The following is a 229339-nucleotide window of genomic DNA, read 5'->3' as shown; positions in this document are numbered from 1 at the left end:
GCTGAATTGACAGAGAGGGATCAGAAAGCCGTGCGCTCCTACTTCCGGCTCTGTGAGACGCAGCTCAACATGCGGGCCGAGGGGTGGGTCACCGACGCCACATGGGACCTCTGGGAGCATGGGATCACCGACAGAATGAGCCACTGGCCCTTCACGAGGGTCTGGAACGAGATTCTTGCCGATCCACTCGCGGGACACCTGTACGCACGGCTTCGCGAATTCAAGGCGGGAGTCACCGACCCGTGCACACTGAGCGATTTCCGGCGTTGGTGGAGAGGCCTGACGGGCAAGAGCCGCCGCTAGAAAACGTCAGGCGACCGGAGCCAGTACGCGCTTGGCCTTCGACCTGGTGACCTTTTCGGCCTGGGCGACAGACAGATGCCGGAAGAGCTTCTGGCCTCGGTGATCGAGGCCCTCGACTTTCAGGTGGCCTCGGCGGACCCACGAGTAGACCGTCACGATGCTGACGCCCGTCAGATCGGCGGCCTCGCGGGCCGTCAGCCAAAGTTCGTCCTCCACTGAAGCCCTCCCGAGCATGCGAAAGGCCCCGGTCCGCCAGTGGCGTCGGGGCCTGCATGAGGACGTACGTGTCCTGCTGATCGCGATTATGCGGTCACGGTGATTCAAATTGCAAGCACTCCGCTGACGGGCGTCATGACGGGTCCCGTCATACCTCTCGGCGGCGCGCAGCACGGGCCAGTAGGAACCACTCGGGAAGCGGTTCGCGACGCAGCACGAAGCCCATCGCCTGGCGGATGTCGACGCACAAGGCGCTGTAGTGCCCGGGGTCGGAGAAGCGACCGGTCATGGTGGAGACGACGAACAGCTCGGCGTGGATCCGGCCCATGAACGTACGTACGTCCTTGTCCGCGATCCGGAGGGACTGTTCATCGATCCCACGGCATTTTTGGCGAAGCTCAGCACGCCAGCCCTCTTCTGCGGGGTCCCGTTGCTCGAAGAGGTCCTCCATTTCGTAGCTCAGCCGTATGACCTCGTTGGCTGCCGCCTCGGCCAGCGTCAGGAGGTGTACCCGCTCCGCATCGTGAGCCGCTTTCCTCTGCTGCCAGACGACAACGCCCGTGGAGAGCGTCGCACCTACCGCAGTACCCGCGAGACCTATGAGCCCCACCAACGTCTCTGTCTGCATGGCGTCATTCTTTCCAAGGCGTACGAGTGGCTGACTGACGGGCCTCATGACCGGGCTGGGGTCAGTCATCGGCTTGTGGGTTCTCCAGTTCGTACTCGGCGCGGTCGATTCGGAGCTGTTCCACTTCGGCCGTGGGATCGGGGAGGGGATCACGACGTATGAACGCCGCCATCACGTCGATCGCGTGGGTGACGGCGACTTTGCCGTGGTAGGCCGTCCTCTCGGGATGGTCGTGGTCCCAATGCATCTGATGGATGACGACCGTCAGGTTCTCTCCCATGCGCGTCCTGATCTCTTCAGATTGGGGGATGAGCCAGGCGGTCATCTCTGCCTGGTCGGCCAATTCCTGACCAGTTTGGAGCCAGGATCTGCGGCTCTCGGGATCGAGGTCAGGTCCCCATCGGAGGATGTGCCGCCGCAGGGCGTACAGCTCTGTGAGGGTCTTCTCGCCAGCTTCTCGGCCTCGCTGCTCGATCAGCTTGCTGCGCTCGTCCTCCGCCTGCTGGAGGCGCTCCTTCGCCTGCTGCCGCTGAGTGACCTTCGTCGCCCAGACAGACACACCTCCACCGATCAGGGCTCCACCGAGGCCTATGAGTCCCGAGACGACTTCACCATCCATGGCCGCATCATGCCGACGGGACCAACCCCCACGGGGCTGATCCCGTCAAGTCCTCGATCTTCAGTGGCCGCAGCCGGGCTTGGTCCACCAGCCGCACTTGCCGCAGTACTCCATGGACACCTCCTCAGCTCTCGATGGGCCCGATGACCTTCACGTGGGTCCGGGCCGGGTTGGTGGGGTCGGGAACCGAGAGGACCTGGCCCCCGCTCGGGAGGCGGGTCAGGGTCAGCTCGGTGTTGTTGTTGTCGTCCTGACCAGGGCCAACAACAGGTTCAGAGGGATCGGGGGAGAGGCCGGGAGAGGGGATGTCGGACCCCTTCACGCCCGTGCTGACGCCCCGGCCCTTCATCCGCACATCGCTGATGGGCACCCCGGCCCGGGTGAGGACCTCCCGCACGTGGGCGGTGTCGGTCCCCAACCTCTGAGCGATGACGGCGAGGTGGACGTGAGGGTCCGCCGACTCCCGCAAGGCCTCCAGGACCTTGGGGGAGTCGTCCTCCTCGGCGGCCGGCTCCGGGGATTCCTGGGGAGCCGGCTCCGCGGACTCCTCCTGAGCCTCCTCGGGCTTGCCCTTTCGGAAGGCGGCGATGACCCACCAGACGGTCAGGGGGAACATCAGCACCGGCGCGGTCCGGATGAAGCCCCAGAGGATCGCCAGACCGCCCAGGAGGAACACGAGACGGATCAGGAAGTCGACGGTCCCCTGGCCCTCCTTGAACCACGCCACGGTCCCCCGGGCCATCCCCAGGGCCAGGAGGCTGCTCCCCCGGTACACGCGGTCCACGAAGGCCCTCATCACATGACCCCCGTGACCTTGTCACCGAAGGCGTTGAAGATGCTGACCACGGCTGCGGCGGCCACGCCGGAGAAGCCCGCGCTCAGGCCGAGCATGACGCCGCACGTGACGCCGCTCGTCACCTTGCCGTGGAAGACCTTCCCGCCGGACTTCCAGATGGCCGCGAGGCCCACGATGTAGATCACCAGGGCTGCGCTCCCGCCCGGGGTCAGGGCGATGTGGCCGCTCCTCGTGACGCCCGGCGTCGCGGTGCCCGTGACGGCCGTCAAGCTCCAGTTGCCCAGCGTGTTACCGAGTCCGAGCAGCATCGTGGCGGCCGTACCCAGCAGACCCCCGGCGGCCGTGACGCAGAGCATGCCCAAGGCCACCGAGGACAGGAAGGGGATCAGGAGCTTCGGGTCCCGTCCGCCCCCTCCGCCCCCGGGCGGGCCCGCCTTGGAGCCGCCCTTCCACCAGCGCGTCAGGTGCCAGGACAGGATGCTCAGGCCGATCGTGACGGCGCCCAGGGAGACCGTTGCGCTCGTGACGGTGTTCATCGGCCACCGCCCGTCATGACGTCCACGACGGCCGTGAAGACGGGCAGGGCGAGGACCATGCCGAGCACGGCGGTCCATACGAAGAACCGATTCAGGAAGCCCCGGTACTGGATGAAGCGGATCACGGTGACGGTCAGCAGGGCTCCGCCCATCACCCAGGCCCCTGCGGCGCTCTGCTCGCACTGGACGTCGTTCAGGGTGACGGCCCAGATGTTGGCCGGGATCCAGGCGCACCCGATGGCGCCGAGGTTCTTGCCGAGCTGGAGCCAGCTCCAGTCCCAGCGGCTCTTCTCCGGCTCGTCGTGGGTGAAGCGGACGTGGACGTGGGTCTCGGGAGGTTCTGTCATGGCGCCCTCCGGGCAGGTGGGCGCGCGTGCTCAAGCCGAGGCGAACACAGCGCGCCGATGGGTGTGGTTCAGGCCGCGATGGCGTCCGGGAGATCCTTCAGGTGGGGCTCGGCCTGCTCGACCCGCTTGCGGGCCTCGCGGCAGGTGCCGTCAGAGTTCGGGAGGTTGGCGTCAGCGAGGGCCTGACGGATGTGCCGGGTCGCCGGACGCCGGTTGCCGAGGGCGTCGTATAGACCCCGGACCACCAGGTCGATCTGCTCCCGCTGCGTCAGCGGCTCCTGGGACTTCTCCGGCTCCTCCGCCACCTCGGGGGCCTCCTTCGGCTCCTCCGGGGTCTCCTCGGGCTCCGTGATGTTCGGGGCCTCGATCGCCGCTTCCGTGCTGATGACGGGGGCGCTGACGGGCATGACGGGGACCGTCACGGTCTCCTGACGGGAGACGAGGAACTCGTGGACCTGGCGCATGAGGACGCCAAAGGCGAGCAGGGCGGCGACAGGCGGGACGGCGGCCGTCACGTAGTCCAGAGGGTCGTCACTGACGCCCACCCCGGCGACGTTCAGGGCGATCGAGCCCAGCGAGCCGGCTGCCGTCAGGGCGATGGCCCAGGGGTCCACCCGGCGCATCAGGGACGCCCGGAGGATCAGCAGCTCGCCGACCGCGATGAAGGTGTCCACCGTGGCGGGCCAGGCCCAGGCGCGCTCCCCCTGGAGGCGGTGGGCGGACGCGAGGTCGTGGAGGGCCTCGAACGAGAGCCAGAAGCTCACGGCGGTCAGGGCGGTGGTCAGCACGGCGGCGCCGATGGCCAGGCCGAGTTGGGCGTCCGTACGAGTCGCAACAGCAGATGACCCTGACGGCCTCAAGGGCATCAGGGTAGGTTCGGGCTTGGGCATGGAGGTCGTATCTCCTTGCTCGGGGCCCCCGGGGTTCTGATTGGCGTCGGATGCCGGGGGCCCACTGGCACTCTTCGGTTATCTGTGCACAGATTAGCGGTCTCCGCTGACGGACGTCAGGGGTTGACGCCCTCAAGGTTGCGCGCCTGCTCCTTGACCAGAGCCTGGTAGTCCCGCTCGTCCAGGCGGACCGACGGGCAGAGCCTGCACTCGGCAGCCCAGTCCCCGGGGAAGTACCGGACGAGCGTCAGCCCCTCGCATGACGGGCACGTGACGCCCCCCAGCAACTCCCGGCGAGGTTCCGTCATCGTGATCCGCTGGGAGGTCCTGACGAGGTCGCGGATCTCCTCGGCGAAGTCGGCCACCCAGGACTGCTCGCAGATCCAGTCCAGGTGCTTCGTCAGCCGTCCCGTCATGGACGTCACGTCCCGCCTGACGGGTGTCAGGCCCCGCTCCTCGGTCACGGCCTCACACCAGCTCCAGAGGACCTCCAGGAAGGGCACGGAGCCGACCTGGTCCTCGGCCCCCGTGACGGCCTGACGGCTCGCCGGGCCCAACATGTTCAGGACGTCACCACGGCCTGGCAGAGGGGCGTGGAGCTTCTTGGACGACCGCCCGTCCTCGTCTCCTCCCTGGACCCGCTGACGGCTCATGCAGAGGTACACGTACTGCTCGGGGAGCTGGGCGAGGGCGCCGCGGATTCTGCTCCGGCACCGGTCACACGTCTTGGCCTCCTGCGGAGCGCCGCAGACGGAGCACTCGTAGATGTTCACGGGTGGACCTCCAGGACGGTCAGGCGGAGCAGGGCGGCGTACTCGCCCTGGGTGGCCCCCTCGGGGATCTCCGGGGCCGTGGAGAGGAGCTGGCGGCAGACAGCCGGCTCAGGTGCTACGCGGTGGAGAAGCCCGAGGAGCACCCTGAGGGCCATGGGCTCTTCGGGGTGCTCGCTCAGGGCGTCGGCGAGGACCGTCAGCACGGTGCTGCCGCCGGTTCGATGTCCTCACCGGTGATGGCCTCCACGACGGCGGAGACGAGGATCTCCGAGGCGTTCGGCGTCACGGCGTTCCCGAGCATCCGGACCCGCTCCCGCTTCGTGCCGAGGAGCTTGTAGCCCTCACGGAAGCTCATCGCGGTGCCGATCTCCTCGGGCTCCAGCATCCGGAAGAGGCAGTCCTCGACCTCGATCTGGGCCTTCAGCAGGCCGTACCGGTCCACCGTCGTCAGCGCTCCCAGAGGCTGGCTCAGGGGCCGGGCTCGACCGGTGCCGTAGTACGGGACGGCCAGGCCCTCGGTGACTAAACCGTGGTGGTTGCCGGAGGCCGTGACGGTGCAGAGCGGATCCGTGGTCGAGCGGTGCTTGGAGGCCCCGCCTCGCAGCTCGGCGATGAACGGCGTAAAGGCCACACCGGTCTCCCGGCGGGTCGTCATCGTCCTGGTGGGCTCGTCCAGCGGCTTGGCCTGCTTGCCCTGTCGGCCCTCCACCGGGACCACCAGATGCCGGGCGTACCGCTCCAGGCCGTCGCGGATCCGGTCCATGGTCTTCTTCGCCAGGGGCCGCTTCCGGTCCCCGATCCTCTGGGCCGGGATGGTCCAGTCGATGGCCTTGGAGGCCGGGAGGGCCAAGGGCTCGATCACCTGGCCGCAACCGGCTCGGGGGCACCGGTAGACGTACTGGGTGCGGTACCGTCCCCAGGGCTCCCGGTCCTTGCGCTTGAAGTCCTGGCGGGCCCGTACGGCGCCGTGGTCGGGGCACGTGGCGTGAGGCCTCAGCCACTTCTGCCAGTCGGGCTTGCGGCCCACGGAGCGGTGTACGTATCCGAGGTAGAAGCGGTCCCGGCTCTGCGGGCTCCACAGGGCCTTCCGGGCGTGCGCGTGGGCGCTGTTGAGGTGGATGATCTCGATGTCGTAGCCGAGGAGTTCGAACCCCTTCCGCCAGGGCTCGAAGAGGTTCCAGCGCTGGAAGTCGATGACGTTCTCCACGACGCCCCCGAGCACCGGCTTGCCCCGGAGGATCATCCGCTCCAGGTACCGAAGCACGTCCCAGGCCGTGGCCCGACTCCGCTCGGCAGCGTCGACCGGGAGGACCTCGCCGTTCTCGTCGGGGACCTGGTCGAGCTGGATGCGCTTCCGGCCCGAGGCCACGCTGTGGTGGGTGCACTCGGGGGAGGCCCAGAGGATCTCCGCGTACGGGAACCAGCGGAAGTCCGCCTGGGAGATGTCACAGCACTCGTGCTGGGCCCCGGGGAAGTTCAGGGCGTGGGAGTCGATGGCCAGGCGCCAATGGTTCAGCGCCATGACCAGCTCCGTGCCGGGGACGTAGTGGATGCCCTGCGAGCTTCCACCGCCCCCGGCCATGAAGTCGATGACTCGGATGGTCAACGGGCCCTCCGCAGGTCGCGGACGACCGCGACGATCAGACCGATCGTGATCCCGGCGGCGATGACGTGGAGGAGGTGCCCGAGGGTGTGGTTCGTCGGCATCGTCAGCCCTGCGCCTTCTTGAACTCGGTCACGACGTCGGAGAGGTGGTACAGCTCGGTGAGCTGGAAGCCGTACGACTCGTCCAGGACCTGGATCTCGATCGGGGTCATGGCCGGGGAGATGAGGCAGAAGTCCACGGGCTGACCGACCAGCGTGGCGGCCTGGTCCAGGGTCAGGAGCGGCTCGTGGCAAGGGCCGAAGCCGTGGTCCGCCTCGCAGGTCCAGCGCTCCCAGACGGCGCCGGAGCCGAGCTGGATGACGCGGCCGTTCTCCCCAGTGATCCTCATGACGCGGTGGTTCTCCCACGCGTCCTCGGCGATCTCCTGAATCCGATTCCCGATGAACTCGTTCAGGGCGATGGTCTCGCGGTCCATCAGTCGTTCCCCCCGTTGATGTCGTTCAGTTCGTTGAAGGCCGCGACGTCCGCCCAGAAGGCGTCGAGCGCGTTGTCCTTGGCCTCGCCGAACAGCTCCTTCAGGGAGCCGTCGGCCTGCTTCTCGAAGACCCGTACCTCGCGGGTCGTGACGGCCTCGATACGGCCGTTCTCGTGGACCTCGATGTCCTGCACGGTCGTCGGGCCGTAGGCGACGAGGACCTTCTCCAGCGGGTCGGCGGCGCTCATCGGACCACCTCCTTCGGGGCGATGGCGGTCCAGACGCCGTCCTCGTCGCAGACCAGGCCGCGCTCCGTGAGGGCCTTGATCGCGCGGTAGACCACGGCTTTGTCCACCCCGAGGGCACGGACGATGGTCGCCTTGCGCTGACCGGAGGGGCGGTTGTGCAAGTGAGCCCAGACGAGCCGCGCGGACTGGACCAACTTGGTGTCCCGAAGGACCTGGTCGAGCGCGGGGTCGACCGGACGCAGGGTGTGGTTCTCCATCAGGCACCCCGCCGGATCTCGAAGCGGCGGCCGTCGACAACCTCGGACGACGTCAGGGCCAGCCGGCTCGGCCCTCGGGTGATCGAGGGGTTGTGGCGCAGGCCCTCGAAGATGAGCTGCTCGACCAGCGCCTGGATGCGGTCCGGCCGGACGACGGCTCGGCCACGCGGGCGGCCGTTGACGGGGTACATGTCCTCGGGGAGCTGGAAGTACCGGTCTCCCTTACCCGCCTTCGGGTGCCCGTGGCGGTACCCGTCCTTCGTGTACTGGCCGTTCGCGTCCTTGCGGGTGTTGCGCTGGTCCAGCAGGTACCCGTGGTCGTACAGGTGCTGGAAGAAGCGCTTCTCGGGGACGTCGCTGAAGTAGATCTGCCGGAAGGTCGTGGGCGTCAGGCGCGTGGCCGGGGCGAGCGGGCGGACCTCGGGCTGAGTACGGACAGCCACGCCCTTGGTCCAGTAGGCGTGGAGGGCCTTCTTCGACTCGGTCTGGAAGGCCACGAGCATCGGCCGCAGCTCGGGGGCGACTCGGCTGGCCTGGAGCGTGGCCGCCCACATGATGAAGGTGTCCTCGGGGACGGTGACCATCTCGCGGGTCTTGCCGTCCTCCGCAACCATGGACGTAATGACCACGGTTGCCCAGGGCTGGCGCCGGAGTCGCTTCAACTGGCCGGAGTAGTCGAGACCGATGGACTCGACGGCGGGCTTGAAGACGATCTGGCTCTGTCCGTCCTCGCCCGGGATCGACAGGAGCGATCCCGTGGAGAGCTGCACGGTGGCCGGGGGCCTGAGGGGAGCGATGGCGGACATCCGCTATCCCTTCGACTCAACGCATGGAGGACATCCCCATGCGGGGGTCCTCCAGCGGAGTCGGTATCGCCCTGTGGCGATGCCTTTACATTACCACCTTGCGGGGGCGGAAAGCCCCTGCGAAGGGGATCCGTTCGGCGATTCGTTGACCTTTATTGACCCCTCTCGGACTTTTCTTGGAGAGGCGCCATCTACGGGTTTTCGGGGGATTTTCAGGCGTTGGCAGATGTCCAATCCACGTGCGTATCCTGACCCCAGACACGACGAAGCCCCGGCGGGAACCGGGGCAACGTCAGGGCTTATTTAAAAAGCCGGGTTGGTCCGGGAGGCTCCTACACCTCCGAGACCGGCCGTCCCCGCACCGCTTCAAACGACGGGAACAACCATGAACACTGGCGCTGATTCTACCGGCCAGGCCACCTCGGGTCACGTTGACCTTGATGTCGTGAACTCCGCCCACCTCGTTGAGATCGCCCAGCGCATGGCCTGTGAGTCGCAGGCCCTCACCGAGGCCGTCATCTCCTGGCAGCTCGTCACCCGCCCGTACCTGGACGGCTCCAGGGGCATCGCCCGCTGGTCTGGCCTCTCCGACAAGACGGTCCGGGAGACCGCTGGTCCCGAGGGCGGTCTCAGCTCGTTCAAGTTCCTCTGGACCAGGACCCGGGGACACGCCTCTGCCACCGTGGAGGAGCGCGAGGAGATGCAGCTCCGGTTCCACTCGAATACGCGCATCGACTACCGCAGTACTTCACCTAAGAACCTCCAGACCCCTGGCCCTCTGGGGGGTGCCCTGGCCGTGGAGGAGGGAGAGGAGAAGATCTTGGAGGGTAATGCGGTAGTCAGTGCGCGTATTAGCCAGAGGGCCCAGGAGGTCCTGGTCAACGGCATGAAGACCCTCGCGACCCTGACCGAGCTGACCACTCTCACGGAGCCCGGACAGATCCTGACGATGCTCGACCCCGGCTTGGACGTCTGGGCCGAGGTCGAGGACGGCAATGCGGTGAAGACCGCCGTAATCCCGCTGGGACGCCGGGCGTGGTCCCTGGCGGTCCTGTGCGGCCTAGAGGACGTCGTCCTGTCGGTCTCGGACATCGAGGAGCTGACGGGCCTCAGCAAGAGGGGCGTGCAGGCCCTGTTGGCCCGCATGGCCAAGGCGGACCCGGTCCTGGTCCGGAAGGTCCGCAAGGGCCGGTCGTTCGAGTACGGGGTCTACTGGGCCTCGCGCTTCCGGAAGTCCGGCGACTGGTGGGACAACTGCTTCGACCGGGATCTGATCCGCAAGGCCCGTGCGGCCAGGGACGCCGTGGTCCAGGCGACCTCGGCCCGCCGTGGGACCCCGGCCGGGTTCCTGGCCTACCGCCTCTCCACGGCCAACCCGAAGCGGGACGACTACCTGGAGGCCAACCCCCTCCCGGTGGACGCTGACGAGGTCTGGAAGGCCCTCGTGGAGGCCGGGGAAGAATTGGCCCTGTACGAGCACCTGCGGGCCAAGGAGTCCGAGGCCGGGCCCGTGCCGAGCACTCCGGAGAGCTGCATGGGCGTTGCGCCCGCGCAGGTTCAGAAGACCCAGCCGGCTCAGGTCGACCCCGAGGTCCTGGCGGCCATGCGTCGCCGGGTGATGGGACTGCCCGTATGAACCACGAAGGGCGCCAGAAGGCCCTGCGGCGCCACGGCCTGACGGAGACCCAGGACGGCTTCGAGCTGACCGCTCAGGGCTTCCAGAAGGCCTCCAGGCGGGCCCAGGGCCTCCGGGAGCAGGGTGACCCCGAGGCGGTTCGGATGCTCGCTTTGAGCCCCGAGGATCCGCTCCGCTGGGAGTACTGCCGGTGCATTCAGATCGAGGCCTTCACCGCAGAAGCGCGGGCCTCCGGTTTTTAAAAAGGAAGACCTCTCCAACCATTCCTGGAGCATTAGCGGAGGCGCTAAGGATTCCTGTACCATCTCGACTCGCGAGCCCTCGCCGGACTTCACCCCGGCGGGGGCTTCGCGCGTTCCTGGGGCTCAAGGATTTTAAAAAGGGGGATCGATCGTGGCTGACTGCCCGACGTGTGAAGACGGCAAGTGCGACTGTCCGCCGGTGTGTCCGTACATCCCGCCGGGTTCGATGGCGGAGCAGGCCATGGCCGATCTCGCCTGGGACGAGCCCGAGGTCTTCGACGGGGATTGGTGAGGGGGAGCTATGGAATGGAAGCAGTGGGCCTTCTACGAGGCCACCGGAGGGGACCGGGTGTCCCTTCTTTCGTGGAATGACGGCCACTGGGCCGTCTGCTGGGCGTATGCCGCTCCGCATTCCGGCATGCAGCTCGTGAGCTACGACGAGGGACGGGCCAAGGAGGTCTTCGACACCTCCCGTGAGCAGGCCGAGGCCCAGGAAGGGCTGAGCTTCGACAGCCGGGCCGCCTGGCAGAACGGGAGCCTGTGATGGACCAGCTCTACACGGTCACGGCGTTCAGCAACGCGTACGAGTTCAAGCCCAGTCGGGGAGTCGTTTACATCCAGACCGACATGACTCAGACCCAGGTCGAGACCCTCAAGGCCCGCGAGGTCGAGGAGAACCCCGACCGGTGGCTGAAGGTGGAGGCCCACGGATGAGCCGCGCTGTGTGCTCCCAGTGCGGTGAGCCGGCCGTGGAGGCCGAGCCCTCCTCGTGGACCCCGGCCTGGGGAGACGCTCCCCGGTGGTCCCACGAGGACGGAGAGCCGCTGTGCCCTGTAGTCGGCGACAACGGGTACGAGCCGTGCCAGCCGGAGTTCCTGCCGTGAAGGGCCTCGTGATCCTCGATCCGGAGGCGCCGGAGGGGTTCCGGAAGGTCTCGTACGGGCCCGTCGTGAACGGCCGTCCGCTGCGTTCTCCCGCCATGCGGCGGCTGATCGGCAACCTCGTGAAGGAGCAGTTCCGCTGGGCCGAGAGGGAGGCGCAGGAAGCCGCCTGGGTGGAGCGGCAGTTGGCTAAGGCCCCGCCGCTCACCGTGGCCCAGACCCAGATGCTCCGCCGGGTGAAGACCGACCTGACCCGTGCAGCACAGCAGGTGTCCGTCTCGCCCTAAAGCCCATGACGATGTCAGGGCCTGTCCGTATCGTCTTCCCATGAGCACGGACCCGGGCAAGCAGAAGCTGAAGCGTCATCATCACACGGTCCCCCGCCTGCTTCTGCGGCGCTTCGCGGACGGCAAACGGATCATGCGCGTCCCGCTCGACGGCAGTGGTCCCAAGCCCATCGGCATCGGTGACGCGACGGTCCGCAGCCACTTCTACTCGATGCAGGACGCGACTGGGCGGCGCGACGACACGATCGAGAACCTGCTGGCCGATCTCGAAGACCAGGCCGCCCGGGTGATCACGAAGATCATCGCCGAGCGTGTGTGGCCCCTGCCCATAGCCGACCGGGCGGTCTTGGGGGAGTGGGTCGCAGCCCAGTACGCACGGATCCCGGCGGTGCGGCAGGCGAACAACGAGATCGCCGACCAGCTCTTGAAGATGGAGATCGCCATTGGTGGCAAAGCCGAAGTCCGCCGCCGCATGGAGGCTCAAGGCGATGGTCCGGTCTCGGACGAGGAGGTAGATGCCGCCTGGGCCGAGCTGACCGACTTCTCCAGCTACTACGTTGAGCTGCCGGTCAATGACCACTTGCTCACCATGGGGCAAGCGATGGCCACCGCCTACAAGGCGGTGATGGCCCGCTCGTGGAAGGTCTGCCGGTTCGAGCGCAAGACCCTGTTGCTGCCCGATCACCCCGTCACCCTGGTCCGTGACGAAGACGAACCGGAGTGGAGCGGCGTTGGCCTCGCCAACGCCGCCGCGATCATGGTCCCCATCGACCGCCAGGCGGCCATCATCATGACGGCGTCCGGCGGTCCGGACGGAATGTTCCCAGCCAGCACGGCGGTGGCGAATGAGCTGAACCGTCGCTTCGCGTGGAACTCGCGCATCGAGCTGTTCCATCACCCTGATGACAACCCGCTGGCCGGGATCGAACTGCCTCCGGTCAGGTCGGTCGAAGCCGAGTTCAGTCAGACCGCCGAGGACTTCATACGTCCCGAGGGGTTCACGGAGACCGCCTAACGCCAAAGGACCTCGACCCGGTCCGGGTTCCACACGTTGAAGGGCCGGGTCGCGGGGTGGATCAGGATCTCCCGGATTAGGCCCCGGTACACCGTCTGCTTCCGGGCCGCCGAGTAGTCCGCCCACGCCTTCCTCAGCTCGGCGGCGCTGACCTCGGTGAGGTTGGCCTTGACGCCGTACTGTGCGATCTCTTGGCGGGCGCCGGCCATCCGGCCCTTCAGCGTGTCGATCGCGTCCCGGATCTCCCGGGCCGGACGGTCGCCGTCCAGGAGTTCGTCCTCCAGCTCCTTCTTCCGACGCTCCCAGCGGGCGAGCTTGGCCTCCAGCTCGGGGCGGGGGTCGTTGTCGTCCGCCTCGGCCGCGGCCTCGACCTCCTCCAGGCGCTTGAAGAGGAGCTTCTCCATCAGCGGCTCCAGGTCGGGGATCTGGATGGTCCGGCCGCCGCACCCGCCCCCGTCCTTCTTGCACGTATAGATGGGCATGTCCTTGTCCCCGCGCTGCCCCGTGCTCATCCGGTGGTGCTTCTTCCCCTCCTCCTTGCAGGAGCAGGGTTCGCCCACGACGTGCGGGACCTTGCACGTGCACTTCACGAGGCCGCTCAGGGGGTACTTCAAGGCCGGGGTGTCGCGCTCCCCGAACTCCGCCTTGAACTCCTCGGAGCGCTCGGCCAGCAGGGCCCGGAGCATGTCGCTCTGCTCGGGCTCGATGATCTTCGGCCAGACGGCCTGGCCCTTGATCTCGCCCTTGTGCTCCTTGCGCCCGCTGATCCGGCCGGACATCAACAGGAACCGCATGGCCTGGTAAGACCAGGCCCCGCCCGTGGAGGTCTGGACGCCCGCCTCGTTGGCCTCGGCCACGAGGGTCCCGAGCTTCTCGCCCTCCAGGACACGAGCCGCCCACTTCCTGACGTGGGCGGCCTCCTCCTCGTTGAGGATCTCGCCCAGGATCTTCCGGCGCGGCCCCTCGCCATCGAACAGCCGGGTGTAGCCGAAGGGCCGGTGGCCGGAGTTATGAATCTTCCCGGCGGCCACCAGCTCCTGAACCTTGCGGAGGATGCGCTCCTGCTTGTGCTCCACCTCGTACTTGGCGATGGCACCGAGCATCCGGGCCACGAGCCGGCCCGTGGGGGTGCTCAAGTCCAAGTCGCCCGCCTTGACGGTGGCGATCTCGGTCTTGTGCTCCTCCACGATGATGATCAGGTCCTCCAGCTCGGCGGGCTGGCGGTACAGGCGGTCCGGGTGCCAGGAGACCACAGCGTCGATGTGGCCGGACTGAACGTCCTCCAGCATCCGCAGGTAGTCCTTGCGCTTCTTCCGGCGGTCGGCGGCCGTCACGTCGTTGTCGACGTACACCTCCACGACCTTCCAGCCGAGGGAAGCGGCGAGGAGGCGGCAGTCGTCCTCCTGGCGCTTGACGCCAAGTCCCCCGCCCTCGCGGTCATCTGAGATACGGACGTAGATCCCGACGCGGCGAACTCGATCTCTGGCGGTGGCCTTCATGCCGTCAAGGTTAGGCGAGTAGATACGTACTAAGGAAGGTATGGCACCACGGCTCCGCCTACCAGGACCCGCAACTGATACAACTCGCCGCGCCCCGGGTGGCCCTCGTGTCCGCGGGCGCCGGCAACCCCTACGGCCACCCGGCACCGGCGACCGTGGCCGCGCTGCGCACCGGCGGAGCCGCCGTCCTGCGCACCGACCGGGACGGCGCGCTCGCGGTCACCGGGACCGGAGGGAGGAACGGGGAGATACAGGTGACGAGCGAGAACTGAGCGAGAGATGGAGGGCAGCCCGCGGGCATTGGAGCGCGCCGGAGCGGAGCGGACGGGCGCCGGAGGGCCGGAGAGGGGAGGAGAGGGGGCGGCCTGCGGTGGGGCGGGGACCGGAGCGGGCCGGTCGCGGGAGCGGGTGAGGACCGGAGCGGGCCGGTCGGGGGAGCGTGTGAGGACCGGAGCGGTCAGAGGAGGGAGGGAGCGAGAGGGATCTGCGGCGGGCCGGACCGGGTTGATGACATGGCCCTACGCGTGCCGCGAGCATCAGGCGAGACTGGGCCCATGACATCAGCACAGGTCGACGCCTATCTCCGCCGACTCGGCAGCACGCGCCCGCAGCGGCCCACCAGCGAGGCGCTGCGCGAGCTGCACCTGCGCCATCTGCTCACCGTCCCCTTCGAGAACCTGTCGATCCACCTCGGAGAGGAGATCACGCTGGAGGAGACGCGACTGCTGGACAAGGTGACCGAGGGCCGGCGAGGCGGCTTCTGCTACGAACTGAACGGCGCCTTCGGGACGTTGCTCGCCGCTCTCGGTTACGAGGTGGAACTGCTCGCGGGACGTGTCTACGACGACGAGGGGCGGCTCGGAATCCCCTACGACCATCTCGCGCTGCGGGTGCGGACGGCGGACGGGGACACCTGGCTCGCCGATGTCGGGTTCGGGGCGCACAGCCACTACCCGTTGTCCTGTGCGGAACGCGGGGAGCAGGACGACCCCGGGGGCACCTTCCAGGTGGTGGCGGCCGGGCCGGACCCGGCCGGGGTGCGCGGCGGTGGCGGGCCGGACGCCGGGGACCTGGACGTCGTGCGCGACGGCACGCCGCAGTACCGGCTGGAGACCCGGCCGCGGGCGCTCGGGGACTTCACGGCCGGCGCGTGGTGGCACAGCACCTCGCCGCTGTCGCACTTCACCCGGTCGCTGGTGTGCTCGCGCGTCACCGAGGACGGCGGGCGGATCACGCTCAGCGGGCGGAAGCTGAAGACGACCGCCCCGGACGGCACGCGCGAGACGCGGGAGCTGGAGAAGGACGAGGAGGTGCTGACGGTCTACCGGGAGCGCTTCGGGATCGAGTTGGACCGGGTCCCGGCTGTGCGGGACCCTGATCCGGGCGACTGATCACCCGGGCCCGGGGCTCGCGCGCGGTGCCGGAGAATGGGCACGTGAGCGATGTGAGACACGTGCTGGTGCTGCCCGACCGCGACGCCGCCGAGGAGGCGGCCGAGGCGCTCGGGGAGCGGTTCGGCATCGACGAGGAGCCCCAGCTCGTCCGGGACGCGCTGGCCGGCGAGGACGACGCCGAGGACGCCCAGTGGCTGTTGGTGCTGCGGGACGAGCGCGAGCGGCTGAGCCCCGCCGAGCTGGACGCGTTCGCGGGGGAGTGGGACGGCTGGCGCGAGGAGCCGTGACCCCGAGCCCGGCTCCACCATGCGCACCGGGGCCGGCTCAGGGTGCGCACTGGGGCCGGCTCGGGTTGCGGTCCGGGGCCGGTCGGGGTGCGGTCGGGGTGTCGTCCGGGGCCGGTCGGGGTGCGGTAGGGGTGTCGTCCGGGGCCGGTCGGGGTGCGGTAGGGGTGTCGTCCGGGGCCGGTCGGGGTGGCGGGGCCGGTTCGTTGTCAGTGCGGCGTGGGATGCTTTGAGCGATGGCCAGGAAGACTGCGAATGACGACCCTCTCGCCCCGGTGACCCTCGCCGTGGGCCAGGAGGACCTCCTGCTCGACCGTGCCGTGCAGGAGGTGGTGGCCGCCGCCAAGGCCGCCGACGCCGACACGGACGTACGTGACCTGACCCCGGACCAGCTTCAGCCCGGCACGCTCGCCGAGCTGACCAGCCCGTCGCTCTTCGCCGAGCGCAAGGTCGTGGTCGTACGCAACGCGCAGGACCTGTCCGCCGACACGGTCAAGGACGTGAAGGCGTACCTCGGCTCGCCCGCCGAGGAGATCACCCTGGTGCTGCTCCATGCCGGCGGCGCCAAGGGCAAGGGGCTGCTGGACGCCGCGCGCAAGGCGGGGGCGCGGGAGGTGGCCTGTCCGAAGATGACCAAGCCGGCGGACCGGCTGGCCTTCGTGCGGGGCGAGTTCCGCTCCTTCGGACGCTCGGCCACACCCGAGGCGTGCCAGGCGCTGTGCGACGCCATCGGGAGCGATCTGCGGGAGCTGGCCTCGGCGGCCTCGCAGCTGGTCGCCGACGTGGAGGGGACGATCGACGAGGCGGTCGTCGGGCGGTACTACACCGGGCGCGCCGAGGCATCGAGCTTCACGGTCGCCGACCGGGCCGTGGAGGGGCGCACGGCGGAGGCGCTGGAGGCGCTGAGATGGTCGCTGGCGACGGGCGTGGCGCCGGTGATGATCACCAGTGCGCTGGCCCAGGGCGTGCGGGCGATCGGGAAGCTGTCCTCCGCGCGCGGCGGGCGGCCGGCCGATCTGGCGCGGGAGCTGGGGATGCCGCCGTGGAAGATCGACCGGGTGCGGCAGCAGATGCGGGGCTGGACGCCGGACGGGGTCGCGGTGGCGCTAAGAGCGGTCGCCGAGGCGGACGCGGGGGTGAAGGGCGGCGGTGACGACCCCGAGTACGCGCTGGAGAAGGCCGTCGTGGTGATCGCCCGGGCCGCCCGGTCACGCGGGCGCGGCTAGACACTTCCCACGGTTCGGCCGGTCCCGGAGTTCAGTCGGTCCGGCGCCTTGGTTCCATGGCTGGGCCGGTCCTGGAGTTCAGTTGGTCCGGCGCCTTGGTTCCATGGCTGGGCCGGTCCTGGAGTTCAGTTGGTCCGGCGCCTTGGTTCCATGGCTGGGCCGGTCCTGGAGTTCAGTTGGTCCGGTGCCTTGGCTCCATGGCTGGGCCGGTCCTGGAGATCACTCGGTCCGGCGGCACCGGCCGCATGGGTCGGTGGCTCCTGGGAGTCGGCCGGTTCCCACGGCTCGGCCCCGTGGCTCAGCTGCGCCCAAGGGCGGCTGTCCTGGAGGTCGGGTGCTGGGGCCCTGTCCCGGGACCCGCCGGGGACGGCGCGCGCCCTGAATATCCGCCCGAGGGCGCTCGGTCCCCGCACGCCGAAGACCCCGGCATCCGCCCTGGGGAAGGGAGGAGTGCCGGGGTCTTCGAATCAAGCTGATGGACTCGCACCCGCGTGGCGAACGCAGGCCGCGTGCGAATCCGGGGGTGCCGGACGGGAGCGGATGAGAGAGGGCCCGCTCTGGGTCCTTCCGGCGGTCAGATCAGAAAGGTGTTCAGCCCTTGAGGGACGTGACCTTGGAAGCAAGCGCCGACTTCTTGTTGGCGGCCTGGTTCTTGTGGATGACGCCCTTGGAGACGGCCTTGTCGAGGGCACGCGCGGCAGCACGCTGAAGCTCGGTGGCCTTCTCGACGTCACCCGCGGCAGCGGCCTCGCGGGCCTTGCGGATCGCGGTCTTCAGGGAGGACTTGACGGCCTTGTTGCGCAGCCGAGCCTTCTCGTTGGTCTTGATCCGCTTGATCTGGGACTTGATGTTCGCCACGAAGGAGCCTTTTCAGGTTCAGGTACCGGGCCGGGAGAGTTCCCGTACCGGTGATCCAAATTTTCTCTGACGCGCCTCGCGCTGAGAGGGCATGAGGCACAGCCATCTACAGTACCAGTGGCCCTCCGGACGGCCCAAAACGGCTCCCGGTCCCTCCGCGTGGGACCATGGAGACTACGTAACGATCCGACCCGAGGCATAAGGCGCCTCAAGAGACAGGACCCTGCGTGCCCGCGACCCCTAACCATGTGCCCGAGCCGAGCCGTACCGCCCCGGCTCTGATCCGCAATTTCTGCATCATCGCGCACATCGACCACGGCAAGTCCACGCTCGCCGACCGGATGCTCCAGCTGACCGGTGTGGTCGAGCAGCGGCAGATGCGTGCTCAGTACCTCGACCGGATGGACATCGAGCGCGAGCGCGGCATCACGATCAAGTCCCAGGCGGTGCGTCTGCCCTGGGCCCCGACCGAGGGCCCCGACCAGGGCACGACCCACATCCTCAACATGATCGACACCCCGGGGCACGTCGACTTCACCTACGAGGTCTCGCGGTCGCTGGCCGCCTGCGAGGGGACCATCCTCCTGGTCGACGCCGCCCAGGGCATCGAGGCGCAGACCCTCGCCAACCTCTACCTGGCGATGGAGAACGACCTCACGATCATCCCGGTGCTGAACAAGATCGACCTGCCGGCCGCGCAGCCGGAGAAGTTCGCCGAGGAGCTGGCGAACCTGGTCGGCTGCGACCCGGAGGACGTGCTCAAGGTCTCCGCGAAGACCGGACTCGGCGTGGACGCGCTGCTGAACAAGGTCGTCAAGGAGATCCCGGCGCCGGTCGGGGTCGCCGACGCGCCCGCCCGCGCGATGATCTTCGACTCGGTCTACGACTCCTACCGCGGTGTCGTGACCTACGTCCGTGTCATCGACGGCCAGCTCAACAAGCGCGAGCGCATCAGGATGATGTCGACCGGCGCCACCCACGAGCTGCTGGAGATCGGCGTCAGCTCGCCCGAGATGCTCCCGGCGGACGGTCTGGGCGTCGGTGAGGTGGGCTACCTCATCACCGGTGTGAAGGACGTGCGCCAGTCCAAGGTCGGTGACACCGTCACCAGCCAGGTCAAGGGCGCCACCGAGGCGCTCGGCGGCTACAAGGACCCGAAGCCGATGGTCTTCTCGGGTCTGTATCCGCTGGACGGCTCCGACTACCCCGAGCTGCGCGAGGCCCTCGACAAGCTCCAGCTCAACGACGCCGCGCTGGTCTACGAGCCGGAGACCTCCGCGGCCCTCGGCTTCGGTTTCCGCGTCGGCTTCCTCGGCCTGCTGCACCTGGATGTGATCCGGGAGCGGCTGGAGCGCGAGTTCGGCCTCGACCTGATCGCCACCGCGCCCAACGTGGTCTACCGCGTGGTCATGGAGGACGGCAGCGAGCACACGGTCACCAACCCGAGCGAGTTCCCCGAAGGCAAGATCGACGAGGTCTACGAGCCGGTCGTGCGGGCCACGATCCTCGCGCCCACCGAGTTCATCGGTTCGATCATGGAGCTGTGCCAGACCCGGCGCGGCACCCTGCTCGGCATGGACTACCTCTCGGAGGACCGGGTCGAGATCCGCTACACGCTGCCGCTCGCGGAGATCGTCTTCGACTTCTTCGACCAGCTGAAGTCCAAGACCCGCGGCTACGCCTCGCTGGACTACGAGCCCACCGGCGAGCAGACCAGCTCCCTGGTCAAGGTCGACATCCTGCTGCACGGCGACAAGGTGGACGCGTTCTCCGCGATCACCCACAAGGACCAGGCCTACGCATACGGCGTGCGGCTCGTCGCCAAGCTCAAGGAACTGATCCCGCGGCAGGCCTTCGAGGTGCCGGTGCAGGCCGCCATCGGCTCGCGGGTCATCGCCCGCGAGACCATCCGTGCCATCCGCAAGGACGTCCTCGCCAAGTGCTACGGCGGTGACATCTCCCGTAAGCGGAAGCTGCTGGAGAAGCAGAAGGAAGGCAAGAAGCGGATGAAGATGGTGGGTTCCGTGGAGGTTCCGCAGGAAGCCTTCATCGCCGTCCTGTCCAGCGATGACAGCGCGGGGTCGGCCAAGGGCAAGAAGTAACCAGAGGTAACAACCGGTCACGTCCGTAAACCGGGCATGTGGGGGCTCGTCGTGCGAAAGCGCGGCGGGCCCCTACGCGCGCGTAGGGTCGCTCTGCGTGGAAAGTGACAGGCCGAAGCCCCTTACGCAGCGGGCGGTCGCGCCTTACCCTGATCCCTGCTCGATAGTTACTCGCGAGTTAAACAACAGACCGGCCCCCACACCGTGAGTTAACCCAGCCGCACCGAGTCAGCCGCACCGTCGCGGGCCCCCGGAGGATGTCGTGAGCGACACACAGACCATGATCGAGACCCGTCCGCCGTCCGTGGCGGCCCTCTTCCTGGAGCGCGTGGCGGCCACACCGGACGCCGAGGCCTACCGCTATCCGGTTCCGCCGGCCGCGGGCCAGGGCCCCGACGAATGGAAGTCGCTCAGCTGGGCGCAGGCGGCGGACCGGGTGTACGCCATCGCGGCCGGGCTCATCGAACTGGGCATCCAGTCGGAGCAGCGGGTGGCCCTCGCCTCCTCCACCCGCGTCGAGTGGCTCCTCGCCGACCTCGGCATCATGTGCGCCGGCGGTGCGACCACCACCGTGTATCCGCAGACCAACGCCGACGAGTCGTCCTTCATCCTGTCCGACTCCGAGAGCCGGGTGCTGATCGCGGAGGACGCGGCCCAGGTCGCCAAGGCCGTGGAGAGGCGCGCCGAGCTGCCCGCCCTCACCAAGGTCGTCGTCATCGACCCGACGGGCGTCGAGACGGACGACTGGGTGACCACCCTCGCCGAGCTGGAGCGGCGCGGTGCCGCCTACCTGGAGCAGCACCCGCAGCTGATCAAGGAGCGGGTCGGCGCGATCACCAGGGACCAGCTCGCCACCCTCATCTACACCTCCGGCACCACCGGCCGCCCCAAGGGCGTGCGCCTGCCGCACGACAACTGGTCGTACATGGCGAAGGCGATCGCCGCGACCGGGCTGATCAGCGGCGAGGACGTGCAGTACCTGTGGCTGCCGCTCGCGCACGTCTTCGGCAAGGTGCTCACGTCCGGCCAGATCGAGGTCGGGCACGTCACCGCGGTCGACGGCCGTGTCGACAAGATCATCGACAATCTCCCGGTGGTGCAGCCGACGTACATGGCGGCCGTGCCGCGCATCTTCGAGAAGGTATACAACGGCGTCGCCGCCAAGGCCCGTGAGGGCGGCGCGGCCAAGTACAAGATCTTCCAGTGGGCCGCCGAGGTCGCCCGCGAGTACGCCAAGGTCACCCAGGACAACTTCCGCCGCACCGGCACCGCCTCGGCGCCCTTCGGGCTCGCCGCCAAGCACAAGGTCGCCGACACCCTCGTCTACGCCAAGCTCCGCGAGGCCTTCGGCGGCCGGCTGCGGGCCTGTGTCTCCGGCGCCTCCGCGCTCGCGCCCGAGATCGGCTACTTCTTCGCCGGCGCCGGCATCCACATCCTGGAGGGCTACGGCCTCACCGAGACCTCCGCGGCCTCCTTCATCAACCCGGGCGAGGCCTACCGCACCGGCACGGTCGGCAAGCCGCTGCCCGGCACCGAGGTCCGCATCGCCGACGACGGCGAGATCCTGCTGCGCGGCCCCGGCGTCATGGAGGGCTACCACCAGCAGCCCGAGAAGACCACCGAGGTGCTGGAGTCCGACGGCTGGTTCCACACCGGCGACATCGGCGAGCTCTCGCCCGACGGCTACCTGCGCATCACCGACCGCAAGAAGGACCTGATCAAGACCTCCGGCGGCAAGTACGTCGCGCCGGCGGAGGTCGAGGGCCAGTTCAAGGCCGTGTGCCCGTACGTGTCCAACATCCTCGTGCACGGCGCCGACCGGAACTACTGCACCGCCCTCATCGCCCTGGACGAACTCGCGATCCAGGACTGGGCGAAGGAGAACGGCCTGGAGGGCCGGCCCTACGCGGAGATCGTCGCCGCCCCGCAGACCGTCGAGATGGTCGACGGATACGTGCGGCAGCTGAACGCCGGGCTCCAGCGCTGGCAGACCATCAAGAAGTTCCGGCTGCTGCCGCGGGACCTCGACGTGGAGCACGGCGAGATCACGCCGAGTCTGAAGCTGAAGCGGCCGGTGGTGGAGCGGGAGTACAAGAACCTCATCGAGGAGATGTACGCCGGCACCAAGGAGAGCTGAGGGGCGTTCCGCGCCCGGGGGACCGCAGGCCGTCGCCGACGGTGCGCGCGGTTCCCCGCGCCCCTTCATGCTCACCGGCGCTCAAAAGCCGCCGTCTTCTGTCCACTTCGATAACTGACCGCTTATGCGCGCCCCCGGTCTGTCACCCTGGCGGCATGGACACGGCCGCCATACCGACGCAGCGGGAGAGTGAGGCCCGGCCAGGGGAGAGGCGGGGCCGGGCCACGCTGCCCGGGAGCCCCGTCGCCCCGGGCTCGGCCCGCACGCTGGTGCGCGCCGCCCTGGCCGAGGCGCCCGGCGTCCCGGCCCGGCTGGTCGACGACGCCATGGCCGTCGTCAGCGAGCTGGTCACCAACGCCGTCGTGCACGCCGGCACCGACGTACAGATCGACTGGCGGCTGGAGGACTCCGGCGCGGTCCTGATCGAGGTCCGCGACCAGCACCCCTCACGGGCCCCGCGGGACGCCACGCGTGGCGAGGGGCCGTACGACACCCCCGAGTACGGGCGGGGCCTGCGCCTCGTCGGCACGCTCGCCGAGTCCTGGGGCGTCACCTACCGCACCGGCGCCAAGACCGTGTGGGCACGGCTGCCCCCGGGCGGCAGCGAGGCCCTGGACGGACCCGCCCCCGATCCCGCCCTGGAGGTCGCCGAGGACCTCGCCCCGCAGCCGCACCGCGCCGACGGCGACCGGGACTGGCTCGGCCGGGGCGCCCTGTCCTTCCTCGCCGAGGCCTCCGACCTGCTCGCCGGGCAGCTCGACGAGAACCTGGTCGCCGCGCTCACCGGCCAGCTGATCGTGCCCCGACTCGCCGACTGGTGCGCGGTCTGGCTGGAGGGCGAGGCGACCGTGCGCGGCGGCGACGGCGGCGGTCCCGCCCGGGTCTGGCACGCCAGCGAGGCCCGGATCGAGGAGCTGCGGTGCGCCCTGGAGAAGGAGCCCCCGTGCCCGCCGGACGGGCTGCGCTCCGGCCCCGAGCCCTACCCCTGGCCCGGTCACGCGCTCGGCCCGCACGGCGCCTGCGGGACGGCGCTGTCGTACCGGCTGATCGCGGGCGGCCGGCCGCTGGGCACACTGGTCATCGGCCGGTGCGGGCCGGCCGGCTTCCCGGACGAGGTCACCGGGCTGGTGGAGGACCTCGGCCGACGGGTCGCCCTGGCCATCGGCGCGGCCCGCCAGTACGCCCGCCAGGCCACCATCAGCGCCGTCCTCCAGCGCGGCCTGCTGCCCGGCGCGGTCGCCGAGATCCCCGGCGTGAGCAGCGCCCTCGTGTACGAGCCCTGCGACAAGGGCGGCCCCAGCGGTGACTTCTACGACCTGTTCCCGGCGGGCGACGGCCGCTGGTGCTTCGCCGTGGGCGATGTCCAGGGCAAGGGCCCGGAGGCGGCGGTGGTGATCGGCCTCGCCCGCCCCTGGCTGCGCCTCCTCGCCCGCGAGGGCTACCGGGTCGCCGACGTCCTGGACCGCCTCAACCAGCTCCTCCTGGACGACGCCACCGAGGCCGCCGACGCCGCCGCCCGTGCCCTGGTCGCCGTCGGCGGCCGGCCCCTGGTCTCCGGGGACGGCCCGCAGACGCGTTTCCTCTCCCTCCTCTACGGCGAGCTGACACCCCACGACGGCGGGGTCCGCTGCACCCTGGCCTCCGCCGGCCACCCGCTGCCGCTGGTCCTCGGCCCCGACGGCACCGTGCGCACCGCCGCCCGCCCGCAGACCCTCCTCGGCGTCGTGGAGGACGAGACGTACACCAGCGAGACCCTGGAGCTGCGGCCCGGCGACAGCCTGCTGTGCGTCACCGACGGGGTGACCGAGCGGCGCTCCGGCTCCCGCCAGTTCGACGACGGCGACGGCCTCGCCCGCGCCCTGTCCGGCTGCGCCGGGCTCAGCGCCGAGCTGATAGCGGAAAGGATCCGCCGCCTGGTCCACGACTTCGGCGGCGGTCTGCCCGAGGACGACCTGGCCCTGCTGGTGCTCCAGGCGGAGTGACGCCCCCGGTACGGGACAATGGGGGCATGCCTTCCGCACTCCCCGACGGCGAGCCCGTCCCCGCCGACGGCGCGCTGCCCGCGCACGCGCTCGCCGGGGCCGCCGGCCGCCCGCTCGGTTTCTACCTGCACGTCCCGTACTGCGCGACCCGCTGCGGCTACTGCGACTTCAACACCTACACCGCGACCGAGCTGCGCGGCACCGGCGGCGTGCTCGCCTCCCGGGACAACTACGCGGACACCCTGGCGGACGAGGTCCGGCTGGCGCGGAAGGTGCTGGGCGACGACCCGCGCGAGGTCCGCACGGTCTTCGTGGGCGGCGGCACGCCGACGCTGCTGGCCGCCGACGACCTCGTCCGGATGCTGGCCGTGATCCGTGACGAGTTCGGGCTCGCCCCGGACGCCGAGGTCACCACGGAGGCGAACCCGGAGTCCGTCGACCCCGCCTACCTCGCCACCCTCCGCGAGGGCGGCTTCAACCGGATCTCCTTCGGCATGCAGAGCGCCAGGCAGCACGTGCTGAAGGTCCTCGACCGCACCCACACCCCGGGCCGCCCCGAGGCGTGCGTGGCGGAGGCGAGGTCCGCGGGCTTCGACCACGTCAACCTCGACCTGATCTACGGCACGCCGGGGGAGAGCGACGACGACTGGCGGGCGTCCCTGGAGGCCGCCCTCGGCGCCGGCCCCGACCACGTCAGCGCCTACGCGCTCATCGTCGAGGAAGGCACCCAGCTCGCCCGCCGCATCCGCCGGGGCGAGGTCCCGATGACCGACGACGACGTGCACGCCGACCGCTATCTGATCGCCGAGGAGATGCTGTCCGAGGCGGGCTTCGACTGGTACGAGGTCTCCAACTGGGCCACCTCCGAGGCGGGCCGCTGCCTGCACAACGAGCTGTACTGGCGGGGCGCCGACTGGTGGGGCGCGGGCCCCGGGGCGCACTCGCACGTGGGCGGGGTGCGCTGGTGGAACGTCAAGCACCCGGGGGCGTACGCGGCGGCGCTGGCGGAGGGACGGTCCCCGGGGGCCGGGCGCGAGCTGCTGACGGACGAGGACCGGCGCGTGGAGCGCGTCCTGCTGGAGCTGCGGCTGCGGGAGGGCGTGCCGCTGTCCCTGCTGAAGGAGGACGGCCTCGCGGCGTCCCGGCGGGCCCTGGCGGAGGGACTCCTCCAGGAGGGGCCCTACGAGGAGGGGCGGGCCGTGCTGACGCTGCGGGGACGGCTGCTGGCGGACGCGGTGGTGCGGGACCTGGTGGACTGATCACTCCGGCGAGTGAATCCCCCCCCGGAACGCCGGTTCGGTCCCTAACCTGGTTCGTAGGCTGCCGCCAAAAGTACGCGGCGGATGCGGAGGCCACGGAGATGACCGCTGTGGATGATCGCCGAGTGCATGAGACGTTCGAGAACCTCGTGGTTCCCGAGGGCTTCAAGGCTGAGCTCATCCGGGGGGAAATCGTGATGATGGCCGGGCCCGACAAGGTCCACAACCGCATCGTGCAGTTCGTGCAGGACCAGATCCCCTCTGACCGATGGGAACGGCTCCAGACCCAGGACGTCGCCTTTCCCCGTGAGGAAAGCGAGACTCAACCCGATCTGGTGGTGATGGAGATCGGCGCCGACGACAGCCCGGGGCGGCTCGTGCCCGCCCCTGCGGTGACCATGCTGGTCGAGGTCGTCTCCAAGACCAGCGTGCACCGGGACTACGTGGAGAAGCGGTCGATCTATGCGGCCGGCGCCGTGCCGGTCTACCTGATCATCGACCCGTTCGAGGCCAGTTGCCTGGTGCTGACCGAACCGGTCGGCACAGGCAGGTCGGCGGACTACCAGAGCAAGCGGACTCGCAAATTCGGTGATCCGGTGCAGTTGCCGATCGTAGGCATCGACCTTGATACAAGCCGGTTCGGCACTCTGCCGCCCCTCACGGTCACGCGGTGACGAAGTCGATCAGCTCCTCCACCCTCCCCAGCAACTCCGGCTCCAGGTCCTTGTAAGACCCCACACGCTGCAGAATCGCCTGCCACACCGCGCCGGTGTTCTCCGACGGCCAGCCCAGCGCCCGGCACACGCCCGTCTTCCAGTCCTGCCCGCGCGGCACACGTGGCCACTCCGGAATCCCCAGCGCGGACGGCTTCACCGCCTCCCAGACGTCGATGTAGGGGTGACCGACCACCAGCGCGTGCTCGCTCGTCACCGACTCGGCGATGCGCCACTCCTTCGTGCCCGGGACGAGGTGGTCCACCAGCACGCCCAGGCGGGCGTCCGGACCCGGGGCGAAGGACTCCACGATCGCCGGCAGGTCGTCCACGCCCTCCAGGTACTCCACGACCACGCCCTCGACGCGCAGGTCGTCGCCCCACACCTTCTCGACCAGCTCGGCGTCGTGCCGGCCCTCCACGTAGATGCGCCCGGCGCGGGCCACACGCGCGCGTGCCTGCGGGACGGCCACCGAACCGGACGCCGTACGGGTGGGACGCACCGGAGCCGAGGACGACGGCCGTACGAGCGTCACGACCCGCCCCTCCAGCAGGAAGCCGCGCGGCTCCAGCGGGAACACCCGGTGCTTGCCGAAGCGGTCCTCCAGCGTCACCGTGCCCGCCTCGCAGCGGATCACCGCGCCGCAGAACCCGGTACCGGGCTCCTCGACCACCAGCCCCGGCTCAGCCGGCACCTCCGGCACCGGCTTCTGCTTCTTCCACGGCGGCGTCAGATCGGGGGAGTACGCGCGAGGGCGCGGGCCCCCGGGGCCCTCGTTCGGGCGGCGGTGGCGGGAGACGGGTGGGCGCATTCGGACGACGATAGGAGAACCCGTTCGGCGGCGCTCACGACACGCCGAAACGGGTGGCCAGGGCGTCCCGTTGCCGCCGCACGAAGGCCGCGTCCACCACCGCTCCGTGACCGGGCACGTACAGGGCGTCCTCGCCGCCGAGCGCCAGCAGCCGGTCGAGGGCGTCCGGCCAGCGCGACGGGACCGCGTCCGGGCCGGCCTGGGGCTCGCCGGACTCCTCGACCAGGTCCCCGCAGAAGACCACCTCGGGGGAGCCGGGGACGAGGACCACGAGATCGTGGGCGGTGTGGCCGGGGCCCACGTTGGCCAGCAGCGCCTGCCGGCCGTCGCCGAGGTCCAGCGTCCACTCGCCGGACACCAGGTGCCGGGGCGGCACCAGCGCGTCCACCGCCTCGTCCGCGTCCGCCACCGCCAGACCGTTGCGGACAGCGTCCGCGCGCAGCTCCCCGCGCTCATGGGCGAACACCGCGTCGGTGCCCACCGCCGCGTACACCTCCGCCCCGGCGAACGCCGCGGCCCCGAAGACATGGTCGAAGTGGGGATGGGTGAGCGCGAGATGGGTCACACGCCCGCCCGACAGCTCCTGGGCCTGGGAGCGCAGCCGGGCACCCTCGGCCAGGCTCGAACCGGCGTCCACCACCAGCGCCGTACTCCCGCTGAGGACCAGGCCCGCCGTGCAGTCCCAGCCGGGCAGCCGGCACCGCCCGACACCCGCGGTCAGCCGTTCCCACCCCAGGTCTTCCCAAGTCACCGTCATACCGCGACGCTAACGGTACGGCCCGGTATCGCGGCACGACCTTGCCCAGTGCGTACCCCGCAGCCGTACACTGGGCCGGGGAATGCTGGCACTCGCATGGGAAGAGTGCCAGGCGACCGATCCGCAGGGACGAGGGGACGACGTGCTGGAGGTGCGCGCGAATGCTGAGTGAACGCAGGCTCCAGGTTCTGCGCGCCATCGTCCAGGACTACGTGGGCACCGAGGAGCCGGTCGGTTCCAAGGCGCTCACCGAGCGGCACAGCCTCGGCGTCTCCCCGGCGACCGTCCGCAACGACATGGCGGCCCTGGAGGACGAGGGGTACATCGCCCAGCCGCACACCAGTGCCGGGCGCATCCCCACGGACAAGGGCTACCGGCTGTTCGTGGACAAGCTCGCGGGCGTGAAGCCGATGACCGCCCCCGAGCGGCGGGCCATCCAGAACTTCCTGGAGGGCGCCGTCGACCTCGACGACGTCGTGGCGCGCACGGTGCGGCTGCTCGCGCAGCTGACCCGGCAGGTCGCCGTCGTGCAGTACCCGTCGCTGACCCGGTCCACCGTCCGGCACGTGGAGCTGCTCTCGCTCGCCCCGGCGCGCGTGATGCTCGTGCTGATCACGGACACCGGCCGGGTCGAGCAGCGGATGGTCGACTGCCCGGCCCCCTTCGGCGAGGCCTCGCTGGCGGATCTGCGGGCGCGGCTGAACAGCCGGGTCGCGGGCCGCCGGTTCGCGGACGTGCCGAAACTGGTCGAGGACCTGGCGGATGCCTTCGAGCACGAGGACCGCGGTACGGTCTCCATGGTGCTCTCCACACTTCTGGAGACACTCGTCGAAGAGAACGAGGAGCGGCTGATGATCGGCGGTACCGCCAATCTCACCCGCTTCGGGCACGATTTCCCCCTCACGATCCGGCCCGTCCTGGAGGCCCTCGAGGAGCAGGTCGTGCTCCTCAAGCTCCTGGGCGAGGCGAAGGACCCGGGCGTGACCGTGCGCATCGGCCACGAGAACGCCCACGAGGGACTCAACTCCACCTCCGTCGTGTCGGTCGGCTACGGTTCGGGCGGCGAGGCGGTTGCCAAGCTCGGCGTGGTCGGACCGACCCGCATGGACTACCCGGGAACGATGGGAGCGGTACGCGCAGTGGCACGGTACGTCGGACAGATCCTGGCGGAGTCGTAAGTGGCCACGGACTACTACGCCGTTCTCGGCGTGCGCCGCGACGCGTCGCAGGATGAGATCAAGAAGGCGTTCCGCCGGCTCGCGCGCGAGCTGCACCCGGACGTCAACCCGGATCCGAAGACCCAGGAGCGGTTCAAGGAGATCAACGCCGCTTACGAGGTGCTGTCGGATCCGCAGAAGAAGCAGGTCTACGACCTCGGCGGCGACCCGCTCTCCCAGTCCGGCGGCGCCGGCGCGGGCGGCTTCGGGGCCGGCGGCTTCGGCAACTTCTCCGACATCATGGACGCGTTCTTCGGCACGGCCTCGCAGCGCGGGCCGCGCTCGCGCACCCGGCGCGGCCAGGACGCGATGATCCGGATCGAGGTCGAGCTGGACGAGGCGGCCTTCGGCACGACCAAGGACATCCAGGTCGACACCGCGGTCGTCTGCAACACCTGCAACGGTGAGGGCGCGGCCCCGGGCACGTCCGCCCAGACGTGTGACATGTGCCGCGGCCGCGGTGAGGTCTCCCAGGTCACCCGGTCCTTCCTGGGCCAGGTCATGACCTCCCGGCCCTGCCCCCAGTGCCAGGGCTTCGGCACGGTCGTGCCGACCCCGTGCCCGGAGTGCGCCGGCGACGGCAGGGTTCGCTCCCGCCGCACGCTCACCGTGAAGATCCCGGCCGGTGTCGACAACGGCACGCGCATCCAGCTGGCCGGCGAGGGCGAGGTCGGCCCGGGCGGCGGTCCGGCCGGTGACCTGTACGTCGAGATCCACGAGCTGCCGCACCCGACCTTCCAGCGGCGCGGCGACGACCTGCACTGCACGGTCACCATCCCGATGACCGCGGCGGCCCTCGGCACCAAGGTGCCGCTGGAGACCCTGGACGGCATGGAGGAGGTCGACATCCGGCCCGGCACCCAGTCCGGCCAGTCGATCCCGCTGCACGGCCGGGGCGTCACGCATCTGCGGGGCGGCGGCCGGGGCGATCTGATCGTCCATGTCGAGGTGACCACGCCGACCAAGCTCGATCCCGAGCAGGAGCGGCTGTTGCGGGAGCTGGCGAAGCTGCGGGGGGAGGAGCGGCCGCAGGGGCAGTTCCAGCCGGGGCAGCAGGGGCTGTTCTCCCGGTTGAAGGACGCGTTCAACGGGCGCTGACCGGTAGGGGCCGGTCGGTAAGCGCCGGTCGTGGGGGCGGGTTCCGGTCAAGGGGCTCCGCCCCTTGGACCCCGCCAGGGGGCTCCGCCCCCGACCCCGCCAGGGGGCTCCGCCCCCTGGACCCCCGCCCCGCCCACCCACCACCCGACTCGGCGGGCTGCGAAGTGGCCGACCCCCGGCTCGGACGGCTGGGAAGGCGCCGCTTGTTCTCGGCTCGGGCGGGTGGGGAGGTGCCGTTTGTTCTCGGCTCGGGCGGGCGGGGAGGCGCCGTTTGTTCTCGGCTCGGGCGGGCGGGGAGGCGCCGTTTGTTCTCGGCTCGGGCGGGTGGGAATGCTCCGTTTGTTCCCGGCTCGGGCGGCCCGGCAAGCACCGGTCGTCGTCTGTTCGGCCGGTCGGAAAGCGGCACGTGCCAGGGGGAAGACCCGATTCGGACTTGTACGGGGGACGTGACAACATGCCGTCATGTCCTCCGCGCTGACCGATCTCCTCCCCCTCCCGATCGTGCAGGCCCCCATGGCGGGCGGTGTCTCCGTCCCGCAGCTCGCCGCCGCCGTCTCCGAGGCCGGCGGCCTCGGGTTCCTCGCCGCCGGGTACAAGACCGCCGACGGGATGTACCAGGAGATCAAGCAGCTCAGGGGGCTCACGGGCCGGCCGTTCGGCGTGAACGTCTTCATGCCGCAGCCCGAGCACCACGGAGCGGTCACCGGCCCCACCGGAGCGGCCGCCGCGCCCCCTTCCGGCGCCGTCGAGGTGTACGCCCACCAGCTGGCCGGCGAGGCCGCCTGGTACGAGACCGAGCTGGGCGACCCGGACAGCGGCCGGGACGACGGATACGACGCCAAGCTCGCCGTCCTGCTGGACAACCCGGTACCGGTGGTCTCCTTCCACTTCGGGGTGCCGAGCCGCGAGGTGTTCGACAAGCTGCGCCGGGCCGGGACCTTCACCCTGGTCACCGCCACCACCGCGGAGGAGGCCCGTGCGGTCGAGCGGGCCGGTGCGGACGCGGTGATCGCACAGGGCGTGGAGGCCGGCGGTCACCAGGGCACCCACCGGGACCTCCCGGAGAACGACGGCTCCGGCATCGGACTGCTGTCGCTGGTCACACAGATCCGGCAGGCCGTGCGCCTCCCGGTCGTCGCCGCCGGCGGCATCATGCGCGGCAGTCAGATCGCCGCCGTCCTCGCGGCCGGCGCGAGCGCGGCCCAGCTGGGCACCGCCTTCCTCGCCACCCACGAGTCCGGCGCGAGCACCGAGCACAAGCGGGCCCTGACCGACCCCCTGTTCGCGCGCACCGAGCTGACCCGCGCCTTCAGCGGCCGCCCGGCCCGCGCACTGGTCAACCGCTTCCTGCGCGAGCACGGCCCGTACGCCCCCGCCGCCTACCCGGAGGTCCACCACCTCACCGCGCCGCTGCGCAAGGCCGCCGCCAAGGCCGGGGACGCGCAGGGCATGGCGCTGTGGGCGGGGCAGGGACACCGGATGGCCCGCGAGCTGCCGGCCGGACGGCTGGTGGAGCTGCTGGCCGAGGAACTCGACGCCGTCAGGACAGCGTTGTCGACCGGAGGAGATGCCCGATGACCGCGCCGGTGTTCGTCGTCGACTCGCTGGAGGGCGTGGGCCCCGGCTCGGTCGTCGACGTCGAGGGACCCGAGGGCCGGCACGCGGTCTCCGTGCGGCGGCTTCAGCCCGGCGAGAACGTGGTGCTCACCGACGGCAGGGGCCGCGGGGCCGCCGGTGTCGTCGTCAGCGTGTCGGGCAAGGACCACATGGTCGTCGAGCCCTTCGAGTTCCCGGTCGAGCCCGAGCCCAGCCCCCGGATCACCGTCGTCCAGGCCCTCCCCAAGGGCGATCGCGGCGAGCTGGCCGTGGAGACGATGACCGAGACCGGCGTCGACGCGATCGTGCCCTGGCAGGCCGCCCGTTGCATCACCCAGTGGAAGGGCGACCGGGGCATGAAGGCGCTCGCCAAGTGGCGCGCCACCGCGCGCGAGGCCGGCAAGCAGTCGCGCCGGCTGCGCTTCCCGGACGTCGCGGACGCGGCGAGCACCAAGCAGGTTGCCGCACTTCTGGCCACAGCGGACTTCGCCGCCGTACTGCACTCCGACTTCGAGCACGAGAGCGTGCCGCTGGCGACCGCCGAACTGCCCGCCGAGGGCGAGATCGTGCTGGTCGTCGGCCCCGAGGGCGGCGTCGCGCGGGACGAGCTGGCACTCTTCGAGGAGGCCGGCGCGAAGGCGTGTGTGCTCGGCCCCAGCGTGTTGCGTACATCCACCGCCGGCACCGCCGCCGCGGCCCTGCTGCTGGGCCGCACCGGCCGCTGGTCCTGACACATCCGGGGGGAACACCATGGAACTCGCCCAAGTCCGGCTGCTGGTCACCGACTTCGCCGCCTGCTACCGCTTCTACGCCGACGTCCTCGGCCTCAAGCCGCAGTCCGGCGCGACCGAGGGACCGTACGAGAAGTTCAGCCCGCACGTCGGCTCCGCCGGGATCGCGCTCCAGGACCGCGTGATGATGGCCGAGATCCTTGACGAACTGGGCGAGACCGCCACCGGCCACCGCTCCCTGGTCGTGCTGCGCGTCGACGACCTGGACGCCTACTGCGCGGAGATCACCTCCCGCGGCGCCACCCTGCTGCACGGGCCGGCCCCCATGACCGACCGCATGCGCGTGGCCCATCTCAAGGACCCGGAGGGCAACCTGGTCGAACTCCAGCAGTGGCTGCTGCTGCGCGGCTGACGTCCGCCGGCCCGGGCCGGACGAGCCGGTGACGACCGGGCGTCGTCCTCGCGCTCTCGGCGTCCGGCGAACGGGCCGGTGACGACCGGACGTCGGGCCTCCGGCGTCGGCCCCTCGAACGGGTGAGTGGCCGTATGCGGTCTTCCGTACCGTCCGGGCCGGTGGCACGCTGCCGGACATGGGGGCATGGAGAGGGATACGGCGCGGGCCGCGGGCGGTGGCCGTGGCGGGGCTCGTCGTGCTGGCCGGAGGCGCCGCGGTGGCATGCCAGCCGGGCGGCCTCGGGTCCGCGACCGTCGCGTACACCACCGACCAGACCGCGACCACCGCGCTGGAACGACGGCACGTGGACGTCAACTGGCTCACCTGCACCGGCGTCTACGGTGACGACGACGGCGGCGGCAAGGCGCCCTCGCCGGCCGAGACCACCGTCGTCTCCGTCGACTGCCGGGGAGAGACGGACGACGGGCGGAAGATCGTCGTCACCGGGCTGGTGACCAAGGCCGTCGACGGCGCATGTGTGCGCGGCGACCTGAAGGCCACGGTGGCCGGCAGACAGGTGTTCCACGTGGGCGGGCTCGGCGACTGCGCCGCCAAGCCGGGGCCGACGTACCACCTGCCCACCGGCGGACAGCCGAAGCCCACCGTGACCGTCACCGTCACCCGGACCGTCTGGCCCGTGCCGGGCAAGTGATCCGAAACCGGGAGCGGCAGCACCGGTCGCTGCGTAGAGTGACCGCGTGACTCAGGGTGCCTCGACGGGAACCACGGAAAGCTCCGCCTACCTCCGATTCCCCCATGTGCACGGCGACTTGGTGACCTTCGTCGCCGAGGACGACGTGTGGCTCGCGCCGCTCGGGGGCGGCCGGGCCTGGCGGGTCAGCGCCGACAACGTGCCGGTGACCCGGCCGCGGATATCGCCGGACGGCAGACACCTCGCCTGGACCTCCTTCCGGGACGGCGCCCCCGAGGTGCATGTCGCCCCCGTCGACGGCGGCCCCGCCGAACGCCTGACCTACTGGGGCAACCGCCGTACGGAGGTGCACGGCTGGACCCCGGACGGCCGGGTGCTCGCGCTCGGCGCGCACGGCCGGCCCAGCTTCCGGCACAGCTGGGCGCACGCCGTCCCGCTGGACGGCGGACCGGCCGAGACCCTGCCCTACGGCCCGGTCGGCGGCCTGGCCCTCGGGCCGGCCACCGTGCTGCTGTCGGCGCCGATGGGCCGCGAGGCCGCCTACTGGAAGCGCTACCGGGGCGGTACGGCGGGCAAGCTGTGGATCGACCGGACCGCCGGAGACGAGGAGGGCACCGGCGCGTTCGTACGGCTGCACGAGGAGATCGACGGCAACATCGAGTGCCCGGTGTGGGCCGGTGACCGGATCGCCTTCCTCTCCGACCACGAGGGCACCGGCGCGCTGTACTCCTCCCTCGCCGACGGCTCCGACCTGCGCCGGCACACGGCCCTCGGGGGCACCCCCCGCCCGGGCGAGGCCGGGAGCGGGGCGGGGGCCGGGAACGGAGGAGGCTTCTACGCCCGGCACGCGGCCGGCGACGGCACCCGGGTCGTCTACGCCTCGGCCGGTGAACTCTGGCTGCTGGACGACCTGGAGGGCGCCGAGCCGCGCCGGCTGGACATCCGGCTCGGCGGGCCCCGCGTCGACCTCAGGCCGCGTCCGGTCGACGCCTCCCGCTGGTTCGGCGAGGCCTCCCCCGACCACACCGCGCGCGGCAGCGCCGTCTGTGTGCGCGGCGGGATCCACTGGGTCACCCACCGCTCCGGCCCCGCCCGCGCCCTGGGCGCCACCCCCGGCGTCCGCGCCCGGATGCCGCGCGCCTTCCGCGCCGACGGCGAGGAGTGGGCGGTGTGGGTGACGGACGCCGAGGGCGACGACTCCCTGGAGTTCGCCCCCGCGAGCGGCACCGTGCCCGGCGCGCCCCCGCGCCGCCTGGCCGCCGGACAGCTCGGCCGCGTACTGGAGCTGGCCGTGGCCCCCGACGGCAGCCGGGCCGCCGTGGCCGCGCACGACGGCAGACTGCTCCTGGTCGAGCGGGAGACCGGCGAGGTCCGCGAGGTGGACCGCAGCGACGACGGCGAGGTCTCCGGCCTCGCGTTCTCCCCCGACTCCGCCTGGCTCGCCTGGGCCCACCCCGGCCCCCGCCCGCTCTCCCAACTGCGTGTCGCCCACACCACCGACCTCTCGGTCATCGAGGCGACCCCGCTCCGCTTCCAGGATTACGCGCCCGCCTTCACCCTCGACGGCAGACACCTCGCCTTCCTCTCCCACCGCGCCTTCGACCCGGTCTACGACGAGCACGTCTTCGACCTCGCCTTCGTGGCCGGCGCCCGCCCGCACCTGATCACCCTGGCCGCCGCCACCCCCTCGCCGTTCGGCCCGCAGCGCCACGGCCGCCCCTTCGAGACCCCCGACAAGGACGAGACCCCCGACAGCGAGGGCACCCCCACCACCCGCATCGACCCCGAGGGGCTCGCCGACCGGATCGTGCCCTTCCCGGTGGAGGCCGGCCGCTACTCCACGCTGCGCGCCGCCAAGGACGGCGTCCTCTGGCTGCGCCACCCCGTGCAGGGCGTCCTCGGCACGTCCCGCGCCCACCCCGAGGACCCCGACCCGCACACCCACCTGGAGCGGTACGACCTCGCCCAGCGCCGGCTGGAACACCTCGCCTCCGACGCCGGCCACTTCGAGGTCAGCGGCGACGGCAGACGCGTCCTGCTGTGGACCGACGGCCGGCTCCGGGTCGTGCCCACCGACCGCCGTACCGGCACCGACGACGACGGCGACACCAGCGTCACCGTCGACCTGGCCCGGGTCCGCCAGACCGTCGACCCGGCCGCCGAGTGGCGGCAGATGTACGACGAGACCGGCCGGCTCATGCGGGACCACTTCTGGCGGCCCGACCTCGGCGGTGTCGACTGGACCGGCGTCCTCGACCGCTACCGCCCCCTCCTGGGCCGCATCGCCACCCACAGCGACCTGGTCGACCTGCTCTGGGAGGTGCACGGCGAACTCGGCACCTCGCACGCCTACGTCACCCCGCCCGGCGGTTCCGGCGGTCCCGGGCACGGCCTGCTCGGCGCCGACATCTCCCGGCACCCGGACGGCAGTTGGCGCATCGACCGGATCCTCCCGTCGGAGACCTCCGACCCGGACGCCCGCTCCCCGCTCGCCGCGCCCGGCGTCGCGGTACGCCCCGGCGACGCGATCATCGCCGTGGCCGGCCACCCCGTCGACCCGGTGACGGGGCCCGGCCCGCTCCTCGTCGGCACGGCCGGCCACCCCGTCGAGCTGACCGTCTCCCCGGCCGCGGGCGGCGAGCCCCGCCACACGGTCGTCGTCCCCGTCGCCGACGAGGAACCCCTGCGCTACCACGCCTGGGTCGCCGGCCGCCGCGCCCACGTCCACGCGGCCTCCGCCGGCCGGCTCGGCTACCTCCACGTCCCGGACATGCACGCCCCCGGCTGGGCCCAGATCCACCGCGACCTGCGCGTGGAGGTGGCCCGGGAAGGCCTGGTGGTCGACGTCCGGGAGAACCGCGGCGGGCACACCTCCCAGCTCGTGGTCGAGAAGCTGGCCCGCCGCATCGTCGGCTGGGACTTCGCGCGCGGCATGCGCCCCACCAGCTACCCGCTCGACGCACCCCGCGGCCCGGTCGTCGCCGTGGCCAACGAGTTCTCCGGCTCCGACGGCGACATCGTCAACGCGGCGATCAGGGCCCTCGGCATCGGCCCGGTCGTCGGCACCCGCACCTGGGGCGGCGTCATCGGCATCGACAGCCGCTACCACCTGGTCGACGGCACCCTGGTCACCCAGCCCAAGTACGCGATCTGGCTGGAGGGCCAGGGCTGGGACGTGGAGAACCACGGGGTGGACCCCGACGTGGAGGTCGTGCAGCGCCCGCAGGACTGGGTGGAGGGCAGGGACGCGCAGCTGGACGAGGCCGTCCGGCTGGCGCTCGAGGCCCTGGAGGCGACACCCGCCAGGACACCTCCCGAGCTGCCGGCCTGAGGAGCCGCGGAGCCGTGCGGGTCCGCGGCTCCGCCGGGCGGCGCGATCAACCGCGGACGACCCGCACCCGACCGACTACCATGCCCACGGTATTGATCACAGGAGGCACACGCATGGCCGGAGAACCGCAGGACGACTGCCTGTTCTGCAAGATCGTCACGGGGGAGATCCCGGCGACGATCGTCCGCGAGACCGAGACGACCGTGGCCTTCCGGGACATAAACCCCCAGGCCCCGACCCACATCCTGGTGATTCCCAAGGCGCACTACGAGAACGCGGCCGAGCTGGCCGCGGGCGCCCCGCAGCTCGCCGCCGACGTCCTCGCCGAGACCAAGGCCGTGGCCGACGAGGAGAAGCTGGACAGCTACCGCCTCGTCTTCAACACCGGCAGCGGAGCCGGCCAGACCGTCTGGCACGCCCACGCCCACGTCCTCGGTGGCCGTGGCCTGCAGTGGCCGCCCGGGTAACTCGGCATGTCCGTCCGTGAACTGGTGGTCCTCGGCACCGCCAGCCAGGTTCCGACCCGGCACCGCAACCACAACGGCTATCTGCTGAGGTGGGACGGCGAGGGCATCCTGTTCGACCCCGGCGAGGGCACACAGCGGCAGATGCTGCGCGCCGGGGTCGCCGCCCACGACCTGAACCGGATCTGCGTCACGCACTTCCACGGTGACCACTCCCTCGGTCTCGCGGGAGTCATCCAGCGGATCAACCTGGACCAGGTGCCGCACGAGGTCACCGCGCACTACCCGCGTTCCGGTCAGCGCTTCTTCGACCGGCTGCGGTACGCGACCGCCTACCGGGAGACGGTCCCGCTCACCGAGGCCCCGGTGGCCGCCGACGGCCCTCTCGCGGTGACCGGGGCGTACACCCTGGAAGCCCGCAGGCTCTCCCATCCGGTGGAGTCCTACGGCTACCGCCTGGTCGAACCCGACGGCCGCCGCATGCTGCCCGAGCGGCTCGCCGCGCACGGCGTGCGGGGCCCGGACGTGGGCCGCCTCCAGCGCGAGGGGCGGCTCGGGGACGTGACGCTCGAGGACGTCAGCGAGGTGCGGCGCGGGCAGCGGTTCGCCTTCGTCATGGACACCCGGCTCTGCGACGGCGTGTACGCGCTCGCCGAGGGCTGCGACCTGCTCGTCATCGAGTCCACGTTCCTCGACGACGACGTGGAGCTGGCCGTCGAGCACGGGCATCTGACGGCCGGACAGGCCGCAGCCGTGGCCCGGGACGCCGGCGTGCGCCACCTCGTCCTCACCCACTTCAGCCAGCGCTACTCCGAGCCCGAGGAGTTCGAGCGGCAGGCGCGGGCGGCCGGGTTCGAGGGGGAGCTGTCGGTGGCGCACGACCTGCTGCGGGTGCCGGTTCCGAAACGGCGGTGACGCGCCCGTACGATGCGTTGATGCCCCTCCCGAAAGCAGAACTGCACCTCCACGTCGAAGGCACCCTGGAGCCGGAGCTGGCGTTCGAGCTGGCCGCCCGCAACGGCGTGACCCTCCCGTACGCGGACACCGAGGAACTCCGCGAGGCCTACCGGTTCAAGGACCTCCAGTCCTTCCTGAACCTGTACTACGAGCTGATGGCCGTCCTGCGCACCGAGCAGGACTTCGCCGACCTGGCCGGCGCCTACCTCGCCCGGGCCGCCGCACAGGGCGTGCGGCACGCGGAGATCTTCTTCGATCCGCAGGCCCACATCGCGCGGGGCGTCAGCCTGGGCACGGTCGTGGAGGGGCTGTGGCGGGCGCTCGGCAGCAGCGAGCGCGACCACGGCATCTCCACCCGGCTCATCATGTGCTTCCTGCGGGACGAGTCCGCCGACTCGGCACTCGAGACGCTCCAGGCCGCGACACCGTACCTGGACCGGATCACCGGCGTCGGCCTGGACTCCGCCGAGGTCGGGCATCCGCCGGCGAAGTTCCGGGAGGTCTACGCGGCCGCCGCCGCGCTCGGACTGCGCCGGGTCGCGCACGCCGGTGAGGAGGGGCCGCCGGCCTACATCACCGAGGCGCTGGACGTGCTCGGTGTGGAGCGCGTCGACCACGGGCTGCGCTGCCTGGAGGATCCGGCCCTGGTCGAGCGGCTGGTCCGGGAGCGCGTTCCGCTCACCCTGTGCCCGCTGTCCAACGTCCGGCTGCGTGCCGTGGAGACCCTGGCCGACCATCCGCTGCCGGCCATGCTCGACGCCGGCCTGCTGTGCACGGTCAACTCCGACGACCCGGCGTACTTCGGCGGGTACGCGGGGGACAACTTCCGTGCCGTACGGGAGACCCTGGGCCTGAGCGAGGACCGGCTGCGCGAGCTGGCCCGCAACTCCTTCGTCGCCTCCTTCCTGGAGGACGACGAGGAACGCAGGGCCCGCTACCTCGCCGAGGTCGACGCCTACGAGTTCGGCGACGCGGTGTCGTAGGCGCGCTGTGCGGGTACGACGGGCGTCTCCACCGGGACCTCCACGACCGGGAGTCCGGCGACCGGGACCGACGTGCCGCGGAGTTCCTCGAAGGTGATGTCCGGGCCGCGGAGTTCCGCGACGGGGGCCTCCGGAACGGGGATCTCCACGACCGGGAGTCCGGCGACGGTCCGGGGGCGCCGGCCGGCCCGCAGGGCCACCGCCGTCATCGGTACGGCGATCAGCAGCAGCCCGGTGCCGAGCACCCGCCCCATCACCGGGAAGCCCGTGCCCGCCGCCAGCACACTCCCCGTCAGCGGTCCCGCCGCCGTCCCCAGCGAGGACGCCGAGCCGACCAGGACCGCCCAGCGGCCGCGCGGGTCGAGGGAGGCGGCGAGGCCGATGACGTACGACAGGACGATCGGGTACAGCAGGTTCCAGGAGATCTCGCCCGCCGCGAAGGCGGTCAGGTCCCGCGCGGACGCGCTGAGCGCGATGCAGCCCGCGATCAGCGTCGTACCGGCGCCGATGGGCACGGCCTGGCCCAGCCGCTGCCCGAGCGCGCCCGCGCCCACGACCCCGACGAGTGCGGCGCCCAGCGCGACCGCGAACACCGCGCCGACGGCGACCTCGGAGAGACGGGCCTGATCGAGCCCGATCCGGCCGCTGACCCCCCAGAGGGAGTTCTGGGCCAGGGACCAGAACGGCATCGCGGCGGCCAGCAGCAGTCCGGCCCCGAGGTGCGGGAGCCGGCCGTGTGTGACGGCCGTGCGGGCCGGGGCGGTGCGACCGGGCAGCCGGCCGGTGAGCGGCCAGACGGCTAGGGCGGTCAGTGCGATGGCGGCCGGCGGGAAACCGTGCCCGGGGCCGAGGCGGGGGATCGTCAGGTACAGGGCGCCCGCGAGGGCGGAGACGCCGAGCAGGCCCAGCGTGGTGACCCGGTGCGGATCCCACGCCCGGGCTCCCGGCTCCGTCCGGGCCGGGGGCACTCCCAGGGCGGCGATGCCGCTCGCGGCCACCGCCGTGACGGTTCCGGACCCGAGACCACCGACGACCGCGCCCGCGACGACGGCCGGTACGGCGCCGGTGAGGGCCGCCCAGCCGTAGCCGAGGGCGGCGAGCGCGAGGCCGGCCCGGGCGAGGGTGCGCGGACCGATCCGGTCGACGCGGGAGGCCAGCAGGAAGCCCGCGGTCGCCGAACTCAGCAGCAGGGCGCTGCCGATGGCGCCGGCCTCGGTGGCGGTGAGCGGGAGCCCGCTGTCGAGTCTGCCGACGGTGGTCGGCAGCAGGTAGGGGGCGAGGTACCCGGCCGTGAAGAGGGCGACGAGGGGCCAGGGCAGGGTGCGGGGGGCGGACACGGGCGTTCCCAGGGCAGGCGGAAGGAGCGGCTCGAAAAGAGGGGGGAGTGGGCGACGACCGTCGACGGACAGGAACGCGCGAGCAAGTTGTATCAAGCACGCGGTTCCGGAAGAAGATCGGGGGATGTGATCCGGATCACGGTTGCGTTTGGGGTCGGTGGAGCCGGGTAGCAGCGTGCGCTCCCGGGCTCCGGGAGCCCTCCTTCCGGCGGCGCGGGGGAGGCGCTCCCGGGTGTCCCGTCATTGACGGCCGCGCGTTCACCTCCCTAGCCTGAGTTCTCATACATGGACGACATTCATAAGGGGAGATGGTCAGGTGGGCGGCGACCCGGTTCCGCAGAACGTGGCGCGGCGACTGCGGGAGGGGATGGCGCACGGCGTGCTGTCCTTCCCGCTCACCGCCTTCCACGACGACGGCACCCTCGATCCCGACGGCTGCCGCGCCCATGTGGCCGGCCGGCTGGCGGCCGGGCCCGGCGCCCTCTTCCCGGCCTGCGGCACGGGCGAGTTCTTCTCGCTGGACGAGGAGGAGTACCGGAGCGTCGTCACACTCGCCGTGGAGGAGGCGGCGGGCCGGGTGCCCGTGGTGGCCGGCACCGGATACGGCTGGGCGCAGGCCGCCCGGTTCGCGCGGATCGCCGAACAGGCCGGCGCCGACGCCCTGCTCGTGCTGCCGCACTATCTGACCGACGCCCCGCAGGACGGCCTCGCCGCCCAGCTGGAGCGGCTCGCGGCCCGCACCCGGCTGCCGCTGATCACCTACCAGCGCGGCCAGGTCGCCTACGGCGTCGAGACGTTGCGCCGCATCGCCCGCATCCCGAACGTCATCGGCCTCAAGGACGGCCACAGCGACCTGGACCGGCTCCAGCGCCTCACCCTCGCCGCCCCCGACGGCTTCCTCTTCTTCAACGGCGCCGCCACCGCCGAGATCCAGGCCCGCGCCTACGCCGCCGTCGGCGTCCCCGCCTACTCCTCCGCCGTCCACGCCTTCGCCCCGGAGATCGCCGGCGCCTTCTTCACCGCGCTGCGCGACGACGACGGCGAAACCGTCGACAAGCTGCTGCGCGCCTTCTACGTCCCGTTCGTCGAACTCCGCGACCGCGCACCCGGATACGCCGTGTCCCTGGTGAAGGCGGCGGCCCGGCTGCGCGGGCAGCGCGTCGGACCCGTGCGCGCCCCGCTCACCGACCCCGCACCCGCCGACCTCGCCGACCTGAAGGCCCTCCTCGCCGCCGGACTCAACCTCGTAGGAGCCTCTCTGTGACCCGTGACCTGACCATCGCCGAGGTGCGGCTGACCCCGATCCTGGTCGCCGACGCCCCACTGCTCAACACCCAGGGCGTGCACCAGCCGTACACCCCCCGGCTGATCGTGGAGATCGTCACCGCCGACGGGATCACCGGGCTCGGCGAGACCTACGGCGACGCCAAGTACCTGGAACCGGCCCGGTCGCTGGCGAAACTCCTCACCGGCCGCTCGGTCATGGATGTGAACGGGCTTTTCGGAATCGACCTCGCCGTGGACGCCTCCGGGGTCGAGGGCCGGACGGACGCCGGCGGGCTGCGCGGAGTGCAGTCCGCCGACAAACTGCGGCTGTCCGTGCTGTCCGCCTTCGAGGTCGCCTGCCTCGACGCCCAGGGCAAGGCGCTCGGCCTGCCCGTGCACGCGCTGCTCGGCGGCAGGCTGCGTGACGCGGTCGAGTACAGCGCCTACCTCTTCTACAAATGGGCCGGGCACCCGGCGGGCGTCCCCGCCGAGCCGGACGAGTGGGGCGCCGCGCTCGACCCGGCGGGGGTGGTGGAACAGGCCCGCGGGCTCCGGGAGCGGCACGGCTTCGGGTCGTTCAAGCTCAAGGGCGGGGTCTTCCCGCCCGACGAGGAGATCGCCGCGGTCCGTGCCCTCGCCGACGCCTTCCCCGGCCACCCGCTGCGGCTCGACCCCAACGGCGCCTGGTCCGTCGCGACCTCGCTCGAGGTGGCGAGGGAACTCGGCGACGTCCTGGAGTACCTGGAGGACCCGACCCTGGGCACGCCCGCCATGGCGGAGGTGGCCGCCGGACTGAGGACGGCGGCGCGGAGCGCCCCCGGCGGGGGCGGCGGCGGACGACGGGGGAGCCTGCCCCTCGCCACCAACATGTGCGTGACCACCTTCGGTGAGATCAAGGAGGCGTTCACGCGCGACGCCGTGCAGGTCGTGCTCTGCGACCACCACTACTGGGGCGGGCTGCGCAACACCCAGCGGCTCGCCGCGGTCTGCGCCGCGTTCGGGGTCGGGGTGTCCATGCACTCCAACACGCACCTGGGCATCAGCCTCGCCGCGATGACCCAGGTGGCCGCCACCGTCCCGGACCTCCACCACGCCTGCGACTCCCACTACCCCTGGCAGACCGAGGACGTCCTCACCGAGCGGACCGCCTTCGTGGACGGCCGGGTCGCGGTGTCCGACGCGCCCGGCCTCGGCGTCGAGCTGGACCGGGACGAACTCGCCCGGCTGCACCGGCGGTGGGCCGAGGACGACGGATCGCTGCGGGACCGCGACGACGCGGCGGCGATGCGGACCGCGCGGCCCGGCTGGCGGACACCGGTGATGCCCCGCTGGTGACCGGCGCAGGGGTCTGCGGTGCGTGACCTGGTGCACACTGGCCAGAACCGCACCACGCCAGGGAGCGCACCGTGACGCCGTCGCACACCCTCACCGGAGAGGAACCGGAACACCTCACTCAGGCAGCACGCCACCAGACCCGGATCGACCCGCTCGCCACGCTGCGCGCCGCCGAAGACCCGCCCTGGGACGTCTACCTCACCGGCACGGTCTTCCTCGACATCATCTTCACCGGCCTGGACTCGGCGCCGGTCCGCGGCACCGAGTCCTGGGCCCGGGGCATGGGCTCCAGTCCCGGCGGGGTCGCCAACATGGCCGCCGCCCTGGCCCGGCTCGGCCTGCGGACCGCCCTCGCCGCGGCCTTCGGCGACGACCACTACGGCGAGTACTGCTGGGACGCCCTGGAGCAGGGCGAGGGCATCGATCTCTCGGCCTCGCGGACCGTGCCCGGCTGGCACTCCCCGGTGACCGTCTCCATGGCGTACGAGGGCGAGCGGACCATGGTCTCCCACGGGCACGAGCCGCCGCCCCAGACCCTGTTCCTCCCGGACGCGGCCCCGGCCCGCCCGCCCCGCGCGCGGGCCGCCGTCGCCTCCCTCACCCCGGGGCGCAGCGCGCCGTGGATCGCCGAGGCCGCCCGTGCGGGCACCCGCATCTTCGCCGACGTCGGCTGGGACGAGACGGGCGCGTGGGATCTGTGCGGCCTGGCCGACCTGGAGCACTGCGAGGCGTTCCTGCCCAACGCGGAGGAGGCGAAGCGGTACACCGGCGCGGACTGCCCGCGGGTGGCCGCGCACGCCTTGAGCGAGTACGTGCCGGTGGCCGTGGTGACCCTCGGAGAGGAGGGGGCCTACGCGGTGGACCGGCGTACGGGGGAGGCGGCCGAGGTGCCCGCGATCGCCGTGGAGGCGCTGGATCCGACCGGGGCGGGGGACGTGTTCGTCGCCGGGTTCGTGACGGGTTCCCTGGCGGGGTGGCCGCTGGCGGACCGGCTGGCGTTCGCGGGCCTGACGGCCGCGTTGTCGGTGCAGGAGTTCGGGGGGTCGCTGTCGGCGCCGGGGTGGTCGGAGATCGGGGCGTGGTGGCGGCGCGTGCAGTCCTTGCCGGGGCAGGAGCCGAAGGCGTTGGAGCGGTACGCGTTTCTGGAGGGGCTGGTGCCGGAGCGGCTGGACCGGCCGTGGCCGTTGCGGCGGGCGGTGCCGACGATCGGGTTCGGGCGGTCCGGCTGACGCCCCCGGGGGCTCCGCCCCTGGCCCCCCATTCCGCCCACCCACCCACCCGACTCGGTCCGCCGAGAAGTGGCCGCAGCGCGTTCCCGACTCGGTCCGCCGAGAGGTGGTCGTTACGGGGTTCCGGCTCGGTCCGCCGTGAAGTGGTCGTACGGGGTCTCCGGGCCGGTCCGCCGAGAAGTGGCCGCAGCGCGTTCCCGACTCGGTCCGCCGAGAGGTGGCCGTGCGGGGTTCCGGCTCTGTCTGGCGGGAAGTGGCCGTACGGGGGCTTTCGGGGCGGGGCGGTGGGGTGGGATGTGGGCCCGGGAAAAGCCCTACGGGGTTGTCAGTCCACCGTCGTACCCTGGAATCGCGAGGCCGCCCTCAGCTATGCGGCCGTGACGAGGAGGAAGCGCAGGCCTTAAGCGCCGGCCCATGACAGAGACACCCACAGCTCACACACCCGCGCAGGAGCAGGCGAGAGCGCAGTTCACCGTCCCCGCCCAGCACCCCATGGTGACCGTGCTGGGTTCCGGCGACTCCCTCCTGCGCGTGATCGAGAAGGCCTTCCCGGCGGCCGACATCCATGTCCGGGGCAATGAGATCAGCGCGGTCGGCGACCCGGCCGACGTCGCCCTGATCTCGCGCGTGTTCGACGAGATGATGCTGGTGCTCCGCACCGGGCAACCGATGACGGAGGACGCAGTGGAACGCTCGATCGCCATGCTCAAGGCGAGCGACAACGGGACGAGCGACGGGCCCGAGACCCCGGCGCAGGTGCTGACGCAGAACATCCTGTCCTCGCGCGGGCGCACGATCCGCCCCAAGACCCTCAACCAGAAGCGGTACGTCGACGCGATCGACAAGCACACGATCGTCTTCGGCATCGGCCCCGCCGGCACCGGCAAGACCTACCTGGCCATGGCCAAGGCCGTGCAGGCCCTCCAGTCCAAGCAGGTCAACCGGATCATCCTGACCCGTCCCGCGGTGGAGGCGGGCGAGCGGCTCGGCTTCCTGCCCGGCACGCTCTACGAGAAGATCGACCCGTACCTGCGCCCGCTGTACGACGCGCTGCACGACATGCTCGACCCGGACTCGATCCCGCGCCTGATGGCAGCCGGGACCATCGAGGTCGCGCCGCTCGCCTACATGCGCGGCCGCACCCTCAACGACGCCTTCATCATCCTGGACGAGGCCCAGAACACCAGCCCCGAACAGATGAAGATGTTCCTCACCCGCCTCGGCTTCGACTCGAAGATCGTGATCACCGGTGACGTGACGCAGGTCGACCTGCCGAACGGCACGAAGAGCGGTCTGCGGCAGGTGCAGGAGATCCTGGAGGGCGTCGAGGACGTCCACTTCTCCCGGCTGTCGTCCCACGATGTCGTACGGCACAAGCTGGTGGGCCGTATCGTCGACGCGTACGAGGTGTACGACAGCAAGCACGGCACCGAGAACGGCACCCACAAGGGCGGCCGGGGCCGGTCCGGGCACAAGGGGAAGTAGAGACACGGCACCACCATGTCGATCGACGTCAACAACGAGTCCGGCACCGAGGTAGACGAGCAGGCGATCCTCGACATCGCCCGCTACGCGCTCGCTCGGATGCGCATCCACCCGCTCTCCGAGCTCTCGGTGATCGTCGTGGACGAAGACGCCATGGAGCAGCTGCACATCCAGTGGATGGACCTGCCGGGGCCGACCGATGTCATGTCGTTCCCGATGGACGAGCTCCGGCCGCCGTCGAAGGACGACGAGGAGCCGCCGCAGGGGCTGCTCGGCGACATCGTGCTCTGCCCGGAGGTCGCCACCAAGCAGGGGGCGGAGGCCCCGACGCAGCACTCCATGGACGAGGAGCTCCAGCTGCTCACCGTCCACGGCGTGCTGCACCTGCTCGGCTACGACCACGAGGAGCCCGACGAGAAGGCCGAGATGTTCGGTCTCCAGGCCGCCATCGTGGACGGTTGGCGGTCCGAGCGCGGCCTGACCGGGCCGTCCCCGGCGCCGACCGTCTCGTAAGCGGCCCATGTCTGTGCAGATCGTGGTCGGCGCGATCGCGCTGGTCGTCGTGGCCTGGCTCGCCGCCTGCGCGGAGGCGGGCCTCGCGCGCGTCTCCAGCTTCCGCGCCGAGGAGGCCGCCAAGTCCGGCCGGCGGGGCAGCGCCAAGCTCGCCCAGATCGCCGCCGACCCCACCCGCTACCTCAACGTGGCCCTGCTGGTCCGCGTGGCCTGCGAGATGGCCGCCGCGGCGCTGGTGACCTACGCCTGCCTCCAGGAGTTCACCGCGACCTGGCAGGCCCTGCTGGTCGCCATCGGCGTGATGGTGCTCGTGTCGTACGTCGCCGTCGGCGTCTCCCCGCGCACCATCGGCCGCCAGCACCCCCTCAACACGGCCACCGCGGCGGCGTACGTGCTGCTGCCGCTGGCCCGGGTCATGGGCCCCATCCCCTCGCTGCTGATCCTCATCGGCAACGCGCTGACGCCCGGCAAGGGCTTCAGGCGCGGCCCCTTCGCCTCGGAGGCGGAGCTGCGGGCGCTGGTCGACCTCGCCGAGAAGGAGTCGCTGATCGAGGACGAGGAGCGCCGCATGGTGCACTCGGTCTTCGAACTGGGCGACACCCTGGTGCGCGAGGTGATGGTGCCGCGCACCGACCTGGTCGTCATCGAGCGGTACAAGACCATCCGCCAGGCCCTCACCCTCGCCCTGCGCTCCGGGTTCTCCCGGATCCCGGTCACCGGCGAGAGCGAGGACGACATCGTCGGGATCGTGTACCTGAAGGACCTGGTCCGCAAGACGCACATCAACCGGGAGGCGGAGGGCGACCTGGTGTCCACGGCCATGCGCCCGGCCGTGTTCGTGCCCGACACCAAGAACGCCGGCGACCTGCTGCGCGAGATGCAGAAGGAACGCAACCACGTCGCCGTCGTGATCGACGAGTACGGCGGCACCGCCGGGATCGTCACCATCGAGGACATCCTGGAGGAGATCGTCGGCGAGATCACCGACGAGTACGACCGGGAACTGCCGCCCGTGGAGGACCTCGGCGACGACTGCTTCCGGGTCACGGCCCGCCTGGACATCACCGACCTCGGCGAGCTGTACGGCCTGGAGGAGTACGACGACGAGGACGTGGAGACCGTCGGCGGACTGCTCGCCAAGGCGCTCGGCCGGGTCCCCATCGCCGGTGCCTCCGCCATGGTCGACCTGCCCGACGGCCGCCGCCTGCGGCTGACGGCGGAGGCGGCCGCCGGCCGTCGCAACAAGATCGTCACCGTGCTGGTGGAGCCGGTGCCCGTGCCCGTCGCCGAGGAGGACGAACCCGGGTGACCCCGCCGGAGCTGCGCGCCTTCTGTCTGTCCTTCAACGCGGCCGTGGAGGACTTCCCGTTCAACCCGGAGACCTCGGTCTTCAAGGTGCTGGGCAAGATGTTCGCACTGACGAGCCTGGACGCACGGCCCCTGACGGTCAACCTCAAGTGCGACCCCGAGGACGCGATCCGGCTGCGCGGCGAGCACGAGGGGCTGATCGTCCCCGGCTGGCACATGAACAAACGGCACTGGAACACCGTCACGGTCGACGGCGAACTCCCGGACCGGATGGTCCGGGAGCTGATCGAGGACTCGTACGACCTGGTCGTCGCCGGTCTACCGCGTGCCGAGCGGCTGCGGCTCGACCGTCCGTGACCTGAGTCCGAGACCGACCAGGACGGCGGCGGCGAGGACCACGACGGCGTCCAGGGCGAAGACCGTGCGCGCCCCGGCCAGCAGGTCGTCCGAGGTGGTGGCCAGCACGCCCAGCAGCGGGATGCCGACCGTGATGCCGACCTGCTGGGTGGAGGTCACCAGGCCGGTGGCCAGGCCCTGCTCCTCGTCCGGGACGCCGGAGGTGACGGTGATCCCGTACGAGATGATCGCGCCCAGGTGGCACATGCTCGCCAGGGACACGGCGGCCGTGGCGAGCCAGACCGACCAGGTGTGGGCGTTCAGCAGGAACAGGGCCGCCACCAGCGCGCCCTGACCGGTCAGCGAGCCCACCAGGGTGCGGCGGGCGCCGAAGCGGCCGACGACCTTGGCCGCGAACGTGCCGGCGACGGCCGACAGGACGCCCTGGACGCCGAAGACCAGGCCCGTCTCGAACGCCGACAGGTGCAGGACCTCCTGGAGGTACAGGGTCAGCACGAAGACCACCGTCGACATCATCGAGAAGGTGACCAGGCCGCCCAGGTTGCCCCAGGCCACCGTGCGGCGGCGCAGCATGGGGAGCGAGACGAGGGGCGCCGCGGAGCGGGACTCGATCGCGGTGAACGCGGTCAGCAGCAGCAGGCCGGCGATCAGCGTGCTGATGACGTCCGTCCGGCCGAAGCCGTGGTCGGCGGCCGTGGACAGGGCGTAGATCAGCGACAGCAGACCGGTGGTGACGGTGACCGCTCCGGGCACGTCCAGCCGCGGGCGCTGCGGGGTACGGGACTCCGGCAGCAGACCGGGCGCGAGCGGCAGGACGACCAGCGCGAACAGCGTGAGCAGGGCCATCGTGGAGCGCCAGCCGAGCGTGTCCGTCAGCACACCGCCCGCGACCATGCCGACGGTGAAGCCCAGCGACAGCAGCGTGCCGGAGATGCCGAGGGCGCGGTCCCGGGCCGGCCCCTCCGGGAAGGTGGTGGTCAGCAGGGACATGCCGGTCGGTACGATCGCCGCCGCGCCGAGGCCCTGGAGCGCGCGGCCGGCGAGGAAGGACGCGGGGTCCCAGGCCAGCGTCGCCAGCAGGGAGGCCGCGCCGAACACGGCCAGACCGGTCAGGAACAGCCTGCGGCGGCCGTACAGGTCGCCGATGCGGCCGAACAGGAGCAGGAAGCCGCCGGAGGGCAGCGCGAACGCGGTGACCGCCCACTGGAGGGCGGACCGGCTCATGCCGAGGTCGTCGCCGAGGACCGGCAGGGCCACGTTGAGGACGGAGAAGTCCAGCGCGACCATGAACTGGGCCGCGCACAGGACGAACAGGACGAGCTTGTCGCGCGTCGACAGCCGGGGGGTGCCGAGCGGTACGTCCGTGGACGCGGACGGGTGGGTGGTGGTGTCGATCGCCATGTCCACGAGCATCGGGCGATGGGAATACGGCTGGGGAGTCGGAACTTATGGTGGTGGTGGCACCACCAGTGACGACGGGGGAGGGCACGTGCCTGCTGCGGGGGCGACGAGGAGTCAACGGCGCAACGAGCTGCGCGAGTTCCTGATGAGCCGGCGGGCCCGGGTCCGTCCCGAGGAGGCCGGCCTGCCGGGCGGCGGCGGCCGGCGCCGTACGCCGGGACTGCGCCGGGAAGAGGTCGCCGTGCTCGCCGGTGTGGGCGCCTCCTGGTACCAGTGGCTGGAGCAGGGGCGGGACATCTCCGTCTCCCCGCAGGTGCTCGACGCCGTCGCCCGGGTGCTCAGGCTCAGCGACGCCGAACGCCGGCACCTGTACCTGCTGGCGGACCTGAACCCGCCGGCACCCCAAGTGGCGCCGGACAAGCGCGACATGTGCGACGGGCTGCGGCGGCTGATCGACACCTGGATGCCGTATCCGGCCCACATCATGGACGTGTACTACAACTGCGTGATGTACAACGACGCGGCGGCGATCGTGCTCGGGATGCGGCCGGACAACACGCAGAACTGCCTGGTCGACTTCTTCGTGGATCCGCTGTACCGGTCGCGCAGCGGCAGCTGGGAGCGGAACGCCCGCACGGTCGTCGCGCAGTTCCGGGCCGCGTGCGCGGCCCGGCCGGACGACGAGGGGTTCCGGTCGGTGCTCGCCGAGGCGTCCGCCCGCAGCGCCGAGTTCCGGGCCCTGTGGGCCGAGCGGGACATCGAGGACCAGGGACAGATCCGCAAGGAGCTGAACCATCCGCTGGTCGGGTCGCTGGTCGTGGAGTCGACCGTGATGAAGGTGCCGGTCCGGCCCGATCTGATGATCGTGCTGCACACTCCGCTGGACGAGGAGAACACCGCGGCGAAGCTGGAGTGGCTGGCGTCTCCGGAGGGGCGCCGGGGTGCCATGTACCCCGTGGCGGGGTGATCCCGCCGTGGCTTCGTATGCTCGGGGCATGACCGAGACCAACGCGCTTGATCCCGAGGACCGCAAGATCGTCACCCTGGCCCGCTCCGCCCGGGCCCGCAACGGTGTGCCCGAGGGGGCGGCCGTACGGGACGAGACCGGGCGTACGTATGTCGCCGGGTCGGTGGAGCTGGCTTCGCTGAAGCTCAGCGCGTTGCGTACGGCTGTTGCCATGGCCGTGGCTTCGGGGGCGCGGTCGCTGGAGGCGGCGGCTGTGGTGAGCGAGGCGGAGGGGGTCGCTGCCGAGGACCTGGCTGCTGTGGCCGACCTGGGGGGTGCGGGGACGCCGGTACTGCTCGCCGGTGCGGACGGCGTCGTGCGGGAAACCGTTTCCGCAGGCTGAGGCGCCAGGGGGCTCCGCACGGTGCGCTTCTCAGGCGCGGGTTCCGCGCTCTCATGCGTGTGGACGCTGCTGCGGTCGGCCTCGCCGGAGAGGTGAAGCGTTTCGTCCGAGGTGCCGGCTGATCAGCGCAACAGGCCTGGCCCCCTGTTCGCCGATCCGCCCACCCGTCCGGCCGGCCGAGAGGGTGTCGACCGAACAAAAGGTCGGCTGGAATTCAACCTTGTTGGGGGCTGGCCGGTCCGCGTCAATGGACCTCGTAGCGTCCGACGGACCGTCAGATCCGCATCGCCGTGCAGTGCGCCCGCACCCGTCTGCTCGGGCCTCCCCGTCCGTCGGCGTCCCCACCTGGCACTCCCCCCACAAGGAAAGGGAAGCGGATCCCCATGAGAGGCAAACGCACGGCAACGGGTGCGGCCCTGGCCGCCGGGGCCCTCGCGGTCACCGGACTCGCCTTCGCGCCCACCGCGGCCGCCGTCACTCCCCAGACGGCCACCATCAACGCGAGCTGCGGCATCTTCGGCGGTGGCGCGGCCACGCTCACCGCCACCCAGAGCGGCAACGCGGCCACCATCACCCTCACCTCCTCCGCGATCAAGGCACCGGTCGCGGTGGCCCAGGACTCGATCACCTCCACGCTCACCCTGGTCAAGGCGAGCGGCGGCACCACCGTCTTCAGCGGGACGAAGAACCCGGCCATGCCCAGCGGCTCGGCGGTCAGCGTCGGCCCGCTGCCCGGCACCGTGGCTTCCGGTGACAGCCTGGAGGCGTACGGCGGCTCGCTGAAGATGGTGATCTTCGGTGTCACCGTGACCTGCAAGGCCACGGCCAAGCAGTCGCCCGGCCCGTTCGTCTTCGACTGACCGGCGGGCCGACCGCACACCGGCCGATCCGTTCGCCGACCGGTCGTCGGTGGAGCGGTCCGGTCCGGCGGATCGGCCCGCGCTGGCAGAGCGGGCCGGTGCGGCTGAGTGGTCTGTTCCGGATCGTGCCGTAACTCCCCGGGATGCCGCAGAAACTGATGATCCGTCAGGTTTTTGCGGCATCTCCATTGACTTCTCACCCCCGCTCCACATCAATGCCCCCTGTCGGCGCAGAAGAGCCGCTGCGCCAGCAACCCTCAGGAGGGGGCCCATGGGTGCGACACCCCGAAGAGCCCGACGGTGGCGCTGGGCGTCACTGCTCGGGTCGACCGCCCTCGCGGTCACCGCGGGCGGCGCGCTGGCCTGTCCGGCCGGCGCCGCCGGCACGAACGTGGACTTCGCCACGCACTGCATCCCGCCGGCCGTCGCCGGCATTCCGCCGATCGACGGCACCACCACCGCGAACGTGTCGGTGGACAACACCAGTCCCAAGGTCGGCGACACGGTCACCGTGACCTACACCGTCGTCACGGCCGCCGCCAGCAACCCCACCGACCTGGCCCTGCCGGCCGACATCATGACCCCGACCGGAAAGATCGCCCTCGGCGGTGCCCAGACCGGCGCCGTCACCGTCGCCGGACCGAAGAAGAACCCCCCGGTGCCGGGGCGGGCCGCCTTCCCGTCCTTCTCCATGACCGGCACGTTCACCGTCACCAAGCCCGGGCAGATCACCCTCTCGCCCGGCGACTACAACATCCACACCAGCTACATCCTGGAGCTGGACACCCCCTGCACGGTCATCACCCCGCCCGCCCCGGCCTCGGAGACCATCACCGCGACCGACGGCACCCCGGCCAACACCCGGGCCATCTCACTGGGTTCCGCCTCCGGTGACCCCGGAGCCGGTGTCACCGTCAGCGGGACGAACTTCACTCCGGGCGCGGCCGTCACCCTGGCCGGGCGGGCCGGCGACAGGCAGACCGCGGACACCGCGACCGTGACCGCGAACGCCCAGGGCTCCTTCAGCGGCTCCCTCGTCGTCAACGACAAGACGACGACCGGGATCGTGGCCTACGAGGGCGCCTCCTGGAACGCGGACAAGGGCGCCGGGCCCGCCGCCTACGTCGTCAACGACGACACGCCCGTGCCGGACGGCAGCCAGAAGCTGACCACCACCGTCAAGGCGGGCACCCTGTCCATGTCCCAGGCCGGGGACTCCGTCGCCCTGTCGGCGGTCGACTTCGGCCAGGGCGGAGCCTCCACCGGCAGCCTGAACACCGTCACCGTCAAGGACTTCCGCGGCGGGCCCGCCGGCTGGTCCCTGACCGGCAAGGTCACCGACTTCACCGGTCCCGGTGCCAAGATCGACGCCGGAAAGCTGAGCTGGTCACCGGCCTGCACGGCCAAGGCGGGCAGCCCCAGCACCTGCAAGCCCGGTTCGGCCGGCACCGTGGGCACCTCGGGGGCGACCCTGGCGTCCACCGCGAACGGCACACTCACCGGCGGTGAGTTCACCGTCGACGCCGGACTCTCCCTGGACATACCCGCGTTCACGCCCCCGGGCTCCTACGCCGGTGTCCTGACCCTCACCCTCACCTGACCGACCGCACACCGATACCGGTGGCCGGGCGCCCCGCCGTACGACCGGGCCGCACCCGCCCGACCGCCACCGCCGTCCTAGCCCATGGGGGGTCCGCACCCATGCGCAAGCCGTACGTCCTCCTCCTGAGCCTGCTCTGCCTCCTCGGTCTGCCGGCCGGCCCCGCCCACGCCGCCGACAACGGCAGCTGGTCCGTCTACCCGGTCGCCTCGAAGATCGCCGCGCGGCCCTACTTCACCTTCTCCGCCGAGCCCGGCCAGACCCTCACCGACAAGGTCGCCGTCCAGAACAAGACCGGCCGGCCCCTCACCTTCCGGCTGTACGCGGCCGACGCCTACAACACCGCCCGGGACGGCGGTTTCGCCGTGCGGACCGTCCGGGAACGCATGAGCGGGGTGGGCGCCTGGGCGAAGCCCGCCAAGTCCCGGATCACCGTGCCGGCCCACAGGACCGTCACCGTGCCCTTCAGCCTGCACGTCCCCGACGGGGCCCGGCCCGGCGACCACCCGGGGGCCGTCGTCGCCCTCGACGAACGGGTGGACCCCGGCAGCGGCAAGCTCGCCCTCGGGGTGCAGCGGGCCGTCGGCGCCCGCGTCTATCTGCGGGTCGGCGGACCCACCCTGCCCGCGCTCTCCGTCGGGCACGTGCGGATCAGCCATCACCAGCCGCTGGTCCCGGGCCTCGGCGACAGCACGGCGACCGTCTCCTACACCCTGCGCAACACCGGCAACGTCACCCTCAGCCCCAGGGTGGAACTGAAGGCGCGCGGACTGTTCGGCCGTACGCTGCTCGACCGGGACCTCACCCGCGTGCCCGCCGAGCTGCTGCCGGGACAGCGGGTACGGCTCACCGAGACCTGGCGCGGCGCACCCCAGTTCGACCGGGGGGACGTGACGCTCACCGCGAGCGCGCCGGGCACCCGCCAGTCGGCCGGCGCGTCCTTCCTCGCGCTGCCCTGGCTGCTGGTGGCGCTGGTGTTCGCCACCGGTGTGCTGACCGGGGCGCTGCTGGTCAGAGCGCGTCGGGTCCGCGCTCGCCGGTCCGCACCCGCACGACCGTCTCCACGGGAACGGCCCACACCTTCCCGTCCCCGATCTTCCCCGTCCGCGCGGCCCTGACGATCGCGTCGATCACGTCGTCCGCCACGGCGTCCTCCACCACGACCTCGATGCGCACCTTCGGCACCAGGTCCACCCGGTACTCGGCACCCCGGTAGACCTCGGTGTGGCCGTGCTGGCGGCCGTAGCCGCTCGCCTCGGTCACGGTCAGACCGTGCACCCCCAGCTCCTGCAAGGCGGTCTTGACCTCGTCCAGACGGTACGGCTTGACGATCGCGGTGATGAGCTTCATGCCTGGCTGTCGACCTTCTGCGTGCTGGCTGCGGTGAGGACGGAGTGGGAGACGGGGGCACCGTGGCCCAGGACGCCGTGATCGTATGCCGTCTCGGCGTGCACCGTAAGGTCCAGGCCGGTGTGCTCCTGCTCCTCGCTCGCCCGCAGGCCCAGCACCTTGTCGAGCAGCTTGCCCAGGCCGTACGTCACCGAGAAGGCGTACCCGGCCACGACCGCCACGGCGAGCAGCTGCCTGCCGAGCGGGGCGAGCCCGCCGCCGTAGAACAGGCCCTCCGGGCCGCCGGTCATCGCCTTCTGGGCGAACAGGCCGATCAGCACGGTGCCGATGATCCCGCCGACCAGGTGGACGCCGACGACGTCCAGCGAGTCGTCGTAGTCCAGCCGGAACTTCCAGCTCACGGCGTACGAGCAGACGACACCGGCGGCGAGGCCCACGACGAGGGCGCCGAGCAGGGAGACCGTGCCGCAGGACGGGGTGATCGCGACCAGGCCGGCCACCGCGCCGGAGACGGCGCCCAGGGTGGTCGGGTGGCCGTCGCGCTTCTGCTCGACGAAGAGCCAGCCGAGCAGACCGGTGCAGCCGGCGGCGAGGGTGTTGAGGAACGCGGCGGCGGCCAGGCCGTTCGCGCCGAGCGCGGAGCCCGCGTTGAAGCCGAACCAGCCGAACCAGAGCAGACCGGCGCCGAGGACCACCATGGGCAGGTTGTGCGGGCGCATGGCGTCCTTCTTGAAGCCGAGCCGCGGGCCGAGGACCAGGCAGAGGGCGAGACCGGAGGCGCCGGAGGTGATCTCGACCGGCAGACCGCCGGCGAAGTCGAGCGCGCCGAGCCCGTCGGCGATCCAGCCGCCCGGGCCCCACACCCAGTGCGTCACCGGAACGTATACCAGGAGCGTCCAGACGGGGACGAGGACCAGCCACGCCGAGAATTTCGTACGGTCGGCGACCGCGCCGCTGATCAGCGCGGCCGTGATGACCGCGAAGGTCAGCTGGAAGGTGGCGAAGAGGAGGGTGGGGACCGTGCCGTGGACGCTGTCCGGGCCGAGGCCGCGCATGCCGGCGTTTCCGAGCCCGCCGATCAGGCCGCCGCCGATGTCGTCCCCGAAGGCGAGGGAGTAACCGGCCGCCAGCCACACCACCGTGACCAGGGCGATCGACACGAAGCTCATCATGAGCATGTTGAGGACGCTTTTCGTGCGGACCATGCCGCCGTAGAACAGGGCCAGGCCCGGCGTCATGAGCAGGACCAGGGCGGTCGCGGCGAGCAGCCAGGCGGTGTCGCCGGTGTCGACGTGTGCTGCGGCGAGGGTCACGGGCGTCTCCAACGGTGTGGGGGCTGCGTCAGAGCGTCACCGGCGTGGGTTTCCGGTCGCGTACGGGTGTGTTTCCGTGACGTTTCGTTGCGTGGCGGTTTCCGGAAGCTCACGCGGAGGGGCGTGTGCCGGGGCTGTACGGGTCAGCGTGTTGGATCAGGGACAATGAACGCCATGAGCGTTCGCACCCCGTCATCCGAGCAGCCGGCCGAGACCGTCCACCGCGCCGGCTTCGCCTGCTTCGTGGGCCGCCCCAACGCGGGCAAGTCCACCCTCACGAACGCTCTGGTCGGGCAGAAGGTGGCGATCACCGCCAACCAGCCGCAGACGACCCGGCACACGGTGCGGGGCATCGTGCACCGGCCGGACGCCCAGCTGATCCTGGTGGACACGCCGGGGCTGCACAAGCCGCGCACGCTGCTCGGCGAGCGGCTCAACGACGTCGTGCGCACGACGTGGGCCGAGGTCGACGTGATCGGCTTCTGCCTGCCGGCGAACGAGAAGATCGGTCCTGGTGACCGCTTCATCGCCAAGGAGCTGGCCGGGATCAAGAAGTCCCCGAAGGTCGCCATCGTCACGAAGACCGACCTCGTCGACTCCAAGGCCCTGGCCGAGCAGCTCATCGCGATCGACCAGCTGGGCAAGGAGCTGGGCATCGAGTGGGCGCAGATCGTCCCGGTGTCGGCGACCGCGAACAGGCAGGTCGACCTGCTGGCGGACCTGCTGATCCCGATGCTGCCCGAGGGCCCGGCCCTCTACCCCGAGGGCGACCTCACGGACGAGCCCGAGCAGGTCATGATCGCGGAACTCATCCGCGAGGCGGCGCTGGAGGGTGTCCGCGACGAGCTGCCGCACTCCATCGCGGTGGTCGTGGAGGAGATGCTGCCGCGGGAGGACCGTCCGGCGGACAAGCCGCTGCTGGACATCCACGCCAACGTCTACATCGAGCGGCCCAGCCAAAAGGGGATCATCATCGGCCCCAAGGGCAAGCGTCTGAAGGACGTCGGCATCAAGTCCCGGCGGCAGATCGAGGCGTTGCTGGGTACGCCGGTCTTTCTGGACCTGCACGTCAAGGTGGCGAAGGACTGGCAGCGCGACCCCAAGCAGCTGCGCAAGCTGGGCTTCTAGCGTTCGCCCACCCACCCGGCTCGCCGGATCAAGAGCCCCCGCCACGTGGCTCCGCCCCGGACCCCGTCAGGGGTGAGGTCGTCGGTCAGGGGTGGGCTCGGCTCGGTGGGGTGAGACCCCCGCCACGGGGCTCCGCCCCGGACCCCTTCGGCGGTAGGGGCTTCGTCCCGGGTCCCGTCGGGGGAGGATTCTTCGCCGGCGGGGGTTGGCTCGGCTCGGTGGGGTGAGAGGCGTTGCCAGGGGGCGGCTCCGGGTTCGGTGGGTCGGGGCTCAGTGCTGGTGGTTCGTGGGTCGGGGCGTCATGTCCTGTAGGCCCACCACCCTCAGCAGCTGGAGTCTGTCGTGGGACTCCGTGCCCGGGCGGGCCGTGTGGAGGATGAGGTGGTGGTGGTTCGCGTGGCTCAGCAGGACCTCGCAGTCCAGTTCCAGCAGGCCTACCACCGGGTGCACGAAGCGTTTCCTCGTCTGGCGGCGCAGGGGCACCTCGTGCGCGTCCCAGAGCCGGGCGAACTCCTCGCTGGACGAGCGCAGTTCGGCCACCCGCGCGGCCGGTTCCGGGTCGTCGGGGCGTGCCGCCGCCACCGCGCGGAGGGTGACGACATGGTTGCGGGCGTGGGCCGGCAGGTCCTCCGGCGGGAACAGCGCACGGGCCGCGGGGTCGAGGAAGAACCGCCGGGTCAGGTTCCGCTCGCGCGGCGGACGGGCGAGCGCGTCGCCGACCAGGGCCTTGGCCAGCGCGTTCTGCGCCAGCACCGTGCCGCAGTCCGTGACCACCTGCGCCGGTGAGTCGTACAGCCGGTCCAGTACACATCGCGGCGTCCTTCCGCGGGGTGCCGGACGGCGAGGGCGCCGGAGCGCTGTGACGCTACGGCGGGCCCCGCGGCTCCGCCCCCTGCGCACGGTCCCGGCCCGCCCGGTCACCGCTGCGCGCGCAGCAGTTCCCGGAACCAGTGGTAGGAGGACTTGGGGGTGCGCTCCAGCGTCGCGTAGTCCACGTGCACCAGGCCGAACCGGCGGGCGTAGCCCTCCGCCCACTCGAAGTTGTCCATCAGGGACCACACGAAGTAGCCGCGTACGTCGACCCCGGCCTCGACCGCCGTGTGCAGGGCCCGGATGTGGGCGTCCAGGTAGGCGATGCGGTCCTGGTCGTCGATGCCGTCGTAGGAGCAGCCGTTCTCGGTGACGACGACGGGCGGGAGCCGGTCGCCGTAGCGGTCGCGGAACCCGGTGAGCAGTTCGGTCAGCCCCTCCGGGACCACCGGCCAGCCGAAGTCGGTCACCGGACGGCCCTCGATCTCCCGCAGCGAGAAGGGGAGTTCGGCGGGGAGCGCGAGCCCGCCGTACTCGCCGTCGCCGCCGCCGGGAGCCCCCACCAGGGACGGCGCGTAGTAGTTGACGCCGTAGAAGTCGACCGGCTCGGCGATGACCGCGAGGTCCTCCTGCACGTTCCCGGGCATCAGGTCGCCCATGCCGTCCGGGTAGGCGCCGAGGATGACCGGCTCGGCGAACAGCCGGTTGAGCAGGAGGTCGTAGAAGCCGGCCGCCTCCACGTCGGCCGGTTTCCCGGAGGCGGGCCAGGTGGGGCCGTGGGAGTTGGCGATGCCGATGTCCGTGGCGCCGGCCGCGCGCAGGGCCCGTACGGCGAGGCCGTGGGCGAGGAGCTGGTGGTGGGCGACCGGGAGGGCGTCGAAGAGCAGCCGGCTGCCGGGGGCGTGGGCGCCGATCGCGTGCCCCAGCAGTGTGTGTTCCGCCGGCTCGTTCAGCGTGATCCACTTGCCGACCCGGTCGCCGAGCCGTGCGGCGACGACCGACACGTAGTCGGCGAACCGGGCCGCCGTGTCCCGTTCCAGCCAGTCCAGCGAGGCGGGCAGGTCCCAGTGGAAGAGGGTGGGGACGGGGCGTACGCCCGCCGCGCACAGCTCGTCCACGAGGCGGTCGTAGAAGTCCAGGCCACCGGGGGAGTTGACCCGGGGCCAGGAGACCGAGAAGCGGTACGCGTCCACGCCGAGGCCGGCGAGGAGGGCCACGTCCTCGGGGTAGCGGTGGTAGTGGTCGCAGGCCACCGCCGCCGTCGAGCCGTCCTTCACCCGGCCGGGCCCGGCCGTGAACACGTCCCAGACGGACGGCTCCCGCACCTCGGCCGCCCCCTCGATCTGATGGGCCGAGGTCGACACGCCCCACAGGAAGCCGGCCGGGAACCGAGGGATCGCAGTGCCTGCGTCAGTCGCCATGGCCGGATCATCCGTACCCCCGGTAACAGAAGTCAACGCCCCGGCGCGAAACGGCCCTCACGCCCCCTCTTTCAGCACCCGGGACACCAACTCCCGCTGCGCCTGCGTCAGTCGGGGATCCGCCGCGTACACCGTGCGGCCGTCCACCGTGATCTCGTAGCTGAAGCCGTCCGGCACCCCCGCCGGAGGCGTGCCCGGGCCGGACGCGAGGACGCGTTCGGCCAGGGCCTGCCACTCGTGGGCGTCCGGCCGGCCCGAGGTGTCCACCTCGGCCCGGCGCTCGATGCCCGCGAAACCACCCGTGCGTCGTACTCGAATGCGCATGGGTCCGATGTGTAGTACGGAATTACAGAGTCCGCACCCCGACCTGTTCCCAGGCCTTCTGGACGGCCTGGAGTTCGTCCCCGGCGCCGTACCGCTCCCGCGCCGCCTTCACCGTCAGCGTGGCGAAGTCGGCGAAGAGGGCCTTCTCCTTCAGGTCGCCGCCGGTCAGGACGTCGTACCAGATCTGGCCCGCCTTCTCCCACGCGTAGCCGCCGAGGGCGGTGGCGGCCAGGTAGAAGGCGTGGTTGGGGATGCCGGAGTTGATGTGCACACCGCCGTTGTCGCGGCCGGTGCGGACGTAGTCCTCCATCGTCGCCGGCTGCGGGTCCTTGCCGAGGGCGTCGTCGTCGTACGCGGTGCCCGGGGCCTTCATCGAGCGCAGGGCGGTGCCGGTGACGCGCGGGGCGAGGAGCCCGGCACCGATCAGCCAGTCGGCCTCGGCGGCGGTCTGGCCCAGCGTGTACTGCTTGATCAGCGAGCCGAAGACATCGGAGAGCGACTCGTTGAGCGCGCCGGGCTGGCCGAAGTAGGTCAGGTTGGCGGTGTGCTGGGTGACGCCGTGGGTCAGCTCGTGGCCGATGACGTCGACCGGGATGGTGAAGTCGAGGAAGATCTCGTTGTCGCCGTCGCCGAACACCATCTGCTCGCCGTTCCAGAAGGCGTTGTCGTAGCCCTCGCCGAAGTGCACCGTGGCGTCCAGCGGCAGCCCGTCGTCGTCGATGGAGTGCCGGCCGTACGCCTTCAGGTACAGGTCGAAGGTGGCGCCGAGGCCCGCGTAGGCGCGGTTGACGGTGGCGTCGGAGCCGGGCTCGGAGCCCTCCTCGCGGACCTTGGCGCCGGGCAGGTCCTGGGCGTGCCCGGCGTCGTAGATGGTGCGGTGCGGCCGGTCGGCGGCGGCGCCGGTGGGCGGGGCGACGGAGGGCGCGCCGATCACCGTGGTCAGGCGGCGCTTGGTGCGCTGGTAGGCGTCGTGCTCCAGGGACCGGCGGGCCGGGCCGGAGAGCGCGGAGTCCTCGTGGCGGGCGAGCTTGTCGAGGACGTGCGGCGGCACGATCGTGCAGAAGACGGGCTCGAAGCCCCCGTTGGTCGTCATGTCCGGCACCATCGCACTGTGTGATGCAACTGTCACTACCTGCCACCATGATTGGTGAAATACCCGGACACCGAGCGCGACGCTCCGTGACGATGTGGTACGGCCATGTGGCACAGCGCACTTTTTGTCCCTTTTGCCCATGCGGTCCCGCATACTGGGACAGGCCCGCGCACCCGGAACGGCTCGGCTAGGCTGCGGAACATCATGCGTTCCTGGCTGCTTCTTCTTAGCTGCCGCGGCGAGGGCCTGTAGTCGAGGCCGACTCCCTCCCCGCGGAGCTTGGCGTTGCGTCGTCGGCCGTCCTTTCCGGACACCCTGAGGAGCCTTACGCATCATGGCGAACCGTCAGCAGCCCAGCCCCATGCCGATCCACAAGTATGGCCGCTACGACCAGGTCGACATCCCGGACCGCACCTGGCCCGGCAAGCGGATCACCACCGCGCCCCGCTGGCTCTCCACCGACCTGCGCGACGGCAACCAGGCCCTGATCGACCCCATGTCGCCCGAGCGCAAGCGCCGGATGTTCGACCAGCTGGTCAAGATGGGCTACAAGGAGATCGAGGTCGGCTTCCCCGCCTCCGGCCAGACCGACTTCGACTTCGTGCGCTCGATCATCGAGGAAGAGGGCGCGATCCCGGACGACGTCACGATCTCCGTGCTGACCCAGGCCCGCGAGGACCTGATCGAGCGGACCGTGGAGTCCCTGAAGGGCGCCAAGCGGGCCACCGTCCACCTCTACAACGCGACGGCCCCCGTGTTCCGCCGCGTGGTGTTCCGCGGCTCCAAGGACGACATCAAGCAGATCGCCGTCGACGGCACCCGCCTGGTGGTCGAGTACGCCGAGAAACTGCTGGGCCCCGAGACCGAGTTCGGCTACCAGTACTCCCCGGAGATCTTCACCGACACCGAGCTGGACTTCGCCCTGGAGGTCTGCGAGGCGGTCATGGACGTCTGGCAGCCCGGCCCGGGCCGCGAGATCATCCTCAACCTGCCCGCCACCGTGGAGCGTTCGACGCCGTCCACGCACGCGGACCGCTTCGAGTGGATGCACCGGAACCTGTCCCGCCGCGAGCACGTCTGCCTGTCCGTCCACCCGCACAACGACCGCGGCACGGCCGTGGCCGCCGCCGAGCTGGCGCTGATGGCCGGCGCCGACCGCGTCGAGGGCTGCCTGTTCGGGCAGGGCGAGCGCACCGGCAACGTCGACCTGGTCACCCTGGGCATGAACCTCTTCTCCCAGGGCGTCGACCCGCAGATCGACTTCTCCGACATCGACGAGATCCGTCGTACGTGGGAGTACTGCAACCAGATGGAGGTCCACCCGCGCCACCCGTACGTGGGCGACCTGGTCTACACGTCCTTCTCCGGCTCCCACCAGGACGCCATCAAGAAGGGCTTCGACGCCATGGAGGCCGACGCCAGGGCCAAGGGCGTCACCGTCGACGACATCGAGTGGGCGGTGCCGTACCTGCCGATCGACCCGAAGGACGTCGGCCGCTCCTACGAGGCCGTCATCCGCGTCAACTCGCAGTCCGGCAAGGGCGGCATCTCCTACGTCCTGAAGAACGACCACAAGCTGGACCTGCCGCGCCGGATGCAGATCGAGTTCTCGAAGATCATCCAGGCGAAGACCGACGCCGAGGGCGGCGAGATCACGCCGAAGGACATCTGGGCCGTCTTCCAGGACGAGTACCTGCCGAACCCCCGCAACCCGTGGGGTCGCATCCAGGTCAGGACCGGCCAGTCCACGACCGACACCGACGGCGTCGACACCCTGACCGTCGAGGCCACCGTCGACGGCGAGGACACCGTCCTGACCGGCTCCGGCAACGGTCCGATCTCGGCCTTCTTCGACGCCCTGCAGTCCGTCGGCGTCGACGTACGCCTGCTGGACTACCAGGAGCACACGATGAGCGAGGGCGCCTCCGCACAGGCCGCCTCCTACATCGAATGCGCGATCGGCGACAAGGTTCTGTGGGGTATCGGCATCGACGCGAACACGACGCGTGCGTCGCTGAAGGCGGTCGTCTCCGCCGTCAACCGCGCGGCCCGCTGACCCCGTCCCACCGGCTCTTTCCCCGCCCCGACCGCCGTACCCGGCGGCCGGGGCGGCGTCGATTGTCGGCCATCGCACCCCTCAGGTCACGGAAAGGTCTCCCACGGGGTACTGACTCCGCCTCGGTGATGTGGCTAACATCACGCCAGCGCGGCGATGTTGCCGCGCGGTTACGGAGGTGCGACGTGCTGCCAGTACGGGGACGAGACGGCCGTGCCACCAGGGCTGTGCGCATCCTGGGCGTCCGCACCGCCTGGACACCCGTCGGGGACGGCGAGTTCTTCTGCCCCGGCTGCGGCGGCGACCGCAACTACCAGCGGCTCACCGGCCGGCGCAGGCTCACCCTCCTCGGCGTGCCCGTCCTGCCGCGCGGAGTGACCGGACCGGTCGTCGAGTGCGCGGCCTGCCGGCACCACTTCGGCACCGAGGTCCTCGACCACCCCACCACCCGCCGCTTCTCCGCGATGCTCCGCGACGCCGTGCACACCGTCGCCCTCGCGGTGCTCGCCGCCGGCGGCACCGGGGCCCGTACGGCGCTGGAGACGGCCGCCGCCACGGTCCGCGCGTCCGGCTTCGCCGACTGCACCGAGGACCAGCTGGCCGCCCTGGTCGAGGCCCTGGCCGCCGACACCGGCCGGTACTTCGAGCAGCCCTGCGGGGCCGGGCTGACCATAGAGCTGCACGAGGCCCTGGACCCGCTCGCCCCGCACCTGGCCCCGGCCGGCCGGGAGGCCCTGCTCCTCCAGGCCGCCCGCATCGCCCTCGCCGACGGCCCCTACACCCCCGCCGAACGCGACGCCCTCGCCACCGTCGGCGCGGCCCTCACCATCTGCGCCGACGACGTCACCCGGCTGCTCGCGGCGGCCCGCACACCGTCCTGACACCCCCGCGGAAGCGACGCCGCACACAAGACACCCCCGCAGCGGCGTCCGCGATCCGGGACGCCCGGCGCCGGGACGCCCGCGGTTCCCCCCGGACGGAGTAAGGCCGACCCCGGGATTGTGGGGAGCATCAGGGCGTGAATCCGCGCAGCCGCTCCCTGGTCACCAGCCTGGCGCTCCTCACCTCGCTCACCTCGCTCCCGGCGCGGCAGCCCGCGCACGCCGCACCCGGCGCCGCGCCCGGCGGCTGCGGCTCCTCCCTGCCGTACGTCTCCGGACAGGGCGGCTACGCCGTCTACCGCATCCCGGCCGTGGTGCGGACCCGGCACGGCACCGTCCTGGCCTTCGCCGAGGGCCGGCGCGGCGGCGCCGGGGACACCGGGCACATCGACGTCGTCCTGCGCCGCTCCACCGACGACGGCTGCACCTGGGGCCCGCTGACCGTGGTGACCGCCGGGCGGGGACACACCCGCGGCAACCCGGCGCCCGTCGTCGACCCCCGCACCGGCGCCGTCGTCCTGGTGACCTGCGGCAACGACGGAGCCGTCACCGAGGCGCAGATCATGCGCGGCGAGGCCGCACCGGGGCGGGGCCGCCGGGTGTTCGTGCAGCGCAGCTGGGACGACGGCCGGCGCTTCACGGCCCCCCAGGACATCACGGCCGAGGTGACCCGGCCGGGCTGGCGCTGGTACGCCACCGGACCCGGCCACGCGGTCGCGCTCACCCGGGGTCCGCACTCCGGCCGCCTGCTGATCCCCGCCAACCACTCCGCCGCCCCGCCCGCGGGATCCTCCGACACCGGGCAGGAGGCCAGGTACTACGGCGGCCACGCCCTCTACAGCGACGACGGCGGCCGCAACTGGCACCTCGGTTTCGTGGACGCCGGGTACGACGGGGTGACCAACGCCAACGAGACCAGTGCCGCCCAGCTCCCCGACGGCCGCATCTACTTCGGCTCCCGCGACCAGAACGGCACCGCCCCCGGCAACCGCCTCGACACCTACTCCAGCGACGGCGGCCGCACTCTGGACCGCCCCTACGCCGTCCAGCCCGCCCTGAACGCCGTCCCCGTCGTCCAGGGCAGCGTCCTGCAGCCCCACGGCCCTGGCGCACCCCTGCTGTTCTCCGCGCCCTCCGTGCCGACCGCCCGCCGCGCCCTGGCCCTCTGGTCCAGCACGGACGCCGGCCGCACCTTCACCGCGCTCGGCACTCTCACCGCCCGTCCGGCCGCCTACTCCGACCTCGTCCAGCTCCCCCACGACACGATCGGTGTCCTCTGCGAGACCGGCGACCACGGACCGTACGAGACCCTGGAGTTCCGCAGAATCCGTCTGCGCCAGGGCCTCTCGTTCGGATCACGCTGGGCCCGCGGGCCCCGGCACCGCCCTCCCACTGCCTGAACGGCGTGGGACGTCCCCGTCCCCGAGCCGCTGCCCGCGGCGGGGGCCCGCGCACCATGGCACGCCGGGGAGCCCCGTGACCGTCGTACGCCGTCGACGTCGGTGAGCGGGCGGGGGAGTTGGAGTGACGGGGCCCTCGTCGGTGCCGCTCGGCCCCGGAAAAGAGGCCACCAGGACGGTTCGAGGCCGGGGCCACCCTCGGATGGGTCCCCCGGTGAGCGCGGTGGGAGATGTCGATCTAGCCTCCGAGATGAGCGCTTATTGGATCTTTTGACGATGCGCTCCCACACCCGACTCAAGGAGGAGACATGCGCAAACTTCGCAAGGCCGCTGTGGCGGCCGTCCTCATCGGTGGCGTGAGCCTCATGGGCGTCGGCCCCGCCACTGCCGCGGCAGGTGGCGGCGGCGGTGGGTGCAAGTCCCACGACATGAACATCGACATCCTCGGCGAGGTCGGCATCCTCAACGGCCTGGGCGGAAACCTGCTGAACGGCGAGGGCAGCCCGGGCGCGCAGTTCACCGACATCGGTAGCGAATGCGGTCACGGCTGGTAGCCGCGCCGCGTAACGCACGGAACCGGGTCTCGGCACCCGTGCCGTAGCGCCCGTCCAGCTGTTGTGGCAGCTTGCGTTCGTCTCGGAGTGGATGCGGAAGGCCCCGGACCCTCACCGGTCCGGGGCCTTCCGGCGCGTGGCCGTCGCCGACGGAGCGGCTCCGGCGCAGGTGACCGCCGGTGGGTGGCTTCAGCGCCGGTGGGTGCCGACGCCGAGCAGCCCGGCCGCGGCCAGGAACTTGCCGACCCGCTCGACCTCCTCGCCGGACAGCGGCACCTGCGGCTCGGCGGTCACCGGGCAGTCGATGACGCCGCGCAGGTGCAGCGCCGCCTTGAACGCGCCGAGCGCCGCCGAGCTGCCGCCCATCCGCGCCGGAGCACCGGCGCCGACGATCCCGAACAGGGCGCACAGCCGGTCCTGTTCCGCCCGCGCGCCCTCCCAGTCGCCCGCCCGGCACTGGCGGTACAGGCGCACGTAGCCGTGCGGGTCGACGTTGGCCAGACCCGGCACCGCCCCGTCGGCCCCCAGCGCCAGCGCGGAGTCGGCGAACAGCTCGGAGCCGGTCAGCACGCTGAACCCGGGGTGCGCACGGGCACCCGTGACGATCTCCCGGAAGGCCGCCAGATCCCCGCTGGAGTCCTTGATCCCGGCCAGCACGCCGTCCCCGGCGAGACCCAGCACCAGATCGGCGGGGAGCTTGGTGTGCACGGCGACGGGAATGTCGTAGGCGATCACGGGGACCGGGCTGGCGGCGGCGATCCGGCGGTAGTGGTGGACGATCTCCGAGGGATGCGTGCGGGCGTAGAAGGGGGCCGTGACGACGACGGCCCGCGCGCCGGCCGCGGTGACCGCCGAGACGTGCTCCAGGACCCGCGGGGTGGTCATGTCGATGGCACCCGCCAGCACCGGCAGCTGACCGCCCAGGTGCGCGGTGACGGCCTCCACCACCCGCCTGCGCTGCCCGTCCGTCAGGAAGGCCGCCTCCGAGGTCGAGCCGAGCAGGAACAGCCCGTGCACCCCGGCCTCCACCAGGAAGTCCACCAGGCGCAGCAGCGAGGGCACGTCCACCTCGCGCTCCGGCGTCAGCGGCGTGCAGACGGGCGGGACGACACCGGTGAGGGGGGCGGGGAAGGTCATTCAGGGCTCCTGGCGAGCTAGGTCTCGGGTCGACGTGTCCTCCTCCACAGGATGGTGACAACGGTAGCGGTGTCCGGGCTGCGACGCGGCCGAGAAGTCCGGCATCACCCGGGCGCACACCTCGTCGGCCTTCCAGCAGCGGGTGCGGAACGGGCAGCCGCTCGGCGGCCGGGTCGCCGAGGGCACCGGCCCGGTCAGCGGGATCGGGTCGACCGCGTCCAGCAGGCCGGGCGTGGCCGAGAACAGGGCGCGGGTGTAGGGGTGCCGGGCGGCGTCGGTGACCCGGCCGGCCGGGGTCTCCTCCACGATCCGGCCGAGGTACATGGTGATCACCCGGTCGCTCATCCGCCGTACGGTCTGGATGTCGTGCGAGACGAACACCAGGGCGAGGCCGAGGCGTTCCTTCAGATCGAGCAGCAGGTTGAGGATCTGCGCCCGGACCGAGACGTCCAGGGCGCTGGTCGGCTCGTCGGCGACGACCAGCGCCGGGTCCAGGGCGAGCGCGCGGGCGATGGCCACCCGCTGCCGCTGCCCGCCGGAGAGCTGCCCGGGCAGGGCGTCGGCGAGTGCCCGGGGCAGGCCGACCAGGGCCATCAACTCCTTCACCCGGTCCTCCCGTTCGGCCCGGGTGCCGCGCCGGTGCACGTCCAGCGGGTCGCGCAGGACACGGCGGACCGGCAGCCGCCGGTTCAGGGCGGTCGACGGGTCCTGGAAGATCATGCCGGTGCCCGCGCCCACCGCGGCCCGGCGCTCGGCCGGCGGCATCGCCCACAGATCCCTGCCCCCGAAGGACACCGTCCCCGAGACCGGCCGCTGGATGCCCACCAGGACCCGTGCCAGCGTCGACTTCCCGCACCCCGACTCGCCGACCACGCCGACCGTCTCCCCGGCGCCGACGCGGAGCCCGGCGCCGGTCAGGGCGTACACCCGGTCCCGGCGGAACAGGCCGCCGCTGCGCGCCTTGTGCACGACGTGCGCGTCCCGCACCTCCACGACAGCGGTCACTGAAGGGCCTCCTCGCTCTGCGCGGACGTGGGTTCCACCGCCGGGTGGTGGCAGGCGGCCGTGTGCGCCGGGGTGCCCGCGAGGACCGGGGCGGTCGTGTGGCACACCTCGGTGGCCAGCGGGCAGCGGTCGGCGAACCGGCAGCCCGCCGGGAAGTCGGCGGGGGACGGCACGACGCCCTTGATCTGCGTCATCCGCTCCGCGGACGACTCCAGCGACAGCACGCTGCCGAGCAGACCGCGCGTGTAGTGGTGGGCCGGTGCCGCCACCAGGTCCGCGGTCACCCCGGTCTCCACGATCTGCCCGCCGTACATCACCACCACCCGGTCGGTGATGTCGGCGACCAGCGCCAGGTCGTGCGAGACCAGGATCAGTGCGAAGCCCAGCTCCTCCCGCAGCCGGAGCAGCAGCTCCATGACCTGTGCCTGCACGGTGACGTCCAGCGCGGTGGTCGGCTCGTCGGCGACGATCAGCTTCGGGTCGCGGGACAGGGCCATCGCGATGAGCACGCGCTGGCGCTGCCCGCCGGACAGCTCGTGCGGGTAGCTGCGCAGGGTGCGCTCCGGATCCAGCCCGACCAGCGACATCAGCTCCCGCGGTCCGCGGCGGCCACCGCGCCGGACGAGCTGCTTCAGCTGGGCGCGGATGGTCATGGCCGGGTTCAGCGAGGAGAGGGCGTCCTGGTAGACCATGGCCATCTCGTGGCCGAGCAGCCGCCGCCGCACCCGCATCGGCTCGGCCAGCAGATCCCGCTGCCGGAACCGCACCTGACCGCCGGTCCGGGCGTCCTTCGGGGCCAGGCCCATGACCGCGAGCGCGGTCAGCGACTTGCCGCAGCCGGACTCGCCCACCAGGCCGAGCACTTCACCCGGGTACACCTCGAAGCCGACCCCGGCCACGATGTCCACACCCCGGTGCCGGTCCGGGAAGCCGATGGTGAGGTTCTCCACGGCGAGCACCGGCTGCCCGTCCCGGTCGGGCAGCGGCCGGGCCCGGGCACGCAGCCGCCGGGCGGCCTCGGTCAGGCCGGGCAGCGGGAGCACCTCACCGGTGCCGGGTTCGGGCGTCTCCAGCCGGTCCTCCGGAGCCCGCACCTCCCGCGGGGCGGGCGCCGCCCACGCGTCCGACACGCCCTCGGAGAGGACGTTCAGCGACAGCACGGTGAGCAGGATCAGCAGCCCGGGGAACACGGTCGCCCACCAGCCGCCCGTCAGCACCATGTTCTTGCCGTCGGCGATGACACTGCCCCAGGAGGGGTCCGGCGGCCGCACGCCCGCGCCGATGAAGGACAGCGACGCCTCGAAGACGATGGCCTCGGCGACCTGGACCGTGCAGAACACCAGCACCGGGGCGGCGCAGTTGACGGCCACGTGCCGCAGCACGATGTGCGGTGTACGGGCGCCGATCACCCGTTCCGCCGTGACGTAGTCCTCGCCGTACTGGTCCAGCACGTTGGCCCGCACGACCCGGGCCACCGGGGGCGTGAACAGGAAGGCGATGGCGCAGATCAGCACGCCGATCCCGCCGCCGAACACGGCGACCAGCACGGCCGCGAGCGCGATCCCCGGGAACGCCATCACCACGTCCAGGCAGCGCATCAGCGTCTCGTCGACCGCCTTGCGGGAGGTGGCGGCGAGCGCCCCCAGGACGGCGCCGACGACGAGCGCGAGCGTGGTCGCGCCCAGCCCGATCGCCAGCGACCACCGGGCGCCGTACATCAGCCGGCTCAGGATGTCCCGGCCCAGGCTGTCCTGCCCCATCCAGTGGGCGGCGGACGGTGCCCCGGTCCCGTCGGCCGGGTCCTGCTGGTCGAGCGGGTCGTCCGGCGCCAGGACCGGCGCCAGGACGGCGACCAGGACGACCAGGGCCAGGAAGCAGACGGCGGCCTTCGACGGCAGCGGCAGCCGGCGCCGGCCGCGCAGCCGGACGCCGGGCCCGGGCAGCCGCTCGGCGAGACGCGCGCGTGTGACCATCAGCCCGACCTCAGTCGTGGGTTGACCAGCAGATACAGGATGTCGATGACGAGGTTGACGACGACGAACCCGGTGGCCGTGGTCAAGGCGACCCCTTGGACGACGGCCGGATCGCCGTTCTTCACGGCGTCGATCATCAGCTTGCCCATGCCGGGCAGCGAGAAGATCGTCTCGATCACGACGGCGCCGCCGAGCAGATAGCCGACCCGCAGGCCGAGCACGGTCAGCGGATTGACCAGGGCGTTGCGCAGCACGTTCCGCCCGACGACGACCCGGGGCGGCAGGCCGCTCCCGATGGCCGTACGGACGTAGTCCTTGTCCAGCTCCTCCACCACGGAGGTCCTGACGATCCGGGTCAGCTGGGCGGCGACCGGCAGGGACAGGGCGAAGGCGGGCAGGGCCATGGTCTTCAGCCAGCCGGTGACGGAGTCGGCGGGGTTGATGTAGCCGCCGGTCGGGAACCAGCCCCGGTCCACCGCCAGGTACTGGATCATCAGCAGCGCCAGCCAGAACCCCGGCGCGGCGACCCCGACCAGTGAGACGACCCGGATGACCTGGTCCGGCAGCCGGTCCCGGTACACCGCCGCCGTCACCCCGCCGGCCAGTGCCAGCACGACCGCGACGGCGAGGCCGAGGAAGGTCAGCTGGAGGGTGAGCGGCAGGGCGGTGGTGACCTGGTCGACCACCGGGGCGCGGGTCAGGGCGCTGATGCCGAGGTCGCCGTGGAGCAGATCGCCGAGGAAGTGGACGTACCGCACGGGCAGCGGGTCCAGCAGCCCGTTGCGCTCCCGGAAGTCGTGCAACTGCTGCGGTGTCGGATTGGCACCCTGGAAGAACGCGGACGCCGGATCGACGTCCGAGAACCGCATCACCAGGAACACGAACAGCACGATGCCGAGGAGCAGCGGCACGAGCAGGGCGATCCGGCGGAGCAGGATCCGTGCGACGGTCGTCATGCCGTCAGACCCACTTGGCCTGGAGGAGGTTGACACCGGGGTACGGCTGGGCCCTTATCCCGCTGAGCGCGCGCGCGTCCCAGGCGGTCATCAGCTCGTTGTGGACGACCGGGTAGAGCACGGCCTGTTCCGCGACGACGTCGATGTAGTCCTGGACCATCGTCCTCTTCCGCGCGGGATCCGGCTCCCGGGTCGCCCGGTCCATGTCCTTGAAGAGCTGCCTGGCCACCGGGTCGCCGGCCCACCGCGTGTACTGCATCCACAGGTTCTCGGGCCCGTAGTTGTAGTGCATGATCAGGTCCGCGTCGAGCCCGAACTGGTTGGGGTTGGAGGCCGCCGCCACCACCTGGTAGTCCTGCTTCTGGTCCATCTTGGTGAACACGGCCGTGGTCTCCTGCGGCGACAGCGTGGTCCGCACGCCGATCGCGTCCCAGGAGGACTTGATGGTCGGCAGGCAGTCCACGATCCAGCTGACGTTGACCGCGAGGATGTCGATCTCCAGGTCGCTCACCCCGGCGGCCTTCAGCAGCGCCCTGGCCTTGGCGGGGTCGTGGCCGTAGACGGTTTTGGCCCGCCGGTGGCTCGGATTGCCCTCGTCGAGGAACGAGGACGCGGGCTTCCCGTGCCCCTTCAGCGCGACCTGCACCATCTTCTCCGTGTCGATGGCGTAGTGCAGGGCCTGCCGCACCCGGACGTCGTCGAAGGGCTTGTGCCGGGTGTTGAACATCAGGAAGAGGTTGTTCATCCCGGCGCCGCCGGCCACCTCCAGTCCGCCCCGCTCCAGCCGCGCGATGTTGGCGTAGGGGATGTTGTCGGCGATCTGTGCGCCGGCACCGGTCCCGGAGATCTTCGCGACGCGCGGGGCCGCGTCCACGATGGTCAGCCAGTTCATGCGTCTGAAGGCCGGCTTGCGGGGCCCGTTGTAACCGGCGAACGCCTCGAAGGTGGTGTTCGACTTCGGATGGTGCGCGGTCTGCCGGTACGGCCCCGAGCCCACCGCCAGCCCCTTGATCGCGTCGTCCCAGGCGCCGGGCGCGGAGAAGACGTGCTTCGGCATGATCTTGGCGAGGGTGAGCCGGGAGAGCCCGTCGGGGAAGGGGAACTTGAGCACCAGCTCGACGGTGTGCGCGTCCACCTTCCGCACGGAGTCCAGCCAGGGGGCGAAGAAACCCTTGGCGAGGGTCTGCGTCTTCGGGTCCAGGATCCGGTCGAAGACGAACACGACGTCGTCGGCGGTGACGGGCTTGCCGTCGTGGAAGACGGCGCCCGGGCGGAGGGCGAACCGCCAGGTGGTGGCGTTCGCGTCCTTCGGCACCTCGGTGCCGAGCGCCGGGTAGGGCGCCCGGGTGATCGGGTCGGTGTCCAGCAGCCCCTCGTAGACGTGGTTGTTGGCGGCCATCGCGAACGCCGACGCGGTCTGGGTCGGGTCCCAGCTGCCGTCGTTGCCGTAGCCGATGACGGCGGTCAGCGTCCGGTCCTTGCCGCTGCCCCCGTCGCCGGTGTCGTTGGTCGACTCCGGCCCGGTGGAGCAGCCCGCCAGCAGCGCGCCCGCGCCCAGCGCTCCGGCGCCCTTCAGGAACGACCGGCGGCGCGGTGCCGGTACGTCGGGATTCACGTCGTCGCGCACGGATCCTCCAGCAGGTGGGTGAGGGAGGGGTGGGAGGTGGAGGTGAGATACGACGTCCTACGTCCTACGTCCGGTCGGTAGCGCGACCATAGGAGGGGCTGTGGGGACGGTCAAGACGACGCACACGAATGGCCCAGCCGGCAGAGGCGGTGCGGCGACGGCGGTGCGCGTTCGCGTCGTCGGGAGGGGGCGCGGTCGCGTCTCGCATGGACGCCGGGTGGGTTTGGCGGCTGGCGGGTCGGCCGGTGGGGCCGGGGGCGGGAGGCTTTGATTGGTGGGTCTGCGTCGGCCTTCGGCGTGCCTCCGGCGTCCTGACCTGGGGGGATTCGGGGCTCTCGGGACAGGGCTGTGGTGCAGATCTGCCAATCAGCCATTGATGAGGGGGGTGTTGAGTGTAGACGCGGAGTGTGACTCTGGGTGTACGAAGCGTGAAAAGCGGATGAGGAGGGGAGCACCGTGGAGGCGCGACGTGGCGTCCGGGCGGCGCTGTGTGTCGAAGAGGCGGAGGGAATGTTGAAGGAATTGCGGTCGGAGCTGGAAATGGCCGGAGTCGTTCTTCCTTCACCGGGGATCGGTCCGGTGAGTGTTGTGGCGGAGGTGTCGTCCTCGCTCGGGGAGTTAGGGGAATCGGGGTGCTGTGGCGGTGTGCGTGCTCGTCGGTCCACGGCCGCGCCGACGGGGGTGACGCGGTGAATCCTCCCGTCGGCAGCCATGTGATGGACACCCGTACCGGCAAGGTCGGCATCGTCATGGGGCACGAGGGGCCGTACGTGCAGCTGAGACCGTACGGCGGCGGGCGGGAGTGGGACGCCGAGCCGGGTGCGCTGCGCAGCGCCACCCCGGCCGAACGACTGAGCGCGGCGACCGCGTACGCCAACGCCCGCAGTCGCGGGGAGGCGCTCTAGCCGTTCCCCGGCATGGGCGAGAATGGTGCCATGAGTCTGTTCCGCGACGACGGCATCGTGCTGCGCACCCAGAAGCTGGGTGAGGCGGACCGGATCATCACGTTGCTCACGCGCGGTCACGGGCGGGTACGGGCGGTGGCGCGCGGGGTGCGGCGCACCAAGTCGAAGTTCGGGGCCCGGCTGGAGCCCTTCTCCCACGTCGACGTGCAGTTCTTCGCGCGGGGGAGCGAGCTGGTCGGGCGCGGGCTGCCGCTGTGCACGCAGAGCGAGACGATCGCTCCCTACGGCGGCGGCATCGTCACCGACTACGCGCGGTACACCGCCGGGACGGCCATGCTGGAGACCGCCGAGCGGTTCACCGATCACGAGGGCGAGCCGGCCGTGCAGCAGTACCTGCTGCTGGTCGGCGCGCTGCGGACGCTCGCCAGGGGCGAGCACGCGCCGCATCTCGTCCTCGACGCCTTCCTGCTGCGCTCCCTGGCCGTCAACGGGTACGCGCCCAGTTTCGGCGACTGCGCGAGATGCGGGATGCCCGGCCCGAACCGGTTCTTCTCGGTCGCCTCCGGCGGCTCCGTCTGCGTCGACTGCCGGGTGCCCGGCAGCGTCGTACCGTCCCCCCAGACCCTGGTGCTGCTGGGGGCGCTGCTTACGGGAGACTGGGAGACGGCGGACGCGTGCGAGGCGCGCTACGTCCGCGAGGGCAGCGGGCTGGTGTCGGCCTACCTGCACTGGCATCTGGAGCGCGGGCTGCGCTCCCTCCGGTACGTAGAGAAGTAGTTCACGGTCGAGGAGACGAGAAGCAGATGGTCGTACGCGGGATCCTGGGGCGCCGGCGGCGCGAGTACAAGGCGCCGGAGCCGCACCCGTCCGGTGCCCGCGCGCCCAAGCTCCCGGGCGAGCTGGTGCCGAACCACGTCGCGATCGTCATGGACGGCAACGGGCGATGGGCGAAGGAGCGCGGTCTGCCGCGCACGGAGGGGCACAAGGTCGGTGCCGAGCGGGTGCTGGACGTGCTCCAGGGCTCGATCGAGATCGGTGTGCGCAGCATCTCCCTGTACGCCTTCTCCACCGAGAACTGGAAGCGGTCGCCCGACGAGGTCCGCTTCCTGATGAACTTCAACCGCGACTTCATCCGCAAGACGCGGGACCAGCTCGACGAGCTGGGGATCCGGGTGCGCTGGGTGGGGCGCATGCCCAAGTTGTGGAAGTCGGTCGCCAAGGAGCTGCAGATCGCCCAGGAGCAGACCAAGGGCAACGACCTGCTCACCCTGTACTTCTGCATGAACTACGGCGGGCGCGCCGAGATCGCCGACGCGGCGCAGCGGATGGCCGAGGACGTGAAGGCCGGCCGGCTCGAGCCGTCCAAGGTGTCCGAGAAGACCATCCAGAAGTACCTGTACTACCCGGACATGCCGGACGTCGACCTCTTCCTGCGCCCCAGCGGGGAGCAGCGCACCTCCAACTACCTGCTCTGGCAGAGCGCGTACGCCGAGATGGTCTTCCAGGACGTGCTGTGGCCCGACTTCGACCGCCGTGACCTGTGGCGGGCCTGCATGGAGTACGCCTCCCGGGACCGGCGCTTCGGCGGAGCCGTCCCGAACGAGGAACTGATCGCCATGGAAGCCGCCATGAAGGGCGAGTCCACCTCGTAGCCACCACGGGTTCACGCGGGCCGTCGAGGATGCGGGACTCATGAGACGTCTCACCCCTGTCCTCGCCCTCGGCGCCCTGCTGCTCACCGCGCTGCCCGCGCACGCCGCCGACGGCCTCGCGCACCGCGAGACCTACGGCACCAAGGCGCCGTACGCCCCCGCGCAGAATCCGCGCGGCTACCAGAAGGCCCCGGCCGGTTTCGTTCCCGTCTTCACCGAGAACGTCTCCCGGCACGGGTCCCGGGCGGCCACCGACGGCGAGGACGGGGACCTGGTCCTCGCGCTGTGGGACAAGGCCGCGGCGCAGGGGCGACTCACCCGCAGGGGCGAGGAGTTCGGGCCGACGGTGCGTGCTCTTCAGGCCGCCATGGAGAAGGTCGGCTACGGCAACCTCAGCGGGCGTGGCCGACAGGAGCTGGCGGAGGCCGCCGTGCGCATGGAGCGGCGGCTGCCGTCGCTGTTCGCGAAGATCGCCGACGACGGGGAGAAGATCGACGTCGTCAGCTCCGGGCAGGGCCGGGCCGTGGACAGCGGCACCGAGTTCGCCGGCGGCCTCGCCGCCGCCGAGCCCGCGCTGAAGCCGCTGATCGGGCCGGGTCGCACCGACAAGGACCTGCTGTACTTCCACAAGGCGGCGGGCGGGGCCGCCTACCGTGAGTACATCGAGAACGACCAGCGCCTCAAGGACACCCTGACGGGCATCACCGGCCAGGCCAGGACCCGGAAGGCCGCCCGGAGCGTCCTGCGGAGGCTCTTCGAGGAGTCCTTCGTCGAGCGGATCGACGACCAGGTGGGCGCCGCCCAGGCCGTCTACAACCTGTACGCCATCGCCCCGGCGATGAGCGAGGAGAGCCCGGACGGCAGGGGCTGGGGCATGGAGCGCTACATCTCCCGCACGGACGCGGCCTGGTTCGGCTACCTGTCCGACGCCGAGGACTTCTACGAGAAGGGGCCCGGCTTCTCCGGCAGCGACATCACGTACAAGATGGCCGGCGTCCTCCTGGACGACTTCTTCAAGCAGGTCGAGGCCAAGCGGGACGGTGCCGGCGGACTCGGGGCGGAGCTGCGGTTCACCCACGCCGAGGAGATCATTCCGCTGGCCGCGCTGATGGGGCTGCCGGGCAGCACGAAGGCGGCGACGCCGGGGGAGGCGTACACGTACGCCGACAACCCGTGGCGGGGCGCCTCCGTCGCTCCCCTGGGCGCCAACATCCAGTGGGACGTCTTCCGCAAGGGCGACCGCTACCTGGTCCGCATGCTCTACAACGAGAAGGAGACGGCCTTCAAGGCGGGGTGCCGTCCCGTCGCGAAGGGCAGCGCGTTCTACGACCTGGACGAACTGGAGCACTGCTTCGGCCGAGGTTGAGCCGGGGGTCGGGGGGCCGGTGGGCCGGGGGCCGGGAGGCCGAGGGGTCAAGGGGCCGGGAACCGGGAGCCGGGGGCCGGGAGGCCGAGGGGGCAAGGGGTTGGGGGGCCAAGGGGCCGGGGGCCGTGGTCGGCACCGGGGCTCGGGCCGGGGCCCGGGCCCGGTGGTGACCGGGTGGGGGCGCTTGCCCGCGTTGGCGGGGTGCCGCTGCGCCCACCCGTGCCGCCCCAGCGGCACGACTGCCCGCAGCGGCGGCGGCACGCCACAACAGACGCCGTGTCCCCCGCGACGACGGCCCGGCACAGCGGGCGGCGCTGCAACCTCCTGGGGGCGCGGGGAACTGCGCGATCGGCCACCCACGGACCCGCACCCGGCGCCGGCACGGCACAGCGGGCGGCGCTGCAACCTCCTGGGGGCGCGGGGAACTGCGCGATCGGCCACGCACGGACCCGCACCCGGCGCCGGCACGGCACAGCGGGCGGCGCTGCAACCTCCTGGGGGCGCGGGGAACTGCGCGATCGGCCACGCACGGACCCGCACCCGGCGCCGGCACGGCACAGCGGGCGGCGCTGCAACCTCCTGGGGGCGCGGGGAACTGCGCGATCAGCCACGCACGGACCCGCACCCGGCGACGGCGCGTACCCCCGCGGCGCGTACCCCCGCGGCGCGTACCCCCAGTCGGTCTTTGCCGTTCAGCCGGCCTTCGCAGCGCAGTCCGCGCACGTGCCGAAGATCTCCACCGTGTGTGCCACGTTGACGTAACCGTGCTCCGCGGCGATGGCCTCGGCCCACTTCTCCACCGCCGGGCCCTCCACCTCCACCGCCTTGCCGCAGGTGCGGCAGACCAGGTGGTGGTGGTGTTCGCCGGTCGAGCAGCGGCGGTAGACGGACTCGCCGTCGGACGTGCGCAGGACGTCGACCTCGCCGGCCTCGGCGAGGGACTGGAGGGTGCGGTAGACCGTGGTCAGGCCGACGGAGTCGCCCTTGTGCTTGAGCATGTCGTGCAGTTCCTGCGCGCTGCGGAACTCGTCGACCTCGTCCAGGGCCGCCGCCACGGCTGCACGCTGGCGGGTCGCGCGGCCCTTCACGGGCGGTCCAGCGGTCGTCACCGTTCCTCCTCACGTCTGGCGTCTGCCGGGCCATTGTGCCAGTCCGGGCAGTCCGCGGTCAGACGCCAGCTTCCTCCCCGGCCCCCCGCGCGGCCGGAATTGAGCACTCCGCCGGGTCTCCGGCGGGCTGGGCCGCGGCCGCCGCGCGGGCGCGCCGCCGGGCCAGCGGGGCGGCCAGCGCGGTCAGTGCCATGAACGCGGCGATGGTCAGCAGGACGATGGTCGCGCCGGGGGGCACGTCCTGGTAGAAGGACGTGATCGTGCCGCTGACGGTCACGGCCACGCCGATCGCCACGGCGATCACGAAGGTGACGGTGAAGCTGCGGGTGAGCTGCTGGGCCGCCGCCACGGGCACGACCATCAGCGCGGACACCAGCAGCAGGCCGACGACCCGCATGGCGACCGTCACGGTCACGGCCGCGGTGACAGCCGTCAGCAGGTTCAGCGCGCGCACCGGCAGCCCGGTGACCCGCGCGAACTCCTCGTCCTGGCTGACCGCGAACAGCTGGCGGCGCAGTCCCAGCGTGACCAGCAGGACGAAGGCGGCCAGGACGCAGATCGCGGTCACGTCGGACGGGGACACCGTCGACAGCGAGCCGAACAGGTACGAGACCAGGTTCGCGCTGGAGCCGCCCGCCACGTTGATCAGCATCACGCCGCCGGCCATGCCGCCGTAGAACAGCATGGCCAGGGCGATGTCGCCGCGGGTCCTGCCGTACCAGCGGATCAGCTCCATCAGGACCGTGCCGAGGACGGAGACGGCCGTCGCCATCCACACGGGGGACGTGGACAGCAGGAAGCCGAGGCCGACGCCCGTCATGGCCACGTGCCCGATGCCGTCGCCCATCAGGGCCTGGCGGCGCTGGACCAGGTAGATGCCGACCGCGGGCGCGGTGATGCCGACCAGGACGGCCGCGAGGAGCGCCCGCTGCATGAATTCGTAGTTCAGGAAGTCCATCAGCTCAGCAGTCCCGTGCGGATCGGTTCGGCGCCCGCGGGTGCGTGCGGGTGCACGTGGTCGTGGCCGGGCAGCGCGTGCTGGCCGACCGCCTGCGGGGGCGGCCCGTCGTGCAGGACGCAGCCGTCGCGCAGGACGACCGCCCGGTCGATGAGGGGCTCCAGCGGGCCCAGTTCGTGCAGGACGAGCAGGACCGTCGTACCCACCTCGACCTGCTGCCGCAGCGTCCGCGCCAGCACCTCCTGGCTGGCCAGGTCGACGCCCGCCATCGGCTCGTCCATGATCAGCAGTTCGGGCTCGGCGACCAGCGCGCGGGCGATCAGCACCCGCTGGTGCTGGCCGCCGGAGAGGGCGGCCACCGAGTCCTTGGCGCGGTCGGCCAGGCCGACCAGCTCCAGGGCGTGGCGTACCGCTTCCCGGTCGGCCTTGCGGAAGACGCCGAAGCGGGTGCGCGAGAGGCGGCCCGAGGAGACGATCTCGGCGACCGTCGCGGGGACACCGCCCGCGGCCGTCGTCCGCTGCGGTACGTAGCCCACGCGCGCCCAGTCCCGGAAGGACCGGCGCGGGGTGCCGAACAGCTCGACCGTGCCGCCGCTGGCCGGCACCTGGCCGATGATCGTGCGGATCGCCGTGGACTTGCCGGAGCCGTTCGCGCCGAGCAGCGCGACGACCTCGCCGCGGCCGACGGTGAGATCGATACCGCGCAGCACGGGTCGCGCGCCGAGTTCGGCGGTCACCCCGCGCAGGGCTACGACGGGTTCACTGGTCATCTTCTCTCCCGTGCCGGTCACTTGGCGCCCAGGGCCTGCTGGAGTGCCTTCAGGTTGGCCCGCTGGACGGCGAAGTAGTCCCTGCCGCGGGACTGGTCCGTGATGCCCTCGAGCGGGTCGAGGACGTCGGTCTTCAGGCCCGCGTCGCCCGCGACGGTCTTGGCGGTCTTGTCGCTCACGAGGGTTTCGTAGAAGACGGTGGTGACGCCGTCGGCCCTGGCCATGTTCTCCAGGTCCCGGATTCGGGCGGCGCTCGGCTCGGCCTCGGGGTCGAGGCCGGCGACGGCCTCCTCGGTCAGGCCGTAGCGCTCGGCGAGGTAGCCGAAGGCGGCGTGCGTGGTGATGAAGACCTTGCTCTTCGCGTCCGCGAGGCCGTTCTCGAACTCGGTGTTCAGCCCGGTCAGCTGCTTCACCAGGGCCGCGGTGTTCTTCGCGTAGTCGGCCGCGTGCTCGGGGTCGGCCTTCCCGAAGGCCTTGCCGACTCCCTCGGCGACCTGCGCGTAGCGCACCGGGTCGAGCCAGATGTGCGGGTCCTTGCCCGTCTCCTCGTCCTCGCCGGCATGGCTGTCGTCGTGCTCGGCCGCGTGGCCGCCGACCTCGGTGCCGTGCTCCTCCAGCGAGGTCAGGGAGGCCGCGTCGATCTTGACGTCGACCGGGGACTGGGCCACCGCGTCGTCGACGGAGGGCTGGAGGCCCTTCAGGTACAGGACGGCGTCGGACTCCTCCAGGGAGGCGATCTGCCGGGGGCTGATCTCCAGGTCGTGCGGTTCCTGGCCGGGGGAGGTGAGGGTGGTGACGTTCACGTGCTCCCCGCCTATCCGCTCGGCGAGGAAGGCCATCGGGTAGAACGACGCGACGACGTCGAACTTGGCCGTGTTGGCCGCGACCGCCGTGCCGCCGGAGCAGGCGGAGAGTGTGCCGATCCCGAGTGCGGTGACCGCGAGGACCGCGGCGGCCGGTATGAGGCGTCGTCGTACGTTCATGACAGTCATTTTCAACAAACATGGAAACCGTTGTCAACAACGCTCATCAGGTGGTCTGGGCAGGGGCCGATTTGGTCGTGGGGGAGCCTGCGCCGGTAACCTGAATCATTCGCTGGAAGCATCTCGCTTCAACGCCCGTCGTCGTAATGAAGAGAGCACCGTGGCCGCCGACAAGATCGACACCATCGTCAGCCTGAGCAAGCGCCGTGGCTTCGTTTTCCCGTGCAGTGAGATCTACGGCGGACAGCGTGCCGCCTGGGACTACGGACCCCTGGGTGTCGAGCTCAAGGAGAACATCAAGCGCCAGTGGTGGCGCTACATGGTGACGTCGCGCGAGGACGTCGTCGGTATCGACTCGTCCGTCATCCTGGCTTCGGAGGTCTGGGTCGCCTCCGGCCACGTCGCCACCTTCACGGACCCGCTGACCGAGTGCACCTCGTGTCACAAGCGCTTCCGTGCCGACCACCTTGAAGAGGCGTACGAGGAGAAGAAGGGCCACGCCCCGGCGAACGGCCTGGCGGACATCAACTGCCCGAACTGCGGCAACAAGGGCCAGTTCACCGAGCCCAAGCAGTTCTCCGGTCTGCTCTCCACCCACCTCGGCCCGACCCAGGACTCCGGCTCCGTCGCCTACCTGCGCCCGGAGACCGCCCAGGGCATCTTCACCAACTTCGCCCAGGTGCAGACCACCTCGCGCCGCAAGCCGCCGTTCGGCATCGCCCAGATGGGCAAGTCGTTCCGCAACGAGATCACGCCGGGCAACTTCATCTTCCGCACCCGCGAGTTCGAGCAGATGGAGATGGAGTTCTTCGTCAAGCCGGGCGAGGACGAGCAGTGGCAGGAATACTGGATGGAGCAGCGCTGGAACTGGTACCGGGGCCTGGGTCTCCGTGAGGAGAACATGCGCTGGTACGAGCACCCGAAGGAGAAGCTCTCCCACTACTCCAAGCGCACCGCCGACATCGAGTACCGCTTCCAGTTCGGCGGCAGCGAGTGGGGCGAGCTGGAGGGTGTCGCCAACCGCACCGACTACGACCTCGGCGCCCACGCCAAGGCATCCGGCCAGGACCTCTCCTACTTCGACCAGGAGGCCGGCGAGCGCTGGACGCCGTACGTCATCGAGCCGGCGGCGGGTGTCGGCCGCACGATGCTGGCCTTCCTGCTCGACGCGTACGTCGAGGACGAGGCGCCGAACGCCAAGGGCAAGATGGAGAAGCGGACCGTGCTGCGGCTCGACCACCGTCTGGCCCCGGTGAAGGTGGCGGTGCTGCCGCTGTCCCGGAACCCGGAGCTGTCCCCGAAGGCGAAGGGGCTCGCGCAGGCGCTGCGGCAGAACTGGAACATCGAGTTCGACGACGCCGGTGCCATCGGGCGCCGCTACCGTCGCCAGGACGAGATCGGTACGCCGTTCTGTGTGACCGTCGACTTCGACACGCTCGAGGACAATGCCGTGACCGTGCGTGAGCGTGACTCGATGAAGCAGGAGCGGGTGTCTCTCGACCAGATCGAGGGCTACCTGGCCCAGCGCCTCATCGGCTGCTGACGCCCGGCCGGCACCGGCGGCCCCCGGGGGCCCCGCCCCCGGGCCCCCTTGCACCTCCGCCCACCCACCACCCGACTCGGTCGGCTGGTGGGTGGGCGTTTTGGCGCCCGCGCCGCCGGGGTCGACCGGGCGGGCGGACTGCCCGACTCGGTCGGCTGGGGAGTGGGCGTTCTGGTGCGGGCTGCCGCTCGGGTCGGCCGGGGTGGGGGCCTGCCGCTCGGGTCCGTGGGGTGGTGGGTGGGCGTTCTGGTGCGGGCTGCCGCTCGGGTCGGCCAAGGTGGGGGCCTGCCGCTCGGGTCCGTCGGGCGGTGCGTGGGGTTCGGGGCTCCGCCTGCCGCCCGGGGTGGCCGGTGGTGGTGTTCAGGGGCGGCGTACGGTCAGTTCGCAGTGGTCGTCCGTGCAGGTGCGCTGGAGGCGGCCCCTGGAGACGGTCTGGAGCAGTCCGATCGCCCAGCACATCGGGCATCCGCGCAACGCGAGCAGGCCGGCCGGCAGGAGCGCCAGACTGATCGGACCGACCGCCGGAACACAGGCGACCGAGGCGGCCAGCGCCCCGAACCCCAGCGCCCCGCGCGCCAGATGCCGGGGCAGGGATGCGCTCGCGAAGTCGCGGCCCACAGCCTTCCCGCCGGCCGTCGCTCCGAGGCCCGCGCCCTTCCCGCCGGCCGTCGTTTCGGGGGCCTCGGTCCTAGTGTCGGCCGTCGCTCGGGGGTCCGCGGTCTTCCCGTCGGTCGTCGCTCCGAGGTCCGCGCCCTTCCCGTCGGTCGTCGTTTCGGGGGCCTCGGTCCTACTGGCGGCCATCTTCTCCTCCGTCGCTCTCCTTGGGGGCCGGGGCGGACGACGCGCTCAGTGCTTGCCGGACCGCCGTGCGAGCGCGGTGCAGGCGGGACTTCATCGCCGGCGTACTGAGACCCAGCGCATGGGCGACCGCCCGCCCGCTGTGGCCCTGCAGATCCCGCATGACCAGCACCATGCGCTGGTCCGGCGGCAGGGCCGCGACCGCCGCCGCCACCCTGGCGGCCTCCAGGCGGCGCAGCACCTCGTCCTCGGCCGAGTCGACGGCGCCGTCCACGGCGGCCTCCGGCAGTGCCGCCCGGGTCCGCGTCGTCGTCCGTGCGCGCCGCAGGCACTCGTTGCGGACGATCCGGAACATCCACGACGCCAGCGCCCCGGAGGCCCGCAGCATCCCGATCTTGCGGTACAGGATGATCAGGGCCTCCTGCGCCGCGTCCTCGGCGTCCTCCGGCGTCGCGCACAGGGCGTGGGCGAAACGCCGCACGTTCGGGTGGGAGCCCGACACCAGCGCGGCGATCGAATCCACGTCACCGCGCTGCGCGGCGACGATCAGCTGCTCGCCGGGCCAGGCCGGGCCGGTCACGCTCACCTCGCCCTCCGCTTGACCGCGAGCACGCAGGTGCACAGCAGCACCACGCCGACGGCGATACCGATACCAAGGATCACGACAACCTCCTGTGCCCGTACCGACGGCTGTCGGTACAGGCATAAGAGGCACGGGCCGCCCGAAAGGATTCGCCGTCCGGCGGATCAGCGTCCCTGGAGCGCCCTGACGTTGTCGCCGAAGGTCCAGTTCTTCGCGCCGTCCCAGTTGACGGACCAGGTCATCAGGCCCTTGAGCGAGGTGCCGTAGTGCCGCCACGCCTGGGAGACGAGGGACGGGGACATGTAGCCGCCGCCCGCGCCGGGCTGGGCGGGCAGACCGGGGACCTGCTTGTCGTACGGCACCCTGACCGTCGTGCCCTGGACCACCAGGCCCTTGTTCAGGCAGTCGGTCTGCGCGGTGAAGCCCTGCACGGTGCCGGCCGAGTAGGAGTCGCCGGAGCAGCCGTACATGCTGCCGTTGTAGTACTGCATGTTCAGCCACCACAGGCGGCCGTTGTCCGCGTACTTCTTGACGATCGGCAGGTAGGCGCCCCAGATCGAGCCGTAGGTGATGCTGCCGCCGGTCACGTAGGCCGTCTCGGGGGCCATCGTCAGCCCGAAGTTCGACGGCATCTGCGCGAGGATCCCGTCGATGATGCGGATCAGGTTGGCCTGGGACGTGGACGGCCGGCTGATGTCCCCGCTGCCGACCAGGCCCGTCTCGATGTCGATGTCGATGCCGTCGAAGTTGTACTTCTTCAGGATCGGGACGATCGTCGCCACGAACCGGTCGGCGACGGACGAGGACGACAGGTCGATGCCGGCCGCCGCGCCCCCGATGGAGAGCAGGATCGTCTGGCCGGACGCCTTGGCCGCGCACATCTCGGCGGGCGTGGCCACCTTCACGCCGGCGTCCATGCCGTCCTCCCACAGGGCCGTGCCGTCGGAGCGGATCACCGGGAAGGCGGCGTTGAGCACGTTGTAGCCGTGGGCGGGGATGCGTGCGTCGGTGATCGGGGTCCAGCCGAAGGGCGGGTGGACGCCGTTGGCGGAGCCGTCCCAGTTCTCCCAGTAGCCCTGGAGCACCTTGCCCGCGGGCCGTGATTTCACCGCGCAGGTGTCGGCGGCGGAGGCGGCGGGCGCGGCGGCGATCGCGAGCGGGGCGAGGACGGCGGTGGTCAGGGCGGCGGTGAGCAGGCGCAGGGTGCGGCGGAGCATCGGGCCTCCCGGTGGGGGATCGGCGAGGTGTCGTAGGCATGACAGATCTCGGTGCTCCCATGCACAGTGCTCTGGTCCAGACCTTTCGTCAATAGGTCTGGACCAGTTCTGAAGCGGGAGTGGCGAAGATGGAATGACAGATATTGAAATCTGTCAGCTGTCATGTCAGGCTGAGGGCATGACGATGCGAACCCGAACCCTCGGAACCACCGGCCCCCGTGTCTCCGCCCTCGGCCTCGGCTGCATGGGCATGTCCGCGCTGTACGGCGACGCCGACCGCGCGGAGTCCGTCGCGACGATCCACGCCGCCCTGGACGCGGGCGTGACGCTGCTGGACACCGGCGACTTCTACGCGATGGGCCACAACGAGATGCTCATCGGCGAGGCCCTGCGCACCGCGCCCGCCGCCCTCCGTGAAAAGGCCCTGACCAGCGTCAAGTTCGGCGCCCTGCGTGACCCGGACGGCAACTGGAGCGGCTTTGACGGCCGGCCCGCCGCCGTCAGGAACTTCGCCGCCTACTCGCTCCAGCGCCTCGGCGTCGACCACATCGACGTCTACCGGATCGCGCGGCTCGACCCGGACGTGCCGATCGAGGAGACCGTCGGCGCGATCTCCGAGCTGATCGAGAAGGGACACGTCCGGCACGTCGGCCTGAGCGAGGTCGGCGCCGAGACCATCCGGCGGGCCGCCGCCACCGCCCCGGTCGCCGACCTCCAGATCGAGTACTCGCTGATCTCGCGGGGCATCGAACGGGAGATCCTTCCGGTCACCCGCGAGCTGGGCATCGGCATCACCGCCTACGGCGTGCTCTCCCGCGGCCTGATCTCCGGCCACTTCGCCCGCGACCGGCAGCTGGCCCCCACCGACTTCCGCGCCCACTCGCCCCGCTTCCAGGGTGAGAACCTCCAGCACAACCTGAACCTGGTCGAGGCCCTGCGCAAGATCGCCGAGCGGAAGGGCGTCACCGTCGCCCGGATCGCCATCGCCTGGGTGCTCTCCCGCGGCGAGGACATCGTGCCGCTGGTCGGCGCCCGCACCCGCGAGCGGCTGGACGAGTCGCTGGGCGCCCTGGACGTCACCCTGGACGAGGCCGACCTGACGGCGATCGAGGAGGCGGTCCCGGCGGACGCGGCGGCCGGCGACCGCTATCCGGCGATGCAGATGGCACACCTGGACAGCGAGCGCTGATCCCGGTGCCGGGTACCGTCTAGTCATGCCACCGACCAGCGAGACCCTGACCGCCGAGCGCATCCTCGAAGCCACCGAGGAGGTGCTGCGCCGGCACGGCCCGGCCAAGGCCACCGTGGTCGACGTGGCCCGCGCGCTCGGCGTCAGCCACGGCAGCGTCTACCGGCACTTCCGCACCAAGGCGGCGCTGCGCGAGGCGGTCACCAAGCGCTGGCTGGACCGGACCTCGCTGAGGCTCGCCGGGATCGTCGACGCCGAGGACCGCGACCCGCGGCAGCGGCTGCGCGACTGGCTCGCCGCCCTCTTCGCCGCCAAGCGGCACAAGGCGGGCGACGACCCGGAGCTGTTCGCCACCTACACCGTGCTCACCGACGAACTCGGGGGCGTGGTCTTCGAGCACATAGCCGATCTGACCGGCCAGCTCACCCGGATCATCACGGCGGGGGCCGGGTCGGGCGACTTCTCGGTGCCCGACCCGGCCGCCGCGGCCCGGGCCGTCTTCCAGGCCACCGGCCGCTTCCACGACCCCTGCTACGCCAGGGAGTGGACCGCCCCGGGCATCGACGAGGAGTTCACGGCCGTGGTGGACCTGCTGGTGCGGGGGCTCAGTTCACCGTCACGGTGACGGTGGGCGAGTGGACCTTCCCCTCCTTGGTCGCGCTCGCGACCCGCAGGTGCTGGGTGCCCTTGTCGTTCAGCTTGGCCACGAGGGCGTAGGAGTTGCCCGTCTTGACCTTGGCGGTCGCCTTCAGGGCCGTCCACTTGCCGTTCTTCTCGTGCTGGAGCACCAGCGGGCTGCCGACCTTCAGGCCCTTGGTGCGCCCGGTGAACGTCACCATGGAACCGGCCTTCACCGAGGACTTGCCGGGGGTGGCGGTGATCGAGGTCTTGCCCGTGGGGCTCGGGCTCGCGGTGCCCTTGGGGCTCGGGCTCTCGGTGCCGGTGGGGCTGGCGCTCCCGTTGCCCGACGGGCTCGGGCTCGGGCTCGCGGCGAAGGCACCGGCCGTCCCGCCGGACAGCAGCGCCACGCAGAGGGTGCCGGAGCCGATCGCACGGCCGTATCGATGGCGGAGTACGGAGGTCATGTTTCGTCTCCCGTCGCTCGATGAACCTTTCCCAGGCTGGACCGGGTCCGGCCGGGCGGCCACTCGGGACGGGCCGGAACACCGCGCAACCGCCATCGAAACCGCAGGTCGGCGGGGGTGCCGGTGGTTCTGTGCGTCACCCGGGGCCGCGGCCCGGCTCCCGCGCGCCGAGCCGGTCGGGGCGCGGGGGCGGGATCAGCCGACCGTCCGGGGCAGCCGCAGGCTCAGCAGGCCGGTCAGCACGATCCCGACCAGCTGCACCAGCAGCGTGCCGACCAGCGCGTCCCGCATGCCCAGGTGCGGCACGAGGGTCAGGAACAGGGTGCCCAGCGTGGCCACGCCCAGGGCCAGCGCCGACTGCTGGGTCGTGATCATCACCCCGCTGCCGACGCCGGCGCGCGCGGGCGGTACCTCGGACATCACGATCCGCATCACGTTGGGCAGTTGCAGCGCCTGACCGGCACCGGCCACGGCCGCGCCCGGCAGCAGCGGGCCGAAGCCCAGGTGCGGCCAGTCCCGCCAGACGGCCAGCACGATCAGCAGCACGCCCACGCCCTGGAGGACGGATCCGGCGGTGACCACCCGGGTGCCGTAGCGGGTGATCAGCCGGGGACCGACGAGCGAGACGAACAGGAACACCACGGCCATCGGCGCGAGCGCGAGTCCGGCCGGCACCGGGCCGAGCCGGGCGCCCTGCTGGAGCGCCAGCGCTATCACGAACATGAACCCGCTGAACCCGATGGAGAACGGCACGATCAGCTCCAGGCCGTGCCGCATGGACGGCACCCGGAACAGGCTCGGCGGCACCAGCGGGGTCCGCCCCGCCCGGTCCGCCCGCCGCTCCACCGTCCAGAACGCGGCCACGGCGAACGGGAACGCGGCCAGCGACAGCCAGGTCCACAGCGGCCAGCCGGCCGCCCGGCCCTCGGTGAGCGGCGCGAGCAGCGTCAGCAGGGACAGCGCGAGCAGCGCCGTGCCCGGCCCGTCGACGGGCTCCGGGCGCTGCGACCGCGTCTCCGGCACGAACCGCACGGCGAGCACGAGCCCCAGCACCACCACCGGCACGTTGACGAGGAAGATCGCCCGCCATCCGGTCCCGGCGACATCGGCGGCGACCAGCACCCCGCCGAGGATCTGCCCGGCCACCATGGCCAGCCCGGCCGTGGCGCCGTACAGGCTCATGGCCTTCGCCCGGCGCGTGCCGCTCGTGGCGGCCTGGATGGTGGCGAGGACCTGCGGCAGCATCGCGGCGGCCGCGGCGCCCTGTGCGACCCGGGCCGCGACCAGGCTCCAGGCGCCGGGCGCGAGTCCGCAGGCCAGCGAGGTGAGTCCGAAGGCGGCCATCCCGCCGAGGAACATCCGCCGCCGGCCGAACAGGTCGCCGAGCCGCCCGCCGAGCACGAGCAGCACGGCGTACGCGAGCCCGTACCCGGCGACGACCAGCTCCAGCACGGCCTCGCCCGCGGCGAGGTCGGTGCCGATGGCCGGCAGGGCCACGTTGACGATGAAGAAGTCGACCAGCGGCAGCGCCGCGGCGAGCAGGACGGTGAACAGCCCGGGCCCGCCGAGCGCGGGCGGTGCGGCCGTCGTCCGGACGGCGGGGACGGTGACGGTTTCACTCATGCCCCCGAGCCTGCGGCAGTGCTCAGCCTGGTACCAGAGTGTTCTTCTCCTGGTAGAAGAACTACCCGGCAACAGGGTCCGGCACCTGGGTGGCGGGCAGCGGTCCTCCGCCGGGGGCCGCCGTGTCCCGGGCCGGCCGGGACGTCCGGCCGTGCCGGTAGGGCGGTCTTCCCGGCTCCGGCGTTCCCGTCCGGCTGCATCTCGCCCCGGAACGTCCGATTCCTTCCCCTCGCGGGCTCACAGCCTGGTGGTGGGGCATCCTTGTCCTGGTACCGGAAACACCTGGCAACAGCCTGGCCGGCGCGGCACCCTGGGCGTATGACGACCACGGCCCAGGAGACCTCGCCGCAGCCGGCCCAGGGCGCGGAGATCCGCCGGCACGAGCTGGCCGCGTTTCTGCGCAGCCGGCGCGAACGCATCACGCCGGAGCAGGTGGGGCTGCCGCGCGGTGCCCGCCGGCGTACGCCCGGACTGCGCCGGGAGGAGGTCGCCCAGCTCTCCGCGGTCGGCGTCACCTGGTACACCTGGCTCGAACAGGCCCGTGACATCCAGGTCTCCGTACAGGTCCTGGACGCCCTGGCCCGGGCCCTGCGGCTGGACGCCAGCGAGCGGGCCCACCTGTTCCAGCTGGCCGGCGCGACCGATCCGAGTCCGGCCGCGACCTGCCCGAGCGTCACGCCCGCCCTGCGCGAGATGCTGACCCGGCTGGAGCCGGTCCCGGCCTGCATCCAGAACAGCCGGTACGACATCCTCGCCTACAACCGCACCTACGGCCGCCTCCTGGGCGACCTGGACGCGCTCCCGCCCGAGGACCGCAACTGCATGCTCCTCGTCCACACCGACAAGGACTGGCAGGCGGCCATCGTCCACCTGGACGAGACCCGGCGCCTGATGGCCGCCCGGCTGCGCGCCGCCCTGGCCGGCCACCTCGGCGAGCCGGCCTGGAAACTGCTCCTCGGGCGGCTGGAGGAGATCCCGGAGTTCCGCGAGAACTGGCAGCGGTACGAGGTGGTGGGCACCCGCTCCAAGACCAAGGAGTTCCTCAACCGCCACGTCGGCCACCTCACCCTGGTCCACACCGACCTGTGGCTGGGCCCCCAGCTGGGCGCCCGGATGGTGACGTACACCCCGAAGAACGACGAGACGCGGGAGCGGCTGGAGCGGCTGCACCGGATCGCGTGCGGGGTGCCGGAGCGCTGATCCGCGGCCGACCGCGCCGGCGGGGCCTACGCCCGCTCCGAGACCCCTACGGCCTGGCGTGCCGTCGCGGGCTCCAGCGTCCGGGCCGTCCGCTCGGCGGTGCGGCGCGCCCAGGGGCCGCTGGTCAGCAGGCCCAGCACCAGGACGGCCAGGCCGCAGCCGGTGAGGATCCACCAGCCGGGGCGGGCCGCCGGGACGAACAGCTGCCGGTAGGGGGACGAGCCGATGCCCGAGGCCAGGACCGCGCCGACCACCGCGACGCCGAGCGTCTGGCCCAGCTGCCGGCTGGTGGAGGCGACGGCCGCGGCGACGCCGGCCTGGGCGCGGGGCATGCCGGACACGGCCGTGTTGGTGATCGGCGCGTTCACGAAGCCGAAGCCGATGCCGAAGAGGGCGTAGCCGGCGACGAGGGTGGCGTTCGTCGTCTCCGCCTCGAACGCGGCGAACAGGACACCGCTCGCGGTCATCGCCGTACCGGCGATCAGCAGGGGGAGGCGGGGGCCGCGGCTGCCGACCAGACGGCCGGACAGCGGGGCGCACAGGAACGTGGGCGCGGCCATCGGCAGCATCCACAGGCCCGCGTGCAGGGCGTCGAGGCCGCGCACGTTCTGCAGGTACAGGGTGGACAGGAACAGGAAGCCGCCCAGGGCCGCGAAGGCACTGACCGCGATCACGGTGGCTCCGCTGAACGGGGCCGAGCGGAAGAAGCGCAGGTCGATGAGGGGTTCCGCGCGCCGGGGCTCGTACCACAGCAGCGCCAGCAGGGTGGCCACGGCGACCGCGGCGAACGGCACCACCGGGCCCGCGCCCGACGCCGGCGCCTCGATGATCGCGTACGTCAGCGAGCCGAACAGGGCGATCACCAGCAGCTGGCCGACCGGGTCGGGGCGGCGCGCCTTGGGCGCGCGGGACTCGGGGACGAAGCGGAGGGTGAGCAGGAGGGCGGTGAGGCCGACCGGGAGGTTGACCCAGAAGATCGAGCGCCAGCTCACCGACTGCACCAGCAGCCCGCCGACCAGCGGGCCGGCCGCCATGGAGATGCCCACCACCGCGCCCCACACGCCGATCGCGCGGGCGCGCTCCCGGGCGTCGGTGAAGGTGTTGGTGATGATCGACATGGCGACCGGGTTGAGCATCGAGCCGCCCACCGCCTGGACCATGCGGAACACGATCAGCAGTTCCAGGCTGGGGGCGAGGGAGCACAGCAGGGAGCCGAGGCTGAAGATCACCAGGCCCGCCATGAAGACGCGTTTGCGTCCGATCCGGTCGGCGGTGGACCCCGCGAGCATCAGCAGCGAGGCCAGGACGAGCGTGTAGGCGTCGATCGTCCACTGGAGGCCGGAGGTGGTGGCGTGCAGGTCGCGCTGCATGGACGGCAGCGCCACGTTCAGCGCGGTGTTGTCGAGGCTCACGATCAGCAGGCTCATGCAGCAGATCCCGAGCACGAGCATGCGTCGGCGATGGCTCAACTCTGGCATGCGTCCCATCGTACGCCGATTTCAATAGTGCGGCTAACTAATGAGCGATACACGATCTTTGCGGGAGAGGGGCGCGAGGAGCGGCTGGAGCGGCTGGCGGAACCGTCGGACGAGCCGCCGGCCGGGTGAGGGACAATGGGTCCTTGCCTCCTGTCCCTGTGCCGTCCATCCGCCCCGGAGCCCTGACGATGACCCACCCGCTCTCCATCGGCCCGCACGCCGTGACGCCGCCCGTCGTGCTCGCACCCATGGCGGGCATCACCAACGCGCCCTTCCGCACCCTGTGCAGGGAGTTCAGCGGGGGCAAGGGCCTGTTCGTCAGCGAGATGATCACGACCCGGGCGCTGGTCGAGCGCAACGAGAAGACCATGCAGCTGATCAAGTTCGACGCGAGCGAGCGGCCGCGGTCGATCCAGCTGTACGGCGTCGACCCGGCGACCGTCGGCAAGGCCGTCCGCATGATCGCGGAAGAGGACCTGGCCGACCACATCGACCTCAACTTCGGCTGCCCGGTCCCGAAGGTGACGCGCAAGGGCGGCGGGTCCGCGCTGCCGTACAAGCGGAACCTGCTGCGGGCGATCCTGCGCGAGGCCGTCTCCGGTGCCGGGGACCTGCCGGTGACCATGAAGATGCGCAAGGGCATCGACGACGACCACATCACCTACCTCGACGCCGGCCGCATCGCCGTGGAGGAGGGTGTCACGGCGATCGCGCTGCACGGCCGTACCGCCGCCCAGCACTACGGCGGCACCGCCGACTGGGACGCCATCGCCCGGCTGAAGGAGCACGTGCCGGAGATCCCCGTGCTCGGCAACGGCGACATCTGGTCCGCCGAGGACGCGCTGCGGATGGTGCGCGAGACCGGCTGCGACGGGGTCGTCGTGGGGCGCGGGTGCCTGGGGCGGCCGTGGCTGTTCTCCGACCTGGTCGCGGCGTTCGAGGGGCGGCTCGACGGCGTGGCCCGGCCGACGCTGCGGGAGGTGGCCGGCATCATGGTCCGGCACGCCGCCCTGCTCGGGGAGTGGATCGGTGACGAGTCCAAGGGCGTCGTCGACTTCCGCAAGCACGTCGCCTGGTACCTGAAGGGCTTCGCGGTCGGCTCCGAGATGCGCAAGCGGCTCGCGATCACGTCGTCCCTGGAGGAGCTGCGGGCCGGGCTGGACGAGCTGGACCTGGACCAGGCGTGGCCGGCCGGGGCGGAGGGGCCGCGTGGGCGTACGTCCGGCAACAACCGGGTGGTGCTGCCGGACGGGTGGCTGAAGGATCCGTACGACTGCGCGGGTGTGAGTGAGGATGCGGAGCTGGACACGTCGGGGGGATGAGCCGGGTCTGCTGGCTCGGTTGGCCGGGTGGGTGCCGTCGCGGGGCTTCGCCCCGGGCCCCGGTCTCGCCCGCCCGCCCGGCTCGGTTGGCCGGGTGGGTGCCGTCGCGGGGCTTCGTCCCGGGCCCCGGGGTTGTCCGGGGCCCGTTCGGGTGGGTCAGTTGCGCTTCGGGTGGGGGGTTGAGCCGTAGGCCGTCAGGAAGTGGTCGCGGAAGGCGCTCATCTTCCACACCGGTGCGTCGTGCGCGGGGCGCAGGCCGTCCGTCCAGCCCCAGTCGGCGATCTTGTCCAGCACCTTGGGATCCTTGGCGACGACCGCCACCGGCACGTCCCGGCTCGCGTGGTCGCCGCTGACCCGGGCGATCGGCTGGTGGTCGCCCAGGAAGACCAGCACGGTGTCCTTGGTCCCGTAGCGCTCCAGCCACTCGGTCAGCGCGGTCACCGAGTACTGGATCGACTTGCCGTACTCCTCGCGTGACTTGGTGCTGTCGGCGATGACGTCGGCCGACTTGTTGCCCGCCGCCTCGATGCCCTTGAAGATCGAGCCGTCACCGAGCTGGTCCCAGCCGACCATCTTCGGGATGGGCGCCCACGGCTGGTGGCTGGAGGTCAGGATGAGCAGCGACATCCGCGACTTCCCCGCGGCCGGCCGCTTGCTGTGCACCCGCTCCTGGTACTGCTGGAGCGTGTACTGGTCGGGCATGGTGGACCAGCTGAACTTCGGTCCCTGGTAGCCGAGCTGGAAGGCGTTGTAGACCTTGTCGAGGCCGTACCACTTCTGCTCCGGCCACCCCTTCTGCACGCCCGGCATGACACCCACCGTGTCGAACGCGCCGGTCCTCTTGAACGCGTCCGTCAGGCTCATGTGATCGCTCGCCATGACGGTGCGGTAGCGCTGCTGGTTGCTGACCCACAGGCCCGACATGGTGGTGGAGTGGCCGAGCCAGCTGCTGCCGCCGTAGGTCGCCGACGTCAGCCAGCCGCTCTTGGCGTGGAAACCGGCCTTGGCCAGGGCCTCGGTGCGTGCGTCCAGGGTGCTGTCCACCCCCGGAGCCATGATCGGGTCCTCGATCGCGCTGCGGCCGTAGCTCTCGATGAACGTGAAGATCATGTCCTTGCCGCGCAGATCCGGCACCAGCTGGCTGCCCGGGGTGTTCCCGAAGGCGTCGACCCGGGCCACCTTCCGGAACTCCGCCTCGTCCCGCAGGGTGTTCGAGATCCGGTGGGCCCGGTCCTGGAGCGCGGTCGCGGTGCGGTCGGAGGCGAGGGGCGCGCCCGCCACCTGGAGGCCGAGGGAGGAGCAGGTGATCCAGACGACCCCGGCGACCAGGGTGCCCCGGGTCGCGGTGCCGGGGTGCCGGGCGAGGAGGTTGCCCAGCCGGACCACCGACAGCGCCAGCACCACGAAGACCAGCAGGACCAGGGCGATCAGCCCGGCCACGGCGGCCAGCGTGGTGGTGCGGCCGAGGGAGTCCTCCAGATACGACTCCGCGTCGCCGAACAGGCTCCAGTCGAGGATGACGTCGAACTTGCGGCCGAGGTATTCGTTGAAGCCCATGTCGAGTGCGTTCAGCACGGTCATGGCCCCGAGCAGGATCCCGGACACCGCCGCCACCGCCACCCGCGGCCGGTGCGGCAGCGCGATCAGCACGGCCGCCCCGACAACCGCCTCCGCGGGTATCCGCACGAACGCGGAGAACTCCAGCCGGGCCAGGGAGTCGGGCATCACGAGCGCGGCGACGACGAGCGCGGCGGCGAGCACGGTGAGCGTGACGGACAGGGCCTGGGCGGCGCGAGGATGCCGCTCCCGCCAGCGCCGACTCCACGCGGACCACAGCACCCAGGGGCGCCGGGAGGAACGGGATCCGGGCAGGGCGCCGGGAGTGTCCTCCGGTGCGGAGGCGGCTGCGGAGGCGACGGCGACCGACCCGGGTGCGGGTGCGGTGTCCTCCGCGGACCCGGGTGCGGCCGTGGTGGCGGCGGCCTCCCCAGGTGCGGGCACGGGTGTCACGGTGGCGGCCCCCTCGGACGGGGGTGCCTCCGCGGGCGCGGGTGCGGCCGTGGGTGCGAGGGAGGTGGCCTCCACGGGCCCGGGCGTGGAGGCGGCGGCCTCCTCGGACGCGGCGGCCTCTCCGGACGCGGGTGCGGCCGTGGGCGTGGGGGCAGCGGCTCCCGCAGACGCAGACGCAGGCGCGGGTGTGGCGGCCTCCTCAGGCCCGCCGGCCTCCTCAACTGGGGGAGTGGGTGCGGTGACTTCCTCCTGCGCGGCGGCGCCGTTCTTCCGCGCGGATGCGGATGCGGATGCGGATGCGGATGCGGTGGCCTCCTTCTGCGCGGCGGCGCCGTTCTTCCGCGCGGATGCGGGTGCCGTGGTGGCCTCCTCCGGTGTGGGGGTGAGGCCTGGGACCTCCTCGCTTTCCTCTATTGCCGGCTGGCGTGTGCTCGTGTCCTGAGACAACCCGGAGTCCTTCCCTACGCAGCCCGTCGACCGCCCTCCCGTACGGGGCACCGCGGACCACTGTTCACGCAGGCAGGGCAAACACCTGGTCAATAGGCCGACGGCGGCCGTGTCGACGCCGGCCACCGGCCGGGACGGAGGAGTCCGCCGGGACCGGGCAGTCGGCCGGAGACGGACGACGAGGGCGGCCCGCGCGCCCCGTCGGTCCTCGACCCGGCGAGGTCGGCTCAGGTCGGCCGTGCCCCGCGCACGTGGGCCCCAATGTGCGGGCACCCGGGCGACCGTCGGGACGACGCGTGCCCGCCCCGGCGGGTCGGGCCCCCGCCGGCCGCGCCTCCCGCAAGGTGGGCCCGTACTGTGCGGGCGCCCGGTCGGCCGTCGGCCCTCGGCCCGGCGAGGTCGGTGCGGGGGTCAGGCGCCTCCTACCGCTGTCAGCAGGGCGAGTGGTGCTGCCGCTGACCGGGCCTCCCGGCCGCAGCCGTGGGGGAACGGCACGGGCTCACCGTGCGTGTCCCGCCCGTACCCCGCCAGGGCCTCCGGCAGCCGATGACCCGTCACCGTCGCCGCGTCGACCAGCGCGTGTGCCACCGTCCGGGCCTCGTCGTGCAGCCCGTACCTGGCCAGGCCCAGCGTGATCAGCGCGTTGTCGTGCGGCCAGACGGAGCCCCGGTGATAGGACAGCGGGTGGTACGCCGACTGGCCGGAGGCTACCGTGCGGACGCCCCAGCCGGAGAAGAAGTCCGGCTCCAGCAGCCGTCGGCCCACCACCTCGCCGTACTCCTTGTCCAGCAGTCCGGACCACAGCAGATGCCCGGCGTCGGAGGCCAGCGCGTCGATCTGCCGGCCCTGTCCGTCCAGCGCCAGCGCCGGGAAGGACCGCTCCCGCATCCAGAAGTCCCGCTGGAAACGGTCCCGGAGGTCGGCCGCGGCCTGCTCCAGCAGCGCGGCGTACGTCTCGTCGGCCCACACCGTGCGCGCCACCTGGGCCGTGCGGCGCAGCGCGTCGTACGCGTAGCCCTGGGCGCCCGCCGCCATCACCGCGCCGGTGGGCCGGGTGCCGTCGGCGCAGCAGATCGCGCCGGGGGAGTCCTTCCAGTTCTGGTTGGCGAGGCCGCCCTCGTCGGCGCGGTAGACGAGATAACCGCGCGAGGTCAGGCCGCCGTGGTCGAGCATCCAGCCGACGGCGGCACGGGCGTGCGGCTCTAGGCGGCGGGCGAGTTCCGCGTCCCCGGTCTGTTCGACGTACGTGCCGAGCAGGATCAGGAACAGGGGAGTGGCGTCGACCGAGCCGTAGTAGCGGCGGAACGGCACCTGGCCGAAGTGGGCCAGCTCCCCGTGCCGTACCTCGTGGACGATCTTGCCGGGCTGGGCGACCGGGGAGGGACCGGTGCCGGTCGCCTGCGTGGCGGCCAGGGCGAGGAGCGTGGCGGCGGCCGGCCGGGGACGGTACGGCAGGGCGAAGAGGGAGGTGAGGAGCGCGTCGCGGCCGAGCAGGGTGAGGAACCAGGGGGCGCCGGCCGCCGGGACGCGCAGCTCCTCGCCGTCCGGTCCGGTGGCCGGGACCTGGAGCGCCGCCAGGTCGGCGAGGCCCTGGGCGCAGGCCTCGGCCAGCTCCGGCCAGCCGGCCGGGAAGGCCACGCCCTGCACGAACTCGTCCTCCCGCTCCCGGAGTTGCCGGTGCACGGCGGCGGGGTCGCGGGGCACGCGCAGGGCGCGCTTCTCGCCGTGCGGACGGGCGATCACCCGCAGCAGCAGCTCGGTCGTGCCGTGCGGTGCGAGATCGAGGGCCCACACCAGGCGGCGGGCCCCGGTGCCCGTCTCCTCCACGGCGTCGGGGGCCGGGTCGGCCATGATCGTCGTGTAGGACCGCCACTCGGCACGCCGGTAGGTGAACTCGATCCCGTCGTCGAGGATCTGGCGGGAGCGCACGGCGCCGGGCTTCACGTAGGTGCGGTGGTCGGAACGCAGCTCGAACTGGTCGGTGAAGTCGGCGTCGACGGTGAGCGCGAGCCGGACGGTGGTGGACACCGGGCGGTTGCTGGTCACCCGCACGGACTCCACGAACGAGCTGTCGCCGACGGCCTGTTCACGGAAGAGCGTGTGGCCCGGCGGCTCCTGCCGGCCGCCGCGCGGGGCCAGTACGCAGCGGGCCGCGTCCCCGCCCGTCACCGGGGAGAGCACGTCGGGCACCGCGCCGTCGACGGTGAGCTGCCAGCGGCTGAGGTGCCGGGCGTCCCGGACGAACAACCCGTCCGGGGAGCCGCCGCCGCGCACCCCGCTGATGTCGCCACGGTCGCCGACGGCGGCGAAGGTGGCGCCGTGCACAAGCAGATGATGCCGGTCCGTCATCCCCGGTCCCCTCCTCTGTCACTCCTGTCGAACGTGCCGGTGTCCGCGGCGGACACGTCGTTTTGTGGGCTCTTGTCCAGCTTTTGACGCTCGTGTGGTGCGGGCGGCCGGTGGCACAGGTCGAGTGCGAGTGCCGCCGTCCAGCCGAAGCCGGACGCGCCGCAGGGCTCACCGGTGTACGGGTCGACGTACTCGGCGAAGTCCGTGGCGTCGGCCAGCCGCAGCAGCGCCGTGCGCAGGGCGTCGGCCGCCGCCGTCTCGCCGTGCGCGCGCAGCCCGCGCTCCAGCAGCCAGTTGGTGTTGAACCAGGCCGGGCCGCGCCAGTACCGGTGCGGGTCGAAGGCCTCCCCGAGGAGGTCGTAGCTCGGGACCAGCCGGGTGCGGTCGCCGAGCGAGAAGTGCGGCCCGCGGAGGGTGCGCACGAGGGCGGCGGCGATGTCGCGGGGGAGCCTGGGCAGCAGCAGCGGGATCAGCCCGCAGACGCCGCGCTCGGGTACGAGGGCGTCGCCGCCGCGCAGGTCCCGGCACAGGAACATCCCGGCCTCCGCGTCCCACAACCGTGTCACCAGCGCCTCCGTCAGCCGCTCGGCGCGGGCCCGGCGGGCGGAGCCGGCCGCGCCCAGCTCCTCGGCGATCCGCGCGAGGGCGTGTTCGGAGGCGATGAGCAGGGCGTTGAACGCCGGGTCCTCCACGGCGAACTCCGCGCCCCCGGCGTCGTGTTCGCCGCCCGGGCCGTCCCGGTACCCGCCGTCCCGGTACCCGCCGTCCCGGTAGTCGGCGGCGAGCCGGACGTACCGCCCGTAGTCCAGGTCGGTCGGCCGGTCCTCGGCCGCGCCGTGGTCGAGGTCGGCGCGGCGGAAGGAGCGGGCCGGTGCCGGGGTGATCCGGGCCAGCGGGGCGTCCCAGCAGGGGCTGTTGTCCATGCCCTGCTCCCACGGGTGGACGACGCAGGCCAGGCCGGCGCCGCCCAGGTCCCGCCGGTGCAGCAGATACCGGTGCCAGGCGGCCAGCCGCGGATACATCCGGGCCAGGAAGCCGCGGGTCCGGGACAGCGCGGGGTCGGCGCGGTGCACCAGCCAGGCCGCCAGCGCGTGCACCGGTGGCTGCACGATGCCGGAGGTCTGTACGGTGCGCGGGGCGCCCGCGGGGCGCCCGGCGGTGGAGGAACGCCAGAAGTCGGGGCTCGGGAAGTACGCGTCGAGCGGTACGGAGGGGTTGAAGACGATGTGCGGGACGCGCCCGTCGGCCCACTGGGCCGCGAACAGCGTCTCCAGCTCCGTCTGGGCCCGCAGCGGCGAGACGTGCCGCAGTCCGATGGCGATGAACGCGGAGTCCCAGGACCACTGGTGCGGGTACAGGTTCCGGGAAGGGACCGTCGAGCCGCCCGTCCAGTTCGCCTCCAGCACCCGGGCCGCTCTGGCGTGCAGCGACGTCGTCGTGACCGGTGGATCGTATGCGACCCCGTACGTGGTGGGGCGGGCGGTGAGCTGGGCGGTGCGTTCCACTCGGGACTCCCCGAAGACGTCCGGCCGGCCGGGTTTGGCTGGGGCCACCGTAGGGTTACGTCTATTTAACACGCAAAACCCACTATGTAATGCAGGCTTGAGGAACACAAGGGGGTGCGCATGACGGGGCGTCCGGGCCGGACCGGCAGGAGCGGAAGCCAGGCGGGCGCCGGCGATCTGCTCGAACTCGTGCGCAGCGGACGGGCGGTGACGCGCGGTGCGCTCCAGCAGGCGACCGGACTGTCCCGGGCCACCGTCGGGCAGCGCCTGGACCGGCTGTTCCGGGCGGGCTGGCTGCGTGAGGGTGCCGGCGGCCCCGTCGGCTCGCCGCTCGGCGGACGCCCGTCCATCACCCTGGAGTTCGACGACTCGCACGCGGTGGTGCTCACCGCCGACCTGGACACCCGGCACGCCCGCGCCGCCGTCCTCTCCCTGACGGGCGAGATCCTCGCCGAGCACGCCGGCACGCTGGTGGTCGAGGACGGCCCCGAGGCCGTCCTGGGCGAGCTGGGCCACTGGTTCGCCGAGCTGCTGACCAAGGCGGGGCACCGGGCGGAGGAAGTGTGCGGGATCGGGCTCGCGGTGCCGGGCCCGGTGGACAGCGACACCGGCCGGGTCGTCCAGCCGCCGATCATGCCGGGCTGGGACCGCCACGACATACGGGGCACCATGTCCCGCGCCTTCACCGAGCACACCGGCGCCGCCGCGGTCCCGGTCCTCGTCGACAACGACGCCAACCTCATGGCCTACGGCGAACAGCGCACCGGACACCCCGACTGCACGGCCTTCGTGCTGGTCAAGGTCTCCACCGGCATCGGTGCCGGGGTGGTCGTGAACGGCTCGGTCTACCGGGGCGTCGACGGCGGCGCGGGCGACATCGGGCACATCCGGGTCGGCACCGACGCGCTGTGCCGGTGCGGCTCGACCGGCTGTCTCGCGGCGGTCGCGAGCGGCGGTGCCGTGGCCAGGCGGCTGGCCGCGGCCGGGGTGCCGGCCACCTCCGGCTCGGACGTGCGGGACCTGCTGGCCGCCGGGCACCCGGAGGCGGCCGCGCTCGCCCGGGAGGCCGGGCGCCGGGTCGGGGACGTGCTGGCGACGGTGGTGACCCTGCTCAACCCGGGCGTGCTGATGATCGCCGGCGATCTGGCCGGGACGCCCTTCCTGACCGGCGTGCGCGAACTGCTCTACCAGCGGGCGCTGCCCCGGTCCACGGCCCGCCTGGACGTCGTCACCTCCCGGCTCGGGGAACGGGCCGGCCTGATCGGCGCAGGGGCGCTGGTGGTGGAGCACCTCTACGCGCCCGGGCGGGTGGAGGAGCGGCTCGCCGCGATGGGCGTGTGACACGGGCTCTTCCGCTCGGACCGACGTCCGCATGGTGAAATCGGGCCCGCTGTGGGAGCGTGATTCTCGCCACCCTTGATAAGGGGTGCGCTCAGATGAGCGGATCATGGGCGACTGCACTTCTCCAAGGGGTGGCACTGGGTGCCACCCCTTGATCGTTCATCGATCGAAATCAATCGTGTCGAGGGTCGCTCACATGAGCGGAAATCCGCACCTGTGGACCCTCATGCGTTCAAGAAGTGAAAACATCGGAGCGACTTGGCTTGCCAAGCTTTGACTTTCGATCCGCTGGCGGACGGGTGGTTACGGGCGCATGACGCGCAAGTGCACGTACCCAGGAACCTTCGATCTGGGTATGTTCCTGGCCGTCAGGGCAGCCACCGTGGCCTCAAGGAGTCGAGACCCGTGTCGGAAAACAAAGAACCCCACGTAGCGAAGTTCGTTTACGACTTCACCGAGGGCAACAAGGACCTCAAGGACCTCCTCGGCGGCAAGGGTGCCAACCTCGCCGAGATGACCAACCTCGGTCTCCCGGTCCCTCCCGGCTTCACCATCACCACGGAGGCCTGCAAGGTCTACCTGGACAGCGGTGAGGAGCCCGCGGCACTGCGTGACGAGGTGAGTGCGCACCTCGACGCCCTCGAGGCGAAGATGGGCAAGAAGCTCGGCCAGGCCGACAACCCGCTGCTGGTCTCCGTCCGCTCCGGCGCGAAGTTCTCGATGCCCGGCATGATGGACACCGTCCTGAACATCGGCCTGTCCGACAAGTCGGTGCAGGGCCTGGCCAAGCAGGCCGGCGACGACCGGTTCGCCTGGGACTCCTACCGCCGCCTCATCCAGATGTTCGGCAAGACCGTCCTCGGCGTCGACGGCGAGCTGTTCGAGGAGGCCCTCGACGCGGCCAAGGCCGCCAAGAAGGTCACCGTCGACACGGACCTGGAAGCGGCCGACCTGAAGAAGCTGGTCACCAAGTTCAAGAAGATCGTCAAGGCCGAGGCCGGCCGGGACTTCCCGCAGGACCCGCGCGAGCAGATGGACCTCGCCATCAAGGCGGTCTTCGACTCCTGGAACGGCGACCGCGCCAAGCTGTACCGCCGCCAGGAGCGCATCCCGCACGACCTGGGCACCGCCGTCAACGTCTGCTCGATGGTCTTCGGCAACCTGGGCCCCGACTCCGGCACCGGCGTCGCGTTCACCCGTGACCCCGCCTCCGGCCACCAGGGCGTCTACGGCGACTACCTGCAGAACGCGCAGGGCGAGGACGTGGTCGCGGGCATCCGCAACACGGTCCCGCTCGCGGAGCTGGAGCAGATCGACAAGAAGTCGTACGACCAGCTCATGCAGATCATGGAGACCCTGGAGAACCACTACAAGGATCTCTGCGACATCGAGTTCACCATCGAGCGCGGCCAGCTCTGGATGCTCCAGACCCGCGTCGGCAAGCGCACCGCCGGTGCCGCCTTCCGCATCGCCACCCAGCTCGTGGACCAGGGCCTGATCGACGAGACCGAGGCGCTCCAGCGCGTCACCGGCGCCCAGCTGGCCCAGCTGATGTTCCCGCGCTTCGACGACGAGGCCAAGACCGAGCAGGTCGGCCGGGGCATCGCGGCCTCGCCGGGCGCGGCGGTCGGTAAGGCGGTCTTCGACTCGTACACCGCCGTCAAGTGGTCCCGCTCGGGCGAGAAGGTCATCCTGGTCCGCCGCGAGACCAACCCCGACGACCTGGACGGCATGATCGCCGCCGAGGGCATCCTGACCTCCCGCGGCGGCAAGACCTCCCACGCGGCCGTCGTCGCGCGCGGCATGGGCAAGACCTGTGTCTGCGGCGCCGAGGAGCTGGAGGTCGACACCAAGCGCCGCCGGATGACGGTGCCCGGCGGCCACGTCGTCGAGGAAGGCGACCTGATCTCCATCGACGGTTCGACGGGCAAGGTCTACCTGGGCGAGGTCCCGGTCGTGCCGTCCCCCGTGGTCGAGTACTTCGAGGGCCGCATGCACCCCGGTGCCGACGACGCGGACGAGCTGGTCGAGGCGGTCCACCGCATGATGGCCTTCGCCGACCGCAAGCGCCGGCTGCGGGTGCGCGCCAACGCGGACAACGCCGAGGACGCGCTGCGCGCCCGCCGTTTCGGCGCCCAGGGCATCGGCCTGTGCCGCACCGAGCACATGTTCCTCGGTGAGCGCCGCGAGATGGTCGAGAAGCTGATCCTCGCCGACACCGAGGAGGAGCGCGAGGCCGCCCTGCGGGAGCTGCTGCCCTTGCAGAAGAAGGACTTCGTCGAGCTCTTCGAGGCGATGGACGGCCTGCCGGTGACGATCCGCCTCCTGGACCCGCCGCTGCACGAGTTCCTCCCGGACATCACGGAACTCTCGGTCCGGGTGGCCCTGGCGGAGTCCCGTCAGGAGCCGCACGAGAACGACCTGCGCCTGCTCCAGGCCGTGCACCGCCTGCACGAGCAGAACCCGATGCTGGGCCTGCGCGGCGTGCGTCTGGGTCTGGTCATCCCCGGCCTGTTCACCATGCAGGTCCGCGCGATCGCGGAGGCCGCGGCCGAGCGCAAGACGGCCAAGGGCGACCCGCGCGCCGAGATCATGATCCCGCTCGTCGGCACGGTCCAGGAGCTGGAGATCGTCCGCGAGGAGGCGGACCAGGTCATCGCCGAGGTCGAGGCGGCGACCGGTACGGTGCTCAAGCTGGCGATCGGCACGATGATCGAGCTGCCGCGCGCCGCGCTGACGGCGGGCCAGATCGCGGAGGCCGCGGAGTTCTTCTCCTTCGGCACGAACGACCTCACCCAGACGGTGTGGGGCTTCAGCCGCGACGACGTCGAGGCCTCCTTCTTCACCGCCTACCTGGAGAAGGGCATCTTCGGAGTGTCGCCCTTCGAGACGATCGACAAGGACGGCGTCGGCTCCCTGGTGAAGCTGGCGGCGGAGGCGGGCCGGCGCACCCGTCCCGACCTCAAGCTCGGCGTCTGCGGCGAGCACGGCGGTGACCCGGAGTCGGTCCACTTCTTCCACGAGGTCGGTCTCGACTACGTCTCCTGCTCCCCGTTCCGCATCCCGGTCGCCCGCCTGGAGGCCGGCCGCGCGGCCACGCAGTCGGCGGGCAGCGACCACCGCTAGCCCTGCGGGCCGGTTGAACCCCGGAGCCGCCGTCGGTCCCCGACCCTCACCGATCGGCGGCGGCCCCGGCGCACGAAGAAGAAGGGGCGGCATCCCTGTGCGGGGGATGCCGCCCCTTCGGGCATCATGTGGAATCGGGCTTCCACGTCCGCTCAGCGGTCGTGCAGCAACCCGTTCAGCAGCGCCCGCAGGCCCCGTTCGTAGGTGTCCTGCGCCGTCAGGGGGGCCCAGCGGGGGGCCGCCTCGGCCAGGCGGGGGAGGTCCGCCGGGTCGAGGTCGGCGAAGATCTGGTCGCGGTAGGTGGGGCGGGCGTCGGCGCTGCGGCGGCGGGCCGAGGCCGCCCGGACCACGATCTCGCCGGCCGTGTAGTACCAGATCGTGCGGTACCCGTGCACGGCCTCGTCGAGGCTCAGGCCGCTCTCCGTCAGGCCGGCGACGATCTGTTCCACGAACCAGAGGGCGGACGTCGACATGAGGTCGTCCGCCGTCAGCACCTCCACGATCCAGGGACACGCGGCGAGCACCTCGTGGATGGCCGTGGCGGCGGTGAGCACGCGGTCGCGAGGGTCGGTGGGAGGCGGGTCGGGGCGCCGCAAAGTCCGGGCCGCGTAGTCGTCCAGCAGGAGGAGGAGCAGTTCCTCCTTGTCCCGGACGTGGTGGTAGAGGGCCATCGGCGTGCTGCCGATCTCCGTGGCGAGCCGGCGCATCGTCAGCCGGTCCACACCGTCCTGCGACACGATCCCGCGCGCCGTTCGGATGATCTCCTCGAGCGAGATCCGGGCGGGCCGGCCGGTGGTCTTGCGGGGGGCGGGCGGTGGCGGCATGAGGTCATCATCCCGCAGGCGGCGGGGAGTCCGGGCAGCGGGTGTCGACATCGGGGAGGTCGCGCGCTAGTTTTCTTACATGTATAAAAACTTACGCGGCCGTCCGGGGGCGGTGCTGGCGGCGGCCGCCGTCGCCCAGTTCGTCGTCGCCCTCGACATGGCCGTCGTCAATGTCGCCCTCCCGGAGATCCGCTCCGCGCTCGGCTTCGCCCCGCTCGACCTGTCCTGGGTCGTCCACGTGTACGCGCTCACCTTCGGCGGGTTCCTGCTGCTCGGCGGCCGGGCCTGTGACCTGTTCGGCCGGCGCCGGCTGTTCGCGGCGGGGCTGGCCGTCTTCGGGCTCTGCTCGCTCGCCGGCGGTCTGGCCCAGGAGCCCTGGCAACTGGTCGCCGCCCGTGCGGGCCAGGGGGTGGGCGCCGCCGCGACCGCGCCGGCCGCGCTGGCACTGCTGACCACCACCTTCACCGAGGGCCCCCGGCGCATCCGCGCGCTGGGCGTGTGGAGCGCCGTGAACGCCGCGGGCGGTGCGCTCGGCGTGCTGGCCGGCGGCGTGCTGACCGAGTACGCCGGCTGGCGCTGGGTGATGCTGGTCAACCTGCCCGTCGTCGCGGCGGCGCTCGCCCTGGTGTACGCCGCCGTGCCCGCCGAACCCCGGCCGGTCCGGCGCGAGCGGCCGGACCTGCTCGGTGCCGTCCTGTCCACCGGCGGCGTCGGGCTGCTGGTGTACGGCGTCGTACGGACCGACGCCAGGGGCTGGGCGTCCGCCGCCACCTGGGAGACGCTCGCCGTCGCGGGAGTGCTGCTCGGCGCCTTCGTCGCCGTCGAGTCCAGGTCCTCCGCCCCACTGCTCCGGCTCGGCCTGCTGCGCAGCCGCCCGGTCGCCGGGGCGAACCTGCTGGTGTTCCTCGCCGCCGCCGGGCAGTTCACCGCCTTCTACTTCGTCTCCCTCTACCTCCAGCAGGTCCTCGGCCTCGGCGCGGCGGTGACCGGTGCCGCGTTCCTGCCGTTCTCCGCCGGCCTGGTGGCGGGCACCGCGGTCGCGACCCGTGTCACCGCCGCCCGTTCGCCCCGCGCCTCGCTGGTCACCGGCTCCCTGTGCGCGGCCGCGGGCCTGGCCTGGTTCGCGTGCCTCAGCCCGCACGGCGGCTTCCTCACCGATGTGCTCGGTCCGTCCCTGCTCACCAGTGTCGGCGCCGGGCTGGTGCTGGCGCCCGCGGCGGCCGTCGCCACCACCGGCGTCCGGCCTGGCGAGGCGGGCATGGCCTCCGGCGTGCTGAACAGCGCCCGTCAGCTCGGCGGTTGCGTCGGGCTGGCCGTCCTGGCCACGGTCGCCGCGCACCGCACCGGTACGGCGGCCGACCCCACCGGCCCGTCCGCGCTCACCAGCGGCTACGCGCTGGGCCTCGCCGTCACCGCGGCCCTGTTCGTACTCGCGGCGGTGGTCGCGCTCACCGTCCTGCCCGGCCGCCGCACGGCCGGCCCCACCGCACCCGCCGCGGCAACCCCTGCCGAGGCACCCCGACTGGAAGGAACCCCGTCATGACCCCCACCCCCGTCGACCTGTTCGGCTCGGCGCTGCAATTCCGGCCCGACGGCGACGTCCGGGCAGGTGCCCGGCGGATGACGGACGGCGACCCCGGTGTCTGGCAGCTCGCCACCTTCCACGTGGAGACGGACGCCGACGTGCACGCCGACCATTGGGAGACACACCCCGACGGCGAGGAGGCCGTGTGCTGCCTGAGCGGCGGGGCACGCCTGTACTTCCGGCCCACCGCGGAGGGCGGCACGGAGGAGATGGTGCGGCTGCGGCCGGGCACCGCCGTGATCGTGCCGAGCGGCCGTGCCCACCGGCTCGAACTTGACGGCCCCAGCGACCTGATGTCGATCACCCGCCGCCGCGGCACGTACCAGGAGCAGCGTGCCGAGGCCCACTGACCGGGTGCCGGGCGTCCGCCCCGGCCCGCTCGCAGGCCGCCCCGTCCCCGCCCCGGACGAGGATCAGGACGAGGACGAGGGGGAGGGGGAGGGGGAGGACGGGAGGAGCGTCGTAGCCCGGGGCGCCGGCGCACAGGGGTGGCACAGGGCCGCCTCGCCGGCGGCCCGGGCAGCGGAGCAGCCGAGTTCGCAGCCGATGCCACCGCTGCTGCTGTTGCTGCCGCCGCCGTCCGTGGTGGTGTCTTCGCCCGCCGCCGGTCGCGCGGTGGCGGTACCGCCGCCCCCGGACGGTGGTACGTGTCCCGGACGGGATCACGCGCCGATGACCGTAGTGTCGAGGCGTCGCGTGTCCAGGAAGGATGGCGGATCCCTGATGAACGGATCGAGCTGGGGTGTGGCCGACCTCCCCGACCTCGGTGATCGTGTCGCCGTCGTCACCGGTGCCAACAGCGGCCTCGGCTACGTCACCGCGCGGGAGCTGGCCCGCGGCGGCGCCCGGGTGGTGCTCGCGTGCCGGAGCGAGGCGCGCGGGCGGGCGGCCGTCGCCCGGCTGCTGGCGGAGGCGCCCGGGGCGGCCGCCGAGTTCGGGCGGCTCGACCTCGGGGACCTGGCGTCCGTGCGGGCGTTCGCGGACGAGTTGCCGTACGACCGGATCGACCTGCTCGTCAACAACGCCGGCGTGATGGCCGTACCGTACGGGACGACCGCCGACGGGTTCGAGACCCAGTTCGGCGTCAACCACCTCGGGCACTTCGCGCTCACCGGGCTGCTGCTGCCCCGGCTGCTGGCCGCTCCGGGGGCCCGGGTGGTCACCGTCTCCAGCATGCTGCACGCCCTCGCCAACGTCGACCTGCGCGATCCCAACAGCCGCCGCAACTACCGCCGCTGGATCGCCTACGCGCGGTCCAAGAGCGCCAATCTGCTGTTCACGCACGAGCTGGCGCACCGGCTGGGCGGCCGCCTCCTGGCGGTGGCCGCCCACCCCGGGTACGCGGCCACCAACCTCCAGACCGCCGGTCCGCGGGCCGAAGGCCGGCGCGGCACCGAGCGGCTGAGGGAGCTGGCCAACCACGTGTTCGCCCAGTCGGCGGAGGCCGGGGCGCTGCCCACGCTGTACGCGGCGACCGCGCCCGGGGTGCGGCCCGACGCCTTCTTCGGTCCCTCGTTCGCGATGTGGCGGGGCGCGCCGGCGCCGTCGTGGCGGGCGCCCTGGACCGTGGACGACCGGGCGGCGGCGGCACTCCGGTCCGCCTCGGAGCGGCTGACCGGGGTCGGCCTGGACCTTCCCGCCGGCTGACACCCCGGCCGCACCCAACGCCCGTCCGGTGTTCGCGGCCGTCGGGACCGTCGTGTTCCTGGGGGCCTGGAACTCCTTCCCGTGGCCGCTGGTGATCGGGCGGGACCAGAGCGCCTGGACGGTGCAGGTGGCGCTGTCCTCGTTCAGTACCGCCCAGGTCGTGCGGCTGCACGGGCTGTTCGTCGCGGCGGCCCGGTCGGTCCTGCCGCTGCTGCTGGTGTTCCCGGTCCTCCAGCGGTGGATCGTGGCGGGGGTGGAGCGGTCCGGGATCGACTGACGGGGCCGGGCTCAGGCCGTGGCGCCGCCGTCGACGACCAGGTCCGCGCCGACCACCGAGGCCGCGTCGTCCGAGGCCAGGTACAGCACCGCGGCGGCCACCTCCTCGACGGTGGAGACCCGGCCGACCGGGCTCTCGGCGCGCATGCGCGCGGCCCGGCCGGCCTCCGTCTCGCCCTGCTTGAAGGACATGTCCGTGGCGGTGGGGCCGGGGCTGACGGCGTTGATGCGCACCCCGTCGGCGATGTGGTCCAGCGCGGCGCCGCGGGTGAGGACCGACACGGCCGCCTTGCCGGCGGCGTAGGCGGCGGTGCGGGGCAGCCGGCTGTGCACGCCGATCCGGGAGGCGATGTTCACGATGGCGCCGCCGTTCGGCTGGGTGCGCATCCGGTCGATCTCGGCCCGCAGGGCGAGGAAGACACCGGTGACGTTGACGTCGAGCATCCGCCGCCAGTCCTCCTCGGCCAGCTCGCCCACGGTCTGCCCCCGGCCCTCGAGGACGCCGGCGTTGTTCACCGCGACGTCCAGGGAGCCGAAGCGGTCCACGGCGGCGGCCACCAGGGCCCGCACGTCGTCGGCGCGGGAGACGTCGGCGGTGACGGCGAGCGCCTTGCCGCCCTCGCGCTCGATCAGGGCGACGGTCTCGTCGAGCGGCTCGCGGCGCCGGCCGGCGACGACGACGTGGGCACCCTCCCGGGCGAACGCGAGGGCGACCCCGCGGCCGATGCCGGAGCCGGCGCCGGTGACGAGTGCGGTGCGGCCGGAGAAGCGGTGCGGCATGGCGATGTTCCCTTTTCTTGACCGATCGGTTCAGTTTGAAGGCAGGCGAAAACCGCCTCCGCGGAGGCGTGCTCTCAGTCCAGCAGGACCAGCGCCTGCTCGGCCGCGTCCCGTACCCGGGCGGGTTCCGCGGACGCCTTGCCGACCACCCGCAGCCCCTGGAGCAGGACCAGCAGCATGCGGGCGAGGGTCAGGGGGTCGCGGTCCGCGGACAGTTCGCCCTGGGCCCGGGCGCGGACCAGGGCGGAGTGCAGCAGGGTCTCCAGGGTGTCCCAGCTGTGCTCCACCCGGCGGGCGGCGTCCCGGTCGTGCGGGGCCAGCTCGACCGCCGCGTTGGTGACCATGCAGCCCTGGCCGCGGGTGGTCTCGGCGGCGGCCTCGGCCGCGAACCGCCGGACCAGGTCCCGCACGGCCGGCAGGACCGGGCCGGGCCGGGACAGCTCGCGCGTCAGCCGCGGGTCCTGCGCCTGCCCGTACCGGTCCAGTGCCCTCAGGTACAGCTCGTGCTTGCTGCCGAAGGTGGCGTACAGGCTGGCCTTGCCGATCCCCAGGTGGGTCACCAGGTCGGCCATCGACGTCGCCTCGTAGCCGCGCTGCCAGAACAGCTCCAGGGCTGACTGGAGCGCGGCGTCCGGGTCGAATTCCTTGGTCCTGGCCATGCCCTGAAGGCTAGGCTTACTGGACCGAACGGTCAAGATATTTAGCGGGTCCGTACCTCGTACACGGCCACCCGCACCGACTCGTCGTCCAGGCAGTGCCCGTCGGCCAGGTCGAAACGCTGCTTCAGCAGCGGGGACGCCACGAACGGGCGGCCCTCGTGGGTGCCGGTCAGACCGCGGGAGAGGACGGCCGCGCCGGTGAACGGGTCGCGGTTGTCGACGGCGTACAGACGGTCGGAGCGGTCACGGAAGACGGCCACCTGGCGGCCGTCCGGCAGCAGGGCCGCGACCCCGCGGCCCGGGACCAGCATGCTCAGGTCGCAGACCGTGAACCAGTCGTCGGCCAGCTGGAGCTGGACCTTCAGGTCGGTCGTCTCAACTGCCAGGGTCATCGCTGGGCGCTTCCTTCCAGGACGTCGTCGGCGGGCCGCATGCCGATGGACAGCAGCGGCAGGTCGGGCTTGATCTGGTCGCGCTCGGGCACGAAGGAGACCACCGGGTCCGGGGTGTCCGGGGCGTTCACGAAGGACACGAACCGGGCCAGCTTCTCGGGGTCGGTCACGGTCTCCGCCCACTCGTCGCGGTAGTGGGCGACATGCGACCGCATGAGCTTCTCCAGCTCGTCGCAGATGCCGAGCGAGTCGTGGACCACCACGTCCCGTACGTGCTCCAGACCCCCGGGGATGCGCTCCAGCCACGTGCTGGTGCGCTCCAGGCGGTCGGCCGTGCGGATGTAGAACATCAGGAACCGGTCGATCAGACGGACCAGTTCGGCGTCGGACAGGTCCTGCGCCAGCAGGTCGGCGTGGCGCGGGGTGGCGCCGCCGTTGCCGCCGACGTACAGGTTCCAGCCGTTGGCGGTGGCGATCACCCCGAAGTCCTTCGACTGGGCCTCCGCGCACTCGCGCTGGCAGCCGGAGACCGCCGACTTCAGCTTGTGCGGGGACCTCAGGCCCCGGTAGCGCAGCTCCAGGTCGATCGCCATCCGCACCGAGTCCTGCACGCCGTAACGGCACCAGGTCGAGCCCACACAGGACTTCACCGTGCGCAGCGACTTGCCGTACGCGTGCCCCGACTCGAAGCCGGCGTCCACCAGCCGGGCCCAGATCAGCGGAAGCTGCTCCACCCGGGCGCCGAACATGTCGATCCGCTGACCGCCGGTGATCTTCGTGTAGAGGCCGAAGTCCCGGGCGATCTCACCGATGACGATCAGCTTCTCGGGCGCGATCTCCCCGCCGGGGATGCGCGGCACGACCGAGTACGAGCCGTTCTTCTGGAGGTTGGCGAGGAAGTGGTCGTTGGTGTCCTGGAGGGCCGCCTGCTCGCCGTCCAGGACATAGCCGCTCGCGCCGATGGCCGGGGCGAGGGAGGCGATGATCGAGGCGACGGCCGGCTTGCACACCTCGCAGCCGTCACCGCCCCGGGCGCCCTCACGGCCGTGCCGGTCGAGCAGCTCCCGGTACGACGTGAGGCGCAGCGCGCGGACGATCTCGTACAGCTCCTCGCGGGTCTGTGCGAAGCAGCCGCACAGTCCCTTGTCGACCTCGACGCCGGACGCCTCCAGCTCGGCGGTGACCAGCTGGCCCAGCACCTTCACACAACTGCCGCAGCCGGTGCCGGCCTTGGTGCACTTCTTCACCTCGGGCACGGTCGTGCACCGGTGCTCGGTGACCGCGCCGCGGATGCTGCCCTTGCTGACGTTGTGGCAGGAGCAGATGATCGCGTCGTCCGGCAGGGCGGACGGGCCGAGCTGGGCCCCCGAGCCGGCTCCGGCGGGCAGGACGAGCGACTCGGGGGAGACGGGGGGCACCGAGCCGGTGAGCGCGCGCAGCGTGCCGTAGGCGTCGGCGTCGCCGACCAGGATGCCGCCGAGCAGCGTGCCGTCCCGGCCGATGACAAGCTTCTTGTACAGGCCCGCACGCGAGTCGGAGTAGACGACGTCCAGGCAGTCCTCGGTGGTGCCGTGCGCGTCGCCGAAGGAGGCGACATCGACGCCGAGCAGCTTGAGCTTGGTGGACAGGTCGGCGCCGGTGAAGGACGCCTCGTCGGCCGCGATGGTCGCCGCCGCGGTCTCCGCCTGCTCGTAGCCCGGCGCCACCAGGCCGTACACCCGGCCGTCGGCGGCCAGGGCGCACTCGCCGATCGCGAACACGCGCGGGTCGGTGACGGTACGGCACTGCTCGTCGACCGCGATGCCGCCGCGCTCGCCGACCCCCAGGCCGCAGTCGCGGGCCAGCTGGTCGCGGGGGCGGACTCCGGCGCTGAACACGACCAGTTCGGTGGCGAGTTCGGAGCCGTCGGACAGCTTCATGCCGGTGACCGCACCGGAGTCGTCCGTCACGATCTCCTGGGTGCCGACGCCGGTGTGGACCGTCAGGCCCATCTCCTCGATGGTCCGCAGCAGGGCCGCGCCTCCGCCGTCGTCCACCTGTACCGGCATCAGGCGCGGCGCGAACTCCACGATGTGGGCGTTCAGTCCGAGGCCCTTGAGCGCGCCCGCCGCCTCCAGGCCGAGCAGGCCGCCGCCGACGACGGCACCGGTGGACGCGTTCCTCGCGTACTCCTCGATCGCCAGCAGGTCCTCGATGGTCCGGTAGACGAAACAGCCGGCGGCGTCCTTGTTCGGCACCGGCGGTACGAACGGGTAGGAGCCGGTGGCCAGTACGAGGACGTCGTAGTCGACGGCCAGACCGGAGCGGGCGGTCACCCGCCTCGCCTCACGGTCGATCGTCTCCGCCGGGTCTCCGACGTGCAGCTCGATGCCGTGGTCCTTGATGAACTCCAGGTCGGTCAGGGAGAGGTCCTCTGGCGTCCGGCCCGAGAAGTACGAGGTGAGCTGGACGCGGTCGTAGGCCGGACGCGGCTCCTCGCACAGCACGACCACGCGGTGCGTGGCGGTCAGGCCGCGCTCGGCGAGCGCTTCGAGGAAGCGCTGGCCGACCATGCCGTGGCCGACGAGCACGATCGTGGGGGTGGCCCCCAGGGTGGCGGACATTCAGGAGCCTCCATCGTTGGTGAGCAGGTGGAGCAGGGGGCCGTCGTCGGGGAGCGGCTCTGCTCCCTCCCAGGCGCGGGCGAGCGCGCCGACGGTGCCCAGTTCGCCGACGAGGACCCCGCCGACCAGGCGGTCGTCGCGGACGACGACCTTGCGGTAGGTGCCCCGGGTGGCGTCGGCGAGCCGCACGACGTCGTCACCGGGGCGGGGCTCGGTCTCCCCGAACGCGGCGAGGTCGAAGGGGGAGTCGGGGCCGGTGAGGGTCAGCCGGGTCAGGGAGCGGGTGCCGCCATATCGGGCGCGGGTGTCACCGGCGAGCAACGCGGCGAGCGCGTCGGCCTGTTCGAGCGCCGGGGCGGCGAGTCCGTAGACGGTGCCGTCGTGCTGGGCGCAGTCGCCGACGGCGTGGATGTGCGGGTCGGAGGTGCGCAGCGCGTCGTCGACGAGGACGCCCTTGCGGACGGCGAGGCCCGCCTGCTCGGCGAGACCCGTGCGGGGCCGGACCCCGCAGGCCAGGACCACGAGGTCGGCGTCCAGCGCGTAGCCGTCGGCCAGCTCCACCGAGCGGACCGTGCCGCCGACGCAGCGCACGTCCCGCACCCGGCACTCGGTGTGCACCTCGACGCCCAGATCGGTGAGGTGCCGCAGCACCAGGCGGGAGGCGTCGGGGTCGAGCTGGCGCTCCATGAGCCGCTCGGCCTGCTGGGCGAGCATCACCTGGGCGCCGCGCACGGCCAGCGCGCGGGCCGCGGAGACCCCGAGCAGCCCGCCGCCGATGACGACCGCGCGCACCCCCGGCCGGACCGCCCGCGCCAGGCGCAGGCAGTCGTCCATGGTGCGGAACGCGTGGACGCCCTCGGGAAGCCGGTGGTCCGGGCCGAACAGCCCGCGCAGCGGGGGCAGCACCGGGTTGGAGCCGGTGGCCAGGACCAGTGTGCCGTAGCCGATCGACGTGCCGTCGGCGCAGGCGAGGGTCCGGGCGGCCCGGTCGATCGCGGTGACCCGGGTGCGCAGCAGGCCGGCGGGCCGCGGGAGGGCGATCACCTCCGGGGCGTACCGGCCGGCCAGCACCTCGGCCAGCAGCACGCGGTTGTACGGCGCGTGCTCCTCCTCGCCGACGAGCAGCGCGGGCGGCGCACCCAGCTCGCCGAGCCGCCGGGCGAGCCGTACGCCCGCGAGGCCGGCGCCGATCACCACCACACGCGTATTCGAGGTCATGACCCGAGCGTGCGGCCCCGACGTTACCCGGCGGCATCACCTCTGTTTCCCGTGCGGAACGCTGCCCTCAGCGGGCGGCGGCACAGGGTGTGAGGGCCGGGCGGCTCAGCTCACCGCCTGCGCGACGAGGGCGGCGATGCGGGACTCCACCTCGGGCGTCACCTCGGTCAGGGCGAAGCCGGTCGCCCACATCGCGCCCTCGTCCAGCCGCGCCGGGTCGTTGAAACCGAGCGTCGCGTAGCGCGCCTTGAACTTCGCCGCGCTCTGGAAGAAGCAGACGATCTTTCCGTCCAGCGCGTAGGCGGGCATCCCGTACCAGAGCTTCGGCGCGAGGGCCGGGGCGGTGGCGGTGACGACGGCGTGGACGCGCTCGGCCATGATCCGGTCCGAGTCCCCCATCTCGGCGATCTTCGCGAGCACGTCCCGCTCCGCCTCGGCCGCCTTGTCCGCGCGCGAGGTGCGGCGCGCCGCCGTCTTCAGCTCCCGCGCGTGCTCCTTCATCGCGGCCCGCTCCTCGGCCGTGAACCCCTCGTACGCGTTGCCGACGGTGTCACTCATGGCGGATCCCCCCGTAGATCTCGATGTACGGCGACTTGCAGGGGACCCTACCGGCACCCACTGACAACGGGCTCCGGAACGGACGAAGGGAGCGGTCACCGGGTCCGCAGCAGCTCCACCAGGCCGCTGGTGTCCTCCTCGCCGTGGCCGTCGGCCAGCCGGCGGCGCATCAACTCCAGGAACGGCGCGAGCAGTTCCGTGCTCACCCCCTGTTCCGCGGCCGTGCGCAGCAGGGTGCCGCTGCCCGCGACCTGCATCGCCAGGCTGGAGACCACCGCGGAGGTGTGGTCGCCGGACTCCAGCCGTTCGGCCGTGCCGTGCGCCGCGCCGGCCATCGCGTTCAGCCAGGGCACGAGCAGTGCGGCGAGGTCCTTCGGTGCCACGTCCGTCCCGCGCAGCAGCGCGAAGGCGTGCGTGATCCCCGCGAACATGCCGTACATCCCGCTCAGCAGGGCCACGTCGTACAGGGCGGCCAGGCCCGGGTCGGCGCCGACGTACTCGGTGCCGGCCGGGACGGCGAGCGTGTCCCGGTGCTCCTCGAAAACCTCCGCCCGGCCGCTGTAGAGCACGAAGGCGCCGGGCGCGCCGATCATCGGCGGTACGGCCATGATCCCGCCGTCCAGGAGACGGGCGCCGCGCTCGTCGGCCCAGGCGGAGCGGGCGCGGGCGTCGGCGGGGGTGCCGGTGGTGAGGTTCACCAGGTCACGGCCGGCCAGGTCGGCGCCCTCCAGGGCGGCGCCGACGGAGGCGTCGTCGAGCAGGCAGGCCACGACGAGCCGGTTCGCGGCCACCGCCTCCGCCGCGCTCGCGGCCGCCACGGCTCCCTCGGCGGTCAGCGCGGCCGTACGGTCCGGCGTGCGGTTCCAGACGGTCAGCGGATGCCCGGCGGCGAGCCAGGCCCGCCCGAGCGCGGTGCCCATGGCGCCGGTGCCGAGCAGGGTCAGGGGGGTACGGGGGAGAGGGGAAGGGGAGTTGTCGTTCATGGCGACTAGGCTCGCCCGGGGAACCGCCGCGCAGAAGTACGCACTTCGAAGTGGGTGGTTTCCGGCGGGGAAGCGTGCAGGTCGGGAGGCGCGCGGGTAGAGACGCGCGGGTCGTGAAGCACGGGCCGTGAAGCGTGCGGATCGTGAAGCGCGGGTCGTGAAGCGTGCGGATCGTGAAGCACGGGTCGTGAAGCGTGCGGGTCGAGAAGGGGGAGCAGCATGCCGGTGGGGCGGCGGCCGGGGGCGTACATGTGCGGGACCGACGCGGCGATGGACATCATCGACGGCAAGTGGAAGGTGTCGATCCTGTGGGCGCTGGGCGAGGGCACCCGCCGTTTCGGCGTGCTGCGGCGGCAGCTGCCGGGAGTGACGGAGAAGGTGCTCGCCGCGCAGCTGCGCGAGCTGGAGGCCGACGGCATCGTGCACCGTGAGGAGTACGACGAGGTACCGCCCCGCGTCGAGTACTCGCTGACCGGGATCGGCATCCAGCTGAACGAGGCGCTGGCGCCGCTCGGGGTGTGGGGCGAGAAGCACGTCCTCGGCGGGGAACGGGCCCCGCGCTGAGGGCCGGCGACGGCCCCGCGCCGCGGCTCAGCGGCTCCCCGTGAGACGGGCGAACACCACCACGTTGCCCTGGTAGCCGGTGGCCTTCGAGTAGCCCCCGCCGCAGGTGATGACGCGGAGTTCGGGGCGCAGGGCCGTGCCGTACACCTTCTCGTCGGGGAAGTCGCGGGCCGAGTACACCTCCACCGCGTACACCGTGAACAGGGCCACGGTGCCGTCCTCGCGGTCCACCTCGATGCGGGCGCCGCGCCTGAGCGCGCCGAGGTCGTAGAAGACGGCGGGGCCGTCGGCGTTGTCGACATGGCCGGCGACGATCGCGGTGCCCGTCTCACCGGGCGTGGTGCCGGCCTCGTACCAGCCGGCCAGGTTCTTCTCCTTGGCGGGCGGTGCGTCCAGGCTGCCGGAGCGGGTGAGGGCGAGGCCCGTCAGGGGAGCGTTCACCCGGATCGCGGGGATACGGACACGGACCGGCACGGAGGGGGCCAGCCCGGGGGCCGCGCGGCGCTCACCGACCGGATCGGGGCGCCCCTCGGCTGCCGTCGGCTGCGGCGGGGCGTGTGTGCCGGTGCCGCCCACCAGCCACACACCCGAGCCGAGGGCCATGACGGTGACGGCGGCTATCGCGGTGTCGCCGAGCCGGGCGCTCCGGCCGCGCCCGGCAACCCTGGCGCTCCTGCGCATACCAACCCCTCTCCCGGGGACGGACCCCCTTCGGGCTCCCTCCCCCTCCGGGCCGCGAGGGGCGTCGGACCCGGAGGGGGCGGGATGTGCGGTACCGGCGGACGGACAGCGGAGGGTGTCCGTCAGATCCCGTCGCCTCTCGCCCGGCGATGCAGGAGCCAGGTACCGCCCGCGGCGGCGACGGCCAGCGCCGCCACACCCGCCGCGGTCTGCACGGGGTCGGGGCCGAGTCCGCCGCCGACCCCCGTCTTCACGCTTCCTCGCGGCTGCACCTGCCCGTGCGCCGCGCTCAACGCCACCACCAGGTCGCCCGAGACCTGCCGGTCCCCCTCGGCGCACCTGGCGACGATCTCGTACGTCCCCGGCTGCGCGCTCGGCGGCACCCGGAACTGGCCGATCGCCTCGCCCTCGTGCGTGCTGGGCGCCAGGGCGAAGGTGCCGGCGCCGACCGCGCCCGCGTCCCCGGTCGCGGCGCCGGACTCCCCGCACGCCGCCGTGTTCACCGTGACCTGGCTGCCGGGCGTCACGGTGGCCGGGTACACGTCCAGGCGGCCGGACTGGGCGTCCCGGAGGTGAGGCGCCGGGCGGACCGCGTCCACGGCGGCGTGGGCGGGTGCCGCGGCGGTCACGGCGAGCGCGGTACCGGCCAGGAGACGGGCAGTGCGTCGCATGGTGCTCCCCAGAGCTTGTCCGAGTCGTCCAGGGGTGCGCCCCTGCCCTACCGAGGTAAGTGGCTCCGGGCCGGGTCCGCTTCCTGAGGGAGCGTCAGGAATGCGGTGAACGGGTGTCGGCCGCACCACCCGCGCGGGCTAGCCGGCCCGCGGTTCCGGCAGGTCACGGGCGGGTCAGGGGCCGCGCGTAGAGAGCGGTGCGAAAAGCACACGAATGGAGCGGTGGGACCGGTGAACGGGTGACGGTGTGTCAGTGCTCCGGGGGCTGGTGCCCGAGCCGTGCCGCCAGGCCGTCGAGGACGACGTCGAGGCCGTAGCCGAACTTCGCGTCCCGGTCCCGGGCCGGGTCCCGGGGGGTGGTGCCGGCTCCCGTGTAGGAGGCGGCGAGATGGTCGTGGCCGGCGGCGGCCTGCCGGGCGGCGGGCATCAGGAGGGTGACGAACTCCGTCTCGCTCCGGCCGGACCTGGCGACCGTGGTGAGCCAGGCCGCCTCGGTGGTGCTCATGCCGAGCACGTACGCCAGCAGGGTGCTGATCGCCTGGTCGGGCTCGCGGAAGCCGGCCCCCGTGAACAGTGCGGCGAGCCGTTCGGAGAACGACATCAGGTTGGGGCCCAGATAGACGAGCCCCGCCTGGCCCATCACCGAGGACACCCAGGGGTGGCGCAGGACGGCCGTCCGGAAGGACTGCGCCGCCTCGCTCGCGGCGGCCCGCCAGTCGGGGGCCGGGCCGTCCGGCACCCGCACCTCGGCGGCGACCTCGTCGACGGCCAGCTCCATCAGCTCGTCCTTGGTGGCGACGTGCCGGTAGAGGGAGGTCGCGCCGGCGTTCAGGCGGGCGCCGAGCTTGCGCATGCTCAGGGCCTCGACGCCCTCCGCGTCCAGCATCGCCACCGCCTCGCGCACGATCGCCTCCCGGCTCAGCGCGGGCTGGCCGGGCTCGCGCCGCTGCCGGGCCCAGACGGAGGGGATCGGGTTCGGGGTGCTCCTGTCGGCCATGGGCGGGCTCCTTTGGTGCGTACGTTGTGCGCACCAGCGTACAGAGTTCAAAGGTTGCGCACACTGTTCCGCCGTGCGTACAGTGTTCGCATCGAACGGAACGGTGTACGCATAACGAGAACGCTGTGCGCGCCGCACGTGCTGAGGGGGAAATACCCATGGAAAGCCGCAGTCCCCGCCGCTGGTGGATCCTCGTGGTGCTGTGCCTGAGTTCGCTGGTCCTGGTGATCGACAACATGGCCCTCACCGTTGCGGTGCCCGCGATGACGGAGGACCTCGGGGCGAGCGCCCACGACATGCAGTGGATCCTCGACTCCTACATCCTCGTCTTCGCCGGCCTGCTGCTGACCTCCGGCAGCCTCGGCGACCGGTTCGGCCGCAGGAAGGTGATGCTGATCGGCCTGCTGCTCTTCGGGGCCGCCTCGCTGGCCGGGACGTTCGCCGTGAACCCGGCCGAGGTCGTCGCCGTGCGCGTCGCGATGGGCGTCGGCGGGGCACTGATCATGCCGTCCACCCTCTCCATCCTCATCACCGTCTTCGACGAGGACGAGCGCGGCAGGGCGATGGCGGCATGGAGTTCGGTGTCGATGCTCGGCCTGGTCGGCAGCCCGGTGCTGGGCGGTGTGCTGATCGACCACTTCTCCTGGCACGCGATCTTCTTCCTCAACGTCCCCGTCGTCGTGCTGGCCGTCGTCGCGGGCCTCACCCTGATGCCGGAGTCCCGGGCGCCGTGGCAGAAGGCCGACCCGCTCGGCGCGGTGCTGTCCGCTGCCGGAATGACGGCGCTCGTGTGGTGGATCATCGACATCCCGCAGCACGGCGCGTTCTCCGGCCGCCAGTTGCCGGCGCTCGCCGCGGCCGTGGTCACCCTCGTGGCCTTCGTCCTGTGGGAGAACACGACCCGGTCCCCGATGGTCCCGCTCGTCCTCTTCGGGCACCGCAACTTCAGCGGCGGTTCGCTCTCCCTGGCGCTCGTCCAGATCGGCAACGGCGGCCTGCTGCTGGTCCTCACCCAGTACCTGCAGTTCGTCCTCGGCTACTCGGCCGTCAAGGCCGGCCTCGCCTTCCTGCCGCTCGCGGTCACCGCGCTGATCGGCAACGCAGTGGGCATCAAGCTGGCCGCGCGGATCGGCAACCGGTTCGTGATCCTCGCCGGGATGCTGGTGATGGTCGCCTGCTTCGCGCTGCTCACCACGGTCGGTGCCGATTCCGGCCTCACCGTCCCGGCGGCCGCCCTCGGCCTGCTCGGCCTGGGCGCCGGCCTGGCCATGCCGGCGGCGGTCGCGGCGCTCATGGGCACCATCCCGGCGGACAGGGCGGGCGTCGGCTCGGCCCTGAACGACACCATCCAGCAGGCCGGCACCGCGCTCGGCATCGCGATTCTCGGCTCGCTGCTCACCAGCGGCTACACGGACCGAATGCCCTCCGGTGCCCCCGCGGCGGCCCGCGAGTCCATCGCCGGCGCCTTCGCCACGGCCCGCCCGGACCTGCTGCGCGCCGCCCGCGAGGCCTTCGCCTCCGCGATGACGACCACCTTCGCGCTCAGCGCCCTCGGCGTCCTCGCCGCGGCGGTCCTGGCGACGGCGGTGATGCGGGAGGCGAAGCCGGCGGGGCCGGCCCCCGCCGAGCCGGAGCGGCAGCCCGAACCGGCCGCCTGAACCGGCCGCGCGAACCGGCAACCGGCCGCGCGAACCGGCAACCGGCTGCGCGAACCGGCTGCCTGAACCGGAGTACGCGAGAAGGCCGGTGCCCACTCGGGGCACCGGCCTCGTGCCGTCGCCGTCGGCTCAGCTGACGTTGACCGCGCTCCAGGCGGCGGCCACCGCGTTGTACTCCGCGCTGCCCGCGCCGTAGAGGTCCTTCGCCGCGTTCAGGGTCGCCGTCCGCGCCCCCTTGTAGTTCGTCGAGGACGTCATGTACACCGTCAGCGCCCGGTACCAGATCTTGCCGACCTTGTCCCGGCCGATGCCGGTGACCGTGGAGCCGTTGTAGGTGGGGGAGTCGTAGCTGACGCCGTTGATGGTCTTCGCGCCGCTGCCCTCGGCGAGGAGGTAGGCGAAGTGGTTGGCGACGCCGGAGGAGTAGTGGACGTCGAGGTTCCCGACCGACGAGCTCCAGTAGTCCGCCGAACTGCCGTCCTTGGACGGCTTGTCCATGAAGCGCAGGGCGGCCTTGCCGAAGCCGGGCTTCACGATCTTCTCGCCGATGAGGTAGTCACCGGTGTCGGAGGAGTTGTTCGCGTACCACTCCACCATCGTGCCGAGGATGTCCGAGGTGGCCTCGTTCAGCCCCCCGGACTCGCCCGAGTAGGTCAGTGCGGCCGTCTTGGACGTCACCCCGTGGGACATCTCGTGCCCGGCGACGTCCAGGGCGACCAGCGGCCCGAACGTGGTCCCGTCACCGTCGCCGTACGTCATGCAGAAGCAACTGTCGTCCCAGAAGGCGTTGTTGTACTTGTTGCCGTAGTGGACGCGGTTGTACGAGCCCTTGCCGTCGCCGGCGATGCCGTTGCGGCCGTGGACGTTTTTGTAGTAGTCCCAGGTCTCGTTGGTGCCGTACTGGGCGTCGACGGCGGCCGAGGCGCGGTCGGCGGTGGTGCCGGTGCCCCAGTGGTTGTCGGCGTCCGTGAACAGGGTCGCGGGGGCCCGGCTGAAGCAGATGCCGAAGAAGCACAGGTCGGTCTTGCCCTCGGCGTCACCGGTGTAGGTGTTGCCGCGCGTCGGGTCCTTGAGCTGGTACGACGACCCGGACTGGGTGGTCTCCAGCGGCACGGTCCCGCCGTACAGCGAAGAGCCGTCGCCGGTGGCCGTCTCGATGCTGTCCCAGGCGTCGATCTGCGCGCCGGTGCGCGCGTCGGTCAGCACGGTCCGGGCGACGGGGTTGCCGAGCGAGTCCCGGCCGACGGCGTTGGTGCGCCAGGCCAGCTTCGGGCTGCCGTGCAGCGCGTCGACCACCAGCTCCGGCTTGGCCTTGATCTGCTTCAGCGCCTCGCCGAGGTTGGCCGCGCGCAGCGCGTTCACCGCCAGGCCGGCGGCCCTGGGGCCGGAGACCCGCGGGGTGACGGAGGGCACGGAGACCGCCTGCCGGGTGGCGCGGTCGGCGCCGCGGTAGCTCCCGTCCGCGGCCAGGTGGACGACGAAGTCGCCGCCGAGCACGGGGAGTCCGTGGTACGTGCGGTCGTAGCGGACGTGCTGGGTGCCGTTGCCGTCCACGATCACGTCGCGGACGCCGGCGTCCTGGGCGGAGGTGAGGCCCAGGGTCGCCGCGTGGGCCAGGAGTGCCGATGCCGCGTTCTCGACCGCGGTGGCCCGGGTCGGTCTGGCGTCGGCGTGGGCGGCGGGGGAGAGGCCGACGGCCAGCAGGGTCGCGGCGGCTGCGGCGACACCGGCGGTGGCTGTGCGACGGGTTCCTCGGACGTGGTGCCGTATCCGGCTCATCTGTCTCCTAGGGAAGGCGCCAGGTTAGGCGTGGGGGTGGCGCTGATGTCCCGAGATTTAAGTGGCCATGACATGTCATGTCCATAGCCTCTTCATGGAGATGTGTGGGGAGCCGGCGTGGGTAGAGAATCGTTTCCGTGATCGCCGAGGAACCACGCGAGGATGTCCGCCCCCTGCCCTTCCTCGTCTACGGCACGCTCCGCCCCGGCGAGGTGAACCACGACCTGTTCCTGCGCGGCCGCACCCTCGCCGAGGAACCGGGACACCTCACCGGCGCCGTCCTGTACGACGGACCCGGCTATCCCTACGCCGTCGAGGAGTCCGGCGAAACCGTGCGCGGGGAGCTGGTCACCGCCCGGCCGGAGGCCTACGGGGAACTGCTCGCCGCCCTGGACCGGCTGGAGGAGTACGTACCGGGCGACCCCCGCAACCTCTACGAGCGCGCCGCCCGGGACGTCGTACGCGCCGCCGGCGGCACCGTCCGGGCCTGGGTCTACCTGGCCGCCCCGGGGATCGCCGCCCGGCTGCGCGGCACCGGGACCCGCATCACGGGCGGCGACTGGATCTCCCGCCGCTGACCCGGCCCGGCAGCACCGTCCCCTCGGGCACCTCGACGCCCAATACCTAGGCCTTCGGGTCCAGGACCTCCACCCGTACCGCGCAGGACTTGAACTCCGGCATCCGGGACGTCGGGTCCAGCGCCGGGTTGGTGAGCGTGTTGGCCCGGCCCTCGCCCGGCCAGTGGAAGGGCATGAAGACGGTGTCCGGGCGGATGGCGCCGGTGATCCGGGCCGGCGCGACGGCCCGGCCGCGCCGGGAGATCACCGCCAACCGGTCGCCGTCGGCCGCACCCAGCCGGGCCGCGAGCCGCGGATGCAGCTCCACGAACGGCCCGGGCGCCGCCGCGTTCAGCTCCGCGACGCGCCGGGTCTGCGCCCCCGACTGGTACTGGGACACCACCCGGCCGGTGGTCAGCAGCAGCGGATACTCGGCGTCCGGTTCCTCGGCGGTGGCCCGGTGCACGACGGGGACGAAGCGGGCCCGGCCGTCGGGGGTGGCGAAGCGGTCGCCGAAGAGGCGGGGGGTGCCGGGGTGCGGGCGGGCGGCGGACGCGGCCCCCGCGGCCGGCTCGTCCGGGCAGGGCCAGAAGACGCCGTTCTCCTCGGCCAGGCGGCGGTAGGTGATGCCCGAGTAGTCCGCCGGGCCGCCCGCGCTGGCCCGGCGGAGTTCCTCGAAGGTCTCCTCCGGGTCGGTCGGGAAGCCCTTCTCCACGCCGAGCCGGTCGGCCAGCTCGTGCAGGACGTACAGATCGCTGTGGACGCCGGGCGGCGGCGTGACGGCCTGGCGGCGCAGCAGCACGCGGCCCTCCAGACTGGTCGTCGTGCCCGTCTCCTCCGCCCACTGGGTCACCGGCAGCACGACGTCCGCCAGCTCCGCCGTCTCGGACAGGACGACGTCGGCCACGGCCAGGAAATCCAGCGACCGCAGCCGCTCCTCCACGTGGGCCGCGCGGGGCGCGGACACCACCGGGTTGGAGCCCATCAGGAGCAGCGCCCGCACGTCCGTGCCGAGGGAGTCGAGGAGTTCGTAGGCGCTGCGCCCCGGACCGGGCAGGCTGTCCGGGGGCACGCCCCACACCCCGGCCACGTGCCGCCGCGCCGCGGGATCGTCCAGCTTGCGGTAACCGGGCAGCTGGTCGGCCTTCTGGCCGTGCTCGCGGCCGCCCTGCCCGTTGCCCTGCCCGGTCAGACAGCCGTAGCCGGAGCGGGGACGGCCCGGCCGGCCGGTCGCCAGGCAGAGGTTGATCCAGGCGCCCACCGTGTCCGTGCCCTTCGACTGCTGCTCCGGCCCCCGAGCGGTCAGCACCATCGCCGCGTCCGGCGCACAGAACATCCGCACCGCCTCCCGGAGCTGCGGCACCGGCACCCCGGTGATCCGCTCCACGTACTCCGGCCAGTGCGCCATCGCCGCCGCCCGGGCCTCGTCCCAGCCCGTGGTCCGCTCCCGGATGTACTCCTCGTCCGTCCGCCCCTCCGCCACCACCAGGTGCAGCAGGCCGAGGGCCAGGGCGAGGTCGGTGCCCGGCCGGGGCGCCAGGTGCAGGTCGGCCTGCTCGGCCGTCCGGGTCCGGCGCGGATCCACGACGATCAGCGTGCCGCCGTTCTCCCGCAGTTCCGAGAAGAACCGCAGCGACGGCGGCATGGTCTCGGCCAGGTTGGACCCGACGAGGATCACACAGCCGGTCTTCGGGATGTCCTCGAGCGGGAACGGCAGCCCGCGGTCCAGACCGAACGCCTTCGTGCCCGCCGCCGCGGCCGACGACATGCAGAACCGGCCGTTGTAGTCGATCTGCGACGTGCCCAGCACCACCCGCGCGAACTTGCCCAGCGCGTACGCCTTCTCGTTGGTCAGCCCGCCCCCGCCGAACACGCCGAGCGCGTCCGGGCCGTACCGCTCCCGCGCCGCCCCGAGCCCCTCGGCGATCCGGTCCAGAGCCCGGGGCCAGCCCGCCTCCACCAGCCGGCCGCCCTCCCGCACCAGCGGCGTGGTCAGCCGCACCGCGGGCGACAGCACCCGGGCCGCCGTACGGCCCTTGCCGCACAGCGCACCCCGGTTGACGGGGAAGTCCGGTCGCTCGGTGACCTCGACGCCCCCCTGCGGCAGGGACGTGACGTTCATCCCGCACTGCAAGGCGCAGTACGGGCAGTGGGTGGGCGTCGAGGCGTTCTCCATACCGCCCAGCGTGCGTCCGCCGTGTTACGGCCCCTGGTCGTGTCCGGTTACGCCCCCGGCACGGCGACCTCCCCGCCGGCCCGGGGGTGTCGTGAGGTCGCGGTGCGTTGCTACTGCCGGTTCAGCGAGCGGGTGACGCCCGCCGCGATCGTGGTGGCCAGTACCCAGCCGGTGGCCGTCAGCAGGTACGCCAGCCACTGGTACCGGCCGCGCGGCGCGAAGGCACTCCCCTGGCCGAAGTCGATGATCGGCAGCAGCAGGTCGAGGGTGTAGGCGAGCGGATTGAACGCCGGCGCCTCGGCGGGCTTGAGCGCCGGCGGATGGTGCAGGGCGAAGGCGAGCGTTCCGGTGCACAGCAGCAACAGCAGCCAGCCCGCTGCCCGCATCGGGCGGAATCCGTAGCCGACGGCCGCGTCCTGGAGCAAGCCCCACAGCCGGGCGTAGGGCGGCAGGGTGCGGCGGTGGCGGCGGAGCCTGGCCAGCTGGACGGTGCGCGCGGAGGCGTCGTCGCCGACCGTGCGGTACGCGGTGGTCAACTGCTCGTACGGCTGCGGAAGGTAGCCGTCCGGGTCGCGTTCCAGCAGCGCGAGACGCTGTCCGGCCGGGAGGTGCGGGGTCAGCACGCGGTAGCCGAGCCCGTCCAGCCGGACCCGGTGCGGCCACACCTCGGGCGGTACGTGCAACAGGTCGAACTGGGCCCGGCGCAGATTGACGTCCCCGTCGATGGGCGCGGCCTCCCGCAGCCACAGCTCGCCGATCACACTGCTGCTGGCGCGCAGGGCCTGGCCGCCCGGGTCGGACAGACGGGCATGGGCGAGGTTGAGCTGCCGGGGGATCCGGGCACCGGCCAGGTTCACCCGGCCGCGGGTCCGCAGCCGCATGGCGTGCAGGTCGGTGCCGACCGTCAGCACCTCGGCGTGCAGCACGGTCTGCCCGGGAGCGGTCAGCTCCGCGTCGTCGAGGTTCACCTGGTTGCGGACGACCGTCCCGTTCAGGTGGACCTTTCCGTGCGCGACCAGGCCCGGGGCCCACACGTCCGTGCCGATCTCGGCGTGGTTGAGCTGGAGGACGGCCTCCTCGGGGTCCTCGCCGGGCACACCGAGCCGCGCGCCGTTGGCGAAGAACGCCCCGGACAGCTTCGCGCCCTGGAGCCGGACCGGCCCCGTGATCCGGCAGCAGGTGATCCGCACGACCCCCTCGGCGCGCAGGGTCCCGGCCGTCAGCCCGGGCAGCACCGAGTCGCTCAGGACCAGGGCGCCGACCTGTGCCCCGTACAGGTCGGGCGCCTCCTCGAAGTGGCAGGAGCGCAGCCGGACGGGGTGGCCGACCGTGCCGTACTTGAGGTCCAGCCGCCCGGTGATCCGCGCGCCCGTCACCTTCAGGCCGGCTATCCGCCCCGCCCGCACCGGCCCGTCCAGCAGCAGCTCCCGCAGCACCTCCGCGCGCAGCGTGCGCTCGGCGCCCCACGAGGCGCCCAGTGCGGGATCGTCGTCGTCGCCCTGCCGGAAGTCGACCCCCTCGCCGAGCGGGAACGCCTCCAGGACACGGCGCTCGGCGGGCGTCAGACCGGTGGTCTCCATGCCTCAGTCCCGTGCTCCCGCGAGCGCCTCCGCGACGCCCGGCTCCTTCGGCCCGAGGAATTGCGGATCGGGCCGCAGCAGCGCGTCCAGCGCCGCCTTGCCGGCCGCGAACACCTCGCGCGTGCCGCCGTAGTACCAGGTCACGTCGTGCTTGTCGTCGACCCCGACGCCGTACGAGTCCACGCCCGCGGCCTCGCACAGCGCCACCGCCCGCCGGATGTGGAAGTCCTGGCTGATCAGCACCGCCCGGTCCACCCCGAAGATCTTCTTGGCCCGGACGCAGGAGTCCCAGGTGTCGAACCCGGCGTAGTCGCTCACGATCCGCGCGTCCGGCACCCCGTGCTTCGTCAGGTAGGCGCGCATGGCGTCGGGCTCGTCGTAGTCCTCGCGGCTGTTGTCCCCGGTGACCAGCACGACCTCGATCCGTCCCGTCCGGTACAGCCCGGCCGCCGCGTCCAGCCGGCGCGCGAGGTACGGCGACGGCCGATCCTCGTTCCACAGCCCCGCCCCGAACACCACCGCCACCTCGGTGCGCGGCACGTCCGCGGTGGTCCGCAGCCGGTCCGCCGTGGACACGTACAGCCAGGTCATCGGCAGCAGCGCCAGCACGCACCCGGCCATCACGGCCTGCACCAGCCGCCGCTGCCCCGTCCGGGTGCGCGGCAGCCGCGGTCGACGGATCCTCATGCGGCCCCCCAGTGATCGGTCCCGACCAAGGAGGACGCGAGCGACGGCGATCCGGTTCGCCTCACATCGTGCATCCGTGCGACGTGAACCGGCGGAAAACGCTCGTGACGGCACGGCAACGGCCGCGCAACCTGACGACGGCAGGATCCTTCCATGACGGCGTCGCACCCTCCCCGCTCCGAGTCCGGCATCCGCCTCGACAGCACGGCGCACCTCGTGAACGGCATCGGCAGCCGGCTCGCCGGGCGGCTCCGGCTCGTCTCCCCGCCCGTCCGCCGCCCGGCCCCGCCCCCGCTCGTCCTGGTCGCCCACGGCAGCCGCGACCCGCGCGCGGCGGCCACCGTACGGGCCCTTCAGGACCGCGTGCGCGCACTGCGCCCCGGGCTCCCCGTGCACCTGGGCCACATCGAGCTGAACGAGCCCCTGCTCCCCGGCACCCTCGCCGCGCTCGGCGACACCGAGGCCGTCCTCGTCCCGCTGCTCCTGTCCCGCGGCTACCACACCAGGCAGGACATCCCCGGCATGGCGGCCACGGCCCGGGCCCACACGCGCCTGGCCGCCCCGCTCGGCCCGCACCCGCTGCTGGCGGACACCCTGTACGACCGCCTCGCCGAGGCCGGCTGGCCCGCGGACATGGACGAGCCGACGCGCCGCGCGAGCGCGGTCGTCCTGGCCGCCGCCGGCTCCCGGGACCCCGACTCGGCCACCGACACCCGCCGCACCGCCCGCCTCCTCGCCGACCGCCTCGGCGTCCCGGTGGTCCCGGCCTACGCCTCGGCGGCGGCCCCGGCCGTCCCGACGGCCGTACGCGCACTGGCGGCCCGCGGCCGGCCCCGGGTGGCGATCGCGTCGTACTTCACGGCCCCGGGACGGTTCGCGACGCAGTGCGCCGAGCAGGCCCCGTGGATCGTCTCGGCCCCCATGGGCGCCCACCCGGCGATGGCCCGCCTGATCCTGCACCGCTACGACCAGACCCGGGCGACGCGGGCGGAGCCGGCCTCGGCCTGAGACGGAGCGGCGGCTTCGTGCGGGACGTTCCGGTGCAGCGGCCCGCCCGATGTCACCGCCGACCCGTACTGTCGAATCATGGAAGGCACCGCAGGAACCGCAGACACCGCAGGAATCGACACCGCACCCTCCTCGGTCTACGACCCGGCGTCGGTCGAGCGCTGGGCCCCCGAGCCGGACAAACGCCCGGGCCGCACCGCCTTCCAGCGCGACCGCGCCCGCATCCTCCACTCCGCGGCGCTGCGCCGCCTCGCCGGCAAGACCCAGGTCGTCACCCCCGGCACCCGAAGCCACGCCTGGGACGCCAGCCCCCGCACCAGGCTCACCCACTCCCTGGAGTGCGCCCAGGTCGGCCGTGAGCTGGGCGCGGCCCTCGGCTGCGATCCCGACCTGGTGGAGGCGGCCTGTCTGTCCCACGACCTCGGCCACCCGCCCTTCGGCCACAACGGCGAAACCGCGCTGAACGAGTTCGCCGACGACTGCGGCGGCTTCGAGGGCAACGCCCAGTCCCTCAGGCTCCTCACCCGCATCGAGCCCAAGCGCTTCACCGAGGAGGGCTCCGTCGGCCTCAACCTCACCCGGGCCACCCTCGACGCCGCCACCAAGTACCCGTGGCCGCGCGGGGCGCACCCGACCGACCCGGCGTCCCGGAAGTTCGGTGTGTACGAGGACGACCGCCCGGTGTTCGACTGGGTCCGGGCCCACGCCCCGGGCACCCGCACCTGCTTCGAGGCGCAGGTCATGGACTGGTCGGACGACGTGGCGTACTCGGTGCACGACGTCGAGGACGGCCTGCACGCCGGTCACATCGACCCCGACAGCCTGCACGCGGAGTCCGAACGGCAGGCGGTGTTCGCGGTCGCCATCGGGCGCTACGTCCCCGCGGACACCGACCCGGCCGAGCTGGCCGAGGCCCTGGAACGCCTCCAGGCCGAGGAGTGGTGGCCGCACGGCTACGACGGCACGGCCGTCGCCCAGGCCCGCCTCAAGGACGCCACCAGCCAGCTCATCGGCCGGTTCTGCCTCGCCGCGGAGTCCGCCACGCGCGCCGCGTGGGGGTACCACCCGGGCCGTCCGGGCACGGGGGCGGGCACCGGCCGGCTCACCCGCTACGGCGCCGAGCTGGTCGTACCCCGCCGGACCCGCATGGAGTGCGCGGTGCTCAAGGCGGTCGCGGACCGGTACGTGATGCAGCGCGCCGAGCAGGAGCGGCTCCGGGCCGACCAGCGGGTGATCGTCGCCGAGCTGGCCGAGGCGCTGACCGCCCGCGCCCCCGACGGCCTGGACCCCCAGTTCCGGGCCCTGTTCGACGCGGCGGGCGACGACCGGGCGCGCAAGCGGGTGATCGTCGACCAGATCGCCTCCCTCACCGACGCCTCCGCCCTCTCGCTGCACGCGAGACTGACGGGGCATATGTAGAGGGAACGTGACCCGGCGTGGCCTGATCGGGTCACCCCCTCTTCCCGCAGCACGCCACGTGCGGGACGCTCGCATGTGGCGGCACACGCTGTGTTCTCTGGGGAGACACCCCCCAGACCCCCGTAGGAGGCATCAAGTGGTCGACGCGGATCAGACATTCGTCATCGTCGGAGGCGGCCTCGCCGGCGCGAAGGCGGCCGAAACGCTCCGGGCGGAGGGCTACAGCGGACGGGTGATACTGATCTGCGACGAACGCGACCACCCGTACGAGCGACCGCCACTGTCCAAGGGCTATCTGCTCGGCAAGGAGGAACGCGACAGCGTCTTCGTGCACGAGCCCGCCTGGTACGCGCAGAACGACATCGAGCTGCATCTCGGCCAGACCGTGGACCGCATCGACCGCACGGCGAAGACGGTCCGCTTCGGTGAGGACGGCACCCTCGTCCGGTACGACAAGCTGCTGCTGGTCACCGGTGCCGAACCGCGCCGCCTCGACATCCCCGGCACCGGCCTGGCGGGCGTCCACCACCTGCGCCGCCTGGCGCACGCCGAGCGGCTGAAAGGCGTCCTCCAGCACCTCGGCCGGGACAACGGGCACATCGTGATCGCCGGCGCCGGCTGGATCGGCCTGGAGGTCGCGGCAGCCGCCCGCGAGTACGGCGCCGAGGTCACGGTGATCGAACCGGCCCCGACCCCGCTGCACGGCGTCCTCGGCCCCGAGCTGGGCAACGTCTTCGCCCAGCTGCACCGCGAGCACGGCGTCCGCTTCCGCTTCGGCGTGCGGCTCACCGAGATCGTCGGCCAGGACGGCATGGTCCTCGCGGCCCGCACCGACGACGGCGAGGAGCACCCGGCGCACGACGTCCTCGCGGCCATCGGCGCGGCGCCGCGGATCGCGCTCGCCGAGGCGGCGGGGCTGGAGATCGCCGACCGGGCGCACGGCGGCGGCATCGTCGTCGACGAGCGGCTGCGCACGTCCGACCCCGAGATCTACGCGGCCGGTGACGTCGCCTCCTTCCCGCACGCCCGGTTCGGCACCCGGCTGCGGGTCGAGCACTGGGCCAACGCGCTGAACGGCGGACCGGCGGCGGCGCGCGCGATGCTGGGCAGGGAGGTGGTCTACGACCGCGTGCCCTACTTCTTCACCGACCAGTACGACCTGGGCATGGAGTACAGCGGCTGGGCGCCGCCCGGGACGTACGACGAGGTGGTGATCCGCGGCGACGCCGGCAAGCGGGAGTTCATCGCGTTCTGGGTGGCGCAGGGACGCGTGCTGGCCGGGATGAACGTGAACGTGTGGGATGTCACAGAGCAGATCCAGAAACTGATCCGGGCCGCGGTGCCGGTGGATCTCGAAGCGCTCGCGGACCCGCACGTGCCGTTGGAGAGCCTCGGCGCCTAGGCGTCCGCCGCCGTCCGGCGGGCCGCGCCCGCGGGCCGTGCGCGGTCGCCGGCGAGGTTCCCGCGCCACCGAGGGGGCGCCGCGCCCCCGTAGAATTCATCCGTGGCAGGACGGATCAACGACGAGGACGTGAAGGCGGTACGGGACGCGGTCCCGATCGACGCCGTGGTCTCCGAGTACCTCCAGCTGCGCAACGCGGGCGGCGGCAACCTCAAGGGCCTGTGCCCGTTCCACGACGAGAAGTCGCCGTCCTTCCAGGTCAGCCCGAGCAAGGGACTCTTCCACTGCTTCGGCTGCCAGGAGGGCGGCGACACCATCACCTTCGTCATGAAGGTGGACCACCTCTCCTTCTCGGAGGCGGTCGAGCGGCTGGCCGCCCAGGCCGGCATCACCCTGCGGTACGAGGAGGGCGGGTACAACCCGGCCCACCAGCGCGGCGAGCGCATCCGCCTGGTCGAGGCACACAAGATCGCCGCGCAGTGGTACGCCGAGCAGCTCGCCACCAGCCCCGAGGCCGAGACCGGCCGGGTCTTCCTCGCCGAGCGCGGCTTCGACCAGGCCGCCGCCGTCCACTTCGGCGTGGGCTACAGCCCCCAGGGCTGGGACCACCTCACCCGCTACCTGCGCGGCAAGGGCTTCACCGACAAGGAACTGACCCTCTCCGGTCTTTCGCAGGAGGGCCGCCGCGGTCCGATCGACCGCTTCCGGGGCCGGCTCATGTGGCCCATCCGGGACATCGGCGGCGAGGTCGTCGGCTTCGGCGCCCGCAAGCTGTACGAGGCGGACACCGGCCCGAAGTACCTGAACACGCCCGAGACGGCGATCTACCGCAAGAGCCAGGTGCTGTACGGCATCGACCTCGCGAAGAAGGAGATCGCGAAGTCCAGCCGGGCGGTCGTGGTCGAGGGCTACACCGACGTCATGGCCTGCCATCTCGCCGGTGTGACGACGGCCATCGCGACCTGCGGTACGGCCTTCGGCGGCGACCACATCAAGATCCTGCGCCGGCTGCTGATGGACAACGGCTCGGCCCGGGTGATCTTCACCTTCGACGGTGACGCGGCCGGGCAGAAGGCCGCGCTGCGCGCCTTCGAGGACGACCAGAAGTTCGCCGCGGAGACGTACATCGCGATCGCGCCCGACGGCATGGACCCGTGCGAGCTGCGTCTCGCCAAGGGCGACGAGGCGGTCGCCGACCTGGCCGAACCCCGCACCCCGCTCTTCGAGTTCGCGCTCCGCCAGATCATGGTCCGCTACGACCTGGACACCCCGGCGGGCCGCGCGGCGGCCCTGGACGAGGCCGCGCCGATCGTCGCCCGGATCAAGAACAGCGGCGCCCAGCACGAGGTCGCCGTCCAGCTGGCCGGCATGCTCGGCATCCTCGACACCCAGTTCGTGGTCCGCCGCGTCGCCCAGCTGGCCCGCTGGGCCCGGGACCGGGGCGGCAAGGACGCCCCGCAGCAGGGCCGGCCCCGCCCGGACGGCCGGCAGTGGACCGAGGCACCCCGCCAGGCCGCCGGCGGCCCGGCGCTGACCCTGCGCAACCCCGTCCACGCCGCCGAGCGCGAACTGCTCAAACTCGCCCTCCAGCGCCCCGAACTGGTCTCCCCGGCCTTCGACGCCTACGGCGTGGACGAGTTCACCGCCCCGCCGTACGCCGCGGTGCGCCAGGCCGTCGCGGAGTCGGGCGGCGCCGAGTACGGCGTGCCGGACCCGCAGGAGTATCTGGTCCGGGTGCGCGAGGCCGCGCCCGACGACACGGTCCGCGCGATGGTCACCGAGCTGGCCGTCGAGCCGATCCTGCGGCGCACGGTGGACGAGACGTACGCCGGCACGGTCCTGGTGCAGATCCGCCGCCGGGCCGTGGAGCGCCGCATCCGCGACATCCAGTCCCAGCTGACCCGCCTGGCCGCCGGCGGCGACCCCGCCCAGCTGGCCGCCGTGCAGAACGAGTTGTGGGTCCTCCAGCAGTACGACCAGGCGTTGCGGGAGCGGGGCGCGGAGGCGCTGTGACGCCCGGGGCGGGCCGGCCCTCTCCCGGGGCCGCCCGGGGCCGCCCGGGTCCGCACGTGCCGGCCGCATAGTCCGGCGAGCCAGATGACCTCCCCGTCACGGACCGGACGCAAAAAGTCACCGCACGCCCCTCGTGGCGGGCTTGTGTCGTACTCCACACTGGGGGCGGTGCCCGAGTCCTCGGAGCGCAGGCCGTCGACTCTCCGCTGCCGCATACCGCTGCCGCACACCTTCAGCAGCGATCATCCTGGAGGTCGCCCCCCGTGCAGACCCGGACCCTCACCCAGACCGACAGCAGTACCAGCGCCACCAGCACCGGCGCGGACGAGCCGGAACCGGAGACGGACGTCCTCGTGGCCGTGCCCCCGCAGGGCCGAGCCGCCCTGCACCCCGAGGCGGCGGCCGCGGAGCCGGCGGAACCCCCCGCCGAGGCGCTCGCGGAAGAGCCCGAGGAGACCGCGGAGGCCGTCGAGCCCGTCGAGGCGCCGGCCGCCGCCCGGGCCGAGTCCGGGGGCCCCTCGGCCGATCTGTTCCGCCAGTACCTGCGCGAGATCGGCCGTATCCCGCTGCTCACCGCGGCCGAGGAGGTGGAACTCGCCCGCCGGGTGGAGGCCGGCCTGTTCGCCGAGGAGAAGCTGGGCAGCACCCCCGACCTGGACAGCCGGCTCGGACGCGACCTGGACCGGCTCGTCGTCATGGGCCGGATGGCCAAGCGCCGGCTCATCGAGGCCAACCTGCGGCTCGTCGTCTCCGTCGCCAAGCGGTACGTCGGCCGCGGCCTGACCATGCTCGACCTGGTGCAGGAGGGCAACCTCGGGCTCATCCGGGCCGTGGAGAAGTTCGACTACGCCCGGGGCTACAAGTTCTCGACGTACGCGACCTGGTGGATCCGCCAGGCCATGTCCCGGGCCCTGGCGGACCAGGCCCGCACCATCCGCGTCCCGGTGCACGTGGTGGAGCTGATCAACCGCGTCGTCCGCGTCCAGCGGCGGATGCTCCAGGAGCGCGGCTACGAGCCGACCCCGGACGAGGTCGCCGCCCACCTGGACCTCCCGCCCGAGCGGGTGGGCGAGGTGCTGCGTCTCGCCCAGGAGCCGGTGTCGCTGCACGCCCCGGTCGGCGAGGAGGACGACGTCGCCCTCGGCGACCTCATCGAGGACGGCGACGCGGCGAGCCCGGTCGAATCGGCGGCGTTCCTGCTGCTGCGCGAGCACCTGGAGGCGGTGCTGTCCACGCTGGGGGAGCGGGAGCGCAAGGTCGTACAGCTCCGCTACGGGCTGGCCGACGGGCGCCCGCGCACCCTGGAGGAGATAGGGCGCATCTTCGGCGTGACGCGGGAACGGATACGGCAGATCGAGTCCAAGACGCTGAACAAGCTGCGGGACCACGCCTTCGCGGACCAGCTCAGGGGCTACCTGGACTGAGGGGGAACCGCCGTCCGGCGGCCCCCCCGTGCGCCTAGTCGACCTCGGCCACAGCCTGCGCGAACTGGGCCTTGTACAGCCGGGCGTACGCCCCGTCGGCCGCCAACAGCTCCGTGTGGGCGCCCTGTTCGACGATGGACCCGTTCTCCATCACGAGGATCGTGTCGGCGTCCCGGATCGTCGACAGCCGGTGCGCGATCACGAACGACGTACGGCCGGCGGCCAGCTTGGCCATCGCCTTCTGGATCAGCACCTCCGTGCGTGTGTCCACGGAACTCGTCGCCTCGTCCAGCACCAGGATCACCGGGTCGGACAGGAACGCCCGCGCGATGGTGATCAGCTGCTTCTCACCGGCGCTGACACCCGTGCCCTCGTCGTCGATCACGGTGTCGTACCCGTCGGGCAGAGTGCGGACGAAACGGTCCGCGTGCGCGGCGCGCGCGGCCTCCTCGATCTCGCCGCGGGTGACCTCGCGCGCGGCGCCGTACGCGATGTTCTCCGCGATGGTGCCGCCGAACAGCCAGGTGTCCTGGAGCACCATGCCGATGCCGGACCGGAGTTCGTCCCTGGTCATCCTGCGGATGTCCACCCCGTCGAGGGTGATCCGGCCGTCGGACACGTCGTAGAACCGCATCAGCAGGTTGACCAGCGTGGTCTTGCCGGCGCCGGTCGGGCCGACGATCGCCACCGTGTGCCCCGGCTCGACCGTGAGCGACAGGTCCTCGATCAGCGGCTTCTCCGGCTCGTACCGGAACGACACGTTCTCGAGGCGCACCCGCCCGCTCAGCTCCTCCGGCCGCTCGCCCGGCACCGGATCGGCCTCCTGCTCCTCGGCGTCGAGGAGTTCGAAGACCCGCTCGGCCGACGCGACACCCGACTGCACCAGGTTCGCCATCGACGCGACCTGCGTCAGCGGCATGGAGAACTGCCGCGAGTACTGGATGAACGCCTGGACGTCACCGATGGACAGGGAGCCCGAAGCGACGCGCAGGCCGCCGACGACCGCGACCAGCACGTAGTTCAGGTTCGACACGAACATCATCAGCGGCTGCATGACACCGCTGTTGAACTGCGCCCTGAACCCGGCCTCGTACAGCGCCTCGTTCTGCTCGGCGAACTGCCGGGCCGACTCCTCCTGCCGGCCGAACACCTTCACCAGGGTGTGCCCGGTGTACATCTCCTCGATGTGGGCGTTCAGCTTGCCGGTGGAGCGCCACTGCTGCACGAAGTGCGGCTGCGACCGCTTGCCGACCCGGGTGGCGACCACGAACGACAGCGGCACGGTGACGAGCGCGACCAGTGCCAGCAGCCAGGAGACCCAGAACATCATCACCAGGACGCCGACGATGGTCAGCACCGAGTTGATCAGCTGGCCCATCGACTGCTGGAGGGTCTGCCCGATGTTGTCGATGTCGTTCGTCGCCCGGGACAGCACCTCACCGCGCTGGCGCTTGTCGAAGTACGACAGCGGCAGCCGCGACAGCTTCGTCTGCACGTCCTCCCGCAGCCGGTACATCGTGCGGTTCACGGCACGGTTGACCAGCCGGGTCGCGATGGCCATCAGCAGACCCGCGACCAGGAACGTGCCGAGCGCGAGCAGCAGCACGTCGCCGACGGCACCGAAGTCGATCCCCTTGCCGGGGGTGAAGTCGGTGCCGCCCAGCATGTCCGCGACCCGGCCCTGGCCGCGCTCGCGCATGGAGTCGAGCACCTGCTCCTTGGTGGCCCCCTCGGGCATCTGCCGGCCGATGATGCCGGCGAACACCAGGTCGGTGGCCCTGCCGAGGATCTTCGGGCCGACCACGCTCAGGCCCACGCTGACGACCACGCACAGCAGCAGACCGTAGATCGTGAACCGCTCGGGCCTGAACTGGGCGACGAGCCGCCGGCCCGACCCCTTGAAGTCCATCGAGCGCTGGTCGGGCCCCCCGGCCATCATGCGTCCCATGGGCCCGGCCATCAGGCTGCCTCCGCTTCCGTCAGCTGGGAGAGCACGATCTCCCGGTAGGTCTCGTTGGACGCCATCAGTTCGGCGTGCCGGCCGGAGCCGACCACCCGGCCCTCGTCGAGCACGATGATCCGGTCGGCGTCCCGGATCGTCGCCACCCGCTGGGCGACGATGACGACGGTCGCCTCGGCGGTCTCCTCGGCCAGCGCGGCGCGCAGGGCGGCGTCGGTGGCGTAGTCGAGCGCCGAGAAGGAGTCGTCGAAGAGGTAGATCTCCGGGCGCTGCACGAGCGTGCGGGCGATGGCGAGCCGCTGGCGCTGACCGCCGGAGACGTTCGTGCCGCCCTGTGAGATCGGCGCGTCCAGGCCGCCCTCCAGCTTCCGAACGAAGTCCTCGGCCTGCGCCACCTTCAGCGCCTGCCACAGCTCCTCGTCGGTGGCGTCCGGGTTGCCGTAGCGCAGGTTGGTGGCGACGGTGCCCGCGAACAGGTACGGCTTCTGGGGCACGAGCCCGACGGTCTTCGCGAGCAGCCGCGGGTCGACGTCCTGGACGCCCACGCCGTTCACCAGGACCTCGCCCTCGGTGTTGTCGAAGAGCCGGGGGACGAGTCCGAGCAGGGTCGACTTGCCGCTGCCGGTGGAGCCGATCACGGCGGTCGTCTCGCCCGGCCGGGCCACCAGGTCGACGGACTTCAGCACCGGTTCCTCGGCACCCGGGTAGCGGAAGCCCGCGCCCCGGATCTCCAGGTGCCCGTGCGCGCGCAGCTCGGTGACCGGAGCCGCCGGCGGCACGACGCTGGACTCGGTCTCCAGGACCTCCTGGATGCGCTCGGCGCAGACCTCCGCGCGCGGCACCATCATGAACATGAAGGTGGCCATCATCACGGACATGACGATCTGCATCAGATAGGCGAGGAACGCGGTCAGGTCGCCGATGGCCATCCCGCCGCTGTCGATCCGGTGGGCGCCGAACCACACCACCGCGATGGACGACAGGTTCACGACCGTCATGACGATCGGGAACATCAGGGCGAGCATCCGGCCGGTGGCCATCTGCATGTCGGTCAGCTCGGCGTTGGCCTTCCCGAACCGGCCCTGCTCGTACCCGTCCCGGACGAAGGCGCGGATGACCCGGTTGCCGGTGATCTGCTCGCGCAGCACCCGGTTCACCGTGTCCAGCCGGACCTGCATCGACCGGAACAGCGGGCGCAGCCGGCGCACGATGAGCGTCACGGAGACGCCGAGGACCGGCACGACCGCGACCAGCACCCCGGACAGCGGTACGTCCAGGCCGAGGGCCAGCACGATGCCGCCCACGCACATGATGGGCGCCGACACCATCAGGGTGAACGTCATCAGGGCCAGCATCTGGACCTGCTGCACGTCGTTCGTCGTACGGGTGATCAGCGAGGGCGCCCCGAAGTGACCCACCTCACGCGCGGAGAAGGACTGCACCCGGTCGAAGACCTCGCCCCGCACGTCCCGGCCGAGCGCGGAGGCGGTCCGGGCGCCGTAGTAGACGGCACCGATGTTGCACACGACCTGTGCCAGCGAGATGCCGATCATCAGGGCGCCGAAGGACAGTATGTAACCCGTGTCACCCGTCACGACACCGTTGTCGATGATGTCCGCGTTCAGCGTGGGCAGGTAGAGGGTGGCGCAGGTCTGGAGGAACTGCAGCACCACCAGGACGGCGATGGGTTTCTTGTAGGGCCTGAGATAGGTCCGCAGAAGTCGTATGAGCACGCTACGTCTCTCGGAGTCGGCGAAAGGGGCTGGTTCGGTTGCCCTTGGCCCCTATCGTCGAACACTCCACCCGCGTTACCTCAACCGAATTACGCGACGGAGACCGCTCCTGCGCCCCTACGCCTTCCGGGTGTTGTGTCCACCCTCGCCCCTCTACGAGTTGAAAGCTCCGGGGTGGGTCTGCTCGCGTACCGCCGTGAACTGCTGCCGTACCGCCTGTCCCACGGCCAGTTCCTCGCCCGGCTCCAGCACCTGCGCCGCCGCGCCCTGCCAGGCCGGAGGGGTGCGCGGATCGAGGGTGCCCTGCGAGACGCCGAGCGCCCAGGCCGCCTGCCGGGCCGCGCCGATCGCCGCGTAGTCCGCGGGCTGCGGCACGACGACCTGCGCGCCGAACAGCGACGGCGCCGAGGCCTGCACGGCGGGCAGCTCGGCGGCGGCGCCGAGCAGGAAGATCCGCCGCACCTCCACGCCCCGCCCGCGCAGCACGTCCAGCGCGTCCGCGAGCCCGCACAGCATGCCCTCGAAGGCGGCCCGCGCCAGATGCTCGGGCTTCATCGACTCGCGGCGCAGCCCGGCGAGGGTGCCCGCGGTGTGCGGCAGGTTCGGCGTCCGCTCGCCCTCCAGGTACGGCAGCAGCACCAGGCCGTGCGAGCCCGGCGTGGACTTCATCGCCAGGTCGGACAGGCTCTCCAGATCGGGCAGGCCGAGGAGTTCGGCGGTGCCGCGCAGGGTGCGCACGGCGTTCAGGGTGGTGACGACCGGCAGGTGCATGCCGGTGGCGTCGGCGAGGGAGGTGATCATCCCGGTCTGGTCGGCGAGCGCCTCGGGGTGCACGGCCATCACGGAACCGGAGGCGCCGAGCGAGACGACCGCGTCGCCCAGCCCGATCCCGAGCCCGAAGGCGGCGGCCATGGTCTCCCCGGTGCCGGCGGAGATCAGCAGCCCCTCCGGGGTCGTGCCGGCCGCGTCGGCCGGGCCGATCACCTCCGGCATCATCGCCTGGTGGCCGAGTGCCAGCTCGACCAGATCGGGCCGGTAGGCGCCGGTGGCCGCCGACCAGTACCCGGTGCCGGAGGCGCCGCCGCGGTCCGTGGTCCGCCGCACCGGCCGCCCGAGCAGCTGCCAGACGAGCCAGTCGTGGGCCTGGAGAAGGACGGCCGTGCGCAGCGCGTTCTCCGGCTCGTTCTTCGCGAGCCAGCGCAGTTTGGTGACCGGCTGGGCCGCCTGCGGCACGCAGCCGACCGCCTGGGCCCAGGCCTCCCGGCCGCCGAGGGCGTCCACGAGATCGGCCGCCGCGACCTGCGCCCGCTTGTCGCCGCCGACCATGGCCGGGCGGACGGTGTTGCCCTGGGCGTCCAGCGGGACCAGCGCGTTCTGCTGCGCGGACACGCCGATGGCCTGCACGCCCTCCAGCAGGCCACCTCCCGCGGCCTCGCCCAGGGACAGCAGCCAGGCCTGCGGGTCGACGTCGCTAGGGCGCCCGCCGTCCGGCGCCTCGACCGGGTGCGGTGCGTATCCCTGGCGGAGTACCGCGCCGGTGTCTGTGTCACAGACCACGATGCGCGTGAAATCGGGCGAGCTGTCCAAGCCGGCGACTATCCCCATGTGGAGAATTTTGCAGCATCCCCGCGGTTGGTTCGGCCGCCGAGTGCGCACGGGGTCCGAGGGGGCGGCCGGCGTCCGGCGGACGCGGGCCGTGCGGGGCCGCTCGCGTGGTTCCCCGCGCGCCCCCGGCGGGTCACCCCGTCAGGGTTCCCGCGCTCCCGGGCGGGTCACCCCATCGGGATTCCCGTGCTCCCGGGCGGGTCACCCCGTCGGGCTTCCCGTGCTCCCGGGCGGTCCTCCCGCCCGGTGCCGGCACCTGCCCCCTACGTGTTGCTCGTGCCCCAGTCGTCCTCCGCCGTCCCGTCGACGCTGCGCTCCCGCAGGGACCGCACGCGCTGGGCGACGGATTCCGGGACCCGGTCCCCGACCTTGTCGCTGACCGTGTGGAAGGCCTTGCCGGCGTAGACGCGCCCCTGCTGGGCGGCCGTCTCGGCGGTGTTCCGCACCGCGGGGTTCTGTGCGATCTGCCGGGCCGACTTCTTCAGCTGTTCGTAGCGCTCGCGTCCGGCCCGCGTGCCGAGCACGTAACCGAGGGCCAGTCCGGCGAGGAACGTGAGCCGGTAGCGCATGGCTGCCACCCTTCCCGTGTGTAGGTCTCTGGTGCGGCGCTGGCACCGGGGAGTACCGATTGGCGGAGCACCCCCCTGCTTGCGCTAATGTATGTGTCGCAGCGAGCGGCCGCCCCCTGGCGAATACCCGGGTAGGTACGTTCGATGCAACGAGGCGATCCTCCGTAGCTCAATTGGCAGAGCAGCCGGCTGTTAACCGGCAGGTTACTGGTTCGAGTCCAGTCGGGGGAGCTTCGGTCCTCCGTAGCTCAATTGGCAGAGCAGCCGGCTGTTAACCGGCAGGTTACTGGTTCGAGTCCAGTCGGGGGAGCGCTGAACGAGGACCCCTCAGGGGTCCTTTTTCATGTCCACGGGAACCGCCGCGCCCGCGCCGCAGTCCTCAAGGTCATGAGCAGTGTGGAAGCCGACCATCCGAAGCAGGAGATCGTATGAGCGGCTATGCTGCGGCAGACGGCGCGCACACATGTACGCGACACGCCGCTATGGGGCGGTAGCTCAGCCGGTTAGAGCAGCGGACTCATAATCCGTCGGCCGTGGGTTCGAGTCCCACCCGCCCCACCTCACATCGCAGGTGCAGAATCGATGCCACCTGCGTGAACGGAAGAACGGTGGCCGCCACGCCGAGGCGGCGGCCATCGTTCACCCGCGCAGACCAGGATCACCCGCGGTGCCGCTGCCGATCTCGCGACGATCTCGAGCCGGGGCCGTGCCGATCTTGTGCCGGTCTTCCGCGCGAACCGTCCCGCCGGTGTCCGGACCGTCCCGCCGGCGCCTGGACCGCCCCGCCGGTGTCCGGACCGTCCCGCCGGCGCCTGGACCGCCCCGCCGGTGTCCGGACCGTCCCGCCGGTGCCCGGACCGCCCTGCCGGTGCCCCGAGCGTCCGTCAGTGTGTCGTGCCGGCCGAGACCGGGATGTCCGTCTCGTGCGCCAGCGCGGTCGACAGGACGACGCGCAGGCCCTCCGTGGTGGCGTCCACCGGGAGCGAGGGGACCTGCCCGTTCACGGCGAGGGGCATCTCGGGGGTGTGCGGGATGTGCACGAAGCCGCCGCGCCGCTGCCTGCCCTCGGTGGCCAGCAGGTGCATCAGGCCGTAGAACACGTGGTTGCACACGAACGTCCCGGCGGTCTGGGAGACCCAGGCGTTCACGTCGGTCTTCTTCTGCACCTCCGAGACGATGCGCTTGATCGGCAGGGTGGAGAAGTAGGCGGCGGGGCCGTCGGAGGCGATGGGCTCGTCGATGGGCTGCCGGCCGGCGTTGTCGGGAATGGGGCTGTCGTTGACGTTGATGGCGACGCGCTCGACCGAGATGCCGGTGCGGGGGGACAGGCCGATCGAGACGACCAGCTCGGGGTCCGCCTCCAGCACCGCGTCACGCAGTACGGACAGCGACTTGCCGAAGACGCACGGCAGTTGGACGGCCGTCACCCGCACGCCGTCCGGCGGGTTCTTCTGGAGCAGCTGGGCCGCGGCCCAGGAGGGGTTGTAGGTGTCCTTGTCGAACGGCTCGAAACCTGTCACCAGTACGCGGGCCATGTGAACTTCCTCGGTTCGTGGGGGGATTGTGCTTCCTGGACGGTCAGTCGATAAAGGCGCCGGCTACGGCGAGGGATGTGCGCACGGTTCGGTCCTCTCCGGTGGCGTGATTCGCGCCCCAGTACGGTTCATCCCCATTTGTTTGATTTATTTCGCTTCCTTTGCCGAGTGTTCGCCCGAGCGGACGCCTCGTCAGGCGTGCGTCACCGCAGGGTCGGTGGGCAGCGCGCGACGTCTGTGCAGGAACGCGAGGGCGCCCGCGGACAGCGTGCCGAGCACCGCGCAGCACACCCAGGGCAGCCAGGTCCGGCCGTTGTCCGCGGCCCGGTCCATCACCCAGCCGACCCCGCCGGTGCAGGCCGTGCCGAACGTGCCCGACAGGACGTGGAACAGGCCGAAATAGGTGCCCGCCATGCGCTCGGTGGCGTACCGAGCGACCAGTTCCATGGCCGGCGGCTGGGCGACCATCACGCCCAGCTGGAGCAGGAGCACACCGACGACGAGCGGGGCGAGCCGTACGGCCGTGCCGAGTGCGCCGGCGGCAGCGCCGAGTCCGTCCGTCAGCGCCGGCGGCAGGAAGCCGAGCCCTATGAGCAGCACGCCGGGCGCGATCCACGCCTCCGCGCCGCCGCGCAGCCGGGTCAGCGTGGTGACGCGCAGCTGGAGCAGCAGGTTCGCCACCGCCCCCACCAACGGCAGCAGGGCGGCGGCGCTCTGCCACCCGGAGGCCCGGTGGGCACTCTCGGTGAACAGCAGGTACACCTGGCTCTCCAGCGCCGACATGCCCGACATGGTCAGCGCGAAGGCCAGGAAGGCGTGATTGCCGAGAGCCTCGCGCCAGTCGCGCAGCACGGTTTCGGACGCGGGCCGGACGTGCTGCTCCGGCAGCGCGAAGAACTGGGCCACCGTCAGGACGGCGAACACGGCCGCGGCGGTGAGCGCGGTGACGCGGAAGTCGATGAGGCACAGCATGCTGCCCAGCAGCAGGCCGAGCAGCCCCCCGGTGGTGGCGAAGACGTTGAACAGGGCGAACGCCTCGGCCTTGCGGTCGGCGGCGGCCTCGGCGACATAGGCGCGCACCGCCGGGTAGAACAGCGCGCCCGCCAGCCCGCTGAGCACCGACGCCGCCAGCGCTGCGGGCACCCCGTCACCGAAGGCGAAGAGCGCGAAGCCCGCCGTGCGCACCGCGCAGCCGAACGGGATGACCCGGTGCGCGCCCAGCCGGTCCGCGGCCGTGCCGCCCACGACGAACAGGCCGTGCTGACTGAGCTGGCGTGCGCCGAGGATCGCCCCGGTGGCCGCCGCGGACAGGTGGAGGTCGTGGCTGAGGTGGGTGGAGAGGTAGGGGATCAGAAGGTAGAAGCCGACGTCGATGCCGAGTTGGTTGACGAGCAGCAGACGCATGGTCGGCGGAAAGCTTCGAACGGTTCGGAAGGTGTGCATGGCGCTTCCTTCGGCGCTGCCGCTCCGTCAGGGAAGCGGCCGGCCACGGCTGTTCATGCGTTTCCTTGACGACCGTAGGCACATGGACAGAGCTTCGGACCGAATGCAGCAACGAGCACCCGTAAAGGGGACTTGCGTCTGATCTGCTAACTATCAGGTGGTTTGACGTCAATGCGCGGGCTCGTGCACGTGCGACGCGGTGGTGAATCTGGTGGCGCCCGCGCGTCGCTCAGCGCGGGCGCGGGAAGCGAGGGAGCGTGGAACGCACCTCTTCGCAGCAAGGCCCCGAACCACAGCAGCCGTTATCCGGGGCCATACCGGCCGCCCCCGACGCCGTGCGCCGGGAGGAACGCAAACTCCGCAGGCACCTGGGCTTCTGGGCCCTGACGGCGGTGGGCTTCAGCGACATCGTCGGCTCCGGCTGGCTGTTCAGTGCGATGTACGCGGCGCAGACCGCCGGCCCCCTGTCCGTGCTGTCCTGGCTGGCCGCCGGGGCGCTGGCCATGCTCGTCGCGCTCGTCCTGGTGGACCTCGCGGCGCGGATGCCGGAGGCCGGCGGCACGGTGCGCTGGCCGCTGTACGCCAACAGTCCGCTCGTCGCCGGTGTGATCAGCTGGGCGGTGCTGCTGTCCGTGGGGGCGAACGCCGCCGAGGTCACCGCGACCGTGCAGTACCTGACCCGCTGGTTTCCCGCACTGCACGCGCACGGCCGGCTGAGCTGGCCGGGTGTGGTCGTCGCGGTCGCCCTCACCCTCGGCTTCGCGACCCTCAACTGGTTCGGCGTACGCCTCTTCACCCGGGTGAACGTCGTCCTCACCCTCGTCAAGACGTCCGTCCCTGTCCTGACCGTCGTCCTGCTGCTCGCCTCCGGCTTCCACCCGCACCGGCTCACCGACCACGGCGGCTTCGCCCCGTACGGCTGGTCCGCGGGCCTGGCCGCCCTCTCGGCGGGCGGCGTCATCTACGCCGTCAACGGCTTCCAGGCGCCCGTCGACCTGGCGGGCGAGGCCCGGGACCCCGGGCGGCACCTGCGCAGGGCGGTGCCGACCGCCATCGGTCTCGCCGTCCTGCTGTACACCGGTCTCCAGCTCGCCTTCCTCTTCGCCGTCCCGGACGGCGCCCTCACGCACGGCTGGCAGGGCGTCGACCTCACCTCCCCCTTCGGCGAGCTGGCCCTGCTGATCAACCTGCACTGGCTGGCCATGCTGCTGTACGCCGACGCCGTCGTCTCGCCCGGCGGTGCGACCTTCGTCGGGGTCGGGATCAATGCCCGGCGGTCCTACGCGCTCGCCAAGAACGGCATGCTGCCCCGCTGGTTCCTGAGCGTGCACGCGGGCTCCGGCATCCCGCACCGCGCGCTCGTGCTGAACGTCACGGTGATGACGGTCTACCTGCTGCCCTTCGGCACCTGGCAGGACGTCGTCGGCACCCTGGGCAACCTCTTCCTGCTCGTGTACGCCACCTCCGCCGTCGCCGCCGCCACCCTGCGCCCCGCCGGGCGCCCCGCCGGGCCGGTCCGCTGGATCGCACCGCTCAGCTTCCTCGTGGCCACCCTGTTCGTGTACTGGTCCACCTGGCACCGCCTGCGCCTGACCCTGCCCCTCGCGCTCGCCGGGGTGCCGCTGTCCTGGCTCGTCCGGGCCGGGCGGGGCAGGTTCCCGCTGCGCCGGGAGCTGTGCGACGGCGCCTGGCTGCTGGTGTGGCTCACCGGCCTGCTGTGCTGCTCCGCGCTCGGCTCCTTCGGCGGCTCCGGACTGCTGTCCCAGCCATACGACACCCTCGCCGTGGTCGGGTTCAGCTCCGCGGTGTTCGCCTGGGCGGTCCGCTCCGGCCGCCGGCACGTGGCCGAGGCGCGCCCTACCGGCCCCGGTCGACCGCTCCTACGCTGATTCGGCACCGGTGGTGGCGCCGACCGAAAACCCCTGACAGGAGGCCGGAATGACGGAGCGTCAGAAATCGGAGGCGGGCGTCCGGGCGCTCGCCCGCGGGATCGTCGTCACCGCCGCCGGCACCGGCGAGGCGGGCTACGGCGGGGACGGCGGTCCCGCGGCCGGGGCGGTCCTGGACCAGCCGCGGGCACTCGCCGTGGACGCGTCCGGTGCGTGGTACGTCGCCGAGTGGAAGGGCCACCGCGTCCGGCGCGTCGACCGCGACGGGATCATCACCACGGTCGGCGGCACCGGCGAGCCGGGCTACGGCGGCGACGGGGGCCCGGCGCACCAGGCGCGGCTGAACGAGCCCGGCGGGCTGGCCGTCGCCCCCGACGGCGCCCTGTACGTCGCGGACTACTGGAACCACCGCATCCGGCGCATCGACCCGGACGGCGTCATCACCACCGTCGCCGGCACCGGCGAGGCGGGCTACGGCGGCGACGGCGGCCCGGCCGCCGCCGCACTGTTCACCGAACCCCGGGGCCTCGCGCTCGACGGGGCGGGCACCCTCTACGTCGCCGAGTGGGGCGGGCACCGGGTCCGGGCCATCGATCCCGACGGGATGATCCGGACCGTGGCGGGCACCGGCGAGCCCGGCTCCGGCCCGGACGCCGTACCCGGACCCGCGAGCGCCCTGCACCATCCGATCGACCTCGCCGTCGACGCCGAAGGCCGGCTGTACATAGCCGACTGCTGGTCGCACCGGGTACGGGTGGTGGGCCGCGACGGTGTGATCGGCACCGTGGCGGGCACCGGCGAGCCGGGAGCCGGCGACGGACGGCTGCACCAGCCGCGCGGTGTCGACCTCGACGGCACCGGAGCCCTGTACATAGCCGACTCGCTCAACGAGCGTGTCTGCGTGCGGACTTCTGACGGTGTGCTGCACACGGTGGCCGGGGGCCCGCCCGGCCACGAGGTGGAGGGCGGGCCCGCGCTGGGGGCTCGGCTGCGGCTGCCACGGGCACTCGCCCTGACCCCGGGCGGGAGCCTCGTCGTGGCGGAGACCGACAGCCATCGTGTGCGGCTGGTCAGGCCGGGTCAGTAGGCGTAGCCGGACTCGCTGTTGCTCGCCGTGACATGGGTGAACTTGTTCTGTTCCGCCTCCTGCGCAAAGACCGTGACGAACTCGTCGTTGTCGTTCAGGTCGTGGTCCGTGGTGTCACCGCCGCCGAGCTGACCGTTCCGGTTGAGACCCCAGCCGATGATGTCGTTGCTGGTGCCGTTGCCGGCGGCGCGTACGGCGAGGCCGTAGTCGTAGCCCGCCGAGATCGACTCGACCGAGGGCAGCTGTGTGGCCTCGTGGGCGCTCGTCCGGTCGGTCTTCGTCCCGTCCGCGAGCTGTCCGTTCCCGTTGCTGCCCCAGCCGTAGACCTTGTCGTCGGAATAGAGGGCGTAGGCGTGGTCCCAGCCGGCGACGATGTCCCGCAGTCCCGGACCCGTTCCCTGGGCCGTGCCCGTGCCCGTGCCTGTCCCGGTGCCCGTTCCGCCGGTCTGGCCGCCCGGTTGCGCCGGGCTCGTCTGACCGGCGGGCAGGCCCTGGACCTGCACGGGCTTGCTGCTGGACGCGAGGTCGTCCTTGGTCTTGTTGACACCGAGCTGGCCGCGCGAGTTGTCGCCCCAGGCCCAGACCGTGCCGTCGGACTTCACGGCCAGGCTGAAGTCGCACCCGGCGGCGATCCTGACCACGTCGGTCAGCTCCGGGACGTCGACCGGGGTGTTGTGGTTGCCCTTGTCCTTGTCGCCGAGACCGAGCTGACCCTTGTCGTTCAGGCCCCAGACCTTGACGGTGTTGTTCTCGGTCAGGAGCATGCTGTGGTTGCAGCCGGCCGCGACCTGCCTGCCGCCGTGCATGCTCTGGACCAGCTTGGGAACCGAGCGGTTGTCGTTCGTGCCGTCGCCGACCTGGCCCTTGTCGTTGAGGCCCCAGGCGTAAACCCCGTCCGCCTTACCGGTGTTCACCCGCAGGGCGAGCGCGTGCTGTCCGCCCGCGGCGACGTCCACGACGTTGTTGAGGCCCGGCACCTTGCCCGGCGCGGGGTTGTCGGTACCGGGTCCGGTGCCGAGCTGGCCCTTGCCGTTCTGGCCCCACGTCCACACACTCATGTCCTTGCGCAGGGCTACCGCGAACCCCTTGCCGGTTTCGATGCCGCCACCGGACGCGATCTTGTACACGTCCTGCTTGGGCAGGGTGGGAACCGCGGTCGGCGCGTACCGTGCGGTCGTCGTCGAATTGCCCAGCTGACCAGAGGTGTTGGCGCCCCACGCGTACACCAGCGGGTCGTGTCCCTCGGCGGGGAGAGCCGGTGCCGCCGCCGTACCGAGGGCGGTCGCGGTGGCTATGACGGTCAGGGCGGTGCGCAGGCGCAGGCCACGGGTCTTCGCGTTCATGGGATTTCCGTTCTCTCGGGCACCACGACGTAAGCGGGGCGCCGCAGTTGGAGGGGGGAGGGGACCGCCCACTCGAAGCGGGGCGTCCAGCAACATGTCTGCCGCGCCCGAATCGCTTTTCGGCCTCCGACAGCCCGAGTTCACGCCATTGGGCGGTGGCTGCCGGACCTTGGCTACGCCAAAGTCCCCTCGGCTTGCGGCCAGCTGGAGTCACTTCGCTGCAATCGGCGCAAAACGGGGCAAGTTCGAATGGCGGCCCTCGCCGACGTGCCGTTGTCTGAGACCGGCGGCTCCCTCCGCGGTGTGGCACTGCAGCTGCCGCCAACCCCCCTGACCGAAGGAGAACCATGCGTGTTCCCGTTGTGCGCCGTGCCCTGCTCGCGGCCGGAATCATTACCGTGGCGGGTGTCTCCGCCCTGGGTCTGAGCAGCCTCACCCCGGTCGCCGCCATGCCCACGGCCGCGGTGGCAAGGGCGGACGACCCGCCCGCTTCGTTCAGCCCCGCGCCCAAGCCCGACACCCAGACGGCGCCGCCGGCGGCGGACCCCGGACAGCCCAAGCCGCCGTCGATCGGCCCGGGCTCACCCGTCCCGTCCCCGCCCGGCACCGACCCCTGCGCCAGTGCGGGCATCAACGGCATCCCGGCGAGCGAGCAGTGCGGGGCCATCGCGAAGAACCAGGCGGCCAACGACAAGTGCCAGGTGGAGAAGTTCCACGAGTGCAGCAAGCCCATCTCGGGCGAGGCGCAGGACAAGTGGCAGAAGGACCAGGACGCCTACCAGAAGAAGCACGAGGACTTCGACGCCGTCACGCGCTCCGCTCCCCCCGAGCAGGGAGTGGACCAGCAGTGCCACGTCACCTCGGGCATGCGTGACCGGCTGACCGACGACCAGGTCATCGTGCCGCAGTCCTCCTGGTGGGCGTGCTGAGCACCGACGGCCCGCCCCACCTCGACCCCACCGCCTCGCCCAAGGAGACATCCATGCCCCGACGCCCCCTGACGTACTGCCTGTCCGCGCTGCTCGGCAGCTCGCTCGTACTGGGCGCTCTGCCCGGCGGCGCGCTCGCCGAGGACGCGGTCGACGCGCCGATCGAGAACCCGGACCTGGCCCGGCCCCACGTACCGTCCGGCGCCCAGAGCACGGCGCCGGACGGCTGGGACGGCCAGAACACCCAGCTGTTCTCCGCCGCCCTCGCCGCCCACCCCGCCAGGCTCCAGGCGGCCTCGCTCAGCGGCGGCGCGCTCGGCAACGGCGGCGGCCTCGGCCAGCTCGGCAACGGCCCGGGCACGTCCGGCAACGGCGCCGCCGGCACGCTCAGCACTCGTCTGTGGCGCGTCCAGAAGGGCTCCAAGGTCACCGTGACCTGGGACGACAGCCCCAGTCCGCTCACGAACTGCGGCACGGACGACCCCACCAAGGGCCAGCAGTACCGGGTGTCGGTCACCGGCGAACAGGGCGAAGACACGCAGGACTTCACCACGGACACCACCACGTCGGGCACGGCCAAGTGGCACGAGGGGCGCTCGTACTCCTTCACGGCCGCCGAGAACAACCCGAAGATCAGCTGGGCCTACCGGAAGGCGTCCGGCTGCGGCCCGCTGGTCACCCACTTCCGGGCGACGCAGGACCCGGCCCCGGTGCCGTACGACCTCAAGAAGGCGCGGCTGCCCATGCCCCAGGCGTACCAGGGACGCACACCGATCGAAGCGCGACTGGTGGCACAGGACTGCCTGGCGGGCCCCAGGACCTGCCACTTCGAGAAGGACGACCGGTACTCCTACCGGTACTACGACCGGCCGCGCATGGTCGGCCAGGCGTACGTCAACTGCACTCGCAACCCCATCACCGACCAGCGCCCGGTGAACTGGGAGGAGCTGCCGTACGACAACATCACCCAGTACTTCGCGCAGAAGGACGGTGAGACCCAGAAGCCGCAACAGCCCGGTCCGCAGGGCCTCCAGCAGCAGGCCGCCCCGCAGCAGCCGCACCAGACCGACGTGCGGCAGGGCTTCCAGAACATCGCCACGCAGATCGCGGCCGGCTTCACCCGGGCCGACGGCAACCCGCTGGAGATGGCGACGAACAACCCTCTGCTCTACGGCCGCAAAGAGCAGCGGAACCTCTCCGTCACCGTGCAGCCCGGCGAGGTGAGCTGGATCGAGGTCCAGGCGTCCCGCGAGCGGCTCGCCGGCGCCCTGATCCACGACTCCAAGAACGAGCGGATGGACGTCTTCGCCGACGTGCCCTCCGGCTCCCTCGGCGACCGCTTCTACCAGCGCACCGGTCCGATGAGCAAGGTAGAGCTGGCCCGGTGCGCCGACGCCCGCGACAACGCCCGCACCCCGGACAACACGATCGGCGCGCCCACGCTGCGGGCCGCCGCGCACCTGGTGCCGGCCGGTGCGGCACCCAGGGGCATCAGGACCCGCAGCGTTCCCCTGACCGCCGCCGCGGCGCCCGCACGGGACTGACCACACCGTCCCGGCCACCAGCAACGTAAGGAGACACCCATGGCCCACACCCCCCGTCCCTCCCGCCACCGGAGAGCGGCGACCCGCCGCGCGCTCGCGCTGCTCCCCGTCCTGTCCGCCCTCACCCTCACCGCGGCCCTTCCCTCAGCGGCGGCACCGCTCGGCGGGCCGGCCGGGGACGGCATCGGGGAGATGCCCGAAGCCCGGGCCTTCGACGGGAAGAAACCGCTGAAGTCGGTGGAGGAGGTGACCTCCCTGTGCGGCCGGCGGGAACGCTACAACTGCTCGTTCAAGCTGGCCCCCGAGCGCAAGAAGGAGTTCACCAGCGCCGTCTACTCGGTGTCCAACGGCGCCATCAACTGCACCAACTCGGACATGACCATCAAGCGCACGGTGAAGCTGGACACCACCAGCAGCGACAACATCGGCGGCGAGATCTCCGGCAGCGGCACCATCGAGGGCACGGCCTGGACCGACAACGAGGTCAGCGGCTCGGCCACCGGCGAGGTCGACGCGCAGCAGACGCTCCAGAACGCCACCAAGGGCAGCGCCACCAACGAGAACACCAGCAAGAGCAGTGAGACCAACCACTCGGCGCCCAAGGACAAGGGACCCAACCAGGACTCCACCTCGGAGAGCACGTCCTCCACGAGCGCCACCGTGGAGAACACGGTGACCGGAACGGCCCAGACGACCGAGAAGGGCACCACCACCGGCGCGTTCAAGAGCCTCGTCCACCTGGCGCTGCGCGGCGCGTTCACCGCGGCCTTCAAGGGGACCTGGAACCACACCTGGAGCATGACCAACTCCGAGAGCACCGAGGTCACGTTCACCCTGAAGGCCAACGACGAGATCCAGTTCGGTGCGCTCAACTCCATGTCCCGCGTGGTCGGCGACCTGCATGTGGACGGCACCGGCAAGCTGGTCAAGGACATCGCCGTGGACGGGCCGTCGACCACGAACTCCAGCACCGTGGTGGCGCAGACCTACAGCAACCCCGACAAGTGCCAGACGCTGCGCCCGTCCGGCGCCACCGCGAAGCAGCCGGACGACAACGGCAAGCGCAGAAGCATCCGACCGCGGACCGGTACCGGCGGCCACCGGCTCACCGGGACCTACGTGCTCCAGAAGGGAGGCACCTGGCGGAAGATCGGCTGACCCGGGCAGGGACCGCGTGGGCGGCCGGAGGCGGGACCTCTCCGGCCGCCCGTGCCCTCGGCGCCCCTCTTCGGCCAGGCGCTTCCAGCCATCCCGGACGGGACACGGCTGGCCGGATCGCCGTCTGGCGGCCCGCCGGAAGCGGCCAGCACAATGCACCGACCGGGAGGGACGAGCGTGGACGCAGCGGAAGCAGCGGGGCCCGGCGACGGGTCCCTGGCCCGGCTCTACGACGCCGTACTGCTGGACCTGGACGGGGTCGTCAGGGTGGGCTCCCGCGCGGTGCCGTACGCCGTGCCGGTGCTGGGCCGGATCCGGGACGCGGGATGCCGTACCGCCTACGTCACCAACAACGCCGGCCGGGCGACCGCGGACGTGGCGGGGGACCTCCGCCGGCTGGGCCTGGCCGTGGCGGACGGCGACGTGGTGACCTCCGCACAGGCCGCCGCACGCCTCGCGGCCGAGCGCTGCGGGCCGGGGGCGCGCGTCCTCGTGGTCGGCTCGGAGGCGCTGCGCCTGGCGGTCGCGGCACACGGGCTGCGGCCGGTGGCCTCGGAACGGGACAAACCCGCCGCCGTGGTGCAGGGCTTCGCGCCCGCGGTGTCCTGGCGGGAACTGGCCGAGGCCGGGTACGCGGTGGCGCGCGGTGTGCCCTGGATCGTCACCAACACCGACCCGACCGCGCCCACGCAACGGGGTGTGGCGCCGGGCAACGGCGCCCTGGTCGCGGTGGTGCGGACCGCCACCGGGACCGAGCCGGTCGTCGCGGGCAAGCCGGCGGCCGCCGTGTTCCGGGAGGCCGCCGAGCGGGCCGGGGCACGCCGGCCGCTGATGGTCGGGGACAGCCTGGACACCGACGTCCAGGGCGCGCGCCGGGCCGGGTTCGACAGCCTGCTGGTGCTCACCGGCCGCACCGGCCCGGCCGACCTGCTCACCGCGCCACCGCATCGCAGGCCCACCCACGTCGGGCGGGACCTGCGGGCCCTGTGCGCGCCGCCGCTCGCCGCCGGCCGGCAGGCGGACGGCTCGTGGCGGTGCCGGGGCTGGCACGCCCGCGTCGAGGACGGAGAGCTGCTGCTGGCGGGGCACGGCGATCTCGGCGCCGGGCTGTGGGCGGCCTGCACCGCCGCCTGGTCCGTCCCCACGCCCCCGGACCCGGCCCGGGCCCTCGCGGCCCTCGCCCGGGCCGCCGAACTCTAGCCGGACGCGACCGGGGCGCCGGGCTCCAACGGCCGCCGAAGTCCAGCCGGGTGCGGCCGGGCCGCCGGGTTCTAGCCCGGCGCGATCGGGCCCGGCTCGGCGAGGATGCGGACGACTTCGGAGGTGGTGTACCCGCGCTCGAAGTGCCGCGGGTCGGACAGCATCAGCGACACCAGGCGGTGCAGGGTCTCGGCGTACCCCTCCGTGGTGCCGGTCCAGCGCGTCGCGTCCAGCATCCACGGCGGGGTGTCCGGTGACAGGTCCGCCGTGCCTTCCCGCATCAGGGACTTGGAGAGCTTGGCGCCGGACGCGGACAGGATGACCGGGGTGAGGACACGGGCCGGCGGATGTCCGCCGGGGAAGCAGAGGAACGCCTCGTCCAGCAGCCGGCAACCCGTCGCCCAGTCCGCGCCCTTGACGATGACGGGCATCGCCTCGTCCCGGTCCGCCAGGCGTTCCTTGACGAGGTTGCGGTGCAGGGTGGTCAGGCCGAGCCACGCCCGGCCGTCGGGCCGTACGTCGGTCTCGTACCGCCCGTGGTCGATGCAGACGGCCGCGAACCGGGCCCATCGGTCGCCGGTGCCGAGGAGTTCGGTGTGCTCGCCGGACTTCTGAAGCCAGCCGCACCGCGGGCATGGGAGGCTGACGGGCACGTGCCCGGTGGACGGGGCCAGGGCCCAGCGCAGCCGGTCCCACCGGTCGAGGGAGGCCAGGAACTCCTCGCGGAAGGCGGGGGACTGCTGCTGCCGGGTGTACGTCTCGACGGTGTACGGCACCCCGGTCAGGGCGGTGAGCGCGTCGAACAGGCCGCCGTAGAACCGCTTCACCAGTTCCTCGATCCGGGCCGGACCCAGCGCGTGGTGGTACGACCGCGTGTACAGCGTCCCGGTGCGCGGGCAGACTCGGGTCTCGTAGGGGGCGTTGTCCAGGGCGCCGAAGCGGAGTTCGGCCCCGACCCCCAGCCGGTCCCGTGCGGACCTGGCCAGGAGGAAGGCCGCCGTCTGGAGCACCCCGGTGCCGAGGTGGGGCTCCCCGTTGATCTGCACCCCCGCGTACAGGGCCACCCGCCGGGCGCCGCGAGCGCGCAGCCTGGGGCGGACGAAGTCGACGCTGTGCTCGACGGCCCCCACGGTGACGCTGACGGGCGACACCGGAGACACGGGCGGCATCGGAGACACGGGCGGCAGGGGTGGCACGGGTGGCATGGGCACGGGCGGGGCCGACGGGGCAGGCGGGGCGGGCGAGACCGGCGGGGCGGGGGAAGTGGGTTGCGGGGGCGGCAGGGTGGGCGGGGTGGGCGGAGGAGGCGCGGACTTCGGGGGCGGCGGGGTGGGTGATGGTGTGGCGGGTTGCCGGGCCGGCGAGGCTGGCGGAGGAGGCGCGGACTTCGGGGCCGGCGGGGTGGGTGATGGTGTGGCGGGTTGCCGGGCCGGCGAGGTGGGCGGAGGTGTGGTGGGTTCCGGGGGCTGCGGGGTGGACGAAGGCATGGGTGGCTCCCTGGGCGGGCGGGTTACCAGTGGTGGCGGGCGGCCGCGGGCGGCAGGTCCAGGACGCGTACGGGCCACGGCGGCGGGGTCCCGCCCGGCGCGTCGAGGGTCTCCAGCCGGCTGGTGGCGGACCGGGCCGCGGCGTGCAGCAGGTCCATGAGTTCCTCGGCGCTGTCGGGCCCCGCGGTGCCGGTGTCGGGAGCGCGGCGGCACGCCAGACCGACGACGAAGTACGCGAGCGGGTCCGGGCCGGAGCGCCACAGCACCGCCTCGCCCCGCTCCTCCAGATCGAGGACCCGCTCGGGATGGCGCAGGGTGAACTCGCCGAGCGGCAGCGGGCACAGCGTGACGGCGGCGACGCGGTAGCCCGCCTCGGCGAGCAGGGCCACCGCCCGGCGCGGGGTCGAGTAGCTGCCGATGGTGAGGCCGAGGTCCGCGCGCAGGGTGCGGGCGTGTCCGATGATGGCCCCGGCCCACTTCAGGCCGTCCGGGCCGCCGCTGATCGAGGGGTGGGTCCCGGCCGGCTCCGGCGGCAGGGGCACGTAGGCGGGGTTGCTGGTGACGATGAGCGGGCGGGGCGGCTCCCCGGGGACGGTGGCCAGCAACTCCTGGGCGCCGAGGCGGGAGTAGTCGCCGAGCGCGAAGGTGACCCGCCCGTCGGGCGAGGCGTAGTGGCGCTCGGCCCAGCGCAGCGTCCCGCGGCCGGAGTCGACGCCGTGGGCGCGCGCCGCGCCGGCCCGGACCATGGCGGCGGCCGCCGCCCCGCTGCCCGAGCCGAGGTCCAGTACGGTGCCCCCGCCGCCCGGCGGCAGCAGGTCGGCGGCGACCCACACGCCCATCTCGGTGTCGGCCGGCTCGAAGAAGACCTCGGGTTCCCCGGGCGGCTCCAGGTCGGCCGGGGTCAAGTGCGTGTACTCGCCGACCCGTGAGACAGACGGCATGGCGCGCTCCTTGTGTGCGGGTGGAAGGGGGCGAGGGTGCGGACGGGGGGTGCGGGCGGAGGTGTGGGGCGAGGGTGTGGGCGGAGGTGCGGGATGGGGGTGCGGGCGGAGGTGCGGGATGGGGTGCGGGCGAGGGTGCCGGCGGAGGTGGGGCGGGGGTGTGGGCGGAGGTGTGGGAAGGGGTGCGGGCGAGGGTGTGGGCGGACGTGGGGGCGGAGGTGTGGGCGAGGGCGTGGGAGGAGGTGGGGGCGGGTGTTACGGACGAGGGTTTACGGGTGGCGGGTGGCGGGTGGCGGGCCAGCGGGCCCGCCGGTGGCGTCGGGGCGGCCAGCGGTGCCTGTCGGCGGTGCCTGCTGGTGGCGTCGGGGGCGGTCGGCGGTGCCTGTCGGCGGTGCCTGTCGGCGGTGCCGGCGTCGGGGGCGGCCGGCGGTGCCTGTCGGCGGTGGCTGCCGGTGGTGTCGGGGGTGGCAGGCGGGGTCTGCCGATGACCGGCCGGTGGCGTCGGGTGTGGTCAGCCGGTGCCGGCGGGGTGGTCAGCCGGGTGGTGGCTGGATGCCGTACTCCAGGACGGCCATGGCGCTGGGCAGCTTCATCACGGCCTGTGTCCAGGCCAGGGACCGGGGCCCGTCCAGCACCTCGCCGGCGACCTCGTCGCCCCGGTGGGCCGGCAGGTCGTGCAGGAAGAGGGCGCGCGGCCACCGCGCCAGCAGCGCGCCGTCCACGTGGAACGGGCGGAAGACCTCCCGCCAGGAGGCGTCCGGCTTGCTGGTGCCGGTGGTCTGCCAGCGGGTGGTGTACACGACGTCCACCTCGGCGGGTGCGTCCGCGAGGTCGTGGATCTCGTCGATCCGGGCCCCGGCGGCCTCGGCGCTCTTGCGGGCGGTGGCCAGCGCGTCGCCGGGCAGACCGTAGCCGGGCGGGGTGGCGAAGGTGACCCGGGCGCCGGGCACGGTCGCCAGGCCGTGGGCGAGGGCCGTGGCCGTGTTGTTGCCCTCGCCTGTGTACAGCAGCCGGACACCGCTCAGGTCGCCACAGGCGAGGGTGAGTACGGCCAGGTCGCACACGCCCTGGGTGGGGTGTTCCTCGGCGGCCATCGCGTTGATCACGGGCAGCCGGCCCGCACGGGACAGCTCCCGCAGCTCCCCCAGCGGTCCCGCGGTGCGCGCGACCAGCAGGTCGAGCATGGCGCCGAGGACCCGGCCGGTGTCCGGCACCGCCTCGCCCGTGTTCAGCTGGAGATCGCCGGGGCCGTAGGCGACGGGCGTGCCGCCGAGGCGTACGGCGCCGCTCTGGAAGGCGGTCCGGGTACGGGTGGAGGTGCGGGTGAACAGCACACCGACGACCCGGTCCCGCAGCGGCCGGTCGTGCGCCCCCCGGTCCCGGAACAGCTCGACCGACCTGGCGACGAGCCGCCGCAGCCGCTCGGGGGGCAACTCGGCCAGCGTGAACAGGCCCTGCTCGGGGACCGGGCCGGGGACGCCGAGGAGGGCGGAGAGTTCACCGGCGGTGTCACACATGGGAAGGCCACCTCTTCGGCTCATAGGGAGGTCAGGGTCCGGTGACGGTGTGGCGGCCGGATGGTTCCGCGGGGTACGGCGGTCCGGCCGGTGGCAGGGGGAGGCAGGGGCAGGGGCAGGGGCAGGGGCCGGTGACGGTGTGGCGGCCGGACGGTTCCGCGGGGTACGGCGGTCCGGCCGGTGGCAGGGGGAGGCACGGTCGCGGGCAGGGTCCGGTGACGGTGTGGCGGCCGGACGGTTCCGCGGGGTACGGCGGTCCGGCCGGTGGTACCGGGAAGCGCGGTCGCCCCGTCATGCGCCGGCTCCTTCGTCCCCGGTCAGCAGGCCGGCCGCGTGGAACGCGTCCCGGGCGCCGTCGACCGCGAGCACCCCCGTCTCCTCGAACAGCCGCAGCGCGTGCCGTGCGGCCTCGCGCATGCCCCGCTCCGTCGCGGCGCGCGGGTAGGAGTCCCGTACGACCTCCTCCACCCGCGCCGCGCCGAGCCCCGCGGCGGCCAGCGCGGCCCGCACCGGGCGCAGATCGGGCAGCAGGCTGGAGCGGATCAGTCCCGGCAGACACCGGGCGACGCGCTCCCGTTCCCGGGGCGACTGCCGGGCCCACAGGTCCTGGAAGAAACAGGAGAAGAAGGCGTGGTGCCAGCCCTCGTCCCGGGCGTGGTCCCGCACGATCTGCCGGACCACGGTCAGTACCCGGCCGTCCTTCGGCACGTCGTTGAGGATGGCGGTGACAAGCGTCTCGAACACCACGACCTGGAGCAATTGCGCCAGCGCGGGTTGTCCGGGCAGCGCCTCCAGACCGACGGCGTCGAGCCGGTCCCGGAACGGGGCGAAGTCGTACGGCACCGGTTCGACACCGCAGGCGTCGGAGATCTGCCGGATGACGTCGAAGCTGTACAGCGCGTGGTAGCCCTCGTCGCAGTAGATCCGGAAGGCGTCGAGCCGGGTCTCGGCGCCGGTGTCGACGCCGCTGCGGCCCGTGGCGATGCGCTGGGTGGCCCGGTTGACCACCTCGGTCTCGAAGTGGGTGGTGAAGCCGAGGTACTGGAACAGGTGCCGGGCGGCCAGCGCCTCCTGCGCGTCGGCGGGCAGGGCGCGCACCAGCGGATGGCCGGCGTACGGGATGAGGGCCGGCGGGAAGTACAGCTGCCCGGTGCGCAGTTCGTCCCGCAGCAGCCGACGGGGATCGCGGCGGACCCCCGCCTTCGCGTACCAGTCCCGCTCACCGCCGTCCGCGGTCACCACCGCGCCCCCTCGGCGTGCCGCCCCGCCCCTCCGGCGTTCGGCCCGGACCCGTCGGCGTGCGCCCCCGCCGCTTCGGCCCGCGGCCCGGACCCGTCGGCGTGCCGCCCGGATTCTTCGGCGTGTGCCCCTGCCGCTTCGGCCCGCGGCCCGGATTCGTCGATGTACCGGTCGGCGCCGTCGGGGCACAGACAGGCGGGGCCGGTGCGCCGGGCGCCGGCCCAAAGCAGCCGCAGCGCCGCCGCGACCAAGGCCCCCGCGCCGACGCCGATTCCGGTGCTGTCGCGCGGAAAAAGACACACCGTGACCGCCTCCTCCGCGTCGATGTGCACCACCGGTGTCGGCGCCGGGCCGTCCCCCGCTCCCGTCACCCACGCCATCAGCGCGGACCGGTTCCGGTCGCCTCCTGCCAGACGTACCGCGCGACCTGGGCATGGGTCGCGTACCAGACGTCACCGCGGGCGCCGATGTGGTCCAGCAGCTCCGCCAGGACCACGATCCGCGAGCGGTGCCCGATGACGTGCGGGTGCATCGTCAGCTGGAAGAGACCGCCCTCCGCGCGCGCCGCGTCGAACTCGTCCCGCCACAGCGGGATCAGCTCCCGGGGCGGGGTGTAGGGGCGCACGGCGGAGTAGCGGTCCATGTTCAGGTAGGCGGCGTCGTCGCGGATCCACTCCGGGGGGATCTCCACCACGCCGGTCGGCTCCCCGTGGGCGAGCAGCTCGTAGGGCTCGTCGTCGGCCATCAGGGAGGAGTCGTACTCGAGCCCCAGTTCCCGGGTGATGTCCAGGGTGTGTTCGCTGAAGTCCCAGGAGGGGGTGCGGATCCCCACGGGGCGCCGGCCCGTGACGCGCTCCAGGGTGTCCGCGCTCCGGAACGCGAGGTCCCGCTCGTCCTTGTACTCCAGCTCCATGTTGCGTTCGTGGATCCAGCCGTGCAGGGCGACCTCGTGGCCCGCCTCGGCGTAGTTCCGCGCCTCCTTCGGGCGCAGCAGCGCGGACACCGCCGGCATGAAGAACGTGGCGGGCACGGCGTGCCGTTCCAGCAGCCGCAGTATGCGGGGCACGCCGACGCGGGCTCCGTACTCACCCTGCGACAGCTTGCCCGGCATGACCTGGCCGTCCCGGAGCGGAATGGTCTCGTGGTCTGGGTCGAAGGAGAGGGCCACCGCGCAGCGCGTCCCGCCCGGCCACGACGCGGGTTTGAGGCCACGCCCGGCCCGGACCCGGCCGACGTGCCGCCGCCATTCCGTCTCGTCCCATTCCCAGGGGCGCCGGGGAGCCGCCCCGGACGCAGACATCGCCATGGAGCGGTCCTCACCCTCACTCGGGCCTGCGGGCTGTCCTCATCCGAGCATGTCAGCGCGTCGGCCCCTGGTCAGCGGGCGGAATCCGCCATCCTGTCAGCACGCCGCCCTGTCCGGATCCGGTGCGCCGGGCCGTCGGGGTCTGTCCGGCCGGCACCGCCGTCCCTACGGTGGGGGAGTACCGCCTCCTCGTGTGCCGCCGCTGTGGGCCGCGCCGCCATGGGCCGGGCCCGGGAAGGAGAACGGCCGCATGACACCTCCGCCTCGGGCCGCCCACGGCACGCCGGACGCCGCCCCGTCCGGGCCGGCGGCCGTCGCCCCCGCCCTGCTCAGGGAGGCGCGCCGGCTGGCCCCCGAAGCGGTCGCCCTGCGCCGGGACCTGCACCGCGGCCCGGAACTCGGCCTCGACCTGCCGGGCACCCAGCGCCTGGTGCTGGACGCGCTCGACGGCCTAGGCCTGGAGATCCGCACCGGCCGCGCCCTGTCCTCGGTGACCGCGACCCTCACCGGGGCGGCCGACGGCCCGACGATCCTGCTGCGCTCCGACATGGACGCGCTGCCGGTCACCGAGGACACCGGGCTGCCGTTCGCCTCGCGCACCCCCGGGCTGATGCACGCCTGCGGGCACGACGCCCACATGGCGATGCTGGTGGGCGCCGCGCGGCTGCTCGCCGGGCGGCGCGACACGCTCGCCGGACGCGTGGTGTTCATGTTCCAGCCGGGCGAGGAGGGCGAGCACGGAGCCCGCCACATGATCGAGGAGGGCGTGCTCGAGGCGTCCGGCCGCACCGCCGACGCCGCCTTCGCCCTCCACGTGCAGCCCAACCTGCCCGCCGGCACGGTGTGGTTGCGCCCGGGGCCGCAGATGGCGGCCTCCGACCGGTTCCTGATCCTCGTCCGGGGGCGCGGCGGGCACGCCTCGGCGCCGCACACCACCCGCGACCCGGTGCCGGCCGCCTGCGAGATCGTGCTCGCACTCCAGACGGCGGTCACCCGCGGCCTGGCCGCCGACGACAGTGCCGTGCTCAGCGTGACCCTGCTGAACGCGGGCACCGCCCACGGCGTCATCCCGGACACCGTGGAACTGGGCGGCACCCTGCGGACCCTGACCGAGCCGACCCGGAAGCAGCTGCACGCCGCGATCGGCCGGGTCGCCCGGGGAGTGGCGGCCGCGCACGCGGTGACCGCGGAGGTGACCGTTCTGCCCGGCTACCCGGTCACCGTCAACGACGCCGGCTTCACCGACCTCGTCCTGCGCACCGCCGCCGGTACGCTCGGTGCCGACGCGGTGGACGTCCTGCCCGCCTGTCCGATGACCGCCGAGGACTTCTCCTACGTCCTGCGGGCCGTGCCCGGCGTCCTGGCCTTCCTCGGCGTGTGCCCGCCGGACCGCGAACCGCACGAGGCCCCCTCGCTGCACTCGTCCCGCATGACCATCGACGAGGACGTGCTCGCCACGGGCATCGCCTGCGAGGCCGCCGTGGCCCTGGCCTTCCTCACCGGCCGCGAACCGGAGCCGGCCCGGTGACCGCCCCCGGCATACGGGCCGCCCGCCCCGACGAACTGGAGCAGGTCGAGGCCCTGTGGCTGGAGGCGAGCCGCTGGCTGGCCGGCCGGGGCCTGGACCAGTGGCAGTACCCGCCGCGCCGGTGGCGCATGGCGGAGGCCGTCGAGGCGGGCGACTGCCACCTCGCCTTCCAGGCCGGCCGGCCCGTCGCCACGATCACCGTCCACGAGCGGGCCGACCCCGAGTGGTGGGCCGGCGACGACCCCGCGTCCGCCCTCTACGTCCACGACCTCGCGGTGAGCCGGGCGGTCGCCGGCCAGGCCCTCGGCGCCCGCCTGCTGGACTGGGCGGGCGACCTGGCGGCCCGGCGGGGCAAGCGCTGGCTGCGCCTGGAGGCGTGGAAGACGAACCACTTGCTGCACCGCTACTACCTGGACCAGGGCTTCGACCTCCTGCGGATCGTGGACCTGCCGCACCGCAACTCCGGGGCCCTCTTCCAGCGCCCGGCCGCCGCACCGGCCGGCCCCGGCCGTTCCCCCGAGTCCGAGGAGGGCCGACGATGACCGGCACGGTGGGCCCCGCCGGCACCGGGGACCCGTACCCGACCCGCACCCCCGAGTCCGAGGAGGGCCGACGATGACCGGCACGGTGGGCCCCGCCGGCACCGGCGACCCGTACCCGACCCGCACCCCCGGGCCCACGGCCCCGTTCCCGCGCCGGCATCCGGTCGTCTGGCGTCCCGGGGCGGACGGCCCCCTGACCGCCGCCGAACTCGCCGCCTACGACCGGGACGGATGCCTGCACTTCGACGCGCTGCTGACCGCGGAACAGACGACGGCCTGTCTGGCGGAGACCGGACGGCTCGCGGCCGACGGGTCCCTGCGCGCCTCGGGACGGGTGGTTCCGGAACCCGACGGCGACGGCATCCGTTCGGTGTTCGAGGTGCACGCCCTCAGCGACACGTTCCGCGCGGTCGTCCACTCCGCCCGGCTCGCCGGCATCGCCCGCCAGATCCTGGGCTCGGACGTGTACGTCCACCAGACCCGGGTGAACCTGAAGTCCGCGTTCGACGGTTCCGGCTTCGGCTGGCACTCGGACTTCGAGACCTGGCACTCGGAGGACGGCATGCCGGCGCCGCGTGCCCTGAGCCTGTCCGTCGCGCTGACCGACAACGCCCCGCACAACGGCCCCCTGATGATCGTCCCGGGGGCGCACCGCACCTTCGTCCCGTCCACCGGTGAGACACCGCCCGACTACCACCGCACGTCCCTGCGGGGGAAGAACCTGCCCGCGGGGCCGGCGGACCGCGCCGTGGTCGCCGCGCTGGCCCGGGACCTGGGCATCCGTCAGTTCACCGGCCCGGCGGGCTCGGCGGTGGCCTTCGACTCCAACAGCCTGCACGCCTCCGCGCCGAACGTCTCGCCGTTCCCGCGGACCAACCTCTTCGTCGTCTACAACAGCGTGGAGAACACCCTCGGCACGCCGTACGCCGCTCCGCGCCCCCGGCCCGCCTACCTGGCGAGCCGCACCTTCACCCCGGTGCCGCACGCGGACGGCGACTGACGCCCGCCGCGCCCCCGGCGTTCGCCGCGCCCCCCGGCGTTCGCCCCGGCCTCGGCGGTCAGGCCGGCCGCGCGCGTGCGGTCGGCGACGCCGTCCCCGCCGTCCGCCCTGCCCGCCGTCCCCGCCGTCCGCCCTGTCCGCCGCCCCCGCCGCCCGCCCTGCCCGCCGCCCCCCGCCCTGCCCGCCGGCCACGCGCGCGGCGCGCCGGGCACGGCCGGCCGGGCCGCAACCCGGACGCCGGGCATGGACGGGTCAGATCCGGCCGCCATACTTGTCCGCATGGAACGCATCGGGGGGTACCTCGTCGAACGGAAGCTCGGCGAGGGCGGCATGGGGACGGTCTATCTCGCGCGGACGCGCGGCGGGCGGGCCGTCGCGCTGAAGGTGGCCAAGGCCGAGCTGGCGGCCGACCCGGTCTTCCGGGAGCGGTTCCGCAGCGAGGTCGAGGCGGCCCGCGCCGTGGGCGGCTTCCACACCGCGCCGGTCGTGGACGCCGCGCTCGACGGCGACCCGCTGTGGCTGGCCACCGCCTACATCCCCGGACCGACCCTCGCGGAACGGCTCGCCGCCGAGGGCGCCATGGACGAGCCGCGGCTGCGGGCACTGGGCGCCGCGCTCGCCGAGGCGCTGGAGTCCATCCACTCCTGCGGCCTGGTGCACCGCGATCTCAAGCCCGGCAACATCATCATGGCCGCCGACGGGCCGCGCGTCCTGGACTTCGGCATCTCCCGGGCCGTGGAGTCCAACCGCCTCACCGCGACCGGCACCGCCTTCGGCACGCCCGGCTTCCTCGCGCCCGAACAGGCCCTCGGCCACGACGTGACCGGCGCCGCCGACGTGTTCGCCCTCGGCGCCGTCCTGGTCGCGGCGGCGGGCGGCAGTCCCTGGGGCGAGGGCACGCCGATGGGGCTGATGTACCGCTCCGTGCACGAGCCGCCGGACGTGTCCGCCGTCCCCGCCGCACTGGTGGACGTGGTCTCGGCGTGCCTGGCCAAGGAGCCCGCGGACCGGCCCTCGCCCAGCGCGCTGCTGGACCTGCTGACGGACGCGGACGCGGACACGGACCCGGGCCCGTCGGACACACCGCCGTACCCGCCGACGCTCACCGCGTCCCCCGCGCCGGCCACCCCCGCGCCCGCGCCTTCGGCCGCCGCGCCCTCGACCCCCGTGCCCGCGCCGGCGGTCGTCGCGCCCTCGACCCCCGTGCCGGCGCCGGCGGTCGTCGCGCCCTCGACCCCCGTGCCGGCGCCGGCGGTCGTCGCGCCCTCGACCCCCGTGCCGGCGCCGGCGGTCGTGGCGCCCCCGCCGCCCGCCACGCCGCCGCAGCCGCCTCTGGGGAGCGCGGCGCCCTCGTACCAGCAGCCCGTACAGACCGCCACGCCCCCGCACCTGCCGGCGCAGCCCGCCACCCCGCCGCACCTGCCCGCGCAGCCCGCCACGCCCCCGCACCTGCCCGCGCAGCCCGCCACCCCGCCGCACCTGCCCGCGCAGCCCGCCACGCCCCCGCACCTGCCCGCGCAGCCCGCCGCCCCGCAGGCGCCCTACGGCTTCGGGCCGCCGATCGCGTACGGCAACCCGTACGCCGGTCCGGACCCGGAGGTCGTGCTCGCCGACGCCGGCGCCGGCGTGGTCGTCAACGCCGCCGGAGTCCTGCTCGAACTGGCGGGCGCCACCGCGGACTTCCCCTGGAACGAGATCGCGCGCGTCGAACGCAGCTGGCGCGGCCACCGGCTGACGGTCACCGTGCGGCTGTGGGACGGCGGTGTGTACTCCTGCGAGCTGAACGCCCGCCGGCAGTCCCGGCTCCGCGCCTGGCTGGCCCAGCTCGACCCGGTCCTCGCCCGGTACCTGAACCGGTAGCGGGCGACGGAACAACCGCCGCTTCCCTCGCACGACTTGACCCGGTCCAGGCTTGAACCGGCCAACTCCTGGGCACGGACCTCCTACCGGTGCCCAGCGTGGGACGGTGTCGGCAGGAGGAGGGCGTCATGGACCGTCGGATCCGGGTACGTGTCAGCCGGCGGCCCCCCGCCCCGCGCGGGCAGGAGATCGACCGCAGGACTCCGTCCGGGAGGGTGCTGCCGTACTGAACCGGCGGCCGGCGTGCCGGGCCGCCGCCGCGGCCAGCGCCGACCGCAACGGACCGGCCGGGGGCGGCCCGTCGGGCGCCGCGCTCGCCGTGACCGCCGCCGCCACCTGCCGCAGCTTGGTGTTGGACCGCTGGGACGCCTCCCGCAGGATCTCCCACGCCTGGTCCGGCGAACAGGCATGAGCCGCCATCAGGATGCCGCGGGCCTGGTCGATCACGGGACGTGAGTCCATCGCCTGGCGCAGCTGCTCTATCTCCAGGCGCAGCACGTCCAGTTGCTCGGCACGCTCCAGGGCCACCGCCGAGGCCGTACGGGAGGGGAGGTCCGCGGGCAGGCCGGCGCTCAGCGGATCCACAGCGTCCAGGCCCATCAGCTCCAGCACCCGGCGCGGCTGCCCCCGCCAGCCCGTGGTCCCCACCGGCACGGTGTGCCGGCGGCCGTACTCGCCCAGCGTGTCCAGGGCCGCCAGCCCCGCCGTGTCCAGGAAGGCCACCCCGGCCGCGTCCAGGTCGACCCGCGCGGCGCCCGCGGGCATGGCGGCCAGGGCTCCGGCGAGGATCTCCGTACAGCCGTGGACCAGCTCGCCGCGTGCGGTGAGGAGGACCCGGCCGCCCTCCGCGTGGACTGCGACCGTCAGGGCGTCCAGCCGCCCGTCGTGCGGTGCGCGTGCCGCTGAGGTCATGTGTTCCGCCCTGGTGCGCCGTTCGTCCGTCGCCCCCTCGCCTGCCCCCTGCACCAGGGCCTACACCCGCCCGCACCGGAACGGCACCCGCCGGCGTCGGGAGGGCGCATACTGGGCACCCGTCCACCTGTGCAGTCGGGAGAAGGCGTGAGACCTGAGCCGGTGCGGCCCCTGCCGGCCGCCGCCGGGCCGGTGCCCGCGGGGCCGCGGCTCGACGTGTACCCGCTGACCGGGCGGAAGGGGTTCCGGGCGGCGGGCGAGGTGAGCCTGCCGACGCGCGGCATCTGGGAGCGTGCGCTGGGCAGAGCCGTTCGCGAGGGCGAGGACGTGTACCACTTGGAGCTTTCCGCGCTGACCTTCGTCGACGTCGCCGGCGCCGACGCGCTGGCGGGCGCCGCCCGGAGCCTCGGCACGGGGCGCCGGCTGGTGCTGTACCGGCCGCCGGACTCGCTGCCGCGCATCCTGGGCCTGCTGTGGCCGGGCCTTACGGGGATCGAGGTGGCGACGTGATGACCGGGGCGGCCGAACCCGTGGACCCGTTCGTGCATCCCGCGTTGTTCTACGGCGACGCGGGGGAGTACCTGGCCGGCACCGTGCCCTTCGTCCGTGCGGCGCTGGCCGCGGACGAGCCGGTCGCGGTCGCCGTCCCCGGCGAGAACCTGCGGCTGATCCGGGACGAGCTGGGTGCCGACGGCACCGCCGTGCACTTCCTGGACATGCGGGAGGCCGGCCGCAACCCCGGCCGGATCATCCCCGGCGTGCTGCGCGCCTTCGCCGACGGCCGGCCGCCCGGCCGGCGGGTCCGGATCATCGGCGAGCCGGTCTGGGCGGGCCGCAGCCCGGCCGAGTACCCGGCCTGCGCCCAGCACGAGGCACTGATCAACGCGGCGTTCCAGGGCCGCGAGGTCACCATCCTGTGCCCGTACGACACCGTCCGCCTGGACGAGCGGGCCCTCGCCGACGCCCACGCCACCCACCCGGTCGTCATCCCGGCCGGCTCGGGTGCCGGGCGGGCCAGCGCGGCCTACGACCCCGAGGACGTCGTCGCCCGCTACAACCTGCCGCTGACGCCGGCGCCCGGCGCCGGAGCCGAGGTGCTCGGCCTCACCTTCGACGCGGAGTCGCTGTCCGCCGCCCGGCATCTGGCCACCGGTCACGGCGCCCGGCTGGGCCTGTCCGGCCTGGCCCTGGAGAACCTGGCGCTGATCACCGCCGAGCTGACCACGAACAGCGTGGTCCACGGCGGCGGCACGGGCGCGCTCACCGTGTGGGCCGAGGGCGGCCACGTGCTGTGCGAGGTCCGCGACAAGGGCCGCCTCGCCGACCCGCTGGCCGGCCGCCGCCCCGCCGCCCGCGACCAGCGCGGCGGGCGCGGCCTGCTGCTGGTCAACCTGGTGGCGGACCTGGTACGGATCCACACGGGCCTGGAGGGCACGACCATCCGCTGCTATCTGGGCCGGTGAGACACCACCGCGCCGCCCCGGCCACCGAAATGCCACCGGGCCGGCTGCCGCCACCGGGCGCTGCCGTCACCGGGCCGGCTTCCGTCACCGGGCCGGCTTCCGTCACCGGGCCGGCTTCCGTCACCGGGCGGGTGAGCCGCTTCCGTGCCGCCCCGGCCGCCGCGAATGCCATCGGGCCGGCTGCCGCCACCGGGCGCTGCCGTCACCGGGCCGGCTTCCGTCACCGGGCGGGTGAGCCGCTTCCGTGCTGCCCCGGCCGCCGCGAATGCCATCGGGACGGCTGCCGCCATCGGGACGGCTGCCGCCGCCACCGGGCCGGGGAGACGTCGCCGTGCTCCCCTTGGCCGCCGGGGCACTGCCGTCGGCCCTGGGTCGACGGGGCACCGCCGTCACCGGGACGGTGAGCGTCCGGTACCGGAAGCCGACAGGACCGTGGCCGTCATCCCGGGCAGCGGATCGGCGCGGCGGGCCACGTCCAGCAGGGCGCGCAGGGCGGGCTCCGCCGGGCCGAGCCGGGAGCGCCACCGGGCGACGATGCCGACGGGCCGGACCGGCTCGGTCAGCCGCAGCTCGACCAGCTCCCCCTCGCGCAGCTCACGGGTGACCGCCAGCTCCGGCAGCAGGGTGACACCGTGCCCGTGCCCGATGAGCCGCAGCAGAGCCGCCAACGACCCCTGGAGAAGCCTCTGCCGGGCCCCGGTCAGCAGATCCCGCCCGAAGCGGTCCACCAGCATCTGCGAGGTGCAGCCCCGCTCGGCCACCAGGAAGTCGTACCGCAGCAGTTGATCCGGCGTCACCGGCTCCCGCCCGGCCAGCGGATGGCCGGGCGCCGCCAGCAGCACCGTCCGGTCGTGCGCCACCACGGCGTGCGGGCCGAGCGCGCGGACGCCGTTGTCGTACTGGAGGACGACATCCAGCTCGCCCGCCGCGAAGGCCTGTTCCAGGGTGCCGCGGTCGGCCACGGTCAGGACGGTCTCGGCCCCGGTGTCCGGGCCGCCCGCGCCGTACCCCAGGGCGGCCATCACCTCGGGCATCCAGACATGGGCCAGCGACTCCTGCGCCCCGACGCGCAGCCGGGCCCGGTCGCCGCGGGCCGCCCGCCGCATCCGCTCCTCCAGCTCCAGGGCCTCGCGCGCGTACGGCAGCAGCCGGGCGCCGGCTTCCGTGAGCACCGCGCCCGTGCCCGCCCGCACCAGCACCTCCACCCCCAAGTCGGCCTCCAGACGCCTGATCTGGGCGCTCACGCTGGACTGGGCGTACCCCAGGGCCTGGGCGGCGGCGGAGATGCCGCCGTGCTCGGCGACCGCGACGAGCGCGCGTAGATAGCGAGAGTCCACGGGAAGAGCGTAGCCAGCCCATCGGACTCTCCGATGGGGGCATCGGACGGGCGGCGTCGCGGGCTCCGGCACCACCGCGACACGCTGACCGCATGACCACAGCCGACCCCCTGGGCCGCACGTCGGCCGAAGCCGCGCCGCCCGCCTGTACCGGCCCCGCTCCGGGCCGCACGTCGGCCGAAGCCGCGCCGCCCGCCCGTCCCGGCCCCGCTCCGGGCCGCACGCCGGCCGAAGCCGCGCCGCCCGCCCGTCCCGGCCCCGCTCCGCTCACCCGCCTGGCCTTCGCCGGGCTCGCCACCGGCAACCTGCTCGTCCTGCTCGACACCTCGGTCCTCAACGTCGCCGTCCCCGGCATCCAGGATTCACTGCACCCGGCCGCCGCCGCACTGCCCTGGACCGTCGACGCCTACACGGTCGTGTTCGCCGGACTGCTCCTGGCCGGCGGTGTCGTCGCCGACCGCTGGGGCGCCCGCCGCGTCTACGCCTGCGCCCTCGGCCTGTTCGCCGCCCTGTCCGTCGCGTGCGCCCTCGCGCCCGGCGCCGGCGCACTGATCGCCGGCCGCGCGCTGCTCGGCGCCGCGGGTGCCGGCCTGGTGCCCGCCTCCCTCGCGCTGCTGATCCACCTGAACCCCGGCCCCGCCCGCCGCACCCGTGCCATCGGCGCCTGGACCGCGCTCAGCGGCCTGGGCGCCGCCGCCGGACCGGTGCTCGGCGGTGCCCTGGTCGAACTCGGCGGCTGGCGGCTGGTGTTCCTCGTCAACCCGCCCCTCGCACTGGCCGCGCTGCTGTCGGCCCGCCGTCTTCCCGCGCCGCCCGCCCGGGGCGTCCGTCCCCTGGACCGTCCGGGCCTGCTGCTGTCCACCGCGGGGCTCGGACTGCTCACCTGCGGCCTGGTCGAGGCCGGCATCGAGGGGTGGGGCGCGCCGCGCGCACTGCTCCCCGTCGCCGCCGCGCTGGGCTGCTTCGCCGCCGTGGCCCTGGTGGAGCGCCGGGCGGCCTTCCCGGTCCTGCCGCCGGCCCTGCTCGCCCTGCCGAAGGTCAGGGCCGCCATGGTCGCCGCCGCGGTGTCCTGCTTCGCCTACTTCGGCGGCATGTACCAGCTCGCCGTGTGGTTCCAGCACGCCTACGACCTGACCCCGTTCCAGGCCGGACTCGCCTCGCTGCCCATCGTCCTCCCCGTCTGCGTGATGCCGTTCCTCACCGGCCGGCTCGTCGCCCGCCACGGCTCGCGTCCGGTCCTGCTGACCGGTGTGTCCGCCACCGTCGTCGCCGGCGCGCTGCTCGCCTGCGCGGCGGGCCACCACCCGCCGCTGCCGCTGCTCGTCGCCGCCGAACTGGCGCTCGCCGCGACCGGCACGCTGTCCATTCCGGGGGCCGCCGCCGCGGTGGCCGTCGCCGCTCCGGCCGAGTACGCCGCCACCAGCCAGGGCGCCCTGAACGGCATCCGTCAGGCCGGCTCCGCGCTGGGCGTCGCGGTGCTCGGCACACTCGGCGCGCTCAGCACGTCCGGCTGTGTCCTCGTCGGCGTCGGGGTGTTCGCGGTGCTGCTGGTGGCATGCACCGGCGACTGAGAGCGCCCCGAAGGGGCGCGGGGAACTGCGCGACCGGCCGCCGCGCAGCACCCTGCCCCGCAGGGTGGCCGGCGCCTCGGCCGGCGGCTGCCGGAGCGCGAAGATCGCCGTGCGCACCTCCTGATCGTCGACTCCGGCTCGGAGCCGACCGAGGGGACCGCCTCCGGCAGCGGCGGCAGCCGGGGGACGGGGTCGCCGGCCATGCGGCGGGGCGCCCGGCCCGGCTCAGGCGGCCAGCGGGTCCAGGACCAGCGGCTCGATCCGGCCCTCCAGCATGGCGCCCAGGCCCTGGGCCGCGCAGATGTCGGGCCGTTCGGCGATGTGCACCGGCATCCGGGTGGCCTGCCGCAGCATCTGGTCGAACCCCGGCAGCAGCGCCGAGCCGCCGACCATCATGATCCCGCGGTCCGCGAGGTCGGCCACCAGATCGGGCGGGCAGTCGCGCAGCACCCTGCCGATGCCGTCCAGTACGGCCGTCAACGGGGTCTGGATCGCGCCGCGCACCGCGGCGGTGTCCACGCGCACACTGCGGGCCAGTCCCGTGGCCACGTCCCGGCCGTGGATCTCGGTCGACGCCGGGCCGTGCGGGGTGAGGCCGTTGCCGGACAGGGCCAGCTGAAGCGGCCGTACCGACCGGGTGGGCAGTATCAGGCCGTGCTCGTGCCGCAGATGCTGCACGATCGCGTGGTCCACGGCCTCGCCGCCCACCGGCATCCGGTCCGCGGTGACGATGGAGCCCAGCGAGAGCACCGCGACCTGGGTGGCCGCCGCACCGCACACCATGATCATGGTGGCTTCGGGCCGCTCCACCGGCAGCCCGCACCCCACCGCGGCGGCGATCAGCGTGTCCACCAGCTCGACCCGCCGCGCCCCCAGCCCGACCAGCGTCTCGATCGTCGCCCGCTGGGCCAGCGGGTCCGCGTCGTGCGGGGCACAGGCCGCCGCGCGCAGCCGCGGCTTGCGGCGCAGCATCCGGCGCATCTTGTCGCCGAGCAGATGCCGCAGCATGCGCTGGGCCATCTCGATGTCGACCACCGTGCCACCGGCGACGGGCCGGACGACCTTGATGTAGTCCGGGGTGCGCCCCGTCATCTTCTCCGCGAACTCGCCCACGGCTATGAGCCCGCCGGTACGGGTGTTCACGGCGGCGGTCGAGGGCTGGTCCACGACCAGACCCGTGCCCTTCACATACACCCGGGTACGGGCCGCGCCCAGGTCGACGGCGAAATGGCACCGGCGCAACTGCTCCAGGCTGACGGTCACGGCAGATCCTCTCGAGTGCGGGGGCCTTGCGGCCCCGCCTGATCGGCGGGCCCACTGGCATCCTGCCGCGCGGCGGGGAGCGGGCGCCTTTCGTGCGCCGCCGGGCGGGGTGCCGCTGAACGGGTCTAATTTCCCGCATCCACGGTGTGTCGCCGCGTCAGAGCGAGCGGGCGGTCTCCAGCAACGGCTCCAGGGACGAGACGGTGACCTCGCTGCCCTCCTCGCGCAGGCGCCGGCGCCCGGCCGGGGTGGGGGCGTACCCGATGAAGCGGAGACCGAGCTGCTGGGCGGCGGTCAGCTCGGCGACCGAGGAGCTGATCAGGACGGCACTGCGGGCGGGGGTGTCCAGGACGTCCAGGGCGCGCAGCAGGCAGTCGGGGTGCGGCGTCAGCAGGGCCAGGTCGTCGCGGCGGCCGTGGACGCCCGCGAGGGGCAGCCGGTAGGGCTCCAGACAGCGATGCACGGCCGGGCCGCACACGTCCGTCACCACGCTGACGCTGCGCCCGGACCGGTGCAGGGCGCGGACGAGCGCGAGGGAGCGGTGCGTCGTGGGCGCGTCGGGGACGGCGGCCAGTTCGAGTTCGTCGAGGCGCGCCCGCAGCAGCGGGCCGAGCCGGTCCTGTGCGAAGGCGCGCAGCAGATCCAGCGGATGCGCGAACGCCTCCCGGCCGGCGGCGCTCGTCACCGGCAGCGGCCGGCCCGTCAGCGCGTCCTGCGGGTCGCGGTGGTCGGCCACGACCGACAGCAGGTCGAGCACGGCCTCCCGCGCCGTGTGCGCAGTGAACAGCCGGGCGAGGGGCCCCTCGAAGCCGACCAGCACCGTCTCGGCGTCGGTGAGCAGGGCCGACAGCCGGCGTCGCGACGGAACCGGCGGCGCGGCAGCCGGCACGGGAGCCCACTCGGGGACCAGCTGCACGGTGTACGACACCGCGAGCCCCGGCACCGGCCAGTCGTCCACCCCCGCGTTCACCGCCCGCTGGGCCGCGCCGGCCCGGCGCAGCGGATGGCGGCGCGTGACGGGGGCGGCCGCGGCGCACAGATGCTTCAGCAGGAGGTCGGGGGCACCGGAGACCTCGCCCCGGACGAAGGCGACCGGATCGGCGACGCGCCAGGACAGCATCACCGCGGCCTTGAACGCGCCCTTGCCGGAACTCGGCAGGGACACGATGTGCCGGGTCTCGTGCGGGGTGAGGTCGACCGAGTAGTACGTCTCCGGGCGGGGCGGACGCGTGCCGTACGGCTGGATCGGGTCGAGCAGCGTCAGCGGGCCGTCGGCACGGGTGTGGACCACGGCCGTGCGGCCCGGGGTGGGGACGCCCAGCTCGTGCAGGTCGTGCGTGATGAACGGGCCCTGGACCAGGTCGCGTTCGCCGGGCTCGGGGGACCGCGGCCCGAGCAGGCAGTACCAGGCGGCCGGCGGACTGTCCGGGGCGCTGTCGCCGAAGAGCGGCCGGAAGCGCTGCGAGCGCTGGGCGGCGGAGCTGGCGGCGAAGTCGTCGTACAGCGCGGGCGGTACGACGACCATGACGTCGGCGGCCGCCTGCGGGGGGACGACGGACGGCTGCCCGAACGTCACCCGCAGCCGCGGCGGATCGGCCAGCCGGCCGAGCGCCTGGGGGAGTTCCCGCAGGACGGCGACGAGGACGGGCAGGAGATAGGCGGCGGGCTCGACGCGCACCAGGTAGCCGTCGGGGCGGACGTCCATCTCGTACTGGCGGGGGCCGAGGGAACCGCGGACGAGGATCTCGTGCACCGCGGCTTCGAGGGTGATGCGGGCCTCCGGGCGGCCGGTGAGTTCGTCGGCCATGAAGTGGATCGCGGGGCGGTCGACGGGGGGCGCGACCGAGGCCCCCGCACCGGCTCCGGCTTCTGCTTCTGCTTCTGCTTCTGCTACGGCCCCGGCTTCGATCTCGGGGCCGGTTCCGGCACCGGGTTCGGTTCCGTGTTCGGTTCCGTGTCCGGGCTCGGCCCCGGCTCCGGCAGCGGATTCCGTCTCGGCACCGGCGCCAGCACCGGCACCGGCGCCAGCACCGGCACCGGCACCGGCGCCAGCACCGGCACCGGTGCCGGCTTCGGTATCGGTTCCGGTTCCGGTACCGGGTTCGGTTCCGGCCGAGAGCCGCCGCACGCTGTCCTCGCTGACCGTGGCGAACGGATCGCCTTCCACGGCCGTCCCCGCGCCCCCCGCGGACGGGACCGACGCCCGGAACTCGCCCGGCGACCGGCCCGCCCTGCGGTCGATGAACCCGCCGATGCGGCCGAGGAGTTCCGTGGTGCGCTGGCGTTCGGTGCGCGGCAGACCGAGCAGGAGCAGCTCGCGCACGCCGTCCCGGAACGCGTACGAACCGGGCGGGCCGTCCGGGACGGCGGTGAGCATCCCGCTGAGCACGACCTCGGCCAGGTGCCGGGGGCGTGGATCGGGCTCGACCGCGGCCTGGACCAGGCGCATGACCGGCAGGTCGGGGCGCCCCACCGCGAGATGGCCGGCCAGTCGGAACGCCTCGGGGGAGGCGGTCGCGCGGAACCGCAGCACCAGCTCCTCGGCGGACAGCAGCCCCACGTCCGTACGGTCCTCGGCGTCCGCCGGCAGCGGGCGGCCCAGGGCGGCGACCGCGCCGGGGAACTCCGCGCCGCCCGGCGCGGTGAGCAGCGCGGCCCAGTGCGCCAGCCACCGCGGCTCCGGCTCCAGCACGGGGAGGGGGACGGCGCCCCTGGGCATGGCGGACCCGAGCCGTCCGTGCGGCGCCTGCCCCCGCCCGCCTTCCTCGAACCGCCAGTGCCCCTCGAACTGCCCGCTCTCCTCGAACTGCCCGCTCTCCTCGAACTGCCCGCTCTCCTCGAACTGCCCGCTCTCCTCGAACCGCCCGCTCTCCTCGAACCGCCCGTTCCCCTCGGGCCGGCCGTGTCCCGCGAACCGCTCGTGGCCCTCGAACCGCTCGTACGGGGTGAACGTGAGCGCCGCCGTGGGGGCCGCGGGGTGCGGGGCGGACAGCCGGCCGGGGACGGTGGGCAGGGCCGTGTCCCGCCACAGGTGCTCCGGGAGCGGCTGTACGACGGCCAGCGGCATCCGGCGCGCCCAGCGGTGCAGGGTGGCGTACCACCGGGTCCCGGCGGGGCCCTCCCGCCACTGCGGGCCCATGCAGTCGCTGATCAGGAGGGTGACGGTGCGGCCGTCGCCGGGGGCGAGCGCGTCGGGGCCGCGCACCGTGCCGTCGGCGGTGGCCCGGTACAGCGCGACGGTCCGGAACGCGCCCGACTGGGCGAGGGCCGTGTGCAGTTCGCGGACCAGGGGGCGCCAGACCGGCATGGTCGGACCGGCGTCGTACACCAGGTTCAGGCGCAGCCAGCGCTCCCGCGCGGGGCGCAGGACCGGCAGCCACCAGACGGGGTCGGCGCCCAGCCGGGCGATGCGGTCGGCGGTAGCCCGTTCGTCCAGCTCGTGGCCCACGGGCGCGTCGATCCGGCGCCCCAGCGGGCGCAGCGAGCGTTGCAGCGCGAGCGGGTGGCGCAGCATCGGCGGCGCCGGCGCCAGCAGGGTGGTGTGGGACCGGTCCCCCGCGGGGCCGGGACGGGGTGAGGGGAGGTGCAGGGGGACGCGGGCCGGCGGCGCGGGCGCCTCGGCGGACGCCGGTTCGCGGGGCTCCGGCGGGGACGGCGGGGACGGCGGCACCGGGGACGGCGGGGACGGCGGCACCGGGGACGGCGACGGCGGTGCCTGCCCGGGGATCCCGGACCCGGCCGACCCGTCGGTGCCGCCGTCGCCGTCGCCGTCGGTTCCGGGGTCCATGTGCCGGGCCAGCCACAGCAGTTCGGCCAGTTCGAGCGGGGTCGGGCGCACCCCGTCGGCCGCCTCGGCCAGGACGTCGGCCAGGCGGGCCAGGGGGTCCCGGTAGCCCGGGTGCTCAGAAGACATCGGACTGCGCGGCCTGCCCCAGGTACGGCATCAGCTGTTCGGCCAGCCGGTCGAGGGAGCCGGTGTCCAGGTCGGCGGAGCGGGCCAGGTAGATCGCGTTGAGGAGCTGGTCGGTGGCCAGGTCGCCGACGCCCGACCGGGACAGGAAGCGGTCGATCAGGGTCCGCGCGTAGGCGTCGGGTTCCCCCAGGTGGGCGCGGACGATCTCGGCGAGGTGCCGGTCGTCCGGCTGCCGCAGGTGCAGGGTGACGCAGCGGCGCAGGAAGGCGGGCGGGAACTCGCGCTCGCCGTTGCTGGTGAGGACGACGAAGGGGAAGGCGCGGCAGCGCACCCGGCCGCGCACCACCGGGACCCGCTCGTCGGTGCCGTCGGCCAGCACCTCGGCGACGCCGTCCGGCGCGAGCCGGGCCGCGCGCACCAGCTCGGGGATCTCGTACTGGCCCTCCTCCAGCACGTTCAGCAGGTCGTTGGGCAGGTCGAGGTCGCTCTTGTCGATCTCGTCGATGAGCAGCGCGCGGGGGCGGGCGTACGGCAGGAGGGCGGTGCCCAGCGGCCCCAGGCGCAGATGGTGCTCGATGCCCGAGCGGTCGTCCGTGCTCGTCGTCCGGTCCTGCCGGGCGGCCTCCTGCCGGGCCGCGTACAGCCGCGAGAGCGGGTCGTACTGGTAGAGGCCGTCGTGCAGCGTGCTGCGGCTGGTGATGTTCCAGCGCAGCACCGGGCCGAGCCGCAGCTCCCGGGCGACCGCGTACACGAGCGAGGACTTGCCGGTGCCGGGCGGGCCGGTGACCAGCAGCGGACGGCGCAGATAGAGGGCCGCGTTGACCAGCTGGACCGTCTCCTGGGTGGCCTGGTACGTCTCGGCGCGGTGGGTGCGGTCGGGGGAGACGGCGGAGGCGTCGGCGGCCGCGTCCGGCGCCGGGAGCACCGGCCCGCCGTCGAAGGCGCGCCAGGGCGGCGGGGCGGGCAGCTCGGCGATGCCGTCGTGCGGCTCGTTCGTACCGGCGTAGACGGGCCACAGGGGCATGGGCTCTTCTTCTCCATGGGGGGCGGTCGTGCGGTCGGTCAGGCGACGGGCGAGTGCAGGCTCGCGGTGGTCTCGGGGAAGCAGCGCGGGTCGTCCCAGAGCACTTGCAGGTCTCTCGCCCAGTGCTGGTCCGGCTCGTCGTCGGCGTCCGCGGTCAGCCGCAAGGACATGACGTGCCTGGGGAGTTCGGCGGGCGGGACGCCGGCGACCGAGGCGGTGAGCCGGTCGAGGAACGTGGTGCCGGTGCAGGGCGGATCCCCGGGCCCGGCGCCGGGGCAGGACGCGTCCCCGTGCGCGGCGCAGCCGGAGCCGCTCCGGCGCCACAGCAGGACCGGTACGGGCACGGTGAGACCGATCTCGAAGTGCCGGCGTACCGCCGTCGGCGGGGCCGCGAAGCCCGCGAGTCCGGCGTCGCCGTCCCACAGCCGCTTGCGCAGGCTCGGCGGCCGCTCCTGGGTGCCGCACTCGACGCGGTGCAGCTCGGCGCCGCCTCCGGCGTCCAGCTTCTGCCACTTCTTGCGCAACTGGTGGCGCATCCGGCCACTGTGGTGGCGTGCGCGGTCGGTCACCACCAGCGGGTAGGCGCACCCGAGGGGCGTGCTGTCGTCCACGCCGCACTCCCAGTGCGCCACCGCCTCGTTGAGCCACTCGCGCGGCAGGACGAACGTCACCAGCTCGTCGGCGTCCGGCGCGAGATGGGCGACGGCCTCGTCGATGCGGCCCTGGACGTAGGACCGCACACCGGTGCGCGGCAGCCGGCACGCACCCACCGGCCGGCGCCGGCCGTCGCGGTACGCGGACACCTCGACGGTCACCTGGTCGGGACCGGCGCCGCTGTGGTCGATCTCGACGACGACCGGGGACCAGGCCGGCGGTGCCGGTGCGGCCGGCGATGCCGGCGGGGACGCGGCGGCCGCCGGAGCCGACGGCGCGGGGGACCGTAATCCCCGCTCGCCGTCCAGCAGTTCGCCGAGGCGGCCGGTGAGGCGGTCCACCGCCTGCGGGTCCGGGACCTCCCACTGCACATAGCCGGCGGCCGCCCACAGGGAGGGGAAGCCGCCCGGGGGCAGGGGCGGTCCGAAGGGGCCCACCGCGTCCACGTACATCCGGTTCGGGTCGCAGACCCCGTCGGCGTCCGCCGTGGCCCGGCGCAGCAGGGCGTACAGCCGCCGGCGGGTGTCGGCGCGGTGGCCCGGGGTGGGCACCAGCTCGCCCAGCTCGGGCCAGTACCGGGCCAGCACGTCCAGCGGCAGCATCCGGCCCTTGCGCATCTCCGGCGCGTCCAGGGCCGCGGTGACCATGCCGGCCACCGTGCCGTCCGGCAGGGTCGCCGCCGCCCCGCTGAAACCGCCCGCGAGCGGCTGCCCGTGCCCGTGCCACGCCACCAGCTCCAGCCACTCCCCGGCGATCAACTGGCCGGAGACGGCCTGGTACTCGGCGAGCGTCCCCTCGTCGTAGCCCTCGGGGAAGCCGTACGCGATCAGCTTGGGGTACGGCTCGGTGTACGCGGCGTCGGGCGGCGCGAAGCCGGCCGGGGCGAGCGGCACGTCACGGTCCAGTTCGAGCACGGCGACATCGCCGGGGTCGGTGACCCCACCCGACCAGCCGCCGTGGGCGACGACCGCGGCGGACAGCTCGCCCAGCTCCCTGGCGTGCGGAAAGGTGACGGTCACCGCCGCGCTGTCGCTCCACCTGACGACATGGGCGCAGGTGAGCACCCGGCGGCCGGCGACCAGGAAGCCGGCCCCCACCTCGTCGCCACAGGCGATCCGGGCGTGCCACGCGGCGCTGCGCATCACCGGTCGGCGGGCTCCGGACCCGGTGCGCTCTGGCCGGGCACGGCCGGCGCGGGCACGGCGGGCGCGGGCGCGGCCGGTTCCCGCACGGCCGGTTCGGATACCGCTGGTTCCGGCGCGGTCGGCTCCGCCACAGCGGGTTCCGGCGCGGCCTGCCCGGGAGTCTGCCCCGGGGCCCAGCTGAGCTTGACGACCAGGTGGCCCTCCGCCGACCCCTTGGCGATGACGGCACCGGCCTCCGCCGACAGCCGTACGCCGAACTCGATCTCCACCGTGTCGGGACGCAGGCTGCCGTCCCGGAAGACCCGCAGCGCGGCCGCCGCCGCCGCGCGGACGCCGTCCAGGGCTCCCTCGAAGGTGCGCGCCGCCTGGGCCGGTCCGTCGCCGCGCGAGACGAGGCGGGCGCCCGATCTGGTGCCGACGCCCTCCACCACGACGAGCGCGCCGTCCTCGGTCCTGAACTCCACCAACCCGTCCATGGCGACGCTCGCTCCCCCTCGTCCGTGACTCGTGACAACTCCTATGTTACGGACGGTGCTTCGGGTGTCCCATCGGAAAACGCCAGTGGCAAGGCCGCGTCCGAGGTTGGCGAGAACCCGCCAGGGCGCCTTTCCGTCAGGAACGATCAACTCCTGTTCAGGAAACGGCACATCACACTCGTCCCTGCACGCGACACGCTCGACACACACGAGAAGAGGCGTGGATGAGCACAGGACCAGTCAGACGCGGCACGGCTCTGCTGGCGGCGGCGCTGGTGAGCGCCCTGCTCCCGGCCGGCCCCGCGCATGCGCGAGGGACTTCGGCCGCACACCCCCCGGCCGGCGCCACCACCCCCGCCACCACCCCCACGACCGTCACCCTCGTCACCGGCGACAAGGTGACCGTCACCGATCTCGGCCAGGGCAGGAAGACCGTCACCGTTCAGCGGCCCCGCGGGGCCACCGGCGCCGTACGGACCGGTTCGAGCGACGGCCACCTCACCGTCGTACCGGACGAGGCGCTGCCGTATCTGCGCGCCGGCACACTGGACCGGCGGCTGTTCGACGTCGGCGGGCTGATCCGGCAGGGGCTCACCGACGCCGAGGCCGACGCGCTGCCGCTGATCGTCACCTACGACAGGAACGCGCGGGCCGCGACCCCCGCAGGCGCCGAGCGGATCCGCGCCCTGCCCAGCCTGCGCGGTGCCGCCGTGGAGGCCGGCAGGGGACGCGCCTTCTGGCGGTCGTTCACCCGGGCCCCCGGCATCGACAAGGTGTGGCTGGACGGGCGGGTCGAGGCCGACATGGCCGAGAGCAACGCCCAGATCGGCACGGAGGCGGCCTGGGCGGCGGGGCTGACCGGCAAGGGCGTCACCGTCGCCGTCCTGGACACCGGCGCCGACCTCTCCCACCCCGACCTGAAGGACCGGGTCACCGCCGCCAGGAGCTTCGTCGAGGGGCAGGAGGTCGCCGACCGCAACGGCCACGGCACCCACGTCACCTCCACCGTCGGCGGCAGCGGCGCCGCCTCCGACGGCAGGGAGAAGGGGGTCGCGCCCGGCGCCACGCTCGCCGTCGGCAAGGTGCTCGGCGACCAGGGCTCGGGCAGCGAGTCCCAGATCATCGCGGGGATGGAGTGGGCGGCACGGGACGTGCACGCCAGGATCGTCTCCATGAGTCTGGGCTCGACGGAGGCCAGCGACGGCACCGACCCGATGGCGCAGGCGGTGAACACCCTCTCGCGGGAGACCGGGGCGCTCTTCGTCGTCGCCGCCGGCAACACGGGCGCTCCCTCCTCCATCGGCTCGCCCGGCGCCGCCGACGCCGCCCTCACCGTCGCCGCGGTGGACTCCGCCGACCAGCCGGCCTACTTCACCTCCGCCGGGCCCCGGTTCGGCGACAACGCCCTGAAGCCCGACATATCGGCCCCCGGCGTCGACATCCTCGCCGCCCGCTCCCAACTCGTCCCCGGCAGCGGCTACTACACCTCCATGAGCGGCACCTCCATGGCGACCCCGCATGTCGCGGGAGTGGCCGCCCTGCTCGCCGAGGAACACCCCGACTGGACCGGCGACCGGCTGAAGGACGCGCTGATGTCCACCTCCGGCCGGCTCGACGCGTCCGCCTATGTGCTCGGCGCGGGGCGGCTGAGCGTGCCCGAGGCGGTGCGGGCGGACGTCACCGCCACCGGCAGCGCAGACCTCGGCTTCCACAGCTGGCCGTACGACGCGGACAAGCCGGTCACCCGGACCGTCACCTACACCAACCGGTCCGACGCGCCGGTCCCGCTGAAGCTGTCGGTGCAGGGCGCGCCGGACGGCGTCGCCGAACTCGCCCGGGACACCCTCACCGTCCCCGCCCACGGCACCGCGTCCACCACCGTCACCGGCGACGGCTCGAAGGCACCGGTGGGGGAGACGAGCGGGCAGATCGTGGCAACCGGCCCCGACGGCACGCCGCTCGCGCACACCGTGTTCGGCCTGGTCAAGGAGGAGGAGCGGTACACGCTCACCGTCCATGTGAAGGACCGCGACGGCGCGCCCACGGCCGCCGACCTCACCGTGCAGCGGCTCGCCGCGGGCGAGGAGGCCGCGCCCGCGCACGTCGGTGACTCCGGAACCCTCGAACTCCGGCTGGAGCCGGGCACGTACAGCGTGGCCTCCTTCCTCGACGTGCGCGGCAGCCACGGCGCCGACTCGCTCGGCCTCGGCTTCCTCGCGGCCCCCGAGATCTCCCTCGACCGCGACCGCGAGGTCACCCTGGACGGGCGCGAGCTGCGGGAGGTCGGGGCGGACGTCGCCCGGCGCACGGAGACGCACCAGCTGCTCATGGAGTACGACCGGACGGCGGACGGTGCGGACCTGTTCGAAGCGGTCCAGGTGCCCCTGACCTACGACAGCGTCTTCGCGGCCCCCACCCGGAAGGTCACCCGGGGCACCTTCGAGTACCGCACCGTGTGGCGGCTCGCCAAGCCTCGGCTGGAGGTCGAGGGGATCGGCGAGGCGACCGTACAGGCCGGCGGCACCCTGCTCGAGGGGCGCACCCGGCTGCCGCTCGTCGACGTCGGGGACGGGCTGCTCACCGGCGTGTCGGGCAAGGCGGTGCTCGCCCGCCTCGCCGACGGCGCCGACCCCGCCGCCCTCGCCCAGGCCGCCCAGGACGCGGGCGCCCGGGCGCTGTTCGTGACGGACGACGCGCCCGGCCGGCTGATGGCCTGGTGGGGCACCGACGACAACGCCGGCCGGCCGCTCCAGATCGCCACGGTGAACCGGGCGGACGCGGCCCGGCTGCGGGCGGCCGGACGCGTCGACATGACCGGCACCCGCAACCCGCCCTACGTGTACGACCTGTCCGAGGGCCACCGGGGCGCGATCCCGGACCGGGACCTCACCTACGCACCCTCCGGCCGGCAGCTCGCCGCCGTCCACGTCGCGTTCCACGCGGCGGAACCGGTGGACGGCGGCGAGTTCCGGTACTCGATCACCGACACCTTCCCGATCGGCCTCGGTTTCCCCGAGCGCGTCGACCTGCCCGCCGAGCGCACCGACTACGTCTCCACCGGCCCCGGGCAGCTGTGGCACGAGTCCGTCACCGCCCGCGACGGCGCGCTGGAGGAGCGCGGCGGCCTGGTGCGGTACGACGGCGGGTCGCGTCCGGAGCTGCACTGGTTCCGTCCGGTGTGGCACCCGTGGCTGGGCACCGGGCTGGGCTGGGGGCAGCAACGCGCCGGGAACCGGATCCAGTTGAACACCCCCGGGTGGGGCGACTCCGGGCCCGACCACACCGGCTTCGGCGACGTGTGGAGCGACGGCAGCGGGATGAGCCAGACCACCGCCGTCTACCTGGACGGCACGCTCGTCGACCGGGGCAGCGGCTCCGCCGCCTACGTCTGGGACGCGCCCGCCGACGAACGCGCCTACAAGGTGGTCACCGACACCGCGCTGGACGCCGGCCGGTGGCAGCCCGCCACGAAGGGCCACACCGAGTGGACCTTCCGGTCCGCGGCCACCCCGGAGGACCACTGGACCTACCTGCCGCTCGTCAACCTCGCCTTCGACGTCGACACGGACCTCGCCGGCACGGTGCGCGGCGGACACCGGATCCCGGTCGGGATCGGCGCCGGGTACGTGGCGGGGGCGGCCGGCACCGGCACCCTCGGCGGCGGCCGGCTGGAGGTGTCGTACGACGACGGCACGACCTGGCGGACGGTCCCGCTGACCGCCGGCCGGGGCGCCTCCTGGCACGGCACGCTGTCCGTGCCCCGCGAGGCCGCCCATGTCTCCCTGCGGGCCTCGGCCCACGACGACAAGGGCGGCTCGGTGACCCAGGAGATCATCCGAGCGCTGACGGTCCGGTAGCCCGGGGCCGGGGCCGGTGGTCCAGAGAGCCGGGAGAGGACCGGTGGCTCAGGGGCGGGGCCGGGGCCGCGGGGTGGTCCGCGGGCCCGACGACGCCTCGCCCGGGGGCCTGGGTCCAGCGGCTCGGGGCCGGGACCGGTCCGGTGGCCCAGCGCTTGGGGTGGTCTGGTGGCTCGGGGCTTGGGGTGGCTCGGGTCGCGGATGGTCCGCGGGTCCGACGACGCCTCGCCCGGGTCCGTGGCTCAGGCGCTCGTGGCTCAGGGCCGGGGGTGGTTCGCGGGGGCGACTACGCCGCGGACCACTCCCAGTTCCACCAGGTCCTGCGGCCGGATGCGCAGCTCGTCCGCGGTCGCCTCCACGGCCTCGGGCGGACGCTTGAGGATCGCCGCCGCGAGTTCGGGCGCGATCACCGAGAAGTAGCTGTCCGGCGTGGCCCAGGTGTTGCCGGGCGCGGCCAGTGCGAGCGCCCCGCCGGAGCCGCCCTCGCCGATGACCAGCGTGGTGACCGGCACCCGCGCGGCGGCCACGGCCGCGAACACCTCGGCGATCGCGGCCCCGGCCCCCTGCCGTTCCGCCTCCGCGTCGTTGGCGGCGCCCGGGGTGTCCACCAGCGTCAGCACCGGGATGCCGAGCCGGTCCGCGAGCCGGATCAGCCGGGCGGCGGTGCGGTACCCGGCGGGCCGGGTCGCCGTCCCGGTCTGCGCCGCGTAGGCCACGGTACGGCCGTCCCGCTCACCGAACCCGCACAGCATCCCGTCGGGATCGCGGCCGCCGCACCGGTCACCGCCGAGCAGCACCCGTTCGCCGAAGTAGGCGTCCAGGTACGCGCGTGCACGCGGCCGTTCGGGAGCCCGGGCCCGCCCGACGGCCTCCCACCCGCTGCCGGGCAGCCCGGCCCGCCCGAGGGCGAACGGCACCGGGGCGGGATCGATGCCCGCAGTGGGCCAAATGCCCGGCGTGGGTTCGATGGCCGCCATGGACCCGGTGCTGAGCGTGGGTCCGGTACTCGGGGCGGGTTCGGTGCCTGCCAAGGACCGGGCGCCCGGCGCGATGTCGGTGTCCGGGGTGGGTTCGGTGGATGGCGTGGCTCTGGTGCCCGTTGTCTGCCCGGCGCCCGGCGTGAGCCCGGTGCCCGTTATCGGCCCGGCGCCCGGCGTGAGCCCGGTGCCCGCCATCGGTCCGGTGTCCGCCATCGGTCCGGTGCCCTGCGTGGGTCCGGTGGCCGGTGCGGATCCGGTGGCCGGTGTGGGCCCCGGCGGTCCGGCCAGCAGCCGTAGCCACCTTCCCAGCGTCTCCTTCAGCTCCCGTGCCGGTACCACCGCGTCCGCCGAGCCCGCCGCCGTCTGGGACTCCGCCGTGTAGGCCGCCGGATCGGCGCCGGGCGGGCGGACCCGGGAGCCGGCGAAGCCCACCTGGGCGCCGGGCAGGGCCAGGACGACGTCCGCGCCCGCGCCGAGCGTGGCCCAGCCGCCGCCGGTCGTCGGGTCCCGCAGGACGGCGATCTGGGGCAGACCGGCCTCGCGGGTGAGCACGGACTGGCGGGCCACCCGCTGGAGTTGGGTCAGCGCGAGCATGCCCTCCTGCATCCGGCTGCCCCCGGTCGCGATCAACGGCACGACCGGCAGCCGGTGTTCCCGGGCATGACCGTACGCCGCCTCCAGCCGGTCCCCGGTGCGTTCGCCCAGCGAGCCGCCCAGGAAGCCGAACTCGAAGGCGATCAGCACGGCCCGGGTGCCCTCGACGCTCGCGGTGCCGCAGACGACCGACTCCTGCTCGCCGGTGCGCGCGGCGGCGCGGGCACGGGAGGCGTCGTAGCCCTGCCAGCGGAGTGGCCCGTCCGGCGGCGACTCCCGTGGTGGAGCGGGCAGTTCACGGAAACTGCCCGCGTCCGCCACCAGCGCGAGGGTCTCCCGTGCCGAGAGCCGCTCAGACATCGGCCAGGGCCCGCTTCATGATCTTCCCCATGTCGTTGCGCGGCAGCGCCTCCAGGTAGCGCACGACGCGGGGGCGCTTGTGCGGGGCGAGGCGGCGGGCCACGTGGTCCGCCAGCTCCTCGGCGGCGGGCGGTGCCTGCGGGTCCGCGGGGACGATCCAGGCGACGATCCGCTCTCCCAGGTCGGCGTCCGGCTCCCCGGTGACCGCGGCCTCCCGCACCCCCGCATGCTCCAGCAGCGCGTTCTCGATCTCACCGGCACCGATCTTGTAACCACCGCTCTTGATCAGGTCGGTGGCCTTGCGCCCGACGATGCGGACGTAGCCGTCGGGCTCGCGCACGGCCATGTCCCCGGTGCGGAACCAGCCGTCGGCGGTGAACGCGGCGGCGGTGGCGTCGGGCCGGTTCAGGTACTCGGTGAACAGGTTCGGGCCGCGCACCTGGATCTCGCCGACGCTCTCCCCGTCGTACGCGGTGATCTCCGTGCCGTCCTCCTCCACCAGCCGCAGCAGTACGCCCGGCAGCGGTACCCCGACCGTGCCGGCCCGGGCCTCCCCGTCCGCCCGCACGCTGGTGTTCATCAGCGTCTCCGTCATGCCGTACCGCTCGATCACGCGCCGGCCGGTCGCCGCCGCGATCCGCTCGTGGTCGTGCACCGGCAGCGCGGCCGAGCCCGAGACCAGCAGCCGGGCCCGCGCGAGCGCCTTGGCCAGCTCCGGGTCGTCCGGCAGGGCCTCGGCGATGCGGTGGTACATCGTCGGCACGCCGAACATCATGGTCGCGCCGTCGTTCAGCTCGCGGACCACGCCCTCGGGGGAGAACCGCCCCAGGTGCCGCACCGAGCCGCCGCGGCGCAGCGGGCCGAGGACACCGAGCACCAGCCCGTGCACATGGAACAGCGGCAGCCCCTGCACCAGCACGTCGTCCCCCGTCCACTGCCAGGCGTCGGCGAGCGCGTCCAGGGTGGTGGCGAGGGCCCGGCGGGGCAGGACCGCGCCCTTGGGCGGGCCGGTGGTGCCCGAGGTGTAGACGATCAGCGCCGGGTCGCCGTCCGCCGCCCGCTGCGCGGGGACGGGCCCGGCGGCGCGGGCGTCGACGTCGATGCGGGGCAGCTCACCGAAGACGGGCGGCAGGTCCGCACCGGGCGCGGCGAGGACCAGCGAGGGCGCGCTGTCGGAGAGGATGTGCGCCAGTTCCTTCTCGCCCGACTTAGGGTTGAGCGGCACCGCCGCCACCCCGGCGAGCAGCGCGCCGGTCACCGCGACGGCGGTCTCCAGCTCCGGGGTGGCCCACACGGCGACCCGGCCCGCCTCCCCGATCCGGGCGGCGAGGGCACCCGCGGCGCCCGCGAGCTCGCCGTACGTCAGGGTCCGCGGGCCGAACCGCAGGGCGACCCGCCCCCAGACCTCGTCCGGGGGGACCCCCATCTCGCGGCGCTCACCCGGGCCGTCCGTCAGAGCGGGGAAGAGAGAGGACACGCGGCGCACTCCTTACTGTCGGCGGTGCCGACTGCGGGGACGACAACACCCTTCCTACACCAGGAGCGGAGCGTTCCGCGGAGGGGCACCGGGCCCCGGGGCGGTGACCGGCCCTCCCGCCGCAGGCGGAGGGCGCTCCATGCGCACCCCGCGCTCCTCGTCGTCCGCCACCGATGCCGGGGCTCCCCGCGAAGGGGAAGGTCGAATGAGCTGTCCCGGTTCCCGTCGGCCTTGTTAGCCTCGCAGCCGCACCGATCGTCGAACCGTCGTACGACAGGGAGCCCGCCGTGCCCCGCATCGCCCTCGCCACCTACGACCCCGGAGCCGAGCCGGGCAAGGACACCGACCTGCCTGTGCTGGCGGCGGCGCTCACGGACGCCGGTGCCGAGGCGGAGGCGCGGTACTGGGACGATCCGGTGGTGGACTGGGGCGGTTACGACCTGGTGGTCATCCGCTCGACCTGGGACTACAGCTGGCGGGCCGCCGAGTTCGCCGCCTGGGTGGAGCGCACCGGCACGCTGACCCGGCTGGCCAACCCGGCCGCCGTCGTGCGCTGGAACACCGACAAGCGCTACCTGGGGGAGCTGGCGGCGGCCGGTGTGCCCACCGTGCCCACCCGCTACGTACCGCCCGGTGAGCCGGCCGTCCTGCCCGCCGGCCACGAATTCGTGATCAAGCCGACCTCGGGCGCGGGTGCCCGGTTCGCCGCCCGCTACACGCCCGCCGAGCACGACACCGCGGCACGGCAGCTCGCGCGGATGCACGCGGAGGGCCTCACCGCGATGGTGCAGCCGTACATGCCGGGCATCGACGTGCGCGGCGAGCGGGCGCTCCAGTTCTTCGGCGGGCGGCTGCTGCACGCCAGCCGGAAGGGTGCCGTCCTGTCGCCCGGCACTCCGTACGACGCCGACAAGGTGGCCCACCCGGACCTGGAGCGCTGGGAGCCCACGGAGGCCGAACTCGCCGTGGCCGAGAAGGCGTTGGCGTCCGTGCCCGGCACGCACGGGCTGCTGTACGCGCGCGTGGACGTGGTGGACGGCGACGACGGCGAGCCCCGCCTGATGGAACTGGAGCTGGTCGAGCCGAACCTGTTCCTGTGGCTGCACCCGGAGTCGCTGCCGCGGGTGACGCAGGCGATCCTGACGGCGGCCGAGGGTCCCGCCTAGCCCCTGCCCGGCCCTTCGCGTCGTCGCCCGGAGCGTGGCAGACAGGAAGGGCCGACAGGACCGGGAAGGGAGTCCGGGCAGGACCCGGAAGGGAGCGAGGAAAGGACCCGGAAGGGAGTCCGGACAGGACCGGGAAGGCCTGTCCGGACAGGACCCGGAAGGGGGTCCGGACGGATCCGGCGTGCTTCGGCCGCGGCGCACCGCACCGCGCCGTGGCTCCTGGACCGGCGACGCCCGCGGCCGCGGGCTGATGCTGTATCCGATGTGTACGAGGACGAAGAGGGGGATGTCATGGACAAGGTATGGCTGGTGACCGGGGCGACCAGTGGCTTCGGGCGGGAGATCGCCGAGGCGGCCGTCGCCGCAGGTGACGTGGTGATCGGCGCGGCCCGCCGCCCCGACGGGCTGGACGACCTGGTGGCCGCCCACCCCGGCCGGGTGGAGGCGCTGCGCCTGGACGTGACCGACCTGGCCGCGGTCGACGCGGCGGTGCGGGACGTCGTGGCCCGCCACGGCCGGATCGACGTGCTGGTCAACAACGCGGGCCGCACGCACGTCGGCGCGGTCGAGGAGACCACCGACGCGGAGCTGCGGGACCTGTTCGACCTGCACGTCTTCGGGCCGGTGGCGCTCGTGCGGGCGGTGCTGCCGCACATGCGGGAGCGGCGCTCCGGCGCCATCGTGCAGATGAGCAGCATGGGCGGGCAGATGTCCTTCGCGGGCTTCGGCGCCTACAGCGGCACGAAGTTCGCGCTGGAGGGCATCTCCGAGGCGCTCGCGGACGAGGTGGCGGAGTTCGGCATCAAGGTGCTGATCGTGGAGCCGGGCGCGTTCCGCACCTCCCTGTTCGGCGCCGGCCGGGCCGGGGCGAGCCCCGACAGCGGGGTGTACGCCAAGGTGAGCGAGACCCGTGGCGCCGTCTCCGGCGGCGACGGCACCCAGCCCGGCGACCCGGCCAAGGCGGCGGCCGTCATCCTGGCCGCGCTGGAGGCCGAGCGGACCCCGCTGCGGCTGCCGCTCGGTGACGACGGGGTGAGCGCGGTGCTGGGCCATCTCGACCAGGTCCGCGCGGAGGTCACCGACTGGGAGAAGCAGACGCGGGCGACGGGGTTCGACACCCCGTAGCGCGAGGGCTACGGGGTTCCACCCCGTAGCCCTCGCACGCCTCAGCCGACGACCGCCGTCCGCTGGAGCAGCCCCCAGGTGAACTCGGCGACCATCTCGTGCCGTTCACCGTTCACGTCGGGGGCGGTGAAGGCCAGCCCCCACCGGGTGGGGGCGGTCCCCTCCAGCGGGCGGGCGGGGGCGAAGGCGCGGGCCGCTTCGTCCACCGTGCACGACCAGGGGGTCAGATCCTCCAGGGTGCGCAGGGGCGGGGCCGGTGCGTCCGGCGCCCGGACCAGCCACTCGTTCCAGACCCCGCCGTCGGGTCCGACGAGCACCTCGAAGCGCAGGCCAGGCCAGAGCGGCAGCGCCCACCGCCGGGCCTCGCAGTCGACGTCGCCGAGGCGGCGGGGCAGGACCGACTCGGGTTCGCCGAGGACGGCGCGGTACCGGGCGGCGGCGCCCCGGGCCCGCGGCGAGCGGACCATCGCCTGCCACCGCCTGTTGGTCTCCCGCATGTCCGCGACCGACGCGCCCAGCCGCCGCCGGGCGTCCTCGACGAGGTCCGGGTTGTGGTCGGCCATGCGGCGCAGCAGCACCAACTGGAAGTCGAGACGCATGGCGTCCATGGTGCCCGGCCCGTTCCCGGCCATTGCCCGCGCTACCTTCCCTGACTAGCCTATGTTCGTCATGCCGATCGCCTGTTGATATCTCGAACGCCTCGGCGGCCGATATCGCGGACAGGCGCTTAGACCCAAGGGAGGGGGCCGGACGTGGGACGCCTCGTGCCTGCCGTGACCCGGGCTCTCGACATTCTTGAGCTGTTCCTCGACGGGGACGGGACGCTCTCCGCCCCCGACATCGTGCGCAAGCTGCAGCTGCCGCGCACCACCGTGCACGAGCTGGTCACCACGCTCGCCGCACGGTCGTACATCGTGCAGGTGCCCGGACAGCCCGGACGGTACCGGCTCGGCGTACGCCCGTACCAGCTCGGCAGCCGGTACGCCGAGCAGCTCGACCTCGCCGCCGAGGGCCAGCAGGTGGCCCGCTCGGTCGCCGAGACCTGCGACGAGACGGTCCACGTGGCGATCCTGGAGGGCACCGACGTCATCTACATCGCCAAGGTCGACTCCACGCACGCGGTCCGCATGGTCTCCGCGGCCGGCCGCCGGCTGCCCGCCCACTGCACCTCCGTCGGCAAGATGCTGCTGGCCTCGCTGCCGGAGCCGGAGCTGGCCGTGCGGATCCCGGACGGCGCCGAGCTGACCGCGATGACGCCCAACAGCATCACCGATCCCGCCGCCCTGCGCGAGGCCCTGGCCGGGATCCGGCGGCACGGGATCGCGGTCGAGAGCCGCGAGTCCAACCCGGACGTCTCCTGCGTGGCCGCGCCGGTCCGCGACCGCACCGGCCAGGTCGTGGCCGCGCTGTCCATCTCCGTGCCGATGATCCGCTGGAGCGACGAGCGCCGGACCGAGCTGGAGCAACTGGCCGCGAAGGGCGCGGCGGAGCTGTCGGAGCGGCTGGGGCACCGGAGCGCGGCATGACGGCGTACGAGGTCGCGGTCGAGGCCCGGGCGGCGCTCGGCGAGGGCCCGACCTGGGACCCGGTGACGGGACGGCTCGTCTGGCTCGACATCCTGGGCATGCGGATCCACACCTACGCCCCCTCCACCGGCCAACGCACCATCCGCACGACGCCGCAGCACATAGGCGCGGCCAAGCCCCGCGCGGGCGGCGGCCTGGTGCTGAACCTGCGGGACGGCGTCGGCCTGCTGGACCCCGACGACAGCTTCCGCTGGCTGCACCACGAGCCGGTCGCCGGCCGCCGCGCGAACGACGCCGCGGTGGCGCCGGACGGCTCCCTCTGGGCCGGCACGATGCGCTACGACGCGGCGGCCGGCGGCGGCACGCTGTCCCGGCTGACGGGGGACGGCACCGTGCGGACGGTCCTGCCGGACGTCACGGTCAGCAACGGCACCGGCTGGAGTCCGGACGGCCGCCTCATGTACTACGTCGACACCCCGACCCGGCGCGTGGACGTCTTCGACCACGACCCGGACGGCGTCCACGACCGCCGCCCGCTGGTGGAGATCGAGGAGGGCGCCGGCTTCCCGGACGGCCTGACGGTCGACGCTGAGGGCTGTGTGTGGGTGGCGCTGTGGGACGGGGGAGCGGTGCGCCGCTACACGCCGGCCGGTGAGCTGGACCGGGTGATCACCTTGCCGGCGCCGCGGACGACCGCGTGCGCGTTCGGCGGCCCCGGCCTGACCGACCTGTACATCACCACGGCCCGCACGGGTCTGCCCGCACCGCATCCGTTGGCGGGCTCCCTGCTGGTGGTGCCGGACGCGGGCCGGGGCCTGCCGCAACCGGCGTTCGCGGGCTGAGCCCGGCCGCCCGGGCGCGCACCGCCTCGATGTCGCCGGCACGGCGCAGGGCCCGGGAGACGGCCCCGATCTCATGGAGCAGGTTCCCGGTGCCGGGCCCGCCGGCCGGACCGGGCGGCTTGGGCGTACGGGACCTCTCGACGGCGTCGAGGACGCACACCGCGGCGGCCAGCGCCCGGGCCCGCTCGGGCGGGTGGCCGAGGGTGAGGGCGGCGTCGTAGGAGCGTGCGCCGAGGCCGGTGTCGATGTGCCGGTCCAGCGGCAGCAGCACGTCCCGGATGTACGTCTCGCGCCGGGTGAGCCGCAGTTCGGGCGTGGCGCGCAGCGCGAACGGCACGCCCGCGCCGCTCGGTCCGCGCAACAGCCGGTACAGCGGACGCAGTTCGCGGTGGGCGAGCCTGACCCGCCGGCGGTCGCGCAGATACTGGCCGGCGGGCGGCAGGATGAAGCCGACGGCGACGAGGACGGCCGAGAGGGCGGCGACGGGCGGCGCGAGGTCGGTGCTCAGCCAGTCCGGGTTCCGCCCGAACCAGCGCGCGGTGACGGCGGTCAGCTTCGCCGCGTCGAAGACCAGGTTCGCCGCGTACCCGGCGCCCAGCAGCCTCAGGCCCCGGCGCAGCCAGGCGTCCAGGCCCTCGGCGCGCACCCAGTCGCGGATCAGGCGCGCGGTGATCAGGCACGCCACGGTGTGCGCGGCCAGGTAGAGCAGGATCTCCTCGCGCAGGAACGGCGTGGTGGCGTAGTAGGTGTCCAGGTCCCGCAGCCGCTCCTCGTGGCGGCCGGCAAGCAGGAACAGCACCCACAGGGCGACGATCACCCCCGAGTACGCCGAGAACACCCAGCGCATCGCGCGGCGGGTGGCGGCGGAGCGGCCGGACGGGCCGTTGCGCCAGGTGACGATGAGCAGCAGGCAGGAGCCGCTGAACGCGGTGATGAGCGAATAGCACCAGGGCGCCGAGACGTTGGGCACTCCGGTGACCCGGTTGACCCGGGCGATGGTGGACGGGACGCAGAACACGAACACCGCACAGGCGAGCAGCAGCAGGGCGCCGACCGCGCGCAGCAACGGGTCCCGCCACAGCCGGATGATCGTGGGCAGCTTGATCGCCAGGGCGGCGGCGAGTACGGCCGCGGGGATCCAGAAGGAGATGTAGAACCCGCTGAGGAAGCCCGAGGGGTCCGGCGCCGCCAGGGTCACCGCGCGACGCCCTGCTTTCCGGGCGCCCGGTCCGCCTGCTCGCGTCCGCGATAGCCGAGAGCCCGCTGGAGGGGGTCCGGCGGGCCGGGGCGGCCCCCGCGGAGGTGGCCCCGGAACAGGGTGGCCAGCCGGTGCCCGAAGTCCTCGGCCTCGGCCTCGTCGGCCTCCCGGGAGCCGTTGCGGGCGGCCACCGTGAGGGCGGCGTTCCGCCAGCCGGGCGCGTCGGCGAGGGCGCGGGCCGCGACCGTGCCGACCAGATGGTGGTGCCGGTGGCCGGCGTGCAGATGCCACAACTCGTGTCCCAGGATGACCAGCTGTTGCACGGCCTCGGCCCGCTCCTCCACGATGACCAGGTCGAAGTCGGCGAACTCGATCCACAGCCCGGTGACTTCGATCTCGTCCGGGAACCGCTCGAACCGCAGCTCGACCGGCCGCCCGCCGCGCAGCGCGGTCATCTCCTCGCACAGTGCCCGGCACAACTCCCGTACGCCGTCGGGCGGCTCGGGGCGGGTGCGGACGGCCGCGGCGAGCTCGTCGGCCAGGGAGCGCATCGCCGAGCCGAAGCCGGGGCGGCGCAGCCGCGAGGCGAACCGCGCGGCCCGCCGTCGCGCGCCCGCGATGCCCATCGGTCCCCCTTCTTCCGCGTCCTTCCGCCCGGTCACGGCTGGTCCGAGGGTACGCGCTGGATGTGTCCGCGTCATGCGTTCCCGCGACCGTCGTTCAAGAGGAAACGACCTGTGGGCCCTGTCCGGCCCATGGACGGCACACCGCCCTCGCGGACGCCGGCCCCGGCGCCCGCCGCACCCCGGCCGGCCCCGAGCGGGTCACCCCGCACCGGTCCGAGGGCACCGCCCCGACGGACGGCACCCCCACCGCCGTACCGGAACCGCTGTCCCGGAACGTGATCAGACCGGCTCGACCGGCAGCCCGCCGGTCGCCCTGCCGAGCAGCGTCAGCCGGGCCGACCCGGGACCCGACAGCGTGGTGTACTCCGAAAGGACCGCCAGCGCGAGGGTGTTGGTGCCCCGGGTGCGCAGGATCCCGTTCGGCAGGACGAAGGTGTGCTGCGGGCCGACGTCGTTGATGTACTGGCCCAGGTTCCAGCCGTTGAGGAAGATCTGGGCGCGGTAGGCCCGGTACGGGTCGTCGTCCAGGGTCAGGCCGACCGACGCGTCGACGTCGGCCGGCACCGACAGCCGGAACGTGGTCCGGTACCAGGTGACGCCCTGGTACCGCTCGGCACGCGGGAAGGACACCTCCTCCCAGTCCCGGTCCCGGAAGCCGGGCAGATGCCAGCCCTCCCGCTCGCCGTACAGGCCGCCGTTGTTCATCGGCCCGCGCACCGGGTCGGCGGGCCCCTCGCCCTGGATGCGCCAGCTCACCTCCGGGGACGCGCCCCGGAACGCGACCGACGTCAGACCGCGGGCCGCCTTGTGCGTGTCCAGCGCCTTGCCGTCCTCGTCGTGCTGCATGCGCCGGACGAGCACGGACAGCACATGCCGGCCGGGGGAGCGCAGCCGCTCGCCCACCGGGAAGGCCGCCGTCGCCGTCCAGCTGCCCTTGCGGACGGTGGCGCCCTTCTCGGGCACGGGCATCCGGTGCGTGCCCAGCGGCTCACCGTCCAGCCACGCCATCAGCAGGCCCTGTGTGCCGGTGCTGTAGTCGAGCGAGACCTCCTCGATGCCGGCCGCGCCGGTGAAGGAGCCCCGGTACCAGACGTCGCCGTAGTGGAAGCCGTAGTCGTCGGCGAACAGCACGGGACCGCCGTCCGGGACCGCCGTCGTGCTGAACGTCGAGGTCCGGTCGGCCGCCTTCCACGACGAGTCGTCGAAGTTCGGGCCCGCCTCCGGGTTCTCCGTCCGCATCCGCCAGCCGCCCAGCGCGGGCAGCCGCACCTCGGGCACGTCCGGCACCATCTCGCTGGTCATCAGGCTGCCGGAGCGGGTGACCCGGGTGGACAGCTTGCGCCCGTTCCACACCAGCGTGTCGATCCCGCGCGGAGCCCACACCTCCAGGGTCGTCCGCTCGGTGATGTCACCGGTCAGGTGGACCTCCGAGCCGCGCAGCTCCGCGTGCCGCAGCAGCGCCATGCCGTACGCCAGGAGCGTCCCGGACGGGGTGTCGTACGGGAACAGGCGGACGGCGGTGGCGTCGTCGGCGAAGAGCAGCACCAGCGGGGTGTCGCTGTCGCCCTTCTGCACCAGCACCCGGGTCAGACCGCCCTGCCCGAGGGGCACGTTCACATGCACCTCGCCCCGGTTGTAGGCCCAGCCGGCCTCCGGGTCCAGCCGCTCGACGAGCGGCTCGGCCCGGCAGTCCAGCACCAGCTCGGCCATGTCGTCGCGCCGTCCCGTGAACACGGCGATGTCCTGCCGGCCCACGGACAGGCACAGCATGGGTGCGGCGGTCGAGTACTTCAGGGTGCGGCCGCCCAGCGCCAGCCCGGTGGTCAGCAGCCTGGCGTCCTTGCCGGGCACGGTGATCCGCAGGTCGCCGGCGTCGGTCGGCAGGTCGGTGGTGACCGCCTCCGTGCCGTCGTTGCGCGCGATGTACACGTGCGCGCCGGTGTCGTGGTTGGTCAGGTGGTAGACCTTCAGCCCCTCGGCCGTGACGTCCGCCGCCCGGTCCAGCTTGGCGAAGTCGGGCACGCGCTGGAGCAGGTGTCCGAGCTGGTGCATCGGGGCGATCTTGTCGGTGACGTTCCGCCCCTCGTCGATCGCGGCGCCGTAGTCGTACGACGTGTAGACGACGGGCGCGGGCAGCCAGCCCCAGGAGGTCCCGCCGAACGTCATGTACACGTTGTGCAGGGTGAGTCCGTTGGCCAGGTTGGTCAGATGGAAGCGGCGCTCGTAGGCCGCGTCCCGGGTGCGCCGCGACTCGGCGTACCCCTTGCCGTCGAACTCGGCCCCGCCCCAGGGGTCGAACCAGCCGCCCCCGAACTCGGGCAGGAACCCGGGCGTGCTGGGCGAGGCGGTGGCCCCGCCCTTCGCCCCGCCGGGGCCGAAGTGCCCCCAGTCCGGCGGGGTCTTGGAGGGCGAGGGGTAGCCGTCGAACCCGTACAGCCAGCCGCCCTTCTCACCGCCGGTGTCGAAGGAGCCGGGGACCCAGTAGCCGTTGCGCCCCTTGTCGTTGTGGAACAGCGGGACGTCGATCCCGTCGGCCCGCACCTTGCGGTAGAGGTGGGCCATGTAGTTCCGGCCGGTGGCCTCCCGCACGTGGGCGTCGTACTCGTTCTCGATCTGGTACAGCAGGACCGTGCCGGTGCCCTGCGTGTACAGGTGCCGGCGGACGATCCGGTTCACCTGGGTGAGCCACTCGTCGACGTGCGACAGATACGTCGGGTCGTCGGTCCGGGCCGTGCCCCGCGTCGCGGTCAGCCAGCCGGGGAAGCCGCCGCCGTCGACCTCGGCGTTGATGTAAGGGCCGGGCCGCAGGATGACGTACAGCCCCGTCTCCGCGGCCATGCGCAGGAACCCGTCGAGGTCGCGGACGCCGGAGAAGTCGTACACACCGGGAGCGGACGAGTGGTAGTTCCAGGCCACGTAGATGCTGACGGCGTTGTAGCCGTGCGCCCGCATCTTCTGGAGCACGTCCCGCCACAGCGACGGACTCGGCAGCCGGAAGGGATGCATCTCGCCGGACCACACCACCAGCCGCCGCCCGTCGACGAGCAGCGAGTGGCGGTCGTACCCGATGGTGTGCTGCTCGCCGTCGGCGCTCGGCGGAGCGGGCGCCGGACCGGTCGGAGCGCTGCCGCCCGCGTACGCCGAGAAGGCCCCGGGGCCGCCGCTGCCGCCCAGGGCGAGACCGAGCGCGGCAGAGCCTGCCAGGGCACTGAAGGTACGTCTGCTGAGCGCCAAGGTGGATCCTCCGGGCGAGCTTGCGGGGGGCCGGTCCCGCCATTCTCCACGGCGACACGCCTCACAATGGACCCATGAGGATCTCGGCACGGGCGGATTACGCGGTACGGGCGGTACTGGAGCTGGCCGTACGGCAGGGTAACGGTCCGGTGAAGGCAGAGGAAATCGCCGCCGTGCAGGACATCCCGCACAAGTTCCTCGAGGGCATCCTGGGCGATCTGCGACGGGCCGGCGTCGTGGACAGCCGGCGCGGCGGGGGCGGCGGCTACCGGCTGGCACGGGAGGCGGCCTCGATCACGGTGGCGGATGTCATCCGCGCGGTCGACGGTCCGATCGTGTCGGTCCGCGGCGAACGCCCGACGGGTCTCGCCTACACGGGCACGGCACGGCCCCTGCTGCCGCTGTGGATCGCCCTGCGGGCGAACGTCCGACGCGTCCTGGAGGGCGTCACCCTCGCCGACCTCGCCGCGGACGCCCTGCCCGATCCGGTCCGCGCCCTGGCGGCGGAACCGGCGGCCTGGGAGAACCCCTGACCCGTCAACGGGCCTCCGCCTCGTCGACTTCGGAGCGCCGGCGGGACCGGCCGGTGTCGTAGTGCAGGGGGCCGAGGCGGTACCGGGTGAGGTCGAGACGCACGCCGGTGTAGAGCCCCCCGTGCCGGCTCCCCGGCGCGTGCCGGCGCGTGGACGTGACCGCCGGGGACGGCGGCGGGTGCGGCGGGCGGGGTTCGTGAAAAGCCCGGTGTGAATGGCCGGAGTTCACCCTCCCGGGCCCGGGCGGGGCTTCCTACGATGCCCACGCCTCCATCCCCGGTTCACAGGTATCGCACAGTTTCTTCACCCGTGAACGGCTGTGGCAGGTCACACCCCCCACTCGACAACCGGGAGAAACCATGGCTGGTGGACTCCTCCTGAGCGGCGCAGTGGCCGCTCTGGTCACCACCGCGCTACCCGCCCACAACCCCTCCGACGTGTTCGACAACCCGCCCCCGGACAAGATCGTCATCGACGTGGCCACGGTGAACGGCTCCGGTTGTCCCGCGGGCACGGCCGCCGTGGCCGTGTCCCCGGACAACACGGCTTTCACCGTGACCTACAGCGAGTACCTGGCCCAGGCGGGCGGCGGCTCCGATCCCACGGCCTTCCGCCGGAACTGCCAGCTCAATCTGGTGGTCCATGTGCCCCAGGGCTTCACCTACGCGGTCGCGAGCGCCGACTACCGGGGCTTCGCCTCCCTCCAGCGCGGCGCCAGCAGCACGCAGAAGGCTTCGTACTACTTCCAGGGCTCGTCGACCACCGTGCCCAGGACCCACCCCTTCAACGGGCCCTACAACGACGACTGGCAGGCCACCGATGCCACCGACTGGGCCCAGCTCGTCTGGGCGCCCTGCGGTGTGCTGCGCAACTTCAACATCAACACCGAACTGCGGGTGAACGCCGGCAGCACGTCCCCCGACAAGGTCAGCTTCATGACGATGGACTCGACCGACGGGGACATCAGCACGGTGTACCACCTGGCGTGGAAGGAGTGCCCGGCCTCCTGAGCACGCGCCCCCCGCCATGGCCGGCAGGTGCCATGGCGGGGGTTCCCGTTCCGCCTCGCGACCGGTGGCGGTGCGGGGGTTCCCCCTCCGCCTCGTGACCGGTGGCGATGCGGGGGTTCCCGTTCCGCCTCGTGACCGGTGGCGGTCGTCTCAGCCGGCCGCTTGCCCCGCCCCCGCGGCGTTCGGCCAGCTCTGGGCGTTGGGCCAGCCCGTTGCCGGCGCCGGGGTCAGACCGGGGGCCGGCGCCGGGGTCAGACCGGAAGCCGGGGCCGTCATCCCGCGCACCTGGGCCGCGGTGAGCCCGCCACGGGCCGGCACACCGGGCGGAGTGAGAGCGGCGGCCGCGGCGGGGGCGACCGGCACGGGCGCGGGGACCGCGGGCACGGGTGCGGGAGCCGGTACGGGTGCGGGGGCCGGTACGGGTATGGGCGCCGGGGCCGGTGCGGGCGCGGGGGCCGGGGCCGGGGCCGGTGCGGGGGCCGCCACGGCGGCGGGCGCGGGCGCGGGTACGGGGGTGGGGGCGGGTGGCGCCGGCGCGGGGGCCGGGGCGAACGCCGGGACCGGGCCGGGCATCGGCGGGGCTGCCGCCGGCATCGGCATCCCGCCGCCGGCCGGCGCGACGGCGGCGGGGAGCGGCATGCCGGTGCCGGCGGCCGGGGCGGGGCCGGCCGCGGTGAGCTGCATACCGGCCCCGTTGGTCTCGCTGACCAGCCGGTCGACGGCCGCCGTACCCGAGCTGTAGCTGGTCCCGGTGCCCAGCTCGGGTACGGCGGCTCCCCTCCTGGTCCCGTAGAGCACCTGTTCCAGGCCGGACACCAGGCGACGCACGTCGACCTGGGGGCGCACCACGAGCCGCAGGAAGCGGCTGGAGGATCCGATCTTGTTGCCGCACTCGCGGACCAGGATCCGGTGCTCGGTGAGCATCCGGTCCCGGACCACCGTGCCCTCGGCGCCGACGGGCAGGCGCACGAAGAGGAAGTTGCCCTGGGAGGGATAGACGGTGAGGCCGGGCAGCGCGGACAGCTGGCTGGCCATCTCCAGGCGGTCGCGGCGGACCTGCGTCAGGCTCTGCGCGTACTCGGCGCCGTGCTCCTTCAGCATGAACACCACGTGCTCGGCGAAGGAGTTGAGGTTCCACTTCGGCAGCATCGAGCGGACCTTGCCGGCCAGTGCCGGGTTGGCGACCAGGTAGCCGAAGCGTATGCCGTGCAGCCCGAAGTTCTTGCCCAGGCTGCGCAGCACGACCACGTTGGGGCGGAGCATGGCCTCCTGGACGACGCTCGGCTCGGTCTCCGCGTCGGCGAACTCCAGGAACGACTCGTCGATCACCACCAGGTCCAGGTCCGCCATGGCGTCCATGAACTGCACGACCTGCTGCTTGCGCAGATAGCCGCCGTCGGGGTTGTTCGGGTTGCAGATCACCGCCACCCGGGTGCCCCGGGCCCGGATGAACTCGGCGTACCGGCCGAGGTCCAGGGCGAAGTCGCTCGCCTCCTGGAGCGGGAACATGTCGACCCGTTTGCCCGTCTCCATCGGCTGGTCGGTCCAGCGGCCGAACGTGGGCACGGGGACGGCCAGGGACTCGCGGACCAGCAGATGGTCGATCCAGGTGATCAGCTCGGTGGAGCCGTTGCCCATCGCCACGCACTGCGGCGGCAGCTGGAGCAGGCCGCACAGCTCACCCGTGATGGTGTCGGCGCCGCTCGGGTAGTACGTGATGATCTCGCGCAGCCGGGCCGACATCTCGTCGAACATGGCGGGCGTCGGGAAGTACGGGTTGCACGGGATGCAGAAGTCCACCGGGCCGGTTCCGTCGCCGCCCTCCCGCGTCAGCGCCGCCATGGAGGGGCTGTGCGCGGCGGTACCGCGGAACAACGAGGTGACGTTGCCGGCCAAGGGGACCTCCGTTCAGGTGGCCCGTGCGGGGGAGCACGGGCCGCCCTTGGATACGGAGGGGACGGCTGTGGTGTTCAACTCGTCCGGGGCGTGTGTGACTTCACGCGCCGAACGTGTGCACCGTCGTCGTCCGGTATGTCTGTCCCGGCCTGAGGACCGTGGACGGGAAGTCCGCGTGGTTCGGCGAGTCCGGGAAATGCTGCGTCTCCAGGCACAGGGCGTCGCCCTGCCGGTAGGTGCGGCCACCGGTGCCGGTGAGCGTCCCGTCCAGGAAGTTGCCGGAGTAGAACTGGAGCCCCGGCTGGTCGGTGGCGATCCTCAGGGTGCGGCCGGAGCGCGGGTCGCGCAGGGTCGCGATGTGCTCGGGCTTCGCCGTGATCCCCTTGTCCAGGACCCAGTTGTGGTCGTAGCCCTTGGCCCGCACCTGCTGCTCGTGGCCCGCCCGGATGTCCCGGCCGATCGGCTTGGCGCGCCGGAAGTCGAACGGGGTGCCCGCCACCCGGGCCAGTTCGCCGGTGGGGATCAGGCCCGGGTCGGTGGGGGTGTAGCGGGAGGCGGCGATCGTGAGTTCGTGGTCCTCGATCGTGCCGCTGCCCTCGCCGGCCAGGTTCCAGTACACGTGGCTGGTGAGGTTGACGACGGTGGCCTTGTCGGTGGTGGCCGCGTAGTCGATGCGCCAGTCGCCGTGCCGGGTGAGGGTGTACGTCACCGTCGCCCTGAGCGTGCCCGGGTAGCCCATCTCGCCGTCGGCGCTCGTGTAGTGCAGGCGCAGGCCGACGTCCGGGCCCTGGGTGAACGGCTCGACGTCCCACACGTGCTTGTCGAAGCCCTGGGCGCCGCCGTGCAGGCTGTTGACGCCGTCGTTCACGGAGAGCTGGTACGACGTGCCGTCCAGCGTGAACCGGCCCTTGTCGATGCGGTTGCCGTACCGGCCGATCAACGCGCCGAAGTACGGGCTCTTCGCGACGTAGTCGGCGATGTCGTCGAAACCGGCCACGACGTTGGCGTACCGGCCGTGCCGGTCGGGGATTTCCAGGGCCTGGACGATGCCGCCGTAGCTCAGCACCTTCAGCCGGGTGCCGCCGTTCTCCAGCGACCAGCGGTGAATCCTGGTGCCGTCGGCGAGCCTGCCGAAGAGTTCCCTCACCGGCTTCCCGCCTCCGGAGGCGGCCCGGTCGCCCCGCGCGTCGGCGGCCGATGCCTCCGTCGTGCCGAGGGCGGTGGCGGCGAGACCCGCCGCGGCTGCTCCCGCGATGACCGTGCGTCTGTTCAGTTCCATGAGGTGCGGCTCCCTTGTCTGGGCCCTTACGAACCGGACTTGCGCTTGTTCCACACGTCGAACCCGACCGCCACCAGCAGGGCCAGGCCCTTGATGACCTGCTGCCAGTCGGTGCCCACGCTGAGGAGGTTCATGCCGTTGTTCAGCACGCCGAGGACGAGACCGCCGATGATGGCGCCGAGGACGGTGCCGACACCGCCGCTCATGGACGCGCCGCCGATGAACGACGAGGCGATGGCCTCGAGTTCGAAGTTGAGGCCGGCCTTCGGCGAGGCCGCGTTCAGGCGGCCGGCGACCACCAGACCCGCCAGGGCCGCGAGCACGCCCATGTTCAGGAAGACGTAGAAGGTGACCTTCCTGTCCTTGACGCCGGACAGCTTCGCCGCCGGCAGGTTGCCGCCGATCGCGTAGATGTGCCGGCCGAAGACGGCGTTGCGCATGACGTAGCCGTAGCCGACCACCAGCGCGCCGAGGATGATCAGCACGATCGGCGCGCCCTTGTAGCTGGCGAGCAGCATCGTGACGACGAGGATCGCGGCGCTGATGGCGACGAGCTTGAGCAGGAAGAGGTTGCGCGGCGCGACCTCGAGCGAGAACTCCTGCTGGCGCCTGCGGTCGCGGAACTCCTGGAGGACCGTGAAGACGATCAGGACGATGCCCAGCAGCAGGGTGAGGTTGTGGTAGTTGGTGTTCGGACCGGTCTCCGGCAGGAAGCCGTTGCCCATCTTCTCCAGACCGGCCGGGAACGGGCCGAGGGTCTGGCCCTCCAGGAGGATCTCCGTCAGGCCGCGGAAGATCAGCATCCCGGCGAGGGTGACGATGAACGAGGGTATGCCGAAGTAGGCGATCATGAAGCCCTGTACGGCGCCGGCCACCGCGCCGACCAGCAGGCACAGCACCAGGGCGACCGGCCAGGCCACCCCGTGCTGCACCGTCAGGACGGCCGCGAACGCGCCGATGAACGCCGTCAGGGAACCGACCGACAGGTCGATGTGGCCCGCGATGATGACCAGCATCATGCCGATCGCGAGGATCAGGATGTGGCTGTTCTGGAGCACCAGGTTGGAGACGTTGCGGGGCAGCAGCAGGTCGCCGTCGGTCCACACCGAGAACAGGACCACGATCAGGCCGAGCGCGATCAGCATGCCGTACTGCCGCATGTTGTTGCGCAGGCCGTCCAGCATCAGCCGCAGCAGGCCGCCGGGGGCCGCGTCGCCGCTCTTCCCGGGCGGCGCCGGGGCCGGGGTCCTGGCGGTCACGTCCGTGCTCATCGGGTCACCTCTTCGTCCTTCGTCATCTGGCGCATCAGTGCTTCCTGGGATGCCTCGGCCCGGGAGAACTCGCCGGTCAGCCGCCCCGCGGCCATCGTGTAGATGCGGTCGCACATGCCGAGCAGCTCCGGCAGCTCGGAGGAGATGAAGACGACCGCCCGGCCCTCGGCTGCCAGCTTGTCGATGACCGTGTAGATCTCGAACTTGGCGCCGACGTCGATACCGCGCGTCGGCTCGTCCAGGATCAGGACGTCCGGACCCGCGAAGATCCACTTGCTGAGGACGACCTTCTGCTGGTTGCCGCCCGAGAGCTTGCCCACCGGCTCGAAGACGGTCGGCGCCTTGATGTTCATGGAGGTGCGGAAACCCTCGGCGACCTGCCGTTCCTCGTGCTCGTCGACCACACCGCGCCGGGCCACCTTGGCGAGGGAGGTCAGCGAGATGTTGCGGTTGACGGTGTCGATGAGGTTGAGGCCGTAGTGCTTGCGGTCCTCGGTGACGTAGGCGATCCCGTGCCCGATCGCCTCGGGGACGGACTTCGTCCGGATCTCCCTGCCGTCCTTGAGGACCGTGCCGCCCGCGTACCGGCCGTACGACCGTCCGAAGACGCTCATGGCCAGCTCGGTGCGCCCGGCGCCCATGAGGCCCGCGATGCCGACGATCTCCCCGCGCCGCACCTGGAGCGACACGTGGTCGACGACCTTGCGCTGCTGGTCGATCGGGTGGTGCACGGTCCAGTCGCGGATCTCCAGCGCCGGGGCCGTGCCCTCCTCGGCGTGGTGCGGGGTGCGCTCGGGGAAGCGGTGGTCGAGGTCGCGGCCGACCATGCCGCTGATGATCCGGTCCTCGGTCGTCCCCGGGTCCTTCACGTCCAGCGTCTCGATGGAGCGCCCGTCCCGGATGATCGTCACCGAGTCGGCGACCCGGCGGATCTCGCCCAGCTTGTGGGAGATGATGATCGAGGTGATGCCCTGCTTCTTCAGCTCCAGGATCAGGTCGAGCAGTTTGCCGCTGTCCTCGTCGTTCAGCGCCGCCGTCGGCTCGTCCAGGATGAGCAGCTTCACCTTCTTCGACAGCGCCTTCGCGATCTCCACGAGCTGCTGCTTGCCGACGCCGATGTCGGCGACCCGGGTCTCCGGGTGGTCGGACAGACCGACCCGGCGCAGCAGTTCGGTGGCGTGCCTGAGCGTGTCGTTCCAGTTGATGAGCCCGCGCGTGGCGTGCTCGTTGCCGAGGAAGATGTTCTCCGCGACGGAGAGGTACGGCACCAGCGCCAGCTCCTGGTGGATGATGACGATGCCGTGGTGCTCGCTCGCCCGGATGTCCCTGAAGCGGCAGGGTTCGCCCTCGAAGAGGATCTCGCCCTCGTAGCTGCCGTGCGGATGGACGCCGGAGAGCACCTTCATCAGGGTGGACTTTCCGGCGCCGTTCTCGCCGCAGATGGCGTGGACCTCGCCCTGACGCACCGTCAGCGTGACGTCCGAGAGCGCTTTGACACCGGGAAAGGTCTTGACGATCGAGCGCATTTCCAGGACGGGTCCCGCCATGGTCGTGCCTTCCAATCAGTGTGGGGTCGTCGGTCGGTCGGGACTCACTTGAGCTGGGCGTCCGTGTAGTAGCCGCCCTTGACGAGCACGTCCTCGTAGTTGGTCTTGTCGACGCTGACCGGCTGGAGCAGGTAGGCGGGGACGACCTTGGTGCCGTTGTCGTACGACTTGACGTCGTTGACCTGGGGCTTCTTGTCCTTCAGGAGGTCGTCGATCATCGTCGAGGCGACCTCGGCCAGCTTGCGCAGGTCCTTGTAGACGGTCTGCGTCTGCTGACCGCCGATGATCGACTTCACGGAGGCCAGCTCGGCGTCCTGGCCGGTGATGACGGGCAGCGGCTTGCTCCCGGAGCCGTAGCCGTCCGACTTCAGCGCGGAGAGCACGCCGATGGAGATGCCGTCGTAGGGCGAGAGGACGGCGTCGACCCGCTCGCTCTTGTACGAGGAGGTGAGGATGTCGTCCATGCGCCGCTGCGCGGTGGCGCCGTCCCAGCGCAGGGTGGTGACCTTGTTGAGCGCGGTCTGGCCGGACCGGACGACGAGCTGCTTGCTGTCCAGGTAGGGCTTCAGCACGCTCATCGCGCCGTCGAAGAAGTACCGGGTGTTGTTGTCGTCGTTGGAGCCGGCGAACAGCTCGATGTTGAACGGGCCCTTCCCGCCCTTGCCGAGCCCGAGCTTGTCCACGATGTACTGGCCCTGGAGCCTGCCGACCTTCTCGTTGTCGAACGAGGCGTAGTAGTCGACGTTCTTGCTGCCGAGGATCAGCCGGTCGTAGGAGATCACCGGGATGCCGGCGTCCGCGGCCTGCTGGAGCACGCTGTTCAGGGACTTGTTGTCGATGGCCGCGATGATGAGGCCCTTGACGCCCTGCGTGATCAGGTTCTCGATCTGCGAGACCTGCTGTTCGGGGTCGTCCTCGCCGTACACCAGCTTGGTCTTGTACCCCTTGGCCTCCAGGTCCTTCACGACGTTCTTGCCGTCGGATATCCAGCGCTCGGAGGACTTGGTCGGCATGGCGATGCCGATGGTGGCGCCCTTGGTGTCGCCCGGCTTCTCCTTGCTGCCGCCCTCGCCGTTCTGGCCGCAGGCGGTCAGGGTGAGGGCCAGCGAGGCGGCCGAGGCCAGCAGGGCGAGTGCGGCTCTGCGGTTGCGCATGGGATCAGTCCTTGTCGTTCTCGTCGTTGAGAGGAGCAAGAGCTCCGACGGGGAAGCGGTTGAGCGTTCCGGGCAGCCGGGAGCCGAGCGGCGCCATGCCGTCGTCCGCGCCGTGCCGGGCGAGCAGGTCCAGGGCGAGCCGGCCGCGCCGCACCCGCTCCCGGGCGGTGTCCAGGGTCACGTCCCGCAGGTGCGTGCCCCACGGGTAGATGCCGGGCGCCCTGGACAGCCCGAACTTCAGGTACAGCGGTGCGCCGCGCCGGATCAGCTCGGCGACCTCGTACATCCGGACGTAGCCGCCGAGGTCGTCCGGGGCCTCGATGTACATGTCCATCGGGGCGCCGGACACCCGGCGGATCTCGGTGAGGTGGTCCAGCGTCAGATCGCTGGGCACGTTGACGGAGTCGGCGCCGAGCCGCTCGTAGACGGCGTACGAGGCCGGGTTGACGGGGCCGATGAGCGCCGAGACCTTCAGCGTGGTGTCGGCCGGGATGATGCCGCCCGCGCGGGCCCGGTGCAGGGTCCACAGCACGCCCTCGTCGGCGACGAGCAGGCACTTGACGCCCAGTTCGGTGGCGCGGACGGCGTCCTCGACACAGCCGGCGACCGCGTCGTGGCCCCGCGCGCGCAGCCCGGCCCCCCGCGAGTCGGACCGCACCGAGCCTCCGATGTCCCAGGTGCCGCGCGGGCCGGTGAACAGGCAGAGTTCGATGTCGCGTTCGGCGGTGGCCCCGACCATCTCGGTGATCTCGGCGTCGGTGAGCATCCACACGCCGCTGCCCTGGCTGATCCGGTGGACCGGCACATCGAGGCGCGAGGCCTCCTTGAGGACGACCGCCAGCGCTTCGGGACCCTCGCACGAGGGGATCTCGGTGCGCCAGCGGCCGCCGCCCGGGAAGCTGTGGACGGAGGCGTCGGCGGGGTCGAGGGCGGGCGCGCCCAGGCCGAGTGCGGCGAGCGGCTGCTCACCGGGCCTGCGCACTGCCGGGGCGGAAGCGTCGTTCACTGGCTGTCCTTAGCATCCTGAGTGTTCGATATATCGGACGAGGTTCGCGGCGCTGGGCAGGGAAAGGCACCGGTGGTACGCCGGCCAGGGCGCCGTCAGGTCACGCCCCGACCGGCGTACGACTGGAGGGGCCCCGGGGTCCCTCGTCCGGATCACGCCGGGCTCACTGATCCGGCCCGATCCGGACGAAATCCCCTAGGGGCGGAGCAGCACCTTGCCCACCTTCGGATCACCGGCCCCCACCAGCTCGATGGCCTGGGAGAACTCGGTCAGCGGCAGCTCGTGCGTGATCAGCGGCAGCGGGTCCAGCAGTCCGGCGCCGAACACCCGCACGGTGTGCGCCCAGGCGGCCGGCGGCGCGCCGAAGACGGTGTGCACCTCCAGCTGCCGTACGACGAGTCCGGTGGGGTCGAGTCCGTCCGCGCCCGGCGCCGGGATGCCCGTCAGGACCAGCCGTCCGCCGCGCCGGAGCAGCGAGGCGGCGGTGCGCGCGGCGGACGCGGACCCGGCGGTCTCGATCACGACGTCGAAGTCGTCGGGCAGCTCCTGGTCGCTGAGCCGGAACCCGGTCGCGCCGAACCGCCGGGAGAGCGCCTCCCGTTCCCCGCGGGTGCCCACGACGAGCAGCTCCGCCGGCGAGACCGCCTTCAGGAACTGCACCGCGAACATGCCCAGCGTGCCCGTGCCGACCACCGCGACCCGCTCGCCCGGCCGGGCGTTCGCCTTCAGCGCCGCGGTCGCGACACAGGCGGCCGGCTCCAGCAGGGCGGCGGCGGTGAGGTCGGCGTCGTCCGGCAGCGGGTGCAGCAGCCGGGCCGGGAGGGTGAGCGTGGTGGCCATGGCCCCGGGCCGGGTGAAGCCGGTCTCCTCGTACCCCGCGCCGCACAGTGTGGTCTCACCCGCGTGACAGCGGTCGCAGACCTGGCAGTTGCGGAAACCCTCGCCGACGACCTTGCGGCCGACGAGGCCCTCCGGCACGTCCGCGCCCACCGCCCACACCGTCCCGGACCACTCGTGGCCGGGTGTGAGCGGGTAACGGACGTACCCCTCGGGCCGGGTGCCCTGGTACACCTCGCGGTCGCTGCCGCAGATGCCGACGGCGTGCACGGCGATCAGCGCCTCGCCCGGACCGGGGTCCCGGGGCGTGTGGTCCTCCACCCGATGGGCGCCCGGCGCCTCGATCAGGATCTGGGAACTCACTTCGTGCCCTTCGGCTTGCGCTGCTCCCAGCCCTCGGCCCACAGGTCGAACCGGGCCTGCTGCTGCGGGAACTCGGCCGCAGCGTCGACGTCCAGCTCGACGCCGAGACCGGGCGCGTCGGAGAGGTGGAAGTACCCGTCCACGACCTGCGGCGCCCCCTTGACCACCTTCTTGATCTCCGCGTCCGCGAAGTCGTTGAAGTGTTCGAGGATCTTGAAGTTCGGGGAGCTGAACCCGACTTGGAGGGAGGCGGCGGTGAGGACGGGCCCGCCGACGTTGTGCGGGGCGACGAGCATGTAGTGCGTCTCGGCGGTCGCGGCCAGCTTGCGGGTCTCCCAGATGCCGCCGAGGTGGCCGACGTCTGGCTGGATGATGTCCACGGCCTGGCTCTCGAACAGCTCGCGGAACTCGATCCGGTCGTGGATGCGCTCACCGGTGGCGACCGGGATGTCGACCTTGGCCGTGACCTTCTCCAGCGCCTTGAGGTTCTCCGGGGGTACGGGCTCCTCCAGCCAGGCGGGCTTGAACGGCGCCATCTCCCTGGCCAGCCGGACGGCGGTGGCGGGGGAGAAGCGGCCGTGCATCTCCAGCATCAGCTCGGCCTCCGGGCCGATGGCGTCCCGCACCGCCTCGATGAGCGAGACGGCGTACAGGGTCTCCTGGTGGTCCAGCTCGAAGTGGCCGGTGCCGAACGGGTCGATCTTCAGTGCCCGGTAACCGCGTTCCACGACCGCCTGCGCGGCCTTGTGGTACGCCTCCGGGGTCCGCTCGGTCGTGTACCACCCGTTGGCGTACGCCTTGACCTTGTCCGTCACCTTCCCGCCGAGCAGCTGCCACACCGGCACGCCCAGCGCCTTGCCCTTGATGTCCCAGCACGCCATCTCGACCACCGCGATGCCGGACATGACGATCTCGCCGGCCCGGCCGTAGTCGCCGTACTTCATCCGGCGCACCAGGTCCTCGACAGCGAACGGGTCCGATCCGAGAATGTGGTTGGCCTCGGCCTCGCGCAGATAACCGACGAGCGCGTCGGTGTGACCGAGCATCCGGGTCTCACCGACTCCCGTGATCCCCTCGTCGGTGTGCACCTGGACGTAGGTCAGGTTGCGCCACGGCGTGCCGACCACGTGCGTGCTGATTCCGGTGATGCGCACGGCAGTTGCCTCTCCGCTGTTCGAGATTTCGTCACACGTTCGAAATGTTGGCGTGACAGTAAGGACGGGGCGGCAAAGGTGTCAATGGGTCGAACAGGTAACGGTTTCGGCAAGGCTTTCGAGAACTCTTTCGATCTCGCACCAAACCTTCACAGGGGCGCCTGGAACCGGACCCGCGCGGACCTTAGTCTTCCCGCGTCATGGACTACTGCTCCCCGTGCCAACGGCACCTGAATGGCGCCCTGGCCTGCCCCGGGTGCGGAACTCCGGCCGACCGGCTCGCCGTCCCCGCGGCGGTGCCGGCCGGGCACGCGCACGGGTACGAGCAGAGCCATGCGCAGGCATCGGCCCCGTACGGGGGTCACCCGTACGAGGGGTCGTACGACGAGTCGTACAGCGAGCCGTACGACGAGCACCCCGGGCCTTACGGGGAGCACGCCGCGCCGTACGGCGGACCGTACGGCGGTCATGGGGAACCGGAGGGACCGGAAGGCCCGCGGGGGGCGGACGGAGCGGGCCGCCGGGACGAGCCGGACGAGCCGGTCCGGCCGGAGGAGGCCGGCGAGGACGACGAGCCCGCCGAGGGCGGTGCCCCGGCCGGCCGGCGCGCCGCCACCCGCGCCGATGCCCGTGCCGACGGCAGCCGGCGGGACCGCAAGGCCGCCGTGCACCGGCGCCGCCGGCGCCGCACCCTGCTGGTCGCGGCCGGCTTCGTGCTCGCGGCCGGCGGCCTCAGCCTCGCCGAACTCGGCACCGACGCGCCCTTCTCTCCCTTCTCCAGCGACACCCCGGCCCCGGCCGGTGACACCGCGGTGGACGGCGGGGCCGCCTCCACCGTGCCGGACCACACGGCCCAACCGGTCGACGCCGCCTCCGGCACCACCCCGAGTCACCGCGGCTCCGCATCCCCGGACGCCTCGGCCTCACCGTCCGCCTCCGCGTCCCCCCGAAAGACGGAGTCCGCGTCCCCCTCCGTCCAGGCCACCGGCAAGGCGCAGCAGTCGGCCACGACGGGCTCCGGGGCGACCGCCACCACCCCGGCCGCCCCGGCCGGCAGCTCGCCCTCGACCCCGACCGCCGCGCCGACGACCGCCGACCCCACCCCCGAGCCGTCGCCCACGAAGACCTGCGACCGCTTCCTCTGGTGGTGCACCTGAGTCCGGTGGTGCAGCCGAGTCCGGTACTGCTTCCGAGTCCGGTACTGCCTCCGAGTCCGGTGGTGTACCCGAGTCGCGCCCCGGTGCGCCCCGCGCCACCGTGTCCCCTCCGCCGTCCGGGGCATCCGTGACACCCGGGGCCCTCGCGGAGGTTGAGTCGAACGGGCACGTCCCGCCGTACCGATCCAGGTAACGCCCGAAGCCGGCGCGGGCGTTGCGCCGAGGGGGAACAGCGGGCAGTGGATCGGTCGAGGAGAGTGGATGTCGCAGCAGATCACCGTCCAGGGCACGGTCGCCGAGGGCTTCGAGCCGGTGCGCGAGGAGTTCGCGGCTGTCGCCGCCGGTGAAGGGGACGACTACGAGGGCCAGTTGTGCGCGTACGTCCACGGTCGCCGCGTCGTGGACCTGTGGACCGGCGCGGGCGTGACGGGTGACTCGCTGTACGGCGTGTACGCGGCCACGCAGGGTGCGGCGCACCTGGTCACCGCGCTGCTCGTGCAGGACGGCACGCTGGAGGTGGACCGCAAGGTCACCTACTACTGGCCGGAGTTCGCCGCCGAGGGCAAGGGCGCGCTGACGCTGCGGGACCTGCTCGCGCACCGGGCGGGGCTGGTCGGCACCGACACCGGCTTCAGCCGGGCCGAGCTGGCCGACGACCGGGTGATCGCCGAGCGCCTCGCCGACCAGCGGCCGTTCTGGCGGCCGGGCACGGCCTTCGGTCACCACGCGCTGGTGATCGGCGCGCTGACCGGTGAGATCGTCCGCCGGGCGACGGGCCGTACGCTCCAGGAGGTGTACGAGGAGCGGATCCGCGTCCCCCAGGGCCTCGACCTGTACCTGGGTCTGCCGGCCGCGCACGAGCCCCGGTTCCGCACGGTCCAGCCGATGCGGCCGACCCCCGCGCAGCAGGCGCGGCTCGACGCCGTGCCGGACGGCCCGTACACCCTCGCGTCGATCGCCTTCAACCGGCACGTCGCGGAGCCCACCGACCTGGAGAGCCTGCCGAACGAGCGGGTGATCCGCGCCAAGGGGCCCGCCTCGGTAGGCGGGACCGGCTCGGCACGCGGCCTCGCGGGCATGTACGCGGCGATGATCAGCGAGGTGGACGGCCGGACCCCGCTGCTGAAGGAGGACACGCTGGCGGAGTTCGGCCAGATCCACTCGGTGGGGTACGACCTGGTGGCCGGCGCCCACAAGTCCTTCGGCCTCGGTTTCCAGGCGACCGCCGACACCTGGCACCCCTTCCTGGGCGCCGGCACGCTGGGCCACAGCGGCGCGAACGGCGTCCAGGCCTTCGCGGACCCGCGCGGCGGCATCGCCTACGGCTACACGCGCCGGCGGTTCGCCTTCCCGGGGGGAGCCGCACCGGAGAACAACAGGCTGGCGGCGGCCGTCCAGGCGGCGGCCCTGGCGACCCGCTAGAGGCCCTGGGCGTGCCGTCCGGAGAGGTCGGTGACGCGGCCGGCTGGTGTTCGGCCGCTGATGCCAGGGCCTTCTGTTCGGATCCGGCCGGATCGGGGCGCGGTGCCAGGGTCCGCGAGCCCGGCACGGTCCGGAGGGCACGGCCCTGGCGGCATGACGCAGCCGCATCCCACGTCCAAGGATGCGGCTGCCGTTGTGCGCAACGACGAAGGTCAGACCAGCGTCACGGTGATGTTCCCGCGGGTCGCCTTCGAGTAGGGGCACACCTGGTGCGCCTTCTCGACCAGCTCCCGGGCCGCGTCGGCGGAGACGTTCGGAATGCTGGCCGAAATCTCCACGATGATCCCGAAACCGTCCTCGTTCTTGCCGATACCGACCTTGGCCGTGACCGTCGAGCCGGAGATGTCGGCACCCTCCTGCCGGGCCACGACACCGAGCGCCCCCTGGAAGCAGGCGCTGTATCCGGCGGCGAACAGCTGCTCCGGATTGGTGCCGGCGCCGTTGCCGCCCATCTCCTTGGGCGGGTTCACGACCACGTCGAGCTTGCCGTCGTCGGTGGCGACCCGGCCGTCGCGGCCGTTCTCGGCGGTGGCGACGGCGGTGTACAGGACGTCGGACTGCGTGATGGGCATGCGGTTGTCTCCTCCTAGGTCCGCCGCGACTCGCGCCCACGATCGACGACGGATTTCGGAAAGAAGTTACCGCATGCCGAAAACGTCGTGAAGGCTAGAGCTTGACGACCATCTTGCCGGTGTTGTCGCCGCGCAGCACCCCGAGGAACGCTTCCAGGTTGTTCTCGATGCCCTCGACCACGGTCTCCCGGTACTTCAGCGCCCCCGAGCCGACCCACGGGGCGACCTCCTGGACGAACTGCGGCTGGAGGTCGTAGTGGTCGCTGACCAGGAAGCCCTCGATCCGGCCGCGGGTCTGGATCAGCCGGGCGAGGTTCCTCGGGCCGGGGGCGGGCTCGGTGTTGTTGTAGACCGAGATCATGCCGCAGACCGCGATCCGGCCACCCTCGTTGAGCGACCCGATCGCCGCCTCCAGGTGGTCCCCGCCGACGTTGTCGAAGTAGACGTCGATGCCGTCGGGCGCGGCCTCGCGCAGCTGCTCGGCGACCGGGCCGTTCTTGTAGTTGAAGGCAGCGTCGAAGCCGTACTCCTCCACCAGCAGCTTGACCTTCTCGTCGGAGCCGGCCGAGCCGATGACCCGGGAGGCGCCCTTGAGCTTGGCGATCTGGCCCACCTGGCTGCCGACGGCGCCGGCCGCGCCCGACACGAACACGACGTCGCCCTCCTTGAGGGAGGCGGTGCGCAGCAGGCCGGCGTAGGCGGTCAGACCGGTCATGCCGAGGACGCCGAGGTACGCCGACAGGGGCGCGGCCCCCGCGTCCAGCTTGACGGCGTGCTGCGCGTCCACGGCCGCGTACTCGCGCCAGCCGAGGAAGTGCAGGACGTGGTCGCCGACCGCGATCCCCTCGGCGTTCGACTCGATCACCTCGCCGACCGCGCCGCCCTGCATGGCCTTGCCCAGCTCGAAGGGGGCGACGTACGACTTCGCGGCACTCATCCGGCCGCGCATGTACGGGTCGACGGAGAGGTACTTGTTCCGCACCAGCACCTGGCCCTCGCGCGGGGTCGGGACCGGCGCCTCGACCAGGGCGAAGTCCTCGGGCTTCGGCCAGCCGACGGGACGGCTGAGCAGGTGCCACTCGCGGTTGATCATGACGTGCCTTTCGGTGTTACTTCAGTACCTGAAACAACAATGCGCCTGAATATTTCATGATGTCAAGTAAGTGGCTATCATGTGGGCATGTCCACCCCATCGAGAACCCACCCTCCCGACGCCCTCACCATGGAGGTCGTCGAACTGATCGGTGACGTGGTGTCCCGGTTCTACGCGGACTACGAGAAGGCGGCGGGCGAGCACACGCTGACCGGTCCGCAGGCCCGGCTCCTCAGCCTGCTCCTGCTGGGCCCGCTGCCGATGCGCAAGCTGGCGCAGAAGCTGAAGTGCGAGCCGTCGAACGTGACCGGGATCGTCGACCGCCTGGAGTCCCGCGGACTGGTGGAGCGCCGCCCCGACCCGGCCGACCGCCGGGTGAAGGTGGCCGCCGCCACCGAGGAGGGCCGCCAGGTGGCCCGGCACCTGCGCGAGGGCCTCCACTTCGCCCGCGAGCCGCTCGCCGGACTGTCGGAGGAGGAACGGCGCTCCCTGCGGGACCTGCTGCGCCGCATGCTGGCCGGCTGACCGTCCCCTCGGCCGCGCCCAGCCAGTAGAGTCCTCGCCATGCGTGATCTTGGGGTGGGTTTCGGTTATCTGCTGAAGGGCCAGCGGTGGGTGGCGCGGCACGGCCGCCAGTTCGGGTTCGGGCTGCTGCCCGGCCTGATCACACTGGTGCTGTACGCGGCGGCGCTGACGGCCCTCGCCCTGTGGGGCGCGGACGCGGTCACCTGGGCGACCCCGTTCGCGGACGACTGGGGGAGCCCCTGGCAGGGCCTGTTCCGCGGCTTCCTGACGGCCGTCCTCTTCGCCCTCGGCCTGCTGCTGGCCGTGCTGACGTTCACGGCCGTCACCCTGCTGGTCGGCCAGCCCTTCTACGAGAACCTCTCGGAGAAGGTCGACGCCGACGTCTCGCCCGACGGCACCGCTCCCCGGTCGGACCTCCCGCTCTGGCGCGAGCTGTGGATATCGGCCCGGGACAGCCTGCGCGTGCTGGTCCGGGCCGCGCTGTGGGGCGTGCTGCTCTTCGCCCTCGGGTTCCTGCCCTTCGTCGGACAGACCGCCGTACCCGTGATCGGCTTCTTCGTCACCGGCTTCTTCCTCACCGAGGAACTCGCCGCCGTGGCCCTGCAGCGCCGGGGCGTCGAACTGCGCGCCCGCCTCGCCCTGTTCCGCTCCCGCAAGACCCTGGTCTGGGGCTTCGGCACCCCCCTGGGCCTGGCCTTCCTGGTTCCCTTCGTCGCGGTGTTCCTGATGCCGGGCGCGGTCGCGGGCGCCACGCTCCTCGCCCGTGACCTGCTGGGCGAGGAGAGCGCCGACGACGGCTCCGCCGCACCCGGTGCGCCCGGTGGACGGCCCGACACGGAGGACGTCACCCCATGACCCAGATACTCGCCGTCGCCGTCATCACGGTCCTCGCCGTGATCGCCCCCGGCGCGGACTTCGCGATGATCGTCCGCAACAGCTACCTGTACGGCCGCCGCACCGGTCTGCTCGCCGCCGTGGGCGTGGCGGCAGGCGTCCTGGTCCACGTCACGTACACCCTGCTCGGCGTCGGCCTGCTGATCGCCTCCTCCACCGCCCTGTTCACGGTGATCAAGCTGATCGGCGCCGCATACCTGGTGTACGTCGGCGTCCGCACCTACCGCACCCGCGGCGAAGTGCGCATCGACCTGGACGACAAGCGGGAGCTGACCCCGCTCGCCGCCCTGCGCACCGGCTTCCTCACCAACGTGCTCAACCCCAAGACGACCCTGTTCGTCGTCTCCACCTTCGCCCAGGTCGTCAGCCCGGACACCCCGCTCTACCAGCAGGCCGGCTACGGCCTGTTCATGTCGCTGGCCCACCTGCTGTGGTTCGGCGTGGTCGCCGCGTTCTTCTCGCACTCCCGGATGCGCGCCGTGATGCTGCGCGCCCAGAAGGTCCTCAACAAGGTGATCGGCTCCGTCCTGGCCGGCCTCGGCATCAGCCTCGCGTTCGCTCCGTCGCACTGAGCGCGACGGTCACGATCGACCGCACCTGCGCGATGATGTCCAGCCGGTTCTGTATGAACTCCGGGTCGGTGACCGTGCCGGTCGCCGGGTCGGTGTTGCCGGCGCCGAACCGGAGGACGGGCGTGTGCACATGCCCGCCGGGCAGGGTGCCGTGCAGGCCGAGCCGGTCCCGCAGCAGGGTGGCCCGGTAGGCGATCTCGTTGGAGAGGTAGTCGCCGCCGCCCCCGGCACGGGCCGTCGAACCGGGGGTCGGGCCGTCCGCCCGTACGACGGGACCGGTGCCCCCCGCCGGGATCTCGGTCACCTCCGTGTGGTCGTAGACCGGGAAGCGTCCCGTCCGCGCGGCCACGACGGCGGCGTACGGCAGCGTGGTGCCGGTCCACTGGGGCTGGGTCGCCGGATCGGTGACCGGGACGGTCTCCGTGCGCGAGACGTCGTCGTTGTCCGGGAAGCCGCCGCGCCAGGCGCCGTTGGTGCGCTCGACGTCGAACCGGCCGACGCGGCCCTGGCTCACGGTCGTGAACAGGTCGACGTGCGGCAGGTACGGCCGCAGCGTCCGCTCCACCGTGCCCTCGGCGAAGTCCTGCCAGCGCACCGGGAACACGACCGTCTCGACGCGCGCCGGGCCCCCGGCCGTCCGGATCACCGTGCCGTCGAGCGCGAGGGCGGCCGCCCCGGACGGGTTGGAGATGCGGATGTCCCGGTCGAGGGTGAAGGGGTCGAAGCCGGTGAGCAGGACGCGCCGCAGGTGGCCCTTCCCCGGATAGCGGACGTCGGTCTGCCCGCGCGAGGCCCGCTCCAGCCGGGTGAGCAACGCCGTCCGCTGCTCCTGCGTGAGGCCGAACCCCGGTTGCCAGGTACGCACCTGACGGGTCATCCCCAGCCGCGCCCAGTACAGCGGCCGGTCGTCGTCCAGGGACAGGTCCGCCCCTCGCTCACCACCCTGCCGGGCAAGCGCCCCGGGCCCGTCAGGCCCCCGCCCCTGTGCCCGTGCCACGGCCCGCCGCCACAGCGCGGTCCCCTCCCGTGCGACGACACGGCCGGCCTCCGCGTAGGAGCGCGTCCCCTCCAGCGCGCGGCCGAACCGCGGTGCCGCGTCGTAGAACCCCGAACGCCGCAGGATCTCCTGCGGTACGGCGCCGTCGAGCCGCTGTTCCTCGACGGTGGGGGAGGGGGCCGCGGGCGCGGCGGGTGCGGCGTCGGCCGCGGTGGCGGGGGTGGACAGGCCGGTCAGCAGGGCCAGGGCAAGGATGCCGAGGCGAAGACGTATGCGGGTCAAGGGGGTTCGGGTCCTTCCGTCGCTGTGGGGCGCGTGGTGCGGTGGACGGCGGCAGTATCGCGTGCCGGCGGCGGCCTACGCCATGGTGCGGGTGATCCCCTCGGCGTCCGCGGTGGTGCCGGTGATCCCCTCGGCCTGCGCCATGGTGCCGGTCATCCCCTCGGCCTGCGCGCACAACGTCCCGAGGAACGCCCGCACATGGGCCACCCGCGGCCGGGACCCGGCCCGCAGAGCCGAAGTACGGCGCCGTCCGCCGCGAGTTCCTCACCGGCGCCCCGCCCACCGGCATGACCGTCGAAGTCCCGCGCCTGTTCCGTCCTCAGGCCCAGGTGGAGATCGAGGCCGCGGCGGCGGTACCGGTGCGAAGGCGCGGGCGTTTGTGAAGGGTTCGTACGAGATCACCGCCGGACGCTCGATCGCCGTCCGCAGGCCCACCGCGCCGATTAACGTCTGATCCGGGACAGTCCCCGCACACCGGGGCCAAAGTCCCCCCGCGAGCAGCCCCGGTCCGGGACCTGACCCCTGGACCGGGGCTCGCGGCAACCCCCGTCGGCCGCCCGGAGAGCGGGCGGGGACGTGACGACAGGGCCCGGCGGACCGGTGCCCGGTCCGGCAGCCCCGGGTCACGGGTTCCGCGCCGTGATCCTCCGGTACGCGATCTCCGCCAGCTGGGCCTGGCCGTCCTTGCTGGGGTGGAACCAGTCCCAGTGGCTGAGCTGGCCCGTGCCGAAGCGGTAGTGGTACACCGCGTTGTCGTCGAAGCGGCAGCGACGGTCCTTGGCGCAGACCTCCTCGAGCACCTTGTTGTACTCCACCACCCGCCGCTGCACGCTGTCCCGGCGCAGCATCGCCGCGCCGGTCAGATCGTCCGCGTCGGCCAGCATCGACGGGCAGATGCCCAGCTTCCACACCTGCTTGCCCAGCATGTTCGTCCGGCCCTCGGACCACAGCCGCTTCAGATCCGGCACGCTCGACACGTACACCTGCGTCTTCGGCTGCGCCGAGCGCAGCGTGCCCATCGCCTCCTCGAAGTCCGCGCGGAACTCGGCCACCGAGGTCATCGCCGACGCCGAGGACCGGCAGGCGTCGTTCCCGCCCACCATCACCGTCACCAGATCCGGAGCGTGGGAGGCGGCCTGCTCCATCTGCTCGGGCAGATCGGCCATCCGGGCGCCGGTCACCGCGTAGTTCCAGCTGTGCTCCGCCGCCCCCGCCGCACCCAGCAGCCGCACCGCCAGGCTGTCCACCCGGGCGTCGCTGCCCGTCGCCCACGACGCCTCCGGGCAGTCCGACAGCACCGTGCACGCGTCGAAGCCGCGGGTGATGGAGTCGCCCACCGCGGCGATCGACTCCGGGCTGCGGTCCCACACCGGAGGCCGGGCCGCGCGCGCCTTGGTCCCCTCGGGCCGTGGCGCGCTCCCGTCCCCGCCGTCACAGCCGGCGGCCCCCACCACCACGGCCGCCACGACGGCGAGAGCGGTCCGCACACGGTGGCTTCGCTTCCGCATCCCTGCTGTTCCCCTCGCTCGACGGTCCGGTGCTCCCTCACATAACAACGTGCGAGGGTTCCCGGCCGGGCGCCCGGGAACGGCGTACCCCCGTACAAGCGTCCCCCTGGGTGAATGGCGACGGTTTCCTGGCACCGGGACCGACGGTACGTCACACTCCTTGCGCCGCCGCAGGGTAGCCTCGCCATCAGCGCGGCCGTTGTGCCACTGCCGCCCAGCCAGACCGCAAGATGTCCCGCTCTGCCCGGAGGTTCCGGTGACGACACGTGGAGTTCTGTACGTGCACTCCGCGCCGCGCGCGCTGTGCCCGCACGTCGAGTGGGCGGTCGCCGGGGTGCTCGGCACGCGCGTCAGCCTGGACTGGATCCGGCAGCCCGCGGCCCCCGGCACCTGGCGTTCGGAATTCTCCTGGCAGGGCGAGGCCGGCACCGCCTCCAAGCTGGCCTCCGCCCTGCGCGGCTGGCACCTGCTGCGCTTCGAGGTCACCGCCGAGCCCTGCCCGACCGCCGAGGGCGAGCGCTACAGCTGCACCCCCGACCTCGGCATCTACCACGCCGTCACCGGCATCCACGGAGACATCCTCATCCCCGAGGACCGCCTGCGCGCGGCCCTGACCCGATCCCAGCGCGGCGAGACCGATCTGGAAGCGGAGATCGCCAAGCTCCTGGGCAAGCCCTGGGACGACGAACTGGAGCCCTTCCGCTACGCGGGCGAGGGCGCCCCGGTGCGCTGGCTGCACCAGGTGGTGTGAACGCCCGAAGGGGCGCGGGGCCGTGCCGATGTGCGGCTCCACCGCGCGGGCCCGACCAGCCACAGGGGACCCGCATCCGGCGACGACGGGATCCGTCGACGGCGAAGGGCCCGGCCTCCAGCACAGGAGACCGGGCCCTTACGCGTCAGGGGACTCAGATCGTCCGGAACGCCAGCACCACGTTGTGCCCGCCGAACCCGAACGAGTCGTTCAGCGCGGCGATACGGCCCTCGGGCAGCTGACGCGCCTCACCGACGACCACGTCCGCGTTGACCTCGGGGTCGAGTTCGCGCACGTTGATGGTCGGCGGAGCCGTGCGGTTCACCAGCGCCAGGATCGACGCGACGGTCTCGATGCCACCGGCGCCACCGAGCAGGTGACCGGTCATCGACTTGGTCGCGGAGATCGCCATGTGGTCGACGTCGTCGCCGAACACCTTCCGCAGCGCCTTGATCTCGGCGACGTCGCCCTGCGGCGTGGAGGTCGCGTGCGCGTTCACGTGCACGATCTCGGCCGGCTTCAGGTCGGTGTGGTCCAGCAGGTTCTGCAGCGCGTGCGCGATGCCGTTGCCGGACGGCTCGGGCTGCGTGATGTGGTGGCCGTCGGCGGAGATGCCCTGGCCGATCGCCTCGGCGTAGATCCGGGCGCCGCGGGCCTTCGCGTGCTCCTCGGACTCCAGGACGATCACACCGGCGCCCTCGCCGAGCACGAAGCCGTCACGGCCGGAGTCGTAGGGACGCGAGGCGCCCTTCGGGTCGTCGTTGTTCTTGGACATCGCCATCATGTTGCCGAACGCCGCGATGGGCAGCGGGTGGATGGCGGCCTCGGTACCACCGGCCACGACCACGTCCGCACGCCCGGTGCGGATCATCTCGATCGCGTACCCGATGGCCTCAGCGCCCGAGGCGCAGGCGGAGACGGGGGTGTGCACACCCGCGCGGGCGCCCAGCTCGATCCCGACGTTGGCCGCCGGGGAGTTGGGCATCAGCATCGGCACGGTGTGCGGGGAGACGCGGCGTACGCCCTTCTCCTTGAGGATGTCGTACTGGTCCAGCAGGGTCGTCACGCCGCCGATGCCGGAGGCGATGACCGCACCGAGACGGTCGGGGTTCACGGACGCGTCCTCACCGGCCTTGGCGGTGAAACCGGCGTCCTTCCAGGCCTCCTGGGCGGCGATCAGCGCGAACTGCGCGGACCGGTCCAGCTTGCGGGCCTGCGGGCGCGGGATGATCTCACCCGGCTCGACGGCGATCTGCGCGGCGATCCGGACCGGCAGCTCCGCCGCCCACTCCTTTTCGAGCAGGCTGACGCCGGACTTGCCGGCGACGAGGGCCGCCCAGGTCGAGGCTGCGTCGCCACCCAGCGGTGTGGTTGCGCCGATACCGGTGACGACCACGGTGCGATTGGTCGGGCTCACGGGAATTCTTTCTCCAACGGATACGGGAGGACTACCCCCGCGTCTGCGGGGATTACGGCGCCACCGCCGGGTGGCGGGGCCTCGCAGCCTTGGCCTACGGAATGGCTCAGGCCTGGTGCTTGAGGATGTAGTCGGTCGCGTCGCCGACGGTCTTGAGGTTCTTGACGTCCTCGTCGGGGATCTTCACGTCGAAGCGCTCTTCGGCGGCGACGACGACCTCGACCATGGACAGCGAGTCGACGTCCAGGTCGTCGGTGAAGGACTTGTCCAGCTGGACGTCCTCGGTGGGGATCCCGGCGATCTCGTTCACGATCTCGGCGAGACCGGCGACGATCTCTTCCTGAGTGGCGGCCATGTCAGGCGCTCCTTCTTCGATAATCCAGACGGTTTGTGGCAGGTGTATCCGTTCCGGACCGCATGATCCGGCACGGAGTGCCTAGGGGAGGGTAACGACCGTGGCGGCGTAGACGAGACCCGCCCCGAATCCGATGACGAGCGCGGTGTCGCCGCTCTTCGCCTCCCCGGTCGCCAGGAGCCGCTCCATCGCGAGCGGGATCGAGGCGGCCGAGGTGTTGCCGGTGGTGCGGATGTCACGGGCGACCGTGACGTGCTCCGGCAGCTTCAGTGTCTTCACCATCGAGTCGATGATCCGCACATTGGCCTGGTGCGGAATGAAGACGTCCAGGTCGTCCGGGGTGATTCCGGCCGCGTCCAGCGCCTGCTGGGCGACCTTCGCCATCTCGAACACGGCCCAGCGGAACACCGCCTGGCCCTCCTGCGTGATCGCAGGGAACTTGACGTTGCCCTCGCTGTCGACGGGCAGTTCGGTGAGGTCGCCGATCCTGAACCGGTCCCAGGGGACGGTCTGCTTGATGGTCCCGGACTTGTCGCCCTCGGAACCCCACACGGTCGGGCCGATCGCCGGCTCCTTGGAGGGGCCGACCACGACCGCGCCGGCGCCGTCACCGAACAGGAACGCGGTCGCGCGGTCCTCCAGGTCGGTCAGGTCGCTCAGCCGCTCCACGCCGATGACGAGCACGTACTCGGCGGAACCTTCCACCACCATGCCCTTGGCGAGGGTCAGGCCGTAGCCGAAGCCCGCGCAGCCGGCCGAGATGTCGAAGGCGGCGGCCTTGTCGGTGCCGAGCTTGTCGGCGATCTCGGTGGCGACGGCCGGGGTCTGGCTGAAGTGCGAGACGGTCGAGACGACCACGGCGCCGATCTGCTCGGCGTCGATGCCCGCGTCGGCGATCGCCTTGCCGGCGGCCTCGACGGACATCGCGGCGACCGTCTCCTCGGGACCCGCCCAGTGCCGGGTCTCGATGCCGGAGCGGGAGCGGATCCACTCGTCGGACGAGTCGATCTTCTCGAGGATCACCTCGTTGGGCACCACCCGGGTCGGCCGGTAGCCGCCGACGCCGAGGATGCGCGCATACGGGGCGCCCTTGCTGGGCTTGATCTTCGACATGCTCTCGGGCTCCTTGTCAGGCGCCCGCCGCGTCAGCGGCAGGTGTGGACGCCTCTGCGATCAGCTCGCGGGCAGCGTCGAGGTCGGCAGGGGTCTTCAGGGCGAGGGTCTTGACGCCGGGCAGGGCCCGCTTGGCCAGGCCGGTCAGGGTGCCACCCGGGCACACCTCGACGAGCGCGGTGACGCCCAGCTTCCCGAACGTCTCCATGCACAGGTCCCAGCGGACCGGGTTGGCGACCTGGCCGACCAGCCGCTCCAGCACCTCGGCACCGGACGCGACGGTCTGGCCGTCCTTGTTGGAGACGTAGGTGACCCGGGGGTCGGCCGGCGTCAGCTCCGCCGCGGCCGCGGCCAGGGTCTCGACAGCGGGGGCCATGTGACGGGTGTGGAAGGCGCCGGCGACCTTCAGCGCGACGACCTTGCGGACGCCCTCGGGCTTGTCCTCGTTCAGCGCGGCCAGCTGCTCCAGCGTGCCCGCGGCGACGATCTGGCCCGCGCCGTTGATGTTCGCCGGGGTCAGGCCCAGCTTCTCCAGGTGCGGGAGGGTCACGTCGGGGTCGCCGCCGAGCAGCGCCGCCATGCCGGTCTCGGTGACCGCGGCGGCGTCGGCCATCGCCAGACCCCGCTTGCGGACCAGACGCAGGGCGGCCGTGTCGTCCAGGATGCCGGCGAAGGCGGCGGCGGTGATCTCGCCGACGCTGTGGCCCGCGACCGCGCCCGGGACGATCTCGGGGCCCGCCGCGTCCGCGAAGGAGTAGGCACCGAGTGCCGCGGCGGACAGGATGCCGGCGGCGACCAGCAGCGGCTGGGCCACGGCGGTGTCACGGATGGCGTCGGCATCGGCCTGGGTGCCGTAGTGGACCAGGTCCAGTCCGATGGCGTCCGACCACGCGGCGACGCGGTCCGCGGCGCCGGGCAGTTCGAGCCAGGGGGTCAGGAAGCCGGGCGTCTGGGCGCCCTGGCCGGGAGCGACGAGTACGAGCACTCTCACACTCTCTCTTGGGGACGGGCACGGCCGCCCGTGGGGACAGGGACGAAGAACACGAAGGGCTTTTGTGGGCCCCCGACAAAACCCTATGCCTGGGCTTCACCGTCGGCCAGACGCCCCAGGATGAGGGCGATCCGCAGTGTGAACGCGGATCGTACATCCGATGGCGACCAGCCGGTGACGTCTGTCACACGTCGGAGCCGGTAGCGCACGGTGTTCGGGTGAACGAAGAGCATCCTCGCCGCGCCTTCCAGGCTGCTCGCCTGCTCCAGGTACACACTCAGGGTTTCCAGGAGCGCCGAGCCCGCCTCCTCCAACGGTCTGTAGATCTCCTCCACCAGCTGCTCGCGGGCACCGGGATCGCCCGCGATGGCCCGCTCCGGCAGGAGATCGTCCGCCAGCACCGGACGCGGCGCGTCCTGCCAGGCGGTACATGCCTTCAGCCCCGCGGCGGCGGCCTGCGCGGACCGGGTGGCGGCCAGCAGGTCGGGCACGACGGGACCCGCGACGACCGGGCCGGCGGCGAACGGCCCGATCAGCGACCTGGCGACGGCGAGGGGGTTGTCGCTGCCGCCCGCGATGACGACGAGCCGGTCCCCGAGCACCCCGGTGAGCACCTGGAGCTTGGCGTGCCGGGATGCCCTGCGGATGGCCTCCACGGTCAGCTCGCTGTCCCCGTCGGGCGCGGTCCCGAGCACGACGCACACGTGCTCGGGCGAGTTCCAGCCGAGGGCGGCGGCCCGGCTCACGGCGCCCTCGTCCGCCTCCCCGCTGAGCACGGCGTTCACGACCAGCGACTCCAGCCGGGCGTCCCAGGCACCCCGTGCCTCGGCGGCCTGGGCGTACACCTGGGCCGTGGCGAAGGCGATCTCCCGGGCGTACACCAGCAGCGCCTCACGCAGCACGCTCTCGTCCCCCGGAGCCGCCACCTCGTCGATCGCGGACTCCATGACCTCGATGGTGGTGCGCACCATCTCCACGGTCTGCCGCAGCGTGATGGCCCGGGTCAGCTCACGCGGCGCCGTCCCGAAGACGTCCGTGGAGATCGCCTGGGGCGCGTCCGGGCGCCGGAACCACTCCGTGAAGGCCGCGATGCCCGCCTGGGCGACGAGACCGATCCAGGAACGGTTCTCCGGCGGCATGGCCCGGTACCACGGCAGGGTCTCGTCCATGCGCGCGATGGCCTGCGCGGCGAGGCTCCCGGAGGACTTCTCCAGCCGCTTCAGGGTCGCGGAGTGCGCGTGGACGTCGTGGGCTGCGGGGTCGCCGTGGTGGGATTCGGGTTCGGGCACGGGGACAAGACTGCCTTATCCGGACGGGCCCATGCGTAGCCGGGTCGGAGGTGAGGTCTACGGTGGTGCCCGTGATGGACGTACGGCGCGCCGGCGAGCGCTACCGCGGAGGGGACCCGGAGGCCGGGATCGACACCCGCCACGCCTTCTCCTTCGGCCCGCACTACGACCCCGAGAACCTGCGGTTCGGCGCGCTGATCGCCTGCAACGAGGAGCGGCTGGCTCCCGGCGCCGGTTTCGGCGAACACCCGCACAGCCACACCGAGATCGTCACCTGGGTGGTCGGGGGCGAGCTGACCCACCGCGACTCGGCGGGCCACGAGACGCGGGTACGCCCCGGGGACGTCCAGCACCTCAGCGCGGCGGCCGGCGTCCGCCACGTCGAGCGCAACGACGGCGACGCGCCGCTGACCTTCGTCCAGATGTGGCTGGCGCCACGGGAGCCGGGCGGCGACCCCTCGTACGCCCTCGTCCCGGGCATCGCCGACTCCACCCCCTACGCCCTCCCGGCCGCGGGCGCGATGCTCCACGTACGCCGCCCGGGCCCGGGGGAGCGGACGGCGGTGCCGGCCGCGGCGTACGTGTACGTGCACGTCGTGCGCGGTGAGGTCGAACTGGCCGGACAGACGCTGGGGGCGGGCGACGCGGCGCGCATCACGGGGGCGGAAGGTGCGGAGGCGGTGGCGGTGACCTCCGCCGAACTGCTGCTGTGGGAGATGGCGCCGTAGCCGGGTCGGTTCCCGCGTTCCTCCGCGGCGCCTTCCTCCTCAGCCCCGCAGCTCTCCCAGCACCGCGTCCGTGAACACCGGCCACGCCTCGATCGCCCAGGGACCGAACGCGCGGTCCGTCAGGGCGACCCCGGCCGCCCCGGCGTCGGGGTCGATCCACAGGAACGTGCCGGACTGACCGAAGTGCCCGAACGTCCGGGGGGACGACGCGGAACCCGTCCAGTGCGGAGCCTTGCCGTCCCGGATCTCGAAGCCGAGCCCCCAGTCGTTGGGGTTCTGGTGGCCGTAGGCCGGCAGGACACCCTTCCTGCCGGGGTACTGCACGGTCATCGCCGCCGCCACCGTCCGCGGATCCAGCAGCCGCGGCGCCTGCACCTCCGCCGCGAACCGCAGCAGGTCCCCGACCGTCGACACCCCGTCCTTCGCCGGCGACCCCACGAGCGACGTCGCCGTCATGCCCAGCGGCTCCAGCACGGCCTGCCGCAGATAGTCCCCGAACGGAATGTCCGTCGCCTTGGCGATGTGGTCCCCGAGCTGCTCGAACCCGGCGTTGGAGTACAGCCGCCGCTCTCCGGGCGGAGCCGTCACCCGGTGCTCGTCGAAGGCCAGGCCGGAGGTGTGCGCGAGCAGATGGCGGACCGTCGACCCGGGCGGACCGGCCGGCTCGTCCAGCTCGATCGCGCCCTCCTCGTAGGCGACGAGTGCCGCGTAGGCCGCCAGCAGCTTGGTGACGGAGGCGAGCGGAAAGCGGTGCCCGACGGGACCGTGCGTCCCGAGGACGGCCCCGTCGGCTCGTACGACACCCGCCGCGGCGGTGGGGACGGGCCAGTTCTCGATCAGCGCCAGGCTCTGCAACGACATGCGTCCGAGCCTATGCGGCTCACAGCAGCAGCCGCATCGAAGGGTCCGGATCGCGCGTGAAGCCGAGGGAGGCGTACAGCGGCTCGGCCTCCGGCGAGGCGTTGAGCAGCACGTGCCCGGCGCCCCGCGCCCGGAACCAGGCCAGCAGTTCCTCCATGCACGCGCGCGCGTACCCGCGGCGCCGGGCGTCCGGGTCGGTCGCGACACTGAAGACGTGGCCGACCCGCCCGTGCGGATTCCCGGGCTTGCCCACGCGGTAGTCCAGCGTCCCGGCCGCCAGCGCGGCCAGCGCCCCGGGCCGGTCCGCACGGTCCGCGACGAAGGCGACGAAGTTCCCGTCCTCCTCGGCGAGCCGCTCCCGCAGCGTCGGCAGCGACTCGGCGTGCCACTCGGTGGACCCGGCTTGCCCCGTGCCCCACAGCGAGTCGATCATCACTTGCCGCAGTCGCAGCACTTCTCCGGCATCCTCGGGCCGGGCCCGGCGTACAAGAGTCATGCGGGGCACGCTAGTCACCGGCCCCCGGCCGGGTCCCGTTCTTTTATTACCGGGGGCGGCTTGCTTGGAGTGCACTCGAAGGTCATAGCGTGGGGGCATGACGGTGATGCAGACCACGCCGGCGGCCACCGAGGACGCCACCCCCGCCGACATCTGCTCCGCCCCGCCCCGGCGTCACCCCCGCCCCGACGGCCAGGACCGGTACACGATCAGCGAGGTCGTCGCGTTCACCGGTCTCACCGCACACACCCTGCGCTGGTACGAGCGGATCGGCCTGATGCCGCACGTGGACCGCTCGCACACCGGCCAGCGCCGCTACACCAACCGCGACCTGGACTGGCTGGACTTCGTGAGCAAGCTCCGGCTGACCGGCATGCCGGTGGCGGACATGGTCCGGTACGCGGAACTGGTCAGGATGGGCGAGGACACGTACGGGGAGCGGCGGGCCCTGCTGGAGTCGACCCGCAGGGACGTCCTGGACCGGATCGCCGAACTGCGGGACACGCTCGCCGTGCTCGACCGGAAGATCGGCTTCTACGCCACGGAGGGCACCGCGGGCGCCCGCCAGGACCTCTCCTCCTGATCATGCCGGGCTCGCGGGCCTGATCCGGCCCGCTCCGGACGGACGTCCTAGAGTTCGGCCAGCAGCTCGGCCTTCTTGCTGGAGAACTCCTCGTCGGTGACCAGCCCGGCCTGATGCAGCTCCCCGAGATGCCGGATCCGCTCGGCGATGTCGGCGGGGTCGCGCCGTGCCGGGGCCGGTACCACCGGTACCGGCCCTCGGGTGCGCACGGCCGCCAGGACCGCTGCCGCGAACGGCAGCGACTCGTGCACCGGCCCGTACCCGAGTCCGAACACCACCGAGGCGGGATCCTGGTCGGGCTGCGCGGGCGCCGCCGGGTCGGCCGAGCGCCTGATCAGCCGCAGGTGCCCCTCGAAGACCTCCGGCGACCGCCACTCCAGCCCGCTCAGGTCGGCGACCGTGAAGCTCTGGTCGCCGGCCTTCCACTTCGCCGAGGAGGCCCCCGTCCAGGACCAGCGGAACTGCACCGACGTCCCGTCGAAGGACGCCTTGCCGTCGTACGCCTTGAAGTGCAGCGGCGCCTCGGGCGGCGCCACCAGGTGCCGATCGGCCGGCCCGGACTCGGTCAGCAGCCCCTTCAACTCGTCGGCGTAGTACTCCGCGAGGGTCTCCCGCTCGGCCGGCAGCACCAGCCGGTAGGGGTCGGAGCCCTCCTTCAGCTGCCCGTCGGCCGCGTCCATCAGCGGATCGGCGCCGGGACGTGGCCGCAGACGCAGGACGACCGTGCCGCGCTTGCCCGGGGCGAGGGTCACGCCCTCCACCGCGGAGAGCGGGATCCGCCGCTCCCCGAGCGCCTGGAACAGCTTCGGTGTTCGAATCCCCCGTTCGTAGCGGATGAGCACGGAGTCGGACTCGAACTCCCAGACGGCATGAAAACCCGCCAGTACGTCACCCATGCGGCTCATCGTATGCGGCACGTGCCCCTCCGTCGCCACCCGCGCAGACCGCACTTCCTGCTGTTTCTACGCGCGTCCGGCCGTCGTCGTGCCGGACAGACCGGACCGGCACGCATCGTCCTCCCGTGCACACGTCACCGCCTCGTACGCGCCCACGCCGATGTCGGCGAGGTTGCGCAGGCTGTCCGTGCCGGGCTGGAAGTAACCGCTGTGCCCCTGGGCGTCCCGGGCCGACAGCACCCGTGCCCCGAAGCCGGAACCCACCGGGTCGGCGCCGTGGCCGAGGCCGCCCAGCTCCAGGTACGGCACGTCCTGCACCCAGTCGCTGGCGTCCCGCATGGCCCACACCCGGGCCGTCGTGCCCAGGTGCGAGGCCTTCGTGACGCGCATGCCGGGGCTCGCGGCCACCGCTATGTCGGAGACCCGGCGGGGCATGCCGTGCGCGGCCACCCCGCAGAGCACCGAACCGTAGCTGTGACAGAACATCGACACCGGGGCCCGGCCGGGCAGCGCGCGCAGCAGCGCGTTCAGCCGCACGGCACCCTCCCCGGCGCGCAGGCCGGTGGCCGCGTCCACCCCGAGCCCGTTGGGCGAGGTGTAGTCGGCCCAGGCGATCACGGCCGTGGGGGTCGAGGGGCTCGCCGTGCGCTCGGCCGCGTACAGGGCCTTGGCCATGCCGACCGGGGCGCTGTACGGGCGGTAGGTCCGCTGGAAGGTGAGCAGGTCGGTGTCGACGCCGGGGACGACGACCGAGATCCGCCGGGCCGAGTCCAGGTCGCCGAACACCTCGGCGATCCGGCCCGAGCCCTCGGGGTCGAAGGCGAGGATCTGCCGGCCGGGGGTCAGCAGGGACTCGTAGCGGTGCATGCGGCTGCCCGCGTCCTGCCGGCCGGCCGGGCTGATCCGGCTGTCGTGCATCCGTGTGCGCTCGACCTTGCGGGCCTGCTCCAGCGCGATGCGGTTGGCCCGGTAGCGCAGGGAGGCGGGGGCACCGTTCATGTTGCCGACCGCGAGCGCGTAGCGGTGGGCGAGACGGTCGTGGTCGTGGGGGGTGAGCGAGGCGAAGAAGCGGCCGAGCCGCGCCGGGGCGGCGTCGGGGTCCGGCAGCCGGAGGCCGTGGATGCGGCCGTGCTCCCACTTGTCGAGCGAGGCCTGAAGCGCCGACGACTCCCGGTGGGTGTGCAGGGCGGTCCAGCCGGTGGTCGCGAGCATCACGAACACCACGGCCAGGGCAGGCAGTGCGCGCCAGACGTTGAGTTGCGGGGAGGTGTCGAAGGAAGTCACTGGGAGGACACACTAGGAGAACGGGCGGGTCTCGGGGTAACCGAGTGACAGGGATCACGTTTTGGTGGGCGGTGGACGCTGCGCCGGTGATCTCGGGGCAGCCGCGCCGGAGTTCAGCGCACACCGCGTCCGCGATTCATCGGACGGGGTGTCAACGGCCTCGGGTGGCGCGCCAGTTTCCCGTGAGCGCCGAACCCACCTGATCGAGGTACGTCGCGGTGAGCATACGGATCGATTCCGGGCCGAAATCCTCGTTCGTGCACCAATGCCGTTCCGTGACTCTTATCACCCCGCCGAACACGGCCACCGCCAGCCGGGGTCGCGGATCGGTGTCCACGTCGACGCCCTCCCGCTCGGCCAGCACGCGCGCGAGGGTCTCCTCCGTGGCCGCCGACCGGCGCAGATGGGCGGCGAGCAGCGCGGGGGTCGACTCGATCGTCCGGTACATGCGCAGGTGCAGCTCGACCGGGACGACCGACTCGACGGTCTCGCAGATCGCGTCCCAGCCCTCCAGGAACGCCTGCCGCAGGGCCTTCATCGGCGCCTCGTGCGGCGGGCGCGCGCGTACGGCCGCCACGAAGGCCGCCTCCGTCATCTCCTGGACCGTGAAGGCGACGTCCTCCTTGCCCGCGAAGTAACGGAAGAAGGTGCGCTGGGAGACGTCGACGGCCTCGACGATCTCGTCGATGGTGGTCTGCTCGTACCCCTGCGTGGTGAACAGTTCGAGAGCGGCCCGCAGCAGTGCTTCCCGGGTACGCCGCTTCTTCCGCTCGCGCAGCGTCTCCAATGGCCCCTCTTTCCGTGCACGTCCTTCCGGCTCAGCCTATGCCGCCGATGCCGTGTCAGTCACCGACTAGTGAATTCGTTTGTCAACTGTCAGTGGCTGTCACTAGCCTCGGAGTATGACTAGTCAGACCACCATCGACACCACGGGGCCGGGGGACAAAGCGTCGGCAGCCACGTCGGAGCCGACCCCGGCCGCGGGGCTGCGCGGCCATCCGTGGCTCACTCTCCTCACCGTCGCCGTCGGGGTCATGATGGTGGCCCTCGACGGCACCATCGTGGCGATCGCCAACCCGGCGATCGGCAGGGATCTGCACGCCAGCTGGGCCCAGCTGCAGTGGATCACCAACGCCTACTTCCTGGCCCTGGCGGTCTCCCTGATCACCGCGGGCAAGCTCGGTGACCGCTTCGGCCACCGGCAGACCTTCCTCATCGGCGTGACCGGCTTCGCCACGGCCTCCGGCGCCATCGGCCTGTCGAACAGCATCGCCGCGGTCGTCACGTTCCGCGTGTTCCAGGGCCTGTTCGGCGCGCTGCTGATGCCGGCCGCGCTCGGCCTGCTGCGGGCCACCTTCCCGGCCGAGAAGCTCAACATGGCGATCGGCATCTGGGGCATGGTGATCGGCGCGTCCACGGCGGGCGGCCCGATCCTCGGCGGAGTCCTCGTCGAGCACGTCAACTGGCAGTCGGTGTTCTTCGTCAACGTGCCGGTCGGCGCCCTCGCCCTCCTGATGGGCTCGCTGATCCTGCGCGACCACCGCGCCCAAAACGCCCCGCGGTCCTTCGACATCCTCGGCATCGTCCTGCTCTCGGGCGCGATGTTCTGCCTGGTCTGGGCCCTCATCAAGGCCCCCGCCTGGGGCTGGGGCGACGGCAGGACCTGGCTGTTCGTCGTCGTCTCGGTCGTCGGCTTCGCCCTCTTCTCCTTCTGGGAGACGAGGGTGAGGGAGCCGCTGATCCCGCTGGCGCTGTTCCGCTCGGTCCCGCTGTCCGCCGGCGTCGTCCTGATGGTCCTCATGGCCATCGCGTTCATGGGCGGGCTGTTCTTCGTCACCTTCTACCTCCAGAACGTGCACGGCATGAGCCCGATCGACGCGGGCCTGCACCTGCTGCCGCTGACCGGCATGATGATCGTGGGCTCCCCGCTGGCCGGCGCGATGATCACCAAGCTCGGCCCGCGCGTCCCGCTGGCGGGCGGCATGGCCGTCACCGCGATCGCCATGTACGGCATGTCCACGCTCGAGGAGAACACCGGCAGCGGCGTGATGTCCGTCTGGTTCGCCCTGCTCGGCCTCGGCCTCGCGCCGGTCATGGTCGGCGCCACCGAGGTCATCGTCGGCAACGCCCCGATGGAGCTGTCCGGCGTGGCGGGCGGTCTGCAGCAGGCCGCGATGCAGATCGGCGGCAGCCTGGGCACGGCCGTCCTCGGCGCGGTGATGGCCTCCAAGGTCGACAGCACCCTCGCGGACAACTGGGCGGGCGCCGGCCTGCCGAAGCTGCCCCCGCGGCAGCTGCACCAGGCGGCCGAGGCCGTCCAGCAGGGGGTCGCCCCCGTGGCCAAGGGCACGCCGGAACCGGTCGCCGCGAAGATCACCGAGGTGGCCCACCACACCTTCGTCTCGGGCATGAGCCTCGCCTCCCTGGTGGCGGCGGGCGTGGCGGCGGTCGCCGTCCTGGTCGCGCTGCTCACCAAGCGGGGCGCGAACGCGGAGGCGGGCGCCGGCGTGGGCCACATCTGATCCCGCGTCTCATGCCTCTTCCGGGCGGAGTTCCCCTATCAGGGTGACTGCGCTGAAGATCCCTGGCTCCCGGCACGCGCCGCAGGTCACAGTGGGTCAAGTCCTCCGCAGGGCATGGGGGACCACTGGGCCGCGGTGCGCGCCGCTGGAGGGGGGCGGCGCGCGCAGGTCTGCCCCGGCGGAACCGGGGTACCCGCACTCCGAAGCCGAACTGTCCATATGCCTCAGGGAGTTGATGATGGCGGGCTTCGGGCACGGAACGCGCGGGTACCCCCGGTCACGTGGCCGCACGTGGCAACGGACCGGGCCGGACCGCGCAACGCTCGGGATCATCGGTGCCATCTGCGCGGTGGCCGGCTTCTTCGCGCTGGGCGTCGTCCTCGGCCCCGTCGCGATGTTCTGCGGCTGGCAGTCGATGGGCCGCAAGTGGTCCGGTGACCGCAACGTCCCGGCCCTGGTGGCCCTGATCCTGGGCGCGATCGACACCTTGCTGGCCCTCATCGCCCTGGCGGGCGCGGCCACGTGGAGCCATGGCCTGCTCTAGCGCCTGCCGTTCGGAGCGGGCCGTGCGTGGCCGATCACCTTGGACCGGGCCGGGCCAGTTCGCATCACGCCGGATCTGGCACATCACGCCGGGTCAGACCGGACCGGGCCGGGTCCGATTCAGGTCAGGTCGGGTCCGGGAGGCGGAGGGGCCTAGGCTCTTTCGTTTGGATCAGGCTGGATCTGGGAGCGCGGTCTGGTGATGGGGGCACCTCCCACGCCGTTCAGGCAGTGGGGGGAGCATCGCAAGGCGGAGGAGGGCGCCATGGCGGAGCCATGGCAACCGACGACAACGCGGCGGTGGGGGCACCTCCCGCTCGAGCGAAGCCGAGAGTGGGGGAATGGTGCCAGACCCCGCGAGCCCGGCATGATCCAAACGAGAGGCCCTAGCCGAGGGCGTCCCGCCGCTGGGCTGTTTCGGCTGACGGGGCCTCGCCGTGACGGCGAGGGCGTTCGCCGGCCGCCGCGGCGTGGGGGGCCGGTCCCACGGTCCCCCGCGCCCCTTCCGGCGGCTCCGCCAGCCGGGCCACCTCCGCCCGCAGCAGCCGCACCTCCTCGGTCAGCGCGACGATCGCCTCCCGCTGCCGCCGCTCCTCCACGTCGTCCTTCTCGAACCGCGAGATGAACCACGCGGCGATGTTCGCGGTCACGACACCCAGCAGCGCGATCCCCGACAGCATCAGTCCGACCGCGACCATCCGGCCGAGCCCGGTCGTCGGCGCGTGGTCCCCGTAGCCCACGGTCGTCATCGTCGTGAACGACCACCACACGGCGTCACCCAGTGTCCGGATGTTCCCGTGCGGCGACTCCCGTTCCACGGACAGCACCGCCAGCGAGCCGAACATCAGCAGCCCGATCACGGCGCCGACGACGTACGTGGTCAGCCGGATCTGCGGAGCCATCCGGGCTCGGCGGCCGACCAGCAGCAGCGTCGAGACCAGCCGCAGCAGCCGCAGCGGCTGGAGGACCGGCACCACGACCGCGCACAGGTCCAGCCAGTGCCGCCGGACGAACTCCCTGCGCCGCGGGGCGAGCGCCAGCCGGACCAGATAGTCGAGGGCGAACGCCCCCCACACCACCCACTCCACCGCCGTGCAGGCGGCGGTCACGGAGGGGCCGGCGGACGCGTTCACGATCGGCACGGCGTAGGCGACGGCGAAGGCCACCGCGAGCGCCAACAGCGGCCGCTGGGTGTGCCGCTCCCACCGCTCCTGCGCCGACTGTCGCTCCATGAGCACAATCGTAAAGAAACAGTAAGGCCAACGAAGAACCGAACACCCCACCCCGACCCGAGATGCCAACGCCGGCACCAAGCGCCCGAAGGGGCGCGGGGAACTGCGCGACCAGCCCAGACGGCCCCGCGGCTGACCACGACCCGCACCGTCC

General features: G+C 72.6%; 201 protein-coding genes, 3 tRNA genes and 5 pseudogenes (1 of these 209 only partly in view). 101 read left to right on the top strand and 108 right to left on the bottom strand.

Going from position 1 to position 229339, the window contains the following annotated elements:
- Positions 1-303 carry the 3' portion of a hypothetical protein gene (locus tag JK361_RS10045; RefSeq protein ID WP_201815370.1) on the top strand. Its footprint begins 231 nt before the window's first position, so the window shows 303 of its 534 coding nt (coding positions 232-534); its start codon lies beyond the left edge, outside the window; it ends in the stop codon at positions 301-303.
- 6 nt (positions 304-309) lie between these two features.
- Here JK361_RS10045 and JK361_RS10040 read toward each other — a convergent pair whose 3' ends face one another.
- From JK361_RS10040 to JK361_RS09975, 14 genes are all read right to left on the bottom strand, one after another.
- Complete coding sequence (locus JK361_RS10040; protein ID WP_201815369.1) at positions 310-519, bottom strand: helix-turn-helix domain-containing protein; 210 nt, start codon at positions 517-519, stop codon at positions 310-312.
- Between the two features lie 148 nt (positions 520-667).
- Positions 668-1147, bottom strand: a complete 480-nt coding sequence (locus JK361_RS10035; RefSeq protein WP_201815368.1) for a hypothetical protein — start codon at positions 1145-1147, stop codon at positions 668-670.
- A 61-nt stretch (positions 1148-1208) separates the two neighbouring features.
- Entirely contained in the window at positions 1209-1766 is a 558-nt protein-coding gene (locus tag JK361_RS10030; RefSeq protein WP_201815367.1) for a hypothetical protein, read from the bottom strand.
- 124 nt (positions 1767-1890) lie between these two features.
- Positions 1891-2562, bottom strand: a complete 672-nt coding sequence (locus JK361_RS10025) for a hypothetical protein (protein WP_201815366.1) — start codon at positions 2560-2562, stop codon at positions 1891-1893.
- Entirely contained in the window at positions 2562-3098 is a 537-nt protein-coding gene (locus JK361_RS10020; RefSeq protein ID WP_201815365.1) for a hypothetical protein, read from the bottom strand. The genes JK361_RS10025 and JK361_RS10020 overlap by 1 nt, the downstream gene beginning before the upstream one ends.
- A complete protein-coding gene (locus tag JK361_RS10015) occupies positions 3095-3445 on the bottom strand; it encodes a hypothetical protein (RefSeq protein WP_201815364.1) in 351 nt (116 codons plus the stop codon). Before JK361_RS10015 ends, JK361_RS10020 begins: the two co-directional genes overlap by 4 nt.
- A gap of 68 nt (positions 3446-3513) precedes the next feature.
- Positions 3514-4305: a DUF2637 domain-containing protein gene (locus JK361_RS10010; protein ID WP_236052719.1), complete on the bottom strand. Its 792-nt coding sequence runs from the start codon at positions 4303-4305 to the stop codon at positions 3514-3516.
- Between the two features lie 146 nt (positions 4306-4451).
- Positions 4452-5108, bottom strand: coding sequence for a hypothetical protein (locus JK361_RS10005; RefSeq protein WP_201815363.1), 657 nt, complete (start codon positions 5106-5108; stop codon positions 4452-4454).
- Positions 5105-5311, bottom strand: a complete 207-nt coding sequence (locus tag JK361_RS10000) for a hypothetical protein (RefSeq protein WP_201815362.1) — start codon at positions 5309-5311, stop codon at positions 5105-5107. The genes JK361_RS10005 and JK361_RS10000 overlap by 4 nt, the downstream gene beginning before the upstream one ends.
- A complete protein-coding gene (locus JK361_RS09995; RefSeq protein WP_236052718.1) occupies positions 5305-6714 on the bottom strand; it encodes a DNA cytosine methyltransferase in 1410 nt (469 codons plus the stop codon). Before JK361_RS09995 ends, JK361_RS10000 begins: the two co-directional genes overlap by 7 nt.
- Positions 6715-6817: 103 nt before the next feature.
- The gene (locus JK361_RS09990) at positions 6818-7189 is read right to left on the bottom strand and encodes a hypothetical protein (protein ID WP_201815361.1); all 372 of its coding nucleotides are present in this window, start codon (positions 7187-7189) and stop codon (positions 6818-6820) included.
- Positions 7189-7437, bottom strand: a complete 249-nt coding sequence (locus JK361_RS09985; RefSeq protein ID WP_201815360.1) for a hypothetical protein — start codon at positions 7435-7437, stop codon at positions 7189-7191. Before JK361_RS09985 ends, JK361_RS09990 begins: the two co-directional genes overlap by 1 nt.
- Positions 7434-7694 (bottom strand): helix-turn-helix domain-containing protein, encoded by a 261-nt coding sequence (locus tag JK361_RS09980; RefSeq protein WP_201815359.1) that lies wholly within the window; start codon positions 7692-7694, stop codon positions 7434-7436. Before JK361_RS09980 ends, JK361_RS09985 begins: the two co-directional genes overlap by 4 nt.
- Positions 7694-8500 (bottom strand): phage antirepressor N-terminal domain-containing protein, encoded by an 807-nt coding sequence (locus tag JK361_RS09975; protein ID WP_201815358.1) that lies wholly within the window; start codon positions 8498-8500, stop codon positions 7694-7696. Before JK361_RS09975 ends, JK361_RS09980 begins: the two co-directional genes overlap by 1 nt.
- A gap of 445 nt (positions 8501-8945) precedes the next feature.
- Here JK361_RS09975 and JK361_RS09970 point away from each other — a divergent pair, with 445 nt between their 5' ends.
- The 7 genes from JK361_RS09970 (at position 8946) to JK361_RS09940 (ending at position 12561) form a co-directional block, all read left to right on the top strand.
- A complete protein-coding gene (locus tag JK361_RS09970; protein WP_201815357.1) occupies positions 8946-10136 on the top strand; it encodes a hypothetical protein in 1191 nt (396 codons plus the stop codon).
- A complete protein-coding gene (locus tag JK361_RS09965) occupies positions 10133-10378 on the top strand; it encodes a hypothetical protein (protein ID WP_201815356.1) in 246 nt (81 codons plus the stop codon). The genes JK361_RS09970 and JK361_RS09965 overlap by 4 nt, the downstream gene beginning before the upstream one ends.
- Before the next feature lie 301 nt (positions 10379-10679).
- The gene (locus tag JK361_RS09960) at positions 10680-10922 is read left to right on the top strand and encodes a hypothetical protein (protein WP_201815355.1); all 243 of its coding nucleotides are present in this window, start codon (positions 10680-10682) and stop codon (positions 10920-10922) included.
- On the top strand, positions 10922-11092 hold the full coding sequence (locus JK361_RS09955) for a hypothetical protein (protein ID WP_201815354.1): 171 nt from the start codon (positions 10922-10924) through the stop codon (positions 11090-11092). Before JK361_RS09960 ends, JK361_RS09955 begins: the two co-directional genes overlap by 1 nt.
- Positions 11089-11262 (top strand): hypothetical protein, encoded by a 174-nt coding sequence (locus tag JK361_RS09950; protein WP_201815353.1) that lies wholly within the window; start codon positions 11089-11091, stop codon positions 11260-11262. Before JK361_RS09955 ends, JK361_RS09950 begins: the two co-directional genes overlap by 4 nt.
- Positions 11259-11546 carry a hypothetical protein gene (locus tag JK361_RS09945; protein ID WP_201815352.1) on the top strand — a complete coding sequence of 96 codons (288 nt, stop codon included), beginning with the start codon at positions 11259-11261 and terminating at the stop codon, positions 11544-11546. The genes JK361_RS09950 and JK361_RS09945 overlap by 4 nt, the downstream gene beginning before the upstream one ends.
- 40 nt (positions 11547-11586) lie before the next feature.
- On the top strand, positions 11587-12561 hold the full coding sequence (locus JK361_RS09940; RefSeq protein ID WP_201815351.1) for a DUF4238 domain-containing protein: 975 nt from the start codon (positions 11587-11589) through the stop codon (positions 12559-12561).
- Here JK361_RS09940 and JK361_RS09935 read toward each other — a convergent pair.
- Positions 12558-14060 carry a recombinase family protein gene (locus JK361_RS09935; protein ID WP_201815350.1) on the bottom strand — a complete coding sequence of 501 codons (1503 nt, stop codon included), beginning with the start codon at positions 14058-14060 and terminating at the stop codon, positions 12558-12560. The two genes, JK361_RS09940 and JK361_RS09935, sit on opposite strands and share 4 nt — an antisense overlap.
- A gap of 35 nt (positions 14061-14095) precedes the next feature.
- On the opposite strand from JK361_RS09935, the pseudogene JK361_RS09930 reads away from it, so the two are divergent.
- The 4 genes and pseudogenes from JK361_RS09930 to holA form a co-directional block, all read left to right on the top strand.
- A pseudogene (locus JK361_RS09930) lies at positions 14096-14332 on the top strand (ComEC/Rec2 family competence protein); the annotation flags it as partial.
- A gap of 282 nt (positions 14333-14614) precedes the next feature.
- A complete protein-coding gene (locus JK361_RS09925; protein WP_201815349.1) occupies positions 14615-15451 on the top strand; it encodes an arylamine N-acetyltransferase family protein in 837 nt (278 codons plus the stop codon).
- A gap of 44 nt (positions 15452-15495) precedes the next feature.
- The gene (locus JK361_RS09920) at positions 15496-15741 is read left to right on the top strand and encodes a hypothetical protein (RefSeq protein ID WP_201815348.1); all 246 of its coding nucleotides are present in this window, start codon (positions 15496-15498) and stop codon (positions 15739-15741) included.
- A 233-nt stretch (positions 15742-15974) separates the two neighbouring features.
- Entirely contained in the window at positions 15975-16964 is a 990-nt protein-coding gene (holA, locus tag JK361_RS09915; RefSeq protein ID WP_201815347.1) for a DNA polymerase III subunit delta, read from the top strand.
- Between the two features lie 591 nt (positions 16965-17555).
- Here holA and rpsT read toward each other — a convergent pair.
- A complete protein-coding gene (rpsT, locus tag JK361_RS09910) occupies positions 17556-17822 on the bottom strand; it encodes a 30S ribosomal protein S20 (protein WP_067006864.1) in 267 nt (88 codons plus the stop codon).
- A gap of 227 nt (positions 17823-18049) precedes the next feature.
- Between rpsT and lepA the strand changes: the two genes are divergently transcribed.
- The 5 genes from lepA (at position 18050) to JK361_RS09885 (ending at position 25976) form a co-directional block, all read left to right on the top strand.
- Positions 18050-19924: a translation elongation factor 4 gene (gene lepA / locus JK361_RS09905; protein ID WP_201815346.1), complete on the top strand. Its 1875-nt coding sequence runs from the start codon at positions 18050-18052 to the stop codon at positions 19922-19924.
- Between the two features lie 262 nt (positions 19925-20186).
- A complete protein-coding gene (locus tag JK361_RS09900; RefSeq protein WP_201815345.1) occupies positions 20187-22061 on the top strand; it encodes an AMP-dependent synthetase/ligase in 1875 nt (624 codons plus the stop codon).
- A gap of 155 nt (positions 22062-22216) precedes the next feature.
- Positions 22217-24043, top strand: a complete 1827-nt coding sequence (locus JK361_RS09895) for a SpoIIE family protein phosphatase (RefSeq protein ID WP_236052716.1) — start codon at positions 22217-22219, stop codon at positions 24041-24043.
- A 26-nt stretch (positions 24044-24069) separates the two neighbouring features.
- Positions 24070-25302 carry a radical SAM family heme chaperone HemW gene (hemW, locus tag JK361_RS09890; protein WP_201815344.1) on the top strand — a complete coding sequence of 411 codons (1233 nt, stop codon included), beginning with the start codon at positions 24070-24072 and terminating at the stop codon, positions 25300-25302.
- Between the two features lie 101 nt (positions 25303-25403).
- The gene (locus tag JK361_RS09885; protein WP_201815343.1) at positions 25404-25976 is read left to right on the top strand and encodes a Uma2 family endonuclease; all 573 of its coding nucleotides are present in this window, start codon (positions 25404-25406) and stop codon (positions 25974-25976) included.
- Here the strand turns inward: JK361_RS09885 and JK361_RS09880 are convergent.
- Both JK361_RS09880 and JK361_RS09875 read right to left on the bottom strand, forming a co-directional pair.
- Positions 25966-26826 carry a DUF3097 domain-containing protein gene (locus JK361_RS09880; RefSeq protein WP_236052715.1) on the bottom strand — a complete coding sequence of 287 codons (861 nt, stop codon included), beginning with the start codon at positions 26824-26826 and terminating at the stop codon, positions 25966-25968. The genes JK361_RS09885 and JK361_RS09880 overlap by 11 nt on opposite strands.
- Before the next feature lie 34 nt (positions 26827-26860).
- The gene (locus JK361_RS09875) at positions 26861-27583 is read right to left on the bottom strand and encodes an MBL fold metallo-hydrolase (protein WP_201815342.1); all 723 of its coding nucleotides are present in this window, start codon (positions 27581-27583) and stop codon (positions 26861-26863) included.
- A gap of 161 nt (positions 27584-27744) precedes the next feature.
- On the opposite strand from JK361_RS09875, the gene hrcA reads away from it, so the two are divergent.
- The 10 genes from hrcA (at position 27745) to JK361_RS09825 (ending at position 39066) form a co-directional block, all read left to right on the top strand.
- Complete coding sequence (gene hrcA, locus JK361_RS09870; RefSeq protein ID WP_201815341.1) at positions 27745-28761, top strand: heat-inducible transcriptional repressor HrcA; 1017 nt, start codon at positions 27745-27747, stop codon at positions 28759-28761.
- Positions 28762-29898: a molecular chaperone DnaJ gene (gene dnaJ, locus JK361_RS09865; protein WP_201815340.1), complete on the top strand. Its 1137-nt coding sequence runs from the start codon at positions 28762-28764 to the stop codon at positions 29896-29898.
- Between the two features lie 462 nt (positions 29899-30360).
- Positions 30361-31476 carry a nitronate monooxygenase gene (locus tag JK361_RS09860; protein WP_201815339.1) on the top strand — a complete coding sequence of 372 codons (1116 nt, stop codon included), beginning with the start codon at positions 30361-30363 and terminating at the stop codon, positions 31474-31476.
- Positions 31473-32225 carry a 16S rRNA (uracil(1498)-N(3))-methyltransferase gene (locus JK361_RS09855; protein WP_201815338.1) on the top strand — a complete coding sequence of 251 codons (753 nt, stop codon included), beginning with the start codon at positions 31473-31475 and terminating at the stop codon, positions 32223-32225. Before JK361_RS09860 ends, JK361_RS09855 begins: the two co-directional genes overlap by 4 nt.
- Positions 32226-32244: 19 nt before the next feature.
- Complete coding sequence (locus tag JK361_RS09850) at positions 32245-32637, top strand: VOC family protein (RefSeq protein WP_201815337.1); 393 nt, start codon at positions 32245-32247, stop codon at positions 32635-32637.
- 178 nt (positions 32638-32815) lie between these two features.
- Positions 32816-33331: a hypothetical protein gene (locus JK361_RS09845; RefSeq protein WP_201815336.1), complete on the top strand. Its 516-nt coding sequence runs from the start codon at positions 32816-32818 to the stop codon at positions 33329-33331.
- Between the two features lie 46 nt (positions 33332-33377).
- Positions 33378-36662 carry a S41 family peptidase gene (locus tag JK361_RS09840; protein ID WP_201815335.1) on the top strand — a complete coding sequence of 1095 codons (3285 nt, stop codon included), beginning with the start codon at positions 33378-33380 and terminating at the stop codon, positions 36660-36662.
- Between the two features lie 113 nt (positions 36663-36775).
- Positions 36776-37129, top strand: a complete 354-nt coding sequence (locus tag JK361_RS09835) for a histidine triad nucleotide-binding protein (RefSeq protein WP_201815334.1) — start codon at positions 36776-36778, stop codon at positions 37127-37129.
- 6 nt (positions 37130-37135) lie between these two features.
- Positions 37136-38041, top strand: a complete 906-nt coding sequence (locus JK361_RS09830) for a ribonuclease Z (RefSeq protein WP_201815333.1) — start codon at positions 37136-37138, stop codon at positions 38039-38041.
- A gap of 20 nt (positions 38042-38061) precedes the next feature.
- Positions 38062-39066: an adenosine deaminase gene (locus JK361_RS09825; protein ID WP_201815332.1), complete on the top strand. Its 1005-nt coding sequence runs from the start codon at positions 38062-38064 to the stop codon at positions 39064-39066.
- Here JK361_RS09825 and JK361_RS09820 read toward each other — a convergent pair.
- Complete coding sequence (locus JK361_RS09820; RefSeq protein WP_201815331.1) at positions 39039-40403, bottom strand: MFS transporter; 1365 nt, start codon at positions 40401-40403, stop codon at positions 39039-39041. The two genes, JK361_RS09825 and JK361_RS09820, sit on opposite strands and share 28 nt — an antisense overlap.
- A 367-nt stretch (positions 40404-40770) precedes the next feature.
- Between JK361_RS09820 and JK361_RS09815 the strand changes: the two genes are divergently transcribed.
- The 7 genes from JK361_RS09815 (at position 40771) to JK361_RS09785 (ending at position 47896) form a co-directional block, all read left to right on the top strand.
- Entirely contained in the window at positions 40771-41667 is an 897-nt protein-coding gene (locus JK361_RS09815; RefSeq protein WP_236052811.1) for a 5-dehydro-4-deoxyglucarate dehydratase, read from the top strand.
- Entirely contained in the window at positions 41664-43004 is a 1341-nt protein-coding gene (locus tag JK361_RS09810) for a glucarate dehydratase family protein (RefSeq protein WP_201815329.1), read from the top strand. Before JK361_RS09815 ends, JK361_RS09810 begins: the two co-directional genes overlap by 4 nt.
- Positions 43005-43075: 71 nt before the next feature.
- Complete coding sequence (locus JK361_RS09805; RefSeq protein WP_201815328.1) at positions 43076-44233, top strand: carbohydrate kinase family protein; 1158 nt, start codon at positions 43076-43078, stop codon at positions 44231-44233.
- Between the two features lie 414 nt (positions 44234-44647).
- On the top strand, positions 44648-45718 hold the full coding sequence (locus JK361_RS09800) for a PhoH family protein (protein ID WP_201815327.1): 1071 nt from the start codon (positions 44648-44650) through the stop codon (positions 45716-45718).
- A gap of 15 nt (positions 45719-45733) precedes the next feature.
- Positions 45734-46231: an rRNA maturation RNase YbeY gene (gene ybeY, locus JK361_RS09795; protein WP_201815326.1), complete on the top strand. Its 498-nt coding sequence runs from the start codon at positions 45734-45736 to the stop codon at positions 46229-46231.
- Between the two features lie 7 nt (positions 46232-46238).
- Positions 46239-47540, top strand: a complete 1302-nt coding sequence (locus JK361_RS09790) for a hemolysin family protein (RefSeq protein WP_201815325.1) — start codon at positions 46239-46241, stop codon at positions 47538-47540.
- Positions 47537-47896, top strand: a complete 360-nt coding sequence (locus tag JK361_RS09785) for an MmcQ/YjbR family DNA-binding protein (RefSeq protein ID WP_201815324.1) — start codon at positions 47537-47539, stop codon at positions 47894-47896. The genes JK361_RS09790 and JK361_RS09785 overlap by 4 nt, the downstream gene beginning before the upstream one ends.
- On the opposite strand, the gene JK361_RS09780 is transcribed toward JK361_RS09785, so the two are convergent.
- Positions 47858-49297: an MFS transporter gene (locus tag JK361_RS09780; protein ID WP_201815323.1), complete on the bottom strand. Its 1440-nt coding sequence runs from the start codon at positions 49295-49297 to the stop codon at positions 47858-47860. The genes JK361_RS09785 and JK361_RS09780 overlap by 39 nt on opposite strands.
- Before the next feature lie 145 nt (positions 49298-49442).
- On the opposite strand from JK361_RS09780, the gene JK361_RS09775 reads away from it, so the two are divergent.
- The 5 genes from JK361_RS09775 (at position 49443) to JK361_RS09755 (ending at position 54224) form a co-directional block, all read left to right on the top strand.
- Positions 49443-50264, top strand: a complete 822-nt coding sequence (locus tag JK361_RS09775; protein ID WP_236052807.1) for a helix-turn-helix transcriptional regulator — start codon at positions 49443-49445, stop codon at positions 50262-50264.
- Between the two features lie 28 nt (positions 50265-50292).
- Positions 50293-50646 carry a cytidine deaminase-like protein gene (locus JK361_RS09770; RefSeq protein WP_201815321.1) on the top strand — a complete coding sequence of 118 codons (354 nt, stop codon included), beginning with the start codon at positions 50293-50295 and terminating at the stop codon, positions 50644-50646.
- Positions 50647-51029: 383 nt separating this feature from the next.
- Positions 51030-51506: a hypothetical protein gene (locus JK361_RS09765; protein WP_201815320.1), complete on the top strand. Its 477-nt coding sequence runs from the start codon at positions 51030-51032 to the stop codon at positions 51504-51506.
- Between the two features lie 271 nt (positions 51507-51777).
- Entirely contained in the window at positions 51778-53106 is a 1329-nt protein-coding gene (locus JK361_RS09760) for a WxL domain-containing protein (RefSeq protein ID WP_201815319.1), read from the top strand.
- Positions 53107-53207: 101 nt separating this feature from the next.
- Positions 53208-54224, top strand: coding sequence for a WxL protein peptidoglycan domain-containing protein (locus JK361_RS09755; protein ID WP_201815318.1), 1017 nt, complete (start codon positions 53208-53210; stop codon positions 54222-54224).
- Here the strand turns inward: JK361_RS09755 and JK361_RS09750 are convergent.
- Together JK361_RS09750 and JK361_RS09745 are read right to left on the bottom strand one after the other, a co-directional pair.
- Positions 54118-54456 carry a P-II family nitrogen regulator gene (locus tag JK361_RS09750; RefSeq protein WP_201815317.1) on the bottom strand — a complete coding sequence of 113 codons (339 nt, stop codon included), beginning with the start codon at positions 54454-54456 and terminating at the stop codon, positions 54118-54120. The genes JK361_RS09755 and JK361_RS09750 overlap by 107 nt on opposite strands.
- Complete coding sequence (locus tag JK361_RS09745; protein ID WP_201815316.1) at positions 54453-55769, bottom strand: ammonium transporter; 1317 nt, start codon at positions 55767-55769, stop codon at positions 54453-54455. The genes JK361_RS09750 and JK361_RS09745 overlap by 4 nt, the downstream gene beginning before the upstream one ends.
- 174 nt (positions 55770-55943) lie before the next feature.
- On the opposite strand from JK361_RS09745, the gene era reads away from it, so the two are divergent.
- The gene (gene era, locus JK361_RS09740; protein WP_201815315.1) at positions 55944-56897 is read left to right on the top strand and encodes a GTPase Era; all 954 of its coding nucleotides are present in this window, start codon (positions 55944-55946) and stop codon (positions 56895-56897) included.
- 270 nt (positions 56898-57167) lie between these two features.
- On the opposite strand, the pseudogene JK361_RS09735 reads toward era, so the two are convergent.
- From JK361_RS09735 to JK361_RS09720, 4 genes and pseudogenes are all read right to left on the bottom strand, one after another.
- A pseudogene (locus JK361_RS09735) lies at positions 57168-57704 on the bottom strand (MmyB family transcriptional regulator); the annotation flags it as partial.
- Positions 57705-57814: 110 nt separating this feature from the next.
- Positions 57815-59128: a GH1 family beta-glucosidase gene (locus JK361_RS09730; protein WP_201815313.1), complete on the bottom strand. Its 1314-nt coding sequence runs from the start codon at positions 59126-59128 to the stop codon at positions 57815-57817.
- 57 nt (positions 59129-59185) lie between these two features.
- The gene (locus tag JK361_RS09725) at positions 59186-59452 is read right to left on the bottom strand and encodes a protealysin inhibitor emfourin (protein ID WP_201815312.1); all 267 of its coding nucleotides are present in this window, start codon (positions 59450-59452) and stop codon (positions 59186-59188) included.
- A gap of 22 nt (positions 59453-59474) precedes the next feature.
- On the bottom strand, positions 59475-60545 hold the full coding sequence (locus JK361_RS09720; RefSeq protein ID WP_201815311.1) for a M4 family metallopeptidase: 1071 nt from the start codon (positions 60543-60545) through the stop codon (positions 59475-59477).
- A gap of 334 nt (positions 60546-60879) precedes the next feature.
- Here JK361_RS09720 and leuA point away from each other — a divergent pair, with 334 nt between their 5' ends.
- The 4 genes from leuA (at position 60880) to JK361_RS09700 (ending at position 65436) form a co-directional block, all read left to right on the top strand.
- A complete protein-coding gene (gene leuA / locus JK361_RS09715) occupies positions 60880-62601 on the top strand; it encodes a 2-isopropylmalate synthase (RefSeq protein ID WP_201815310.1) in 1722 nt (573 codons plus the stop codon).
- Between the two features lie 185 nt (positions 62602-62786).
- Complete coding sequence (locus JK361_RS09710; protein WP_201815309.1) at positions 62787-63482, top strand: TerB family tellurite resistance protein; 696 nt, start codon at positions 62787-62789, stop codon at positions 63480-63482.
- Positions 63483-63619: 137 nt separating this feature from the next.
- On the top strand, positions 63620-64882 hold the full coding sequence (locus tag JK361_RS09705) for a sialidase family protein (protein ID WP_201815308.1): 1263 nt from the start codon (positions 63620-63622) through the stop codon (positions 64880-64882).
- A 308-nt stretch (positions 64883-65190) separates the two neighbouring features.
- Positions 65191-65436, top strand: coding sequence for a hypothetical protein (locus tag JK361_RS09700; protein ID WP_184960103.1), 246 nt, complete (start codon positions 65191-65193; stop codon positions 65434-65436).
- Between the two features lie 189 nt (positions 65437-65625).
- On the opposite strand, the gene JK361_RS09695 is transcribed toward JK361_RS09700, so the two are convergent.
- Genes JK361_RS09695 through JK361_RS09675 form a run of 5 tightly spaced genes read right to left on the bottom strand, consistent with a single transcriptional unit; the run spans position 65626 to position 72134 of the window.
- Positions 65626-66573 (bottom strand): dihydrodipicolinate synthase family protein, encoded by a 948-nt coding sequence (locus tag JK361_RS09695; RefSeq protein ID WP_201815307.1) that lies wholly within the window; start codon positions 66571-66573, stop codon positions 65626-65628.
- Positions 66574-67578 (bottom strand): oligopeptide/dipeptide ABC transporter ATP-binding protein, encoded by a 1005-nt coding sequence (locus JK361_RS09690; protein WP_201815306.1) that lies wholly within the window; start codon positions 67576-67578, stop codon positions 66574-66576.
- Complete coding sequence (locus tag JK361_RS09685; RefSeq protein ID WP_201815305.1) at positions 67575-69551, bottom strand: dipeptide/oligopeptide/nickel ABC transporter permease/ATP-binding protein; 1977 nt, start codon at positions 69549-69551, stop codon at positions 67575-67577. Before JK361_RS09685 ends, JK361_RS09690 begins: the two co-directional genes overlap by 4 nt.
- Positions 69551-70507 carry an ABC transporter permease gene (locus JK361_RS09680; protein WP_201815304.1) on the bottom strand — a complete coding sequence of 319 codons (957 nt, stop codon included), beginning with the start codon at positions 70505-70507 and terminating at the stop codon, positions 69551-69553. The genes JK361_RS09685 and JK361_RS09680 overlap by 1 nt, the downstream gene beginning before the upstream one ends.
- A gap of 4 nt (positions 70508-70511) precedes the next feature.
- Positions 70512-72134, bottom strand: coding sequence for an ABC transporter substrate-binding protein (locus tag JK361_RS09675; RefSeq protein ID WP_201815303.1), 1623 nt, complete (start codon positions 72132-72134; stop codon positions 70512-70514).
- Positions 72135-72823: 689 nt separating this feature from the next.
- On the opposite strand from JK361_RS09675, the gene JK361_RS09670 reads away from it, so the two are divergent.
- Genes JK361_RS09670 through JK361_RS09655 form a run of 4 tightly spaced genes read left to right on the top strand, consistent with a single transcriptional unit; the run spans position 72824 to position 76057 of the window.
- On the top strand, positions 72824-73039 hold the full coding sequence (locus JK361_RS09670) for a hypothetical protein (RefSeq protein ID WP_201815302.1): 216 nt from the start codon (positions 72824-72826) through the stop codon (positions 73037-73039).
- Positions 73040-73069: 30 nt separating this feature from the next.
- Positions 73070-73816 (top strand): DNA repair protein RecO, encoded by a 747-nt coding sequence (gene recO / locus JK361_RS09665; RefSeq protein WP_067006481.1) that lies wholly within the window; start codon positions 73070-73072, stop codon positions 73814-73816.
- 26 nt (positions 73817-73842) lie between these two features.
- A complete protein-coding gene (locus JK361_RS09660; RefSeq protein ID WP_201815301.1) occupies positions 73843-74691 on the top strand; it encodes an isoprenyl transferase in 849 nt (282 codons plus the stop codon).
- 40 nt (positions 74692-74731) lie between these two features.
- The gene (locus JK361_RS09655; protein WP_201815300.1) at positions 74732-76057 is read left to right on the top strand and encodes a histidine-type phosphatase; all 1326 of its coding nucleotides are present in this window, start codon (positions 74732-74734) and stop codon (positions 76055-76057) included.
- 692 nt (positions 76058-76749) lie between these two features.
- Here the strand turns inward: JK361_RS09655 and JK361_RS09650 are convergent.
- From JK361_RS09650 to JK361_RS09635, 4 genes are read right to left on the bottom strand one after another with little or no spacing between them, the layout of a single operon-like run.
- Positions 76750-77166 (bottom strand): Fur family transcriptional regulator, encoded by a 417-nt coding sequence (locus tag JK361_RS09650; RefSeq protein ID WP_201815299.1) that lies wholly within the window; start codon positions 77164-77166, stop codon positions 76750-76752.
- A gap of 58 nt (positions 77167-77224) precedes the next feature.
- The gene (locus JK361_RS09645) at positions 77225-78124 is read right to left on the bottom strand and encodes a metal ABC transporter permease (protein ID WP_201815298.1); all 900 of its coding nucleotides are present in this window, start codon (positions 78122-78124) and stop codon (positions 77225-77227) included.
- A complete protein-coding gene (locus tag JK361_RS09640; protein ID WP_201815297.1) occupies positions 78124-78894 on the bottom strand; it encodes a metal ABC transporter ATP-binding protein in 771 nt (256 codons plus the stop codon). Before JK361_RS09640 ends, JK361_RS09645 begins: the two co-directional genes overlap by 1 nt.
- A 17-nt stretch (positions 78895-78911) precedes the next feature.
- Positions 78912-79877, bottom strand: coding sequence for a metal ABC transporter substrate-binding protein (locus JK361_RS09635; protein WP_201815296.1), 966 nt, complete (start codon positions 79875-79877; stop codon positions 78912-78914).
- A 160-nt stretch (positions 79878-80037) separates the two neighbouring features.
- Between JK361_RS09635 and JK361_RS09630 the strand changes: the two genes are divergently transcribed.
- The gene (locus JK361_RS09630; protein ID WP_201815295.1) at positions 80038-81420 is read left to right on the top strand and encodes a glycine--tRNA ligase; all 1383 of its coding nucleotides are present in this window, start codon (positions 80038-80040) and stop codon (positions 81418-81420) included.
- Positions 81421-81780: 360 nt separating this feature from the next.
- Here the strand turns inward: JK361_RS09630 and JK361_RS41165 are convergent, their stop codons facing one another.
- The 3 genes from JK361_RS41165 to JK361_RS09615 form a co-directional block, all read right to left on the bottom strand.
- Positions 81781-82221: a hypothetical protein gene (locus JK361_RS41165; RefSeq protein ID WP_236052714.1), complete on the bottom strand. Its 441-nt coding sequence runs from the start codon at positions 82219-82221 to the stop codon at positions 81781-81783.
- Positions 82208-82798, bottom strand: a complete 591-nt coding sequence (locus JK361_RS09620) for an RNA polymerase sigma factor (protein WP_372448706.1) — start codon at positions 82796-82798, stop codon at positions 82208-82210. Before JK361_RS09620 ends, JK361_RS41165 begins: the two co-directional genes overlap by 14 nt.
- A 167-nt stretch (positions 82799-82965) precedes the next feature.
- Positions 82966-84018 (bottom strand): chitinase, encoded by a 1053-nt coding sequence (locus tag JK361_RS09615; RefSeq protein ID WP_201815293.1) that lies wholly within the window; start codon positions 84016-84018, stop codon positions 82966-82968.
- Between the two features lie 178 nt (positions 84019-84196).
- Here JK361_RS09615 and JK361_RS09610 point away from each other — a divergent pair, with 178 nt between their 5' ends.
- Both JK361_RS09610 and JK361_RS09605 read left to right on the top strand, forming a co-directional pair.
- Positions 84197-85207: an aldo/keto reductase gene (locus JK361_RS09610; RefSeq protein WP_201815292.1), complete on the top strand. Its 1011-nt coding sequence runs from the start codon at positions 84197-84199 to the stop codon at positions 85205-85207.
- Positions 85208-85232: 25 nt separating this feature from the next.
- A complete protein-coding gene (locus JK361_RS09605; protein ID WP_201815291.1) occupies positions 85233-85832 on the top strand; it encodes a TetR/AcrR family transcriptional regulator in 600 nt (199 codons plus the stop codon).
- Here the strand turns inward: JK361_RS09605 and JK361_RS09600 are convergent.
- Together JK361_RS09600 and JK361_RS09595 are read right to left on the bottom strand one after the other, a co-directional pair.
- Positions 85813-86292 carry a hypothetical protein gene (locus JK361_RS09600; protein ID WP_201815290.1) on the bottom strand — a complete coding sequence of 160 codons (480 nt, stop codon included), beginning with the start codon at positions 86290-86292 and terminating at the stop codon, positions 85813-85815. The genes JK361_RS09605 and JK361_RS09600 overlap by 20 nt on opposite strands.
- 195 nt (positions 86293-86487) lie before the next feature.
- Positions 86488-87915, bottom strand: a complete 1428-nt coding sequence (locus JK361_RS09595) for an MFS transporter (protein WP_201815289.1) — start codon at positions 87913-87915, stop codon at positions 86488-86490.
- Positions 87916-88233: 318 nt separating this feature from the next.
- Here JK361_RS09595 and JK361_RS09590 point away from each other — a divergent pair, with 318 nt between their 5' ends.
- Complete coding sequence (locus JK361_RS09590) at positions 88234-89115, top strand: helix-turn-helix transcriptional regulator (protein WP_201815288.1); 882 nt, start codon at positions 88234-88236, stop codon at positions 89113-89115.
- 26 nt (positions 89116-89141) lie between these two features.
- On the opposite strand, the gene JK361_RS09585 is transcribed toward JK361_RS09590, so the two are convergent.
- A complete protein-coding gene (locus JK361_RS09585) occupies positions 89142-90593 on the bottom strand; it encodes an MFS transporter (RefSeq protein ID WP_201815287.1) in 1452 nt (483 codons plus the stop codon).
- A gap of 188 nt (positions 90594-90781) precedes the next feature.
- On the opposite strand from JK361_RS09585, the gene dusB reads away from it, so the two are divergent.
- The gene (gene dusB, locus JK361_RS09580; protein ID WP_201816047.1) at positions 90782-91915 is read left to right on the top strand and encodes a tRNA dihydrouridine synthase DusB; all 1134 of its coding nucleotides are present in this window, start codon (positions 90782-90784) and stop codon (positions 91913-91915) included.
- Positions 91916-92071: 156 nt separating this feature from the next.
- Here dusB and JK361_RS09575 read toward each other — a convergent pair whose 3' ends face one another.
- Entirely contained in the window at positions 92072-93916 is a 1845-nt protein-coding gene (locus JK361_RS09575; RefSeq protein WP_372448699.1) for a sulfatase-like hydrolase/transferase, read from the bottom strand.
- 247 nt (positions 93917-94163) lie between these two features.
- On the opposite strand from JK361_RS09575, the gene JK361_RS09570 reads away from it, so the two are divergent.
- Entirely contained in the window at positions 94164-94367 is a 204-nt protein-coding gene (locus tag JK361_RS09570; RefSeq protein WP_201815286.1) for a hypothetical protein, read from the top strand.
- A 416-nt stretch (positions 94368-94783) separates the two neighbouring features.
- Here JK361_RS09570 and JK361_RS09565 read toward each other — a convergent pair whose 3' ends face one another.
- On the bottom strand, positions 94784-96721 hold the full coding sequence (locus tag JK361_RS09565; protein WP_201815285.1) for an amylo-alpha-1,6-glucosidase: 1938 nt from the start codon (positions 96719-96721) through the stop codon (positions 94784-94786).
- On the bottom strand, positions 96718-98226 hold the full coding sequence (locus JK361_RS09560; RefSeq protein WP_201815284.1) for an MGH1-like glycoside hydrolase domain-containing protein: 1509 nt from the start codon (positions 98224-98226) through the stop codon (positions 96718-96720). Before JK361_RS09560 ends, JK361_RS09565 begins: the two co-directional genes overlap by 4 nt.
- 120 nt (positions 98227-98346) lie before the next feature.
- Between JK361_RS09560 and JK361_RS09555 the strand changes: the two genes are divergently transcribed.
- Positions 98347-99567, top strand: a complete 1221-nt coding sequence (locus tag JK361_RS09555) for an ROK family transcriptional regulator (RefSeq protein WP_201815283.1) — start codon at positions 98347-98349, stop codon at positions 99565-99567.
- A gap of 405 nt (positions 99568-99972) precedes the next feature.
- The gene (ppdK, locus tag JK361_RS09550; protein ID WP_201815282.1) at positions 99973-102693 is read left to right on the top strand and encodes a pyruvate, phosphate dikinase; all 2721 of its coding nucleotides are present in this window, start codon (positions 99973-99975) and stop codon (positions 102691-102693) included.
- Between the two features lie 152 nt (positions 102694-102845).
- Here the strand turns inward: ppdK and JK361_RS09545 are convergent, their stop codons facing one another.
- Complete coding sequence (locus JK361_RS09545) at positions 102846-103517, bottom strand: TetR/AcrR family transcriptional regulator (protein ID WP_201815281.1); 672 nt, start codon at positions 103515-103517, stop codon at positions 102846-102848.
- 79 nt (positions 103518-103596) lie between these two features.
- Between JK361_RS09545 and JK361_RS09540 the strand changes: the two genes are divergently transcribed.
- The 4 genes and pseudogenes from JK361_RS09540 to JK361_RS09525 all read left to right on the top strand — a co-directional run.
- A complete protein-coding gene (locus tag JK361_RS09540) occupies positions 103597-105060 on the top strand; it encodes an MFS transporter (RefSeq protein WP_201815280.1) in 1464 nt (487 codons plus the stop codon).
- Positions 105057-105452: a cupin domain-containing protein gene (locus JK361_RS09535; protein ID WP_201815279.1), complete on the top strand. Its 396-nt coding sequence runs from the start codon at positions 105057-105059 to the stop codon at positions 105450-105452. The genes JK361_RS09540 and JK361_RS09535 overlap by 4 nt, the downstream gene beginning before the upstream one ends.
- A 373-nt stretch (positions 105453-105825) precedes the next feature.
- On the top strand, positions 105826-106749 hold the full coding sequence (locus tag JK361_RS09530) for an oxidoreductase (RefSeq protein ID WP_201815278.1): 924 nt from the start codon (positions 105826-105828) through the stop codon (positions 106747-106749).
- Positions 106750-106762: 13 nt separating this feature from the next.
- Positions 106763-107026 (top strand): annotated as a pseudogene (locus JK361_RS09525) (carbohydrate ABC transporter permease); the annotation flags it as partial.
- Between the two features lie 11 nt (positions 107027-107037).
- On the opposite strand, the gene JK361_RS09520 reads toward JK361_RS09525, so the two are convergent.
- From JK361_RS09520 to JK361_RS09490, 7 genes are all read right to left on the bottom strand, one after another.
- Positions 107038-107805, bottom strand: a complete 768-nt coding sequence (locus JK361_RS09520; RefSeq protein ID WP_201815277.1) for an SDR family NAD(P)-dependent oxidoreductase — start codon at positions 107803-107805, stop codon at positions 107038-107040.
- A gap of 74 nt (positions 107806-107879) precedes the next feature.
- The gene (locus JK361_RS09515) at positions 107880-108464 is read right to left on the bottom strand and encodes a TetR/AcrR family transcriptional regulator (RefSeq protein WP_201815276.1); all 585 of its coding nucleotides are present in this window, start codon (positions 108462-108464) and stop codon (positions 107880-107882) included.
- Between the two features lie 41 nt (positions 108465-108505).
- On the bottom strand, positions 108506-108856 hold the full coding sequence (gene nirD, locus JK361_RS09510; protein WP_201815275.1) for a nitrite reductase small subunit NirD: 351 nt from the start codon (positions 108854-108856) through the stop codon (positions 108506-108508).
- Positions 108853-111459 carry a nitrite reductase large subunit NirB gene (gene nirB / locus JK361_RS09505; protein ID WP_201815274.1) on the bottom strand — a complete coding sequence of 869 codons (2607 nt, stop codon included), beginning with the start codon at positions 111457-111459 and terminating at the stop codon, positions 108853-108855. The genes nirD and nirB overlap by 4 nt, the downstream gene beginning before the upstream one ends.
- Positions 111460-112677, bottom strand: a complete 1218-nt coding sequence (locus tag JK361_RS09500; RefSeq protein ID WP_201815273.1) for an NAD(P)/FAD-dependent oxidoreductase — start codon at positions 112675-112677, stop codon at positions 111460-111462.
- Between the two features lie 105 nt (positions 112678-112782).
- Positions 112783-113235 (bottom strand): iron chaperone, encoded by a 453-nt coding sequence (locus JK361_RS09495; RefSeq protein ID WP_201815272.1) that lies wholly within the window; start codon positions 113233-113235, stop codon positions 112783-112785.
- A 95-nt stretch (positions 113236-113330) separates the two neighbouring features.
- Complete coding sequence (locus JK361_RS09490; RefSeq protein WP_201815271.1) at positions 113331-114218, bottom strand: NAD(P)-dependent oxidoreductase; 888 nt, start codon at positions 114216-114218, stop codon at positions 113331-113333.
- Between the two features lie 219 nt (positions 114219-114437).
- Between JK361_RS09490 and JK361_RS09485 the strand changes: the two genes are divergently transcribed.
- The gene (locus JK361_RS09485; protein ID WP_201815270.1) at positions 114438-114782 is read left to right on the top strand and encodes a winged helix-turn-helix transcriptional regulator; all 345 of its coding nucleotides are present in this window, start codon (positions 114438-114440) and stop codon (positions 114780-114782) included.
- A 27-nt stretch (positions 114783-114809) separates the two neighbouring features.
- On the opposite strand, the gene JK361_RS09480 is transcribed toward JK361_RS09485, so the two are convergent.
- The 3 genes from JK361_RS09480 to JK361_RS09470 all read right to left on the bottom strand — a co-directional run bounded on the left by JK361_RS09480 (position 114810) and on the right by JK361_RS09470 (position 117131).
- Positions 114810-115463, bottom strand: coding sequence for a class F sortase (locus tag JK361_RS09480; protein ID WP_201815269.1), 654 nt, complete (start codon positions 115461-115463; stop codon positions 114810-114812).
- Between the two features lie 122 nt (positions 115464-115585).
- Positions 115586-116134, bottom strand: a complete 549-nt coding sequence (locus JK361_RS09475; protein WP_201815268.1) for a hypothetical protein — start codon at positions 116132-116134, stop codon at positions 115586-115588.
- Between the two features lie 250 nt (positions 116135-116384).
- The gene (locus JK361_RS09470; RefSeq protein ID WP_201815267.1) at positions 116385-117131 is read right to left on the bottom strand and encodes a TetR/AcrR family transcriptional regulator; all 747 of its coding nucleotides are present in this window, start codon (positions 117129-117131) and stop codon (positions 116385-116387) included.
- Between the two features lie 158 nt (positions 117132-117289).
- On the opposite strand from JK361_RS09470, the gene JK361_RS09465 reads away from it, so the two are divergent.
- Positions 117290-118789 carry an MFS transporter gene (locus JK361_RS09465; protein WP_201815266.1) on the top strand — a complete coding sequence of 500 codons (1500 nt, stop codon included), beginning with the start codon at positions 117290-117292 and terminating at the stop codon, positions 118787-118789.
- A gap of 129 nt (positions 118790-118918) precedes the next feature.
- Here the strand turns inward: JK361_RS09465 and JK361_RS09460 are convergent, their stop codons facing one another.
- Positions 118919-120568: a M4 family metallopeptidase gene (locus tag JK361_RS09460; RefSeq protein WP_201815265.1), complete on the bottom strand. Its 1650-nt coding sequence runs from the start codon at positions 120566-120568 to the stop codon at positions 118919-118921.
- A 137-nt stretch (positions 120569-120705) separates the two neighbouring features.
- Here JK361_RS09460 and JK361_RS09455 point away from each other — a divergent pair, with 137 nt between their 5' ends.
- Complete coding sequence (locus JK361_RS09455) at positions 120706-121146, top strand: gamma-glutamylcyclotransferase family protein (protein ID WP_201815264.1); 441 nt, start codon at positions 120706-120708, stop codon at positions 121144-121146.
- 46 nt (positions 121147-121192) lie between these two features.
- On the opposite strand, the gene JK361_RS09450 is transcribed toward JK361_RS09455, so the two are convergent.
- The 3 genes from JK361_RS09450 to JK361_RS09440 all read right to left on the bottom strand — a co-directional run bounded on the left by JK361_RS09450 (position 121193) and on the right by JK361_RS09440 (position 125568).
- The gene (locus JK361_RS09450; RefSeq protein WP_201815263.1) at positions 121193-123301 is read right to left on the bottom strand and encodes a molybdopterin oxidoreductase family protein; all 2109 of its coding nucleotides are present in this window, start codon (positions 123299-123301) and stop codon (positions 121193-121195) included.
- A 110-nt stretch (positions 123302-123411) separates the two neighbouring features.
- Positions 123412-124881, bottom strand: a complete 1470-nt coding sequence (locus JK361_RS09445) for a membrane-associated oxidoreductase (protein WP_201815262.1) — start codon at positions 124879-124881, stop codon at positions 123412-123414.
- 3 nt (positions 124882-124884) lie between these two features.
- Entirely contained in the window at positions 124885-125568 is a 684-nt protein-coding gene (locus JK361_RS09440) for a SanA/YdcF family protein (RefSeq protein ID WP_201815261.1), read from the bottom strand.
- Between the two features lie 153 nt (positions 125569-125721).
- Between JK361_RS09440 and JK361_RS09435 the strand changes: the two genes are divergently transcribed.
- From JK361_RS09435 to JK361_RS09415, 5 genes and pseudogenes are all read left to right on the top strand, one after another.
- Complete coding sequence (locus tag JK361_RS09435) at positions 125722-126576, top strand: sirohydrochlorin chelatase (RefSeq protein ID WP_201815260.1); 855 nt, start codon at positions 125722-125724, stop codon at positions 126574-126576.
- Positions 126577-126654: 78 nt separating this feature from the next.
- Positions 126655-127995, top strand: a complete 1341-nt coding sequence (locus tag JK361_RS09430) for a deoxyguanosinetriphosphate triphosphohydrolase (RefSeq protein WP_201815259.1) — start codon at positions 126655-126657, stop codon at positions 127993-127995.
- A 136-nt stretch (positions 127996-128131) separates the two neighbouring features.
- Entirely contained in the window at positions 128132-129397 is a 1266-nt protein-coding gene (locus JK361_RS09425; RefSeq protein WP_201815258.1) for an NAD(P)/FAD-dependent oxidoreductase, read from the top strand.
- 102 nt (positions 129398-129499) lie between these two features.
- Positions 129500-131410 (top strand): DNA primase, encoded by a 1911-nt coding sequence (gene dnaG, locus JK361_RS09420; RefSeq protein WP_201815257.1) that lies wholly within the window; start codon positions 129500-129502, stop codon positions 131408-131410.
- A gap of 84 nt (positions 131411-131494) precedes the next feature.
- A pseudogene (locus JK361_RS09415) lies at positions 131495-132834 on the top strand (RNA polymerase sigma factor).
- A gap of 34 nt (positions 132835-132868) precedes the next feature.
- Here JK361_RS09415 and JK361_RS09410 read toward each other — a convergent pair.
- From JK361_RS09410 to JK361_RS09395, 4 genes are all read right to left on the bottom strand, one after another.
- Positions 132869-134794: an ABC transporter ATP-binding protein gene (locus JK361_RS09410; RefSeq protein ID WP_201815255.1), complete on the bottom strand. Its 1926-nt coding sequence runs from the start codon at positions 134792-134794 to the stop codon at positions 132869-132871.
- Positions 134794-136527 carry an ABC transporter ATP-binding protein gene (locus JK361_RS09405; RefSeq protein WP_201815254.1) on the bottom strand — a complete coding sequence of 578 codons (1734 nt, stop codon included), beginning with the start codon at positions 136525-136527 and terminating at the stop codon, positions 134794-134796. The genes JK361_RS09410 and JK361_RS09405 overlap by 1 nt, the downstream gene beginning before the upstream one ends.
- A gap of 153 nt (positions 136528-136680) precedes the next feature.
- Positions 136681-138132, bottom strand: coding sequence for a xylulokinase (locus JK361_RS09400; protein ID WP_201815253.1), 1452 nt, complete (start codon positions 138130-138132; stop codon positions 136681-136683).
- 263 nt (positions 138133-138395) lie between these two features.
- Entirely contained in the window at positions 138396-138701 is a 306-nt protein-coding gene (locus tag JK361_RS09395; RefSeq protein ID WP_201815252.1) for a YtxH domain-containing protein, read from the bottom strand.
- Positions 138702-138859: 158 nt separating this feature from the next.
- Here JK361_RS09395 and JK361_RS09390 point away from each other — a divergent pair.
- From JK361_RS09390 to JK361_RS09380, 3 genes are all read left to right on the top strand, one after another.
- A tRNA-Asn gene (locus JK361_RS09390) sits at positions 138860-138932 on the top strand.
- Positions 138933-138938: 6 nt separating this feature from the next.
- Positions 138939-139011: transfer RNA gene (locus JK361_RS09385), tRNA-Asn, on the top strand.
- Positions 139012-139185: 174 nt separating this feature from the next.
- Positions 139186-139259, top strand: a tRNA-Ile gene (locus JK361_RS09380).
- Between the two features lie 326 nt (positions 139260-139585).
- Here the strand turns inward: JK361_RS09380 and pcp are convergent.
- Together pcp and JK361_RS09370 are read right to left on the bottom strand one after the other, a co-directional pair.
- Complete coding sequence (gene pcp, locus JK361_RS09375) at positions 139586-140236, bottom strand: pyroglutamyl-peptidase I (protein WP_201815251.1); 651 nt, start codon at positions 140234-140236, stop codon at positions 139586-139588.
- Positions 140237-140428: 192 nt separating this feature from the next.
- Positions 140429-141679 carry an MFS transporter gene (locus JK361_RS09370; RefSeq protein WP_201815250.1) on the bottom strand — a complete coding sequence of 417 codons (1251 nt, stop codon included), beginning with the start codon at positions 141677-141679 and terminating at the stop codon, positions 140429-140431.
- Positions 141680-141936: 257 nt separating this feature from the next.
- Here JK361_RS09370 and JK361_RS09365 point away from each other — a divergent pair, with 257 nt between their 5' ends.
- Complete coding sequence (locus JK361_RS09365; protein WP_307787231.1) at positions 141937-143568, top strand: APC family permease; 1632 nt, start codon at positions 141937-141939, stop codon at positions 143566-143568.
- A gap of 49 nt (positions 143569-143617) precedes the next feature.
- A complete protein-coding gene (locus JK361_RS09360; RefSeq protein ID WP_201815249.1) occupies positions 143618-144655 on the top strand; it encodes an NHL domain-containing protein in 1038 nt (345 codons plus the stop codon).
- Here the strand turns inward: JK361_RS09360 and JK361_RS09355 are convergent.
- Entirely contained in the window at positions 144649-145998 is a 1350-nt protein-coding gene (locus JK361_RS09355) for an RCC1 domain-containing protein (RefSeq protein WP_201815248.1), read from the bottom strand. The two genes, JK361_RS09360 and JK361_RS09355, sit on opposite strands and share 7 nt — an antisense overlap.
- A gap of 347 nt (positions 145999-146345) precedes the next feature.
- On the opposite strand from JK361_RS09355, the gene JK361_RS09350 reads away from it, so the two are divergent.
- The 4 genes from JK361_RS09350 to JK361_RS09335 all read left to right on the top strand — a co-directional run bounded on the left by JK361_RS09350 (position 146346) and on the right by JK361_RS09335 (position 150829).
- Complete coding sequence (locus JK361_RS09350) at positions 146346-146927, top strand: hypothetical protein (RefSeq protein WP_201815247.1); 582 nt, start codon at positions 146346-146348, stop codon at positions 146925-146927.
- Between the two features lie 53 nt (positions 146928-146980).
- Positions 146981-148471: a hypothetical protein gene (locus JK361_RS09345; RefSeq protein WP_201815246.1), complete on the top strand. Its 1491-nt coding sequence runs from the start codon at positions 146981-146983 to the stop codon at positions 148469-148471.
- A 39-nt stretch (positions 148472-148510) separates the two neighbouring features.
- Entirely contained in the window at positions 148511-149629 is a 1119-nt protein-coding gene (locus JK361_RS09340; protein ID WP_201815245.1) for a hypothetical protein, read from the top strand.
- A gap of 177 nt (positions 149630-149806) precedes the next feature.
- Positions 149807-150829 carry an HAD-IIA family hydrolase gene (locus JK361_RS09335; RefSeq protein WP_307787230.1) on the top strand — a complete coding sequence of 341 codons (1023 nt, stop codon included), beginning with the start codon at positions 149807-149809 and terminating at the stop codon, positions 150827-150829.
- 71 nt (positions 150830-150900) lie between these two features.
- Here the strand turns inward: JK361_RS09335 and JK361_RS09330 are convergent, their stop codons facing one another.
- The 5 genes from JK361_RS09330 to JK361_RS09310 all read right to left on the bottom strand — a co-directional run bounded on the left by JK361_RS09330 (position 150901) and on the right by JK361_RS09310 (position 157313).
- Positions 150901-151989 carry a hypothetical protein gene (locus JK361_RS09330; RefSeq protein WP_201815244.1) on the bottom strand — a complete coding sequence of 363 codons (1089 nt, stop codon included), beginning with the start codon at positions 151987-151989 and terminating at the stop codon, positions 150901-150903.
- Positions 151990-152339: 350 nt separating this feature from the next.
- The gene (locus JK361_RS09325; RefSeq protein WP_201815243.1) at positions 152340-153257 is read right to left on the bottom strand and encodes a methyltransferase domain-containing protein; all 918 of its coding nucleotides are present in this window, start codon (positions 153255-153257) and stop codon (positions 152340-152342) included.
- A 533-nt stretch (positions 153258-153790) separates the two neighbouring features.
- Positions 153791-154774, bottom strand: coding sequence for an ornithine carbamoyltransferase (locus tag JK361_RS09320; protein WP_201815242.1), 984 nt, complete (start codon positions 154772-154774; stop codon positions 153791-153793).
- A 291-nt stretch (positions 154775-155065) separates the two neighbouring features.
- Complete coding sequence (locus tag JK361_RS09315; protein ID WP_201815241.1) at positions 155066-156016, bottom strand: diiron oxygenase; 951 nt, start codon at positions 156014-156016, stop codon at positions 155066-155068.
- Positions 156017-156392: 376 nt separating this feature from the next.
- Positions 156393-157313 (bottom strand): polysaccharide deacetylase family protein, encoded by a 921-nt coding sequence (locus JK361_RS09310; RefSeq protein ID WP_201816031.1) that lies wholly within the window; start codon positions 157311-157313, stop codon positions 156393-156395.
- Positions 157314-157569: 256 nt separating this feature from the next.
- Here JK361_RS09310 and JK361_RS09305 point away from each other — a divergent pair, with 256 nt between their 5' ends.
- From JK361_RS09305 to JK361_RS42850, 4 genes and pseudogenes are all read left to right on the top strand, one after another.
- Positions 157570-158847: a M20 metallopeptidase family protein gene (locus tag JK361_RS09305; protein ID WP_201815240.1), complete on the top strand. Its 1278-nt coding sequence runs from the start codon at positions 157570-157572 to the stop codon at positions 158845-158847.
- Entirely contained in the window at positions 158844-159389 is a 546-nt protein-coding gene (locus JK361_RS09300) for a GNAT family N-acetyltransferase (RefSeq protein ID WP_201815239.1), read from the top strand. Before JK361_RS09305 ends, JK361_RS09300 begins: the two co-directional genes overlap by 4 nt.
- 73 nt (positions 159390-159462) lie before the next feature.
- Positions 159463-160389, top strand: coding sequence for an ectoine hydroxylase (gene thpD / locus JK361_RS09295; RefSeq protein WP_201815238.1), 927 nt, complete (start codon positions 159463-159465; stop codon positions 160387-160389).
- A 279-nt stretch (positions 160390-160668) separates the two neighbouring features.
- A pseudogene (locus JK361_RS42850) lies at positions 160669-161529 on the top strand (serine/threonine-protein kinase); the annotation flags it as partial.
- Positions 161530-162402: 873 nt separating this feature from the next.
- On the opposite strand, the gene JK361_RS09285 reads toward JK361_RS42850, so the two are convergent.
- On the bottom strand, positions 162403-163161 hold the full coding sequence (locus tag JK361_RS09285) for an ANTAR domain-containing protein (protein WP_201815236.1): 759 nt from the start codon (positions 163159-163161) through the stop codon (positions 162403-162405).
- Between the two features lie 147 nt (positions 163162-163308).
- Here JK361_RS09285 and JK361_RS09280 point away from each other — a divergent pair, with 147 nt between their 5' ends.
- Both JK361_RS09280 and JK361_RS09275 read left to right on the top strand, forming a co-directional pair.
- On the top strand, positions 163309-163671 hold the full coding sequence (locus tag JK361_RS09280) for an STAS domain-containing protein (RefSeq protein WP_307787229.1): 363 nt from the start codon (positions 163309-163311) through the stop codon (positions 163669-163671).
- Entirely contained in the window at positions 163671-164624 is a 954-nt protein-coding gene (locus JK361_RS09275; protein WP_201815235.1) for an anti-sigma factor RsbA family regulatory protein, read from the top strand. The genes JK361_RS09280 and JK361_RS09275 overlap by 1 nt, the downstream gene beginning before the upstream one ends.
- A 389-nt stretch (positions 164625-165013) precedes the next feature.
- Here JK361_RS09275 and JK361_RS09270 read toward each other — a convergent pair whose 3' ends face one another.
- Complete coding sequence (locus JK361_RS09270) at positions 165014-165961, bottom strand: LysR family transcriptional regulator (RefSeq protein ID WP_201815234.1); 948 nt, start codon at positions 165959-165961, stop codon at positions 165014-165016.
- Positions 165962-166053: 92 nt separating this feature from the next.
- Here JK361_RS09270 and JK361_RS09265 point away from each other — a divergent pair, with 92 nt between their 5' ends.
- Complete coding sequence (locus JK361_RS09265; RefSeq protein WP_201815233.1) at positions 166054-167532, top strand: MFS transporter; 1479 nt, start codon at positions 166054-166056, stop codon at positions 167530-167532.
- Positions 167533-167757: 225 nt separating this feature from the next.
- Here the strand turns inward: JK361_RS09265 and JK361_RS09260 are convergent, their stop codons facing one another.
- From JK361_RS09260 to JK361_RS09230, 5 genes are all read right to left on the bottom strand, one after another.
- Positions 167758-168795: a rod shape-determining protein gene (locus JK361_RS09260; protein ID WP_201815232.1), complete on the bottom strand. Its 1038-nt coding sequence runs from the start codon at positions 168793-168795 to the stop codon at positions 167758-167760.
- 157 nt (positions 168796-168952) lie between these two features.
- Positions 168953-172708, bottom strand: coding sequence for an SAV_2336 N-terminal domain-related protein (locus JK361_RS41160; protein ID WP_236052711.1), 3756 nt, complete (start codon positions 172706-172708; stop codon positions 168953-168955).
- Positions 172698-173732: an AAA family ATPase gene (locus JK361_RS09240; RefSeq protein ID WP_201815231.1), complete on the bottom strand. Its 1035-nt coding sequence runs from the start codon at positions 173730-173732 to the stop codon at positions 172698-172700. The genes JK361_RS41160 and JK361_RS09240 overlap by 11 nt, the downstream gene beginning before the upstream one ends.
- A gap of 38 nt (positions 173733-173770) precedes the next feature.
- A complete protein-coding gene (locus JK361_RS09235; protein WP_201815230.1) occupies positions 173771-175528 on the bottom strand; it encodes a VMAP-C domain-containing protein in 1758 nt (585 codons plus the stop codon).
- Positions 175528-176007 carry a CU044_2847 family protein gene (locus JK361_RS09230; protein WP_201815229.1) on the bottom strand — a complete coding sequence of 160 codons (480 nt, stop codon included), beginning with the start codon at positions 176005-176007 and terminating at the stop codon, positions 175528-175530. The genes JK361_RS09235 and JK361_RS09230 overlap by 1 nt, the downstream gene beginning before the upstream one ends.
- Positions 176008-176231: 224 nt before the next feature.
- Between JK361_RS09230 and JK361_RS09225 the strand changes: the two genes are divergently transcribed.
- A complete protein-coding gene (locus JK361_RS09225) occupies positions 176232-179864 on the top strand; it encodes a S8 family serine peptidase (RefSeq protein WP_201815228.1) in 3633 nt (1210 codons plus the stop codon).
- Positions 179865-180121: 257 nt separating this feature from the next.
- Here the strand turns inward: JK361_RS09225 and JK361_RS09220 are convergent, their stop codons facing one another.
- Together JK361_RS09220 and JK361_RS09215 are read right to left on the bottom strand one after the other, a co-directional pair.
- On the bottom strand, positions 180122-181798 hold the full coding sequence (locus JK361_RS09220) for a carboxyl transferase domain-containing protein (protein WP_201815227.1): 1677 nt from the start codon (positions 181796-181798) through the stop codon (positions 180122-180124).
- Positions 181791-183275, bottom strand: coding sequence for an acyl-CoA synthetase (locus JK361_RS09215; protein ID WP_372448698.1), 1485 nt, complete (start codon positions 183273-183275; stop codon positions 181791-181793). Before JK361_RS09215 ends, JK361_RS09220 begins: the two co-directional genes overlap by 8 nt.
- Before the next feature lie 287 nt (positions 183276-183562).
- Between JK361_RS09215 and JK361_RS09210 the strand changes: the two genes are divergently transcribed.
- Positions 183563-184441: an ATP-grasp domain-containing protein gene (locus JK361_RS09210; protein WP_201815226.1), complete on the top strand. Its 879-nt coding sequence runs from the start codon at positions 183563-183565 to the stop codon at positions 184439-184441.
- 291 nt (positions 184442-184732) lie between these two features.
- Entirely contained in the window at positions 184733-185566 is an 834-nt protein-coding gene (locus JK361_RS09205) for an oxidoreductase (RefSeq protein WP_201815225.1), read from the top strand.
- Positions 185567-185607: 41 nt separating this feature from the next.
- On the opposite strand, the gene JK361_RS09200 is transcribed toward JK361_RS09205, so the two are convergent.
- Entirely contained in the window at positions 185608-186198 is a 591-nt protein-coding gene (locus JK361_RS09200; protein ID WP_201815224.1) for a hypothetical protein, read from the bottom strand.
- A 120-nt stretch (positions 186199-186318) separates the two neighbouring features.
- On the opposite strand from JK361_RS09200, the gene JK361_RS09195 reads away from it, so the two are divergent.
- Together JK361_RS09195 and JK361_RS09190 are read left to right on the top strand one after the other, a co-directional pair.
- Positions 186319-187092 (top strand): IclR family transcriptional regulator, encoded by a 774-nt coding sequence (locus JK361_RS09195; RefSeq protein ID WP_201815223.1) that lies wholly within the window; start codon positions 186319-186321, stop codon positions 187090-187092.
- Entirely contained in the window at positions 187089-187934 is an 846-nt protein-coding gene (locus JK361_RS09190) for an SMP-30/gluconolactonase/LRE family protein (RefSeq protein ID WP_201815222.1), read from the top strand. Before JK361_RS09195 ends, JK361_RS09190 begins: the two co-directional genes overlap by 4 nt.
- On the opposite strand, the gene JK361_RS09185 is transcribed toward JK361_RS09190, so the two are convergent.
- The 3 genes from JK361_RS09185 to JK361_RS09175 form a co-directional block, all read right to left on the bottom strand.
- Positions 187828-189132 (bottom strand): MAB_1171c family putative transporter, encoded by a 1305-nt coding sequence (locus JK361_RS09185; protein ID WP_307787228.1) that lies wholly within the window; start codon positions 189130-189132, stop codon positions 187828-187830. The two genes, JK361_RS09190 and JK361_RS09185, sit on opposite strands and share 107 nt — an antisense overlap.
- Entirely contained in the window at positions 189129-189758 is a 630-nt protein-coding gene (locus tag JK361_RS09180; RefSeq protein ID WP_201816019.1) for a toxin-antitoxin system, toxin component family protein, read from the bottom strand. Before JK361_RS09180 ends, JK361_RS09185 begins: the two co-directional genes overlap by 4 nt.
- A gap of 279 nt (positions 189759-190037) precedes the next feature.
- Positions 190038-192992 carry a glycoside hydrolase family 35 protein gene (locus tag JK361_RS09175; RefSeq protein ID WP_201815221.1) on the bottom strand — a complete coding sequence of 985 codons (2955 nt, stop codon included), beginning with the start codon at positions 192990-192992 and terminating at the stop codon, positions 190038-190040.
- A gap of 74 nt (positions 192993-193066) precedes the next feature.
- On the opposite strand from JK361_RS09175, the gene JK361_RS09170 reads away from it, so the two are divergent.
- Entirely contained in the window at positions 193067-193525 is a 459-nt protein-coding gene (locus tag JK361_RS09170; protein ID WP_201815220.1) for an RrF2 family transcriptional regulator, read from the top strand.
- Between the two features lie 359 nt (positions 193526-193884).
- The gene (locus JK361_RS09165; protein WP_201815219.1) at positions 193885-194535 is read left to right on the top strand and encodes a DUF4360 domain-containing protein; all 651 of its coding nucleotides are present in this window, start codon (positions 193885-193887) and stop codon (positions 194533-194535) included.
- Positions 194536-194685: 150 nt separating this feature from the next.
- On the opposite strand, the gene JK361_RS09160 is transcribed toward JK361_RS09165, so the two are convergent.
- The 8 genes from JK361_RS09160 to JK361_RS09125 all read right to left on the bottom strand — a co-directional run bounded on the left by JK361_RS09160 (position 194686) and on the right by JK361_RS09125 (position 205042).
- On the bottom strand, positions 194686-196431 hold the full coding sequence (locus JK361_RS09160) for a pyridoxal phosphate-dependent aminotransferase (RefSeq protein WP_201815218.1): 1746 nt from the start codon (positions 196429-196431) through the stop codon (positions 194686-194688).
- A gap of 100 nt (positions 196432-196531) precedes the next feature.
- The gene (locus JK361_RS09155) at positions 196532-197710 is read right to left on the bottom strand and encodes an aldose epimerase family protein (protein WP_201815217.1); all 1179 of its coding nucleotides are present in this window, start codon (positions 197708-197710) and stop codon (positions 196532-196534) included.
- 26 nt (positions 197711-197736) lie between these two features.
- A complete protein-coding gene (mmsB, locus tag JK361_RS09150) occupies positions 197737-198981 on the bottom strand; it encodes a multiple monosaccharide ABC transporter permease (protein WP_201815216.1) in 1245 nt (414 codons plus the stop codon).
- Positions 198978-200528 carry a multiple monosaccharide ABC transporter ATP-binding protein gene (gene mmsA / locus JK361_RS09145; RefSeq protein ID WP_201815215.1) on the bottom strand — a complete coding sequence of 517 codons (1551 nt, stop codon included), beginning with the start codon at positions 200526-200528 and terminating at the stop codon, positions 198978-198980. Before mmsA ends, mmsB begins: the two co-directional genes overlap by 4 nt.
- Before the next feature lie 44 nt (positions 200529-200572).
- Complete coding sequence (gene chvE, locus JK361_RS09140) at positions 200573-201682, bottom strand: multiple monosaccharide ABC transporter substrate-binding protein (protein WP_201815214.1); 1110 nt, start codon at positions 201680-201682, stop codon at positions 200573-200575.
- A 4-nt stretch (positions 201683-201686) separates the two neighbouring features.
- Entirely contained in the window at positions 201687-202688 is a 1002-nt protein-coding gene (locus tag JK361_RS09135; RefSeq protein ID WP_201815213.1) for a hypothetical protein, read from the bottom strand.
- Positions 202689-202883: 195 nt separating this feature from the next.
- Positions 202884-203888 (bottom strand): zinc-dependent alcohol dehydrogenase, encoded by a 1005-nt coding sequence (locus JK361_RS09130; protein WP_201815212.1) that lies wholly within the window; start codon positions 203886-203888, stop codon positions 202884-202886.
- Complete coding sequence (locus JK361_RS09125) at positions 203885-205042, bottom strand: mandelate racemase/muconate lactonizing enzyme family protein (protein ID WP_201815211.1); 1158 nt, start codon at positions 205040-205042, stop codon at positions 203885-203887. Before JK361_RS09125 ends, JK361_RS09130 begins: the two co-directional genes overlap by 4 nt.
- Before the next feature lie 200 nt (positions 205043-205242).
- Here JK361_RS09125 and JK361_RS09120 point away from each other — a divergent pair, with 200 nt between their 5' ends.
- Both JK361_RS09120 and JK361_RS09115 read left to right on the top strand, forming a co-directional pair.
- On the top strand, positions 205243-206199 hold the full coding sequence (locus JK361_RS09120) for an SCO2400 family protein (RefSeq protein ID WP_201815210.1): 957 nt from the start codon (positions 205243-205245) through the stop codon (positions 206197-206199).
- A gap of 261 nt (positions 206200-206460) precedes the next feature.
- Positions 206461-207621, top strand: a complete 1161-nt coding sequence (locus JK361_RS09115; protein ID WP_201815209.1) for a serine hydrolase domain-containing protein — start codon at positions 206461-206463, stop codon at positions 207619-207621.
- Positions 207622-207833: 212 nt separating this feature from the next.
- On the opposite strand, the gene JK361_RS09110 is transcribed toward JK361_RS09115, so the two are convergent.
- Complete coding sequence (locus JK361_RS09110) at positions 207834-208253, bottom strand: organic hydroperoxide resistance protein (RefSeq protein WP_201815208.1); 420 nt, start codon at positions 208251-208253, stop codon at positions 207834-207836.
- 94 nt (positions 208254-208347) lie between these two features.
- The gene (locus JK361_RS09105; protein ID WP_201815207.1) at positions 208348-209346 is read right to left on the bottom strand and encodes an NADP-dependent oxidoreductase; all 999 of its coding nucleotides are present in this window, start codon (positions 209344-209346) and stop codon (positions 208348-208350) included.
- An 87-nt stretch (positions 209347-209433) separates the two neighbouring features.
- Between JK361_RS09105 and JK361_RS09100 the strand changes: the two genes are divergently transcribed.
- Genes JK361_RS09100 through JK361_RS09090 form a run of 3 tightly spaced genes read left to right on the top strand, consistent with a single transcriptional unit; the run spans position 209434 to position 211337 of the window.
- Positions 209434-209871 carry a MarR family winged helix-turn-helix transcriptional regulator gene (locus JK361_RS09100; protein WP_201815206.1) on the top strand — a complete coding sequence of 146 codons (438 nt, stop codon included), beginning with the start codon at positions 209434-209436 and terminating at the stop codon, positions 209869-209871.
- A gap of 39 nt (positions 209872-209910) precedes the next feature.
- Complete coding sequence (locus JK361_RS09095; protein WP_201815205.1) at positions 209911-210726, top strand: EI24 domain-containing protein; 816 nt, start codon at positions 209911-209913, stop codon at positions 210724-210726.
- On the top strand, positions 210723-211337 hold the full coding sequence (locus JK361_RS09090; RefSeq protein WP_201815204.1) for a LysE family translocator: 615 nt from the start codon (positions 210723-210725) through the stop codon (positions 211335-211337). Before JK361_RS09095 ends, JK361_RS09090 begins: the two co-directional genes overlap by 4 nt.
- Here JK361_RS09090 and JK361_RS09085 read toward each other — a convergent pair.
- The 3 genes from JK361_RS09085 to JK361_RS09080 form a co-directional block, all read right to left on the bottom strand.
- A complete protein-coding gene (locus tag JK361_RS09085; protein WP_201815203.1) occupies positions 211309-212616 on the bottom strand; it encodes a pyroglutamyl-peptidase I in 1308 nt (435 codons plus the stop codon). The genes JK361_RS09090 and JK361_RS09085 overlap by 29 nt on opposite strands.
- Positions 212617-212691: 75 nt before the next feature.
- The gene (locus JK361_RS42015) at positions 212692-212814 is read right to left on the bottom strand and encodes a hypothetical protein (RefSeq protein ID WP_268983132.1); all 123 of its coding nucleotides are present in this window, start codon (positions 212812-212814) and stop codon (positions 212692-212694) included.
- 425 nt (positions 212815-213239) lie between these two features.
- Positions 213240-214124 (bottom strand): SGNH/GDSL hydrolase family protein, encoded by an 885-nt coding sequence (locus tag JK361_RS09080; protein ID WP_201815202.1) that lies wholly within the window; start codon positions 214122-214124, stop codon positions 213240-213242.
- A 256-nt stretch (positions 214125-214380) separates the two neighbouring features.
- On the opposite strand from JK361_RS09080, the gene JK361_RS09075 reads away from it, so the two are divergent.
- Entirely contained in the window at positions 214381-214875 is a 495-nt protein-coding gene (locus tag JK361_RS09075) for a DUF3145 domain-containing protein (RefSeq protein WP_201815201.1), read from the top strand.
- Between the two features lie 154 nt (positions 214876-215029).
- Here the strand turns inward: JK361_RS09075 and fabF are convergent, their stop codons facing one another.
- The 5 genes from fabF to fasR all read right to left on the bottom strand — a co-directional run bounded on the left by fabF (position 215030) and on the right by fasR (position 220040).
- Complete coding sequence (gene fabF, locus JK361_RS09070; protein ID WP_201815200.1) at positions 215030-216292, bottom strand: beta-ketoacyl-ACP synthase II; 1263 nt, start codon at positions 216290-216292, stop codon at positions 215030-215032.
- A gap of 106 nt (positions 216293-216398) precedes the next feature.
- Complete coding sequence (locus JK361_RS09065; protein ID WP_018545314.1) at positions 216399-216647, bottom strand: acyl carrier protein; 249 nt, start codon at positions 216645-216647, stop codon at positions 216399-216401.
- A gap of 81 nt (positions 216648-216728) precedes the next feature.
- Positions 216729-217760 carry a ketoacyl-ACP synthase III gene (locus JK361_RS09060; RefSeq protein ID WP_201815199.1) on the bottom strand — a complete coding sequence of 344 codons (1032 nt, stop codon included), beginning with the start codon at positions 217758-217760 and terminating at the stop codon, positions 216729-216731.
- A 16-nt stretch (positions 217761-217776) separates the two neighbouring features.
- Positions 217777-218745 (bottom strand): ACP S-malonyltransferase, encoded by a 969-nt coding sequence (locus JK361_RS09055; RefSeq protein ID WP_201815198.1) that lies wholly within the window; start codon positions 218743-218745, stop codon positions 217777-217779.
- Between the two features lie 89 nt (positions 218746-218834).
- Complete coding sequence (gene fasR, locus JK361_RS09050) at positions 218835-220040, bottom strand: fatty acid biosynthesis transcriptional regulator FasR (protein ID WP_201815197.1); 1206 nt, start codon at positions 220038-220040, stop codon at positions 218835-218837.
- A 74-nt stretch (positions 220041-220114) separates the two neighbouring features.
- Between fasR and JK361_RS09045 the strand changes: the two genes are divergently transcribed.
- Positions 220115-220768 carry a pirin family protein gene (locus JK361_RS09045; protein WP_201816017.1) on the top strand — a complete coding sequence of 218 codons (654 nt, stop codon included), beginning with the start codon at positions 220115-220117 and terminating at the stop codon, positions 220766-220768.
- 39 nt (positions 220769-220807) lie between these two features.
- Here JK361_RS09045 and JK361_RS09040 read toward each other — a convergent pair whose 3' ends face one another.
- Both JK361_RS09040 and JK361_RS09035 read right to left on the bottom strand, forming a co-directional pair.
- A complete protein-coding gene (locus JK361_RS09040; protein ID WP_201815196.1) occupies positions 220808-221629 on the bottom strand; it encodes a serine hydrolase domain-containing protein in 822 nt (273 codons plus the stop codon).
- A gap of 19 nt (positions 221630-221648) precedes the next feature.
- Complete coding sequence (locus tag JK361_RS09035) at positions 221649-222125, bottom strand: GNAT family N-acetyltransferase (RefSeq protein WP_201815195.1); 477 nt, start codon at positions 222123-222125, stop codon at positions 221649-221651.
- Positions 222126-222222: 97 nt separating this feature from the next.
- Here JK361_RS09035 and JK361_RS09030 point away from each other — a divergent pair, with 97 nt between their 5' ends.
- Entirely contained in the window at positions 222223-222708 is a 486-nt protein-coding gene (locus JK361_RS09030) for a MerR family transcriptional regulator (RefSeq protein ID WP_201815194.1), read from the top strand.
- Positions 222709-222755: 47 nt separating this feature from the next.
- On the opposite strand, the gene JK361_RS09025 is transcribed toward JK361_RS09030, so the two are convergent.
- From JK361_RS09025 to JK361_RS09015, 3 genes are all read right to left on the bottom strand, one after another.
- Positions 222756-223604: a DUF4429 domain-containing protein gene (locus JK361_RS09025; protein ID WP_201815193.1), complete on the bottom strand. Its 849-nt coding sequence runs from the start codon at positions 223602-223604 to the stop codon at positions 222756-222758.
- Between the two features lie 66 nt (positions 223605-223670).
- Positions 223671-224888: an alpha/beta hydrolase gene (locus JK361_RS09020; RefSeq protein WP_201815192.1), complete on the bottom strand. Its 1218-nt coding sequence runs from the start codon at positions 224886-224888 to the stop codon at positions 223671-223673.
- 151 nt (positions 224889-225039) lie between these two features.
- On the bottom strand, positions 225040-225675 hold the full coding sequence (locus tag JK361_RS09015; RefSeq protein ID WP_201815191.1) for a TetR family transcriptional regulator: 636 nt from the start codon (positions 225673-225675) through the stop codon (positions 225040-225042).
- A 115-nt stretch (positions 225676-225790) separates the two neighbouring features.
- On the opposite strand from JK361_RS09015, the gene JK361_RS09010 reads away from it, so the two are divergent.
- On the top strand, positions 225791-227410 hold the full coding sequence (locus JK361_RS09010) for an MFS transporter (protein ID WP_201815190.1): 1620 nt from the start codon (positions 225791-225793) through the stop codon (positions 227408-227410).
- A gap of 235 nt (positions 227411-227645) precedes the next feature.
- Positions 227646-227954, top strand: a complete 309-nt coding sequence (locus JK361_RS09005) for a small hydrophobic protein (protein WP_201815189.1) — start codon at positions 227646-227648, stop codon at positions 227952-227954.
- A gap of 385 nt (positions 227955-228339) precedes the next feature.
- Here the strand turns inward: JK361_RS09005 and JK361_RS09000 are convergent, their stop codons facing one another.
- A complete protein-coding gene (locus JK361_RS09000) occupies positions 228340-229185 on the bottom strand; it encodes a potassium channel family protein (RefSeq protein ID WP_201815188.1) in 846 nt (281 codons plus the stop codon).
- Positions 229186-229339: the final 154 nt, after the last annotated feature.

This window comes from Streptomyces musisoli, from assembly GCF_016741855.1.
In the GTDB taxonomy this organism is placed as follows: domain Bacteria; phylum Actinomycetota; class Actinomycetes; order Streptomycetales; family Streptomycetaceae; genus Streptomyces; species Streptomyces musisoli.
Note: the sequence above shows the minus strand (reverse complement) of the source record. Positions and strands in the feature narration are given on the sequence as shown.

Coding starts and splice junctions, on each gene's coding strand:
- JK361_RS09725 (WP_201815312.1), bottom strand. CDS start 59,452: ATGCGCATTCGAGTACGACGCACGGGTGGTTTCGCGGGCATCGAGCGC.
- JK361_RS09480 (WP_201815269.1), bottom strand. CDS start 115,463: ATGCGCAGGAGCGCCAGGGTTGCCGGGCGCGGCCGGAGCGCCCGGCTC.
- JK361_RS09775 (WP_236052807.1), top strand. CDS start 49,443: ATGAGCCGGCGGGCCCGGGTCCGTCCCGAGGAGGCCGGCCTGCCGGGC.
- JK361_RS09040 (WP_201815196.1), bottom strand. CDS start 221,629: ATGTCGTTGCAGAGCCTGGCGCTGATCGAGAACTGGCCCGTCCCCACC.
- JK361_RS09345 (WP_201815246.1), top strand. CDS start 146,981: ATGCCCCGACGCCCCCTGACGTACTGCCTGTCCGCGCTGCTCGGCAGC.
- leuA (WP_201815310.1), top strand. CDS start 60,880: ATGGCGAACCGTCAGCAGCCCAGCCCCATGCCGATCCACAAGTATGGC.
- JK361_RS09700 (WP_184960103.1), top strand. CDS start 65,191: ATGCGCAAACTTCGCAAGGCCGCTGTGGCGGCCGTCCTCATCGGTGGC.
- JK361_RS09660 (WP_201815301.1), top strand. CDS start 73,843: ATGGTCGTACGCGGGATCCTGGGGCGCCGGCGGCGCGAGTACAAGGCG.
- JK361_RS09765 (WP_201815320.1), top strand. CDS start 51,030: ATGAGAGGCAAACGCACGGCAACGGGTGCGGCCCTGGCCGCCGGGGCC.
- chvE (WP_201815214.1), bottom strand. CDS start 201,682: ATGCGCAACCGCAGAGCCGCACTCGCCCTGCTGGCCTCGGCCGCCTCG.
- JK361_RS09490 (WP_201815271.1), bottom strand. CDS start 114,218: ATGAACGACAACTCCCCTTCCCCTCTCCCCCGTACCCCCCTGACCCTG.
- JK361_RS09600 (WP_201815290.1), bottom strand. CDS start 86,292: ATGACCTCCGTACTCCGCCATCGATACGGCCGTGCGATCGGCTCCGGC.
- JK361_RS09360 (WP_201815249.1), top strand. CDS start 143,618: ATGACGGAGCGTCAGAAATCGGAGGCGGGCGTCCGGGCGCTCGCCCGC.
- JK361_RS09005 (WP_201815189.1), top strand. CDS start 227,646: ATGATGGCGGGCTTCGGGCACGGAACGCGCGGGTACCCCCGGTCACGT.
- JK361_RS09990 (WP_201815361.1), bottom strand. CDS start 7,189: ATGGACCGCGAGACCATCGCCCTGAACGAGTTCATCGGGAATCGGATT.
- JK361_RS10015 (WP_201815364.1), bottom strand. CDS start 3,445: ATGACAGAACCTCCCGAGACCCACGTCCACGTCCGCTTCACCCACGAC.
- JK361_RS09400 (WP_201815253.1), bottom strand. CDS start 138,132: ATGGGGATAGTCGCCGGCTTGGACAGCTCGCCCGATTTCACGCGCATC.
- JK361_RS09520 (WP_201815277.1), bottom strand. CDS start 107,805: ATGCCGCACCGCTTCTCCGGCCGCACCGCACTCGTCACCGGCGCCGGC.
- JK361_RS09035 (WP_201815195.1), bottom strand. CDS start 222,125: ATGACTCTTGTACGCCGGGCCCGGCCCGAGGATGCCGGAGAAGTGCTG.
- ybeY (WP_201815326.1), top strand. CDS start 45,734: ATGTCGATCGACGTCAACAACGAGTCCGGCACCGAGGTAGACGAGCAG.
- JK361_RS09655 (WP_201815300.1), top strand. CDS start 74,732: ATGAGACGTCTCACCCCTGTCCTCGCCCTCGGCGCCCTGCTGCTCACC.
- JK361_RS09350 (WP_201815247.1), top strand. CDS start 146,346: ATGCGTGTTCCCGTTGTGCGCCGTGCCCTGCTCGCGGCCGGAATCATT.
- JK361_RS09235 (WP_201815230.1), bottom strand. CDS start 175,528: ATGCGCAGCGCCGCGTGGCACGCCCGGATCGCCTGTGGCGACGAGGTG.
- JK361_RS09200 (WP_201815224.1), bottom strand. CDS start 186,198: ATGGCCGGGAACGGGCCGGGCACCATGGACGCCATGCGTCTCGACTTC.
- JK361_RS09155 (WP_201815217.1), bottom strand. CDS start 197,710: ATGGAACTGAACAGACGCACGGTCATCGCGGGAGCAGCCGCGGCGGGT.
- JK361_RS09760 (WP_201815319.1), top strand. CDS start 51,778: ATGGGTGCGACACCCCGAAGAGCCCGACGGTGGCGCTGGGCGTCACTG.
- JK361_RS09095 (WP_201815205.1), top strand. CDS start 209,911: ATGCGTGATCTTGGGGTGGGTTTCGGTTATCTGCTGAAGGGCCAGCGG.
- JK361_RS09960 (WP_201815355.1), top strand. CDS start 10,680: ATGGAATGGAAGCAGTGGGCCTTCTACGAGGCCACCGGAGGGGACCGG.
- holA (WP_201815347.1), top strand. CDS start 15,975: ATGGCCAGGAAGACTGCGAATGACGACCCTCTCGCCCCGGTGACCCTC.
- hemW (WP_201815344.1), top strand. CDS start 24,070: ATGCCTTCCGCACTCCCCGACGGCGAGCCCGTCCCCGCCGACGGCGCG.
- JK361_RS09830 (WP_201815333.1), top strand. CDS start 37,136: ATGTCCGTCCGTGAACTGGTGGTCCTCGGCACCGCCAGCCAGGTTCCG.
- JK361_RS09730 (WP_201815313.1), bottom strand. CDS start 59,128: ATGGCGACTGACGCAGGCACTGCGATCCCTCGGTTCCCGGCCGGCTTC.
- JK361_RS09850 (WP_201815337.1), top strand. CDS start 32,245: ATGGAACTCGCCCAAGTCCGGCTGCTGGTCACCGACTTCGCCGCCTGC.
- JK361_RS09220 (WP_201815227.1), bottom strand. CDS start 181,798: ATGTCTGAGCGGCTCTCGGCACGGGAGACCCTCGCGCTGGTGGCGGAC.
- JK361_RS09695 (WP_201815307.1), bottom strand. CDS start 66,573: ATGACCTTCCCCGCCCCCCTCACCGGTGTCGTCCCGCCCGTCTGCACG.
- JK361_RS09940 (WP_201815351.1), top strand. CDS start 11,587: ATGAGCACGGACCCGGGCAAGCAGAAGCTGAAGCGTCATCATCACACG.
- JK361_RS09885 (WP_201815343.1), top strand. CDS start 25,404: ATGACCGCTGTGGATGATCGCCGAGTGCATGAGACGTTCGAGAACCTC.
- JK361_RS09925 (WP_201815349.1), top strand. CDS start 14,615: ATGACATCAGCACAGGTCGACGCCTATCTCCGCCGACTCGGCAGCACG.
- JK361_RS09750 (WP_201815317.1), bottom strand. CDS start 54,456: ATGAAGCTCATCACCGCGATCGTCAAGCCGTACCGTCTGGACGAGGTC.
- JK361_RS09755 (WP_201815318.1), top strand. CDS start 53,208: ATGCGCAAGCCGTACGTCCTCCTCCTGAGCCTGCTCTGCCTCCTCGGT.
- JK361_RS09615 (WP_201815293.1), bottom strand. CDS start 84,018: ATGCTCCGCCGCACCCTGCGCCTGCTCACCGCCGCCCTGACCACCGCC.
- JK361_RS09065 (WP_018545314.1), bottom strand. CDS start 216,647: ATGGCCGCCACTCAGGAAGAGATCGTCGCCGGTCTCGCCGAGATCGTG.
- JK361_RS09170 (WP_201815220.1), top strand. CDS start 193,067: ATGAGGATCTCGGCACGGGCGGATTACGCGGTACGGGCGGTACTGGAG.
- pcp (WP_201815251.1), bottom strand. CDS start 140,236: ATGGCCCGCGTACTGGTGACAGGTTTCGAGCCGTTCGACAAGGACACC.
- JK361_RS09275 (WP_201815235.1), top strand. CDS start 163,671: ATGACCGGGGCGGCCGAACCCGTGGACCCGTTCGTGCATCCCGCGTTG.
- JK361_RS09975 (WP_201815358.1), bottom strand. CDS start 8,500: ATGTCCGCCATCGCTCCCCTCAGGCCCCCGGCCACCGTGCAGCTCTCC.
- JK361_RS09165 (WP_201815219.1), top strand. CDS start 193,885: ATGGCTGGTGGACTCCTCCTGAGCGGCGCAGTGGCCGCTCTGGTCACC.
- JK361_RS09640 (WP_201815297.1), bottom strand. CDS start 78,894: ATGACCAGTGAACCCGTCGTAGCCCTGCGCGGGGTGACCGCCGAACTC.
- JK361_RS09410 (WP_201815255.1), bottom strand. CDS start 134,794: ATGGCCGGGCCCATGGGACGCATGATGGCCGGGGGGCCCGACCAGCGC.
- JK361_RS09110 (WP_201815208.1), bottom strand. CDS start 208,253: ATGCCCATCACGCAGTCCGACGTCCTGTACACCGCCGTCGCCACCGCC.
- nirD (WP_201815275.1), bottom strand. CDS start 108,856: ATGACCCTGGCAGTTGAGACGACCGACCTGAAGGTCCAGCTCCAGCTG.
- JK361_RS09430 (WP_201815259.1), top strand. CDS start 126,655: ATGGAAGGCACCGCAGGAACCGCAGACACCGCAGGAATCGACACCGCA.
- recO (WP_067006481.1), top strand. CDS start 73,070: ATGAGTCTGTTCCGCGACGACGGCATCGTGCTGCGCACCCAGAAGCTG.
- JK361_RS09045 (WP_201816017.1), top strand. CDS start 220,115: ATGGACGTACGGCGCGCCGGCGAGCGCTACCGCGGAGGGGACCCGGAG.
- JK361_RS09225 (WP_201815228.1), top strand. CDS start 176,232: ATGAGCACAGGACCAGTCAGACGCGGCACGGCTCTGCTGGCGGCGGCG.
- JK361_RS09685 (WP_201815305.1), bottom strand. CDS start 69,551: ATGGTCACACGCGCGCGTCTCGCCGAGCGGCTGCCCGGGCCCGGCGTC.
- hrcA (WP_201815341.1), top strand. CDS start 27,745: ATGCTGAGTGAACGCAGGCTCCAGGTTCTGCGCGCCATCGTCCAGGAC.
- JK361_RS09720 (WP_201815311.1), bottom strand. CDS start 60,545: ATGACGACCAACGGGGGCTTCGAGCCCGTCTTCTGCACGATCGTGCCG.
- JK361_RS09475 (WP_201815268.1), bottom strand. CDS start 116,134: ATGCGACGCACTGCCCGTCTCCTGGCCGGTACCGCGCTCGCCGTGACC.
- JK361_RS09105 (WP_201815207.1), bottom strand. CDS start 209,346: ATGATCAACCGCGAGTGGCACCTGCTCAGCCGTCCCGTCGGCTGGCCG.
- JK361_RS09780 (WP_201815323.1), bottom strand. CDS start 49,297: ATGGCGATCGACACCACCACCCACCCGTCCGCGTCCACGGACGTACCG.
- JK361_RS09545 (WP_201815281.1), bottom strand. CDS start 103,517: ATGCCGCCACCGCCCGCCCCCCGCAAGACCACCGGCCGGCCCGCCCGG.
- JK361_RS09540 (WP_201815280.1), top strand. CDS start 103,597: ATGTATAAAAACTTACGCGGCCGTCCGGGGGCGGTGCTGGCGGCGGCC.
- JK361_RS09395 (WP_201815252.1), bottom strand. CDS start 138,701: ATGCGCTACCGGCTCACGTTCCTCGCCGGACTGGCCCTCGGTTACGTG.
- JK361_RS41160 (WP_236052711.1), bottom strand. CDS start 172,708: ATGTCTTCTGAGCACCCGGGCTACCGGGACCCCCTGGCCCGCCTGGCC.
- JK361_RS09770 (WP_201815321.1), top strand. CDS start 50,293: ATGACCGAGACCAACGCGCTTGATCCCGAGGACCGCAAGATCGTCACC.
- JK361_RS10025 (WP_201815366.1), bottom strand. CDS start 2,562: ATGAGGGCCTTCGTGGACCGCGTGTACCGGGGGAGCAGCCTCCTGGCC.
- JK361_RS09645 (WP_201815298.1), bottom strand. CDS start 78,124: ATGGACTTCCTGAACTACGAATTCATGCAGCGGGCGCTCCTCGCGGCC.
- JK361_RS09815 (WP_236052811.1), top strand. CDS start 40,771: ATGGCGCACGGCGTGCTGTCCTTCCCGCTCACCGCCTTCCACGACGAC.
- JK361_RS09325 (WP_201815243.1), bottom strand. CDS start 153,257: ATGCCGTCTGTCTCACGGGTCGGCGAGTACACGCACTTGACCCCGGCC.
- JK361_RS09585 (WP_201815287.1), bottom strand. CDS start 90,593: ATGCCAGAGTTGAGCCATCGCCGACGCATGCTCGTGCTCGGGATCTGC.
- JK361_RS09555 (WP_201815283.1), top strand. CDS start 98,347: ATGACGGGGCGTCCGGGCCGGACCGGCAGGAGCGGAAGCCAGGCGGGC.
- JK361_RS09855 (WP_201815338.1), top strand. CDS start 31,473: ATGACCGCGCCGGTGTTCGTCGTCGACTCGCTGGAGGGCGTGGGCCCC.
- JK361_RS09205 (WP_201815225.1), top strand. CDS start 184,733: ATGGACAAGGTATGGCTGGTGACCGGGGCGACCAGTGGCTTCGGGCGG.
- era (WP_201815315.1), top strand. CDS start 55,944: ATGAGCGTTCGCACCCCGTCATCCGAGCAGCCGGCCGAGACCGTCCAC.
- JK361_RS09565 (WP_201815285.1), bottom strand. CDS start 96,721: ATGACGGACCGGCATCATCTGCTTGTGCACGGCGCCACCTTCGCCGCC.
- JK361_RS09230 (WP_201815229.1), bottom strand. CDS start 176,007: ATGGACGGGTTGGTGGAGTTCAGGACCGAGGACGGCGCGCTCGTCGTG.
- JK361_RS09965 (WP_201815356.1), top strand. CDS start 10,133: ATGAACCACGAAGGGCGCCAGAAGGCCCTGCGGCGCCACGGCCTGACG.
- JK361_RS09500 (WP_201815273.1), bottom strand. CDS start 112,677: ATGACCTCGAATACGCGTGTGGTGGTGATCGGCGCCGGCCTCGCGGGC.
- JK361_RS09800 (WP_201815327.1), top strand. CDS start 44,648: ATGACAGAGACACCCACAGCTCACACACCCGCGCAGGAGCAGGCGAGA.
- JK361_RS09450 (WP_201815263.1), bottom strand. CDS start 123,301: ATGGAGAACGCCTCGACGCCCACCCACTGCCCGTACTGCGCCTTGCAG.
- JK361_RS09000 (WP_201815188.1), bottom strand. CDS start 229,185: ATGGAGCGACAGTCGGCGCAGGAGCGGTGGGAGCGGCACACCCAGCGG.
- JK361_RS09495 (WP_201815272.1), bottom strand. CDS start 113,235: ATGAGTGACACCGTCGGCAACGCGTACGAGGGGTTCACGGCCGAGGAG.
- JK361_RS09265 (WP_201815233.1), top strand. CDS start 166,054: ATGACCACAGCCGACCCCCTGGGCCGCACGTCGGCCGAAGCCGCGCCG.
- JK361_RS09845 (WP_201815336.1), top strand. CDS start 32,816: ATGGGGGCATGGAGAGGGATACGGCGCGGGCCGCGGGCGGTGGCCGTG.
- JK361_RS10020 (WP_201815365.1), bottom strand. CDS start 3,098: ATGAACACCGTCACGAGCGCAACGGTCTCCCTGGGCGCCGTCACGATC.
- JK361_RS09985 (WP_201815360.1), bottom strand. CDS start 7,437: ATGAGCGCCGCCGACCCGCTGGAGAAGGTCCTCGTCGCCTACGGCCCG.
- JK361_RS09060 (WP_201815199.1), bottom strand. CDS start 217,760: ATGTCGAAGATCAAGCCCAGCAAGGGCGCCCCGTATGCGCGCATCCTC.
- JK361_RS09310 (WP_201816031.1), bottom strand. CDS start 157,313: ATGTCTGCGTCCGGGGCGGCTCCCCGGCGCCCCTGGGAATGGGACGAG.
- JK361_RS09980 (WP_201815359.1), bottom strand. CDS start 7,694: ATGGAGAACCACACCCTGCGTCCGGTCGACCCCGCGCTCGACCAGGTC.
- JK361_RS09180 (WP_201816019.1), bottom strand. CDS start 189,758: ATGGGCATCGCGGGCGCGCGACGGCGGGCCGCGCGGTTCGCCTCGCGG.
- JK361_RS09465 (WP_201815266.1), top strand. CDS start 117,290: ATGGAAAGCCGCAGTCCCCGCCGCTGGTGGATCCTCGTGGTGCTGTGC.
- JK361_RS09440 (WP_201815261.1), bottom strand. CDS start 125,568: ATGAGGATCCGTCGACCGCGGCTGCCGCGCACCCGGACGGGGCAGCGG.
- JK361_RS09595 (WP_201815289.1), bottom strand. CDS start 87,915: ATGAGTGAAACCGTCACCGTCCCCGCCGTCCGGACGACGGCCGCACCG.
- thpD (WP_201815238.1), top strand. CDS start 159,463: ATGACCGGCACGGTGGGCCCCGCCGGCACCGGCGACCCGTACCCGACC.
- JK361_RS09605 (WP_201815291.1), top strand. CDS start 85,233: ATGCCACCGACCAGCGAGACCCTGACCGCCGAGCGCATCCTCGAAGCC.
- JK361_RS09895 (WP_236052716.1), top strand. CDS start 22,217: ATGGACACGGCCGCCATACCGACGCAGCGGGAGAGTGAGGCCCGGCCA.
- JK361_RS09860 (WP_201815339.1), top strand. CDS start 30,361: ATGTCCTCCGCGCTGACCGATCTCCTCCCCCTCCCGATCGTGCAGGCC.
- JK361_RS09515 (WP_201815276.1), bottom strand. CDS start 108,464: ATGGCCAGGACCAAGGAATTCGACCCGGACGCCGCGCTCCAGTCAGCC.
- JK361_RS09115 (WP_201815209.1), top strand. CDS start 206,461: ATGTCGCAGCAGATCACCGTCCAGGGCACGGTCGCCGAGGGCTTCGAG.
- mmsA (WP_201815215.1), bottom strand. CDS start 200,528: ATGGCGGGACCCGTCCTGGAAATGCGCTCGATCGTCAAGACCTTTCCC.
- JK361_RS09435 (WP_201815260.1), top strand. CDS start 125,722: ATGACGGCGTCGCACCCTCCCCGCTCCGAGTCCGGCATCCGCCTCGAC.
- JK361_RS09950 (WP_201815353.1), top strand. CDS start 11,089: ATGAGCCGCGCTGTGTGCTCCCAGTGCGGTGAGCCGGCCGTGGAGGCC.
- JK361_RS09935 (WP_201815350.1), bottom strand. CDS start 14,060: ATGAAGGCCACCGCCAGAGATCGAGTTCGCCGCGTCGGGATCTACGTC.
- JK361_RS09825 (WP_201815332.1), top strand. CDS start 38,062: ATGCCCCTCCCGAAAGCAGAACTGCACCTCCACGTCGAAGGCACCCTG.
- JK361_RS09305 (WP_201815240.1), top strand. CDS start 157,570: ATGACACCTCCGCCTCGGGCCGCCCACGGCACGCCGGACGCCGCCCCG.
- nirB (WP_201815274.1), bottom strand. CDS start 111,459: ATGTCCGCCACCCTGGGGGCCACCCCCACGATCGTGCTCGTCGGCCAC.
- JK361_RS09470 (WP_201815267.1), bottom strand. CDS start 117,131: ATGGCCGACAGGAGCACCCCGAACCCGATCCCCTCCGTCTGGGCCCGG.
- JK361_RS10030 (WP_201815367.1), bottom strand. CDS start 1,766: ATGGATGGTGAAGTCGTCTCGGGACTCATAGGCCTCGGTGGAGCCCTG.
- dusB (WP_201816047.1), top strand. CDS start 90,782: ATGACCCACCCGCTCTCCATCGGCCCGCACGCCGTGACGCCGCCCGTC.
- JK361_RS09835 (WP_201815334.1), top strand. CDS start 36,776: ATGGCCGGAGAACCGCAGGACGACTGCCTGTTCTGCAAGATCGTCACG.
- JK361_RS09320 (WP_201815242.1), bottom strand. CDS start 154,774: ATGTGTGACACCGCCGGTGAACTCTCCGCCCTCCTCGGCGTCCCCGGC.
- JK361_RS09955 (WP_201815354.1), top strand. CDS start 10,922: ATGGACCAGCTCTACACGGTCACGGCGTTCAGCAACGCGTACGAGTTC.
- JK361_RS09025 (WP_201815193.1), bottom strand. CDS start 223,604: ATGGGTGACGTACTGGCGGGTTTTCATGCCGTCTGGGAGTTCGAGTCC.
- JK361_RS09190 (WP_201815222.1), top strand. CDS start 187,089: ATGACGGCGTACGAGGTCGCGGTCGAGGCCCGGGCGGCGCTCGGCGAG.
- mmsB (WP_201815216.1), bottom strand. CDS start 198,981: ATGAGCACGGACGTGACCGCCAGGACCCCGGCCCCGGCGCCGCCCGGG.
- JK361_RS09340 (WP_201815245.1), top strand. CDS start 148,511: ATGGCCCACACCCCCCGTCCCTCCCGCCACCGGAGAGCGGCGACCCGC.
- JK361_RS09120 (WP_201815210.1), top strand. CDS start 205,243: ATGGACTACTGCTCCCCGTGCCAACGGCACCTGAATGGCGCCCTGGCC.
- JK361_RS09530 (WP_201815278.1), top strand. CDS start 105,826: ATGAACGGATCGAGCTGGGGTGTGGCCGACCTCCCCGACCTCGGTGAT.
- JK361_RS10035 (WP_201815368.1), bottom strand. CDS start 1,147: ATGCAGACAGAGACGTTGGTGGGGCTCATAGGTCTCGCGGGTACTGCG.
- JK361_RS09880 (WP_236052715.1), bottom strand. CDS start 26,826: ATGCGCCCACCCGTCTCCCGCCACCGCCGCCCGAACGAGGGCCCCGGG.
- JK361_RS09535 (WP_201815279.1), top strand. CDS start 105,057: ATGACCCCCACCCCCGTCGACCTGTTCGGCTCGGCGCTGCAATTCCGG.
- JK361_RS09010 (WP_201815190.1), top strand. CDS start 225,791: ATGACTAGTCAGACCACCATCGACACCACGGGGCCGGGGGACAAAGCG.
- JK361_RS09460 (WP_201815265.1), bottom strand. CDS start 120,568: ATGAGCCGGATACGGCACCACGTCCGAGGAACCCGTCGCACAGCCACC.
- JK361_RS09285 (WP_201815236.1), bottom strand. CDS start 163,161: ATGACCTCAGCGGCACGCGCACCGCACGACGGGCGGCTGGACGCCCTG.
- JK361_RS09590 (WP_201815288.1), top strand. CDS start 88,234: ATGACGACCACGGCCCAGGAGACCTCGCCGCAGCCGGCCCAGGGCGCG.
- JK361_RS09355 (WP_201815248.1), bottom strand. CDS start 145,998: ATGAACGCGAAGACCCGTGGCCTGCGCCTGCGCACCGCCCTGACCGTC.
- JK361_RS09680 (WP_201815304.1), bottom strand. CDS start 70,507: ATGACGACCGTCGCACGGATCCTGCTCCGCCGGATCGCCCTGCTCGTG.
- JK361_RS09610 (WP_201815292.1), top strand. CDS start 84,197: ATGACGATGCGAACCCGAACCCTCGGAACCACCGGCCCCCGTGTCTCC.
- JK361_RS09090 (WP_201815204.1), top strand. CDS start 210,723: ATGACCCAGATACTCGCCGTCGCCGTCATCACGGTCCTCGCCGTGATC.
- JK361_RS09875 (WP_201815342.1), bottom strand. CDS start 27,583: ATGACGGTGACTTGGGAAGACCTGGGGTGGGAACGGCTGACCGCGGGT.
- JK361_RS41165 (WP_236052714.1), bottom strand. CDS start 82,221: ATGGCCGCCAGTAGGACCGAGGCCCCCGAAACGACGACCGACGGGAAG.
- JK361_RS09370 (WP_201815250.1), bottom strand. CDS start 141,679: ATGCACACCTTCCGAACCGTTCGAAGCTTTCCGCCGACCATGCGTCTG.
- JK361_RS09100 (WP_201815206.1), top strand. CDS start 209,434: ATGTCCACCCCATCGAGAACCCACCCTCCCGACGCCCTCACCATGGAG.
- JK361_RS09790 (WP_201815325.1), top strand. CDS start 46,239: ATGTCTGTGCAGATCGTGGTCGGCGCGATCGCGCTGGTCGTCGTGGCC.
- JK361_RS09080 (WP_201815202.1), bottom strand. CDS start 214,124: ATGCGGAAGCGAAGCCACCGTGTGCGGACCGCTCTCGCCGTCGTGGCG.
- JK361_RS09635 (WP_201815296.1), bottom strand. CDS start 79,877: ATGAACGTACGACGACGCCTCATACCGGCCGCCGCGGTCCTCGCGGTC.
- JK361_RS09445 (WP_201815262.1), bottom strand. CDS start 124,881: ATGGAGACCACCGGTCTGACGCCCGCCGAGCGCCGTGTCCTGGAGGCG.
- JK361_RS09485 (WP_201815270.1), top strand. CDS start 114,438: ATGCCGGTGGGGCGGCGGCCGGGGGCGTACATGTGCGGGACCGACGCG.
- JK361_RS09030 (WP_201815194.1), top strand. CDS start 222,223: ATGACGGTGATGCAGACCACGCCGGCGGCCACCGAGGACGCCACCCCC.
- JK361_RS09240 (WP_201815231.1), bottom strand. CDS start 173,732: ATGCCCCTGTGGCCCGTCTACGCCGGTACGAACGAGCCGCACGACGGC.